178 protein-coding genes and 5 tRNA genes are annotated in these 188,806 nt (G+C 60.6%); 96 read left to right on the top strand and 87 right to left on the bottom strand.

All coding sequences use genetic code 11. The annotated features are described in order from the left end of the window. Nucleotides 1–41 precede the first annotated feature (41 nt). The 5 genes from V8P86_RS16195 to V8P86_RS16175 form a co-directional block, all read right to left on the bottom strand. Nucleotides 42–341: a restriction endonuclease subunit S domain-containing protein gene (locus tag V8P86_RS16195; RefSeq protein WP_336328324.1), complete on the bottom strand. Its 300-nt coding sequence runs from the start codon at nt 339–341 to the stop codon at nt 42–44. Further along, nucleotides 338–1,918, bottom strand: a complete 1,581-nt coding sequence (locus V8P86_RS16190; protein WP_336328323.1) for a type I restriction-modification system subunit M — start codon at nt 1,916–1,918, stop codon at nt 338–340. The genes V8P86_RS16195 and V8P86_RS16190 overlap by 4 nt, the downstream gene beginning before the upstream one ends. Before the next feature lie 63 nt (nt 1,919–1,981). Next, nucleotides 1,982–2,518: a TATA-box-binding protein C gene (locus V8P86_RS16185; RefSeq protein WP_336328322.1), complete on the bottom strand. Its 537-nt coding sequence runs from the start codon at nt 2,516–2,518 to the stop codon at nt 1,982–1,984. Between the two features lie 73 nt (nt 2,519–2,591). Further along, a complete protein-coding gene (locus tag V8P86_RS16180) occupies nt 2,592–2,996 on the bottom strand; it encodes a hypothetical protein (protein WP_336328321.1) in 405 nt (134 codons plus the stop codon). A 463-nt stretch (nt 2,997–3,459) separates the two neighbouring features. Then, entirely contained in the window at nt 3,460–4,395 is a 936-nt protein-coding gene (locus V8P86_RS16175) for a DUF932 domain-containing protein (RefSeq protein WP_336328320.1), read from the bottom strand. A 177-nt stretch (nt 4,396–4,572) separates the two neighbouring features. On the opposite strand from V8P86_RS16175, the gene V8P86_RS16170 reads away from it, so the two are divergent. Then, nucleotides 4,573–5,106 (top strand): hypothetical protein, encoded by a 534-nt coding sequence (locus V8P86_RS16170; RefSeq protein WP_336328319.1) that lies wholly within the window; start codon nt 4,573–4,575, stop codon nt 5,104–5,106. A 163-nt stretch (nt 5,107–5,269) separates the two neighbouring features. Here the strand turns inward: V8P86_RS16170 and V8P86_RS16165 are convergent, their stop codons facing one another. Beyond that, on the bottom strand, nt 5,270–6,280 hold the full coding sequence (locus V8P86_RS16165; protein WP_336328318.1) for a hypothetical protein: 1,011 nt from the start codon (nt 6,278–6,280) through the stop codon (nt 5,270–5,272). Nucleotides 6,281–6,356: 76 nt separating this feature from the next. On the opposite strand from V8P86_RS16165, the gene V8P86_RS16160 reads away from it, so the two are divergent. The 6 genes from V8P86_RS16160 to V8P86_RS16135 are packed head-to-tail and all read left to right on the top strand — an operon-like array spanning nt 6,357 to nt 13,235. Next, nucleotides 6,357–6,722, top strand: a complete 366-nt coding sequence (locus V8P86_RS16160; RefSeq protein ID WP_336328317.1) for a pilin — start codon at nt 6,357–6,359, stop codon at nt 6,720–6,722. 5 nt (nt 6,723–6,727) lie between these two features. Then, a complete protein-coding gene (locus tag V8P86_RS16155) occupies nt 6,728–7,816 on the top strand; it encodes a TrbL/VirB6 family protein (protein WP_336328316.1) in 1,089 nt (362 codons plus the stop codon). Next, entirely contained in the window at nt 7,813–9,945 is a 2,133-nt protein-coding gene (locus V8P86_RS16150) for a TraC-like domain-containing protein (RefSeq protein ID WP_336328315.1), read from the top strand. Before V8P86_RS16155 ends, V8P86_RS16150 begins: the two co-directional genes overlap by 4 nt. Next, on the top strand, nt 9,942–10,919 hold the full coding sequence (locus V8P86_RS16145) for a DUF8128 domain-containing protein (protein ID WP_336328314.1): 978 nt from the start codon (nt 9,942–9,944) through the stop codon (nt 10,917–10,919). The genes V8P86_RS16150 and V8P86_RS16145 overlap by 4 nt, the downstream gene beginning before the upstream one ends. Next, nucleotides 10,916–12,832, top strand: a complete 1,917-nt coding sequence (locus tag V8P86_RS16140; protein WP_336328313.1) for a type IV secretory system conjugative DNA transfer family protein — start codon at nt 10,916–10,918, stop codon at nt 12,830–12,832. Before V8P86_RS16145 ends, V8P86_RS16140 begins: the two co-directional genes overlap by 4 nt. Then, entirely contained in the window at nt 12,825–13,235 is a 411-nt protein-coding gene (locus tag V8P86_RS16135) for a hypothetical protein (RefSeq protein WP_336328312.1), read from the top strand. The genes V8P86_RS16140 and V8P86_RS16135 overlap by 8 nt, the downstream gene beginning before the upstream one ends. 6 nt (nt 13,236–13,241) lie before the next feature. On the opposite strand, the gene V8P86_RS16130 is transcribed toward V8P86_RS16135, so the two are convergent. From V8P86_RS16130 to V8P86_RS16120, 3 genes are all read right to left on the bottom strand, one after another. Further along, on the bottom strand, nt 13,242–13,802 hold the full coding sequence (locus V8P86_RS16130) for a hypothetical protein (protein WP_336328311.1): 561 nt from the start codon (nt 13,800–13,802) through the stop codon (nt 13,242–13,244). A 92-nt stretch (nt 13,803–13,894) separates the two neighbouring features. Further along, nucleotides 13,895–18,367 carry an NACHT domain-containing protein gene (locus V8P86_RS16125; protein WP_336328310.1) on the bottom strand — a complete coding sequence of 1,491 codons (4,473 nt, stop codon included), beginning with the start codon at nt 18,365–18,367 and terminating at the stop codon, nt 13,895–13,897. Nucleotides 18,368–18,422: 55 nt separating this feature from the next. Beyond that, nucleotides 18,423–20,972: a tetratricopeptide repeat protein gene (locus V8P86_RS16120; protein WP_336328309.1), complete on the bottom strand. Its 2,550-nt coding sequence runs from the start codon at nt 20,970–20,972 to the stop codon at nt 18,423–18,425. Nucleotides 20,973–21,114: 142 nt separating this feature from the next. Between V8P86_RS16120 and V8P86_RS16115 the strand changes: the two genes are divergently transcribed. Further along, nucleotides 21,115–21,279, top strand: coding sequence for a hypothetical protein (locus tag V8P86_RS16115; protein WP_336328308.1), 165 nt, complete (start codon nt 21,115–21,117; stop codon nt 21,277–21,279). Nucleotides 21,280–21,289: 10 nt separating this feature from the next. On the opposite strand, the gene V8P86_RS16110 is transcribed toward V8P86_RS16115, so the two are convergent. The 6 genes from V8P86_RS16110 to V8P86_RS16090 all read right to left on the bottom strand — a co-directional run bounded on the left by V8P86_RS16110 (nt 21,290) and on the right by V8P86_RS16090 (nt 23,183). Further along, nucleotides 21,290–21,583 carry a type II toxin-antitoxin system RelE family toxin gene (locus tag V8P86_RS16110; protein WP_336328307.1) on the bottom strand — a complete coding sequence of 98 codons (294 nt, stop codon included), beginning with the start codon at nt 21,581–21,583 and terminating at the stop codon, nt 21,290–21,292. After that, nucleotides 21,573–21,815, bottom strand: a complete 243-nt coding sequence (locus V8P86_RS16105) for a ribbon-helix-helix domain-containing protein (protein WP_336328306.1) — start codon at nt 21,813–21,815, stop codon at nt 21,573–21,575. Before V8P86_RS16105 ends, V8P86_RS16110 begins: the two co-directional genes overlap by 11 nt. 59 nt (nt 21,816–21,874) lie before the next feature. Beyond that, nucleotides 21,875–22,108: a DUF8139 family protein gene (locus V8P86_RS19105; protein WP_503629733.1), complete on the bottom strand. Its 234-nt coding sequence runs from the start codon at nt 22,106–22,108 to the stop codon at nt 21,875–21,877. Nucleotides 22,109–22,115: 7 nt separating this feature from the next. Then, nucleotides 22,116–22,346, bottom strand: coding sequence for a hypothetical protein (locus V8P86_RS16100; protein WP_336328305.1), 231 nt, complete (start codon nt 22,344–22,346; stop codon nt 22,116–22,118). Nucleotides 22,347–22,434: 88 nt separating this feature from the next. Then, complete coding sequence (locus V8P86_RS16095; RefSeq protein WP_336328304.1) at nt 22,435–22,869, bottom strand: JAB domain-containing protein; 435 nt, start codon at nt 22,867–22,869, stop codon at nt 22,435–22,437. Further along, nucleotides 22,866–23,183 carry a hypothetical protein gene (locus V8P86_RS16090; RefSeq protein WP_336328303.1) on the bottom strand — a complete coding sequence of 106 codons (318 nt, stop codon included), beginning with the start codon at nt 23,181–23,183 and terminating at the stop codon, nt 22,866–22,868. Before V8P86_RS16090 ends, V8P86_RS16095 begins: the two co-directional genes overlap by 4 nt. A 110-nt stretch (nt 23,184–23,293) precedes the next feature. On the opposite strand from V8P86_RS16090, the gene V8P86_RS16085 reads away from it, so the two are divergent. Next, nucleotides 23,294–23,620 (top strand): hypothetical protein, encoded by a 327-nt coding sequence (locus V8P86_RS16085; protein ID WP_336328302.1) that lies wholly within the window; start codon nt 23,294–23,296, stop codon nt 23,618–23,620. Between the two features lie 190 nt (nt 23,621–23,810). Here the strand turns inward: V8P86_RS16085 and V8P86_RS16080 are convergent, their stop codons facing one another. The 3 genes from V8P86_RS16080 to V8P86_RS16070 form a co-directional block, all read right to left on the bottom strand. Continuing rightward, a complete protein-coding gene (locus V8P86_RS16080; RefSeq protein ID WP_336328301.1) occupies nt 23,811–24,935 on the bottom strand; it encodes a tyrosine-type recombinase/integrase in 1,125 nt (374 codons plus the stop codon). Nucleotides 24,936–25,131: 196 nt separating this feature from the next. Further along, nucleotides 25,132–25,203 (bottom strand) — tRNA-Thr (locus tag V8P86_RS16075). A gap of 60 nt (nt 25,204–25,263) precedes the next feature. Continuing rightward, the gene (locus V8P86_RS16070; protein ID WP_336328300.1) at nt 25,264–25,944 is read right to left on the bottom strand and encodes a DUF7114 family protein; all 681 of its coding nucleotides are present in this window, start codon (nt 25,942–25,944) and stop codon (nt 25,264–25,266) included. 61 nt (nt 25,945–26,005) lie between these two features. Here V8P86_RS16070 and V8P86_RS16065 point away from each other — a divergent pair, with 61 nt between their 5' ends. From V8P86_RS16065 to V8P86_RS16035, 7 genes are all read left to right on the top strand, one after another. Next, complete coding sequence (locus tag V8P86_RS16065) at nt 26,006–26,689, top strand: enoyl-CoA hydratase/isomerase family protein (protein WP_336328299.1); 684 nt, start codon at nt 26,006–26,008, stop codon at nt 26,687–26,689. A gap of 115 nt (nt 26,690–26,804) precedes the next feature. Next, the gene (locus tag V8P86_RS16060; protein ID WP_336328298.1) at nt 26,805–27,296 is read left to right on the top strand and encodes a DUF5804 family protein; all 492 of its coding nucleotides are present in this window, start codon (nt 26,805–26,807) and stop codon (nt 27,294–27,296) included. Between the two features lie 67 nt (nt 27,297–27,363). Next, entirely contained in the window at nt 27,364–30,639 is a 3,276-nt protein-coding gene (locus V8P86_RS16055) for an oligosaccharyl transferase, archaeosortase A system-associated (protein WP_336328297.1), read from the top strand. 334 nt (nt 30,640–30,973) lie between these two features. Beyond that, the gene (locus tag V8P86_RS16050; protein ID WP_442909416.1) at nt 30,974–31,861 is read left to right on the top strand and encodes a DUF368 domain-containing protein; all 888 of its coding nucleotides are present in this window, start codon (nt 30,974–30,976) and stop codon (nt 31,859–31,861) included. Nucleotides 31,862–31,902: 41 nt separating this feature from the next. Then, entirely contained in the window at nt 31,903–32,655 is a 753-nt protein-coding gene (locus tag V8P86_RS16045) for an SIR2 family NAD-dependent protein deacylase (protein WP_336328295.1), read from the top strand. 63 nt (nt 32,656–32,718) lie between these two features. After that, nucleotides 32,719–34,059, top strand: coding sequence for a DUF92 domain-containing protein (locus V8P86_RS16040; RefSeq protein ID WP_336328294.1), 1,341 nt, complete (start codon nt 32,719–32,721; stop codon nt 34,057–34,059). Nucleotides 34,060–34,061: 2 nt separating this feature from the next. Beyond that, nucleotides 34,062–34,499 (top strand): GNAT family N-acetyltransferase, encoded by a 438-nt coding sequence (locus V8P86_RS16035; RefSeq protein ID WP_336328293.1) that lies wholly within the window; start codon nt 34,062–34,064, stop codon nt 34,497–34,499. Nucleotides 34,500–34,516: 17 nt separating this feature from the next. Here the strand turns inward: V8P86_RS16035 and dnaG are convergent, their stop codons facing one another. Both dnaG and V8P86_RS16025 read right to left on the bottom strand, forming a co-directional pair. After that, nucleotides 34,517–35,974, bottom strand: a complete 1,458-nt coding sequence (gene dnaG / locus V8P86_RS16030; protein ID WP_336328292.1) for a DNA primase DnaG — start codon at nt 35,972–35,974, stop codon at nt 34,517–34,519. Between the two features lie 118 nt (nt 35,975–36,092). Then, nucleotides 36,093–36,596 carry a nicotinamide-nucleotide adenylyltransferase gene (locus V8P86_RS16025; RefSeq protein ID WP_336328291.1) on the bottom strand — a complete coding sequence of 168 codons (504 nt, stop codon included), beginning with the start codon at nt 36,594–36,596 and terminating at the stop codon, nt 36,093–36,095. Nucleotides 36,597–36,761: 165 nt separating this feature from the next. Here V8P86_RS16025 and lonB point away from each other — a divergent pair, with 165 nt between their 5' ends. The 4 genes from lonB to V8P86_RS16005 all read left to right on the top strand — a co-directional run bounded on the left by lonB (nt 36,762) and on the right by V8P86_RS16005 (nt 41,545). Further along, nucleotides 36,762–39,002 carry an ATP-dependent protease LonB gene (gene lonB, locus V8P86_RS16020; protein ID WP_442909414.1) on the top strand — a complete coding sequence of 747 codons (2,241 nt, stop codon included), beginning with the start codon at nt 36,762–36,764 and terminating at the stop codon, nt 39,000–39,002. Nucleotides 39,003–39,004: 2 nt separating this feature from the next. After that, entirely contained in the window at nt 39,005–39,964 is a 960-nt protein-coding gene (locus V8P86_RS16015) for a CPBP family glutamic-type intramembrane protease (protein ID WP_336328290.1), read from the top strand. A 61-nt stretch (nt 39,965–40,025) separates the two neighbouring features. After that, the gene (locus V8P86_RS16010) at nt 40,026–41,051 is read left to right on the top strand and encodes a zinc ribbon domain-containing protein (protein WP_336328289.1); all 1,026 of its coding nucleotides are present in this window, start codon (nt 40,026–40,028) and stop codon (nt 41,049–41,051) included. Nucleotides 41,052–41,116: 65 nt separating this feature from the next. Beyond that, complete coding sequence (locus tag V8P86_RS16005) at nt 41,117–41,545, top strand: dCTP deaminase/dUTPase family protein (protein WP_336328288.1); 429 nt, start codon at nt 41,117–41,119, stop codon at nt 41,543–41,545. Between the two features lie 18 nt (nt 41,546–41,563). Here the strand turns inward: V8P86_RS16005 and V8P86_RS16000 are convergent, their stop codons facing one another. From V8P86_RS16000 to V8P86_RS15985, 4 genes are all read right to left on the bottom strand, one after another. Next, nucleotides 41,564–43,954 (bottom strand): methyl-accepting chemotaxis protein, encoded by a 2,391-nt coding sequence (locus tag V8P86_RS16000; protein ID WP_336328287.1) that lies wholly within the window; start codon nt 43,952–43,954, stop codon nt 41,564–41,566. Nucleotides 43,955–44,082: 128 nt separating this feature from the next. After that, complete coding sequence (locus tag V8P86_RS15995; protein WP_336328286.1) at nt 44,083–46,023, bottom strand: hybrid sensor histidine kinase/response regulator; 1,941 nt, start codon at nt 46,021–46,023, stop codon at nt 44,083–44,085. Between the two features lie 94 nt (nt 46,024–46,117). Next, entirely contained in the window at nt 46,118–46,504 is a 387-nt protein-coding gene (locus V8P86_RS15990; protein ID WP_336328285.1) for a Zn-ribbon domain-containing OB-fold protein, read from the bottom strand. Beyond that, on the bottom strand, nt 46,501–47,655 hold the full coding sequence (locus V8P86_RS15985; RefSeq protein WP_336328284.1) for a thiolase family protein: 1,155 nt from the start codon (nt 47,653–47,655) through the stop codon (nt 46,501–46,503). The genes V8P86_RS15990 and V8P86_RS15985 overlap by 4 nt, the downstream gene beginning before the upstream one ends. Before the next feature lie 192 nt (nt 47,656–47,847). On the opposite strand from V8P86_RS15985, the gene V8P86_RS15980 reads away from it, so the two are divergent. The 6 genes from V8P86_RS15980 to idsA3 all read left to right on the top strand — a co-directional run bounded on the left by V8P86_RS15980 (nt 47,848) and on the right by idsA3 (nt 54,315). Then, complete coding sequence (locus V8P86_RS15980) at nt 47,848–48,990, top strand: ABC transporter ATP-binding protein (protein ID WP_336328283.1); 1,143 nt, start codon at nt 47,848–47,850, stop codon at nt 48,988–48,990. Between the two features lie 59 nt (nt 48,991–49,049). Then, nucleotides 49,050–50,039 carry a mevalonate kinase gene (gene mvk / locus V8P86_RS15975; RefSeq protein ID WP_336328282.1) on the top strand — a complete coding sequence of 330 codons (990 nt, stop codon included), beginning with the start codon at nt 49,050–49,052 and terminating at the stop codon, nt 50,037–50,039. Continuing rightward, the gene (locus V8P86_RS15970; RefSeq protein ID WP_336328281.1) at nt 50,036–50,776 is read left to right on the top strand and encodes an isopentenyl phosphate kinase; all 741 of its coding nucleotides are present in this window, start codon (nt 50,036–50,038) and stop codon (nt 50,774–50,776) included. Before mvk ends, V8P86_RS15970 begins: the two co-directional genes overlap by 4 nt. 56 nt (nt 50,777–50,832) lie before the next feature. Further along, nucleotides 50,833–51,693, top strand: coding sequence for a hypothetical protein (locus V8P86_RS15965; RefSeq protein ID WP_336328280.1), 861 nt, complete (start codon nt 50,833–50,835; stop codon nt 51,691–51,693). A gap of 238 nt (nt 51,694–51,931) precedes the next feature. Continuing rightward, nucleotides 51,932–53,278 carry an RNase J family beta-CASP ribonuclease gene (locus V8P86_RS15960; RefSeq protein WP_336328279.1) on the top strand — a complete coding sequence of 449 codons (1,347 nt, stop codon included), beginning with the start codon at nt 51,932–51,934 and terminating at the stop codon, nt 53,276–53,278. A 2-nt stretch (nt 53,279–53,280) separates the two neighbouring features. Continuing rightward, the gene (gene idsA3 / locus V8P86_RS15955; protein ID WP_336328278.1) at nt 53,281–54,315 is read left to right on the top strand and encodes a geranylfarnesyl diphosphate synthase; all 1,035 of its coding nucleotides are present in this window, start codon (nt 53,281–53,283) and stop codon (nt 54,313–54,315) included. Between the two features lie 24 nt (nt 54,316–54,339). Here idsA3 and V8P86_RS15950 read toward each other — a convergent pair whose 3' ends face one another. After that, on the bottom strand, nt 54,340–54,534 hold the full coding sequence (locus V8P86_RS15950; protein WP_336328277.1) for a DUF8029 family protein: 195 nt from the start codon (nt 54,532–54,534) through the stop codon (nt 54,340–54,342). A 118-nt stretch (nt 54,535–54,652) separates the two neighbouring features. On the opposite strand from V8P86_RS15950, the gene V8P86_RS15945 reads away from it, so the two are divergent. From V8P86_RS15945 to V8P86_RS15925, 5 genes are read left to right on the top strand one after another with little or no spacing between them, the layout of a single operon-like run. Then, a complete protein-coding gene (locus V8P86_RS15945; RefSeq protein ID WP_336328276.1) occupies nt 54,653–55,492 on the top strand; it encodes an ABC transporter permease subunit in 840 nt (279 codons plus the stop codon). A gap of 40 nt (nt 55,493–55,532) precedes the next feature. Continuing rightward, nucleotides 55,533–56,267: a phosphoglycolate phosphatase gene (locus tag V8P86_RS15940; RefSeq protein ID WP_336328275.1), complete on the top strand. Its 735-nt coding sequence runs from the start codon at nt 55,533–55,535 to the stop codon at nt 56,265–56,267. Between the two features lie 26 nt (nt 56,268–56,293). Beyond that, nucleotides 56,294–57,718, top strand: a complete 1,425-nt coding sequence (recJ, locus tag V8P86_RS15935; protein WP_442909413.1) for a RecJ family nuclease — start codon at nt 56,294–56,296, stop codon at nt 57,716–57,718. A gap of 52 nt (nt 57,719–57,770) precedes the next feature. Next, nucleotides 57,771–58,091, top strand: a complete 321-nt coding sequence (locus V8P86_RS15930) for a DUF5783 family protein (RefSeq protein ID WP_336328273.1) — start codon at nt 57,771–57,773, stop codon at nt 58,089–58,091. Between the two features lie 56 nt (nt 58,092–58,147). Next, nucleotides 58,148–58,522, top strand: coding sequence for a NifU family protein (locus V8P86_RS15925; protein ID WP_336328272.1), 375 nt, complete (start codon nt 58,148–58,150; stop codon nt 58,520–58,522). Nucleotides 58,523–58,585: 63 nt separating this feature from the next. Here V8P86_RS15925 and V8P86_RS15920 read toward each other — a convergent pair whose 3' ends face one another. Both V8P86_RS15920 and V8P86_RS15915 read right to left on the bottom strand, forming a co-directional pair. Next, complete coding sequence (locus V8P86_RS15920; protein WP_336328271.1) at nt 58,586–59,479, bottom strand: ketopantoate reductase family protein; 894 nt, start codon at nt 59,477–59,479, stop codon at nt 58,586–58,588. 68 nt (nt 59,480–59,547) lie between these two features. Next, nucleotides 59,548–60,414, bottom strand: a complete 867-nt coding sequence (locus V8P86_RS15915; protein ID WP_336328270.1) for a M48 family metallopeptidase — start codon at nt 60,412–60,414, stop codon at nt 59,548–59,550. A gap of 290 nt (nt 60,415–60,704) precedes the next feature. Between V8P86_RS15915 and V8P86_RS15910 the strand changes: the two genes are divergently transcribed. From V8P86_RS15910 to V8P86_RS15895, 4 genes are all read left to right on the top strand, one after another. Further along, nucleotides 60,705–62,549, top strand: coding sequence for a multicopper oxidase family protein (locus tag V8P86_RS15910; protein WP_336328269.1), 1,845 nt, complete (start codon nt 60,705–60,707; stop codon nt 62,547–62,549). Between the two features lie 85 nt (nt 62,550–62,634). Next, nucleotides 62,635–63,012 carry a helix-turn-helix domain-containing protein gene (locus V8P86_RS15905; protein WP_336328268.1) on the top strand — a complete coding sequence of 126 codons (378 nt, stop codon included), beginning with the start codon at nt 62,635–62,637 and terminating at the stop codon, nt 63,010–63,012. Beyond that, a complete protein-coding gene (locus V8P86_RS15900) occupies nt 63,009–63,284 on the top strand; it encodes a DUF7521 family protein (protein ID WP_336328267.1) in 276 nt (91 codons plus the stop codon). Before V8P86_RS15905 ends, V8P86_RS15900 begins: the two co-directional genes overlap by 4 nt. Nucleotides 63,285–63,462: 178 nt before the next feature. Next, complete coding sequence (locus tag V8P86_RS15895) at nt 63,463–64,128, top strand: helix-turn-helix domain-containing protein (RefSeq protein WP_336328266.1); 666 nt, start codon at nt 63,463–63,465, stop codon at nt 64,126–64,128. 36 nt (nt 64,129–64,164) lie between these two features. On the opposite strand, the gene V8P86_RS15890 is transcribed toward V8P86_RS15895, so the two are convergent. Then, nucleotides 64,165–65,025, bottom strand: a complete 861-nt coding sequence (locus V8P86_RS15890; RefSeq protein ID WP_336328265.1) for a hypothetical protein — start codon at nt 65,023–65,025, stop codon at nt 64,165–64,167. Nucleotides 65,026–65,115: 90 nt separating this feature from the next. Between V8P86_RS15890 and V8P86_RS15885 the strand changes: the two genes are divergently transcribed. The 3 genes from V8P86_RS15885 (at nt 65,116) to V8P86_RS15875 (ending at nt 66,693) form a co-directional block, all read left to right on the top strand. Beyond that, nucleotides 65,116–66,084, top strand: coding sequence for a hypothetical protein (locus tag V8P86_RS15885; protein ID WP_336328264.1), 969 nt, complete (start codon nt 65,116–65,118; stop codon nt 66,082–66,084). After that, entirely contained in the window at nt 66,077–66,361 is a 285-nt protein-coding gene (locus V8P86_RS15880; RefSeq protein ID WP_336328263.1) for a sulfurtransferase TusA family protein, read from the top strand. The genes V8P86_RS15885 and V8P86_RS15880 overlap by 8 nt, the downstream gene beginning before the upstream one ends. Before the next feature lie 125 nt (nt 66,362–66,486). Further along, the gene (locus tag V8P86_RS15875; protein WP_336328262.1) at nt 66,487–66,693 is read left to right on the top strand and encodes a DUF7964 domain-containing protein; all 207 of its coding nucleotides are present in this window, start codon (nt 66,487–66,489) and stop codon (nt 66,691–66,693) included. 462 nt (nt 66,694–67,155) lie between these two features. Here V8P86_RS15875 and V8P86_RS15870 read toward each other — a convergent pair. Both V8P86_RS15870 and V8P86_RS15865 read right to left on the bottom strand, forming a co-directional pair. After that, nucleotides 67,156–67,226 (bottom strand) — tRNA-Gly (locus V8P86_RS15870). Between the two features lie 133 nt (nt 67,227–67,359). Beyond that, nucleotides 67,360–68,835: an aldehyde dehydrogenase family protein gene (locus V8P86_RS15865; RefSeq protein WP_336328261.1), complete on the bottom strand. Its 1,476-nt coding sequence runs from the start codon at nt 68,833–68,835 to the stop codon at nt 67,360–67,362. A gap of 180 nt (nt 68,836–69,015) precedes the next feature. Between V8P86_RS15865 and V8P86_RS15860 the strand changes: the two genes are divergently transcribed. Further along, nucleotides 69,016–70,284, top strand: coding sequence for a YncE family protein (locus V8P86_RS15860; RefSeq protein WP_336328260.1), 1,269 nt, complete (start codon nt 69,016–69,018; stop codon nt 70,282–70,284). 13 nt (nt 70,285–70,297) lie between these two features. Here V8P86_RS15860 and V8P86_RS15855 read toward each other — a convergent pair whose 3' ends face one another. Further along, nucleotides 70,298–71,818: a glutamate-cysteine ligase family protein gene (locus V8P86_RS15855; RefSeq protein ID WP_336328259.1), complete on the bottom strand. Its 1,521-nt coding sequence runs from the start codon at nt 71,816–71,818 to the stop codon at nt 70,298–70,300. Then, the gene (gene aglF / locus V8P86_RS15850; protein ID WP_336328258.1) at nt 71,819–72,598 is read right to left on the bottom strand and encodes a UTP--glucose-1-phosphate uridylyltransferase AglF; all 780 of its coding nucleotides are present in this window, start codon (nt 72,596–72,598) and stop codon (nt 71,819–71,821) included. A 117-nt stretch (nt 72,599–72,715) separates the two neighbouring features. Here aglF and V8P86_RS15845 point away from each other — a divergent pair, with 117 nt between their 5' ends. Next, complete coding sequence (locus V8P86_RS15845) at nt 72,716–73,297, top strand: response regulator (RefSeq protein ID WP_336328257.1); 582 nt, start codon at nt 72,716–72,718, stop codon at nt 73,295–73,297. Nucleotides 73,298–73,315: 18 nt separating this feature from the next. Here the strand turns inward: V8P86_RS15845 and V8P86_RS15840 are convergent, their stop codons facing one another. The 5 genes from V8P86_RS15840 to V8P86_RS15820 all read right to left on the bottom strand — a co-directional run bounded on the left by V8P86_RS15840 (nt 73,316) and on the right by V8P86_RS15820 (nt 78,975). Continuing rightward, nucleotides 73,316–74,848: a bacterio-opsin activator domain-containing protein gene (locus V8P86_RS15840; protein WP_336328256.1), complete on the bottom strand. Its 1,533-nt coding sequence runs from the start codon at nt 74,846–74,848 to the stop codon at nt 73,316–73,318. Between the two features lie 3 nt (nt 74,849–74,851). After that, a complete protein-coding gene (locus V8P86_RS15835; RefSeq protein ID WP_336328255.1) occupies nt 74,852–75,820 on the bottom strand; it encodes a sensor histidine kinase in 969 nt (322 codons plus the stop codon). Nucleotides 75,821–75,917: 97 nt separating this feature from the next. Next, entirely contained in the window at nt 75,918–76,286 is a 369-nt protein-coding gene (locus tag V8P86_RS15830; protein ID WP_336328254.1) for an ArsR/SmtB family transcription factor, read from the bottom strand. Nucleotides 76,287–76,398: 112 nt separating this feature from the next. Next, entirely contained in the window at nt 76,399–77,541 is a 1,143-nt protein-coding gene (locus V8P86_RS15825) for an AI-2E family transporter (protein ID WP_336328253.1), read from the bottom strand. 264 nt (nt 77,542–77,805) lie between these two features. Further along, entirely contained in the window at nt 77,806–78,975 is a 1,170-nt protein-coding gene (locus V8P86_RS15820) for a CaiB/BaiF CoA transferase family protein (protein WP_336328252.1), read from the bottom strand. Between the two features lie 303 nt (nt 78,976–79,278). Here V8P86_RS15820 and V8P86_RS15815 point away from each other — a divergent pair, with 303 nt between their 5' ends. From V8P86_RS15815 to V8P86_RS15805, 3 genes are read left to right on the top strand one after another with little or no spacing between them, the layout of a single operon-like run. After that, a complete protein-coding gene (locus V8P86_RS15815; protein WP_336328251.1) occupies nt 79,279–80,292 on the top strand; it encodes a class I SAM-dependent methyltransferase in 1,014 nt (337 codons plus the stop codon). A 58-nt stretch (nt 80,293–80,350) separates the two neighbouring features. After that, on the top strand, nt 80,351–81,214 hold the full coding sequence (locus V8P86_RS15810) for a GAF domain-containing protein (RefSeq protein WP_336328250.1): 864 nt from the start codon (nt 80,351–80,353) through the stop codon (nt 81,212–81,214). Further along, a complete protein-coding gene (locus V8P86_RS15805) occupies nt 81,211–81,870 on the top strand; it encodes a DUF7504 family protein (protein WP_336328249.1) in 660 nt (219 codons plus the stop codon). Before V8P86_RS15810 ends, V8P86_RS15805 begins: the two co-directional genes overlap by 4 nt. 576 nt (nt 81,871–82,446) lie before the next feature. Here the strand turns inward: V8P86_RS15805 and mfnA are convergent. Both mfnA and V8P86_RS15795 read right to left on the bottom strand, forming a co-directional pair. Beyond that, nucleotides 82,447–83,505 (bottom strand): tyrosine decarboxylase MfnA, encoded by a 1,059-nt coding sequence (gene mfnA / locus V8P86_RS15800; RefSeq protein WP_336328248.1) that lies wholly within the window; start codon nt 83,503–83,505, stop codon nt 82,447–82,449. Between the two features lie 138 nt (nt 83,506–83,643). Then, a complete protein-coding gene (locus V8P86_RS15795) occupies nt 83,644–84,300 on the bottom strand; it encodes a lactate utilization protein (protein WP_336328247.1) in 657 nt (218 codons plus the stop codon). 187 nt (nt 84,301–84,487) lie between these two features. On the opposite strand from V8P86_RS15795, the gene V8P86_RS15790 reads away from it, so the two are divergent. After that, complete coding sequence (locus tag V8P86_RS15790) at nt 84,488–85,438, top strand: D-2-hydroxyacid dehydrogenase (protein ID WP_336328246.1); 951 nt, start codon at nt 84,488–84,490, stop codon at nt 85,436–85,438. Here V8P86_RS15790 and V8P86_RS15785 read toward each other — a convergent pair. Next, complete coding sequence (locus tag V8P86_RS15785) at nt 85,435–88,476, bottom strand: FAD-binding and (Fe-S)-binding domain-containing protein (RefSeq protein WP_336328245.1); 3,042 nt, start codon at nt 88,474–88,476, stop codon at nt 85,435–85,437. The two genes, V8P86_RS15790 and V8P86_RS15785, sit on opposite strands and share 4 nt — an antisense overlap. A gap of 185 nt (nt 88,477–88,661) precedes the next feature. On the opposite strand from V8P86_RS15785, the gene trpD reads away from it, so the two are divergent. From trpD to trpG, 4 genes are read left to right on the top strand one after another with little or no spacing between them, the layout of a single operon-like run. After that, nucleotides 88,662–89,663, top strand: coding sequence for an anthranilate phosphoribosyltransferase (gene trpD / locus V8P86_RS15780; RefSeq protein WP_336328328.1), 1,002 nt, complete (start codon nt 88,662–88,664; stop codon nt 89,661–89,663). Then, nucleotides 89,660–90,319 carry a phosphoribosylanthranilate isomerase gene (locus V8P86_RS15775; RefSeq protein WP_336328244.1) on the top strand — a complete coding sequence of 220 codons (660 nt, stop codon included), beginning with the start codon at nt 89,660–89,662 and terminating at the stop codon, nt 90,317–90,319. The genes trpD and V8P86_RS15775 overlap by 4 nt, the downstream gene beginning before the upstream one ends. Continuing rightward, a complete protein-coding gene (gene trpE / locus V8P86_RS15770) occupies nt 90,316–91,896 on the top strand; it encodes an anthranilate synthase component I (protein WP_336328243.1) in 1,581 nt (526 codons plus the stop codon). The genes V8P86_RS15775 and trpE overlap by 4 nt, the downstream gene beginning before the upstream one ends. Continuing rightward, the gene (gene trpG / locus V8P86_RS15765; protein ID WP_336328242.1) at nt 91,893–92,516 is read left to right on the top strand and encodes an anthranilate synthase component II; all 624 of its coding nucleotides are present in this window, start codon (nt 91,893–91,895) and stop codon (nt 92,514–92,516) included. Before trpE ends, trpG begins: the two co-directional genes overlap by 4 nt. Before the next feature lie 8 nt (nt 92,517–92,524). Here the strand turns inward: trpG and V8P86_RS15760 are convergent, their stop codons facing one another. After that, nucleotides 92,525–93,352, bottom strand: a complete 828-nt coding sequence (locus V8P86_RS15760; protein ID WP_336328241.1) for an SDR family oxidoreductase — start codon at nt 93,350–93,352, stop codon at nt 92,525–92,527. Nucleotides 93,353–93,436: 84 nt separating this feature from the next. Here V8P86_RS15760 and V8P86_RS15755 point away from each other — a divergent pair, with 84 nt between their 5' ends. The 6 genes from V8P86_RS15755 to queC all read left to right on the top strand — a co-directional run bounded on the left by V8P86_RS15755 (nt 93,437) and on the right by queC (nt 97,554). Next, a complete protein-coding gene (locus V8P86_RS15755; RefSeq protein ID WP_336328240.1) occupies nt 93,437–94,102 on the top strand; it encodes a helix-turn-helix domain-containing protein in 666 nt (221 codons plus the stop codon). Nucleotides 94,103–94,243: 141 nt separating this feature from the next. Further along, complete coding sequence (locus V8P86_RS15750) at nt 94,244–94,690, top strand: metal-dependent hydrolase (protein ID WP_336328239.1); 447 nt, start codon at nt 94,244–94,246, stop codon at nt 94,688–94,690. A 66-nt stretch (nt 94,691–94,756) separates the two neighbouring features. Next, on the top strand, nt 94,757–95,569 hold the full coding sequence (locus tag V8P86_RS15745) for a phosphorylase family protein (protein WP_336328238.1): 813 nt from the start codon (nt 94,757–94,759) through the stop codon (nt 95,567–95,569). Nucleotides 95,570–95,628: 59 nt separating this feature from the next. Continuing rightward, entirely contained in the window at nt 95,629–96,093 is a 465-nt protein-coding gene (locus V8P86_RS15740; RefSeq protein WP_336328237.1) for a 6-pyruvoyl trahydropterin synthase family protein, read from the top strand. Beyond that, complete coding sequence (locus tag V8P86_RS15735) at nt 96,077–96,850, top strand: 7-carboxy-7-deazaguanine synthase QueE (protein WP_336328236.1); 774 nt, start codon at nt 96,077–96,079, stop codon at nt 96,848–96,850. Before V8P86_RS15740 ends, V8P86_RS15735 begins: the two co-directional genes overlap by 17 nt. 5 nt (nt 96,851–96,855) lie before the next feature. Next, the gene (gene queC / locus V8P86_RS15730) at nt 96,856–97,554 is read left to right on the top strand and encodes a 7-cyano-7-deazaguanine synthase QueC (protein WP_336328235.1); all 699 of its coding nucleotides are present in this window, start codon (nt 96,856–96,858) and stop codon (nt 97,552–97,554) included. Between the two features lie 43 nt (nt 97,555–97,597). Here queC and V8P86_RS15725 read toward each other — a convergent pair whose 3' ends face one another. Next, nucleotides 97,598–97,894 (bottom strand): DUF8060 family membrane protein, encoded by a 297-nt coding sequence (locus V8P86_RS15725; protein WP_336328234.1) that lies wholly within the window; start codon nt 97,892–97,894, stop codon nt 97,598–97,600. After that, complete coding sequence (locus tag V8P86_RS15720; protein WP_336328233.1) at nt 97,891–98,928, bottom strand: DUF7490 domain-containing protein; 1,038 nt, start codon at nt 98,926–98,928, stop codon at nt 97,891–97,893. Before V8P86_RS15720 ends, V8P86_RS15725 begins: the two co-directional genes overlap by 4 nt. 165 nt (nt 98,929–99,093) lie before the next feature. On the opposite strand from V8P86_RS15720, the gene V8P86_RS15715 reads away from it, so the two are divergent. Both V8P86_RS15715 and V8P86_RS15710 read left to right on the top strand, forming a co-directional pair. After that, nucleotides 99,094–100,029, top strand: a complete 936-nt coding sequence (locus V8P86_RS15715; RefSeq protein ID WP_336328232.1) for an HFX_2341 family transcriptional regulator — start codon at nt 99,094–99,096, stop codon at nt 100,027–100,029. A gap of 166 nt (nt 100,030–100,195) precedes the next feature. Beyond that, nucleotides 100,196–102,862, top strand: coding sequence for a valine--tRNA ligase (locus V8P86_RS15710; RefSeq protein WP_336328231.1), 2,667 nt, complete (start codon nt 100,196–100,198; stop codon nt 102,860–102,862). Here the strand turns inward: V8P86_RS15710 and V8P86_RS15705 are convergent, their stop codons facing one another. After that, nucleotides 102,863–103,141 (bottom strand): acylphosphatase, encoded by a 279-nt coding sequence (locus V8P86_RS15705; protein WP_336328230.1) that lies wholly within the window; start codon nt 103,139–103,141, stop codon nt 102,863–102,865. 60 nt (nt 103,142–103,201) lie between these two features. Next, entirely contained in the window at nt 103,202–104,092 is an 891-nt protein-coding gene (locus V8P86_RS15700) for a DNA-3-methyladenine glycosylase family protein (RefSeq protein ID WP_336328229.1), read from the bottom strand. A 131-nt stretch (nt 104,093–104,223) separates the two neighbouring features. Between V8P86_RS15700 and V8P86_RS15695 the strand changes: the two genes are divergently transcribed. Then, nucleotides 104,224–104,718, top strand: coding sequence for a DUF555 domain-containing protein (locus V8P86_RS15695; protein WP_336328228.1), 495 nt, complete (start codon nt 104,224–104,226; stop codon nt 104,716–104,718). Nucleotides 104,719–104,835: 117 nt separating this feature from the next. Here the strand turns inward: V8P86_RS15695 and V8P86_RS15690 are convergent, their stop codons facing one another. Then, entirely contained in the window at nt 104,836–105,072 is a 237-nt protein-coding gene (locus V8P86_RS15690; protein WP_336328227.1) for a UPF0058 family protein, read from the bottom strand. Nucleotides 105,073–105,475: 403 nt separating this feature from the next. Between V8P86_RS15690 and V8P86_RS15685 the strand changes: the two genes are divergently transcribed. The 6 genes from V8P86_RS15685 (at nt 105,476) to V8P86_RS15660 (ending at nt 110,619) form a co-directional block, all read left to right on the top strand. Further along, nucleotides 105,476–106,132, top strand: a complete 657-nt coding sequence (locus V8P86_RS15685; protein WP_336328226.1) for a chemotaxis protein CheC — start codon at nt 105,476–105,478, stop codon at nt 106,130–106,132. A gap of 40 nt (nt 106,133–106,172) precedes the next feature. Then, the gene (locus V8P86_RS15680; protein ID WP_336328225.1) at nt 106,173–106,643 is read left to right on the top strand and encodes a CopD family protein; all 471 of its coding nucleotides are present in this window, start codon (nt 106,173–106,175) and stop codon (nt 106,641–106,643) included. A gap of 56 nt (nt 106,644–106,699) precedes the next feature. Continuing rightward, a complete protein-coding gene (locus V8P86_RS15675) occupies nt 106,700–107,371 on the top strand; it encodes a PHP domain-containing protein (protein WP_336328224.1) in 672 nt (223 codons plus the stop codon). Nucleotides 107,372–107,376: 5 nt separating this feature from the next. Then, complete coding sequence (locus V8P86_RS15670; RefSeq protein WP_336328327.1) at nt 107,377–108,465, top strand: asparagine synthase C-terminal domain-containing protein; 1,089 nt, start codon at nt 107,377–107,379, stop codon at nt 108,463–108,465. A gap of 396 nt (nt 108,466–108,861) precedes the next feature. Continuing rightward, nucleotides 108,862–109,137 carry a PadR family transcriptional regulator gene (locus tag V8P86_RS15665; RefSeq protein WP_159765535.1) on the top strand — a complete coding sequence of 92 codons (276 nt, stop codon included), beginning with the start codon at nt 108,862–108,864 and terminating at the stop codon, nt 109,135–109,137. A 57-nt stretch (nt 109,138–109,194) separates the two neighbouring features. Beyond that, entirely contained in the window at nt 109,195–110,619 is a 1,425-nt protein-coding gene (locus V8P86_RS15660; protein WP_336328223.1) for a signal recognition particle protein Srp54, read from the top strand. Here the strand turns inward: V8P86_RS15660 and V8P86_RS15655 are convergent, their stop codons facing one another. Together V8P86_RS15655 and V8P86_RS15650 are read right to left on the bottom strand one after the other, a co-directional pair. Then, nucleotides 110,620–111,027, bottom strand: a complete 408-nt coding sequence (locus V8P86_RS15655) for an RNA-binding domain-containing protein (RefSeq protein WP_336328222.1) — start codon at nt 111,025–111,027, stop codon at nt 110,620–110,622. A 25-nt stretch (nt 111,028–111,052) separates the two neighbouring features. Then, on the bottom strand, nt 111,053–111,604 hold the full coding sequence (locus tag V8P86_RS15650) for an AAA family ATPase (RefSeq protein ID WP_336328221.1): 552 nt from the start codon (nt 111,602–111,604) through the stop codon (nt 111,053–111,055). A 142-nt stretch (nt 111,605–111,746) separates the two neighbouring features. Here V8P86_RS15650 and V8P86_RS15645 point away from each other — a divergent pair, with 142 nt between their 5' ends. Further along, entirely contained in the window at nt 111,747–112,673 is a 927-nt protein-coding gene (locus tag V8P86_RS15645; protein WP_336328220.1) for an ABC transporter ATP-binding protein, read from the top strand. Beyond that, on the top strand, nt 112,670–113,539 hold the full coding sequence (locus V8P86_RS15640) for an ABC transporter permease subunit (protein ID WP_336328219.1): 870 nt from the start codon (nt 112,670–112,672) through the stop codon (nt 113,537–113,539). The genes V8P86_RS15645 and V8P86_RS15640 overlap by 4 nt, the downstream gene beginning before the upstream one ends. Before the next feature lie 14 nt (nt 113,540–113,553). Here the strand turns inward: V8P86_RS15640 and V8P86_RS15635 are convergent, their stop codons facing one another. The 10 genes from V8P86_RS15635 to V8P86_RS15590 all read right to left on the bottom strand — a co-directional run bounded on the left by V8P86_RS15635 (nt 113,554) and on the right by V8P86_RS15590 (nt 122,855). Then, on the bottom strand, nt 113,554–114,267 hold the full coding sequence (locus V8P86_RS15635; protein WP_336328218.1) for a class I SAM-dependent methyltransferase: 714 nt from the start codon (nt 114,265–114,267) through the stop codon (nt 113,554–113,556). Between the two features lie 150 nt (nt 114,268–114,417). Next, nucleotides 114,418–116,166 carry an archaeosine synthase subunit alpha gene (gene arcS, locus V8P86_RS15630; RefSeq protein WP_336328217.1) on the bottom strand — a complete coding sequence of 583 codons (1,749 nt, stop codon included), beginning with the start codon at nt 116,164–116,166 and terminating at the stop codon, nt 114,418–114,420. Nucleotides 116,167–116,249: 83 nt separating this feature from the next. Further along, nucleotides 116,250–116,960 carry an energy-coupling factor transporter transmembrane component T family protein gene (locus V8P86_RS15625; RefSeq protein ID WP_336328216.1) on the bottom strand — a complete coding sequence of 237 codons (711 nt, stop codon included), beginning with the start codon at nt 116,958–116,960 and terminating at the stop codon, nt 116,250–116,252. Nucleotide 116,961: 1 nt separating this feature from the next. Continuing rightward, complete coding sequence (locus V8P86_RS15620) at nt 116,962–117,666, bottom strand: energy-coupling factor ABC transporter ATP-binding protein (protein ID WP_336328215.1); 705 nt, start codon at nt 117,664–117,666, stop codon at nt 116,962–116,964. Then, on the bottom strand, nt 117,663–118,247 hold the full coding sequence (locus V8P86_RS15615) for a biotin transporter BioY (protein WP_336328214.1): 585 nt from the start codon (nt 118,245–118,247) through the stop codon (nt 117,663–117,665). Before V8P86_RS15615 ends, V8P86_RS15620 begins: the two co-directional genes overlap by 4 nt. A 79-nt stretch (nt 118,248–118,326) precedes the next feature. Next, the gene (locus V8P86_RS15610) at nt 118,327–118,932 is read right to left on the bottom strand and encodes a 30S ribosomal protein S7 (protein WP_336328213.1); all 606 of its coding nucleotides are present in this window, start codon (nt 118,930–118,932) and stop codon (nt 118,327–118,329) included. A 1-nt stretch (nt 118,933) separates the two neighbouring features. After that, on the bottom strand, nt 118,934–119,362 hold the full coding sequence (locus tag V8P86_RS15605; RefSeq protein WP_336328212.1) for a 30S ribosomal protein S12: 429 nt from the start codon (nt 119,360–119,362) through the stop codon (nt 118,934–118,936). Between the two features lie 77 nt (nt 119,363–119,439). Beyond that, nucleotides 119,440–120,543: a GAF domain-containing sensor histidine kinase gene (locus V8P86_RS15600; RefSeq protein WP_336328211.1), complete on the bottom strand. Its 1,104-nt coding sequence runs from the start codon at nt 120,541–120,543 to the stop codon at nt 119,440–119,442. A gap of 118 nt (nt 120,544–120,661) precedes the next feature. Further along, nucleotides 120,662–121,816 carry a thiolase family protein gene (locus V8P86_RS15595; protein ID WP_336328210.1) on the bottom strand — a complete coding sequence of 385 codons (1,155 nt, stop codon included), beginning with the start codon at nt 121,814–121,816 and terminating at the stop codon, nt 120,662–120,664. A 139-nt stretch (nt 121,817–121,955) separates the two neighbouring features. Beyond that, entirely contained in the window at nt 121,956–122,855 is a 900-nt protein-coding gene (locus V8P86_RS15590) for a hypothetical protein (protein WP_336328209.1), read from the bottom strand. Between the two features lie 175 nt (nt 122,856–123,030). On the opposite strand from V8P86_RS15590, the gene V8P86_RS15585 reads away from it, so the two are divergent. Then, nucleotides 123,031–124,260, top strand: coding sequence for a PQQ-binding-like beta-propeller repeat protein (locus V8P86_RS15585; protein WP_336328208.1), 1,230 nt, complete (start codon nt 123,031–123,033; stop codon nt 124,258–124,260). Beyond that, nucleotides 124,257–125,030 (top strand): hypothetical protein, encoded by a 774-nt coding sequence (locus V8P86_RS15580; RefSeq protein WP_336328207.1) that lies wholly within the window; start codon nt 124,257–124,259, stop codon nt 125,028–125,030. Before V8P86_RS15585 ends, V8P86_RS15580 begins: the two co-directional genes overlap by 4 nt. Here the strand turns inward: V8P86_RS15580 and V8P86_RS15575 are convergent. Both V8P86_RS15575 and arsN2 read right to left on the bottom strand, forming a co-directional pair. Then, nucleotides 125,009–126,670: a thiamine pyrophosphate-binding protein gene (locus V8P86_RS15575; RefSeq protein WP_336328206.1), complete on the bottom strand. Its 1,662-nt coding sequence runs from the start codon at nt 126,668–126,670 to the stop codon at nt 125,009–125,011. The genes V8P86_RS15580 and V8P86_RS15575 overlap by 22 nt on opposite strands. 112 nt (nt 126,671–126,782) lie before the next feature. Then, a complete protein-coding gene (gene arsN2 / locus V8P86_RS15570; RefSeq protein WP_336328205.1) occupies nt 126,783–127,229 on the bottom strand; it encodes an arsenic resistance N-acetyltransferase ArsN2 in 447 nt (148 codons plus the stop codon). A gap of 121 nt (nt 127,230–127,350) precedes the next feature. On the opposite strand from arsN2, the gene V8P86_RS15565 reads away from it, so the two are divergent. Beyond that, on the top strand, nt 127,351–128,568 hold the full coding sequence (locus V8P86_RS15565) for a CaiB/BaiF CoA transferase family protein (protein ID WP_336328204.1): 1,218 nt from the start codon (nt 127,351–127,353) through the stop codon (nt 128,566–128,568). A gap of 4 nt (nt 128,569–128,572) precedes the next feature. Here the strand turns inward: V8P86_RS15565 and V8P86_RS15560 are convergent, their stop codons facing one another. The 7 genes from V8P86_RS15560 to V8P86_RS15530 all read right to left on the bottom strand — a co-directional run bounded on the left by V8P86_RS15560 (nt 128,573) and on the right by V8P86_RS15530 (nt 137,148). Further along, the gene (locus V8P86_RS15560) at nt 128,573–128,794 is read right to left on the bottom strand and encodes a DUF8066 domain-containing protein (protein ID WP_336328203.1); all 222 of its coding nucleotides are present in this window, start codon (nt 128,792–128,794) and stop codon (nt 128,573–128,575) included. A gap of 193 nt (nt 128,795–128,987) precedes the next feature. Further along, nucleotides 128,988–129,413, bottom strand: coding sequence for a NusA-like transcription termination signal-binding factor (locus tag V8P86_RS15555; protein ID WP_336328202.1), 426 nt, complete (start codon nt 129,411–129,413; stop codon nt 128,988–128,990). A 1-nt stretch (nt 129,414) separates the two neighbouring features. After that, on the bottom strand, nt 129,415–130,608 hold the full coding sequence (gene rpoA2 / locus V8P86_RS15550) for a DNA-directed RNA polymerase subunit A'' (protein ID WP_336328201.1): 1,194 nt from the start codon (nt 130,606–130,608) through the stop codon (nt 129,415–129,417). Between the two features lie 12 nt (nt 130,609–130,620). Further along, nucleotides 130,621–133,527, bottom strand: a complete 2,907-nt coding sequence (locus tag V8P86_RS15545; protein WP_336328200.1) for a DNA-directed RNA polymerase subunit A' — start codon at nt 133,525–133,527, stop codon at nt 130,621–130,623. Further along, on the bottom strand, nt 133,528–135,357 hold the full coding sequence (rpoB, locus tag V8P86_RS15540; protein ID WP_336328199.1) for a DNA-directed RNA polymerase subunit B: 1,830 nt from the start codon (nt 135,355–135,357) through the stop codon (nt 133,528–133,530). A 1-nt stretch (nt 135,358) separates the two neighbouring features. Next, nucleotides 135,359–136,921: a DNA-directed RNA polymerase subunit B'' gene (locus V8P86_RS15535; RefSeq protein WP_336328198.1), complete on the bottom strand. Its 1,563-nt coding sequence runs from the start codon at nt 136,919–136,921 to the stop codon at nt 135,359–135,361. After that, the gene (locus tag V8P86_RS15530) at nt 136,918–137,148 is read right to left on the bottom strand and encodes a DNA-directed RNA polymerase subunit H (RefSeq protein WP_336328197.1); all 231 of its coding nucleotides are present in this window, start codon (nt 137,146–137,148) and stop codon (nt 136,918–136,920) included. Before V8P86_RS15530 ends, V8P86_RS15535 begins: the two co-directional genes overlap by 4 nt. A 238-nt stretch (nt 137,149–137,386) precedes the next feature. Between V8P86_RS15530 and V8P86_RS15525 the strand changes: the two genes are divergently transcribed. After that, nucleotides 137,387–137,459: transfer RNA gene (locus V8P86_RS15525), tRNA-Asp, on the top strand. Between the two features lie 875 nt (nt 137,460–138,334). Further along, on the top strand, nt 138,335–138,709 hold the full coding sequence (locus V8P86_RS15520) for a hypothetical protein (protein ID WP_336328196.1): 375 nt from the start codon (nt 138,335–138,337) through the stop codon (nt 138,707–138,709). Between the two features lie 187 nt (nt 138,710–138,896). On the opposite strand, the gene V8P86_RS15515 is transcribed toward V8P86_RS15520, so the two are convergent. Beyond that, nucleotides 138,897–139,988: a DUF7972 family membrane protein gene (locus V8P86_RS15515; protein ID WP_336328195.1), complete on the bottom strand. Its 1,092-nt coding sequence runs from the start codon at nt 139,986–139,988 to the stop codon at nt 138,897–138,899. A gap of 315 nt (nt 139,989–140,303) precedes the next feature. Between V8P86_RS15515 and V8P86_RS15510 the strand changes: the two genes are divergently transcribed. The 3 genes from V8P86_RS15510 to dapB all read left to right on the top strand — a co-directional run bounded on the left by V8P86_RS15510 (nt 140,304) and on the right by dapB (nt 142,689). Next, on the top strand, nt 140,304–140,753 hold the full coding sequence (locus V8P86_RS15510) for a DoxX family protein (protein WP_336328194.1): 450 nt from the start codon (nt 140,304–140,306) through the stop codon (nt 140,751–140,753). 260 nt (nt 140,754–141,013) lie between these two features. Further along, on the top strand, nt 141,014–141,940 hold the full coding sequence (gene dapA, locus V8P86_RS15505; RefSeq protein ID WP_336328193.1) for a 4-hydroxy-tetrahydrodipicolinate synthase: 927 nt from the start codon (nt 141,014–141,016) through the stop codon (nt 141,938–141,940). Further along, complete coding sequence (gene dapB, locus V8P86_RS15500; RefSeq protein WP_336328192.1) at nt 141,937–142,689, top strand: 4-hydroxy-tetrahydrodipicolinate reductase; 753 nt, start codon at nt 141,937–141,939, stop codon at nt 142,687–142,689. The genes dapA and dapB overlap by 4 nt, the downstream gene beginning before the upstream one ends. A gap of 16 nt (nt 142,690–142,705) precedes the next feature. On the opposite strand, the gene V8P86_RS15495 is transcribed toward dapB, so the two are convergent. The 4 genes from V8P86_RS15495 to V8P86_RS15480 all read right to left on the bottom strand — a co-directional run bounded on the left by V8P86_RS15495 (nt 142,706) and on the right by V8P86_RS15480 (nt 147,105). After that, nucleotides 142,706–142,945, bottom strand: coding sequence for a DUF7533 family protein (locus V8P86_RS15495; RefSeq protein WP_336328191.1), 240 nt, complete (start codon nt 142,943–142,945; stop codon nt 142,706–142,708). A 243-nt stretch (nt 142,946–143,188) separates the two neighbouring features. Then, nucleotides 143,189–144,259: an ABC transporter ATP-binding protein gene (locus V8P86_RS15490; protein WP_336328326.1), complete on the bottom strand. Its 1,071-nt coding sequence runs from the start codon at nt 144,257–144,259 to the stop codon at nt 143,189–143,191. Beyond that, nucleotides 144,243–146,108, bottom strand: coding sequence for an ABC transporter permease (locus tag V8P86_RS15485; RefSeq protein WP_336328190.1), 1,866 nt, complete (start codon nt 146,106–146,108; stop codon nt 144,243–144,245). The genes V8P86_RS15490 and V8P86_RS15485 overlap by 17 nt, the downstream gene beginning before the upstream one ends. Then, nucleotides 146,053–147,105, bottom strand: coding sequence for a thiamine ABC transporter substrate-binding protein (locus V8P86_RS15480; protein ID WP_336328189.1), 1,053 nt, complete (start codon nt 147,103–147,105; stop codon nt 146,053–146,055). Before V8P86_RS15480 ends, V8P86_RS15485 begins: the two co-directional genes overlap by 56 nt. 124 nt (nt 147,106–147,229) lie before the next feature. Here V8P86_RS15480 and V8P86_RS15475 point away from each other — a divergent pair, with 124 nt between their 5' ends. Next, nucleotides 147,230–148,060, top strand: coding sequence for a 2,3,4,5-tetrahydropyridine-2,6-dicarboxylate N-succinyltransferase (locus V8P86_RS15475; protein ID WP_336328188.1), 831 nt, complete (start codon nt 147,230–147,232; stop codon nt 148,058–148,060). A 244-nt stretch (nt 148,061–148,304) separates the two neighbouring features. Continuing rightward, the gene (locus tag V8P86_RS15470; RefSeq protein ID WP_336328187.1) at nt 148,305–148,694 is read left to right on the top strand and encodes a hypothetical protein; all 390 of its coding nucleotides are present in this window, start codon (nt 148,305–148,307) and stop codon (nt 148,692–148,694) included. Nucleotides 148,695–148,750: 56 nt separating this feature from the next. Here the strand turns inward: V8P86_RS15470 and V8P86_RS15465 are convergent, their stop codons facing one another. Further along, nucleotides 148,751–148,948, bottom strand: coding sequence for a XapX domain-containing protein (locus V8P86_RS15465; protein WP_336328186.1), 198 nt, complete (start codon nt 148,946–148,948; stop codon nt 148,751–148,753). A gap of 143 nt (nt 148,949–149,091) precedes the next feature. Here V8P86_RS15465 and gcvPA point away from each other — a divergent pair, with 143 nt between their 5' ends. Together gcvPA and gcvPB are read left to right on the top strand one after the other, a co-directional pair. Further along, a complete protein-coding gene (gcvPA, locus tag V8P86_RS15460; RefSeq protein WP_336328185.1) occupies nt 149,092–150,426 on the top strand; it encodes an aminomethyl-transferring glycine dehydrogenase subunit GcvPA in 1,335 nt (444 codons plus the stop codon). A gap of 55 nt (nt 150,427–150,481) precedes the next feature. Beyond that, nucleotides 150,482–151,918 (top strand): aminomethyl-transferring glycine dehydrogenase subunit GcvPB, encoded by a 1,437-nt coding sequence (gcvPB, locus tag V8P86_RS15455; RefSeq protein ID WP_336328184.1) that lies wholly within the window; start codon nt 150,482–150,484, stop codon nt 151,916–151,918. 32 nt (nt 151,919–151,950) lie between these two features. Here gcvPB and V8P86_RS15450 read toward each other — a convergent pair whose 3' ends face one another. From V8P86_RS15450 to V8P86_RS15435, 5 genes are all read right to left on the bottom strand, one after another. Then, a complete protein-coding gene (locus V8P86_RS15450) occupies nt 151,951–152,331 on the bottom strand; it encodes a response regulator (protein ID WP_336328183.1) in 381 nt (126 codons plus the stop codon). After that, on the bottom strand, nt 152,331–152,489 hold the full coding sequence (locus tag V8P86_RS18970; protein WP_442909412.1) for a DUF7838 family putative zinc beta-ribbon protein: 159 nt from the start codon (nt 152,487–152,489) through the stop codon (nt 152,331–152,333). Before V8P86_RS18970 ends, V8P86_RS15450 begins: the two co-directional genes overlap by 1 nt. A 497-nt stretch (nt 152,490–152,986) precedes the next feature. Then, nucleotides 152,987–153,071: transfer RNA gene (locus V8P86_RS15445), tRNA-Leu, on the bottom strand. A gap of 167 nt (nt 153,072–153,238) precedes the next feature. Further along, entirely contained in the window at nt 153,239–154,192 is a 954-nt protein-coding gene (locus tag V8P86_RS15440) for a WD40/YVTN/BNR-like repeat-containing protein (RefSeq protein WP_336328182.1), read from the bottom strand. 278 nt (nt 154,193–154,470) lie between these two features. Then, the gene (locus V8P86_RS15435; RefSeq protein ID WP_336328181.1) at nt 154,471–155,106 is read right to left on the bottom strand and encodes a MogA/MoaB family molybdenum cofactor biosynthesis protein; all 636 of its coding nucleotides are present in this window, start codon (nt 155,104–155,106) and stop codon (nt 154,471–154,473) included. Between the two features lie 116 nt (nt 155,107–155,222). Between V8P86_RS15435 and V8P86_RS15430 the strand changes: the two genes are divergently transcribed. The 3 genes from V8P86_RS15430 to V8P86_RS15420 all read left to right on the top strand — a co-directional run bounded on the left by V8P86_RS15430 (nt 155,223) and on the right by V8P86_RS15420 (nt 158,350). Further along, nucleotides 155,223–156,269 (top strand): zinc-binding dehydrogenase, encoded by a 1,047-nt coding sequence (locus V8P86_RS15430; protein WP_336328180.1) that lies wholly within the window; start codon nt 155,223–155,225, stop codon nt 156,267–156,269. Next, nucleotides 156,259–156,591 (top strand): DUF7977 family protein, encoded by a 333-nt coding sequence (locus V8P86_RS15425; protein WP_336328179.1) that lies wholly within the window; start codon nt 156,259–156,261, stop codon nt 156,589–156,591. Before V8P86_RS15430 ends, V8P86_RS15425 begins: the two co-directional genes overlap by 11 nt. 85 nt (nt 156,592–156,676) lie before the next feature. After that, nucleotides 156,677–158,350 (top strand): sensor histidine kinase, encoded by a 1,674-nt coding sequence (locus V8P86_RS15420; protein ID WP_336328178.1) that lies wholly within the window; start codon nt 156,677–156,679, stop codon nt 158,348–158,350. A 3-nt stretch (nt 158,351–158,353) separates the two neighbouring features. Here V8P86_RS15420 and V8P86_RS15415 read toward each other — a convergent pair whose 3' ends face one another. Then, complete coding sequence (locus tag V8P86_RS15415; RefSeq protein ID WP_336328177.1) at nt 158,354–158,839, bottom strand: hypothetical protein; 486 nt, start codon at nt 158,837–158,839, stop codon at nt 158,354–158,356. 126 nt (nt 158,840–158,965) lie between these two features. On the opposite strand from V8P86_RS15415, the gene V8P86_RS15410 reads away from it, so the two are divergent. Genes V8P86_RS15410 through V8P86_RS15375 form a run of 8 tightly spaced genes read left to right on the top strand, consistent with a single transcriptional unit; the run spans nt 158,966 to nt 167,437 of the window. After that, nucleotides 158,966–159,424, top strand: a complete 459-nt coding sequence (locus tag V8P86_RS15410) for a DUF7311 family protein (RefSeq protein ID WP_336328176.1) — start codon at nt 158,966–158,968, stop codon at nt 159,422–159,424. Nucleotides 159,425–159,451: 27 nt separating this feature from the next. Then, a complete protein-coding gene (locus tag V8P86_RS15405) occupies nt 159,452–159,958 on the top strand; it encodes a DUF7285 family protein (protein ID WP_336328175.1) in 507 nt (168 codons plus the stop codon). Beyond that, nucleotides 159,955–160,878: a DUF7284 family protein gene (locus V8P86_RS15400; RefSeq protein WP_336328174.1), complete on the top strand. Its 924-nt coding sequence runs from the start codon at nt 159,955–159,957 to the stop codon at nt 160,876–160,878. Before V8P86_RS15405 ends, V8P86_RS15400 begins: the two co-directional genes overlap by 4 nt. After that, entirely contained in the window at nt 160,875–164,417 is a 3,543-nt protein-coding gene (locus tag V8P86_RS15395) for a DUF7286 family protein (RefSeq protein ID WP_336328173.1), read from the top strand. Before V8P86_RS15400 ends, V8P86_RS15395 begins: the two co-directional genes overlap by 4 nt. Then, nucleotides 164,414–164,932 carry a DUF7283 family protein gene (locus V8P86_RS15390; protein WP_336328172.1) on the top strand — a complete coding sequence of 173 codons (519 nt, stop codon included), beginning with the start codon at nt 164,414–164,416 and terminating at the stop codon, nt 164,930–164,932. Before V8P86_RS15395 ends, V8P86_RS15390 begins: the two co-directional genes overlap by 4 nt. A 39-nt stretch (nt 164,933–164,971) precedes the next feature. Continuing rightward, on the top strand, nt 164,972–166,723 hold the full coding sequence (locus tag V8P86_RS15385; protein ID WP_336328171.1) for a MutS-related protein: 1,752 nt from the start codon (nt 164,972–164,974) through the stop codon (nt 166,721–166,723). A 38-nt stretch (nt 166,724–166,761) separates the two neighbouring features. Beyond that, nucleotides 166,762–167,211 (top strand): SRPBCC family protein, encoded by a 450-nt coding sequence (locus V8P86_RS15380; protein ID WP_336328170.1) that lies wholly within the window; start codon nt 166,762–166,764, stop codon nt 167,209–167,211. Between the two features lie 31 nt (nt 167,212–167,242). After that, a complete protein-coding gene (locus V8P86_RS15375) occupies nt 167,243–167,437 on the top strand; it encodes a hypothetical protein (protein WP_336328169.1) in 195 nt (64 codons plus the stop codon). A 1-nt stretch (nt 167,438) separates the two neighbouring features. Here V8P86_RS15375 and crtID read toward each other — a convergent pair whose 3' ends face one another. The 5 genes from crtID to V8P86_RS15350 all read right to left on the bottom strand — a co-directional run bounded on the left by crtID (nt 167,439) and on the right by V8P86_RS15350 (nt 174,638). Next, nucleotides 167,439–168,971, bottom strand: a complete 1,533-nt coding sequence (gene crtID / locus V8P86_RS15370; RefSeq protein WP_336328168.1) for a bifunctional phytoene desaturase/3,4-desaturase — start codon at nt 168,969–168,971, stop codon at nt 167,439–167,441. Between the two features lie 94 nt (nt 168,972–169,065). Then, nucleotides 169,066–170,100 (bottom strand): Brp/Blh family beta-carotene 15,15'-dioxygenase, encoded by a 1,035-nt coding sequence (locus tag V8P86_RS15365; RefSeq protein ID WP_336328167.1) that lies wholly within the window; start codon nt 170,098–170,100, stop codon nt 169,066–169,068. Nucleotides 170,101–170,205: 105 nt separating this feature from the next. Next, entirely contained in the window at nt 170,206–170,592 is a 387-nt protein-coding gene (locus tag V8P86_RS15360) for a helix-turn-helix domain-containing protein (RefSeq protein WP_336328166.1), read from the bottom strand. A gap of 130 nt (nt 170,593–170,722) precedes the next feature. After that, a complete protein-coding gene (locus tag V8P86_RS15355; protein WP_336328165.1) occupies nt 170,723–172,582 on the bottom strand; it encodes a HAMP domain-containing protein in 1,860 nt (619 codons plus the stop codon). A gap of 115 nt (nt 172,583–172,697) precedes the next feature. Next, on the bottom strand, nt 172,698–174,638 hold the full coding sequence (locus V8P86_RS15350; protein ID WP_336328164.1) for a HAMP domain-containing protein: 1,941 nt from the start codon (nt 174,636–174,638) through the stop codon (nt 172,698–172,700). A 313-nt stretch (nt 174,639–174,951) separates the two neighbouring features. Here V8P86_RS15350 and pyk point away from each other — a divergent pair, with 313 nt between their 5' ends. The 5 genes from pyk (at nt 174,952) to meaB (ending at nt 181,316) form a co-directional block, all read left to right on the top strand. Beyond that, nucleotides 174,952–176,691: a pyruvate kinase gene (gene pyk / locus V8P86_RS15345; RefSeq protein WP_336328163.1), complete on the top strand. Its 1,740-nt coding sequence runs from the start codon at nt 174,952–174,954 to the stop codon at nt 176,689–176,691. Between the two features lie 57 nt (nt 176,692–176,748). Continuing rightward, nucleotides 176,749–178,557, top strand: a complete 1,809-nt coding sequence (locus V8P86_RS15340; protein WP_336328162.1) for an FAD-dependent oxidoreductase — start codon at nt 176,749–176,751, stop codon at nt 178,555–178,557. After that, nucleotides 178,554–179,789, top strand: a complete 1,236-nt coding sequence (gene glpB, locus V8P86_RS15335; protein ID WP_336328161.1) for a glycerol-3-phosphate dehydrogenase subunit GlpB — start codon at nt 178,554–178,556, stop codon at nt 179,787–179,789. Before V8P86_RS15340 ends, glpB begins: the two co-directional genes overlap by 4 nt. Before the next feature lie 65 nt (nt 179,790–179,854). Next, nucleotides 179,855–180,274, top strand: a complete 420-nt coding sequence (locus V8P86_RS15330; protein ID WP_336328160.1) for a cobalamin B12-binding domain-containing protein — start codon at nt 179,855–179,857, stop codon at nt 180,272–180,274. A gap of 10 nt (nt 180,275–180,284) precedes the next feature. Further along, nucleotides 180,285–181,316: a methylmalonyl Co-A mutase-associated GTPase MeaB gene (meaB, locus tag V8P86_RS15325; RefSeq protein WP_336328159.1), complete on the top strand. Its 1,032-nt coding sequence runs from the start codon at nt 180,285–180,287 to the stop codon at nt 181,314–181,316. 134 nt (nt 181,317–181,450) lie between these two features. On the opposite strand, the gene V8P86_RS15320 is transcribed toward meaB, so the two are convergent. After that, nucleotides 181,451–185,356 (bottom strand): PAS domain S-box protein, encoded by a 3,906-nt coding sequence (locus tag V8P86_RS15320; RefSeq protein WP_336328158.1) that lies wholly within the window; start codon nt 185,354–185,356, stop codon nt 181,451–181,453. A 278-nt stretch (nt 185,357–185,634) separates the two neighbouring features. On the opposite strand from V8P86_RS15320, the gene trmY reads away from it, so the two are divergent. The 3 genes from trmY (at nt 185,635) to V8P86_RS15305 (ending at nt 187,053) form a co-directional block, all read left to right on the top strand. Then, complete coding sequence (gene trmY, locus V8P86_RS15315) at nt 185,635–186,216, top strand: tRNA (pseudouridine(54)-N(1))-methyltransferase TrmY (protein ID WP_336328157.1); 582 nt, start codon at nt 185,635–185,637, stop codon at nt 186,214–186,216. Between the two features lie 50 nt (nt 186,217–186,266). After that, nucleotides 186,267–186,339 (top strand) — tRNA-Pro (locus V8P86_RS15310). Nucleotides 186,340–186,576: 237 nt separating this feature from the next. After that, nucleotides 186,577–187,053, top strand: a complete 477-nt coding sequence (locus V8P86_RS15305) for a hypothetical protein (RefSeq protein ID WP_336328156.1) — start codon at nt 186,577–186,579, stop codon at nt 187,051–187,053. A 7-nt stretch (nt 187,054–187,060) separates the two neighbouring features. Here V8P86_RS15305 and V8P86_RS15300 read toward each other — a convergent pair whose 3' ends face one another. Next, a complete protein-coding gene (locus tag V8P86_RS15300) occupies nt 187,061–187,858 on the bottom strand; it encodes an N-acyl homoserine lactonase family protein (protein ID WP_336328155.1) in 798 nt (265 codons plus the stop codon). Nucleotides 187,859–187,910: 52 nt separating this feature from the next. Next, a complete protein-coding gene (locus V8P86_RS15295; RefSeq protein WP_336328154.1) occupies nt 187,911–188,642 on the bottom strand; it encodes a hypothetical protein in 732 nt (243 codons plus the stop codon). Between the last annotated feature and the right edge of the window lie 164 nt (nt 188,643–188,806).

The raw sequence follows: 188,806 nt of genomic DNA, 5'->3' as shown, positions 1-188,806 counted from the left end.
ACACTTCTGAACCGGACATCTTCCTCAATCAGAGCGACGCTTCAGCTCCGCTGCTTACGCCGGTTGGGAAGTACCGAAGGTGTTATTCTTGCCATCAATGTCTGGCCGTTGCTGAACCGCGGCCTAGAGTAGGTATACTCTTTATATTCCCATCCCTGAATTTTCCGCTTATCTCTCCCCAAATCTGACATCCCTACGGATCGATACTCTTTATTTTTTTCAGCAGAAGGGTAGTCGTTTATTTCAATAACATCTGAAAATGTCACATTCTCCCATCTATTGCCGCCTTCATAAGTTTCGTTTGAGTCAAATTCATCTATATCCTGTTGTTCTTTGTTCAAAATCCTAGCACCTCAAGATTCTTTTCGATTTGTTCCTCTAGCTCATTGGACTTCTGAAAATTCTCTCTGAGATCAGCAGACAACCTCTCCATCTTAACTTCGAACGGTTCATCATCTCCGTCCTGCTCTTTGACACCCACATATCGACCTGGGGTGATTATATATCGGTTATTTGCTATATCTTCAATCTCAGCTACCTTACAGAACCCTTTCTCGTCTTCATACTTTTCTGCTCCGTCTTCGCCTCGGTAGGCTCTAATCTTCTCAACAATCTTGTTAATATTCTCTTCTGCCAGGGTGTTTTGTGTCCGATTAATACTCTCGTATTCATTTCTCGCATCAACAAACAGCGTTTCCTCGCTTCTATTGCGGTACTTGTCCGAGCTCTTGCCCCTGCTCAAGATGAAAATGCAGGCCGGGATACTCGTTGTGAAGAACAATTCTTTCGGAAGAGCGATAACAGCGTCAAGTAGATCGTCTTCAATTATGCCCTCTCGAATTTCTCCTTCCTTGCCCTGAACAGACATAGCACCATTCGCCATCACTGTTGCAGCCATACCGCTATCCCCAAGATGACTAATCATGTGCTGGATGAAAGCATAGTTTGCGTTGTTAGAGGGCGCTACTCCATATTTGAAGCGGGGGTCATCATCTGCGATGGAGTCTCTCCCCCACTCACTCATGTTGAATGGTGGATTTGTAATCACGTAGTCTGCTTCAAGGCCTTTGTGCTGGTCGTTAAGGATGCTATCACCTTGTTTGATGTTTCCGTCTAGGCCTCGGAGGTAGAGGTTCATCTTGGAGATCTGAAGAGTGCTCTCCTTGATCTCTTGGCCGTAGATCGAGATTTTGTCGGTGTCGCCTCCGTGGCTTTCAATGAATTTCTGGCTCTGGACGAACATTCCGCCTGAGCCGCTGAAGGGGTCAAAGATACGGCCTTCGTAAGGTTCCAAAATTTCAACCATTAATTCGACAACGCTCTTTGGTGTGTAGAATTCGCCTCCTTTCTGGCCGCCCTCCATCGCAAACTGCTTGATGAAGTATTCGTAGATACGGCCGAAGATATCTTCATCTCCGTCCCCGTTGCCCGCTTCCATTTCCAGATCAGCAAAGAGGTTAATCAGGCCTTCCAGTGCGTCAGAAGAGTTGTCGGAGAGAGATGAACGGGAATATCCTTTTGGCAGAATTCCTTTCAACCGAGTGTTTTCTTCCTCAATAGCACGCATCGCATCGTCAATCTTTTTTCCGATTTGTGGGTCGGTGGCGTTATCGACGAAGTACTGCCAGCGGGCTTCCTCAGGAAGGTAGAATACGTTCTCGCGCTTGTACTCGTCTTTGTCCGTTAGAATATACTCGCGTTCTTTCTCGTCTTCAGTGTAGTATCGGGAATCCTCGTCGTGGGTTTTCTCTTCGAGTTCCTGTTTACGAGCCTCGAAGGAGTCGGACATACTCTTGAGGAAGAGGAGACCAAGAGCGAAGTCCTTGTATTCGGAAGGGTCGACAGGTCCTCGGAGTTTTTCGGCGGTTTCCCAGAGTTTCTTTTCGAGCTCGCCATTAGAATTTCCCGCGATAGCCATACACAGTGTTGCTAAGGAAACACTGTTAATGGTTGCGTTGAACCGTAGGCCACAAACAGGGTGTCAATTGAGCTGTTGTAGCTGGTCTCGTAGGTGAGATTCTGACTTCTCGGCTTCCGCCCTGCTTATAGTGCCGCTGATGATCGATTTACCGCTAGCAAATACGAGCATCACTGTTCCTAATTCTGGAGGCCGATAGATGACGCCAGGGAACTGTTCGGGCTCATACTCGACGTTCTCAAGTCCCAGGTGGATAGCTAAAGCCTCTAACCGGATCTCAGCCTCGAAGTCCGTGAGGTAGACCGAGTTGTTCTGTCTGAAGGAGACTTCGTCAAACTCTACACCAATTTCTCGAAGAGCACTCAGCAGATCTTCCTTAGCCTCAAACAGAGATTCCCTGCTGGAAGTACCTCGGATCTGAAACGTCCCGGTACGGTAGAGAGTCAAGGCAGGACCTCCATCCACCAATCTGATTGTAGCCATAGAATCGCTGTGGGTGTTGGTCTCGATGTCGAACTCCGCAGAGAGAGCATCAATCACCTCTGATAGATCTATCTCCCTGCCTAGCTCTCCACTTCCCATCGTACTCACTACGTGCATCCAGGTTATCTATCCAGAGAAGACGGTTCCTCTTTATTCCACTCGTTTCAATCTTCTCTTTCCTGTCACTGTGTCACCAGTCCGTCAGGCCAGACTGCTCAGTCAAGACCTCAGTTGCCTCCTCGACTTTCCGATTCCCTGATTTACGTAGCACCATCCCTGAGTACTGTTCTTTTCCGTGGCGATCAGCCAAATTCTCAAGATACTGCTCAGCCTCCTTTACTGAGCCAAAGAAGGGATCAACCAATTCATCTCCAGCCTCGGTATGGTACACAACCCCTTCGTCTCCACTCCAGTAGTACTGTGTCATGCTGCCACCGTCCGGCAAGACTTCTTCCTCGGCTTTGTCCTGGAAAGCCTGATCAATCGCGTCTTTGTAGTGTGCCTCGGGGAAGTAGTTCTCCAGTTCGAAGCGGAGAGGACCGGAGAAAGAGGTGCCGCCGGTAAGATTCACCCAGTACGGCTTCTCCTCCTCCACATACTGCTTTTCTTCTGCGTATTCTTCAAGCAGCTCGTCTATCTCTCCTTGTATCGTTCATCACCTTCCCCAGGTTCAAGCAACGCCTCTAACTCAGTTTCAAACAAGCCAACGACGTCCTCAACCTCTCCCCCGTCAGGATACAAGGGAGCGTCTTCCTCCGGATCTAGATCAGTACGGTAGGCTCCGGCCTTTTCGAGTTGTTCTTGGCTGAAGTAACCGTACTCCCACTTGCCGTACGTGTTAGGGGAACGGACACGGCCAAAGTAGACATCATCGTCATCATCGGCCTTGTCGTAGGCTTCCCACTCCCAGTTCGGAAGAAACGCGGCCTCCCACTCCGCAATAGGCTCTTCCTCGTCGTAATCAGTAATTGTACGTCACCTTCACCGCCTTCTTCCGGTTTTCATCGTCGTTTCGTTGATCAGTCCTTGTCCGTCGTAGCATATCTGGTTCACCTCGGTCAAGCCTCGATCTCGTGCTCCTCCATCAACTCTCTCAATGCGTCTTCTTCGTCAGGCCAGTACGGCTCCGAATTACCCTGCTCAATTAGATCACGGGAACGACTGTAGACCGCTGAACGCCCGAGTCTATCAGGCTCCGGCACCTCGTTTCCGCCGCTCTCCAAGAGTTGTGCAGCCTGCTCGAAGCCCTGCGCCAATTCGTAATCCGGTACGTCCCGTGTGTAGTGCGTGAGTGCGCGTGTGGCTGTGTTGTAGGTCTCCCAAAGAGTCGGTGACTCCGGATCCTCCACCTCGTTGTGCATCGCATTCAACAAGTCAGGTACCGGATCTTCCAGGTACCGGTCAATCCCGGTATCCATCAAGACCAGCAGGGCTTCATCCCGGTTCATTAACTCCCGGTTCTGCGCCTGGGCCAATCGGTGCTCGATCTCTGCCGGCGACTCGATCACGGCGTCAACAGCGTTGTAAGCTAAGCCGGGTTGGAACGGTTCGCTGTGAGTCTGGTCGAAACCGAGTTCCGAGATGAAGGCCTTCATCCCGTTTTTGCATACCTGGCGCTCGGCACCCACGTCGTACTTCAAGCCGTGGAAACCACTGTGGCCGCTCTGTACCTGTAACCCGAGGTCGATAGGGTCGTCCTGGGAGGCGTAGACTGTGGCACCGTCAAAGTCGATATCAGCACTCATCTTGTGAGCCGTGGGCGAGATAGATACCTTGCCGCGCGGCTCTATATCCTCGTGCCTGTCTACGGCATCACCGACCGTCTCCAGGATATCCCCGTACTGGATGATGTTGTAGAAATCCTCGCTGCTGGAAACGACTCCTGTGGCTCTGCCGTCGTCAGTCCATAGACTGTCTCGGTACGGGATATCCTCCCAGTCATCTTCCCCGGTGTGATGGGCGTAGACGTCGTGCCGGTCAACCTCCGGAAGCATTTCTGCGGTTTCGTAAAGCTCGTCTAAGTCGTCGAAAACGTAGGTTTCGCCTTTAATCGTTGAATCACCTTTGTAGGAGAAGAAAGGTGACCGAAACGCTACTATTCAAGCCACACACCAAGTTTCGGATGCCCCGCTTTGAACAAATATAAAATATTTGTTATTTCTTAGTAGTATATGACTGATTTTGCGTCTCGTTTCAGCGAGAATCTGCGTACTGGTGCAGAAGCATTGGAAGACGCCGGCTACGACGTAAACTCATATCAAGCCCAGGTAGAAGACAGAAACGGTTTCGTGGTCGCAAACGCCGCAGAAACACCTCAAGAAGCACTCACAGCAACCCTCGATGAAGTACAAGACGAGGAACAGCTCTTCTTTTACGTGAGCGGAGACGAATTCAGCGAAGCAATCCAAGAAGGACAGGACGTAGAATCACTAATCTACCGCAACCTGAGAGGAGTACTCCACGTCGACGAACCAGTGACAAACCAGATCCAAGGCCAAGATGGACCTATCGATGTCGATGAGCCATTCCCTGCCTTCGGACTCGACGTAAGGTACACTCCAGAATTCCCGGACGATTACTGGAGAGTACAAACCAGCGAGACACACCCACCGTTCACAGAAGAAGACGCCCACGAACAGGTAGACGGCATTATCGATGCGCTTGAAGGCGAAGGATTTGAAGCCGAAAAAGGATATATTGAATAAAAAGTAGAGTTCGCCTTGTGGCTATCTCCACCAACCAGAAACTCTGGCTCTTCACCGCAGCAGTAGGCGGAATAAGAATAGCACAGGGATACTGGAAAATCTCAACACCTCTAACCCTGTTCTCCGTTCTGATGTACTTCAGGAGAAGAAAGAGCAGTCCCAGCTAACGCTGTGGCCAGTGACCTTTGACCTCTCCCAAGTTCACCGGTATGTAGATCTTCGGTGCTTCCCAATCTTCCTCGTCATCAAATAGGAATGCACTCCAAGAGTCTCTAATTGGATCAGTCATAGCCAGATTCGGATCAGGGGCCAGCCACATACCACCGCTTTCACCGTCTTTCTCCGCTAATACAGAATATGAACCCTCTTCCTGAAGTTCCACTTTTGCTGAAGAAGAGCTCTCCTTAGTATAGATTACCTCACCACCGCCACCCATACTCGGCGGAGCATCTGGAGCCCATTTCACTTTGATATCTGCCTCGATAGTTGGAATACCGGATTCATCTCTCACAGCATTCAGGAGCCTTGGACCACCTCGAAACACCTCACCTCTTACTCTGCCAGTCTGAGAACGGAAAATCGGGTATTCCTCCGCGATCTCCACAAAACTCCGGTGCTGCCCATCAAACGGCACGATCTCGAACTTCTGACTCTGTGCGTTAGCTGAGACCGTTAAATCTGTGAACCCGTCGCCTGTCGCCAGTACAGGTGCGATCACCGGTGTATCGAAATCGGTCAGGGTACCTTCCTCAGATAACTGTTTCACTCGATGTGGGAATTCTTCCGGCGTGTAGACCCGTATCTCATTTTCATCTTCACGTATTTCGATATTCACTCTGTCTCCGTGCTCCATTCCCTGGAAAGGGCTTAGATTGTATGTAACCGCATACTCAGCAGGAAGACTAACCGCAAGAGAAGGGTCGCTGCCACTCTTCTCCTTTAGTTTCAGAAAGTGCCGTGAACTATCGTCATCCGGGGTGTACCTCAGGTACGAAAAGTCGTCATCCTTCACCAGATGTACATAGAAAGATTTCTCACCGATCTCCACACCTTCAAAGTCAGCGACCTCATCTGGAAGAGGAATTTCTAGATAATTTCCCGGTGTCGTTACGCTCGCCTGATCCTTGTAAATTCTCAGGTCCACAGCGTACGCCGTAATCTGATCTACACTCATTTTCTTTTCCTGATATTTTTACTAGGAAATTTTCTTGTCGTCATTAACAGCGTCTCCAACCTCGGTCCAGCCTGTAATGTTCGCAGAACTCCCGCGGAAGACCCTAAAACTCTGGGTCTACAGCCTGACCAGCATCGTATTCATCCAACCAGCCGCAGCACAGACCGCTGCGGACGACCTCCCCTGCGACCCGCCTTCAGGACTGGAGCCGTTATTCACATTCTTGAACTCGATTACCGAGTTAGCGTTCCTGGCCGGAGTCGGCCTGGCAACATTGACATTCGTCGTCGCCGGAACCTGCCTGATCATCCCCGGACAGGACTACAACCGCCTCGGGAAGAACATTGCCAAGAACGGGTTCATCGGGGCAGTCCTGTTGCTGAGTGCGAATATGATTACCTCATACCTGGTCTCCCAGCTCGGAGGTAGCATCTGCGCCTAAGGACAATGAAAGGTGAGAAACTGGCCCTTACGGCGTTGACGCTGCTGGTCATCAGCACCGCCTTCGTTACACCGGTGGCAGCGGACCACGAAACAGAGGAAGAACAGCAGACCGGCATCCTTGCCGAGCTGACAGAGGCGATCACGGACTTCACTGATAACTGGGAAGAAAACCTGGGGGATATCCTCCACAGCATCCTGTTTGAACCGTTCATCAACCTGGTCGGCGCACTACTCTCACTAATCGCACGACTGTTGACAGCGACACCTGACGTACATCCGAACCCGGCGGTCGAAGACGTCCACAGCGACGTACTCCTCGTCACCTTCCTACTGTCTTCGCTAGCGTTCATCGTCGCCGGCATACTCCATATGATCGGTCCAATCCTCGGGATCTCCTACGGACAAGTCCGAAAAATCCTGCCACGGGTCGTGATCGCACTCGTGTTCTCCGCAGTCTCCCTCCCGCTACTACAGCTCGGAGTAGACTTCACACGCGCACTGACAATCGCGTTCCAACCTGACTTCCTGGATACAACTATACAGCAGAACTGGGGTATCACAACCGGCCTGGTACTGGCTTACATCTTCCAGTCACTGCTGTTGCTGGCGGTTGCAGTACTGTTCATCATCCGCGACGTCTACATCCTGTTCGTCGCCGCAATCTCCCCGTTACTCGCGCTCGGATGGAGCCTGCCACGCGTGAAGAGATACAGTGACACGTTCATCGCCGGCTGGTTCGCCGCACTACTGATCGCACCCTTGGATATGCTCGTACTGAAATTCTCCTTCGCATTAACAAGCGGAGCAGGATCCACAGTACTCCAAGGAGTCTCGAACTGGCTGCTCGGAGTCGCATCCCTCGTACTCCTACTGCTCGTGCCGAAACAGGTTTGGGACGCATCACAGGCCGCAGTCGGATTGACATACGCCGCCTCCAGCAACGTGAAACAGCGGATCAGCTCCAGCACGGAACAGGAAGGAGAGTTCGGTGAAATACTGGACGAAGATCAGAAACAGAGATTGCGAGATCACCGGAGGAAGCGCCGGGTCTCCTCTGGAGGTAAGGCGTTCAATTGGGGTGATGACGATTGACTGGTATCCGTTTCCCAGGTAAGCTGGGGGTCTCCACCAAGTTCTTCGGTCAGTTCACCGTGAAGGACTTGCTTCGGCTGCTGACACCAAGCGCACTCGTCTACATCCTGACTCCATCCATCCTGGGGTTCGTCTTCGCCGCGTTCCTGGGAGCTGTATGGTACTGGTTCACACCATACGGCCAGCACCTGGACACGTTGATCTACAACCTGGTACGGTATCGAACCCACCAGAAAAAGATCGAGATGGAGTCTGACCCGACCTCCTTTACCAAGATCATCAGGATGAGTGACGACAGAGCTGCGGCGTTGGTCAAAGTCACTCCGACCAACCTCGATATGAAGACCGAAGATGAGAGAAAAGCTCTACACAGCCTGTACCGAAGGCTGCTGGACACAGTCAACTACCCTGTCCACATTATCTCTCGTCAGAACCACCTGGATCTACACGACTACATCCAGAAACTGGATAAGCCCGGAGAGATCCGGCACGATATCCGGCACCAGTATATGCTAAGGTGCAGGGAGTTCTCCGAGCAAGACCTGTCCTACACCACGCACTACATCAAGATCTTCGCAGAGAGAGACGCCGACAGCCTGCTACCCAACTTCCTACGACTCACCGACAAGGAAATCGATGAGAAACCACTGACAGAGGAATTGAACAGCCGGTGCAACGAAGTTATCGACGCAATCAACTCAGCAGAACTCCAGGCAGAACGAGTCACTGACAACGAGCTGAAAACTCTCAACAACTTCTACCCGGGAACAGCCAGCGAAAATATAGAGCCCAACTGGACCAGCTTTGGAAAGAAATTCAACACGAAAGGTTACAGGAAATCCCTATACCTGTCCGAGTACCCGTCCACCGTTGAACTCGGCTGGCCTCTGCAACTGCTGCGTACCGAAGGACTCGTCGACATAACACAGGTCATCAAACCGAGGAGTAGTGCAGAAGCCTCGAACAAGCTCCAACGCCTATCAGAAAAGCTGAACGCCGAGATCGACTCAATCCTTAGCCACGGCTACAGAGGCACCAACAAACTCGAAACACTGCTCGAAGACACAGAATGGATACTTGACCTCCTAGCTGAACGCCGAAGCACAGCAGTCGACTACGGCGTCTACATCACCGCCAAAGCCAACGACAAACAGGATTGTATCCAAACTTACCGGCAGATACAGAACCGATTGGACACCCTGCAAATCCAGTACACAAAACCGGTTCTCAGAACCGATCAGGCCTTCAAAACCGACCACCCAGCGTACGGAGACGCACTGAACGAAACCCAGTTAGCGCCGTCAACCAGTGCAGCAGCAGGCTTCCCGTTCGGAACCCAAAGCACTCGACAGGACCACGGCGTCATCTACGGCGTCGATGCCAGCGACCAAGCTCCCATCCTCGCTGACCGATTCCAGTGGTCCTCTCACTCAATGGTTCGAATGGGAATGGTCGGCTCCGGCAAAAGCTACGCAGCGAAAATTGAACTGCTGCGTTCTGCCGTGGTCTACGATAATCTTCAGATAATCGCTGTCGACCCGAAACAGGAGTACAGGCAGGTAATCAAAGAACTCGGCGGCAGCATACAGAACCTGGACGGAAGCAGTGACTACAGCTTCCCGGACGGCCACATCTGCTTCCAAGTAGAAGACCGGGGACAGGAAGAGAACGTCCAGGAACTTGTCGAGTTGGTTCGAGAGATATACAGCTACGTCAGCCAGGACTCAGCGAAGACACTGGTACTGATGGACGAAGCCCGCATCCTGATGAACGACGAAACCGGGCGGCAGATCCTGAACCAGTTCGTACTGGAAGGACGGGACACCAACACCGCAGTCACCCTGGTTACGCAGAACGCCTCCCACTTCACCTATTGCCGGGAAGGCCGGGAAATTCTGGATAACGTACCTGGAAAGGTGTTTATGCGGCACGACCGGGTGCCGGAGGACGTCGTCGACTACTTCAACCTCTCACAACGGGAACGCCAGGAACTCTACGAACTGAAAACCGGGACAGAAAGCGAGTACAGTGAAGCACTGCTGAAAATCTCCGGAAAACTCGACACCCGGGTAAAGATCGAATCCACCGACATCGAACACCGGATCGTCAACCAGGGTGAAAACCAGTGAGCCACCTTGACCCCTTCCTGTACTACACGACCACGCCGTCCGAAGAGGAAGCAGAATACCTGCGGAAACCCGCGGTACAGTCCCACACCATCGAAGTCAAGACACCGAGAAACGGAGACATTCCAGCAGTCCCGGAAAACCTGGTGAAAGCCGTCACCGAGCTACAGTCCAAGTACTTCGGACTCCTAAACACGTCACCAGTCGCCGCCTTCGAAATCCGGCGAACCCACCCAGACAAAATCAAGTTCCAGTTCTCCACACCCACAGTCCGACTAGAGCGGAAACTACGGACACACCTCACCAACGAAATACCAGGAATCCGGTTCGAAGAAGGCAGCCAAGGAATACCAGTCACGTCAGAAGACACCGTCGGCGGAGGACTCCTCACCACCGGAAGACGCGACTGGTACCCACTGAAACACGACTTCAAACAGCCTCCGGTAAACTCCGCCGTCTCCGCATTGCATAGGCACGCGATGAGAGACACCAAGTTCGTAGTACAAGTCCTGTTCCAACCCGTAATCGGGAAACCCCTGCGTCGGTGGTACTGGAGGAAGAGAGCATACCAACGCATCGGCTACCTCCGGAAAGAGAAAGAGAAGCTGTGGGGCAGCCGTAACCCGACTCCACGGGAAAAACGGCAGGCCGACGCCATCGAAGACAAGGCCGGGACCAACCGGTTCCACACCAGTATCCGGTTCCTGGTTATCGGAGCAGATGAATACACGCAGAGCCGGGTAAAGGAGCTTAGCGGCGGCTACAACACCTTCGAAAACCCGGACACCGGCCAGTACCTCGACACAATCACAGTCAAATCCCTACGAAAACAGCGGGTCCTCGACTTCGCAGAAACAGTTGCCCACCGAAGATTCGGGTCGTGGAGCCACAGTTTCCAGACCTCGGTTCCCGAACTCGCCGCCTTGCTGTCGCTGCCCAGCATCGAACAAGAAAACATCGCCCAAGCTGAACAATGAACCCGGAAGAAACCCGCACCCTGATCGAAAGCACAGAAAACCTGACCACCACCTACCTCGGCTACCGAGAAAGTCAGTTAGGAGTCGAGGAAAACGTCGGCGTCAATGATGACTACAGACCGACTCACGTCCTGAACATCGGGCCGACCGGCTACGGCAAAAGCCAGCTCCTGCTCCACGTCGCCTTACAGGACGCAGAGAAAGATCACGGCCTCTGTATCATCAACCCGAAAGGAGACCTGATAGACGAATTCATCGCCAAACTACCTGAAGACAGGCTCGAAGACGTAGTCTACATCAACCCGGCACAGGAACCTGTGACTCCGATCAACGTCCTCGAACCCCAGGTTACGGAAGAAATGAACCAGGCACAGAGGGAGAATCAGAAAGAGATCATCGTCTCCGACCTCATCGACCTGTTCAAACGCCAAAGCGAGAACTGGGGAGACCAGTTCGGACGAGTCCTCGAAACACTCCTGCGGGCACACCTCGACCTCAACATCAAACAAAACTCTTCGAAGACTTTGGTCGACGTCTTCCGCTGCGTAATCCAAGACCAACCACTGACCGAGCTCATCGACCAGACACAGGACTCCGTCATCCGAGAACAGCTCGTCCGAGTCAAAGAAGACATGAGCAGTTACGAGATGGAGCCCTTGCAGCGCCGGTTGAACGACTTCGTGATGAACCCGACCATCCGCAGAGTCATCGGCGCAGAAGAATCCGGGTTAGACTTCAGAAAAGCCGTCAACCAGGGTAAAATCGTCCTCGTCGACATCCAGAAGGGAGAGGTCGGCGGCACCGTCTCAGAACTCGTCGGAAGCATTGTCATCACAAATATCTGGGCAGCAGCACAAAGCCGGATCACACAACCCTTCGAGGAAAGACAGCCCTTCTACCTGTACGTCGACGAACTCCAAAACTTCGCCGGCGAAGGCAGCAACTTCACCAAAATCCTCAGCGAAGCCCGCGAATACCGCTTAGGTTGCTGGCTCGCGACACAGTACCTCCAACAACTCGCATCAGAAATGCGGCGGGCCGTCTCCAACAACTGCCGAACCAAAATCTGTTTCAACCCCAGCGGCAGCGAAAATACCTCCCAGATCGCAGGAATGCTCCAAGGCATCGACAAACACACGTTAACCAGCCTCGGCAAGTACCGCGCCGTAGTCCAGAAACCCTCAGAGAAGAACCAGAGAAACGCCGTCCTGTTCAACACGTACCCGCCCTGGGAAGCCGACTACAGCGACGTCGACAAAATCAAAGAGAGGAAAGCCGCTGCCCGCACCAGTACCAAAACCCAAGTCCAGCTGACCCAGTCACTCGGTAACCAGGCCAACGCCGGCGGGGAAACACACCAGGAACTCCTCGCAGCAGCCAAACAAGATCTAGAAAACCGGGGATTCCACGTCAACCTGCTGTACCAAGGCCAGGAAGAAGAGAAACCCGACGGCCACGTCCACCTCCCCGACAACGAAGTCGCACACCTCGAAGCAGAACACTCCACCCTGACAAAACCCGGAAAAGTCCTCAAAAACCTGCGTAGGGGCGTCCAGGAAGATCGGGAAGTGTTCTACGTCGTCGAAGAAGGGAAAGCAGCGAAACTGGAAAACATCGTCTCCGACCCGGTCAACCGCCGCGGAAACGAACACAAAGACGACACCGGCAGCTACAGCTACTACACGGACGACGAAAACGAACCCATCACCGACGTCGAGGGACTGAGGCAGGCCGAGTACCGCATCCTGGAACTCAGCGGAGACACCTTGGAAGAGCACGAAGAAGTCGAGGACGAATGCCCTGAACTAGAGCACAACGACCGCGGCGACCTCGAAAACTTCTGCCTCTACCGCGACGACCAGGGGTTCTGCTCCGCACTCGAAACCCAATGCGTCCTACAGGCTGATGACTGAACCAGAACTACGCGAAAAAGAACAAATCATACTCCAACAGGTCGACAGTGGCAACGACGACGTACAGAAAATCACCTCCGAAACCATCCTCGAAAACCACCACGTCACCTACGCCTTCGAAAAACTCGAAGAACTCGACCTACTGGAAGTCTCAAAACCAGACGGAACAGTGGAGAGAGTAATCAACGGGCAGAAACGAGTCTTCCAACACCCAAAACAAGCCGAACTAACCCAGAAAGGAGAACAATACCTCGAAGATACGGACAGAGAGGATCTAGACGAATACAAGAATCTGAGCCACAGCGAACTCGTGGAGGAAGTACACAGGCTTGAAAACCAAGTGAGCGAGCTGGAAGAAAAATTCGAAACATTTCAAAAACAGGTTCAGAGACAGATTAATTAGCAACGTTCAATCAGACGTGTTTTTCGAACCGGCCAGCAGAAACACCTTTGCCCACGGCACTTCTCCTTCTTCAAGTATCTCGGGCAAAACTTCTTCCCACGTATCTACGCCGTTGAAGTAGTATTTCGGCATACTGTCTCTGAAGAGATTAGCTAAAACTATTCCAGCAAGAAATCGAGGCTGCTTCATCGAATTATTCCAACTTCGTCGAAAGGCCTCATTCCACTTACCCGACGACTTATCAGAAATTTTCACTACATCAACCAACTTTAGAGAAGTATGTGACCCAAGATATGATGCTTTGATAATAATATACAGAAGCATGTAGACAGGGATTCCTAATAGAGTCTGTCCAATTTGAACTATCCCCAGAGCGCTCAAATCACTCAGATAATTCCAAACTTTGTTGACCTTCTTTTTCCTTCGATATTTTTTCTTGGCCTCAGATACTTTCTGCTCTAATCTCTTTTTTCTTTCAGGAGGCGCATCAAAAACTCCCCGAAGAGCAGGAACCGAAACCTCTTCAAAATCCTTGTAGATCTCCTTAGCGTCCTCCCCAGTAATCAACTGCTCTAATATAACAATCCCCAATCAAACATATACAACTAAAATATTTTAGAATAACTCAAGGAGAAATTTTCCCAAAGACAGACAGAATACTATGTTCCAGAGTCCGCCAGAACCCCCCACTTCTGTATCCGATCCTGATGGGGCCACATTAATCTCCTAGTCCAACTCATTACGTTGGAAAAGAACTCTTCAGCGGCTATCTCTCCTTCAGTTCTCTTCACAATCCACAACAACTGAGGGAATATGGACTGATATCCTTGAGTATCAAGGCGGCTCTTATTCCAACCATTCAGCACACTCTGCAAGGCTTTCTCCTCATCTATATCTAAGAGAGCATCGGCAACTCTCTCAAACCGGTTACTGCCTCCTCCCAGCCACGAGTTAATTAGATCACGCTCAGCAATCACATTCTCCAACAAAAGAATAGCCTGTTCCTCGTTTCCCCTCTCTGCCAAGAGCCGCGAGATAGGAGCTGCCGCTGTCGGATTATACCTCGTAGAATCTACTGAATTGTCCTGAAGCAGATCACCAGCTCTATAGAGCTCCTCTGATGTTAGATCGTCAAAATCACTCATCCTGAGAGGATCTTCTTCTGAATGTTGAGAAAGAATCTCGTGAATACGCTCATCCTCTGGTTCCACTCCCTCTGATTCCGTTTCATATCCACTGGACCCATTTTCCGAATCCAGATCTTCAGGGATATCTACACCATATTCCGATGCCAACTCCCGGAGATTCTCTTTTTGATCATCGCTGATGCCGTCTCGGACATATTCACCCCAACTCAAAGCCCGCAGGGCCTTCATAACTAGTTCCTCCCATCCAAATTCATCGGCAACTTCAGCAGCCTTAGAAAAGAACGGAAGTTCCATCTGTGAGGTAGGACCGCTACGGACTCTCATCTCTTTCGAGTCTATCAGTTGATACAGTTCATCTTCAGTCATTCCTCCAGGATTCTCTAACCGCCATCTGCATAGCTTGCGTACCGTCGTAGGTTGTTGAGCGCTATTTTCGGCTACGCGATAATTGATAGCACCTGAATCGAGGAGGGATTTTAGGAACATACCCTCAAAATGTTCGGTCCCCTTTCCATCTGTCATCTCATGTAGAAGATTTGCCCAGTTGATTAACTGGATAGCCGTACCGAGATATTGATCCCATTCACCGTCTGCAATATCTTCCAACCCTTCCCAGACATCATCCAAGAACCCGTCTTTCCTATACCCATATCGGAAACAACGCTCAATTGCTTTCTCTGTATAATTCTCAGCCCGGCTATTATATCCTGCTCTAGCCGCTCTAACAGCCAAATCCATAAGCTCTCTTGACGGCGGCTCCTCCATAGGCGGCCTATTCAATAACTCCTCATAACGACGATCCAAACTCTCAGGAAGAGCTTCTTCTGGAGATAATTCCTCCCACGCCTGATTCAGACTCCTGGAAATTGTATCAAAGAACCGATCTCCAGAACTAACCTCCTCCGACAATTCGAGAACCTGTCTCACAAGATCTTCTGACCCCTGATCAGCGACTTCACCGAATGCATCTGACACCTGAGAAACCGCTTGCCAATACCGGATCTCATCAACAGCCCTAGCACTCCCATTCAACAGATACCCATCCTCAATCCGCTCTTCTAAGTATTCCAGGGTTGCATCCACCCAAACCTGCTTTTCTCCCGAAGATTCACGGGTTGCTGCTGCTCCCATCAATGCGAGAAGTTTCTGAATTTTCGGTTGCTCTACAGCAATCTCATCAACAGTATACAGTAAGTCTTCAGGTGATTCAACAAGACTTGCGACTATAGAACCGACGTAGTATACATCATTAAATCGAGCACCACCCTGACCTGAAGTATCGAGAGGCTCACCCAATTCACGAGTTTCGACGACTTCACTGATCTCCTCCTCCACGTCTCCACACCTAAGCAGAACGTGCAGTGCCGCAAAAGACAACCCCGAGTAGTCTGGTGCGCGAGCTATAAGCTCTTCACACCACGCCTCAGGAAGATTATAAATTAATCCTTCACAGGATTCTAGTGCTACTGATTCATTCTCAAAAAACCATTCCGGTGGCTCAGGTTGACTATCAAACAATTCCGGCTTTTTCTCAACAGCAGCAAGAACTTCTCGGGGAAGGTGTTCTCCCGTATCTAGTCGTTTAACTTGTTCTGCTGCATCCCAGAATTCCTCAGGATCCAAAACCTTAGACACAACTTCAAAATAAGCTTCCGGGTTCATCTCTGGCTGTTCAGCCTCCTGATGGTCTTTTTCCCAAGAAACGAGCCAGTTTCGATCTAATTCATTTTCCCAGTTCCGCACCACAGTCTGCATCGCTTCAAGCGCCTCCTCACTACCACCATTATAACTGCGAATCTGGTCCACTAAGCGAAGAGCGTCATCACGTCTACCTTGAGCAGCATAGTATGTGAGACGCAAGTCGTCGCCTGTGTAAATATCAAGCATATTTCGAGCGACACCACCAAGGATTACACAGTCAAAAGCCGTGATATAGTCTCCTTCTTGAAGAGAGGCCTCGAAAGCCAGATCTAAAGTATTAGAAAGATGATCCAGCTGAATTCCTTTCTGCCACCACTGTAGAAGATTATCGAGAGTTGCTAAATCCTTGAGTGCACTACGCCCCGGACCATTTTCTGCATGATAGCCCAGACTATCTAAATCCTGTGGAAAATGTACACACTGATCGAACAAATAGTCAAACAAACGTGTATGCTCACGGACTATTTCTTCTTGATCTAACAGCTCTTTTGTGTACTTCCTGAAGCTGTCGTGAAACACTCGAAACCGATCTCCTTCCAAGGACTCTAGAATATGAGCAAGAGGGGCATCCTCAAGACGTGTGCTTTCTAGCGTATACGGTAAATCAATCACAGAACCTATAGTCTCTTCACGCAATCCAGTAGGATTCAGCGCAACTAACGTGACCGCATCTCTCTCATATGGTTCTAGTGGCTCCCAGATCGTATCATAATACTCCTCCAGCTCCCCATCGACATGTGAAGCCTCATTAATTACCTCCTCTATATCTACACCCTGGATTTCAGCTTTCGTTACAAGATGTGAAATAATAACAGGAAGGCCTCCAGAGACATCTGATACCTGCCCAACAAGATCATCATCTAGCGGTACATCTCTTCTCTCAAGATACTCTCTAATTTCTTCTGGACTCCAAGAAGGTACCTCAATCTGCTGATCAACTCGAAGAGTGTCGTGAGACTCTGAAATTTCACGGCTCACCATCAATAACCCCAATGGATCAGGAAAGTCAAGCATCCCAATCTCTTCAAGAGCAGAACCCTCCGCAGACTCTGTAGCTTTAGTACCTCCAAACGGCCGCAATGCGTGATCTAAGCCATCGAAAATAAATAGAATTCTTTGATCTTCTTGATTTGCCCACTGGGCGACGGTGTCGATATATTCCTGTAAATCCTCAGTCGCTGTCCACACCGGAACCGAAGTATCCTCGCCAAACGCCTCAGGAAAAGTAGAATATATTTGATATGCGAGTTGATGTCTAAACCATTCAGGATCGCTTCTCTTCATCTCCAGCGAATCGGCATCCTCAGGTATATAGAAATAAAATCGAAGTGTTCGACAGTCTTCCGAGTCCTCCCACGCCCTGTGAAACAGTTCTATACCCACTGATTTTCCGCTTCCTGGAGCACCTTCAACTAAAACTCGATCGCTTGGGTCATCATACGCCTCCTCAAGATCTTCAAGCCATCTTGGATGAATATATTCATCAGGGAGTTCAAACTTCTGAGGAAATTGTTCTGACGGAATTAATTCTAAACGCTGTATAATCTCTTCACGTTCCAACCTTCGTATATCAGTTGGTTGATTTCTAGCCCATCTCGCTAATCCAACCGCTCTTTGTGTAAGTGACTCCGGATCATCAATCTCAGGATTCTCCCTAACATCCAAACGCGGAGCAACATCCCCTACAATACGTTCAAACAGCTCTGTATTTCGTGGTGAATCGATTTCTTCTTCGTCCGTAGTTGTCCCTATACCAGGCACCCCTAGTACGAATTCTATACCTTCGTCTTCTACGTCTCCTCCTCTAAATTCAGTAAGCTCCTTTGCCTCAAACTCAAGATTTCCGAACAGTGAGAGGTTTTCTGTTTCATCTGAAAACTCTATTCCAGATCCAGTTTCATCTTCGAATGAAGTTAGAACCACAAAGCGTGACCCTTCATCTGCCACCCTACGAGCTTCCGCAGATTCGGATAAGTCGGTGAAATCTAATCCTCTGTCATTGGATCCTGAGAGGTCGCTAGAAATAAGCCTGTGTTCCGGCCCGTTTTTAACCTGAAGACAGGTTTTCTCACCAGATTTTTCTAGGACAATATCATCGAATTTGTCGTTATTATCTAACTTTGATTCTATAGCAACGGCATTCGCGTCTTCAAAGAAAACTGATAGAATACAAGCTCCCGCGAGAACATCTTGGAAGGTATATCCCCTAGCCAGACCTGCCAACCGTTTTGTACTGGCAGAAACCCCAGCATTGTCGGATGTAGTGTTCGTTTCTTCTGTCATTAGATGTCTCCCCGCCATTCGTAACAGATTTTTATCGATCTACTCATCTCAGGCCTCACTCTTCGTCCTCTTGTGCGGAATTTTCTTCTTCCAGTTCTACAGGGGTGGCAAGCTGTTCTATTTCAGACTCTGAAAGCTCAGGTAGATCTGCGTCAAGTGCATCCGTAATACCTGTCTGCTTCAGTGACTCAATCGCTTCTTCTCCCTTCCCTAGCTCCATCTCGGTCATCGCCTTATTGTACCACGCCTGATTATTTCCAGGCTGTTCCTCGACCACCTTTTTGTAGTATTCCAAAGCCTCCTCATACTCTCCTACCTCAGACAAGGCAATAGCGTAGTTATGATTAACTTCAGACATCGGAGGAAAACCAGGATGATCCTTATCCCGATCTTCTAAAAGTGTTTCAAAGTGCGGGATAGCCCGGTTAAAATCACCTAAGTTTAGATGGCAGAGAGCTTCAGCATAGACCGGGAGAGGGCTCTCTGGGTTGAGGTTCTTCGCCCTACCAAATGAATCGATAGCGTCCTCAAATCTCTCCAGATTCATCAAGGCTCTACCCTTGTTGTGCCAAGAGTTCCAGTCACCGGAATTCTCGTCTGTAGCTTGCTCCAGAAGACTCAGTGCTTCCTCTGGCCTATCTTCTTCAATGAGCAGAACCCCTTTCTGTTTCAGTACTTGAGACCAGTTTGGACGTATCTCAAGGGCTTCATCAAAGCAATCAAGCGCCTCATCCACCTGTCCTAAGTTTTGATGTGTCAGTCCCTTGTTTGCCCAGGCTCTGACAAATGAAGAATTGATTTCCAAGGCATCGTTGTAGAGCTGAATCGCCTTTTCGTGTTCACCGTTTTCTGCTGCATCAACAGCTTCGCTGAAGTACTGTACTTCTTCATCGAGGATGATCTCATAATCAAGATACTCTAGTTTATTCTTAAGCGTCTCTAGCCGCTGTTCTAGACGCTTTGCTTGTTCCTCTCCTTCTTCGACAAATCTTACCTGTGAAACAAATCCGTGACCCATCCAACCGATATTACACCGGAATCTTACAGCGTTGGATAGATTCTGATAGAATTTCTCGCGCTCATCGGGACTCAGTTCAACCATAACCTTTGACTCTCCTGCGGGGATCGAAAGGTGAGCCGAAACCAAAATGAGCTGTCGGCCCTCTCCCATATTTTCTCCGAGCTCCTCTCCGACATCGGCATCTCCGTCGAAGACCGTATGTATCCTATATTCTGAAAACTCGTCTGAAATTATAACATCATCCACAAGTTTTTGATAGAGGTTCTGGCTTGCGCCACCCAGCATACCAGGGCTGAAGTCTCCTACCTCATCTATAACTCCTTCAGAAGCTGCGTAGTATTTCAAATAGGTCTTGTCGAACTCACTCCCAGCAAAGGACAGATCTTCGTCCTCGTCTTCTTGGATTATCCCTTGGTCGATTAACGAGTCAATAGTGAGTTCCTTGCTACTTCTTAACGAGGACAAGTTATCTGGCTCGATTGTTTCTATTCTATCCAGGAGACAGAATTCGACTAACCACTCTTTTGGAACTTCGGGGAATTCAAGGAGAGACACAAGAACTTGGAGTTGGTTCGGGATTAATCGCTTGACATCATCAGCAATCTCGTGGTGACCGGATTCACGGATTCTATCCAGTTCCTCGGCCACGTCGTCCAGGATCTCTGGTGTAAGAGTGATTTCGTCCGCACCCTCGTTGTAATGCTTGTACATATGGTGGGCGACAAGGTTGATTTCGTAGGGTGACCCTCCTGTTATGCTGTGTATCTCGCCGATACATTGCTCGTCTAGATCCTCCTCTTCCTCCTCGGAAAGCGGCTTCACAATACACTCTTTAGTCTTGTCTTGAGATTCGAATGGGCCGAGAGAGATCCGCTTAAACAATCTTGACATTGGGGAGAACACTTCGTCAGTTCTCTCAAATAACTCCTCAGTCCCTGAAAGAACCAGATTGTATCCTTCAATATCTGAAAAGATGTTCCGGAGCTTTTGCAGGATAGCATCATTCTCCGCAAGTAGATCGGCTTCGTCCAGAAGAAGCACAATAGATTTCTTCCCGCCCTCTGCCACTTTTTCGTACAAATCCTCTAAGTCGTCAGACAGGACTCTTTGAGGGATGTCTGGTTCAGGATCCTGGCTTTGCATTGCTCGAATGTAGGTAGAACTGTATCCAAGTGAGACCTCGATATCTGGATCTAGGCTTTCCACTTTGTTCCGGAAACTGTCAAGGAGAGAATCACCGATCACACCTTTATTGGTGCCTTCAGCCATTATACTGTCTAAGACTTCTTTGAAGAACTTGAGCTGGTCTTGGACGATCTGGGAGTCAAGAGAGATTTTTACTGCTAGATGATCGTTTTCGTCAGCGAGTTCTTCCACACGATTAAGTAGACTTGATTTGCCTGCTGCTCTGTTACCGGTGATGCCGATGTGATAGTAGTTTCCGGCTTCTGCTTGAGCTAGGTATCGTTCGATTTCCTGTAGTTCCTCCTGCCGATCCGCGAATCTTTGCTCATCTGAAACCGGGTTGAGGAAGTTATATGGGTTCGGAGAAAAACCTCCGTCTCCAGATCCTGATTCCGACATACTGAGCGTATTGGCCTGTAAGCTTGTTATACCTGAGGGAGCACAATTTCAAGTTAGAAATACAGCACTAGAAACAGCCCCGAACACTTCACCAAGTGCAGAAATCACTAATCCAGTAAAATACAGATACGGTTAGCCTTCTATGACAGAACAAAAAGAAGCAGCGGTTAAGAAGTACTTGAACGGAGAGCTACAGTTTGAGACACTCAAACAAGAGATCGGGGAGAAAGACGCTGAAACCGTCCGAGAATCCAAGAAGCAACTGAACCAGGCTGAGGATCTAGCCGAGGAACTCTCGAAGCTGTAAAAACAGTAATCTATTTCCGGGATTTGATCTTCTCTATGGATTCTTGTGTGTAGGCTTGGTCTCTGTGCTCTACTCCGAGTATAACGACTTTGTCTCCGTCAAGGTCGAAGAAAACTCTGTGATCTAATTCCCCAGTTTTTGCTTTGAGTCGGTAGATCTCCAAGCCTTGCTTGTTTAGAAGAGACGTGTTTTCTCCGAGCGGTGCCTGCTCTAACCCACCCACTTGATCCATTAACTGTCTCTGGATCTGCTTATCAAACTCTTCCAGGTCTTGGCGTGCTTCTGGATACCAGCTAATCCTCATCAAGATCCAGCTCGTCCTTCAACTCTTCGTGGGAGACGAACTCTCCTTCATTTTCCTCGTACTCTTTGAGTCGCTTTCGCAGCTTCTCAGCTACTTCTGGTCTTAGGACAAGGTCCTCTTCTACTTTGTCGCGTAGAGCTTCCCGGACATACTCAGAAGTGCTGTTGTAGTTTTTCCTTTTGGCTACAGCCTCGATCTCACGTTTCTGGTCATCTGGAAGTTTGATTGTCATTGAACCCACGGAATATCACCATAGTATTACTATGGTAAGAAACATATTTAAGATTATAACTATTTCTCTATCTTCTTCAGGTCGTGTCTTCGGAAGTGGATTTCGGGTGTTTCGCCGTTGTCGAGTTTGATGGTGTAGATGAAGTTGTCTTCGCTGTCTCCGGTTACTGAGGCAGCATCATCGAAGCTTACGTCGATGATTTCTCCGGTTTTGCCGTGGAGGTGTTTGTCGGGTCCGAGTTCTTTGTCGAGTATGAGTTTGACTCGGTCTCCTTTCTGGTATGCCTGCGCGATAGATGGATCACTCTGTGGCTTGGTTGAGGAGTTTTTCCTGGGTTAGTGTGGAGATGAGGAGCAGTCTTTCCTGCGCGTTCATCTCTGAGAAAGCGTTCTTGTACCGGTTGATTGTGTCGCGCGAGACGTTGAGTTCTTCTGCGGTCTGTGTCTGGTTGCTCCGGGTGATCGCGTCTATGTACTTGGCTGCTGTTTCTCGGGAAAGCCCGTACTCTTCGAGTACTGTCTGTGTGTCCATTCTGCTGCCCTGGAAACGTTTGGGGAGTTGAATTTTATTAGAGGATTCCACTACCCGCAGATCTAGAAGCGGAAAAGGGAGGTCGTGTTTAGAATAATCCATCGTTTGCCTGCCTCATACTGTAGTGGCTGTCTCTGGAGATGATGACGTGGTCTAAGAGTTCGACGTTGATTTTCTCCAGTACTTCGTGGACTTCCTGAGTAGTTTCGAGGTCTTTTGCTGTGGCCTCTGCTGTTCCCGAGGGGTGGTTGTGTACAAGGATGACTGCGCCGGCGTTGGTGACTGCGGCGGTTCTGACCACGTCCTGTATGTCAATCTCGACGGTGTCGCGGCTGCCTATCCCGATTATTTTGTCTCCGATGAACCGGTTGTCATTGGTGAGGAAAACTGCGTACAGGTGCTCCTTTTGCTCGTGTTTCAGGGATTCGTACCTGTTGATGACGTCGTGAAGTGACTGTACTGCGTCGGGTTCTTGGTCTTGTATCTCGGCTTTGACTGTGAGGTTGCCGAGTTCCTGCTTCACTCCGTACCGCCCTCGCTGTCCTGGTATCCGTTGATGCAGTATTCGTCGTGGTGGTGAATCATATGGATGATTTCTTTCTTCGCTATCCGGGTAGCGTTCTCTGGCCGTAGTTCAAGGTCGTGTGTGGCGGCGAATTCCCGGAGGTCTCCGCTGTGTGCGTCGTCCTCCCACTGCTTGGCGACTTGGTAGAATTTCTCTCCGCCGATACGCTTCACTTCATCCAGTACTTTGCGTATTGCGATGTGTTTGGTGTGTTCTTCGCTGGTTTTGAAGGTTTGACCGCATTTGCAGGTTATCCCGTGCTCCGATTCCAAAATACAATCACCTTATCTTACATATTGTCTACAACTTTTAAATAAGTATCTTACACTTAGACAGGTGGTCTGCCTTAATTATTTAAAAACTGATACTAAATCATAAGATAATGAAATGTGCATTTGGAAACTGCGAACGACAACACGACCTCTGGATAAAACCTCACGCAGACAGCGACGTCGTACCAGTCTGTAGAGGCTGCGCCGAAAATGAAAGAGAAAAATACCACCTCAGCTACCAAGACAGCAAACCTCCCGAAGAGGTACAGGATTACATCGTCGCCTACGACCCGGACACTGCTTTAGCCGAGCAACTAATCGATATCTCCGACGAACTCGAACAAACCCTCTCACAATACGAAGGCGACAACCAGGAACAGATACAGAAAGTGGTCAACGCGAGAGACAGCATCGAGAAAGCAATCAAGAAACTATAGCCGACAGGTACGGAAAACCAGCACCGGAAACAGCCCTGAACACTTCACCAGGTACACAAAATCAGGTGTGAATCAGGTCACACTCACCCTTCCTTGGTTCGACAGAAAGGTTTGAATCAGGTTCTAAACTCGAACGACTTACTGCCGTGTACGGGTTCACGCAAACGAGGGAGAGGAAAAGAGAGGGGGGTTAGTCTATGTTGTTGACTGCGTCCTGTTGCCGGGTCGTACTACTGTGCTCGTACTTCTCCGTCGTCCGTTTCGACTTGTGTCGGCATTGTTGGGCGGCTACTGCGAGTCCTTCTTCTTCGGCTACGTAGGTCGCAGTACTGTGTCTAATGCTGTACGGTGTTAGGTCTCGGTTCTCCAAATCCAGGTTGGCTTCTTTGGCGATTTTCCGGAACACATCCCGGAAACTGTCTTTGTCGTAGCGGTTGCCGTACATCGTGAGCCAGAGCGCATCCCGGCCGTCGTACTTTTCCCGTGTCTCCCGTTCGTCAAGCCAGCGTTTCAGAATCTGACTCGTCTCCTCTTTGAGTGCGACTATCCAGTTCTCCCTATTCTTGGAAGATTCTTCGCGTGGGATCCGGAGGACGCCGTTTTCGGTGTCAACCCAGTGAACATTCGACCGTTTGATCTCGATAGGACGTAGGCCCGCATCCAAGGCGACGTGGATCATCGACGTGTACTTGAAGGAATTCGCTTTCCCCCAGTCCTTCATCGTGATTTCGTCCTTCGGTTTCTGAAGTCTCTGTGAGAGGTATGTCTTCCATCTGTCGCGTTCACTCGGGGTTACACTGTTGTAGTGGGGTACACTTCCGTAGCTCATAGCGGCTTCCCTCATCTTCCGGCGGTCGTCCTTGGTCAGGTAGTCCCGAGGAGTGTAAGTCGTAGAAGGATCACTGTATTCGATCTCGGGCTCCCAATCGACGTCTTTGTTGCGGGCCTCGCGTTTCCACTTGAACAACGTCTTGGCCGCTTTCTGGTAGTGGTTCTTCGTGGATTCCTTCATATCCTGGCGTGCGAGGTGGCGCATCCAGTCGTCGGCATCATCCGTCGATAGTTCCTGGACGAATCGGCCCTTCCGGTCCCAGACAAACCGGTAGAAGAGATCGAGGCGGTTCATCCGGTTTTTCGCGGTGCTGTGGCTGTAGCCTTCAGCTTTCTCCGGGTTTTTACCGAGGCCGAGCATCCATTCCGTGAGTTCGCGGCGGTGTTCGCGGTACGTGACTTCTTGCCTCGGGTTCAGGTATTCTTTCGCATCGTCTGTGACGAGGACGATCCCGTCAACCTTGTTTTCAGAGCTGTACGTCATAGTTCGATCCTCTGTCTAGAAACTAGATCGTTTGCGTGGCAATCTTTAAATGTATAATGTAGTATGCCTGTCTTTTTGTCGAAACCGCTGTAAGGCGTCGGGGTGCCGTATTTGACACCGGGTACTCGTTCTTGCGCGGTGGACATTGTTTCACCGACGAAGAACCCGGTAACTACCGGACGTAACAGCCAAAGAGAGCCTAGGCCGGGATTTGAACCCGGGCTCTCGTCCTTACCAAGGACGCGCTTTACCGCTAAGCTACCCAGGCACGCATACGGTGATTGCCGCGAGTCATCTTTGAACGTTTCGATTTGAACTAGCCGTGCGATCAGTCATCAACCGACGTCGTCAGGCCATCGCTCCCGCTCTGGTCGGCGGTCAACCCGCGGAGTCGGTCAGCGTCGACATCCGTGAGGAACTGATCAGCCGGCGGGAATCCGTCCACAGGCCCGTCTGCCGCGAGTTCGGCAGCGAACGACTGGATGCTGGGCGAGAGAGACCGATCACCGACAGTCGTTCCCGCGAAGGCGGCCAGTTCCAGGGCGTCGGTTTCGAGATTCCGAGCGAGAGAATCGTCACCAGTCTCGCGCTGGACCGTCTGATCACGGCCGAAAGCGCGAACAGTCTCGACTGCTCGGTCGGAGGCTTCTGTCTTGGCGAGCAAGTAGAACCCGCGTGCGACGAGCACGTCGGCAACGAGAATATCCAGATCTCCACGCTCGGCGTCGTCGGTTTCCCACGGTTGCTCCGATGAGAGTCGGCGGGTGAGTCGGAGTCCGTCATAGATCAGTTGCACACCCGCGGCGCGTTCGCCGATTGGATCCGCCAGTTCATCTGCGCTTCCAGGAGAGACGGCGCTCGCTGTCGCGCGTGCAAACCGTATCGTCAACACACCTGGTACCATCGAACCCTGGTCGAGCCACTCGGTAATCCGGTCGTGTAACCCTGCAGGTTCGACATCCCGCACGGCACCGAGCGCGGCCCGACGCGTCGCCCCGGCTTCGTCCATTACTACGCTCTAGCGGAGGCAAAGGCAAAGAACTTTGGAAACCACCGCCGCAGAACAGCCCATGATTACCACAGACGTGACCGGGAAGAGACGGACGATTACGCTCGACCGTCCCGAGCGGAAGAACGCACTTACCCGGGAAGGTCTCGACGAACTCCACGAAGCAGTCGCCGACGCGACCGAGTCCGTACTCTACCTCCACGGGGCCGGAGACGCGTTCTGTGCCGGCGCTGATCTCGACACCGTCGGCTCACTCGATGAGGAGACTGCCGCTGGCTTCGCCGAACAGGGGCAAGATGTCGCACGCGCGCTCGAACAGTACGATGGAACCGTCGTCGCCGGAATCGACGGCCCGGCCCGCGGCGGCGGCGTCGAACTGGCGCTGGCCTGTGATCTGCGAATCGCAACACCGGCGGCGACCTTCGCCGAAAGCGGTGTCACCCTCGGACTGTTCGGTGCGTGGGGTGGGACCGCGAGATTGCCACGGATCGTCGGCGAGGGCGCTGCGCTAGATATCGCACTCTCCGGTCGGGTGCTCGACGCGACGGAGGCGCGGGACTGTGGTCTCTGTAGCAGAATTGTCGAGGAGCCACGAACGGTCGCCGAATCGCTCGCGGAGAACGATCCGACCGCAATGCGCCGAATCAAAGAACGAATCCGCGATACGGATCCGGATGCTGAGCAGGAACGACGCGAGCGCGAGGCGTTCGCAGAACTGATCGCCGCCTTCGACGGGCAGTCGTGAGTCGGTGTCTAAGAGCTGTGCGTGCGAAACCACTTTCAGCGACGGAATCGGACTGTAGTCACGTCCGCGCACATATGAGAGACACTCGCTGGAACCGACCGCAGTGGAGGAGACGATGACGCAGGTTTGTCTCGTCGGCGAGGAGGAGACCAACCTCCAGTACGAACTGCTCTCCCGGGAGACGGCCAGAGATGCACTGGCAGCCTACGAGATCACCGAACCGTTCGAGAACGCGCTTGCCGTCGAGACAGTCAGCCTCGGGGCGGCAGTCTCTCTGTTGAACGATCTGGACTGGTATCTGATCCGCTTCGTCGCCGACGCCTTCGTCAGAGAGCCGTCGATCAGCGACGAGGAGTGGCTCTCCCGTGACCTCGCGACGGCGATCCGAAACGACGAGATCGAACCGTCCGAGAGCGGCCGGTTTCTCCGCGTCTACGGCATCGAACAACCAGAGCCCGACGACGCGTCCGAGAACGAAATTGGAGGGCCACGACTCGTCGAGCCAATGCTCGTGACGCGAACCGGGGCGGAGATTCCGGAGTACGATCTGCGGGCTGTCGACAGAACGCTGGTCGTTCGGGTGACTGAATCGGAGTTCGGGGCCTAAGCGCGAGAAGACGGCCCCTCGGCACATTACATAAGGCTTATGCGCACACTGCTTCTGTCATCTGCTAATGAGCAACTGGCGGGATCAGCTGGCAAACGATTCCGAGACGGAGGCCGTGGTGGACTGGCTCACGGAGTTTTATCAGTACCCGGTCCTCATCGTGTTGATCGGCTTCGTCTTCTGGAATCGGATCCGTAACTGGTCGAATTTTGTCTACGATGGACAGGTGTATTACAGCGGAAACGACCCGTGGTACAACCACCGCTCCGTGGAATACGCCACGGAGAATTTCCTCGGGACGATGCCGTACGACCCGTGGACCTTCTTCCCGTACGGAACCGCGACGGGACAGTTTGGGGCCCTGTTCGATCAGATCATCGCGCTGATCGCCCTCATTTTGGGGCTGGGTTCACCGAGTAGTGGACTCCTCGATCACGTCGTCTTGCTCGCCCCACCCCTGTTTGCGGTTGCGATCTGTCTGCCGGCGTATCTGATCGGTCGACGACTCGGCGGCCGGTTCGGGGGGCTGATCACCGTCGGACTCATCGCCTTCGCACCGGATCGACTGCTCCAGATGACACTCGCCGGACACACCCAACACCACTCTGCAGAGGCGCTGTTCATGGCGCTCTCGGTGCTCGGAGTGATGGTTGCCCTCTCGGCTGCCGAGAAAGAAAAACCCGTATATGAACTGCTTGCAGCCGGAGACATCTCGACACTCCGGGGAACGGTCGGCTGGTCACTGCTGGCCGGCATCGCGATGTCGATGTATCTCTGGTCATGGCCGCCCGGCGCCTGGTTGTTCGGCATCCTCGCGGTCTTTTTCACGATCCACCTCTCACTGGAACACGTCCGCGGACGCAGTCCGGAACACACGGCATTTGTCGGGATTATCAGCATTGCGACGGCAGGAATTCTGCAGTTGAGCTCACTCCGGACGTTCGAGGTTGCGGTCGCGAGTCGCTCGCTCGTCCAGCCAGGACTGGCGTTCCTCGTCGTCGCCGGACTCGTCTTCCTCGCGTGGCTCTCCCGAGAAGTCGAGGACCGTGATCTCTCTCGGGCGGCGTATCCGGGAATCGTCGGCGGGATTTTGGTCGTCGGAACGGTCGTCGTTGCCCTCGCACTCCCAGGGCTGTTTGATTTCTTCTACAGTCAGATCGATCGTGTCTTCGGGTTCGTTACGTCGCCGGGGACCGCCGCCGGGACCATCGGCGAAGCACAGCCGCCGGAGGACCCCCAGCAGTACTTCTACCAGCGATACGGGCTGGCGATCGTCACCGCGGCGATCGGTGGTCTGATTGTCCTCGGTCGACAGTTCAAGCGAGAGCCCGAGAGCCAGCAGTTGCTGGTCGTCGTCTGGACGCTGTTCATGGTGGCAGCGACGCTCACGCAGACCCGATTCGGCTACTACCTCACGGTTCCGGTCGGCGCACTCAACGCAATTTTTGCCGGTTTCCTGGTCAAGATGATCGGAACGCCGGATACCGACGACTTCACGATCGAGACCTATCAGGTGTTTACCGTCCTGGTGATCGTGATGGTGATATTCGTGCCACTGATCGGACTGTCGGTCGGCGGCGTCGACGTGAGTGTCGACAGTACAGCACAGCAGCGGGCCGATAACCTGAGCCAGCCGGGTAACGTGATCGTCTGGGACCAGAGCCTCCAGTGGATGGAGGAGAACACGCCCCAACCCGGACAGTACAACAACCCAGATGGCGAGCCGATCGAGTACATGGGGACGTACGAGAGGACGGACGATTACGAGTATTCCAACGGAGCTTACGGCGTCCTCTCGTGGTGGGACTACGGTCACTGGATCACGAACCGCGCCGAGCGGATTCCGAACGCGAACCCGTTCCAGCAAGGTGCCCGTCCGGCTGCGGAGTTCCTGCTCGCACAGAACGAATCTGAAGCGCTTTCGACGCTCGAAGACGAGTTCGACGAGAACGACAACGCCGAAACCCAGTACGTAATGGTCGACTGGCAGATGGCCGAAACCGAGGGACAGGTCGGCGGGAAGTACTTCGCACCGACGGATTTCCATCCCGACTACGAGACCTCTGACTTCTATCAGCGGCTGGTCAACCCGAACGCAGAGCAGATCACGTCGGGCCAGCAGCTGTTCCGGCAGACCCAGATGATCGCCCATTCACAGCGGTACTACGACTCGATGCTCACCCGACTGTATCACTATCACGGGAGTTCCCGGGCCCCAGATGCGATCGGAACGGAACGACGGGTTGGCGGCGACCAGCAACCCGTCCGGTCGTTCGGTAGCGTCGAAGAGGCTCGCGAGTGGGCGTCCGAATCCGAGACTCGACAGGTCGGGGGCATCGGACTGCTCCCCGAAGAGCGAGTCGAAGCGCTCGAACACTTCCGGGTCGTCCACATGAGCGAAACGTCGGCGATTCCGTCTCAGGACAGCGAGAACGCACAAGAACTGGCAAACAATGGTGTCAGCTTCGCGCGATCGGCGGTGACGGCCCGAGATATCCGCAACTCCGGGATCATCGGCGCATACCAACAACGGTTCGAGGGCCGGTTCGGCGACGGTGAACAGCAGCAACAGATCGCACAGCAACTGGCGCTCCAGCGCGCCCAGCAGGCAGTCCAGGGAAGCAATCCCGCGTGGGTCAAAACCTTCGAGCGCGTTCCGGGAGCGACCATCGAAGGCGAGAACGGACCGGAGAACGGGACGGTGACCGTCTCGGTCCCGATCAAGCCAGCCAACGGAAACGAGTTCCAGTACACACAGCGCGTCCAGACTGACGAGAACGGCGAGTTCAGTACGACGGTCCCGTACTCGACGACGGGCTACGACGACATCGGTGTCGACGACGGTCACACGAACGTCAGCGCCCGCGCGAACGGGAGCTATCAGATCACTGGCTTCGGCGGCGAGAACGGACAGACCCAGTTCAGCGACACGGTCGACGTGTCCGAGGAGGCAGTCGTCACCGCAGATAGCCAGCCGATCACGGCCGAACTCGAACGGGAAGCCCCCGACAGCGGAAACGAGTCTGTCGACCTCCAGTCGTCGTCGGTCAGTGATCCTGCCGACGAAATCACGCTCGAATTCGGGAACGCGACCTCCGTCGCCAACGAGCAGCGAGCAATCGCCGACACCAACGTGACTGCCGACGGCGAGACCGTCGAAGTGACTGGCGTGACCGAGGGCGAGAACGACGCCACAGTGACGGTCTCACTCAACCGATCGATCGAGGCCGGCGAATCCGTCGAACTCAGCTACACGCCCGAGCCGAACCAGCCGAGTCTCATCGTCGACACGAACAGCGTTGACGAGTTCACTGCAGACGTCGAGAACAACGTCGGTAGTTGAACGCGAGCACGTTTTTCGAGCGCGTCGACACGAACTGATTAACGAAGGGAACACAAAAGCACCAAACGAGCGTGGAGCACCCGAACGTCCACCGACTGCTGCGGTCGCTGTCGAGATTTCCAGACCAGACCGTACTGAGCCGATCAGAGCAAGCCAGTCCGAACCCCGAGACGCGATCGAGAAGCCACGAAGCGGCGCACGAAGGTGAGCGATGACAGCCGACACCGACACGGTCGACGGCGAGACCGGACCTGCTACAGAGGGAAAACAACGGACCGAAACCGCAGGCAGCGGGCTTCGGTCGTGGCTGATCGTCTACGCGAAGGGTCTCGCGATGGGCAGTGCAGACGCCGTCCCGGGCGTCTCCGGCGGAACTATCGCGCTGATCGTCGGCATCTACGAGCGGTTGATCGCCGCGCTGACCGCCCTCGATCCCATCGTTCTGAGACATCTCCCATCGCTCCATCAGCCGTCGGGTCGGGCGGACTTGTTCGATGAGCTCCGCCGGATGGACGTGCCGTTTCTGCTGGCGCTGGGCGGCGGGATGGCGACGGCGGTCATCCTCCTTGCGCGCGTCGTCGAGTTCGCGCTGGAAACGATTCCGGGACCGACCTATGCCTTCTTTTTCGGACTGATCGGTGCCTCGGCAGTCATCCTCGGCGAGCGCGAGTGGCTCCAGCAGCCTCGTCAGATCCTCGCTGCGGTCGCTGGGTTCGCGATTGCGTTCACAATCGCCGGTATCTCGGGACAGGGCGGCGTGCCGAGTTCGCTGCCGGTTATCTTCGTCGCTGGCTCTGTCGCGATCAGCGGGATGCTCCTGCCGGGCATCTCCGGTGCGTTTATCCTGCTGTTGCTCGGGCAGTACGAGATGATGACGGCGACACTGAACGGGTTCGTCGACGGGCTAATCGCGCTGGGGCGTGATGGGGTGACGGCGTCGCTCGTGCAGGACGGCGTCCGGATTGTGGTGTTTCTCTCGGGGGCGGCCGTCGGCGTGTTCACTGTCGCCTACACAGTTCGGTGGGCACTCGGAAACTACCGGCGAGCGACGCTCGCCTTTCTCGTGAGTCTGATGGTCGGATCGCTCCGCCTGCCGGTGCTCGAAGTCGCTGCCGTGACGGAGCCAACTCCTGTGGGGGCGGCCGTCGTCGCCGTCGCCGCCGTCGTCGGGGCTGGACTCGTGTTCGTGCTGGACTACTCGACCGCAGACCTCGCGTATTGAGCGTCAAAACGCCTTTGATGGCTGCGAGCCCACAACAGAGTATGGACGAGGAAATTACGGCTATCGCCCGGGCGATTGCCGATGCGGAGTCGACAGTCGCCTTCACGGGGGCCGGCGTCAGCACGGCCTCGGGAATTCCCGACTTCCGGAGCGAAGGCGGGATCTGGGATCAGTACGACCCCTCGGAGTTTCACTACAGCAATTTCAGGGCCGATCCCGCGTCGTTCTGGGAGAAGCGCATCGACCTGTACGAGGAAGTGTTCGGCGACGACATCGAACCAAACGGTGCTCACGACGCACTGGCCGCGCTGGAGGAGGCAGGCCAGTTGGAGACAGTCATCACACAGAACGTCGACGGGTTGCACGAGACCGCTGGCTCGTCAGTGATCGAGATACACGGGAACGGCCAGCGTGTGGCCTGCGAGGGCTGCGGACAAACGGAGCCACTCGAACTCGCCCGCGAGCAGATCGACGACAGACAGCTTCCCCCGGAGTGTCCGGCCTGCGGCGGCGTGTTGAAGCCGGATACGGTGCTGTTCGGCGAGCAGCTACCGAAAGTGACACTCCAGCGAGCCAAAGAACAGGCCCGAGAGGCCGACGTGCTGCTCGCAATCGGGTCGTCGCTGACCGTCGAACCGGCGGCCTCACTCCCGCGGATCGCAACCCGAACTGGCTCGACGCTGGGGATCGTCAATCTGGAGGAGACACCCGTCTCCGACAACGCCGAGTTCGACATTCGTGGCGACGTAACGGAGGTCCTCCCCGCGGTTCGGGACGCAATCGAGACAGCCTGACCGGAGCAGAACGTGACGATGGGTTCGGAAAACGTAAGTGCCGGTCGGCAATACCCCGCTGTAGTGACAGGGCCGGTCCGACGAGCCGCGGCGTTTGCGCTGGTGAGTCTACTCGCCTTCGCCGTTCCGTTCGTGGAGGGCATCGGTGAGCCGGCGGTGGCGACAGTGCTCGCGATCGGACCCTTTCTGATCGTCGCCGCCGCCGCGCTCGTCATCAAGCCGGATACAGTGCTGTTCGAGTTGTTCGCCCGGCCAGGGGACCGCCGTGACGGGGCGCTGTACGGGCTGGCTGGATTCGCACTCGCTGCCGCCGGAACCGCCGTGTTGGCCGTCGAGTTCGGCCTTCCGGTACCGATCTACGTCGGAACCGTCTTGCTGCTGTCGGTCGGCAACCTCGCCGGACAGGGCTGTCGACACCGGTGGGGCGATCCGTTCCGCGCGACGGCTGGGTTCGTCGGCGGCGGCTTTCTCGCGGGAAGTGCCGGACAGCTGCTCGCGGCTGGACTCACCGGACAGACAGTCGAGTGGCAGGTGGTCGCGTTTTTAGCCGCCAGCGGGAGCCTGCTCGCAGCGCTGTTGCGGGAAGCGCTGTTCAAACGTGACGACGTACTCGTGATGGTCTCGGCCGCATTGCTCCTGTGGTTTCTCGGCGCACTGCCGGTCGAAATCACGACGGTCCGGATCGCCGTCGCCCTCGCGGTCACGATCGTGCTCGGCTACGCCTCCTTCGCGCTGGATACCGCATCGCTGCCGGGCATGTTGACCGGCGTCCTGCTCGGATTGCTGACGATCGTCCTGGGTAGTTACGGCTGGTTCGCCATGCTGATCGCCTTCTTCGGCATCGGCGGGTTGGCATCGAAGTACCGATACGACCGTAAACTCGACCGCGGCATCGCCGAGGAAAACGAGGGGGCACGCGGGACCGGCAACGTGCTCGCGAACTCGCTGGTGGCGCTATTCGCCGTCGTCGGCGCGGCAGCCAGCCAACAGATCGGCGTCCCGAAAGCGGTGTTTTTCTTCGCCTTCGCCGGCGCCGTCGGCGCAGCACTGGCCGATACCCTCTCGAGCGAGATCGGTGGCTTGTTCGACAAGCCACGACTGATTACCACGCTGCGGGTCGTCGAACCCGGAACTGATGGTGCCGTGACGTGGCAGGGAGAGGTCGTCGGTGCCTGCGGCGCAGCAATCGTCGCCCTGATCGCCTTCGTCGCCTTCGACAGCATCACTGCGGTCGCTGCCAGCGCAATCGTCGCCGCGGGCGTCGTCGGCATGACCGTCGACAGCCTGCTGGGCGCGACGATCGAAGGCTGGCTCTGCGGGAATCAGGGCGTGAACTTCCTCGCGACGCTGGCCGCTGCTCTCGCCGGGGCGGCAATCGCAGCGACCGCCGGCCTCTCACTGTAACGATGGTCCAGATCAGACAGACGACGACAGTCGACGGTAATCGACTCCGGGAGATCCAGCAGGCTGCCCTGCCCGAACCGTGGCCAGAGATACTTGACGCGGCGCTGAGCGGCTTTCCACCGCTTTTCGCCGCTCTCGAAAATCGCCCGGTCGGCTACGCCATCGTCATGCCTGGCCCCGAGGAGACCGCCTATCTCACGGAACTGGCGGTCGACCCCGACGAACAACGGCAGGGATACGGCTCGGCACTCATCGAGACCATCTCGCGAGATCAGCGGACAGAAGGATACGAACGACTCGTGTTGACGGTTCAGGCTGTCGACGAGGAGGTGAGAGCATTCTACGGACAACACGAGTTCGAGGTCTGTGAACGACTGGACGACGAGTACGAAAGCGGCGCAGGACTGTTGCTCGCTCGGGACCTGACGGCGCTAGAGTGATCTGGCTCTCGACGCAGTCAGTTCAACTCGATCTCGTCGGCTGCGTGAACACGGACGCTGGCTGGCTGTTTGACGAATTCGCCGGTCTCGGCGGCGATGATCTGCCCGACCCCGCGCTGAGCAGCGATGTCGACCAGCCGCTGTGTGACGCTTCCGTCGAGAACGACGGTATGAGCCGTCTCTTCGGCCGTCTCGATAGCCTCGAACGCATCGTCGGCGTCGGTCTCGGCCAGCGACGAGAACTCTGAATCGAGCAGTCGAACGTTTCCGGATCCCGCCTCGACGATATCGGCGACGTGATCGCCGAGCGTTTTCGGTGCCGTCTCCGCCGCCGACTCGTCCTGTTCACCGGCCGAATCAGTTCGTTCGGATTCTTCCTGAGCCGAATCTGCGCGCTCGGCTGACTCGACTGCTGTCGGCGAGCCGTTTTCTGCGTGAGTCGTCTGTTCCGGGTGTGTCTCTGTCGGCCCGCCGGTCGATTCTGTCTCTGTCGACGAGTCCGCGTCGCTTGGATCTGGCGGCGACTGCCCGACCGCTGGGTCCGTCTCGGCTCCGTTGTCAGCGTCGGGATCGATATCGCTCGATGGCTCCGGGATCCGATCCTCGCTGGGCGTCGCGTCGTCAGTGACGGTTCCGCCGTCAGTCGGAGCGAACGTCTCCCGTGGTGTCGTTCCGTCTTCGATCTGTTCGTAGGGGAGTTTCTTGCGGAGCGCGGCCATGATCGCACCGCGATCCAGATCCTCGACTGAACGGTCCCGTGGAGCGAAGGCGACGTAATCGATGTTTCCGACCTGTGCGAGTTCCCGGAGGATGAGGTCGCCGCCGCGGTCACCGTCGAGGAAGGCCGTCGTCGTCCGGTCCTGTGTGAGTCGGGCGATTTCCTCTGGCACGTCTGTCCCTTCGACGGCGATGGCGTTTTTGATGCCGACCGAGAGCAGTTTCCGTACGTCCGCGCGACCCTCGACGACGATGATCGCGTCGCTGTCGGCGACACGTGGGCCAGCGGGAAAGTCGCGGTACTCGGTCAGTTCCGACTCCCGCACGCGCTCGCGAACCTCCTCGACGAGTCGCTCGCTGGTGAGTTGTTCGTCCTCGAAGGCCGCGAGCAGTTCCGTCGCGCGGTCGACAATCTCGCGGCGCTTGGCGGCGCGGGCGTCCTCGATTTTGATGATCGAGCAGTTCGCCCGGCAGGGGCCGACGCGTTCGATGGTCTCCAGTGCCGCGGCGAGGACGGCCGTCTTGGCGCGGTCCATCCCGCTTGCAATCTGGATCGTGCCGAACGAACGGCCGCCCTCAGATTCGATGTCGACGTCGATCCGGCCGACCTTCGAGGCGTCCTGCAGGTCCCGCAGGTCCATATCCTCCCCGAGCAGTCCTTCGGTCTGCCCGAAGATAGCGCCGACGACGTCGCTGCGCTCGACGACTCCGCTGGTGCGAATATCCGCGTGAATGACGTACTTTGCTGAATGTGGCATACGCAGTTTCCCTCGTCGGACGATCAGATCGCACGGCTGTGATAGCAGGACCTAGGAGCGGTACAGTCATATAAGTGGCGGGACTGGCTGCGGAGAATCGACAGCCCCGACGCCGCCGTCACTCTATCTCCCGAAGTCGGCCGACGCCGTCGATCTCTTCGATCACGTCCTGGACGGGTTCGGGAACGTGCTGTCGCCAGTCGCCGTCGTCGATCATCTGCCGGCGAATTTCGCTCCCTTTCAGATCCTCACGGTCGAACATCTCGGTCTGTCTGACCTCGATTCCGGCCTCGGAAAAGAGTCGGACGACGAGTGGATTGTTCGAGTACGCAACGTCGAACTCCGGGGCCATGCTCTTGACGTGGCTGACCCAGACAGAGTTCCGTTCGAGATCTTCGATCGGGACGACGTAATCGGTGATATCGTATGATTCCAGCGTCTTGCGGATCATCATAACACGTTCACCAGCCGTGAACGGATTACGCCGGGTGTGAGACGCGTCGGCACTGCCGATGCCGATTACCAGTTCGTCGACATCCGCTGCAATGCGTTCGACGAGTCTGAGATGCCCGCTGTGAAACGGTTGGAACCGGCCGATCAGACAGCCTCGGAAGGGAGCCATTTGCATGCCGTTTGGACGCTGATTATAAGAATGGTCGGTGTTCGACACCAGTAGCTATTCCCGCCGTATACCGCCTCTGCTGCCCATTTTATCGTTCGCGGCCGTGATATCGGGGAGAAAGTATATCAGTCGACAGCCCTTTCCAAAAAACATAGCAACGTTTGTATGAGCAAGGAATCAGATGTCCCGGATACCGACCGGGAAATGGACGCCGACGAGGCGGCTGAGTCGGACTCCGATGAGTCCGCCAGGCCGGCGGCCGACAGCAACGGGGCCGAGGCCGAAGGCGAGGCGGAGACTGACCAGCCAGCCAGCGACGAGGCTCCCGCCGACGGCGGTGAGCAGTCGGAGATGGACGACGAGCAACGTATTCGGGTTCCGGGCGAGGGTCCGGCCTCGGAAATCGACCAACCGAGTCCCGACGACGCTGGTAGCGTATCCGAACAAGAAGAAAACCCCCTCGACGAGGCGCTGGGAAGCGATGTCGACGAAGATATGGAGATCAACGAGGAGGTCGAAGATGAAGACCTTCTCGGCGGTCTCAAAGTCGACAGTTCGAGCGAGATTAGCGTTCCCGAGCGACTCGTCGACCAGGTGATCGGGCAGGACCACGCCCGCGATATCGTTCTGAAGGCGGCCAAACAGCGCCGCCACGTAATGATGATCGGCTCACCCGGGACCGGGAAGTCGATGCTCGCGAAGGCAATGAGCCAACTCCTCCCAAAAGAGGAGCTACAGGACGTACTTGTCTATCACAACCCCGACGACGGCAACGAGCCAAAAGTTCGGACCGTGCCAGCGGGGAAAGGCGAACAGATCGTCGAAGCCCACAAAGAGGAAGCCCGCAAGCGCAACCAGATGCGAACGGTGATCATGTGGATCATCATCGCCCTCATTCTGGGCTACGCCCTGATCATCGTCGGGCAGATTCTGCTCGGCATCCTCGCTGCAGGGATCATCTATCTGGCCTTCCGGTACATCTCCCGGGGCAACGACGCGATGGTGCCGAACCTGCTGGTCAACACCGCAGACCAGCAGACCGCGCCGTTCGAGGACGCGACGGGTGCCCACGCCGGTGCGCTGCTGGGCGACGTTCGACACGACCCGTTCCAGTCCGGCGGCATGGAGACGCCCTCCCACGACCGTGTTGAGCCTGGTGCGATCCACAAGGCCAACAAGGGCGTCCTCTACATCGACGAGATCAACACCCTCGACATCCGCTCGCAGCAGAAGCTGATGACAGCAATTCAGGAGGGCGAGTTCTCGATCACGGGCCAGTCCGAGCGTTCCTCGGGTGCGATGGTCCAGACCGAGCCCGTGCCCTGTGACTTCGTCATGGTGGCTTCGGGGAACATGGACGCCATGGAGAATATGCACCCGGCGCTACGCTCGCGGATCAAAGGCTACGGCTACGAGGTGTACATGGACGACACCATCGACGACACGCCAGAGATGCGCCGGAAGTACGCCCGCTTTGTCGCCCAAGAAGTCGAGAAAGACGGTCGTCTGCCCGACTTCACGCGGGATGCGATGGAGGAGATTATCCTTGAAGCCCAGCGTCGTGCCGGGCGGAAGGACCACCTCACGCTCGAACTCCGAAACCTCGGTGGCCTCGTCCGGGTTGCCGGGGATATCGCCCGCGCAGAGGGCAAAGACAACACCGAGCGCGAAGACGTGCTGCAGGCGAAAGGCCGCTCGCGCTCCATCGAGCAGCAGTTGGCCGACGAGTACATCGAGCGCCGGAAGGACTACGAACTCACCGTCAACGAGGGCGGTGCCGTCGGCCGGGTCAACGGGCTGGCGGTCATGGGCGAAGACTCCGGAATCGTCCTCCCCGTGATGGCCGAAATCGCGCCGTCGCAGGGTCCCGGTCAGGTGATCGCAACCGGCCAACTCAAGGAGATGGCCGAGGAAGCCGTGGAGAACGTCTCCGCCATCATCAAGAAGTTCTCCGATCAGGACATCTCGGAGAAGGACATCCACATCCAGTTCGTTCAGGTCGGTGAGGGCGGGGTCGACGGCGACTCCGCTTCCATCACCGTCGCAACGGCGGTAATCAGCGCACTCGAAGAGATTCCCGTCGAGCAAAACGTCGCTATGACTGGCTCGCTGTCGGTCCGCGGTGACGTGCTGCCCGTCGGCGGCGTCACGCACAAGATCGAGGCCGCCGCGAAATCGGGCATCGACAAGATCATCATCCCGAAGGCGAACGAGCAGGACGTGATGATCGAGCCAGAGTACAAAGAACAGGTCGAGATCATCCCGGTTTCGCACATCTCCGAGGTGCTCGAAGTCGCGCTGGCCGGCGAACCCGAGAAGGACTCGCTGGTCGACCGACTCAAATCGATCACCGGTCGTGCGCTCGACCGTGATGTCGGCCCCGGCGGCAGCCCAAGCCCGCAGTAAGCGTGGCCCAGCCGCTCGCTTTTTCTGTCGTTGCAGTGCTCGTGACGCTTGGATTACTCTACGTCGCCCGACAGTCACAAGACCTCTTGGAGTCGAGCGAGGACCGGACGATCGAACTCGCCGACACCGACGACCAGGCGGAACAGTTCGAGTCCCGACGGACCGAGGACACGACGGCCGCCGAATCACCCGGACGGCACGAACCTGACGCACCGACAGCCACGAGTGTCGACAAAACGCCGAGGACGGCGGTGTCGACCGCGGAGGCCCCACCGGAGTCGACCGATCTCGCTCCCGTCGGACGGCCAGCGCCCGAGACGCCTGTCCAGAGTCAGCCGCAGGAGATCGAACTGACGCCAGCGATGGTGATCGCGAACGTCGCCGTCACGCAGGGACTGATCGCGGGAATCGTCCTCGCAGCGGGGTGGTACTTCGCGATTCCCGCCGAGGCGTTCGGCGTCACGGCCGATCCGTTCTCGACCGGCCTCCCCGCGGTCGGAATCGGGGTCGCCTTCGGCGTGCTGCTGTGGATCGGCAACGAGATTTCGACGACGATTGCCGATGCGGTCGGAGCAGCCTACGACGAGGGAGTCAGAGAGTTGCTCGCGCCGGAGTCGCCCGGCGGATGGCTGCTGCTGTTCGGGGGCGTCTTGCCGATCATCGCAATCTCTGAAGAACTGCTCTTCCGGGCGGCGCTGATCGGCGTCCCGGCAGCGAGTTTCGGCCTCTCGCCGTGGCTGCTCGCAGTCCTCTCGTCGCTGGCCTTCGCGCTCGGGCACGGCGCACAGGGCCGGGTCGGTGTCGTCGTGACCGGACTGCTCGGGTTCGTCCTCGCGGCGGGGTACGTCCTCTCCGGAAGCCTCCTGCTCGTGGTCGTCGCCCACTACGTCGTCAACGCCGCGGAGTTTTTCGTCCACGAGTATCTCGACATCGAGTTGGACGGGATTTCGACGCCGGGGTAGGGTTTCAGGTCGGGCGACGCAGAGCAGCATATTTATTGTCCGGGTGACAACTACACGTGCGATGGGTGGTCCCGCTCGCACCGATGGTTCGGGGTTGTTCTGTCCCAACTGCGGGAATAGCGCCAACCCTGACCACGAATACTGCATCCACTGCGGCCACGATCTCGCGGCGCTGCGGGAAGTCGCAGAGACCAGCGAACGGACGAGCGAGCGGGCGACCAACTCCGGACGGGCCGCCACTGACCGCCAGCGCGACGACATCGAGGCGTTTCGCAGGCGGATCAGATTTCTCGTCACCAACGGTTGGGATATCGAGTACGACGGCCATGACGAGGTCGTACTTGCCGACAGGGGGATCGGCTCGATCTGGATCCACATCGTCCTGTTGCTGTTCACCGCTGGGATCGGGAATCTCTTCTACGCGTGGTATCACTACTCGATCAATCCGACCCGCGTCGCGCTCCGGGCGAGCGGACAGGACTACGAGGTGCTCGACCCACAGAATCCAAAAGCGGGGACAAGCACGGAAACTGGCCAGATACGAACGTCGATAGGGCAGTTTGCCGGGGCGCTGGTCTTGCTCGTCCTCGGATTCCTCATGATCGTCACGACCGGGCTTTCGTTCGTCCCCTCGCTGTTGGGACTGACGTTAGGGCTCGTCGGCCTGTACATGCTGCCGCCGGCCAGACGACGGATTCGGGACCGACACGCGCCGACGACGTTCGGCCCGACCGAGACGGTCAAGAAGCGATACGTCCAGCACACGGATCGCCCCTGTGCAGTCTGTGGCTCGCGGGTCGTCGACGGAGTCGTCCGAGACTACAAGCAGGTGTACGCTGTCGCCGGAGTCCCACTGTACACGATGGAAAACGGTGAAAACTACTACTGCGAGGACTGCCAGAGTGTCGACACGACCTACGGTACTGAATCGAGCAGGGGAGTGAACGACGAAATCGATATCGACGACGAAGCGTTCACGGACGAAATCGAACGGGAACTCGACCGCCTCCGAACCAGCGGTCCGGACGACAGAACCACGACGGAAGACGCGACCGCAGAGAGAACTGATCGAGAACAGGACGCCTGATAGATCCCGGACCTATCGGTTCGGAGCGGCCTCACTGTTATCTGTGCTCACGACACAGATCGAATATGGTCGAGTACGCGCAGTTTCTCGACGGTATCGTCCACGAACCGACGCAGACGGAAGGGCGGGGATTCGACCTGACGGTTTCGGAGGTGTACGAGATTACGGGACCCGGTCGCGTCGACTTCGGCGGCGGCGAACTCGAACCGGCAGAGACGACGCCACACGACAGCGAGAAACGCGACCCAGAGGACGACTACGAGTGGTGGCATCTCGACGCCGGACAGTATCTCATCGAATACAACGAATCGCTCACCGGGTCGGACATGGCGTTCACGGTGCAGACGCGGACGGACCTGCTCGAACGCGGAGCAGCACATCCGACACTGTCGGTGACGACGTTGCCTCGCGTGCCGCTGTCGGTCGGCGGAGCGGGATTCAGACTCAAAGAGAACGCTCGCGTGTCGACGCTCGTCACGGCCGAGCGGGCGTAGGGATTCGAGACGCCGGCGTCACTCCGGGCGGTCGCCGTCACCGCCGTCGCTGACTGCCGTGGGTTTCGAGTCGTCGGTCGCGGCCGACCCGACCTCGAACCGGTCGATTTTCGCCTGTAGCTGTTCGGCCTGCTCGGCGAGAGATTCGACGTTCGAGGTGACCTGTGTCATCGACGACGCCTGCTCTTCGGCGGCCGCCGAAACGTCTTCAGTGTTGTCGGCAGTCGTCGTGCTGATGTCGGCAACGTCGTCGATCATACTCACAACCTCCTCCGTGGTCTGTGCCTGATCGTTGGCTGCCTGGCTGATCTCTTGGACGCCGTCGTCCGTCTCGTCGACGTTCTCAGCGACCCTGACGAATGCGTCGACTGCCTCAGAGACCGAATCGGTCGTCTGCTCGACCTGCTGTTCGGCCGTTCGGATCTCCGCGACGGTCGTCTCGGTCTGCGCCTGGACCTCCTCGACGAGTTGTGCGACCTCGCCGGCGGAGTCCTGGGTCTCTCCGGCCAGTTGTTTGACCTCGTCGGCGACGACCGCAAAGCCGTCGCCGTCCCCGCCGTCGCCAGCGCGGGCGGCCTCGATGTTGGCGTTCAGCGCGAGCATATTCGTCTGCTCGGCAATTTCACCGATCAACTCGACGATATCGTCGATCTGATCCATCTGCTCGTCGAGTCGTTCGACGTTATCGACGGTCGTGGCCATGCGATCCTGCACCGTCTCCATCTCCTCGATTACCTCCTGAGCGGTCGCTTCACCCTCCGAGGCGACCGTCGCAGTCTCCTCGGACGTTCGAGCGACGGTCTGGGCAGTCGAGGCTGCTTCCTCGATGGTTGCAGAGAGGGTCGTCATCTCCTCGGAGACCTGCCGGAGTTTCGATCGCTGCTGATCGGCGCTGCCTGCGATCTCCTGAATCACTTCGCTGACCTCCTGACTTGCCTGTTTGACCTCCTGAGAGCCAGCGTTGGCTTCCTCGCTCGCGACTGCGACCTCCTGTGCGAACGACTGCAGATCCCGGATCGTCCGCTCCAGATCGGCCATCATCTCGTTGAACGAGTCTGCGATTTCGGCCAGTGCCTCGCTGTCGGTCCGGCTTTCGAGTCGCTGAGTGAGATCACCGTCCGCTGCTCGCTGCATCTGCGCTCCGAACCGGCTGGCCTCCTCCTGCAGTGCCTCGCTGAACTGCTCGGCCTGTTCTTTGGCCTCCCTGGCGTCCGCCTGTGCCTGCTCGGCCTCCCGTTTTGCGTCCTGTGCTTGCGAGGCCTGCCGGTCTGCTTTCTCGATCTGTTCGGTGAGTGAATCGCGAATGCGGGCCAGTAACTCCGAGAGTTCTCCAAATTCGTCGGCCCGTGAACGATCGATGTCGACATCGAGATTCTCCTGTTCAATCTCCTCGGCGTAGCCAGAGAGACGTTCGACAGTGTTCGAGATATCCCGCGAGACAACGGCACCGAGAGCAATTAGTCCGAGGGCGGATAGCACGATCAAGACGAGCAGATTCTGTCCCACATCGTCTGAGGTTGCGTAGACCGTACTCTCCGGCGCGGCGACGGCGACAGCCCAGTCTTTGTTTTCGAGGGCGACGGTCGTGACGAGCGCAGAATCAGCCTGCATCACATCCGTCTCGCCGACGGAAGCAGTCTCGACGCGGGACTCACCGGAAGCTAGCTCGTGGAAGGGCTGCAGTTCGTCGGCGAGGAAGTACTCGGTGAGAATCTGATCGAGTTCGGGTGCGAGGGTGACCAGCCCGGATCGCCGTGTGACGACTTCGATCACGCCGTCATCGACCGGCGACGTCAGCCGCTCGCTGCGCGCTTCCAGATTGACAGTGACGACGATGGCCTTATCTGGGTGGTCCGGCAGCGGGCTGACGAAGCCGAGTTCCTGCCGTCCCTGGTACTCGTATGGCTCGAACGAACGGACATCGGCGGGGCCTTCGAACTGATCCGAGGCGACGGCCCAGGAGCGATCCTGCCGGGAGATGACGATCCCTTCCTGCGAGGGATCCGTACTGACGACAATCTCGCCAGAATTCATATCGTAGAGATGTGCGGCCTGGGCCGAATCGGGAAACAGCGAGAGATCCTCGATCAAACTGCTCCGGATCTCCTCGTTCGATCCCTCGGCGTACACACTCTTGCTCGACATCGAGACGACATCACCGTTCATGTCGTCGATGAAGCTATCGAGTCCATCGGCTTCTCGCTCTGCGGAGGAGAGCATATTCTGTTCGGCCTGGTCTTCGACGCTGGCTGCGGTCTGTGTGTAGCCGACGAATCCGGCACCGAGCAACAGGACGGTAACGACGAGGACCAAGGCAGCGATCTTGAAGAGATATCTCCCGCGGAGAACGTCGTATCCACGGCGGAGGCGACTCGTCTTCGAGGCGTCTGGCGGAGTCTCATCGCTCATACGGAGACGCTGAATATGGGGGAGTAAGAAACTGACCGCTGAATTTTCGGTTTTGATACCGATGGATATTTATTGCGGAGATCGGTGCCGCCGAGTCTGGTTGCTGAGTCCCGTATCGGCAACCTGAGTTAGCTATCGAACTCGACGCCGGTGATCTCGAACCGCGCGCCGCCGTCGGAGCCGTCGGTCACCTCGATCGTCCAATCGTGAGCGTTGACGACCTGGTTCACGATCGATAGTCCGAAGCCAGTTCCGTCCGTCGAGGTCGAGTATCCGGTATCGAACACATCTTCCCGGTGCTCGTCGGGGATCCCCGGCCCGTCGTCTTCGACGTAGAATCCGTCGTCCAGTTCGCCCACGGTGACGGTTACGTCAGATTCGCCGTGTTCCGCGGCGTCCTCGGGAGCGTCAGCGACCGAGGGCTCGGAAGCCTCGCTTCCGGCGTCCTGACGAGTGTGCGAGTCAGGGCTCGTGGAGCCGTGCTCCACGGCGTCCTCGGAAGCTTCGCTTCCGGCGTTCTCCCAAGCCTGCGAGTCAGGGTTCGTGGAACCGTGCTCCACGGCGTTCCTGAACAAATTCTCGAACAGTTGACTCACTCGACTTCGGTCTCCTCGAATCGACCGTTGGGTGGCGGCCACAACCGTCGCCTCGGGAGTTTCGACGTTCCGCCAGCAGTCTTCGGTGATCGTTTCGAGATCGATCGAGACCACCTCGTCGATCTGGTCACCACTCCGTGCCAGTCGGAGCAGATCATCGAGTAGTTCCTCCATCCGGCCGAGTGCGGCTTCCGCATCGTCGAGATGGTCGCTGTCACACTCCGTCCGTGCGAGTTCGATCCGCCCGCTCGCGACTTTCAGCGGGTTCCGCAGGTCGTGGGAAACGACACCGGTAAACTCCTCCAGTCGCTGTTTCTCCTGTTCGAGTTCCTGTTCACGCTGTTTGCGTTCGTCGATATCGAGATGGATACCCACTGCACGGGCCGGATCACCCGCCTCGTCCCGTTCGACGACCCGGCCGATGTCACGGATCCACTTCCACTCGCCAGCAGCCGTCTGCATCCGGTATTCACTGTCGTAGTACTCCGTCTCTCCGTCGAGGTGGGCCTGTAACGTTTCCATCGCGTCGTCGAAGTCGTCCGGGTGGACGCGCTGTTCCCACGTGTCGAGAGTGGGATCGATCTCATCCAGCGAATAGCCGAGCATCTCCGCCCACTTCTCGTTGAACTGGACGTCGTCGGTCCGCGTATCCCAGTCCCAGACGCCGATATTCGCCCCCTCGACTGCGAGTTCGAGACGCGCCGTCGTCTCTTCGAGTTGCTTGCGCTGTTGCTCGCGGTCGGTAATATCTCGAACGGTACAGACCAGTTCCCCACTGTCGGTCATCGAGAGGGCATGGTCTTCGATGAACGTGCTGCCGTCCGCCCGGAGCCCTGTCGTCTTTCCCTGCCAGTTGCCCGTCTCCTTCACCTCCGGAATAATTTCGTTGTATCCCCTCGGGACATCCTCGTCGGGGTAGATCAGCTCCCAGTGTTCGCCGATCATCTCCTCTGGGTCGTAACCGTAGAGGTCGGCGTACGCCTCGTTCACGTATCTGAACCGTCCGTCATCGAGGATCGCGATCCCTTCCTGTGACGTTTCGATCGCGTCGAGGTGTCGCTGGCGCTCACGCTGGGCAGTAAACGCCTCGACGGCGTTCTGGATCCGGTTGGCCAACACGGCGTACTGGCTCGTTCCGGATTCTTTCTGAAGGTAGTCGGTGACACCCGCCGAGATAGCATCGCTCGCAATCTCCTCGGAGCCTTTCCCGGTGAACAAAATGAAGGGAAGTCCGGGACACTCCTCGCGGACGGCTTCGAGGAACTCGATGCCGTTCTGGTCGGGCATGTCGTAATCGGAGATGATACAGTCCACGTGGTTTTCCGTGACGTAATCGAGGGCCTCACTCGCGGCGGTCGCCGTCTCGACAACGAACTGCTCGTTTTCACGTTCGAGAAACGTCGCGGCCATCTCCGCGAAGTCTGGTTCGTCGTCCACGTGGAGAACGTGGACGGTATCTGAGAGCACGTTCATGTTGTCGTCGATTTCTAGGGATGTAGTTGAGCCATTCACATAAGTATTCGACCGGAAAACGAGGACGACGAGGCCAACAGATCGCCAGTTTCTGCTACTGTTTGACCGGTTCGAACCGATAGCCGCTCCACGATTGGGTCTCCCTGACTCGGATGCCGGCGTCGGGATCCCGGAGTTCGTCGACGAAAATCGGTTCGACGGTATCGCCGATGCTGACTTCGTCTGTGGTGCCGCCGATGACTCGAACCGATCGATCTCCGAGCGTGAATTCAACTATCGCGAGCGTATTCGGTTCGCGAACACCGGTCGGTGATGCGCCGACTGTCGTCCACGTCAGGACTTCACCCTCGCGATCAGAGAGGTCCACGGTGTCGGTCTGTGCCTCGCCGCAGTCGGGACAGCGGGCGTGGTCCGGGTAGGTCAGGTGGCCGTTCGGACACTCGTAGGCGAGCAGGCCGTCGTCCGCCGTACGTCCGCTCATGCTGATCCCTCCTCGAAGATGGCGGTCGTGACGCAGTTGCCAAAGCCGCCGACGTTGCAGGTCAGGCCACGGGACGCCTCGACCTGCCGGTCGCCAGCCTCGCCGAGTAACTGCTCGTAGATTTCGACGGCCTGTGCAACGCCGGTTGCACCGAGTGGATGACCGCGGGCCTTCAACCCGCCGGAGGTATTGACCGGCAACTCACCGTCGCGCTGGGTTTTCCCTTCGACGGCGAACCGCCAGCCCTCGCCTCGCTCTGCGAAGCCGAGCGCCTCCAGTTCCAGCGGTTCGAGCAGTGTGACCATATCGTGTAGTTCCATCACGTCGATATCGCTCTGCTCGCAGTCGGCCATCTCGAAGGCCTGCCGGCCGCTCTCGGCGACTGCACCCATCCACGTCGGATCCTCGCGCTCGTGGACGACGTGCGTGTCGCTCGCGCCGGCGACGCCGGTCAGTTCGACGTACTCGTCGGTGTACTGCTCGGCGACCGAGACTGGACAGAACAGCAGCGCCGCGCTGCCGTCGGTCACTGGACAGTAATCGTAGAGTCGAAGCGGGTCGGCGACGACGGGGCTGTCCATCGCCTCGTCGACGGTGATCTCTTTGTGGAACTGCGCTCTCGGGTTGTCGACAGCGTTGCCGTGGTTCTTGACCGCGACTTCGGCGAGACTATCACGGGGCACGTCGAAGCGGTCGAGATAGCGCCGCGCGGTGAGTCCGGCAAACGAGGGCAGCGTGACGCCGTGGCTGTACTCGACCGGATGCGTGAGCGAGGCGATGATATCCGAAGAGTCGCCGGTCGTCGTGTGCGTCATCTTCTCGCCGCCGACCAGCAGTGTCATCTCGCTCGCCCCGGACGCGATCGATTGCCAGGCGGCGTACAACCCGGCACCGCCGGAGGCGGAGGTCTGGCCGACTCGCTGTGCGTACGCGGGCGTGGCACCGATGTCGGCAGCGAGGGCGTTCATCACGCCGGTTCGGCCCTCGAACTCGCCGCTGGCCATGTTCGAGACGTAGAGGTGCTCGACATCTTCCGGGGTCGCTCCTGTGCTATCGAGACAGTCCAGCGCGGCCTCGGCGAGCAGTTCCTGAATCCACGCGTCGCGCTCGCCGAAGTCGGTCATCGATGCGGAAAGTACTGCAACGTCCATATCCACACCTCTCATCCCGGGATTGTGTCGGTTTCGGTGGGGCGACGGGAGTGCGAGGCTTTGAGAACAACCGATAGATACTTTTGGTTCGCCTAAAAAGATCAGGTAGATAATGCGTCTCTGGACTCACGTCGGAGGATTATTGCGTCGTCGTGGCCGACTGTGTCGTGACAGAGACGGGATCTGTTGACAATGTCTGGACAGAAACTCGATCAACGCGTTCGGACTAACCAGCCGGCAATCGGCTGGCACACCGACGAGGAGACGACAACCGGCGAGACGGTACTGGAACTCGACGGGCTAACCCGGGAGTACGGTATCGAAACGGCCGTCGAGGAGTTCTCGCTATCGGTCGATCGGGGCGAGTTGCTGACGCTTCTGGGTCCGTCGGGGTGTGGCAAGACGACCACGCTTCGGATGATCGCCGGACTCGAACAGCCGACCGGCGGAGAGGTGCGAATTGCCGGTGAGACAGTCGCCGACGGCAGTTCGGCTGTCCCACCGGAGGAGCGAAACGTCGGGCTGGTCTTCCAAGAGTTTGCGCTCTTTCCGCACCTGACAGTCGGCGAGAACATCACCTTCGGGATCGACGACTGGGAGTCCGAAGAGCAGCAACAGCGACTCGACGAACTGCTGGCACTGGTCGACCTCGACGAACACCGCGATAAGTACCCGGAGGCACTCTCCGGCGGCCAGCAGCAGCGAGTCGCGCTGGCCCGGTCGCTGGCTCCGGAGCCGGATATTCTCTTGCTCGACGAGCCGTTCTCGAATCTCGACGTTCGCCTGCGGATCGACATGCGACAGGAAGTCCGGCGGATTCTCAAAGAAGCCGGTGTGACCGCCATCTCGGTGACTCACGATCAGGAGGAGGCGCTGTCGATTTCGGACCGCGTGGCGATCATGAACGACGGTCACCTCGAACAGGTCGGCAAGCCCGAACTGGTCTTCGAGAACCCCGAGTCACGGTTCGTGGCGAGTTTCCTCGGTCGGGCGAGTTTCCTCACCGGCCGGGTCCGTGGTGACACGGTCGAGACGGAACTCGAACAACTCGAAACGGCACAGCTCAACGGTCCTGTCGACGCCTACGACGGCGCACAGATCGACATTCTCGTTCGTCCGGACGATCTCGAAGCCCTCCCCGCCAACGAGACGATGGCCGACGGCGAAATCGTCCACCGCCAGTACAACGGCCCGAACTTCGTCTACGGTGTCGAACTGGAGGGGGAAACCACCCTTCGCTGTCTCCACAACCACGTCGAAACATTCGAGCACGGCCAGCCAGTCAGCATCTCGATCACCGCCGACCACGAACTCGCGTGGTATCCGACCGAGTAGGGATACGTCTCGTTTCTGAAACCGACATCTAAAACACCGTCCCCCACACAGAGACAGGTATGGTCACAGCCAGCGCCCCCGGCAAAGTGTATCTCTTCGGGGAGCATGCGGTCGTCTACGGCGAGCCCGCGGTCCCGTGTGCGATCGAACTGCGGGCGGAGGTCACCGTCAACGAACGCGAGGAAGGACTGCGCGTCCAGGCGAACGATCTCTCGCTCGACGGCTTCGCAGTCGAGTACGACGGTGACGCCTCGGGCCGGCCAGATATCGATGTCTCGGATTCGCTGGTCGAGGCGGCGATGGGCTACGTCAACGAGGCAATCGCACAGGTCGAAGACGCCGCCGGCGTCGAGGGAACGGGCTTCGAGGTGCAGATCGACAGCGAGATTCCCCTCGGTGCGGGACTCGGCTCCTCGGCGGCCGTCGCCGTCGCGGCAATCGAGGCCGGCACGCGCGAACTCGGCGTCGAACTCTCCGCCGAAGAGATCGCAGAACGTGCCTACCGGGTCGAACACGAGGTACAGGACGGGCAGGCCTCGCGGGCGGACACGTTCTGCTCGGCCATGGGCGGGGCCGTCCGCGTCGAGGGCGACGACTGCCGACAGGTCGGGACGCCGGATCTCCCCTTCGTCATCGGTTACGACGGCGGCGCCGGCGATACCGGCGCACTCGTCGCCGGCGTCCGGGAGTTGCGCGAGGAGTACGACTTCGCCGCCGATACGGTCGAGGCGATCGGCGATATCGTCCGAAGTGGCGAACAAGCGCTTGCGGACGGGAACGTCGAGGAACTGGGCGAGTTGATGAACTTCAATCACGGCCTGCTCTCGGCACTGGGCGTCTCTTCGCGCTCACTCGACGCGATGGTCTGGGCGGCCCGCGACGCCGGGGCAACGGGCGCGAAACTGACCGGCGCGGGCGGCGGTGGCTGTATCGTCGCACTCGACGACTCGCCGGAGACGATCACCGCACTGGAATACACACCGGGCTGTGAGCAGGCCCTGCGCGCCCAACTCGACGGCGAGGGGGTCCGCGTCGAGGAGGACAGATGACGACGATTCTCAAACTCGGCGGGAGCGTTATCACCGAGAAAGATCAGCCAGAGACGGTCGACGAGGAGAATCTTGCCCGGACGGCGGCGGCCATCGGCGAGTACGTCGCCGAGGGCGGTGAGATCGTCGTCGTCCACGGCGGGGGTAGTTTCGGCCACCACCACGCCGCCGAACACGGCGTCTCGCGGGCAGACGGGAGCCACGACGGTGCTGGACTGCTCGCCATCCATCGGGCGATGGGTCGGTTGACCGATGCGGTGCTGGATGCGCTGGCCGAAGAAGGGGTCGATCCCCTTCCTGTCCGGCCTCTGTCGGCCGGTTTTCGAGCCGGAGATGGAACCGTCACGCTCGCCGAGGGGAGCGTGCGGACGATGCTCTCGGAAGGGTTCGTGCCCGTGCTCAACGGCGACGTGATCGCACACGCCGGCCGTGGCGGGACGATCATCAGCGGCGATACGATCGTCGTCTCGCTGGCCGAGTCGCTGGCGGCCGACCGGGTCGGTCTCTGCTCGACGGTGCCGGGTGTGCTCGACGATGACGGCGACGTGATCGACGAGATCGAGTCCTTCGAGGCCGTGGCGAGCGTGCTCGGTGCCAGCGAGTCGACGGATGTCACCGGCGGGATGGCCGCGAAAGTACAGCGGTTGCTCGAACTCGACACACCGGCCTCGATTTTTGATCCCGACGCGCTGGCGGCATTTCTCGAGACGGGACGGGCGGGAACGGTCGTCAGGTGAGTTGCCGGACACGGTCTGCCGAAATGCATTTACGCGATTCAGACATTGCCCACGGTATGGCCACCACATCGTTTTCAGAGAGTTTCAAATACGGCAGCCGACTGTTCGGGCTCTTTTTGTTCATTCTGCTGATTGGTGGCGGCGCGCTCGCCGGCGGTGTTGCGCTCGCTGTGCCCGAGATTCAGACGTGGCGGGGCACCGGATCGGCGGAGACGGCGTTCATCGCCGGCGGCCTCGTCCTCGGCGTCCTCGGACTCAGCATCCTCATCATCGGGCAGTTTGCCATCATCTACAAGCTAATCGCCGACGGTGTCTCGAAAGGCAACGCCGATCCGGCCGTCGAGTTCACCGAGGCTGCTGATTCGGCCGACGACGAAGAAGCTGAACAGCCCGCGGAACCCGCCGCGGAGGGGGCGGTCGCTGCCGATGCCGCCGACCAGCCGGCAGAGCCACCCAAAGCACAACAGGAGCCCCAACAACAGCAACCAGAGCCGGCCGCAGAACCACAACAGCAGCCGGAGCCGCCCACGGACCCACAGCAACAGGAACCACCTACGGACCCACAGCACCCCCCTCAAGAGCCGGAGCCACCGGCGGAACCGCAGCCCGCAGCAGAGGCCGAGTCCACGCAGTCCGACCAAGAGAGTCCGCCCGCGGAGACAGAGCCGCCGGAGCAACAGCCAGCACAGACGACAGCCCAACAACAGGAACAACCCGACGACGGAACGGGTCGTGAGCAGACCGCCGAGGAGATCGTCTTCGGGAGCAACGAGGAGACGACAGAGGAGCCGTCAGAGACGGAGAAGGCCGAAGAAACGGGTGATTTCGAGTTCGAGGACGAAGAGAATCGCGAAAACGTCGAAACGGCTGGCAATTCGAGTTCTGATCCGTTAGCCGATAATTTCGACGACGAATAAGGACAGACCAACCGACGTTCTTTTTAGGCTTGCGGTACGACTTCCGCGTATCCGAGCGAACGGTCGCCACGGGGAAACGGGCGACCGGCGCACCGCCACCGACGACGGCTTCGGCTATTGGCCGAGTCGTCCGACGGCGGTCGACCGACAGTGTCGGGACCACCGGACAGCCGGTTAGTCGGCTGTGTTCGTGGTTGCCGGTCCGCCCGAGCGTGGCGATCGCCTCGGCGTGATCACTATGGAAATCGAAATCGCAACGATTGGCGGATACGAAGAGGTTGGGCGACAGATGACGGCCGTACGCGCGGGCGATGACGTCGTCGTCTTCGACATGGGTCTCAACCTCTCGAAGGTATTGATCCACGACAACGTGGAAACAGAGCGGATGCACTCGCTGGATCTGATCGACATGGGTGCGATCCCGGACGATCGGATCATGTCCGAGTTGGAGGGTGACGTAAAGGCCATCGTGCCGACACACGGCCACCTCGACCACATCGGCGCAATCTCGAAGTTGGCCCACCGGTACGACGCGCCGGTCGTCGCGACGCCGTACACGATTGAACTCGTCAAACAGCAGATTCAGGGCGAAGAGAAGTTCGGCGTCCAGAACGATCTTGTGAAGATGGAAGCCGGCGAGACGATGTCCATCGGCGACAAGAACGAACTCGAGTTCGTCAACGTCACCCACTCGATCATCGACGCGATCAACCCGGTTCTTCACACCCCGGAAGGCGCAATCGTCTACGGACTCGACAAACGGATGGACCACACGCCGGTCATCGGCGACCCAATCGATATGGAGCGGTTCCGCGAGATCGGCCGCGAGGACAACGGTGTCCTCTGTTACATCGAGGACTGTACGAACGCCGGCAAGAAGGGCCGAACGCCCTCTGAGTCCGTCGCACGACGCCACCTCAAGGACGTGATGACCAGCATCGAGGACTACGACGGCGGAATCGTCGCGACGACGTTCTCCTCACACATCGCCCGAGTGAAGTCACTGGTCGAGTTCGCCGACGATATCGGCCGTCAGCCCGTGCTGCTCGGTCGATCGATGGAGAAGTACTCCGGCACCGCAGAACGACTCGACTTCGTCGACTTCCCGGATGATCTGGGAATGTACGGTCACCGGAAGTCCGTCGATCGGACATTCAAACGGGTCATGAACGAGGGCAAGGAGAACTTCCTGCCCATCGTCACCGGCCATCAGGGTGAACCGCGCGCGATGCTCACCCGGATGGGTCGTGGCGAGACGCCGTACGAACTAGAAGACGGTGACAAGGTGCTGTTCTCGGCCCGGGTCATTCCGGAACCGATGAACGAGGGCCAGCGGTACCAGTCCGAGAAACTGCTCGGGATGCAGGGCGCTCGGATCTACGACGATATCCACGTCTCGGGCCACCTGAACCGGGAGGGTCACTACGAGATGCTGGACGCGCTGCAGCCACAGAACGTCATTCCGGCCCACCAAGACATGAGTGGCTTCGCCGACTACGTCAACCTTGCAGAGAATCAGGGCTACAAGGTCGGCCGTGACCTGCACGTGACCCGCAACGGGAACCTGATTACGCTGGTTGAGTGAATATGTCTCGCCAGCAGGCAGTTGAGGCCGCGCTCGAAGGGCGACGACGGCTGGTCAACGACGCGATCGGAGAGGATCTGCCGATCGAGAAACCGGAACGGCTCTACGAGGCCTCCCGGTATCTGCTCGAAGCCGGCGGCAAACGGCTTCGCCCGACCATCTTGCTGCTCGCTGCGGAGTCGCTCGCAGATATCGAACCGCAGTCGAGAAACTACCGGGAGTTTCCCGCGACCGACGGCAGCGCTATCGATATCATGGCGGCCGCGGTCAGCATCGAGATCATCCAGTCGTTTACGCTCATCCACGACGATATCATGGACGACGACGACATGCGGCGCGGCGTCCCGGCGGTCCACCGGGAGTACGACCTCTCGACGGCGATTCTCGCCGGCGACACGCTGTACTCGAAGGCCTTCGAGAACATGCTCGAAACCGGCGCACCGGCCGAACGCTCCGTGCGGGCGCTGTCGGAGTTGGCGACGACCTGCACGGAGATCTGTGAGGGCCAGTCACTCGACATCGAGTTCGAGAAGCGGGCTGCTGTCACGCCCGACGAGTATCTCGGCATGGTCGAGTTGAAGACGGCGGTGTTGTACGCTGCAGCGGCGAGCATCCCCGCAGTTCTCCTCGGATATGACGACGCAGTCGACCCACTGCACAGCTACGGGCTAGACGTGGGTCGGGCCTTCCAGATTCAGGACGATCTGCTGGACCTGACGACCCCCACGGAGAAACTGGGCAAACAGCGCGGCAGCGACCTCGTCGAAGGCAAGCGGACGATCATCACCGTCCACGCCCGCGATCAGGGCGTCGACATCGACAACCTCGTCACTGCCGAGACTGTCGAAGACGTGACGGAGGCCGAAATCGACGACGCGGTCGCCAGACTGGAGGAGGCCGGCAGCATCGAGTACGCACGCTCGACGGCCCAGCGACTGGTCGACAGTGGAAAATCACATCTCCAGACCCTCCCCGACAACGAGGCCCACGACCTGCTCGACGATATCGCCGACTACCTCATCGAGCGGGAGTACTGACTGCGAACTCGGCAGTCGGTCTTTTTAGAACGGATTCGGTCCCGGCGTGCCGATACCGAGCGCGCCAAGCAGCCAGAGCACGCCGAGGACGATTGCTGCGATGACGATCAGTCGCCACGCCAGCGCGAAGACGACCCGAAGGATGAGAAGCACCAGCAGGATCACGACGAGCGCCGAGACGAGAAAGCCGAGCGGGCCGATGAACAGCGGGGGAACCATACAGGCAAATACCCGAGGTGCCTGTAAGTCGCTTGTGGCCGGCCGAGATAGTGCAGGCCCGTTTCCCGCTCTGAAACGCGACGAGCGGTTCTTGTTCGACTGTTGAAAAGCATCGGCCGTGAGCCTCCGCGTTGTCGCAAAGAAAGAGTTTCTGGATACTCATCGCTCGTATACCCTCGCCATTACGACGGCGTTGTTCGTCGTTTGGGCTGGCTTCCTGGCAGCGATCCAGTGGGTACCGACCTTCTTCCGCGACAGCGATCTGTCGACGAGCACGCTGGCGGTGATGAACTCCATGCAACAGTCTGCGGTGTTTTTCGTCCCGTTGATCGGGCTGATGCTCGGCCACGCCGCTATCGTCGACGACCGACAGAGCGGGAGCTTCAAACTCATGCTCAGTCTCCCGCATAGCAGAGCCGACTTCGTCTACGGAAAATTCCTCGGACGGACGGCCGTGCTCTCGGTTGCAGTCCTGTTCGGATACGGCACTGCGACGATCATCGCACTGCTCACCTACAGTTCGTTTTCGCTTCGAATCGTCGTCCTGTACACCCTGTTGACGCTGTTGTACGGCGCGGTGTACGTCGCAGTTGGGATCGGCGTCTCTGTAGTGACAGCGTCCAGAACGAGAGCACTCGCCATCGCGACGGTACTGTACGGTCTGTTCCTGTTGTTCTGGGACGTATTCCTACTCTTGTTGCAACTTGCGACCGTGGGGTCGGAAGTTCCAGACAACGGCCTCCCCGACTGGATCGAGTTCGTCGGACTGCTCAATCCGTCGACAGCCTTCCCGTATGCGGCACGAGCACTCGTTCCCGAGTTCGCAGAGATCACGCTGCTCCCGAAACCGAGTGCGGTCTATCTCCAGAACTGGCTCGGGTTCGTCGTTCTGGCAGCCTGGCTCGTCGGTCCGCTGACGATCGGGTATCTCCGGTTCGAGCGGATCGATCTCGGTTGAGAGCCGACACCGAAAAGACCGCCGCCGAACAACGCACTGTATGGATTTTCAGGAGACACTGGAACTCGCTGCGACCCTCCCCGAGACGCTCGGTCCGCTGGTGGCCGATATCGACGGCACCCTCACCGACGACCAGCGGGCACTCGACCCACGCGTGTTGCCGGTCTTACGCGGGTGGCCCGCGCCTGTCGTCGTCGCGACGGGGAAAGCGATGCCGTACCCAGTTGCGCTCTGTGAGTTTCTCGGCCTCGATGCGAACGTCATCGCCGAGAACGGCGGCGTCGCGCTCGCCGGCAGAGCGGGGACACTGCGATTTACCGGCGACCGCGAGGCGGCGATGGCGGTCGTCGAGGAGTACCGCGACCGCGGGTACAGCCTCGGCTGGGGAAAGGCGGATCTCGTGAACCGGTGGCGGGAGACCGAAATCGCTGTCAGTCGTGATTCGCCACTGGAGCCGCTGCGGGAAATCGCCCAGGAACACGGCCTCGTCGTCGTCGATACGGGCTACGCCTATCACGTCAAATCTCCCGAGCAGAGCAAGGGTCGCGCGCTCGGGGTCCTCGCCGAGGAACTCGGATTCGCGCCGGCGGACTGTCTGGCAATCGGAGACTCGATCAACGACGTTTCGACGTTCGAGCGTGCCGGCCAGAGCGTCGCCGTCGCCAACGCCGACGAGGACGCGAAGGCGGCGGCCGATCACGTCACTGCGGCTGGATTCGGCGACGGATTTCTCGAAGCGGTTTCGTGGTTCAGCGAGCGAGAGCCGGAAGTTTAAGAGCGATACCGCTCCAATCAGTGGGTATGCCGGTTCCGGAACTCGACGAGCGCGCGCGGTCGTGTGCGAGTCGGCTGCTCGAAAGCGACCGCGTACTGCTGGCCTCGCACATCGACGCAGATGGACTGACCAGCGCCGCTATCGCCTCACAGGCGCTCGAACGAGCCGGACTCGACCACGAAGTCGTCTTCAAGAACCAGCTCGACGAGACCGAAATAGCCAGTATCGCCGCCCGCGAGTTCGACACGGTTCTGTTCACAGACTTCGGGAGCGGCCAGCTGGACGACATCACGAAACACGAGCGCGCAGGCGATTTCGAACCGATTATCGCCGACCACCACCAGCCCGCGGACGCAGAGACCGAATATCACCTGAATCCCCTGCTCGAAGGAATAGACGGAGCGTCGGAACTCTCCGGGGCGGGGGCGAGTTACCTGCTCGCTCGCGCGCTGGCCGAGGAGGGCGAGCAGGCGAACGACAACCGCGATCTGGCCGGGCTGGCGGTCGTCGGAGCAGTCGGCGATATGCAGGCCGTCGACGGCGAACTCGTCGGCGCGAACCGGGCCATCGTGGAGGACGGCAGCGAGGCGGGCGTCCTCGAAGAGGGCCAGGATATCGCAATCTACGGCAAACAGACCCGCCCACTCCCGAAGCTACTCGAATACGCGACCGACGTGCGGATTCCCGGCATCACCAACAACGAGCAGGGCGCGGTCGGCTTTCTGGAGGATCTCTCGGTCGAACTCAAGACGCCCGACGGCGACGAGGAGTGGCGCAGGTGGGTCGATCTGACCGACGACGAAAAACAGACCGTCGTCAGCGCACTGCTGCAGCGCGCACTCGAACGCGGCGTCTCCCCGGGCAAAGCTGAGCGACTTGTCGGGACCACCTACACGCTGACCGACGAACAACCAGGAACGACTCTTAGAGATGCCAGTGAGTTCTCGACGCTTCTGAATGCGACTGCGCGCTACGAGCGCGCCGATGTCGGCCTGGCGGTCTGTCTCGGCGACCGAGGTAAGGCCTTCGAGCAGGCGCGACAACTGCTGGAAACCCATCGCCGAAATCTCTCTGAGGGGCTCGAACAGGTCAAAGAGCAGGGCGTCGAGACGGCCGAGCACTTTCAGTATTTCGACGCCGGCGACGACATTCGAGAGACCATCGTCGGCATCGTCGCCGGGATGGCACTGGGCGTCGACGGCGTCGACGGAAGCCAGCCGATCATCGCCTTCGCTCGCAAGAACGACGAAGAACTGAAAGTCTCCGCCCGCGGCACTGGTCGCCTCGTCGGGCAGGGATTGGATCTCTCGGCCGTGATGGGCGAGGCGTCCCGCGCAGTCGGTGGCGACGGCGGCGGCCACGACATCGCTGCCGGTGCGACGATTCCTGACGAGAAACGCGAGGAGTTCGTCGACCACGCCGACGAACTCGTCGGCACACAGGTCGGCTGAGACAGAGAGAGAAGCAGTAAGGATTTGCCCGTCGACAGCCAACCCTTCGGACATGGCAGAGTTCGATCCCGAGAAATTCGAGGACAAGTACCAGCACTACTTCCCGGAGCTCCAGCGGGCGTACAAGCAGGCGTTCGAGACGATGAACGACCGGTACGACTCGGAGTTGATCCACGCCATCGATCAGCACGTACTGGCCGAAAGCGAGCCGTTCTACGAGGGCGACGGCGAGTTTCGGATCGAACTCCCCGAGGATATCGACGAACGACTCACCGGTGTTCTCGTCGACGACGAGAAGCTCACGACGATCATGAGCACCTACGAAGACGAAATCGAGGACGAACTGCGATCGGTCTTCGGGCTCGAAGCCTGACGACGAACGTGTGAGACCCAAAGCCTAAGCCCACCCGATACGTATCAGAGTGTACAATGAGCACTGAGACTGAGGATCAGGACCCCGAGGACGAGCTTCGAGAGCGGATCACGAACTTCCTGCGTCGGAACTTCCCGCAGATTCAGATGCACGGCGGTAGCGCGGCGATTCAGGATCTCGACCGCGAGGAGGGAACGGTGTCGATTCAGCTGGGCGGTGCCTGTTCCGGCTGTGGCATCTCCCCGATGACGATTCAGGCAATCAAGACCCGAATGACCAAGGAAATCCCCGAGATCGAGGAAGTCCACGCCGACACCGGCATGGGCGGCAACGAGGGGATGGCCGGCGGTGCCGGCGGCATGGAGCCTTCCTTCCCGGGAGAAGGAACTGGTGACGCCGACAGCGACGAAGGCCCCGAAGCCCCGTTCTAACTCCGACGCTTTGTCTTTTGTTTTCCAGTCCCCGTAGCGACGCGTTCGGCGGTTAGCAGCCTGTCAGCGAAGGCCCTGCTCCTGTTCCCACGCACGGAGCAGTGCAGTGAGCGTTTCGTTCGTCGGGACAGGTGTGTCGTCGCCGGCCATCTCGATGACGTAGCCATTGATCGCGTCGATTTCGGTTCTGGCCGTGCCGAGCACGTCTTGCTGCATCGAGGAGGTGTTATCAGCGGTCGCGTCGGCGACTGCTCGGGTCCGTCGAACTGCCTGCTCGTCGGTCAGGTCGAGTCCCTGCTGTCGGGCGACCCGGGCCGTTTCCCGTGCGGCCTCGGCTGCGACGGATGCCACCGGACCGTCGAGCAGCGAGCCGTTGGGAATCCGGGCCAGCGCCGTCGTCGCGTTGATTCCAGCATTGACTGCCAGTTTCGACCAGAGTTTGCGCGGCATCTCCGTCGAGGACTCGGCGACGAGTCCGGCGTCTGTAAACGCCTCGGTGACTCGATCCGCGAGTGCTGACTTGCCGCCGTCGCGTGGGCCGAGCACGATATCACCGATTCCGGTACACTCGACCGTCCCGGGGTCGCCCCGGCGCGCGCCGTAGGTGCACGTGCCCGCGAGGACCGGGCAGTCGAGGGCTTCAGCGAGGAGTTCTTCGTTGCCCATCCCGTTCTGCAGGGAGAGCACACCGTCGAGCGAGCACTCCGCGAGTGCCTCGGCGGCCTCGGCGGTGTCGAAGCTCTTGACGGTCACGACCCCGAGTTCGGCCGCTTCGGGGGGCGTCGTGGTCGCCGCCGGATGTGTCGTCGTCTCGATTGCCCCGCTTATTCGGAGGCCGTCGCGCTCGATCACGGAGACGTGGGGTTCGCGACCGACGAGCATGACGCTGTGTTCGCTGGCAAGGACGCCCCCGATTAGCGTGCCGAGGCTGCCGGCACCGAAAACGCAGATCTGCATTAGCGGCTACTCCGGGAGCCAGCGCAAAAACGTCAGCGAACAAAACCGGAAAACGGGGATCGAGCGGTTCAGTAGCCGACGGTCTGCGAACGGAGCCGTTCGATTCGTTTCTCCGTCGGCGGGTGCGTCGAGAAGATCTTCTGGAGGAAACTGCCGCTAGAGCCGAAGATACACAGGGCGTTGACGGTTTCTTCGCCTTTCATCTCCTTGCCCTGTGCGCCGGAACTGATCTTTTCCAGCGCCCGGGCCATCGCGTCGGGGTTGCGGGTGAACGTCGCGGCGTCTTCGTCGGCGACGTACTCCCGGTAGCGGGAGATGGCCATCACGAAGATCATCACGATCATCTGGGCGATAGTGCCGACGAACATCGCGAAGATGTATGTGCCGATGTTGCGCTCGCCGCCGAGGATCACTGCCCACTGGGCGACGATTCCGATCATCGAGGCGATGGACTGCCCCAGCACCATGATGACCACGTCGCGGTTTTTGATGTGCGCGAGTTCGTGGGCGACGACGCCTTCGAGTTCGTCGTGGTCGAGCAACTGGATGATCTCTTTGGAGACGACCACGACGCCTGCGCCCTTCCGGCCGACGGCGAAGGCGTTCGGCACGCCCATCTCCGCGACCATCAGTCGGGGCTTGTCGATATCCATCTCACGACAGAGTTGTTCTGTCGACTGATGGATCCGGGCGTAATCGTATCTGCCCTGGCTCTGCTCGGGCATGTCCTCGGCCCCGACGCTGCGCAGTGCCATCCACTTGCCGAACTTGTACTGGAAGCCCACGAAGCCGACACTACCGAGCAATAGGAGGGCGAGGACGGTCGTTCCGGTACCGAACGTCCACATAACTGCTGCGGCCAGCGCTGCGTAGAAGCCAAAGAGGATGCTTCCCGCGATTGCCATCCGCAGTTTGAGTCCGTTGTGTCCTACCATCGTCCTGTACTTAGAGATGGACGCTAAAAAAGTAAGTGTTTGTAGATGTGTCGTTCACACACAAACCGGGACAGGCTCTCTTCTCACCGGTGATTTCGAGCCCATCACCGCAGAAACAGCCACCTACTGACAGCGAACTGTCGTTGGCAGCGACCCGTCGAAACCATCCAGAGCCGTTGCTCCCGACCGGCCCAAGTGAATAAATACTCCAGAGCACTATGGGTCGCAGTCCCAGTGATTGGGACCACGCAGACCCCTCATACCGCGGGCATTCTTATATACGAGCTGGAATGAGCGACCGATACCCCTCCCCGAGAGACCGGATAACACGGCGGAAACTCCTCCTCGCGACGGGAGGAGCTAGTGCGCTGGCCATCGCGGGCTGTACGGGCCAGCCAGCGGAAACCACTTCGGACAGTGATACGCCGGACGGGGACGACCCGGATGCCCGGGGAGATGCTGGTCCGACCGGTCACAGGTCGCCCGACCTCGACCGATGGGTCGACGAACTCCCCCGTCCCGCGACGGTCGAACCGACCGGGACCAAAGACGGCCAGCCGTACTACGAGATCGAGATGCGCGAGACCGAGCAGAAACTCCACCGCGACCTGCCGGCGACGACTGTCTGGGGGTACGAGGGGCTGTTCCCCGGACCGACGATCGAAGCCGAGCAGGGTGAGCCCATCTACGTCAAGTGGCAGAACAAACTTCCCGACGAGCATCTCCTCCCCGTCGACTCGACGATCCACGACGACGTCATCCCCTACGACATCGACGGCGTTCGGACGGTGACTCACCTCCACGGCGGAAACGTCGACGACGCCAGCGACGGGCCGGCACGGGGCTGGTTTACCCGCGACTTCGCCGAGACGGGGCCGAACTTCGAGAGAGAAGACTACTACTACGCGAACGATCAGCCGCCAGCAACGCTGTGGTACCACGATCACGCCCTCGGCATCACGCGGCTGAACGTCTACGCGGGCCTCGCGGGATTCTATCTCCTGCGCAACGATCACGAGCGCAGCCTCGATCTGCCCAGCGGCGAGTACGAGATCCCGCTCGTCTTCCAGGACCGGAAGTTCAACGAGGATGGCTCGATGTACTATCCGACCGGCGAGAACCTGGATAGCGACGAGGACCTTCCCGACCCGAGCATCGTCCCGCAGTTTTACGGCGACGTGTCGACAGTCAACGGGAAGGCCTGGCCCCGCCTCTCCGTCGAACCGCGACAGTACCGCTTCAGGATGCTCAACGGCGCGAACAGTCGGTACTACCGGCTCAAACTGCTGACGTACGACGAGCAGTCCGGCGAAACGGGCGAAGACGGGCCCGCTTTCGTCCAGATCGGCACCGACGGCGGACTGTTCTCGGAACCGGTCGAGCACGACGAGCGTCTCGAACTCGGCTCCGCACAGCGGGCCGACGTGCTCGTCGATTTCAGCGAGTACGCGGGCGAGACGCTGTTGGTCCACAACGACGCGCCGGCGAGGTACCGCGGCCAGCCCAGAGCGGAGGCTGACGAGGTCGAACCGCTCCCAGAACTCATGCTGATCGACGTGGCGGAGGACGGAAGCAGTGAACAGAGCAATCAGCTCCCGGAGACGCTGACGCGGATGCCCGAGATGTCCCTCGAAGAGGTCGACACCGAGCGGTATCTGCCGCTGTTACAGAGTTCGGACGAGTACAGGCGGCCGCTATTCCTGATCGGATCGGAGGACAACCAGTCAGGCAACAAACTCACTGATCCGGCGACGGAGACGCCGACGGTTGGCGACACCGAACTCTGGAGCATTCCCAACTTCACGGGGATGTCGCACCCGATGCATCTCCACCTCGTTCACTTCCAGGTCCTCGGCCGCCAGTCGGCCGGCTACGATCCAAGCGAGGGAATCGATCTCGACTCGCTCGAACCGCCGAAACCGTCCGAGCAGGGCTGGCACGACGTCGTCTCCGTCGATCCGGGCGAGGTCGTGCACATCCTCGTCCACTTCGGCGAGTACGACGGCCTGTTCAACGACCAGACCGGCGAATACATGTGGCACTGCCACATGATCGAACACGAGGACCACGATATGATGCGACCGCTGAACGTCCAGCCAGCCGAGGATGCGGACGAGGAGGCGACCACCGAATAGTCCGGGCACCGCGGCGGGACACTCCGACAGCACCGATTCCGAGATGCGAAGCAGAGAATATCTCCAGAGAAATAAGACACTAACAATGGGAGACAGTCACGCGTCGTCGGGCGACGAACCGACGTGCCAGGAGGTACTCGATGCACTGGACGACCCCGACTGTCGCGCTATCCTCCGGGAGACGATCGAACCTATGACCGCAAACGAACTCATCGACGCCTGTGAGATTCCGAAATCGACGCTGTACCGAAAGCTGGAATTACTCAGTACTGCCTCACTACTGCGCGAGCAAGAGACAGTCAACCCCGACGGCGGACGAGTCACTCGCTACGAGCGCTCCTTCGAGGACGTTACGATCTCTCTCGACGACGCCGGCGAGTTCTCGGTCCAGATCGAGCGAGTTGCCCAGACGACAGACAAACGCCTCGCAGATATCTGGTCGATGATGGGTGAGGAGCTATGAGTGAAATTGCGACGGCGATTGCAGTCATCAAGACGGTGATCCTCCTGCTCGGCGGCGGAATCACCTACATCGCGGTGAAAGCCTATCGTCGGACCGGCGAAAAATCGCTCCGTGCGCTGAGCATCGGCTTCGGTATCATCACGCTCGGAGCGGTCGTCTCCGGCGTTGCGAATCAGCTACTGTCGGTCTCGCTGGAAATTGGCGTCTTCATCAACAGCATCTTCGTCGCGCTCGGTCTCGCCGTCATCCTCTACTCGCTGTATATCCAGTGAGACGCAGAGAGAACGTGCGGCCCGACTCCCATCCCGGCGGCACCCGTGACCACATCGGGCGTACCGCACATATAAAACATATAAACCACCCCCGAACACCTGCCTGCCAATATACTTTTAGGGTTGCCTAAAACAATTGTGTGAGATCACGGCCGCAGTTGGCCGCTCACGGAGAACAATGCCATACGCACACCTCTCGATCACGGTCCCGGAAGATGTCTGGCTCAGTGAACTGTCCCAGGAGTACCCGCAGATCCGATTTCGGATCCACGCAGCGACGGCCAACGACGAGACGGGCGTTGCTCGGCTCGAACTGCTGGGTGCCGACGTCGAGGCGGTCTGTGAGCAACTGGAGACCTACGAGGCAGTGACCGGCGTCGTCGTGACCGACCGCGACCCCCAGCGGTGCCGTCTGCAGATCGAAACGACAGTGCCGGTACTGTTGAACGCGATTCAGACCGCGGGCATTCCGCTGGATTTCCCGCTCGAACTCAGCGACGGGGTTCTGGAACTCGAAACGACGGTCCCGCAGGCGAAGCTCTCGACGCTCGGCGACACACTCGATTCGTTCGGCATCTCCTACACCGTCGAGCGGATTCAGCAGGAAACTGAGAGTGAAGAGCCATTGTTGACCGACCGCCAGGAGTGGCTGCTGCAGGAAGCCGTCGAGCAGGGGTACTACGACACGCCCCGTCGGATTACCCTCGTCGAACTGGCCGAGGAGGCCGGCATCGCCAAGTCGACCTGTAGCGAGATTCTCCACCGCGCAGAGGGACAGGTTCTCAAGGAGTTCCTCGACGGCGACGCCGACCAGCACCCCCGCCTCTCGGTGACGGCAGACTGAACGTCGGTCGCCTCCGATCCGAAGGATCGCTCGCGATCAGGATCGAACAGCGAGTTCGCCGGAGGGAAACTGCGCGATTTCGGCCGTGGTGGCGTGGGGATCGAACGCCGTGACTGCGAACGCCTGCCAGAGGATTCGCTCGGGATACGGGCGAGCCGCGATGTCGATACCGACCGCGGAGGCGAGTCGGTCGTGATCGAGTTCGCCACGGGCTGTCGGCACTTCGAGGGGGTTCGGTATCTCTGCGAGGTCGAGTCCGAACGGGGGGAACAGGCAGTACTCCTCGCCCGGATGGTAGATGGTCCGCCGGCCAGGGAACCGGACAGTGAGTTCCGGTGTCGCCGAGATGGCCGATCCGTATTCGGTCTCGACGACTCGCCGTGAGAGTTCGATCCTCTCGCGGTCGCCAGCCGTGATCCGAGCAGACTCGCCATCGAGGGCCAGTTCGACCGCCTCGTCGGAGGCCCGACGGAGTTCGACAGTCGGCGGCGAGCACTCGGAGACGAGGGCAGTCTTCGAGTCACCGACTATCGTTCCGTCGACGACCAGTTCGTCTCCCTCAGGAGTCGACTGAGTGAGGGAGAGTGTGTGCGACGAGTCCGCCGTCAGCGCCGCGAGTTCGTGCGTCGTCGCACAGACGCCAGTCCACCTCTCGGGGCGGGGAAAGACATCTGGGAAACGACGGCGCCAGTAGAACACACGGTGTTCGGTGTCGGACTCGTACGGAATCGAGTCGGGGAAGAACTGGTCGCCGAGACAGGTCGGTTCGAGTATCGGATATTCGAGTTTGCACTCGACGTACGGCCCCGTCCAGACCAGCGGCGCGTCCAGCCGATCCGCCGGCAACGGTCGCCACTCGACCGTCGCGGTGTTCTCGGTCGCGACCCCATTGCTCATACTCGACGTTCGGTCACCGCGGACATGGCTCTGCGGGCGAAGATCTTCGACACGAGAAACTTGGGCACGACCGGAGAAACAGAGGACGAGATGGCACAGCCTCGGCACGAACCCATCGAACAACCCTCCGAGGCGCTATTCGACAGGTACACCCTCCCGAAGGTCGCGCTGGCGATCATTCTGCTCGCCTCGCTGCTCGGCACAGCACTCACGCTCGGACTCAGCGGCTTCGGATCGCTGCTGACCGTGCTGGCGAAGTGGGGATATCTCGTCACGCTGGGGGTGCTCGTCGGCGGCCTCGGCTGGAAACACGGCTTCGTTCGGCCCCAAGACCTCGACGAGGGAACGGAATCGTACTGCGGGCGGATGTATGACCGGTTCGGTTCGATTCTCCTGTTCGCGACGGGAGTGCTCGCTCTCACCGGCGTCGGGGTCCTCGCGCGGTACTGGCTTGCCGTCCCCGGTACGGTCGTTCCGGCGACGGTGACGGCGCTGTTCACCGCGCTGGTGTTCGCTCTCGGCGCGTCGCTGGTCGGGTCTTCTTCGATCGACGAGCAGTTTCGCAGTCCGCGTGGGCTGGCTGCGTTCGGCCTCGCTGTGGCCGTCCTGAGCGCGACGGCCGTCGCGGAGGTCGCCCTCAGCCGCGGGACGGCCGGAGAGGCGGCGGTCCGAACACTTCACCTGCTGGCGTTCGCCTTCTGGATCGGCGGCGCAGTCTGGAACATCTTCGTCGCCGTCCCGACCGGACAGGAGTCGCCGACGGTGCCGGTCGTCCGTGCGGCGGGCCAACAGCTCGAACGGTTCCGCTGGGCCGTCCGACTCATCTTTCCGACGATTCTCCTGACGGGGCTCTATCAGGCCTACGCGCTGTTCGGCTGGAATCTCCAGGTCTATCTCCAGTCGGTTTTCGGGCTGGCTATCGTCGGAAAGCTCGGACTGGTCGCCACTCTCTTCGTGATCTTCAAGCTCTGCCCGATGTGGCGGGCCTGCTCTCCCATCGAGGGCGTCTGTGATCTGGAGGAACTCGGCGGCTCACAGGAGGTGAGCGACGATGACTGAGACGGAGGTGTCGTCGGAACTCCCGGATATCGAACCGGACCTCTCGGTCGACAACCGCGGGACCGGCTGTGCGAACGGTATCGCGCGCGTCCAGCGAGCGCTCGAAGACCTCGACGACGGCGACGTACTGGAGATTTTGAGCACCGACAAGCGAGCGAAGCGGGAGTATCCGCAGTTGGCAGAGCAGACAGCTCACGAACTGCTGGGCATCGACTCCGAACGGAAGAAGCTCATCCGGACTGAGTACACGACCTATCTCAGAGTTCGGGAGGAGTGAGGTCTTCGAGCGAGAGTCTGCCGGAAGTGATGACTCGGCTCGACAGCAGACAGTTCGGTACCGCGGGAATGCAAGATATTCGAGGATCAGAAAAGAACATAACTCAGCGACACACGGGTGTATCTATGGCATTGAGTGATGTGCTCCCGGACCGACCCCTGACCTCCGAGGAAGTCGAGGAATTACAAGACAGTGATGCGTTCGAGGAGGTTACGACGCCGGAGACGCCGGGACCGATGACCGAGAGAGTCACAATTACGAAAGACGGAACCGAGCACATGTTGCATTTCAACCAGGCGAACGGCTGGCATAGCCACGAGCACGATCACTGAGTGATTGCCAAGTTGTTTCCGTCGAAACAGCAGGCACGGACGACAGCCACCGCAGGACAGTCGTGACCGATACAGAGAGTGATCGCTCACTGCGTAGCATCGGAAGAAGGTACACCGTGCGGGCTGGGACTCGCTGATTCGGCTCCAATACCAGCATCCGCGCGAGTGCAACGAGCGCGGTTCACTCAGCGTGAGCGGTGCGAGGTCGAACGGAGTGAGACCTCGGAAGCGAACGGCGAAGCCGTGAGCAGCGAACGCTGAGGTAGTTTTTCCCCAAGTTTTTCTGACTGAGCGAGTTGCGGGCGTCGCCCGCAACTGCATGACGTGGCGGCGAAGCCGCCACGCGGTTCCCGCAGGTCACCGAAGGTGACCGAGGAAACCCGAAGTGGTTCGAGAGAGCGAAGCTCTCTCGTCATCACGAAAGACGCTTCGCGTCTTTCGAACGAGAGGAAAAAGTGGTAGTGCGCTGGCCGAGATTTGAACTCGGGTTAGGACCGTGGCAGGGTCCTGTGATACCACTACACCACCAGCGCTCACTTCGTTCACGCTGAGCCTCGCAGACGTGTCGTCTGCTCACCACCAGCGCGCTCGTTGTCTGCATTGTATTGTACACCGGGAAACCAATAAAAGGCTTCCGAATTACTCAAACTGCCCGCGGTCGCCCGACTACAGCAGGTCGTACTCGCGGTCCTCGTGCTGGACGGAGATCCACTTCGGCTCGACGAGTTTGTCGACGACCCACTCGCCGTTGTACCGGCCCAGGCCGGAGCTTTTCATCCCGCCAAAGGGCGCGTTCGGCTCGTCCTGAATCGGATGATCGTTGACGTGGACCATCCCGGCATCGATCTGGGAAGCCAGTTCGTAGCCGCGCTGTTCGTCGTTGCAGTTGACCGCGGCCGCGAGGCCGTATTCGGTGTCGTTGGCGACCTCGATACCCTCTTCGTCCGAGGAAATCGGGATGACCGGCGCGACGGGGCCGAAGTGCTCGTTGCACGCCGCAGCCATGTCGTTTTCCGCGTCCGAGAGCACCGTCGGCTGGAAGAACAACTCGTCGGCCTCGCCGCCGGTTTCGAGTGTTGCGCCCTGCTCGACGGTCTCCTCGACGTATTCGAGCAGATCGTCGCGCTGGGTCTCGTTGATGATCGGCCCGAAGTCGGTATCGGGGTCCATCGGATCGCCGACCGTCAGCGACTCTGCATAGTCGACCAGATGGTCGACGTACTCGTCGTAGACCTCCTCGTGGACGAGATGGCGATTGATCGAGATGCAGACCTGGCCTTGGTGGGTGAAGGAGCCGACCGCACCGATCTTGGCGGCCTGCTCGACATCGACATCCTCGGTGACGAGGAAGGGGCCGTTCCCGCCGAGTTCCAGCGTCGGCATCGTGAGGTTCTCACCAGCCTGGCCGGCGACGGACTTGCCGACGCCCGTCGAGCCAGTGAACGCGAGCACGCGCGGGACCGGGTGACCCGCGACGCGGTCACCGATCTCCGAGCCACGGCCCGTCACGACGTTGACGACACCGTCGGGGAGGCCGGCTTCGTCGGCGATTTTGGCGAGCATCAGCCCGCCGATGATCGGCGTGTCTGTCGCCGGTTTGATGACGACAGTGTTGCCCAGCGCGAGGGCGGGAGCGAGCGCACGCGTCGTGAGGTGGAGGGGATAGTTCCACGGCGAGATGATGCTGACCACGCCGACTGGCTCCTGGACGATATGGTGGGTCTTGTCGCTGTGGAAGACCGAGTCCCGTTCTTCCTTTGCGGGCGGCTCGACGTCGATTGCCGACTCGAAATCGGAAAGAGAGATGCCGACCTCACCCTGCGCTTTCCCCTGCGCACTTCCTGATTCTTTCGCAAGGAGTTCGACGACCTCGGCGAATTTCTGTTGCATGAGGTCGCGCATCTCCTCGACGTATTCCAGTCGCTCCTCGCGGTCGAGTGCCGCCCAGTCGTCCTGTGCGCGGTCGGCGGCCTCGTAAGCCTCGTCGACATCGTCGACGGTCGCCGCCGGTACTTCTGCGAAGGACTCACGTGTCGCGGGGTTCTCGACGGGGATCGTCTCACCGCCGGTCGCCTCGCGCCACTGTCCGTCGATATAGAGTGAATCCCACTGCGCGTCAGGTTGAACTTCTTGAGGTGCCATCTCCTCTATATCGGGTCTGCACACGCAAAGGCCTTCCACCTTCCATCGAAAGGCGTTAAAGAGAGAACCAATCGAGGGCACAGGTGTAATCGGATCGGCTCTCGCGTTCACACATCGGTTATGCGGAGCCGGTACAGAGCAGCCCACATCTTAGTAGGACGCCACCGAACCCACACACGAATGGACGACCCCATTTATCCGAACGCCTCGGACAGCGATGTACCCCGGCCGGCGATTTCCCGACGGACGATCCTCGCCGGGTCGGCCGCGGCGGGAACAGCAGCGACAGCGGGCTGTCTCGGTGACGGTGGGACCAACAGTGACGAAACAGATCCCGAGCAAGCCGTCGTCGACAGATCGACAGTCTACGTCTTCAACACCGGCGACGGAACGGTGAGCGTGATCGACAGCGAGACAGACTCGGTCGTCGGGACACGATCCATCGGGCTGACTTCCTCCTTCCCCTCGAATCAGTTCACCCCACAGCTGATCGAAGAGCCGTCGGATTCCCTCTGGCTCAACGTCGACGACGGCGTGCGGGCTGTCGACGTCGGCTCCTTCGAGCAACAGGGTCACGTCGAAACCGGCTCGGGAGCGAACTGGCAGGAGCAGACCCCCGACGGGGAGTATATCGTCGTCAGCGCGCGCGAACCCGCCCACCGACAGCTTCGACTCGACGCCGACCGCGACTCGGAATCCTTCGGTGAGATTACCGCAGAACTCGACCGCTCCTCCGAGGGTGGTCGCGGCGATAACGACGGTCCCGGCCCCTGCGACGTGACGATCCACCCCGACGGCGAGTACGCGTACGTCCCCGATCTGTTCGGCGACACGCTCACCGTGATCGACATCGAGGCCTTCGAGGTCGTCCGGCAGGTCGCTGTCGAGAGCGGCGACGGTTCCGCGGTCGAGCCGTGGATGGGGACGGTCTCGTGGGACGGCTCGACGCTGTTAGTCGAGAACAACGGCGGCGACGGCGGCAGCGAGAGTCTCTGGGACGTGAGCGATCCGGCTGATCCCGTCGAGATGGCTCGGATTGCTCCCGCAGACGGGTTGGGCCGGGGACCACTCACGAGCGAAATCGGTCCGAACTCGGAGTACGGCTACGTCTTCACCCGCGAGACGGCAGACGTGACCGTGATCGATCTGGCGACCGGCGAGGTCGACGATCGACTGGATCTCGGCGGCCGCGCGTTCGTCGGGTCGTGGAACGTCGCTCGGTCAAAACTGTACGTCCCCGTCCAGACGGACGACGAAGTCGCGGTGATCGACAGCGAGCGTCGGGAGATTGTCGACCGACTCGATGTCGGGGCGGAGCCGTACGGAGCGACGGCCGCGCCGGTACGTCGCGAGAGTAACGGCGAGACAGCGGCGAGTATCGAGCAAATCGCTGGCGAGTACGAGACGACCTACTGTCTGGGCCAGTGCGCCTGCGGTCACGAACTCTGAACAAAAAGACGACTCAGATCCACTCGGCGAAGGAGTCAGTGTCGCGGCTCCGCTGGATGTACTCCCGCTGCATCGTCGTGATCGCCGTCGAGAGGTCGTCGCCGGCCTGCAGTCTGTCACGAACTCGTTCGCGTTTCCAGACGCTCGGCGTCGTTCGGGTCTCGAAGCGCTGTTCGAGCGGTCGGAGACGCGACTCGATTCGCTGGTCGCTGACGCCGGCCGCGTCGAGTCCCGCACGCGCAATCTCGAACACCTCGTCGAAGATCAACGCTTGATCGGTGGTCTGCTCACCGGCCGCTGTGAGCCAGTGCAGTTCGCCCGCCAGTCCATCCCGGACGGCGTTGTAGAAACTCTCGCGGGCGAGCTCCCACGGCAGGTCCGCGAGGGGGTGGTCCGTCTCGACGAGGCCGCGGATCAGTCCGACCGTGAGCCACTGCATCGAGACGACATCGTTCGTGGTGGGCTGCGTCGGAATCGGGCGGTACTCGATCCGCAGTGAGCGCTCGTCGCCGTCGCCGACCGGATCGCCGCCGACGACACAGCGGAGCCACCGCCAATAGGTCGACCGCTTGTAGTCGAACTCCCAGTTCTCGTCGGCGAACGACTCCCGAGGTTCGTCGGCCATCCACTCACGGAGAAACGGGGCGAAGAGGTCGTCTTCGACGACGCGGTCGACCGTCTCCTCGGCGCTGTCGATATCTGCGGGAACGCGGACTTTCGGCGACGGCGTCGCGTTCATCGACTGCTCGAAGGCCGCGATGCGGAGTTCGTGGTGGGTCTCGTCGACGAGTCCCTCCGGATCCGAAACGTCGGTGTACAGATCCGGCGGGAGAAACGGCGAGTTCGTCGACAGCGCGAGCACGGGACCGAGAGTTCGGATCGCCGCGTTGTAGTACGCCGGAAACTCCTCGGCGCGGGGGATCTGGAGATGTGGCTGGATCGACGTGGCCAGTGACTCGAACAGAATCGACGGGAAGGTCCGGTCGACTCCCGGGACATCGAACTCGATTGCGCCGTCACAGAGCCGGAGCGTCTCGTTGTCCAGCGCAGTGTACCGTGGATCAGCCCGCATGTTGGTCGCGAAGACAACTCCCTCTCGATCCTCGGTCGTCCCGAGATAGGCTTCGCTCCCTGTTTCGGGCGGGACAGTCCACATCGCATCGCTGACGAGCCGATAGTCTTCGGTCGCCGCGGCATCGTCGGCAGCACCGAACTGTGCGCTGATCCGGTCGGCCTGTGCGCCGAGTCCCGCGTCGTCGAAGGTGTCGGGGTCAGTGTTGATCTCGGCGTTGTGAACGCCCAGTTCCTTGGTCGCACCGGCGGCGTAAGTGTCGTCGGGCACGTCGGCGAGTCGACCATCGGCGTCGACGCAGTAGACCTCCATCTCCAGTCCGACAGCGAAGTCGGGATTGTCGAGCGTGCCAGCACGGATCGCCTCACGGAGTCGGTCGGCCTGCTGGTTGACCCGAGTCATGAACTGCTCGGCCGTCTCCGCCGAGAGCGAGCGTTCGACTAACTCGGTCGTCTCGCTCATTCAACTCTCCGTCGGGTCTTCGTCGGTGTCAGCCGTCTCGTCTGTGGCGTTTTCGGCCCCGTCGTCGGCCCCCTCGGTCAGTCGGCGCTCGGCCTCGTCACGGTCTTCGGGATACCCGACATCGATACGCCAGCCGTCCATCCGGATTGCGTCGATGGTCCGGCCGGACTGGATGAGCAGATCGATCGCCTCGCTGATCTCGTACTCGCCGCGGGCGGACGGCTGAACCAGATGACAGGCGTGGAAAATCTCCGGACTGAAGGTGTAGAAGCCGGTCATGACGAGATTCGACGGTGGATCCTCGGGCTTTTCGATCACGTTGACGATTTCGCCGTACTTGTTGGTATCACAGACGCCGTACCTGCTGGCCTCCTCGTAGGGCACCTCTTCGACGAGGAAGGCGGCGTCGGCCCGCTGTTCTTGCTGGCGGTTGACCACATCTTCGAGGTTTGCCCGGAAGATGTTGTCCCCGAGCATCAGCACGAAGTCTTCGTCGATGTACTCCTCGACGGTGAGCAGCGCGTGCGCGAGGCCGTTCTGATCGCGCTGGTGAGCGTAGGTGATCGGCGTCCCCTCGAACTCGTCGCCGTAGTGTTCGATGATGATCTCCTTTTTGTAGCCAACGACGACGAGCAGTTCGTCGACACCGAGATCGATCAACTGCTCGAAACAGTGGGTAAGCAGCGGCTTGTCGGCCACCTCGACCATCCCTTTGGGTTTTTCATCGGTCAATGGCCGAAGTCGGGTCCCCTTTCCGGCCGCGAGCACGACAGCTTTCATACCAGATGTGACTGGGTGCCAACTAAAACACTTTGTGGATGGTCGGATCGAAAACCCTGAGCCGATAATGGCAGGGATTATATCAATGGCTATCGAATCCATATCCGAGAACGTTTCATGAGCGAAACAGCGGAAGAGGACCTCCCGGTTGCGCTGCTGGTCGACGACGAGAAAGAGGTCGCCGATGCCTACGCCCTCCGACTCCGTGGCCTCTGTGACATCGAGACTGTCTACGACGGACAGACTGCGCTCGACCACATCGAGACGGGCGAGATCGATATTCTCCTGCTCGACCGCCACATGCCGGGAATGTCGGGCGACGAGGTGCTCGACCGCCTCACGGAAGCCGGGTTCTCTGGCCGCGTCATCATGGTAACGGCAATCGACCCCGGCTTCGACGTGCTCGACATGCCCTTCGACGACTATCTCTGTAAACCGGTCGACCGCGAGGACATCCGCGACGCCGTCGCCCAGCAATGTGAGATTCTTGGCTACGAGACCCTCGGCGAGTACTTCAGCGCCGCGTCGAAACGCAGCGTCATCGAAACGGAACTGCCCGAGGAGAAACGGACCGAACACGACGACTACCAGACCGTCGTCGAACGGACCGAGCAACTCCGCGACCGAGCGACCAGGCTACTCGACGACGCCGAACAGCTATTCGATACCTTCGAGGGTATCGAAAGAGAAGGGCGGTAAGAGACGCAATAAAGGTGCTTACTCCCGGTCTGTCGTCTCGAAAAACTCGGCGAGGAGTTTCTTTTGGCCGGCACGGAGGTGATGGAGAAGCGTGGGTCCGGTAATATCGAGCGTGTCTGCGACCTCTTCGGCGGTTGAACCGCGCGGTGACTCGAAATAATCCGCGAAGAAGGCTGTCCGGAGCGCCGTCTCCTGTTTGTCGGTCAGTCGGTCGCTCAGATCGTCACGGAACTCCTGTGGAGTCGTCAGTTCACGCTCGCGGCGGCGTTTGGCGACCACCTGCCCGTCGTACTCGTGGGTAACGGCGTCGGCGACGCGACGAACGTCTGTTTCGGGGGAGAGTTCGACAGTGCATCTCCCGCGACCGTCTTCGTACTCCGCGTGTGAGACGGTCACTCCTTGTGCAGCGAGTGTGCCGAGCGGCGTTTCGGGTGTGAGATCGACCTCCAGCGAGCCGCCGGTCTCGGTGGCGCTGATGACCCGACTCTCTCTGGCTTCGGGGGCATCGGCGAGTTGATCTGCGACGGGTTCGGGCTCGCTGTCTTCGACGATCAGATAGCAGTAGAGATCACCGCCCTGCCCGACGAGTCCGTCGAGGACGAGCCGGCTGCCCGTCGCCGTCGCCACCGAAACCAGGGGAGCGTCGCTGTCGATGAATTCGATCGTGAGTTCGACGACCGTATCCGACTGGATGAGGTTACGCTGGCGGCTGGCGTTGATCGCAAAGCCCGCCATTTCGCCGACAGTCTCGAAACTGGCCCGCTCTCGCTGTGAGAAGGCCTCCTGATTCGCGGCGTAGATCCCGACGACACCGTAGACGTTCGAGCCGTAGGTGAGCGGAATCGCGAGCAGCGACTGGAGCCCGTCGGCGAAGGCCGCCCGACGGATCGGTTCCGGAACCGACTCGTCCTCGCCGAGGGGCTGGACAATCTCCGGCGTCGCCGTCTCGATCGCCTGCTGTTCGGGCAGCGGCGTTCCGGTATCGAGTATCTCTTCGATCGCTTCTAGCGTCCGGCCGGGCGTTCCAGAGGATGCCTGCACCTGAATCTCCTCGCCGCCGAGTTCGCGTTCACCGACCCACGCGAACTCGTAAAGATCCGTCTCGCCCAGGCGCTCACAGATCGTCGCGGCGATTTCCTCCCGAGAAGAGGCATCGACAAGCGTACCGAGTATATCCGAGATCAGCCCGTTTGTAACCGTCAGACGGTCGATATCTCCCCGAAGCTGCTCGATTCGCTGGCGGTCGTGGTAACGGTCGGTCACGTCCTGGAGATAGATCGTGACTTCGTCTTCCGCGGGGACGACCGTGATATCGAACCAGCGGTCGAGTTCCGGATAGTACTCCTCGACCTCGCGTGATTCCGGCTCCGAACGCTCGAAAACCGCGGGGACAGTGTTCTCGACGGATTGGGGGAAGACATCGTCGAGATGGCACTCACGCGGTTGCTCCTGATCGAGCAAGCGTTTCGCGCTCCGATTCGCGCCGGTTACGACGCCGTCAGTGGTCGTTTCGAGAATCCCGATCGGTGCTGCGTCGTATCGGTCCTTCATAACTCACTCGGGGTCGAGCCCCGTAATCTCGAAGCGTGCGCCGCCTGACGCCGAGTCGGTGACACGGATCGACCAGCCGTGCAGGTTGACGATCCGGGCGACGATAGCCAGCCCCAACCCAGTGCCGTGGTCGTCGGAGGTGAATCCGGGCTCGAAGACCCGCTCACGGTTCTCCGGCGGGATACCGACGCCATCGTCGGCGACGTACAGTCCATCGGAGAGGCGGCCGACAGTGATCGTGATCTCGTGGTCCCCTTCGGGTCCTGGGGGGCCGTGTTCGACCGCATTCCGGAAGAGGTTCTCGAACAGTCGGGTCACCCGATCCCGGTCTGCAATCGCGGTCGGCAACTCCTCGGCGACATCGAGTGTCGCGTCGTTCGTCTCGACGGTCTGCCAAGCCGTCTTGAGGACCGCATCGAGATCGACCTGTTCTTCGGGGTTGACGACATCCTCACCGCGAGCGAGTGTCAGCACATCCTGAATGATTCGTTCCATCCGGTCGTGTGCTTGCTCGACGTGATCGAAATGTTCCTCGGAATCGAGTTCACGACCAGCGCGCAGGCGGGCGCGGGCGACATCGAGTGGATTGCGGAGATCGTGGCTGATGACGCTCGCGACCCGATCGACGCCGACGTTCTGCTGGTCGCCCTCGTCACAGACCGTGTTGAAGACGAGATGCCCCGGCTGGTCGTCGGCCGGCGGGATAATCCGGACGAGATATCGGTGTTCCCCATCGGCCTCCGGATATCGAACCCAGACCCGCTCGCCGTCCTCGAAAGACGGCCGGTCCCCGACGACGGGTAGCTCCTCACCGAACAGGTCCGCGAGTGAGTCCCCGACTGAAAGATCAGCGAGATCCGCAAATTCACCGTTGCGTGCTCGAAGAACCGCACGGCCGTCCTCGAAGCCGTAGCTACAGGCGGGGTCAGGATACCGCTCGATCGGTAGTGTCGACGATTCGTCTACTGTCATAGTCGGGTGAACCAGTCCCACGCTCTGAAACCGTCGCTCATATTCATCCCATCCATTCAGACTGATATCCAATCATAGCGTCTAGGCATATAGATATTTACCGATCATCCTCAGTCTGATGAATCGTCGTCTCGATTCCGTCGGGACCGAAGCGGCAGGTCGCGCCCTCGAACGTGGTTTGGAACCGTTCGCGGTGGTGGCCGTCAGGGTCGAAGACCGTCTGCGATGCGACCAGTCCCGCCTCTTCGAGGCGGTCGAGTCGGCGGTAGACAGTCGCCTTCGAGAAGCCCGTCTCGTCGACGATTTCCCGCCCCGACCGGGGCGTCTGTGCGATTGCTTCGAGTACGGCTCTCGCGTACTCGTCACCGAGCAGCGAGAGCAACTCCTCGGGATCGGTCGATTCTCGCGCCGGCGGCTGTTCTGCTGGAGAATATCGCTCGTTGGGCGTGGATGCAGTCTGTGCCATCTGTGTATACTCCAACGAATGCCTCCCGACCCCCTGGAGGTACATGCTAGCTATACAGACCCCGGTCGCCGATGGTGTCTAGTAGTACAGACAGCCGAACGAAACTACTCGTTCAATCCGTCGATTCGTCCACACACGTGTCACCGTCGTCAGGGGTCGAGCCGTCGCGGTACTCCTCGAGAGTCCGTTGCACGTCGGGACGCTCACCGGATAGCGCGTAGGGGAGCAGAATCGTCACCGCGTTTGTCGTGGCGACGAGCACGATTGGGGCGAGAAAGAGTCCATAAAAGCCGAACACCGTTGGACCGACGATGTACGCGACCAACAGGAGTCCGGTGTGTGTCTTGTCCGCACTCACCTGTGCCCGGACGATGATATCGGGGACGAAGTCGACGAAAAGCGCGCTGACCACGGCGAGGACCGCAATCGGACCGAGGAGTTCGAGTTGGCCCATCAGCCAGGCTCTGGTCGAGAGACCGAGACACAGCGGGATGTAGATGATTTTGATCCCGATGACCGGGATGAGACTCGCCATCCCCGCGAGCGCGGCCAGCAGTGCCGGGAACGGGACCGCGGCCCCCGCCGGCGCAAAGAAGTTGTAGGAGTAGAAGGTGATCAGCGAGATGGTCGCCGTGATGAAGATGTTCACGATGTTCCCGAACAGAGTCACCGAGAGTTCAGCATCAACGGCTTGTACATAGCTTCGGACGATACCCGTGTCGTCGTACGTCTCGAAAAACCACTCGGCGAGTCGGGGGCCGTCGACGAGGAGGTAGTAGGTTCCCGTGATGATCAGCAAGGCCTGAACGAAGATACTGCCGGCCAGACTCGCGACATCGAGAAACTGTCCAGCGGCCGACGTGAGATTTGCCACGCTCTCTCTGACCATCTCTTCCAGAGAGACTTGATCGAGTTCGGTGACGTTCAGTTCTGCAGCTAGCCCGTCGAAGCTCTGTCCGATGATCCCCCGTTCGAGCAGCAGTTCCCTGAGTTGGCTGACGATGACGGCGATAGTGTAGCCGAGAAGGGCCGCAAAGGGTAACCCAAAGAGGATTATCGAGAGTCCAGCGCGGACTCGGCGGCCGAGGTCGAACCGATCGAGAAACCGGAAGATCGGTCGAACCGCATAATAGAGGAAGATCGTAAAGACAAGAACGGCCAAAAATACGACTGTGACGTACGCAATGAGTAGAAACAGTCCAGCCACTCCCGCACCGATCAGCGAGCGCCGGAGCGCGTCCCTGTCGTCCATCATTAAATCGGGGTACAGACGGTTGTGGTTTTATTCTATTGGTTCGGCCGGTCGGAACAAATCTGAGATTCAGTATAAATTTTGTGGTGTGTTTCTGAGCAAGAAAGCCGTCGTCGGCGGTTATGTGTGCGCCGACCGAATCAGATGCTGGCGGCATCTGACTGCCGCCCCCGCCCCACCCAGTCGAAAGCGGCTCCCCGCCGCTTTCCCGTTTCCGTACCGACCGCCACTGCCGTTCCCCGCTCTGTCTTCGAGTTAGGTCGACGGCTACTCGCGCACAATCGTCCCCGCATCGGCGAGGCTGTCGAGGTCCTCGTCGTCGTAGCCGGCCGCACGGAGAACTTCGGCCGTGTGTTCGCCCTGTCCGGGCACCGGTCGGCCTCGATCTGTCGGCACATCTGATCCCTGTGCAGGGAATCCAATCCGGGGACGACGCTCGTCCCAGATCAGATCGCGGGATGCGATCTGCTCATCTTCGATGGCCTCGGAGAGCGTGTACACCGGTTCGACAGAGGCCTCGACGCCGTCGAGGTGTTCGAGCCACTCCTCGCGAGTTCTGGCCGAAAAGATATCGGTCAGTTCAGCACGAAGCGCCTCGCGCTCGGCGTCGTCGTCGGTCATATGTGCACCGATGAGATCCTCGCGGTCGATGGCTTCACAGAACGCCCGATAGAACTGCGGTTCCAGCGCCGCGAAAGTGACGTACTCGCCATCGGCAGTCTCGTAGACATCGTACCACGGATAGCCGCCGTTGAGTTCGCCCTCGCCCGGTGGAGGCTGTTCGCCCTCGAAAACAGGCTGGACGACTGCCTGCGAGAACGAAAGCACCACGTCGGTCATCGACACGTCGATGTACTCCCCGCCACCCGAGCCGAGTTCACGCGAGAGCAGCGCCGAGACGATGCTAAACGCGGCGAACAGCCCCCCAGCCATATCGGCGACGGTGTAGCCCGGAATCTGCGGACGGGAATCTTTGTCCTCCCGGACGAGATCGAGCATGCCCGCGCGACCGACGTAGTTCAGATCGTGACCCACGCGGTCAGCCAGCGGCCCACCCTGTCCGTAGCCAGTCAGCGAACAGTAGACGAGGTCCTCGTTGACCGCCCGGAGCCGCTCGTAATCGACGCCGAGTCGGTCGACGACTTCGGGGCGGAAGGTTTCCAGAACCACGTCGGCATCCTCGGCGAGTCGGTAGAGCACCTCCTGACCGTCCTCGGATTTGAGATCCAGCGCGACGCCTTTCTTGCCGCGGTTGACCGCATCGAAGACGGCACCGACCCCCTCGTCGGTGTACGGCGGCATGGCACGAGCGTAATCGCCCGATCCCGTGTCCTCGATTTTGATTACCTCGGCACCGGCGTCGGCGAGCAGTTGCGTGGCGTACGGCCCTGGAAGCAGTCGGCTCAGATCCAGCACGCGAACCGAGTCGAGTTGCATACCGCTACCCACGGGGAGGTGCGTGTTAAAATCCCGCGCCAGCTGTCGCTACGCGATCCGTACAGATCGACAGATCAGCGGGAACTATCGGCCGTCTTCACGGACGTACTGCAACGCCTCGGCGTACTCGACCGGATCGATCCGTCCCTCCGCCTCTTCGAGTCGTTCACGCAGTCGGTCTGGCGTCATGGCTATGTGAGTATACATCATGATTAATCATAATAGTTTCGCCTAGCTGACTCGAACCCATCCGGCAGGACAGCGAATCATATATATCAGGGGGGACCCGAGAATCGCCAAGCAATGGGAGAGTTAGCGGCAGTCGTCGAAAAGCCACGCGCCGAGGCGGCTATCGGCGCGCTCCGTGTCGAGGGCATCTACGACGATTCTCGGAGTGTCTACGAGTGCGGATCGGAGACGGTAGCGATTCCGGTGACCGCACCACCGGAAGAGACGCCGGTCCGGGAGGTCATCGAGGAAGCGGGTGAACCGCGCCTGCAGACGCTTTCGGATCACCTCCGGGACGTGGGTTGGACCGACGAGGAACTCGAAGCCGCGCCCGGATCGTGGGCTGTCATCGGAACGGTCGTGCTGGTCGATGTCGGCGACTGTCCACGCCCGGAGGAAGTCGGCGAGGCGCTGCTGGCGATGCACGGCAGCGCGGATACGGTGCTGGCTCGCAACGGGATCTCCGGCCAGCACCGCGAACCGGATGTCGAGGTGATCGCTGGCGCGGGCGATACCGAGACGGTTCATCAGGAACACGGGACGACCTACGCCGTGGATCTCGCCGAAGTGATGTTCTCTCCGGGCAACAAGGCCGAACGAGCGCGGATGGGCGATGTCGTCAGTCCGGACGAACGGGTGCTCGACATGTTCGCGGGCATCGGCTACTTCGCGCTGCCGATGGCCCGGTCGGGCGCGCACGTGACTGCGATCGAACACAGTCCGACGACCTTCGCCTATCTCGTCGAGAACGTCGTCAGAAATGGTGTCCAGGAGTCCGTCGAGACCTATCGGGCAGACTGCCGTGACGTGATCGCCGAGGGCGGCGAGGAGTTCAGTTTCGACCGGATCGTGATGGGCTATTACGACGCCTACGAGTATCTCGACAGCGCGTTAGCGGCGCTCGGACCGAGCGGAACCGTTCACATGCACGAGGCGACGCCGGAAGAACTCGTTCCGGATCGACCGGAACGGCGTCTCCGCGAGGCCGTCGAGCGGGCGGGAAGAACCGTCGAGCGCATCGAGACGCGGACAGTCAAAGGCTACAGCGAGGGTGTCTCCCATGTTGTCGTCGATGCCGAAATCGAGTAAATCCGGCAGAGCACCGAATCTGGTCAACTATATCCGTCAGGAATGCATGGACAGCGGTATGGAGACGTTACGGGTGCTCGTTGTGGACAACGACGAGGCGACGCGGTCGGAGACAGCCGAATTCATTTCTGAGGCGTTCGACGGGGACGTACGAACGGCCGACTCTGTCTCGGCCGCGACTGAGTTGATCGAACGCGAGCCACCGACAGTACTCGTCACGGGCTACGAGTTCGACGACGGCAACGGCCTCGAACTGGTCGCGCTCGCACGCGAGCACAATCCGGGTTGTGGCTGTATTCTCTACACCCGCTCGGAGAGTGTCGACACCGACTCCTTCGAGGACGTGATCGTCGATTTCGTCCCGAAGGAAGCACCGGAAGCGACGGAGACGCTCCGGGCGTTGATCCAACAGACGGGAATCGAGCAGACGCAGGCGGCACATCCGGTCCCCGAGACCGAGCAGGACCGCCTCGACACCGCGGAGACGTTCGCAGAGCGAACTGATACGGAGCCGTTCGAGCGAGTCACCCGACTCGCGGCCGACCACTTCGGTCTCGACTCCGCCGCAATCGTGGTCGTCTACCGCGACGAGGTGGGAGTGCTGACCGCAGTCGGGCCGAACCGAACCCCGAAACTCCGAGAGCAATCGCTCGCGACACACGCGCTTACGGCCGACCAGCAGGTACTCGGCGTCGAAGATACCCGAACCGATCCCCGCTTTGCCGATATCAACGCCATCCACGAGAACGGCATCGTCTCGTATCTCGGCGCGACGATCCACCACCCCAACGGGGAGGCAGTGGGAGTGCTCTCTGTGTACGGGACCGAGCCGCGAACGTTCGATGCCGCAGACAGGACGTATCTCGGCCGACTCGCCACGCTCGCCGGTGATCTCCTCGCTGCCGGAGGTGCTGACGCATGACTACGGCGTTTCGCTTCCCTGAGCTGCCACTCGAACCGATCCGCTCCGGCTCTTCGGTCCTGGTGACCGGACCGGGCCGGGCGGCCTCGAAACTGGCTCGGCGGCTCACGCTGGAACTCGATCCGGAACAGGACGAAGGAGCGGTCCTCGTCTCGACGAGTACCAGCGGCCGGTCGCTGGCGGCCGATACCGTGGCGGCCTATCCCGATCTGGAGATGAGCCGGGTCGGTATCGTCGACGCGACGGGACGAGCAGATATCGAATCCGAAACTGCCGCTCGGATGGAAGCCGTCTCCAGCACGGGCGATCTCACGGGCATGAGTATCGACTTCTCGATTCTATCGAGTGCCCTCAACGAGGACGGGATCACCCGCCTCCGCTCCTGTTTCGACTCGCTGTCGCTTCTGTTGCTCTACACAGAACTGCGGACGGTCATCCGGTTTACCCATACCCTCGGGGGCCGGATCAGGGCGACTGATGGCTTCGGTTCGTTCGTTCTCGATCCGACGATGCACAGCCCACAGGTCGAGTACACCCTCAAATCGATCTGTGACGGCGCAATCGAGATCCGTGGAACGGAGGACGGCTACGAGATCCGAACCGAAGGGCTGCCCGACCAGCCCGCAGGCTGGCAGCCAGTCGATCTCACAGTCTAATACCAGTCCAGATCAGCCACGAACGAACGAAGCATCGACCGCGTGACGTGGGGCATACGAGACCACCTTTTTCATCCTCGGGTCGGTTCGCTCGCGTGGCGGCGGAGCTGCCACGGAATGCGGTTGCGGACGATACCCGCAACCCGCTCACCGACCACTCGTCGAAAAATCTGGGCTAAAAAGGCCGGACGCTCACTGCTCACGGCTTCGCCGTTCGCTATCGAGGCCTCACTTCGCTCGGCCTCACAGTTCGCGTCCGAAGAACCGGCGGCAAAGCCGCCGGATGCTAGTACCAGTCAAGATCAGCCACGAACGAACGAAGCATCGACCGCGTGACGTGGGGCATACGAGACCACCTTTTTCATCCTCGGGTCGGTTCGCTCGCGTGGCGGCGGAGCTGCCACGGAATGCGGTTGCGGACGATACCCGCAACCCGCTCACCGACCACTCGTCGAAAAATCTGGGCTAAAAAGGCCGGACGCTCACTGCTCACGGCTTCGCCGTTCGCTATCGAGGCCTCACTTCGCTCGGCCTCACAGTTCGCGTCCGAAGAACCGGCGGCAAAGCCGCCGGATGCTAGTACCAGTCAAGATCAGCCACGAACGAACGAAGCATCGACCGCGTGACGTGGGGCATACAGACGATGCGCATCTCGCCCGCACCGGTTTTGGAGACTCGCCAGCCGCGCTCGCGGAGTTCGTCAGTCATCGGTACCGAGAGATCCGCCGTCACCAGCGGCAATTCCGGGCCGAAGACTTCGTGGCCGCGGTCGGCGAGTGCCTCGGCTAGCCACTCGGCGTTGTCCATCGCCCGCTCGTACTGCTCGCGGTAGCCGACCGGCCACAGCGCCTCCATCGCTGCGACTGCGCTGGCGACGCCCGCGCCGCTGCGAGTGCCGGTCAGCGTGATCTGGGAGGTCGATTCGAGATACGGCGTGTTGATGGCCAGATCGTCGAACAGTTCCTGCGACCGGGCGAGCAACCCCCCGGCGGGGACCGCCGCCTGCCCGCCCTTGTGTGGATCGATGGTCAGCGTATCGATGGCCGCATCCTCGAAGTTCCAGTCGTAATCGGCGTACGGGAGATAGAAGCCGCCCCACGCAGCGTCGACGTGACAGACTGCACCGGCGTCTTCGGCCAGTTCTGCAATTTCGGGAATCGGGTCGACGACGCCGTACTCTGTCGACCCGGCGACGCCGATAACGCCGACAGTATCGTCGTCGATGAGTTCGTTCATCGCCTCCAGGTCGGCGCGGTGGTCAGTCGTCGGTGCAGTCCGGAGTTCGACGCCGAGCAGTTCGGCGGCTTTCCGGAAACTGAAGTGCACGCTCTCGGGTGCGACGACGTTTGGCGAGGAGCTATCGCCGTGGTTGCGAGCGATCCGTACCGCCTGAATGTTCGCCTCTGTCCCCCCGCTGGTGATGTATCCCGACGGATCCGAGAGTCCGGCAATCTCTCCGAGCATCCCCACGGCCTGCTCTTCGAGTTCTGCGACTGTCTGGTACGTCCCCGGGTCGCCGGGGTTGGTCGCCAGAAACCGCTCGGCCGCCGCTCTGGCCTTGGGATGGGGTTCGGTACACATCGAGGTGAGAACCCGCTCGAAATTCTGCGGTTCGGCCCGCTGTACCGTCTGCATGTCTGTGGTACAAGAGGCCTACTGCCTTAGTGGTTTTGCGTTCACTATGTCCTCATACCACACACCATCAGAATAATGCAGATTAGGGTCAATTGACTAGCAAAAAATAAGATACCCACGCGGGTCGAATCCAATCAGTTAGTAGCCGAACTGATCGCGGATGAGCACGACGGTCGTCCGGTCGTCTTCGAGTTCCTGTCGGAAGATGAGCTGTTTAGCGATTTCGGAGTCGACGCCGTAGGCCTCCTTGGCGCGCTCGTTTTCCAGTGGGTAGGCAACAGACTCCAGTCGGTCGAGTGCGTCCGACAGCGTCGGGACAATCTTGTTGATACCGCTGACGATAACGACGTTGCTCGCGGCGAAGGGATAGGCACCGATTCGGCTACCCGAGCGGTCCGCGGCGACGAGTTCGCCGGTCTGTGCGATGGCGTTGATGCCACCGAGGAAGTAATCCGCGGTCTGGGCCTCGCGGCGGGCGGCCATTCGTTCGGCGTCGTCGTCGATACTCCAGATCTCGCCGGAAAGATTCTCCCAGTCGTGGTCTCCTTCGCTCAGATGCTCGTCGAAGCCAATCTCTTCGAGTGTCGTCGAGTGACCGTTCATCACGGACGCGCCACCGGGGATCAGCGACTCGATCTCACCGAATGCTTCCTCGGCGGAGTCGACGACGATCACGTTGAACCCGTTCGCCTCCAGATTCTCGGCGGCTTCGTCGAGTTCCTCATCGGATGGCAGTTCGTCGAGCGATTCGTCGATTTCTGTCTCGTCAGCGTAGTCTACTTTCTGTTGGGACATAGAAATTGTTGACAGAATACTCTAGCTGGAGACGGCCAATAAGTGCTCGCGGACACCGGTGTCAGGAGGTTATATCGGTGTTACCGCCGAGGATAGAATCGGCAGCGTGTTCCGACACCGGAGAGTTTAGACCACGCCCGGGGAGTGGCTGCATCACTGATTTAGGGATTCTCCGCGTGGGTCAGATATGGACAACCCCGAAATTCTCGTCACTCGGCAGAAGATCCACGGAACGAACGGATCGGTCTACGGCGCATCACTCCGCGAGCGACTGCCCGACTGCGAGATCACAGTTGCAGCGACGCCGGCCGAGGAACGCGAGCGACTGCAGACAGCGGATATCGTGACGGGGCTAGAACTGACCGAATCACAGCTAGAGCAGGCCGGCAACCTCGACCTGTTTGCCTGTGTCTACGCCGGCACGGGTCATCTGGACCTCGACGCCTTCGAGGAGCGGGAGATTGCCGTCACGAACGCTTCGGGCGTGCACACGACGAACATCGCCGAGTATGTCGTCGGCGCGATGATCTCGATGGCCCAGCAATTCCCGCTGGCGTACGAGCAGACCGAACGCCGGGAGTGGCGGAGTTACTCGACGCGAGAACTGCACGGCTCGACGGCCGCCGTCGTCGGGCTGGGTGCCATCGGTCGGGGAATCGTCGACAGACTCGACGCCTTCGGGATGGAGACCGTCGGTGTGCGCTACTCCCCCGAAAAAGGCGGGCCCGCCGACGAAGTGCTCGGTTTCGAGCAGATCCACGAGGCTGTCGCCGGTGCGGAGTACGTCGTGCTGGCCTGTCCGCTGACCGACGCGACTCGGGGACTGATCGACGAGGAAGTCTTGCTGACGATGCCCGCCGAGACGGTGCTGGTCAACATCGCCCGCGGGCCAGTCGTCGACACCGACGCCCTGCTCACTGCGCTCCAGAAGAACCGACTTGGCGGAGCCTTCTTGGACGTGACCGACCCCGAACCCCTGCCGGAGGATCACCCCCTGTGGGGGATGGGCAACGTCATCATCACGCCGCACAACGCCGGCGATACGCCGGAGTACTTCGCGCGCTGTGCGGACATCCTCGCAGAAAACATCGAGCGTCTGCGCGACGGGGAGTCGGAGTTGAAAAATCAGGTCGTCTAGACCGTATCGACTGCTTCGGCGACTTTCTCGATGGGGTGTGGCGGCGTCGATTTGCCGGCGCGGTCGCCGAGCTGTGAGCGACAGGATGCGCCGGGCGCGGTCACCGTCTCGCCGCTGCTGTCCTCGACCTGATCGAAGAGGATCTGACCGATAGACTTCGAGAGGTCGTAGTGCTCTTCCTCGTAGCCGAAGGAGCCAGCCATGCCACAGCACGAGGAGTCGAGCGGATCGACCGCGTAGCCGGCCCGCCGGAGCACGCCGACAGCGTGGTGATCCTTGTTCGTCGCTTTCTGGTTGCAGTGGCCGTGGTAGGTCAGTTCCTCTGTCGGCGCGTCGAACTCGATTGCCTCGTCCAGTCGCGTGTTGTCGAGATATTCGAGCACGCCGTAGGCGGCCGCAGAGACTTTCTGCACGTCGGTCCCCTCTAGCAGATCCAGATACTCGTCCTGGAACATTACCGCGTCAGAGGGTTCGACGAAGACGACCGACCAGCCGTCGTCGACGCGAGCCGCGAGTTTGTCGACGTTCTCCCTGGCGCGGGCTTTGGCCGTGTCAAGATAGCCCATCGAGAAGGCAGCACGCCCGGACGACGCCAGATCACTCGGCACGTCGACGTGGATGTTGGCGGCTTCGAGCACCTCGACGGCGGCCTTGCCGGGTTCGAGATAGCTGTAGTTGGTGAACGTATCGGGGAACAGGAGCACCTTGCCGTCGGCCTGTGCCTCGGGGATGGCCGCGCCGCCGCGAGCCTCGAACCACTCCTCGAAGCTCTGGCGTTTGAACGTCGGTAGCTCGCGGTCCCGAGCGATTCCGAGCGTCTTCTCCATGACGATGCGCGCGCCGGGGAGTTTGGGCGCGATGTTCGAGAGAGGCGCGAGTTTGCTGCCAAGCGCCGCGGCCTGGTCGATGTTGCCGAACAGTTTCGAGCGAATGCTCGATCCCTCTTCCTGGTGGTGTTCGTGTTTCACCTCGGCTTTCAGTTTCGCCAGGTCGACGCCGGTCGGGCAGTCGCTCTTGCAGCCCTTACAGCCGACACAGAGGTCGAGCACCTCTTTCTGGAAGCGCTCGGAGTGGATCTCGTCCTCGTCGAGTTCGCCGCTGATCGCCGCCCGGAGCATGTTCGCCCGGCCGCGGGTGGCCTGAATTTCCTCGCCGGAGGCACGGTAGGTCGGACACATCACGTCGGAGTCGGTCTGTCGGCAGGTCCCACAGCCGTTACAGAGTTCGACCAGATGGGAGAAGCCGCCCTCGTCCTCGAAGTCGAGTTCGGTCGTCGGTTCGAGCGACTGGTAGGCCGCGCCATAGCGCAGGTTCTCGCGGTTGTCCGCGCCGACGCCGCGCTCGTTGTCCGGCCCAATGTCGTCGGGGCCTTCGCGGTAGACGACGTTGCCGGGGTGCATCTGCCAGTCGGGATCGAAGGCCGTCTTCAGTTCCTTGAATGCCTCCCAGAGATCCTCGCCGTACATCTTCGGCGTGAACTCGGTTCGGGCCATCCCGTCGCCGTGCTCGCCGGAGAAGGCACCGTGATGTTCGAGCACCAGATCGGTCACGTCGTCGGTGATCGAGTGCATCTTCTGGATGTCGTCGTCCGTCTTGAGGTTGAGAATCGGCCGGATGTGCAGCGTCCCGGAGCCAGCGTGTGCGAAGTAGGCGGCGGACGTGTCGTGGTCGGTCAGGATGTCCTCGAACCGCTGGACGTACTCGGCGAGTTCTTCCGGCGGGACGGTCGCGTCCTCGATGAAGGGGTACGGTTTCGGATCGCCCTGTAGACTCATCAGCAGCGGAATCGCCGCTTTGCGGAGTTTCCAGAGGTCGTCCTGGTCGGCCTCGGTGTAGGCCTCGATCACGTCGAAGGCGTCGCCCTCCTCGACAAAGTGGGCGTTCGTGTCGCCGATTGCAGACTCGAAGGCCTCCCGCTGGGTTCCGTCCTCGGCGGAGATGAGTTCGCTGTCCCATTCGAGCATGAGCGCGGCCGCACACTCTTCCGGGATCGGTTCGACGTACTCCGAGTAGCCCTCGGACTCGGCGGCCAGCCTGAACACTTCGTCGTCCATCAACTCGACAGCACTGACCGGATATTCGAGGGCCTCGGGAACGGCCTTCAGCGCGTCGATCAGATCGTCGAAGCAGTACAGCGCGAGCGCCGTCTCGTCGGGTTTGCTGACCAGCGACACCGTCGCCTCGACGATGACGCCGAGCGTGCCTTCCGCACCCACGAAGAGTTTCGAGAGGTTGATCACCTCCTCGCCCTCGTCGTTCTCGTAGATGACCTTGTGGAGGTTGTATCCAGAGACGGAGCGCTTGAGGTTGGGATATTTGTCGTCGATTTCGTCTTGGTTGTCTTCGACGAGCGAGCGAACCGTCTCGTAGATGTTCGCTTCCAGATCGTCTTTGCCGACGATGTCCTCGTACTCCTCGGAGTCGAGGACGACCTCGCGGGTGTGGATCAGATCGCCGTTCGCGAGGATGACTTTCAGTTCCTCGGTGTAGGCGTCGGTGATGCCATAGCGGACCGAGTGCGCTCCCGTGGAGTTGTTCCCGATGCCGCCGACGACCGTCGCGCGGTTCGAAGAGGCGGGGTCGGGGGCGAACTTCAGCCCGTGTTCGGCGAGTTCGTTGTCGAGGTGATCCTGCACCTTCCCTGGCTGGACGGTGGCCCGCTGGGCGTCGGGGTCGATATCGACGGTGTCGTCCATGTACTTCGTGAAATCCAACACGACACAGCCCGGGCCGACCGTCTGGCCGCCGAGCGACGAGCCAGTTCCCCGCGGCAGGATGGGGACGTTGTACTGGTTGGCAACTTCGATTGTCGCGCGCACGTCATCGACGGATCGCGGGAGAACGACCCCCGCGGGCCGAGCCTGATAGATGCTCCCGTCCGTCGCATACAGGATTTGTGTGTATTCGTCGAACTGGACGTCTCCCTTGACGCGGTCCCGGAGCGTCGTCGCGAAGCCGCGATACTCGGGGACATCCGGTCGCTCGGTATCGAGCGCTGTCACTGACGGGTTCCATCCACCCGGATCACTACGTGCCATAAAGTCATCTGCTACGCTCGATAGCAAAAACACTATCGCCCACCTATTCGGGCGGTACAAATCCAGACTGCTAATCTCCGGACGAACGGTCGATCCGGCTGTTACGATCGATGCGACACGCTTAAGTCAGTGTACGGATTTGTTCATTACATACCGGAAACGTTCATTGGTGAAATCTCATGACAATGGAATCTTATATCGAGCGCGTGACAGAGGGCGAAGATCTGACACAGGAGGAGGCACGGGAGGCCTCGACGCTGATCTTCGAGGAAGCGACAGAGGCACAGATCGGTGCGCTACTGACTGCGCTGCGGGCCAAAGGCGAGACTGAATCGGAGATTGCGGGCTTCGCGGAGGGGATGCGCGACGCCGCCCGAACAATCGACCCCGACCGCGACATTCTCGTGGATACGTGCGGTACGGGCGGCGACGACTACGACACGATCAACGTCTCGACGACCAGTGCCATCGTCGCCGCTGGCGTCGGGGTCCCAATCGCCAAACACGGCAACTACTCGGTCTCCTCGTCGTCGGGCAGCGCGGACGTACTGGAGGAAGCGGGCGTGACAGTCGACGCCGAACCCCCCGCGGTGCAGGAGGCCATCGAGGACAAGGGCATCGGCTTCATGCTCGCGCCCGTCTTCCACCCAGCGATGAAGGCGGTCATCGGCCCGCGGAAGGAACTCGGCATGCGGACGATTTTCAACGTGCTCGGCCCGCTGACCAACCCCGCCGGCGCTGACGGACAGGTCGTCGGTGTCTACGATCCCGAACTCGTCCCAGTGATCGCCGAAGCGCTGGCGAAGATGGATGTCGACCGCGCGCTCGTAGTTCACGGCTCCGGTCTAGACGAAATCGCCGTTCACGGCGAGACGACCGTCGCGGAGGTCAACGGCGACGAGATCGAGGAGTACACGCTGACGCCTGGCAACCTCGGGCTGAAGCGGTACGACATCGAGGAGATCGCAGGCGGTCAACCCGAAGAGAACGCCGAGGATATGCGCGGCATCATCGAGGGCGATATCGACGGGGCGAAGCGTGACATCATCCTTGCAAACGCCGGTGCGGCGATCTACATCGCCGGCGAGACCGACACCATCGCCGAGGGTGTCGAGCGAGCGCGACACGGGATCGACTCCGGTGAAGCCGCGGCCAAACTCGAAGAACTCCGCGGCGTCAGCGCATGAGTACGACACGGGTGAAGATCTGCGGGCTGACGAGTGAGGCGGACCGTGATACCGTCGTCCACGCTGGGGCGGACGCAGTCGGGTTCATCAGCGACGTGCCCGTCGACACACCCCGAGAAATCTCCGCGGCGACGGCCGAACGACTGGTCGCTGGCGTCCCACCGTTCGTGACGAGCGTGCTCGTAACGATGCCGGACAGCGTCCAGGACGCGGTCGATCTCCAGAGCGATGTCGGGGCAGACGCGGTCCAGATCCACGGTACGCTCTCGCCAGAGAAGGTCGGCGGCCTTCGGGCCAGACTCGACGTGCCAGTCGTCGCAGCGATCGATCTCTCCGCAGATATCGAAGCCTACGCCGACGTCGCCGACGCCGTGCTCGTCGATTCGACCGACGAAGACGGCGGTGGCGGCACGGGCCAGACACACGACTGGGAACGCACGCGTGCGGCGCGAGACGAGATCGAGACGCCGCTGATCCTCGCCGGTGGGCTCACCGCCGAGAACGTCGAAGCAGCAATCGAGACAGTCGACCCCTTTGCTGTCGATACGGCGAGTGGCGTCGAGCGGACGGGTGGCGAGAAGGACAACGAGGCCGTGAAGGAGTTCGTCGAGCGGGCGACAGCAGCGACAACACAGAACGGAGAGAACCACGCATGAATTTCGAGACAGATCGCGAAACCTTCGCCGAACTGGCCGAGCAAGACCAGCCGGCAGTCGTGCGCATCGCCGGCACCGTCGAGACCGACATCGATCCGCTGGCAGCCTACGCGGCCCTGACCGGCCGGACGAGCGACGCCGACGGATCGGCCTACGCCTTCCTGCTCGAAAGCGCCGAAAAGGTCGCCTCCAGCGACCCGGACGGTGCCTTCGCACCCACTCACGAGGACCGCCACGCACGATTTTCTTTCGTGGGATACGATCCTGCCGCGGTCGTAACCGTCGACCCCGACCGGACCGATGCCGACGTACTCGACGACCGCTACGAGGGCGTGATCGAACCCAATGGCGGGGACACCGTCGACAGTCTGCGCGCGGCGATGCCCGACGTTGCCCTGCAGAACTTCCCGGACCGCGACCGACAGCATCTCGACGGCGGCCTCGTCGGCTTTCTCGGTTACGACGCCGTCTACGACCTCTGGCTCTCGGACGTGGGTGTCGAGCGACCAGACTCGCGGTTCCCCGACGCACAGTTCGTCCTGACGACGAAGACGCTGGTCTTCGATCACGTCGAGGACACGCTTTCGCTCGTGTTCACGCCGATCATCCGCGACGGTGACGACCCGGAAGCGGTCTACGAGGACCTCGAAGCGGAGGCAGAGCGCGTCGAGAAAATCCTCTCCGGTGCGGCCGACCTCGACACGGGCGGCTTCCGGAAAGACCGCGAGCGAGCGGGCTCGAAAGAGGATTACGAGGAGGCCGTCGAACAGGCCAAAGAACACGTCTACAGCGGCGACATCTATCAGGGCGTTATTTCTCGAACGCGAGAGTTGTACGGAGAGGTCGACCCGCTCGGGTTCTACGACTCGTTACGGACGGTCAACCCGTCGCCGTACATGTATCTGCTCTCCTACGACGATCGGACTATCGTCGGCGCGAGTCCCGAGACACTCGTCTCCGTCGGTGACGAAACCATCGTCTCGAATCCCATCGCGGGCACCTGTCCACGCGGGAACTCACCGGTCGAGGACCGACGGCTGGCCGGCGAGATGCTCGCCGACGGCAAGGAGCGGGCCGAACACACGATGCTGGTCGACCTGGCGCGCAACGACGTGCGTCGGGTCGCAGAGGCTGGAAGCGTCCGCGTCCAGGAATTCATGAACGTCCTCAAATACTCGCACGTCCAGCACATCGAATCCACAGTGACGGGAACGCTCGACGACGAGCACGACGCCTTCGACGCAGTGCGGGCATCGTTCCCGGCCGGGACGCTCTCCGGCGCGCCGAAGATCCGGGCGATGGAAATCATCGACAACCTCGAACAGCAACCGCGAGGCCCCTACGGCGGCGGCGTCGGCTACGTCTCGTGGGGTGACGACGCGGATTTCGCCATCGTCATCAGATCAGCAGTCGTCGAAGACGAGGGGGACGAACAGCGGATCACCGTCCAGGCCGGGGCGGGAATCGTCGCCGACAGCGATCCGACCGCGGAGTACGAGGAGACCGAGAACAAGATGGATGGCGTCCTCGACGCGCTGGATCGGATCGAAATCGACGCCGAGGAGGTGACCCGATGAGTCAGCACTCGACGGCCGAGGCCGACTCCGAGGGCGACCAGATTCACGTCCTGTTCATCGACAACTTCGACTCGTTCACCTACAATCTCGTCGAGTACGTCAGCGAACACGCGGAGACGACGGTGCTCAGAAACACCGCCACGCTGTCGGAGGTTCGGGCTGTCGACCCGGATGCAATCGTCATCTCTCCCGGTCCGGGCCATCCCAAAAACGACCGCGACATCGGCGTCACGAACGAGGTCTTGCAGGAGATCAGCCCCAACGTGCCGACGCTGGGCGTCTGTCTCGGTCTCGAAGCCGCAGTGTACGCCTACGGCGGTGAGATCGGTCGGGCACCCGAACCGATCCACGGAAAGGCCTTCCCGATTGACCACGACGGCGAGGGCGTCTTCGTGGGCCTCGAACAGGGCTTCCAAGGCGGCCGGTACCACTCGTTGATCGCCAGCGAGGTTCCCGACTGCTTCGACGTGACGGCGACGACCGAGGTCGACGGCGAGCAGTTGGTCATGGGGATCCGTCACGAGGATTTCCCCCTCGAGTGCGTCCAGTTCCACCCTGAATCGGTACTGACCGCGGTCGGCCACGACCTCATTCGGAACTTCCTCGAAGGCGTCGAGTGAGCCTGGTGTTACCAGTCCATCGCTGTCTTCTTCGGTGACTTGGCCGTCTGCGAGCCGTATTGCTGTTCGAGCCACTGCTCCCAGGAGACGACCCCCACCGACCGGTCCGGACAGGTCGCGGAACCAGATCGGACTGCTCGCATCGTCGCTCCTGGAATCGGAATCCGGACAATCGGCCGCCAACGCCCGCGAACGTCGCGATACGTGCTAAGAAGGTCACCAAGTGTGTGGACCGTCGGGCCGCCGATAGGATCCACCCGCCCGCCGGGACCGGCCGTCGCCAGTTCGACGACTTCGTCGGCGGCCTCCTCGACAGCGATGGGTTGGAGTTGCAGTTCCGTCGGCAGCGGCCAGAGCGGGAGCCAGACCAGCGCCCCCAGGAGGTCGTCGAGAAAGGAGTGAAACTGTGTCGAGCGCAGGATTGTCGACGGAACCGAACTCTCTTCGACGGCGTCCTCTGCGGCGTGTTTGTACTCGTAATAGGAGTACGGAATCTCGTCGACGCCGACAATCGAGACGTACAGGAAGTGCTCGATACCAGCGGCATCAGCCGCATCGAGCAGTCGTTTCGTCCCGGATAGATCGACCGCCTCGCTGTCGCCGGTCGGTGCTGTCGCGGCGTGAATGATCGTGTCGACGCCGTCGACGGCTTCGCCGATACCAGTGCCGTCGGCGAGGTCGACTGCGACCCAGTCAGTCGAGTCGCTCGACCCGGTGGCTCTGTCCGCGGGCGGCGAGCGACTCGCTGCCCGAACGTCGTGATCCGCCGCGTGCAATCGCGGTTCGACCGCGTTTCCGAGGGTCCCGGTCGCACCGGTGAGCAGTGTCGTGACCATACACAGACTCACCCGACCAGCAACGAGTCGGCACTGCCGGATCTGTCCACGGTATTTATTACAGTCTGCCGACAGTCCTTGCGTATGAAACACGTCCGGCTGTCGATCACCGCAGGTGGGCGTGAAGACGAGATCCATCCAGTCTACGATATGCTCGTCAACGGATCGTTCGTTGAGTACGCGACGGCGATCAACGCGAATTTCACCGGAGACGAACTCGGCATCTTGCACTACGTCGAGGGGGACCCCGACCGCTTCGCGGCGAGACTGACGGAGATTTCCGTCATCCGGGAGTTCGATATCGAGCGTCTCGACGACGAGAGATTCTATCTCTACGTCTGGGACGAGACGACGCCGCCGATGAACGCGGTCTTCGATCAGTTTACCGACGATAGTCTCGTTGTCGCGCCGCCGATGATCTACACCGACGGGACCGTAACGGTATCGCTGTACGGCCAGAGTGAGCGCATTCAGGCGGCTATCGAGGTGTTGCCCGGATTCGTCAGCGTCACCGTCGAGGAGATTTCCGGCCTGCGAGGACTGCCGGGCACCGAACCGGCAATCCTCTCCGACCGCCAGCGCGAGGCCGTCGAGCGGGCGCTCGAACTGGGTTATTACGAGATTCCCCGCGAAGCGAGCCACGAGGACGTTGCGACAGCGCTCGACTGTGCCCCCTCGACAGCGGCCGAACATCTCAGAAAGGCCGAATCGAAACTACTGAAGTCGCTGTTCGGTAGACAGATGGGCTGAGAGTTGACAGGGAATCTCACCGCCGTGGCCGCCACAGGTCGGTCTGGCGAGACTATCGGATGAATCGGAACAGACAACGAGGCCAGCGAAGGACGAACCGTTTCACGCACTTTGATACCGAGTGACTGCGAAGGAGTCGCTGTGCTCTCGTATCCGCCCGGAACCTTCATTCCGCTCGCAATCGCCACCCACGGGCTGGTCGGCCTCGTCCTCGGGAGCGTACTGTTCGACCGACCGTTGGCGGGGCTGGCCGCCGGTCTCGCGCCCGACGCCGACTTCCTCCTCCCGGCGGCACTTGGCTGGCCGTTCGTCCACCGCGGCATTACCCACGCTGCCGTCGCGCTACTCGCCGCCATCGCGCTCGCTGCCGTCTTCAGTGAGCGCCGAACGCTCGGTGCGCTCGCTGCCGCCTACGGCTCACATCTGCTGATCGATATCACGACGCCGAAGGGAATTCCCTTGCTCTACCCGCTGCTCGACGAACGGCTGTACCTCGATATCGGTATCGGCGGACACGCTCCCGAAACGACGCTGACGCTCTGGGTGCTCTGTCTCGGTGCGATCGGCTATCGATATCGCGGGAGGTGATCGGTCGGCGGTCATCTCGTGACCGTCGCTGGTCAGGTTTTTGTCGAGGCCACTCGAAACGCGGCTGTGACTGTTGATCTTGCTGTACTGGTTTTCCCGGCGTTCGACGAGTTGGCCGGGCTTCCCGGCGAAGCCGCTCCGTGGACGGACGCCTACGAGTTCGCGGCGGAGGCTGATCTCCCCGGCCTGGCGACCCCGCTGCGATACACCGACGAGGGGCTGGGAATCGTTCCGACGGGCGTCGGCAAATCCAGCGCTGCAACGACGGCGACCGCACTGCTCGCGAACGACCGGATCGATCTCACCGATGCGGTGATTCTCTCTGTCGGCGTGGCGGGTGCACCACCGACGGTCCCGGTCGGGTCGGTCGTCGTCAGCGACCAGATCGTCGACTGGGACGACAAGTGCCGATTCGGCGGCGAGCTAGCCATGAACCCCTACACCGAGAGTCAGGGCCAGTACGACCTCGATTCCGACCTCGTGGAGAGAATCGAGTCGCTCGGCAAATCGGTCGATCTGGACTCGCCTGTGGACGGGGCACCCGAACCACGACTGCTGACGGGGACGAATCTCTGCGGCGACGAACTCTGGCACGGGGCGGAGGTAGCCGAACAGGCAGAGTGGCTGGTCGACCAGTACGACGCCAGCCCCTACCGCGTGACAGAGATGGAAGACGCCGGAACGGCCGCCGCGCTGGAGCGGTTCGCTCGCCTCGATTCGTACTGTGCGATCCGCGGCGTCTCGAATCACGACCGCCCGACCGGAACGCAGTCGGCCCGAGAGAGTTTCTTCGACGACGAGTTCGAGGACGGGTTCGGAGTCGCAGTCGAAAATGCCGTCGCAGTCGCCCGAACCGTCGTCGACAACCATCTCGAATGAATCGGGACCGCCGAGTCGGAAAAAAGGACGTTTAACTCTGCGCGGGATATTCTTCGACCATGACCCGAGGATTATCGAGCGAATCGCGCCCGCTGGCCGAGGCTGGCGAGCGGACCCTCCGAATCGGCGAAGACAGACCGATCCGGATCAGTACCGGCCACCGTATCATGCACCACGACGGCGCGTGCTCGCGCCCGCACGGCCACAACTTCGAGATTACCGTCGAAGTGACCGGCACGCTCACCGACGAGGGCTGGGTCGTCGACAAGGGCGACGTGACCGACGTGATCGACGAGTGGGATCACCGATTCATCGTCGAGTCGGGTGATCCGCTGATCGAGGCCTTCCAGCAGTCCGGCGACGAAGACGGACTGGTCGTCATCGATCAGCCGCCGACCTCCGAGGTGCTCTCGGTGCTGCTCGAACGGGAACTCGAAGACCGCCTGCCCGACAACGTGAGTGCGGTCTCCGCGACAGTCAGAGAGACCAACGAGCTCTGTGCCACCGATGCCAGTCGCCAGTGACGCGGCCGACCTCGGAAGTGAGTCGCCGCCCGACGAGCCAGCGCTCCCGATCAACGAACTGTTCGTCTCGCTGCAGGGCGAGGGCAAACTGGCAGGCGTTCCCTCCGTCTTCGTTCGGACCTCGGGCTGTAACCTCCGCTGTTGGTTCTGTGATTCCTATCATACCTCCTGGGAACCGACCGGCGGGTGGCTCACGATCGACGACATCCTCGCTGAAATCGACTCCTTCGACGCCGAGCACGTCGTCCTGACCGGCGGTGAGCCGATGATCCACGACGAGACCGTCGAGCTACTGGACGAACTCGGAGATCGGGGCTATCACACGACCGTCGAAACCAACGGAACGATCTACCACGACGCGCCGATCGATCTGGTGAGTATCAGTCCGAAACTGGCGAGTTCGACGCCGACGGCCGATCTCGACCCGAAAGGCGAGGGCGAGTGGGCCGACCGCCACGAAGATCGACGAATCGACCTCGACACGCTCGCGACGCTGGTCGAGGAGTACGACCACCAACTGAAATTCGTCGTTACCGGGCGTGAAGACATGAGTGAAATCGAGTCGCTGGTTGATCGGCTTCGCGAACGGGCAGCGATGGAAATCAGCGATACTGACGTGTTGTTGATGCCGGAGGGGACGACGCGGGAGGAACTCGCCGAGACACGAACGGCCGTCGCGGAACTCGCAGGGGAGTACGGCTATCGCTACACACCGAGACTCCACGTTGACCTCTGGAACGACGAACCAGGAACCTGACAACGATGACAGAGACAGAAAACGCGGTAGTGCTCGTATCGGGCGGAATGGACAGCGCAACGGCCGTCTACGAGGCGATGGATCGCGGCTACGAGCCGTATTTTCTGCACGCCTCCTACGGCCAGGAGACCGAGGACCGCGAGCGATCCTGTGCCGAACGGCTTGCCGAGGAAGTCGACGCGGCGGATTTCCTCCACATCGAAACCGATCACCTCGCAAGAATCGGCGCGTCGAGTCTGACCGACGACGAGATGGACGTTGCAGACGCCGATCTGGACAGCGACGAGATTCCGACCTCCTACGTCCCGTTCAGAAACGCCAACCTGCTCTCGATGGCCGTCTCCTACGCGGAGGCCAACGATTGCTCGGCGGTGTTCATCGGCGCGCACTCGGAGGATTTCTCGGGCTATCCGGACTGCCGTCCCGAATTCTTCGAGGCCTTCCAGCAGGTGATCGATGTCGGAACCAAACCCGAGACCGACATCGACCTCGTCGCGCCCTTCGTCGAGAACTCGAAGACGGATATCGCCGAGCGCGGCCTGGAACTCGGTGTCCCCTACGAACACACCTGGAGTTGTTACCGCGAGGAGGAGCCAGCCTGCGGGACATGCGACGCCTGCGCGTTCCGGTTGCAGGCCTTCCAGGCTCTCGACGAGACGGACCCCATCAAGTACGCCGAGCGGCCCTCCTACGTCGACGAATAGTCGAGGCGAGTAGTTCCGGACTGTACGCTGATCTCAGACTTCCTCAGTTATCGCTCGATTCGCCGAACGGAATATCGAATCGTCGAACCAGCACGGAGAGGCCGAGTACCGCGATCAGCGCGACGGCCGCGTTGGCCAACAGCCTGAAAATCGGTTTGAAGTCCTTGGTGACCCAGATATCGATGATCTCCATCACACTCAGATACACACGAATAGTGGCCAAGACGCCGAACAGACAGAGGAGGACGAACGTTCCCCAGTAGAAATACCGAATCATCTGCTCTCGCTGCGATTCGCCGTGCGCCTGTCCGCTGTGATCTGTCTCGTCTGAATCAGTCATTGTTTCCCTCCAGTGTGTCCGCGTGCCCGAAGTCCGAGTCCGACGACCGCGAGTATCACAACAGCGATGCCGAAGCCAGGGCCCGCACCGTCGCTGGCATCTGCATCGCCTTCACCGTCTTCGTCAGCCGATTCTCGCTCGTCGCGGTCCGGCTGGTCGTCTGAATCGAAGTCACCGACTTCGAGTTCGACATCTCGTTCGGTCTCGTTCGCCTGGACGCGTTCGGTCGGGTCGAGACTCGCCCCGGATCTGGCAGTATCTAAGACGACACCGTCTTCGAACAGAATCGCGTCCAGATAGTAGTTGTACCCGGACGGAACCGTGAGTTCGCTCCCGGGGCGGGCCGTCTGGCTCGACCCAATCGACGCCACGTCGATTTCCTGCTCCGATGCGACGATGCCGGAGTCGACCTGGCGAGCCTTCAAGACGAGAGTGAGGTCGTCGGTCGGTGCTTCGCCGCCGTTAGTCACGTACGTCTCCACGTCGAGGGTTGCGCTGTCGTCGCCGCTGTCGGTGATTTCGTAGTCGATTGCCGGGAAATCGTGGCGAGCGAAGCGGTGGAACTCGACCGGGCTGTCGGGATAGCCGGGTGTCAGCGCCTCAGTTCCTCGGACAGTCTTTGAGCCAGTGGTCGTTCGGACGCCGTTGCGATAGACGATCGCTTCGATCCGATAGCTCCCGCCGCGCTCGACCCGAAGCCGTCCGGCCGCCGATACCTCGCTGGTCTCGTCGACAGTACCCACGTCGATGGTCTCGCTCGTCTCGACCAACGCTGAATCCAACCCCACTGCGCGGAGTTCGACCGTCACGTTCTCCGAGATACCCTCCGTGTGTTCCAGTCGGACATCCGTCGCGAGAGTGAGTCGTTCACCGCCGACCTCGGCCGCCGAAATCGAGATCTCTTCCATTCGAACCTCGCCATCCGGCTGTGGCTCGGAGCGATCCGCGAGCGCACCCGGGAGCAGTACGGCTGCGAGCACAGTCGCGAGGACCACTCCGAGAACTGCGCCGCCGAATACCCACTCTCGTTTCATATCAGTATCCTTTCGACGGTTAATTAAATGCTTTGTGTGGACAATTTGGATTAAATCTGCGCGAAATAATACCGACGAGCGCGAGACAAAGATGAGCTGTCCGCCACCGGTCGTGCGGCTGCTGTCAAACTGGATTTATATACGCGGCCGGCCCCACGTACGAGTATGCAGACACACATCGTTCCGGTCGGCTTCGACTACGACCGGCTGATCGCGCCACTCGTGCGCGAACAGATGGACGTCGACCGAGTTATTCTACTGGAGGGCGACGTAGGCAGCGAAGCCAACGTCGAATACTCCCGTCAGATCGCCGAGAAACTCGAACAGGACTACATCAATCTCCTCGGCGCGGAGACCGAGCGGTTCGTCATCGAAGATGTCTACGACTACGACGAGGCCTTCGAGCAAGCCTTCGAGTTGATCAACCGCGAACTCGACAACGACGACGGCGACGGCGAAAGCGAGGTCTGGGTCAACATCTCCGCGATGCCCCGCACAGTTTCCTTTGCCTTCGCGACCGCCGCCCACTCCATCATGGTCGAACGCGAGGGTGACCGCGACCGTATCCACACCTACTACACGGTTCCCGAGAAGTACCTCGAAACCGAACTCGCCGAGGAACTGCGCGCCCAGATCGAACTGCTCGAAGACCTCCAATCGACAGACACGGACGACGAACAACTGGAAGAACGGCTCGAAAGCGCGAGACAGCTCCTCTCGGAGTTCGACGAGCGCGGGACGACCATCGGCGCGAAGGAAATCGACGGCAGCCATGTCGTCGAGCTGCCAGTGGCGTTGTTCTCGAACGTCGAACCCTTCGAGGAAGTAATTCTCTTTACCCTCGGCGAACACGGCGAGTTCGAGTCCGTCTCCGAGTTGGCCCAGCAACTCGCTCGGGAACTCGGCGAGGAGTACACCGATTCGTTCCGCTCGAAGGTCATCTACAACGTCGACCGCCTCGGCCCCGGCGGGAAAGGCTACATCGAACAGGAAGAACACGGCAAATCCTACCGGACGCGGCTGTCACGCATCGGCGAACTCTGGGTTCGGGCGCACTCCGGCGAGGAAGACGCCCACGCGCGGTTGGATCTGGAGTTCTGACTCGCGATCACAGAACCAAGTGATTAATACGGTCGCTTCGCCCATATACAACCATGACACGCCGAGTGGGTTCGGTACCCGTTCTCGTAGTAGGGGCCTTTTAGCCCCACCACATTCCACCACTCGGCGACGCACCGATTTTCGAGCAACCCCACGGGAGCCACATATGAGTGATACACAGGACCAACCGACCGAGGAACCGGACGCAGAACAACGGATCGACGGCGAATACGACCCCGAGACAGTCGAACCGACCTGGCAGGACCGCTGGGTCGACGAGGAGACCTACGCCTACGACGGCGACGCCGATACCCGCTACAGCATCGACACACCGCCGCCGACGGTCTCTGGCAACCTGCACATGGGCCATCTCTACCAGTTCACGCTGCAGGATTTCGTCGCTCGCTACCGCCGCATGAAGGAGGGAACTGTCTACTTCCCCTTCGGCTACGACGACAACGGCATCGCCTCCGAACGCCTGACCGAACGCGAACTCGGGATCAACCACAGCGACTACGAACGGCGGGAGTTCCAGGAGAAGTGCCGAGATGTCTGTCAGGATTACGAGGCCGAGTTCACCAACGACATTCAGTCGCTCGCAATTTCGGTCGACTGGGATAACACCTACAAGACAATCGAACCTCGCGTCCAGCGTATCTCTCAGCTATCCTTCCTCGATCTCTACGAGAAAGGCCGAGAATACCAGCAGCGCGCGCCGACTATCTGGTGTCCCGACTGCGAGACGGCTATCTCACAGGTCGAACAGGAAGACAAGGACAAACACACGAAATTCAACGACATCGCCTTCGATATCGTCGAAACTGGTGACGGCTCCGAGGGAGACACCTTCACTATCTCGACGACTCGACCCGAACTGCTCCCGGCCTGTGTCTCTGTGTTCGTCCATCCCGACGACGACGAGAATCAACATCTCGTCGGCGGGACCGCCCGCGTGCCGCTGTTCGGACAGGAGGTTCCAATCCTCGAAGACGACCGCGTCGACCTCGAAACCGGCAGCGGACTGGTGATGTGCTGTACGTTCGGTGACCGGACCGACATCGAGTGGTACCAGGCACACGACCTCGATTTGCGGATCGCCATCGACGAGTCCGGGACGATGACCGACGTGGCCGACGACTACGAGGGGCTGACGACGACCGACGCCCGCGAGCAGATTATCGAAGATCTCGACGAGGCGGGCTACCTGCTCGAATCCCGCGATCACGAACACACCGTGCAGGTCCACGAGCGCTGTGACGAGGAAGTCGAATATCTCGTCACCGAGCAGTGGTACGTGAAACTGCTCGACAAGAAAGAGGAGTATCTTGAAGCAGGCCGGGAGATGGACTGGTTCCCCGACAAGATGTTCACTCGCTACGAGCACTGGATCGAGGGCCTCGAATGGGACTGGTGTATCTCGCGCCAGCGCGATTCGGGGATCCCGTTCCCGGTCTGGTACTGCGACGACTGCGGCGAGACCATCTTCGCCGACCGCGACAACCTGCCGGTCGATCCGCTCTCGGACGACCCACCCGTCGACGCCTGTCCCGACTGTGGCGGCGACGAGTTCGTTCCCGAGGAGGATGTTTTCGACACGTGGGCGACATCCTCGCTGACGCCGCTGATCCACGCCGGCTGGGACTTCGAAGACGGCAAAGTCGGCTTCGAGAACCCGGAACTCTACCCCTCGAATCTCCGCCCGCAGGGCCACGACATCATCTCCTTCTGGCTGTTCCACACCGTCATCAAGTGCTACGAACACACCGGCGAGGTGCCCTTCGATCACGTGATGATCAACGGGATGGTGCTCGACGAGAACCGCGAGGCGATGTCCAAATCCAAGGGTAACGTCATCCAGCCGAGCGAAGTGCTGGAGAACTTCCCGGTCGACGCCGCCCGCTACTGGGCCGCGGGCACTTCCATCGGTGACGACTTCCCGTACCGCGAGGGCGACCTCGAAGCGGGCGAACGGCTGCTCCAGAAACTCTGGAACGCCTCGCGGCTGGTCGACCAACTCACGCCGCAGGCCGGCACCGTCGAAGCCGTTCCCGAGGACGAACTGGCCGAAATCGACCGCTGGCTGCTGGCGGAACTCGACGAGACGGTCGACCTCGTCACTCGACGGTTCGAGAACTACGAGTTCTCGAAAGCCCGGACGGAACTCCGGAATTTCTTCTGGTCGACGTTCTGTGACGATTATCTCGAAATCGCCAAACAGCGCCTCGACGACGGCCCGAACGCCTCGACGGAGTTCGCGCTGGTCCACGCCCACCGAACCTTCCTCAAACTGTTCGCGCCGTTTCTCCCACACATCACCGAGGAACTGTGGCGTCGCATTTACGACGAGGACGACTCGGTGCACACCGCCGAGTGGCCGACTGCAGGCGGCTACGAGGCCGACCTGACGGCCGGCGAGACGGCGATGGAGGCCATCTCGGCGCTCCGTGGCTACAAAAGCGAGAACGGCCTCGCGCTGAACGCCACCCTCTCGCGGGTGAAGATCTTCGGTCACGTGGGCGAGTTCGCCGGCCCGGTCGCCGAAGCGATGCACGTCGGGGAGATTGAAGCGACCGAAGACGAACCGGAGATCACGACCGAGATCAGCGGGATCGATCTAGATTACTCGCTGGTCGGGCCGGAGTTCGGCAACGAAGTCGGCGCGATAGACGACGCTATCGAGGCAGGCGAGTACGAAATCGACGGCGACACCCTGCTGGTCGGCGGCGAGTACGAACTCCCAGAGGAGATGTTCGAGATCGAACGCCGACGGATCTACTCAGGCGAGGGTGAGATGGTCGAAACCGACAGTGCCGTCGTGATCGTGCAGGAGTAACTACCACCGCACGCTGAAGCCGCCTTCTCCTTGCGGGTCTTCGTAGGTGACCTCGACATCGTCGACCCGAGCGGCATCGCTGCCCTCGTGACAGAACTCGACGAGCTGTGCGACCGCGTCCTCCGAGCCCTCGAAGACGGCCTCGACGCGGCCGTCGCCGAGATTGCGAACCCAGCCGTCGACGCCGACTTCGCGGGCGCGGTCCCGCGTCGTCGCTCGGAAGTACACGCCCTGTACCTTCCCCGAGACGTAGACGTGTGCGCGTGTTCGGTCTGTCATCAATAGAGTGTGTCGAGCGGCCGCAACAAAATTGTTTGCCGCGCGTCTGACCGGGGGTCGCTACTCGTCGCCGCCGTTGCGGAGGTAGTGGAAGAGATAGGTCTGGGTGTAGCCGGCGTACTCCCCGCCCAACTGCTCGCGAATTGCCCGCGAGGTATCGGTGTAGTTGCCCTGCTCACAGCCGGGATAGTACTCCTCGATTGCGGTTCGGATCCAGGTATCCAGCGGGACGGCTTCGAGATAGCCCAGCGAGAACAGGAGGACACAATCAGCAACTTTGTCGCCGACCCCGACGTAGCGGGTCAGCAGTTCGCGGGCCTCCTCGTAGGGCAGTCCATCTGCCTCGTGGGGATCCGCGCCGTCGGCGACCATCTCCGCGGTGCGCTTTACGTAGGGAGCACGATAGCCAAGCGAGAGGTCCCGGAGTTCCTGTTCGGTCGCCGCGGCGAGTTGCTCCGGCGTCGGATAGGCGTGGTAGGTCTCGCCCTCGAACTCGATGGGCGTGCCGAAAGCCGCTCGCAGTGACTGCTGCATCCCGTGAATCCGGGAGACCCGCATCTGTGCCGAGCAGATGAACGAGATTACCCCCCCAAAGGCCGGTTCGCGGACGATCCGCATCCCCCAGTATTCGTCGTAAGCCGCCTGGATTACGTCGTCGGTCGCCGTCAACTCACGAATCCCAGCGAGGTCGTCGTCGAGTCCGAGCCGTCGTCGCAAGACTGGCTCGGCGTCGACCGTGCCACGGTAGTCGAGCCCGCCGTCGCGCTGACGGACCTTGATGACCCCGGGTTCGCCGGTTGCGCGAGTCGTGGTCAGATACCAGTTGTCCCCGCCGTAGGTGCTGTCGTAGTCAGCGCCGTCGGCGCGCCACCAGAGGTAGGTCTGTCCGCTCTCGAGCGTCGACTGCAGATCGAAGGGAGTTCCATCCAGATCGATCCGGCCTCGTTCCATCACCCAAACTCAGGGAAGCAGGCCGCTTTTGCCTTTCGAGTCGAACCGACGTAGCCGCCCGTTGCGGGCGTGCTGATGGACTCACAGTGACAGGGCTAACCTTGATAGTGGTTGCAAACCAACAATCATATATGAACTGCAGAGTTGTCGTCGAAGCAGCCGTCCCAGTCTACGATGTCGAATCGCCTGACGAGGCGGTCAGGATCGCCATCTCGAAGACAGGCGAGATGTTGAATCCAGACCTCAACTACGTCGAGATCAACATGGGCGACCGGAGTTGCCCCCACTGCGGCGAGGAACTCGAACCGGCCTTCATCGCTGCCGACGAGAGTCTGGTCGCGCTGGAACTGGAGATGACGGTGTTCAACGTCGAACGCGAAGAACACGCTGCCCGGATCGCCCGCAAAGAAATCGGCCAACGGCTGGAGAGCATCCCACTCGACGTGCTGGAAATTGAAGTCCTCGAAGACGACGACGATGAGGACGAAACCAGCGATTCCGAGGAGGAGGAGGAGGAGGAGGAGGAGACAGCCGACTCGTCAGCGGACAGCGAAGAAACCGCGGTCGAACGTGCCGAGCGCGACGACGAAGTGCTTCCCGAGTTCGAGGAACTCATCGACGAATAACTCTGCTTCGAGCGATAGTCCGGGGGGAAACGCAGTTTGTCCGGCGATCCAGAAGCGACCCGCAAAGAGAGATGAGACTGGATAGTCAGCGCTGAGACGACAGACGAGAGGGAAAAATCAGTCCGCAGCAGCGGAGACGCGCTCGGTTTTCTTCGAGTCGATTTCGCTGGTGATTCCGTGTGCAAGAGCAAAAACAGCGTCTTTGTGATCTGTCTTCGATTTGTGGATCGATGTCGGCTGCACGCCAAGTTCTGTGTACTTGTCGTGTTCGACGGTATTGCCCGTCTGCTCTTCGTAGTGGTCTTGTACCTGTGCGAGCAGGCCGTGAAGGTGAATGAGTTCCTGCTTTTTCATGGTCATCACCACCTTGTCACTGGAGGGTTATAATGGTACTCTGAGGGCCGTTAACATACGTCCCCGAAGAACCGGCTCCTGAGCCGCTCTACCACTAATGCATTGTTTATTAAAATTTACTACACGGTTCCGAGTTCAGTGAGTGCGTGTTTACTTCTCCTGGAGAAAGCTACCTGGATGCATCGATCTACACCAGATCCTTGGGTTGACTACCATCGAGTGACATGGAACGGCACAAAATTCCATATCGAAAGCAAATCAAACCAGCGTGAGTGCAGTTCCGGGCCGCAAGTAAGAGAACCGTTGTGAAACTCCCGACTTCGGGAGCGAGTGGACGGCCGCTACTTCAAATCTGATTTTGGTGGCGAAACGCCTAACACACTCGTCCCAATACGGATTTTCAATGCCGATACTCATCGATATTCGGAAGCTGACAATCATCGGGAAACTGATCCAACACGGGGCGAAAAACGTCGCAGACTCGCTGTCGACGATGGCGAACATCGACGCCGATATCCAGATCAAGAGTCTCTCCTTCGTCGAGCCCAGCGATATCCCCCACGAGATCGGAGAGGGGGCCTTCCATCACGCGAACATTCGACTGACCGAACCGCCCTATGGTGTCTTTCTGATGACCTTCGACGACCGGACCGGCGAGGAGATCGCCCACCACATGACCGGTCAACCCGTCGAGAACGGCGAACTCAACCAGCTGCAGGAGAGCGCCCTCCAGGAGATGTGTAATATCCTCACCTCCGGGTTCATCGACGGCATCGCCAACACCCTCGAAACGACGATCAACATGGAGACGCCGAGTCTCGAATACGACGACGCGGAGGTCATCGCCGAAGAGACACTCTCACACGTTCACTCAGATTCGCTGTCGATCGTCCTCGATTCAGTCGTCGATCTGGAGGAAGAAAACCGGGAGTTCCAGCTTCGAATCTTCCTCGTGCCCGATCCGGGTGCCTTCGTCAACCTGATCGACAAGCTGGATATCGAGGAGATCCGCGAAATCGACGACCTCACCGCACGGCAGGACGACGACCGGGCGTTCTGAAACCGGACGGTTTGAGTATCTGGCAAGCAGACGGAGAGGTATGACCGCAATCGATGTCGCGTCGTACGTCATTCACTCCGTTTTCGCCGGCCTCTGGACCGGCAGTATTCTGTTCATGACGCTGGGTGTGTTACCACTCGCGCTGAACGGCAACTTCGATGCCGGACCGCTCAGTACGATAACAGGGCGATTCAAGATCCTCTCGCGCACGAGTGTCCTGTTGCTCTTTCTCACGGGCGGACATATGGCCGGGACACAGTACACGACGGAGACGCTGACGGGAAGTACGAACGGATATCTCGTCGTGAGTATGCTGACGTTGTGGTTCGTGACCGCCGGCGTCACGGAAGTCGGTGCGAGTCGACTCGCCGACGGCAGCGGTCGGGACAAGGTCCGAGAGCCCGCGCGCGAGGCACGGCGCTTCTTCCAACTCGGCTCGGTGTTTGCCGTCCTGTTGCTGGTTGTCGCCGGCCTGCTGTCTGCGGCTGGTGCCGGGCTGCTCGTGCTGTGAGTGGCAGGGAGAACCTGAATCGCGGTGCTTTTGACCGACTCTCCCCAACCCCAAGTGTGCTCGCCGTAGAGCTTCACACCCATTCTATACACTCCTACGACGGCCACGACTCCGTCGAACAGTTACTCGACGCTGCACGGGCGAGCAGTCTCGACGCGATTGCGGTCACCGATCACGACGACTTTTCGGCCGGGAGGCGAGCGGCCGAACTCAGTTCGGAGGAGTTGCTGGTTATCCCGGGAATGGAGGTGTCCAGCGCCGCCGGCCACGTGCTCGGCCTCGGAATCGACCGAGCAATCGAGCGAGGGTTGCCCTTCCGGAAGACGGTCGAACGAATCCACGACGCAGAGGGAATTGCAGTCGTGCCGCATCCGTTTCAGGAACTCAGAAAGGGTGTACTCGGGGCGATCCCGAAGACCGAAATCAAGGCAGCAGACGCGATAGAGGTGTACAACTCCCGACTGTTCACCGGACGAGCGAACCGGCAGGCCGACAGCCTCGCCGACGAGTACGGGATGACGAAGACAGCAGGCAGCGACGCCCACATCGCCGAGATGGTCGGACGGGCGCAGACGCTCGTCGAGACCGACGACAGGTCGGTCGACGGAATTCTCACGGCGATTCGTAACGGCAACACGACCGTCCAGGGACGGCGGACCCCCTACCGGATCACTCTCAGACAGGTGGCCGGTTCCGCCACGCGCCGGGCGCGACACCAGTTTTTCTGATGGCGATCACAGGCGCAGATCCCGAGATCGTTCGACGCGCGCTCGATACAGGCGACCCGCTCCCGGGAACGAACGGCTTCGCGGGCGAACTCGACGGGGGTCTCGTCCGAGACGTGCTGGGCCGAGTCCCGCTGTTTTTCGACGGGCAGGAGTGGAGCCACAGGCCAACTGATCTCCCGGACCCGACGCGGCTCCCGGCGGGCCACGTCCGGGCGGACGGCGAACTCACTCGGCAGTTCTCGCTGCCAGATCCGGCACCAGTCGAGACGAACGCGGGCGTCGAGGCAGTTCGGGAAGCGGTGAGAACTGCAGTCGACGGAGTCGATCCCGCTGGGCACGCAATCGCCTTTTCGGGTGGGCTCGATTCCGCGATTCTCGCGGCCCGTCTCGACGCGCCGCTGTACACGGTGGGCTTCCCGGATAGTCACGACATCGAGGCCGCCAGAACGGCCGCAGCGCTGCTCGACCGCGACCTGACCGTCGTCACGCTCGACCGGGAGCGTCTCGAACGTGCGTTGCCCGAGGTGGTAGCGGCGACCGGTCGAACGAACGCGATGGACGTACAGATTGCACTCCCACTGTACGTTCTAGCCGAAGCAGTTCGTGCGGACGGCTACGAACGACTGGTGCTCGGGCAGGGAGCAGACGAACTGTTCGGCGGCTACGCCAAGGTCGCCCGCGCACCCGACGATCCACGAGTCGAGGCGGAGACGGTCCGCGGTGCGCGACGGGAGATGATCGAGACCCTCCCCGCCCAGTTGGAACGAGACGTACTCACGCTGTGGAGCGGCGGAGTCGAACCCGTCGTCCCGCTGTTGTCCGACGCCGTGGTCCGCGCTGCCCTTGCACTTCCGGCCGAGGCACTCGTGACAGACCGGGGAGAACGCAAGTGGGCGCTCAGACTCGCTGCTCGACCGTTTCTGCCGGATCGGATCGTATTTAGAGAGAAAAAAGCAGTCCAATATGGGAGTCTCGTCGCCCGCGAACTCGACCGCCTCGCCAGAGAACGCGGCTTCAAACGCCGGCAAGACGACCACGTCACCGCGTTCATCGAATCCATCGCGACGGAAGACGGCCTGCCGGGATCGACATAGGAGTGACGCTGTGCGCTCTTATGACGGAAACATTGAATATTCGTTGTCCGGGACCGATCATTTGTGTTTGGCGAGTTATGCAGAGAAGTGTACTCATTTTGATGAGAGGTATCCGGGCCCGAATACCGCGCAACGACAGCACTGGTACACACACGTGAAAGAAAGATTGCATATGTGTGGAATATATCGATACCGAGTGATAGCCAAAAATAGCGGTCTCAACAGTTCGCGGTGGTTTTTTCACGAACTGATCGTTCGTTCGGGCCCGAATGGACGGCAACCACAGGGCAGTATCATCTGATACCAGCGGACGAATTCGGCCCGTCTCAAACGGCGACGTATATCGAACGACATATTTAATATATTCAGACAATAAAATAGTAGTGTAAAGTACCAATGTACGACCTGACAGGATTTCAGCGTGATTTGCTGTACGTCATCGCGGGCCGGGAGGAGCCACACGGACTTGCGATCAAAGAGGAACTGGAAGATTACTACGAAAAAGAGATACACCACGGTCGGCTGTATCCCAATCTCGACACACTGGTCGATAAAGGACTCGTCGAGAAGGGCCAACGGGACCGCCGGACGAACTTCTACAGTCTCACGCGACGGGGGCGTCGTGAGATCGAGGCACGCCGAGACTGGGAGAGTCAGTACGTCGAACCCTGATCAGGTCGCCGAGGGCGAGAAAAAGGTTTTACCGGGATGGTCTCGTAGTCGCTTCCAATGGTACTCGACGATCTCGGCAGTTCACTCCGGAGTACACTCGATGACCTTCGGGGCAAATCTCGGATCTCCGAGGACGACATCGACAACATCGTCAAGGAGATCCAGCGTTCGCTGATTCAGGCGGACGTCGATATCGAACTCGTTCGAGAACTTTCAGACAGCATCAAGCAACGGGCCCTCGAAGAGGAACCGCCGGGGGGAACCTCCCCACGTGACTGGGTTCTGCGAATCGTCTACGAGGAACTGGTCGATCTACTCGGCGAATCGACAGAACTCCCACTAGAGGAACAGACAATTCTACTCGCCGGGCTATACGGGTCGGGGAAGACCACGACCGCCGGCAAGATCGCGTGGTGGTTCTCGAAGAAAGGACTCCGACCGGCGATCATCCAGACTGACACCGACCGGCCGGGCGCGTACGATCAGGCCAAGCAACTCGCCGAGGAGGCCGAAGTCGATTACTACGGCGACCCGGACGCGGACAATCCGGAGAAAATTGCTGAGGAAGGGCTACTCGAAACGGCAGACGCCGACGTACAGATCGTCGACACGGCCGGTCGTGACGCGCTCAACCAGGAGTTGATCGACCAGATCGAGCGCATCGAGCAGACGGCCGACCCGGACCGGAACATGCTCGTCATCGACGCGGCGATGGGCCAGAGCGCCAAAGAGCAGGCCCAAGAGTTCGAGGAAACCATCGGCATCGACAGCGTGATCGTCACCAAGGTCGACGGGACGGCGAAAGGTGGCGGCGCGCTCGCGGCGGTCAACGAGACAAACTCGACGATTGGCTTCCTCGGAACCGGTGAGACGGTCAAGGATATCGAACGCTTCGAGTCGTCCAGTTTCGTCTCCCGACTGCTCGGGATGGGTGACCTCGAACAGCTTACCGAGCGCGTCGAGCGCGCGATGGAGGAGACCCAGGCCGAAGACGAAGACTGGGACCCCGAGGACATGCTCGAAGGGCAGTTCACCCTGAAGGATCTCCGCAAGCAGATGGAGGCGATGAACCGGATGGGACCGCTGGATCAGGTGATGGACATGATCCCCGGCCTCGGCGGCGGGATGATGGACCAACTGCCCGACGACGCGATGGACGTGACCGAGGAACGCATGCGCGACTTCGAGGTCATCATGGATTCGATGACCGAGGAGGAACTGGAGAATCCGCGGGTCGTCGGCGCGAGTCGAACCCGGCGGATCGCCCGCGGATCGGGCAAGCCCGAGGATCGGATTCGCGAACTGCTCGAACAGCACAAGATGATGGAGCGCACGCTCAAGCAGTTCCAGGGCATGGGCGACGCCGACATGGAGCGGATGATGAAACAGATGCAGCAGGGCGGCGGCGGTCCCGGCGGGATGGGCGGCGGCGGCGGTGGCGGCCCCGGTATGGGCGGCGGTGGCGGCGGCCCCTTCGGCTGATTACTCTTCGACGGGTTTGCCGTCCTCGGTTCGGGGGGCGATGTGATCGATTAACTCCTCAACCGTCGGTTCCTCGACCTGCACCCGGACGGCGATGACGCCCAGTTCGCCCGGTTCGTCGACGACGAAGTTGACCAGCCCCTGAAAAGCAGCCTGCTTTTTCAGCCGGAAGGAGAAGCCGTCACCGCTGCGGTTGTCGAAAAAGACCCCGCGGGCAGTGTCGAGAATCGCCTGTCGGTGTAGCTGTTCGGAGAACTGTTCGAGGCTGTGGACCGTCGCCGTCAGTTCGCCGTGCTGGAATTCGGGCTCGGCGTCGGGAAAGATTTCAGTGATGGCCTCGGCGACGCGGTTCTGTACCTCTGTATCGTAGACGGGAGCCGTGAGTTCGGCTTCGATTGCGTAGTTCATCGTGTTTCCTCCGTGCGCAGGTCAGTCATGGTGATCCCTCGGTCAGGATATTCGTGATCTGTTCGCGGAACGCTGCCAGTGAGTCGGTGTTCTCGACGGTCAGATCGGCCCGGTCCATCGCCGCACCCATGCCGAAATCAAGTTCGCGCTCGTCGCGGTCTTTCAGCGACTCGCCGCCCTCGTCGTCGCCGGCGTCCCGGCCGCGGAGATCCAACCGTTCTTTCCGGGTCTCGAAAGGAGCCTCGATACAGACCAGCCGAAATTCATCGCCGAAGGCCTCCTCGAAGCGGTCGACTTCCACGTCCGATCTGATCCCATCGACGACGACCGTCTCGCTGTCTTCGAGTTCCGATTCGATGATTGGAAGTGAACGGTCGGCGATGGCCGCCGGCCCGTTTTCCTCCCGCAGGGCCTGTGCGACCCGGCCGTGGTCGGTTGCGGGATCCAGTCCCCGGTCCCGGCACTCCGCCCGGATCACATCGCCCATCGTCACGACGGGAATACCCTCTTCCTCCGCGACAGCGGCCGCTTCGCTTTTGCCGCTTCCGGGGAGTCCGACAAATCCGATGACACTCATTGCCCGTCTTTCGCCGACCCGGAAAATAAACACTGCGTTCACATTTATTGGGAGAGAATCACACGCAGACAGTTTCTTGCGGTGTTTCTGGCTGTGAAACAGGATGCAAAGTTACATGTGGCTTACTCTAGAATTGGCGCACATGACAGCGATCGAAATAAACGGACTCACAAAACGGTACGGCAGTCTCGTAGCTGTCGATAACCTCGACCTGCAGATCAAGGAGGGCGAGGTATTCGGCTTCTTGGGCCCAAACGGGGCCGGGAAATCAACGACGATCAATATCCTTCTGGACTTCGTCAAGCCGACGGCAGGTCAGGCCCGTATATTCGGGATGGGCTGCCAGCAGGAGGGCGAAAAACTGCGCCACCGTATCGGTGTCCTGCCGGAAGGATACGACGTGTACGACCGACTGACGGGCCGTCAGCATCTCGAATTCGCAATCGAATCGAAGAACGCGAACGACAACCCGCAGGAACTGCTCGAACGCGTCGGCATCGCGGACGCCGCCGACCGGAAAGCCAGCGGCTACTCGAAAGGGATGGCCCAGCGACTCATCCTCGGAATGGCACTCGTCGGCGACCCGGATCTGCTCATCCTCGACGAACCGACGACGGGACTCGATCCCAACGGGGCCCGAGAAATTCGCGAGATCATCCGCGAGGAGAACGAACGCGGCACGACTGTGTTTTTCTCCAGTCACATCCTCGGACAGGTCGAGGCTGTCTGTGATCGCGTCGGCATCCTCCGGAAAGGACAACTCGTTGCCGACGACTCGATCGAGGGCCTTCGATCGAACATCCCCGGCGGCCAGAGCCTGGTCGTCGAGGGCTCCGGCTTCTCCGAGAGCGTGCTCGATTCGATCCGCGGAATCAACGGCGTCGAGAGCATCACCGTCAGGACCGAAGGCGAAGTCGTCGCCGTCGGACTGGCAGACGATGCGAGCAAGACCGCAGTCCTTGCCGAAGTCGAGGAGACAGAGGCAATCGTCAACGACTTCGAGACCGAACAGGCCTCGCTGGAAGATCTGTTCGCCGCGTACACGACCGAACAGGAGGTACGAGCATGAGTTGGCAAGCCATCGCCAAGAAAGACTTCCAAGACAGCGTTCGCTCGAAAGTGCTGTGGGGTATTATCGTCCTCTTTGCACTGGCGATCGGCGGGATCGCCTATCTGGTCGTCGACTCCGGTGTCACAGAAGGAGAGGAAGCCATCGTTGGATTCCTGATTACCGGTGTGTTCGGGGTGTTCGTACTCTTTTTCATCCCGATCACCGGGCTGTTCATCAGCATCAAATCGATCGTGCGCGAGCGTGAGAGTGGGACCATTAACCTGCTGTTGTCGTTGCCACACAGTCGTGGCGAGGTGATCTTCGGGAAATTCCTCGGCCGCGCAGCCGTCATGACGATCACGATCGTCGTTGGATTCATTCCCGCACTTGGCCTGCTGATCCTCCAGACGGACATCTCCGCGACAGCGTTGCTGGTGTTCGTGTTCGCGACGGTTCTATTCGGACTGATGTTCGTCGGAATCGGTGTTGGATTCTCGGCACTGTTCAACAGTGAAACGCAGGGGACGGTCGGCGGGATCGTCATCTTCTTCGGGCTGTTTACCTGGCAGTCACTGACGAATCTCCTCCTCGGTGTCGTCGATTACCAGCTCCCGGACTTTGCTGGCCGGTTCGGCTTGACGCAGATGCTCAGAGATATGTTCGTCGCGCTCACGCCAGCTAGTGCGTTCCCCGCCGAATTCCCCGATTCGAGACTGGGGCTGGACGGCGGTTCGGTCGTGACTGGTAGTTTCGATGGAAACACCATCGTCTTCGATGCGGGTGCGTTCTACATGCAGAACTGGTTCGTGTTCGTCATCCTCGCGCTGTGGATCGTCGTTCCGCTGGCGATTGGCTACGCTCGCTTCAATCGGATCGACCTCTGAAGCCGGCCACCGAATCACTCCTTCTGTAGTACCGCCATATAATACGCACTCTCCGAACTCCGCCGTAGCTCGTCGACACTCCACGCTGTCTCGGCGGCCGCATCCCGCAGTCGCTCGGGACTAAACAACCGGAAGAGAAGCGTCTCGCTCACGTCGCCCTCGTACTCGAAGGTCGTCAGGCGAAAGGCCAGCCCGGGAGTCGAATCGTCGCGGTAGCCAAGCAGATCACTGACCCGCTCGTCAGTAGGATCGTACGAATCGACGACTGCCGTCGCAGTGGGCGTCGTCACCTCGGCGAGGTCGACCAGAAACTCCTCGATTCCCCGCATCGACTTCGCTAGACTGAGTTGTGTCCCCCGGACGAGCGCGGACTCGAAGCGGTTGGCGTCGAACTGCTCCGGCAGCGCGAACATGTCCCCGTGACGGGCGTCCGCCACTTCTCGCTCGTTCATGAGGGTGACGAGATGCTGGCTCACTTCGAGTGCCACCGTCTCGAACCGATCCTGAAAGTACAGCGCGTCTCGGCCCGCTCCAGCACCCACGTCGAGAAGCGGTCCCTGGAGGTGTGTCTCGATCCATCCCTCGTCACCCTGGGAAGTGAACGGCTCGAAGTAGAACTGCTCGATGGGGTGTTCTTCGCTCTCTTCGCCGTCGAACTGCAGCAACGGCTCCGACTGGTCGTCGTGGTAGAAATCTCGGATTGCGCGTCCGAACGGGTCGCCGCCCATATCCCGTGCTCGCAGCGCAGTCGTAATAAAATCCCGACGAGTCCACTTCCTTCGCTCAGTCGTTCCCTCGTCGACCCTCGCAAAACCTGCGGTTTTGCTCAGTCCCGACGAATCGCGGTACCGAGTGACGTACCCGTTACGATGTGGTCGCTACTTCTCTTCGAGGTGGCGGACCGAAGACGCGATACCACGTGTGCTTTCGACCATCTCCGGGCCGGACATCTCCGCACGGCCGATGGCGAACGCCTTCGGTCCCTCGATGACGATTTCGTCGCCGACGCGGATCGACTCGCTGGCGTCGACGACGCCCGGCGCGAGGACGGAGCCGTGGGGAACGAAGGCGTCGATCTCCACCCGTTTGGTCGGAGCCGCACTGTCGACCCACCGCCGCGCGCCGGCGATGGTCAGCGCGAGCAGGCCGTACTCCGGGACGAGCATGGCGAGTTGTTCGCCGTCGTCGTCGGTTGCCCGGAGTTTTGGATACCGACTCTCGACGGACAGTTCGTCGAAGATTTCCGGGCCCGCACCCTCGCCGAACTGGTAGTCGGCGATAGCCCGGATCGTGTTGTGCTGGCGCTCGCGCTTGCGGTATTTTGGCTCGTCAGAAAGTGTCGAGGCGAGATTGGCGAGCGAGTCGGTCGTCGTCGGGTGATCAGTGACAGTGTACTCGAACTCGACATCGACCTGTGCGGCGGCCCGCTCGCAGATCGGTCGGTAGTCTTCGGGGACGTGTGCGATGACGCGTGGGTACTCGTTACGGTCGAGATAGGCGGCGAGCACGTCCGAAACGAACTCGATTTCGGTCGCCGTCCAGTTGCCCGTCACCACCGAGTCGTAGTGCTGGGCGGGGTAGGTCAGTTCGAGTTCCTGCGGCACCACACCGATCGGGGAGGTCATCGAGGCGAGATGAGCGCGGTACTGGATCGCGTCGTGGAACTGGGCGTGGCTCTGTGAGTCGCTGTAGGGTTTGCGGGCCGAACAGGGGACCAGCACCAGCGGCGCGTCGAAGCGGTTGCGGTAGCGGTTCGTGACGCGCTCGGCATAGCGCTGGATCTCCACCCGTCGAAGGGTATCGTCGGTCGCAGCGGTAATCTCGTTGCGTCGCAGGACTGGCGTGCGCTCTTCGAGATACGCGTACTGCTGGTCGAATCGGCGAAAGGTGGCGGTCAGCCACTGCTCGTGGCGGGCCTGTCCCTCGATGTAATCCCGGAGTCGACCGGCACGGATTCGCTCGCGGACGGTGCCGAGCGCCGCTCGCAGCGCGCGTTCGTTGTGTTCGGCGCACTCGTCCTGACCGAACTCAGAGCGAGGTGTCTGGCAGGCCGGACACGCACAGGGGAGTTCGGTCAGGTCTTCGAGAAACTCCTCGCCGTCGGTAGTGAGATACTTGCCCTGCAATCCCTTGAGGACGGCCTGATCCGTGTCGAACAGATCGGCGCCCGCGTACGCGAGGATGGCGACGTTGCCGGGGGTGGCGACGCCCGGCAGGTACAGCGCCGTGTCGCCGGGAATCGCTGCCCGCGTCTGGACGATAGCCTCGACGAATGCCCGTGCGTGGCCGGCCAGTTCCTGTGCGTTCGAGAGGACGTAGGCGTCGGTCCCGTGATTCTCCGCGGTGTCCGGGGAAACGACTGCTGCGCTCGGGAAGTCCACATCTGGATAGTCGACGGCGAAGGCCTCTTCGACTTCCTCCGGCGTGCCGCCGGGAAACGCGCGGTGTGGGAGGATCGTCAGTTTCGAGTCGTCGCCATCGACGGCTGTCTCGCCCGGCGTCCATCGACTGCCGGCGTCTTCGCGCACCTCGTCGATCAGGGCCGGGGTCGTCACCGGATCGTCGAGGCGGAGTTCGCCGAGACGTGCGGCACTGTCCCGCTCGTGAATCTCGAAATACTCCGTCATGGCTGACCCCCACGGCGGAGTGATCGCTGGTTCATGCCTTTGAGTACGTCCCGCGGGATAACTGTCCGTCGATCTCTCTGGAGTCAAAACGCCAGGAGCGGGCTGATCGCCAGCAGACCGCCGATCCCGACGACCAGATAATCCGTCCGGGAGAACGCAAGACGAGGCAGCGTCGGATTCCACGCGAAACAGCGCGCCTCCAGCGCGACGGCGAGTTGGTCGGACCGGTCGAACGCGCGCTGAATTGACAGCGCGACGATCTGTCCAGCGCGTTTGTGGACTGGCTGGCGATCACCGCCGCGGGCCGCGAGTGCGTCACGGACTTCCTGCACGTCTGCCCGGAGCACCGGGACGTACCGGATCGTCAGCGCCACGCCGGTCCCGACGAGTTGCCCGGCCCGACTGGGAATCGTCTGCTGGATCGCGGCGCGAGTCTGCCGGACTGGTGTCGCGCGAATGTAGGCTGCGCTGACGAACAGAATCGGGACCACCCGCGCCACCGACAGCACCGAATCGAGGGCGCGGTCGACTCGAAACCACGGCGGCCCGAGCGTGAACCCGGCAATCAGCGGTGCAATCGCCAGCACCACGAGGACAACCCGATACGACCACAGTGCGCGCGAGACGGGGAGCCCGGCGATCCGGACGACCACCGCTCCGAAACCGAACAGCGCGAGCAGTCGCGGGAGCGACGGAGAGACGAACACAGCGATGGCAAAGCCGAACTGAAAGAACAGTTTCGAGCGAGGATCGAGACGGTGAATCGGCGAGTTACCGGGACTGTACGTTAACATTTCACCACCCGTCAGGGACGCGAACGTCGGTTTCGGGGAGTCTCTCGGTTGCTTCCTCGGGAGGCAGATCGAAGGCGATGCGTCCGTCACTGAGTCCAATCACTCGATCGGCACGCAAGCGCAGGTCTCGCAAGTCGTGTGTAACGACGGCGATGCCGACCCCCTCCGCCGCGAGGTCGTCGAGATGGCCGAGGACAGAGCGCTGTGCCGGCCAGTCGAGCCCGTTGAAGGGTTCGTCGAGGACGAGGTGGTCGGGTTCCATCGCCAACGCTCCCGCGATTGCGAGGCGGGCCTGCTCACCGCCGGAGAGGGCCTCGATCCGCTCCTCGCCCCGGCCGTCGAGATTGACTGCAGCCAGCGCCTCGTCGACACGTCTGTCGATCTCCGCGTGATCCAGCCCGAGGTTTTCCGGGCCGAAGGCGACATCCGCCTCGACAGTCGCAGCGACGAACTGCGAGCGAGGCGACTGGAAGACCATCCCGACTGCCGTCCGGGCCGCGACGGGGTCGTCTTCAACGGGCGTACCGTCGACACGAACCGCTCCGCTGTCGGGTTCGAGCAGCCCGTTGAACTGCCGGATCAGCGTCGTCTTGCCGCTGCCGTTCGCGCCAGTCAGGACGGCCCACTCGTCGTCGAGCGTCAACGAGATGCCGTCCAGCACTGGCTCGTCGCCGTAGCTGTAGCGGAGATTCTCGACGGTGATCATCTTCGAGAGAGCAGTTCCCCGCTGCTGGCGACGACGGCAGCCGTGATCGTGATTTTCAACAGATCACCGATGAAAAACGGGGCCATACTCCCCGTCGCCTCGACGAGCGAGAGCCCGGCGACGACCGACAGCCACCCGATACCGATCGCATAGATCGGAGCCAGTCCCGCGAGCAGCCCCGCAGCCACCCATCCAAGCCCCAGCGTCTCGACCGGCCGAGGCGACAGCCGACGGTGGGAGATAGCACCGATCACCACCGCACCGACGACGAATCCCAGCAGGAAGCCGCCGGTGGGACCAGCGATGACACCCAGTCCGCCGGTCGCGTTCGAGAACACCGGCGCACCCGCGACACCGGCGAGCACGTACAGTCCCAGCGCGAACCCGCCCCAGAGCGGGCCCAACAGCAAACCGCCGAAAAAGGCCCCGAAGGGTTGGAACGAGAATGGAATACCGCCCGGAAGTGGAATCGAAAACTGTGCCAGCACGGCCGTCAGCGCAGCAATCACGACTGCGCCGCTCAGGTTTCGGATCGTCTCGCTGTCGACCAGTTCGACCGCCTCGGACCCAGTGTTTCCCATACGAGCAATCCCGTCGTCAACCGTGTTGAAAACTCCGATTGACCGAAGTGAAGACGAATAGAACAGTTTGCAGCGCAGATTATCGGGCGGCAGCCGCGACGCGCTCTTTCTCTTCTTTCTGGTCGACCGCGTAGGTGCCGACATCGTTGCTCGCCGCGCCGATCAGCTGGCGTGCGAGGGCGTCGGCGGCGTCGGTCTCGGTCTTGAAGGAGTCGTTGTAGACACCCTCCGCGAGGAATTTCAGCGACTGATCGACCCGTCGCTGCGGGGAGACGTCGACTGCTTTCGGGACGGAAATGCCACCGTACTTGAGTCGAACCGTCTCCTCTCGTGGGGCGGAGTGTTCGACAGCCTGGACGAGAATCTGGACCGGGTTCTCCTCGGTTCGCTCTTCGATAATCTCGAAGGCGTCCCGGGTGATCTGTGTCGCGAGCTGTTTTTTGCCGGTGTTCTCGTCGGTCTGCATCAGCCGGTTGATCAGCCGCTCGACGATGCTGATCTGGCTCTTTTTGAACTGTTTGTCGGCGTGGCGACCCATCGTGTTGGCGATAGGGGTCACGTTGATGTACCGTTCGGTAGAGACGTCAGAGAATTCGATCTCTTCGACATCGTACTTGCCGAACAGTTGGGCGTTGGCTCCCTCGCTGTCCGCAGGCGCGTCGGGCTCAGGTTGTTCCGTAGACATGTTATCGCACCGGTTTCTCCGCGTTTCCGCGCACGAGTTCGATCATCGATACGCCGTTGACCTTCTCGACTTTGTAGTTGACACCGGAGAGGTCGCCCATCGCTCGACCCTTCGCGCCGCCGATCCCGGCAATGGTGACTTCGTCGTGCTCGTCGATAAAGGAGATAGCGCCGTCACCGGGGCAGAAAGCCGTTACCTGCTTGCCGTTTTTGATCAGCTGGACCCGAACGCACTTTCGGATCGCGGAGTTGGGCTGTTTCGCTTCGATACCGACCTTCTCGAGGACAATGCCACGCCCCTGAGGAGCGCCTTCGAGTGGGTCGGACTGTTCGGCCAGACCCCGCTCGCGGCGCGCGTAATCAGAGTCGGACCACCGGTGTTTCTGGCGGTCCTTCTTGAGCTTGCGCGCGGCGTATTTGCCGTTTGCCATAGTGCGTATTGCTATCTGACGGAGCCACTTAAGGGTCCCCATTCGATGCGCCGTACGTCACTCGCTCCCAGCACCGCTCAGGTCTCAGATGGAGGTTCTCCGGTAGAGAACTCGAACCGTGCGCCGCCTGCTTGGCTCTCCGTGAGACGAACGGTCCACCCGTGTGCGCCCGCAATCTGTTCGACAATTCGAAGTCCGAGTCCCGTGCCCTCATCTGTCGTCGAGTACCCGTGCTCGAACAGTCGTTCCCGCTGATCGTCCGGAATACCGACACCGTCGTCGGCCACGTAGAAACCGGAAGGCTCTCTCTGGCCGACAGTCACGGTAACCGTATCACCGGCGTGTTCGACGCTGTTGCGGAAGAGATTCACGAACAGCTGTTTGAGCCGGTCCCGGTCGGCCCGGATCGTGTCATCCGTGACAACCTCCAGTGTCGCCTGTCGTGTCGCTACGAGATCCCAAGCTTCGGTGGCGACAGTCGCCAAGGAGACCGGGGCCGGGTCGGCGATTACCTCTCCCTGTTTGGAGAGTGTGAGAATATCGTCGATCAGTGTCTCCATCTGTCCGAGTGCATTCAATGCGTGGGATAGGTGTTCGCTCTCACACTCGGATTCAGCCAGTTCGATCCGGCTGGTCGCAACGGACAGGGGACTTCTGAGATCGTGTGAGACAATACTGGCGAAGCTTTCGAGTTGCTTGTTTTTGTCTTCGAGCATGGCCTCGCGCTCGAGACGGTCGAGGGCGCCGGCGGTATGACTCACGAGCAGTTCGGCCAGTTCGACGTCCTGTTCGTCGAAGGCTTCTGGTTCGGTACTGACCGCCTGAAAGACGCCGTGGCCACCGATCGGAACGCTCAGCCCCGAACGGTAGGTTTCGTCTGCGGGATCAGTTTCGTCGTCCGACGTGACGTGATCGATGACGTGGGGTTCCTCGGTCTGGAACGTTTTACCGGCCAGCCCCTGATCGACGCGCATGCGTCGGACCCCGTCTTCCGGCGAGTCCTCCGAGACGGCGTACGGGATGAGCCAGCCGTCCTCGTGAATTTCGACGCTACACATGTAGAAATCGAGGATGTTCGCTGCCGCAGCGACCGTCTGCTCGGCGGCATCGGTCGCGGTTTCAGCACTCTGGATCGTCGTCGCAATCTCGTGTAGTGCCGTCAATTGCGCTTCACTGTCCACACCCACAATAGCGAGTACTGGTTTTTAGATATTCTGGCAAAACAATCCACTCCCGGCCGATCTCTCCCTCGACTGCGACTCCGAACACGATATCGGCCGTTCGCTCCGCTCGGTCTCGCTACTCGACCAACTCGAACTCGATGGCTGCACCCTGACCGAAGCCGACACACTCCGTCGCGATGCCGCGGTCGACACCCTGTCGATGCATCTCGTGGATGAGCGTGACGGGCAGGCGAGCACCGGATGCCCCGAGCGGGTGACCGATTGCGATTGCGCCGCCGTTGACGTTGAGGATATCGTGGTCGATGCCGAGTTCGTCGGCAGAAGCGATTACCTGACTCGCAAAGGCTTCGTTGAGTTCGACGAGGCCGTAATCGTCGATGGTTCGGCCGGCGCGTTCGAGCATATTCTCGACGGCCGGAATCGGACCGATTCCCATCGTGGTCGGGTCGACGCCAGCGACGCCGCTCATGCCGACTTCGGCGAGAATTTCGAGGTCGTTGTCCTTTGCGAACTCCTTGCTGGTGACGAGCACACCGGCCGCGCCGTCGGAAATCTGGGAGGCGTTACCCGGCGTCACCGTCCCGTCCTCTTTGAACACGGTCGGGAGTTCGGCGAGTTTCTCGGCGGTCGTCCCCGGGCGAATGCCCTCGTCTTCGGAGACAGTCACTTCGTTGCCGTCCTCGTCGTGGCCCGTGATCGGGACGATTTCCTCGTCGAACCGGCCCTCCTCGGTGGCTTCGACGGCGCGCTGCTGGCTCCGTGCGCCGTACTCGTCTTGCTGTTCGCGGGAGACGCCGTACTGCTCGGCGACCTTCTCCGCGGTCTGACCCATCGGCAGGTTCTCCATCCCGTAGCGCTCGTCCAGACCGGGGTACATCTTGTCTGCGCCCTGGCCCATCTTCACCATGCTCATGTTCTCGACACCGCCGGCGAAGATTGCGTCCCGACGGCCCGCAGCGACCGCGTCGGACGCGGTCATGATCGTCGTCGCCGAAGAGGCACACTGGCGGTCGATGGTCGTCCCGGGAACGCTCTCGTCCAGCGCGAAAATCGCGATCTGACGAGCGATGTTAGTCCCTTGCTCCTCGCGAGTCTGTGCACATCCCCACATCAGGTCGTCGATCTGCTCGCTTTCCAGCCCTGTCTCCTCCATGATCGACTCGACGACGTGGATCGAGAGATCCTCTGGCCGGATGTTCCGGAGCAGTCCGTCCTCTTTGGCCTGTGGTGTTCGTGCCGCACCGACGATAACTGGTGTGTTCGCTGGCATAGTTCTCTGTACTCGCGTTCGTTATAACAATCTTTGGTATAGTTCCCCTTGAATCAACTGCTGTTAACATCACAGCACAATATCCTTCCAGAAACTGTCGTGCGAGCAGTGCCGAAGCGACCGCCACCGGACGGCAGTGTTACGCGAGTGGTTTCAGTACCAACCAGAGGAACACGAAGAACAAAAACGGAATCATCGGACCAGCCAGAAAGTACTCTGGCCAGCGCGGGCCTGCAACGAGTGGAATGGCGACTAGTGAGAATGTCGTTCCGGCGACTCGTCGTCGAGCGAGACTGCTGGTGGTCCCGTCTCGGACGTGGTCACGGAGTGGAATCTCCCGTGCAGCGAGGATCTGTCGAACGTGTTCGACATGCGCTGGTGCGACGGGAATGATCGACGGGCTAACTGAAAGTGAATTTTCGTACTGGAACTTTACCAGCGGCTGCTCACCTACCTGATGGAGAGTCGCTTGCTGGACCGCTGTGAGATCGATCTCCTGTTCGGAACCACCTTGAGAGAGCGGATGGTCGCCGCCGCGAGTCGTGATCTCGATTTGCTGATTGTCCGGGGCGAGTCGAATCGTCGTGTCAGTGAACGTACCCGCCGAGCCCAGATACGTGAACCAGTACACCAAACAGACCACCGACAAGGCCACGGCAATCGCCGGGTGGACGAGCACGGCGAGCACGAGTAAGACCGGCGGAGAAACGACACCCACCCGCCAGAACGTCTGTCCGTACTGAATCGCACAGGCGAGTCGCAGCGGGAGTCGCCGGAGTCCCCGGTGTTCGACGGACCACGTGAACGCACCATCCGTCTCGGCCGCCGTCGGCACAGAAAGATCCTGCATCGGTAGCTCCTCGCGACGAGAGAGATATACACCAGCGATCAACAACCCGACGAGCGGAATCGAGACACCGTAGAAGTACAACCCCAGATGTTCGAGGTCTCGGCGGTTGGCGTCGATGTGAACGACAATCCCCAGAAGGAACTGGAACAGAACCACGCCAGCAGCCACAACGAGAACCGGCTCCACCATTGTCGACTGTTTTTGAGTTCAAGGAGATAGTCGTGTCGTCCTGTCTCACGGAAAGAAATGCGACGCTACGGGCCGATTCAAATGGCTCTTTCGTGGTATGTGAGCTGTGCCGTCAGAGCCTTCTCATCCAAAAATGAGCAGAATTATTTAGGGAGAAAGAGAGGAAGAAAAATAAATGCCCTCCAGACGACAACTTCTCGCCGGTAGCGGAATTACCCTTGCAGGCGGCGTTGCTAGCGGATACGCCGGAAGGTGGCCAATCCCGCTCGATGGAGCGGCCAAGTGGCCGATGGCCCGACACGACCCCGCCTGTACCGGCGCGACCAACGAACCAGGGCCAAAATCGGAGCCGGAGATTCGATGGCAGGCCGAAGCTGAGTCGAACTTCGATAGAGCAGGACCACCGATGCTGGTTGGAGACACGCTCATCGCAACCAGCGATCGGTCTGTCGTGGCGCTGGACCGCCAGACTGGGGACCGACGGTACAAGCGAACCGGGACGTACCGTATGAATCCCTTACTCGCGCAAGCAGAGGCATATCGGAGCGACGTACTAGTAACCGGAAACCAAAGCGGCTTCGTTGGACTGGCGGCAAGCGGCGGATTCTCTCTTGGCGAACTCACGATCAGCCACGAGCGATGGCAAACGCCAGCCAAACCGTCTGGCGGATGGGCGTTTACCGCAGCGGGGCAGGCGAGTGCTGTCGCTTCTGACGGCACAATCTACGCGTCTGTCCCCAACACGAACCGTCTCGTGGCCATCGACGCGAACAGCGGCCGGGTCGAGTGGACCTACCGAGTCGGGAGCGAAGACTATCGAGGTGTGAACCGGCCAGTAATACGGGACGAGACGGTGTATGCGACGAGTACGGTCAACCAGGTTGTTGCTCTCGATGCCGCAACCGGGACGCGCAAGTGGCAGGTCGATATCGAGCCACTCCAGCGTGAGGACAGTCTACAGTATACGGTACCCAACGCACCGACCGTAACAGCAGAGGGAATCGTAGTTCCAACGGAGAGATTCGTCGACCTGCGGAGCCTCGACGACGGCAGCCGAAAATGGCGATACGTTCACGACGGAACGAGCGCGAAGAGATCCGCCGCCGTCGCCGACGGGACGGTCATTCTGACCGACGACGAGGAGTCGCTGTACGGAATCAGTCTCGACAGTGGAGAGCGACTGTGGCAGAGTGAGTACGGTCCCGACACCGCTCCCGTCGTCGCCGATGGCGTCGTGTACCTGAGTTACTACTGGCTCCCAGAACTGCACGCGTTCGATGCGACGACTGGTGAGCCGTTGTGGAAAATTGAGATTCCGAACTCCCCCACCCAGCCAATCGTCGATGACGGAAAGTTGTACCTCGGCACGTGGGAAGGAATTCTGGCACTGGGGGAGCAGCGATGAGACGAGAACCGGGCGTCGGTGCCGAGTCGCCGGTCGATCACCGGACGAAGCCGCGCCATCGGCTTCTCAGCGAGTTGCGTTCACAGCCGCAGTTGTTCCTGCCCTTCCTCGTCGCCGGACTCGTGACTTCACTGCTCGGGTGGCTCCACCGCCGGGATCCAATCGCCACGGTCAGCAGTCGGACACTCGCCGACGGTCATATCTCACTCGAATACATCGGATTTCCGGCGGGAGTGCGGGGAACAACACTCTCTGTCGAATCGGTGCTCGGATTGAAACTCCCGTTTCTGGCCTGGGGGATCAGCGCATACATCCTCTTGCTCGCGGTACACGCGATTGCCGGCACAGTCGTCATCGCTCGCGTACTGGGCGTCGAGCCGACTCGACGGACGGTTGGATCGTTCTTCCTGTACGTCGCATGCATCGACCTGATCTACCGTGGCTTTGGCTCGATACAGGGCTTCCAGAATATGCCGGTTGTCATCGGACTGCCCATCCTCGTCGTCTGGATATACGTCTCCGTTCGACTGTTCGCCGTCCCCGGTTTGATCGTCACGCGAGAATCAGTGACCGAGGCCGTACAGGAGAGTTGGCGGCTCACCCAGGGCTACGGGTGGCCGTTGTTCGGGGTTATCTTGGGACTGGGACTTACAAATGCAGTGTTTGCCCTCTTCTCGGTCGTGGGGCCAGCACTCAGTACAGCGCTCGTCGGATCAGTCCATGCCGTCTATCTCGGTCTGTTCGTCGATCAGTTCGCGTCGCCGGACTGATCCGACCGGGACAGCCACTCGCTGGCTTGCGGTTCCTCGGGATCGGTCGGAATCTCGACCAGCCGTGTGTCGTCGCTATCGAGTGCATCGGCCAGTTCCGCCTCGATTGCTGCCGGCGTCTCTGCTCGACTCGCTTCGACACCCATTCCAGCGGCGATGGCGACGAAATCCAGCGGCGCGCCGCTCCAGTCGTACGCGCCGTCGGAAATCTCGAACGCCCGCTCGGCTTCCTCGCTGATGATTGCGTAGTCGTCGTTTCTGAAGACGACGACCGTCACCGGAATGCCCTCGCTGGCGGCGGTGTGTAGTTCGTGAATACACATCATCAGGCCGCCGTCGCCGGTGAGCGCGAGAACGTCCCGGTCCGGGTTTGCCAGTTGTGCGCCGAGCGCGGCCGGCAGACCGGTCCCCATCGTCGCCCACGACCCGGGATTGACGTACGCGCGCGGGCCACTCGCCGCGAACGCGTTCAGCCCCCAGACGCGAAAGCCCCCGGCGTCGACGGAGACGACTGTCCCTTCCGGAACCGCCTCGCGGACTGCCCGCAGTGCCCCGACGGAACTCAGTGGGGGCTGGTCGTCGAGTAAGGAGTCGATCCGTTGATCGAAGGCATCCCGAACGACGGTCGCGCGCTTGCGGCCGCCACCATCTCCTGCGGTCTCGTCCAATGCCGACTCTAACGCGTCGAGGGCGTGCTTCGCGTCCGCGACGATCCCGACAGTGAGATCGTATCCGGTCCCGAGGTCACCGGGAGAGAGCGTGATCTGGACGATATCGTCGGGCATCTCGACCGACCAGCGCCGCGTCGCCACGGCGTCGAAATCCGTGCCGACCGCCAGCAGCGCGTCGCTGTCGGCGAGACAGTCGAGCAGTTCGGGACTCGCACTTCCGGACAGTGTCCCCGCGACGCGGTCGTTCTCGTCGGGAACGATTCCTTTTCCTTTGTAGGTGGTGATTACCGGTGCATCAAGCACGTCGGCAACGGAGACCAGTTCCGACCCCGCTTGGGCCGATCTGACACCGCCGCCGACCAGCACCGCGGGCCGGTCTGCGCTCGCCAGACAGGCCGCGGCCGCCTCGATATCGCCCTCGGCAGGAGCCGGCGGACTGGCAGGAGAGAGCGGCTGCGGCGTCGCAATCGCGTACTCTTCGGGAAGAACGTTCTTCGGAACGCCCACCCGAACCGGTCCTTTCGGCGGGGTCATCGCCGTCTCGATAGCCTGAGCAACCTCGACCCGAACGGCCGAAGGTCGTTCGACCAGCGTATTCTCCTTGACCACGTTGTCGTAGGTGTCGGGCGGCGTCTCGTGGATGCCGTCACCGCCGCGAACTGTCGGATCCGTCTCGACGGCGATGTGGACGAGCGGCGTGCAGTCGTTACGTGCGTTTTTCAGCCCGTTCATCGCGTTCATATCGCCCGGCCCGGGCACGACGAGCGTCGCGGCGGGCCGGCCGCTGGTTTCGGCGTAGCCCCACGCCGCGTGTGAGACGGCCGTCTCGTGGCGCGTACTGACGAACCGAACGTCCTCGCGGGCCTCGATGGCCTCGTTCAACGGGAGCGTCTGTTTGCCCGGTATCCCGAACACCGTGTCGATACCGCCCTCGGCGAGTTGGTCGACGATTGCCCGGCTGACACGCATACGTACGCTTGGGCAGAGTGTGTGAAAAGTTCCACCCCGGCAGACTCGCGGCGCTGTAGTCAGTGAGTCCAAACGGCCGAGAGCGACGCGCGAAATCGTTCAGGAAGCTGAATTACACCAGTGACTTGCGCAGACAGATGGCCGTCGACGGGCAGAGGTCGGCAAACTCGGTCGTCTGTCTGATCGGTTCCGGAGCGGTTTCGCGGTCGACCCGGGTGTACCCACGCGCGGCGAAGAACTCGGCGGCCGTCGTCGTGAGGAGATACAGCGCTTCGACGCCCTCCTCCCGGGCCGTCGCTTCGAGTTCGTCACAGAGTGCTGCTCCGAAACCCTCCCCCTGGACAGACTGCTCGACGACGACCGAGCGGAGGAGTCCAGCCTGTCCGCGGACTTCGAGTCCGCCGACACAGACGCGTTCGTCCCCAGCGTATCCGACAAAAAACTGCGCCAGTTTCCCTCGAACATCCGCGGTCGGGAGTCCGTGTTGCTGCAGCAGTGACTCGATATAGGGAATGTCGGGTTCCTCGGCCTGTTGTACTCTGAGCGATTCCGTCGCCATCGACACGGTGTACGCTGCGAGGGGGCTAATATCTTGGTCAGAACAGCGGGCGAGGCACGGACATGTCACTCCGGTATCGGGAGGGGTAACCGACTAGTACCAGCCTCCCGATGACCTATCCATGACCGAAAACCAGTCGACGGGGACGGCACCGCTAGAGGGGATCACGGTGCTGGATGCTTCCCGGGTTCTCTCGGGACCGTTCTGTACGATGCAACTCGGGGACCTGGGTGCGGACGTGATCAAAGTAGAGCGACCAGACGGCGGCGATCAGACGCGAGGCTGGAAGCCGCCGGCCTACAGTGACTCCGAGCAGTCGGCGTACTACCTGAGCATCAACCGGAACAAACGCTCGGTATCGCTGAATCTCGCCAGCGAGGAGGGGCGGGAAGTCTTCCGAGAACTCGCCGAAGAGGCGGACGTTCTCGTCGAAAACTTCCGCGTCGGCAAGATGGACGAGTGGGGATTGGGCTACGAGGATCTCCGCGAAGAGAACCCCGACCTCGTCTACTGCCACATCACGGGCTACGGTGAGACGGGGCCGTACAAAGATCGGCCAGCCTACGACCTCATCATGCAGGCAGAGGGTGGCCTGATGTCGATCACCGGGGAGAGCGGCCGTGAACCCGCCCGCGTTGGGATCGCTATCGTCGACATCGCAGCAGGGATGTACGCCACACAGGCGATTCTCGCCCGACTCTTTCGACGGGAGTTCGCCGACAGCGGCGGCGACAAGATCGATATCAGCCTCCTCGACAGCATCGCCGCCTGGCAGACCTACATGGCCTCGTATTACTTCGGCACCGGCGAACCGCCGGGCCGAATGGGGAGTCGGCATCCGACAATCGTTCCCTACCAGGCGTTTCCCACGAAGGATGATTACGTCGTCGTCGCCTGTGCCTCCGAGAATATTTGGCCACGGTTCTGTCGCGCACTCGACCGCGAGGAGTTGATCGACGACGACCGCTTTGCGACCAACGCGAAACGGGTCGACAACCGCGAGAAACTCGAAGCGATCCTCACCGAGGAGATCGAGGTCTACACGACCGACGAAATCGTCGAGCACCTACAGGAGTACGACGTGCCCGCGCGGGCGGTCAACGACATGGCCGACGTGTTCTCGCATCCGCAGATCGAGGCCCGCAATATGCGCCGGACGATGGAGCACCCCACCGTGGGAGAGGTCGAGATGCCGGACAGTCCGATGAATTTCCAGAACGGCGCGACGGCGTTCGACGAACATCCGCCGTTGCTCGGTGAGCAGACGACGGAGATTCTTCGGGAGTTCGGTTATGCACCGGAAGAAATCGAAGCACTTCGGGACGAAGACATCCTCTGAGAGGCTACATCTTGTCGGCGATTTTCTCGACGGCGATCACGAACCGATAGAGAAGGTAGACGACAAACAGCGAGAGTGCGATACCCCCGAGCCAGAGCCACAGCACGATCGGCGCGAGGAAACTTCCCTGAATGAGGACGCCGTACGCGAAGCTGAATAGCACGAAGACGGTGATGAGTGCCGCTGCCCACGTCGGAATCTCGTAGTTTAGGTCTTGAACGGCCATGTCTCATGCTAGAGGACGGAATAAGATAAAAACTAGACGGCAACTCAAACAGGCATTTGACCGATCAGGTCAGTTCGATATCGTCGACGACCTTTTTCTCCTCGGGTCGCTGGGCGACCACTCGTCGAAAAACGTCGATGAAAAAGTCTGCCCGCTCTCTTCGGTCGCGGGCAGTGAACTAGCTTGTCCCGGGTTAGGTCAATTCGATGTCGTCGATGTCGTAGTGTCGGTCCGCGAGTCGGCGGGCGGCGTCGATATTCCGGCCGTCGGCACCGATGGCCGCACCGCGGTCCTCTTCGGCGACTTCGACGTAGGCGAGTCGGTCGTCGTTCTCGCTGATCGTGACGTTGTACACCGCCGCGGGCGCGAGCGTGTTGGCGACGAAATCCTCCGCGGTCGGAGCGTCCTCGACGAGTTTGATCGACTTGCCGATGCGCTCCTCGACTCGGGAGACGTGCTCGCCGCCGGCCCCGATGGCCTTGCCCATCTCGCCGGTCTTGATCAGGAAGATCACCCGGTCGAACTCCTCGTCGAGCAGGCAGTCTTTGACCGTCGCTTCGGTCTCCGTCTCGAAGAGGCCGGCAAGTTGGCGCGCTTCGTCCGAGAGTGTGATCGTCATCCTAGTCGGCCTGTTCGCCGCTTGTCATCCGCAGGTTCACGTCGCCGGTGCCGAGTTTGATCGGCTTGCCGACGATGACGTTCTCGGTCACGCCGTCGAGTTCGTCGACTTCGCCGTGGATTGCCGCATCGAGCAGGTGACTGACTGTCACCTCGAACGCCGCGCGGGCGAGCACGGAGTCTTTCGACCCGGAGATGCCGTGACGGCCGATAGACTCGATGGTTCCCTCGTTGGTCATGATGTCTGCGACCAGCATCAGGTGACGGATGTTCACGTCGTCCAGCCCCTGCTCTTCGAGAGTGTTCATCGTCTCCTCGATGATCGCCTCACGGGCCGCCTCGACGCCGAGGTTGCGGTAAATCTCGTGGATGTTGTTACACGTCGTCCGGGAGGCGTCAACCCCCTCGATGTCGAGCACGTCGCCGAAAGCCGACCCCTCGGTGTAGAGGATAAACTCGTCACCCTGGTTGGTCTCTTCTTTCCGAATAACGACCCGGCTGATCTCCTCGATGCCCTTGAAGACGATTTCGCGCAGTTCCTCGACGAGCTGGAGCAGATCACGGTAGGACGGCTGTTCCGGGCCGAAGTCGATGACGAGCCCGCGCTGGCGGGTCTCGACGCCGAGTTTCGACTCGATTGTGGCTGCGATTTCTTCCGCCACCTCGACGGGGTCTTCGACGGTCGGCCACCGCTCGCGGAGGGTGTCCTCGTTGAGCGCGACCTGAACGAGCATGTCCGCGACGTTGGTCGATACGTCACCGAGCTGGAGGATCTTTGTCGCCTCGATCTTCCAGACGACCTCGTGGGCGCGTTCACGGTTCTCCGCGAACTCGTCTTCGAGGTAGACCGTCATCATCGGCGTGTCCGGCTCCTTCCGGGCGTCGACGAGTTCGATCAGTCGCGGTAGTCCCTGCGTCACGTCGATCTCCGCGACCCCCGCGTAGTGGAAGGTGTTCATCGTCATCTGGGTTCCCGGCTCCCCGATAGACTGGGCGGAAACCGTTCCGACGGGATCGAGCGGGTCGACCCGGGAGTTGTAGTACTCCGCGACCGTCGCCTGGACGATTTCGTCGGCCTGTTCGGCCGTCACGTCGCGGTCTTCGAGGGTCTCGTAGACCTCGTTTTTGAGGCGTCGGGGAAGATCAGCGTCCTCGACGAGCGCTTCGATGTCGTTGGATACGTCGTAATCTGTCATGATATCACCTGATCAGTCGTCACTCTGTGCGAGCCACCAGTCGTCTGCGTGCTCAGAGAGATTCGTCGGCTCGCGGGTCTCTCCGAGGAATTTCTCTTTCTCGCCCTCCTCGAACTCGCTTTCCACCACGCGGTCTGCAATCTCGTCGACGTTGACTGCGGCCTCGTCTTCGGAACTGGAGACTTCGACCGGCGAGGTGCCGTCCTCACCGAACTCGAACTGGACGATGGTGTCCGAGGTATCTCGGACGGTGCCGTCGTACTGCGTTTCCAGTTCGGAGAGCGCGTTGATGAGTCGGCGCTGGAGATATCCGGACTTGGAGGTTCGGACTGCGGTATCGACCAGACCCTCGCGGCCACCCATCGCGTGGAAGAAGAACTCCTTGGGGTTGAGCCCTTCCCGGTAGGAGTGTTCCACGAAGCCGTGGGCGTCCGCCGAGAGGTCGTTCTCCTCGAAGTGACTCAGGGTTCGGTTCTCGTAGCCGCGGTTGATCCGCTCGCCACGGACCGCCTGCTGGCCGACACAGCCAGCCATCTGCGTGAGGTTCAGCATCGATCCACGCGCCCCGGACTCGGCCATCACGACCGCCGGGTTGTCGTCAGCGAAGTGGTCCTCGGCGATGTCACCCGCACTGTCACGGGCCTGGCCGAGCGTCTGCATGATCTTCATTTCGAGCGTCTCGTCGACAGTCCGGCCCGGCAGTGATTCGAGTTCGCCGCGCTCGTAGGTCTCGATGAGTTCTTCGACGCGTTCGTTGGCCTCTTCGATAGCCTCGTCGACCTGTGCCTGCGCCGCGGGCGGAATCGACTCGTCGTCGATACTGATCGAGAACCCGAAGTGCATGATCGTCCGGACTGCAACCGAGGAAATCTCGTTGATGAAGATTCGGCCTCGGGTCCGGGAGTACTGCTTGGCGATGGTGTCGACGACTTCGCCACCGAAGGCACCAACTGCGTCCTCGTCGATTGTCCCCTCGATGAGTTCGCCGTCCTCGATGACAACTGCATCGCCCGCAGAGGAGGTAAACTCAAGATTCAGATCGTCCGGCAACAACTCGGAGAAGACCGTCCGGCCGGTCCAGTACTCCGCGCCGTCCTCAGTGCCGTCCGATGCCGGCAGTTCGTCGATACTCGTCGCTCGGAGCAGATCCAGCGCCTGCGTCTCGTTGAAGTGCGGATTCTGATTCGTCAGCAGATAGGTCGCGGTGACGTGGTCCTGAATCGCACCGAGAATGTTCTCACCGAACCGTGGTGAGAGCATCTGTTCTTGCACGCGCATGAGGACCCGAGCCTCCGCGCGGGCCTCCTCGTTCTGCAGGGCGTGCATGTTCATCTCGTCGCCGTCGAAGTCTGCGTTGTACGGCGGGCAGACGACGGTGTTGAGTCGGAACGTCTTGTACGGCATCACGACGACTTCGTGGGCCATGATCGACATCCGGTGCAGCGACGGCTGGCGGTTGAAGATCACGATATCGCCGTCGATGAGGTGTCGCGAGACCTCCCAGCCGGCTTCGACCTTCTCCGCGAGTTCCTCGCAGTTCTTTTCAGTAACTTTGAGTCGGCGACCGTCCGCACGACGGACGTAGTTCGCACCCGGATGGGCCTCAGGCCCGTTGCTCACGTAGCGGCGGGCCTCCTCCAGATTGCGCTCGTTGACGTTCATCGTCTGGGTCATCTCCTTTGCGACCCGGTCGGGCACACCGACCTCGTTTAGCGAGAGCGTCGGGTCCGGCGAGATGACGGTACGAGCGGAGAAGTTGACTCGTTTCCCGGACAGCGAGCCACGGAATCGACCCTCTTTCCCTTTGAGTCGCTGAGAGAGGGTCTTCAGCGGCCGACCGGAGCGGTGTCGCGCCGGCGGCGTCCCCGAAATCTCGTTGTCCATGAACGTGGTGACGTGGTACTGCAGCAGTTCCCAGAGGTCCTCGATGATCAACTGTGGCGCACCGGCCTCACGGTTCTCCATGAACCGCTGGTTGATCCGGATGATATCCACCAGTTTGTGGGTCAGGTCGTCCTCCGAGCGCTGGCCGTTATCGAGCGTGATCGACGGTCGCGCCGTCACCGGCGGCACCGGCAGGACAGTGAGGATCATCCACTCGGGTCGCGAGCGATCGGAGTTGATGCCGAGTACTTCGATATCCTCGTCCGGGATTGCCTCGAACCAGTCCCGGATGTCGCTGGGCATCAGTTTGTTCATGTCCTCCTCGGTCAGGTCGACATCGAGAGCGGACTCGATGGCTTTCCGGTCGTCTTCGCGTGGACGGAAGTCCCCGGAGAGGATTTCTTGGACCCGGCCGGGATCGATGCCAGTTTCCTCTGCGAGTTCCGTCGGGGTGACACGCTCGGAATCTTCGCCTGGCTCCATCGCCTCGGCAATTCGGTCGGAGTACTCAGAGGAGAGGACCTGTTGGACTTCGTAGTAGGTCGTCGGCTTCTCGTGCTGAATGTCGTACTGCGGTTCGCCGCAGTGCGGACAGCGATCCTTCTTTCGAGCCTGTCGGATCGCCGACTTCGTCACGTCGTTGAGGTCCTGTCCGAGTGCGCGCGTTCGGTCGAGATTCTCGGTGAACTCGCGTTTCTCGTCTTCGGTGAGACAGAGTTTCGCACACTCTCGGCAGGTCCCGCGCAGGAGTCGCCGGATGAGTTTGGCGAAGCCGACGTGGATGACCGGCGCGGCGAGTTCGATGTGTCCGAAGTGGCCGTTACACGACCCGGAGTGTTTGCCGCAGGTCTTGCATTCGAGGCCGGGATCGATCACGCCGAGTCGCGGGTCCATCAGCCCCATGTCGATGGGGAAGCCGTCGTCGTCGTAGGTGTCGGCTGTGATGATCTTCGTGGCACTCATCTCGCGGTACTCCTCGGGGTCCATCAGCCCGAAACTGAGCTGACCGATCTCTTGTGGTGCTTGCTGGCTCATTTATACTGCTTCCTCCAGTTCGATCCGCGGTGCGATTCCGAGTGCTTTCATCTCGTCCAGGAGGAGTTTGAACGCGTAGGACATCTCCACCTCATGGACGTTGGTCTCCTCGTCGCAGTTCGGACAGTAGACACGGCGCTGTTCGACATTTTCGACGGCTGCCATGCCACACTCGCCACAGACGTTGATCCACTCACGGTCGGATTCGTCGAGCAGCCGTTCTTTCAGCGTCATCGCCGCGCCGTGGCCGATGAACACGTCCCGCTCCATCTCCCCGATACGCAGGCCACCCTCGCGGGCACGACCCTCCGTCGGCTGGCGAGTCAGAACCTGCACCGGGCCACGCGAGCGTGCGTGGATCTTGTTCGAGACCATGTGGTACAGCTTCTGGTAGAAAATCGTGCCGACGAAGATCTCGGCCTCGATTTTCTCCCCGGTGATTCCGGAGTACATCGTCTCCTTCCCGCTGGACTTGAAGCCGTGGTCCTCCAGGGAGCCACGGAGTTCGTCTTCGTCCTCACCGGTGAAGGCGGTCCCGTCGACACGCCGACCTTCCAGCGAACCGACTTTGCCGCCGATCATCTCTAGAATGTGGCCGACGGTCATCCGCGACGGCAGCGCGTGCGGATTGAGAATCAGGTCCGGGACGACGCCCTGTTCGGTGAAGGGCATATCCTCCTGCGGGGCGATGTGGCCGACGACACCCTTCTGTCCGTGTCGGCTCGCGAACTTGTCGCCCAGTTCGGGAATCCGCTCGTCACGGACGGAGACTTTCGAGAGCTTCGAGCCGTCTTCGTTCTCCATCAGCGTCACCGTGTCCACGACTCCGGACTCACCGGAGCGCATCGTGACACTGGTCTCTCGGCGTTTCTGCGGGGAGAGCCCGCCCATGTCGTCCGGTTCTTCGAGGAACCGTGGCGGCGAGGTCTTCCCGAGCAGGACCGCGTTCTCGTCGACTTCCGTCTCGGGGTTGACGAGGCCGTCCTCGTCGAGGTGGGTGTATGCTTCTTCACCGCGTGCGCCGCGGACTTCTTCGTCGGGAATCTCGAAGCGGTCTTCCTGACCGCCAGGATAGCGTCGCTCCTCGCCTTCGTAAGTCCGGAAGAAGTGCGACCGGGCGAGCGCTCGCTCGACCGACCCCTGGTTCATGACGAGTGCGTCCTCAATGTTGAAGCCCTCGTAGGACATCACAGCGACGACGAAGTTCTGCGCGGCGGGTCGGTCGTCGTACCCGATCTGTTCGGTGGTCTGCGTTTTGACCATCGAGAGCTGTGGGTAGTGCAGCAGGTGCTGGCGCGTGTCCGGACGAATTCGGTAGTTTGCCGACGGAAGACCGAGCGACTGCTTGATCATCCCCGATCCCATCGTAATCCGCGGGCTGGCGTTGTGCTCGGGGTAGGGGATCATCCCCGCACCGATCCCGAACATTAGCTGCGGATCGATTTCGAGGTGGGTGTGATTCTCGGTCAGTTCCTCTTCGTCGACGGCGACGAGGATGTCACCCTCTTCTTCGGCATCAATGAAGTCGACCAGTCCGCGGTCGACGAGGTCCTGAAATTCGATGTCGCCGGCCTCCAGTGCCTCGATCTCCTCGTCGTCGATCAGCGGTTCGCCGTTCTCGACGACCAGCAGCGGTCGGCGCGCACGGCCAGCGTCGGCGTTGACGATGACCTCGTCGGTGTTCTCATCAACCGAGACGTTGACCATCTGGCTGACATCGCCGCGGCGTCGGGCCTGACGAATCTGCTCTGCGAGTTGCTCCGGCTGGGGGTGTGTCCCCACCAGAGATCCGTTGACGTAGACTTTCGCTTCTCGTTGTTGCTGGCTCATATTAGTCGTCTGCGGGCTGTTCGACGCTCTCGATGCCTGGGATGCCCTCGACTCCCATCTGTGCGAGTTCCTGCTTCAGTTCCTGTTCGTCCGCGACGTTCTGTGACAGCTCCATCGCCTGCGCGAAGTTCTTCACGAGCCCACAGTTCGGCCCCTCCGGCGTCTCGGAGGGACAGATCCGACCCCACTGAGTCGCGTGCAGGTCCCGTGCCTCGAAGTGTGGCTGGGAGCGCGAAAGTGGTGAGCGGAGCCGGCGCAGGTGGCTGAGCACTCCCATGTAGTCCGTCCGGTCGACAAGCTGGCTCACACCGGATCGGCCACCGACCCAGTTCCCGGTCGCAATCGGATGTTCGAGTCGCTCGGTCAGCACGTCCGAGCGAACGACCGTCGACACAGACAGCTGACGGTTTCGCATGTTCGCGCGTTCGAGCTGGTATTTTACGTCCCGTGCGAGCTTGTTCAGCGCCGTCCGGAACAGATCCCGCATCAGGTCGCCGGAGACTTTCAGGCGCTTGTTGGCGTAGTGGTCCTTGTCGTCGGGATCTCGGCGGTCGAGTGCGAGCTCGAAACACGCCTCGGCCATCCGGCAGAGGTAGTAGGCCTTGTTGATCCGCACGTCCTCCTCGTCGACGCCCTCCTCGTGGAGGTGCGGGAGGAGATACCGGTCGATGACGTAGTTCGCGCGTTTGAGCTGGTAGTTTTTGCCCTGTCCGGAGGCGACGCGTTTCCCGAGGGACTCGATGGCTTCCTCGGTCGTCTGCACGTCGGCGGCCTCCAGGTTCTCCAGCATGAACTTCACAATCTCGGGGTCGTCGCTGACGCGGTGAACGATCTCCTCGTCGGATTCGAGTCCAAGCGCGCGCACGAGCGTGACGAAGTTGACGCTGCCCGAAACGGAAGGGAACGAGACTTCGAGCAGGCCGTCCCGCGTTCGCTCACAGAGTACCAGCGCGCGGTAGCCCCGGCGCTGGCTGAAGGTTTTGGCGACTTCGATCTGGTCGCCGTATTTCGTGTCGGTCTCGGCGAGGATCTTGTTCGGTGCGAGGTCCTCGCTGGTCATCAGCACACGCTCGGAGCCGTTAACGATGAAATACCCCCCGGGGTCGGCGGGGTCTTCGCCGATGTCGATCAGTTCCTCGCGGGTGAAGTCGGCGATGTTACACTTGTTCGAGCCGACCATGATCGGCATCCGGCCGATTTTCGTCTCGGTCTGGTCGACGACAACCTCTTCCTCTTCGTCGCCGCCCTTGATGACGGCCATCTCCATGAAGACCGGCGCAGAGTAGGTGATATTACGAAGCCGGGCTTCCTGTGGATAGAGCAGTTCCTCACTGCCGTCTGCCTCCCGGACGCGCGGCGTGACGATGCGGATATCGCCGAGTTCGACGTACACCGGCTCTTCGCCTTCCTTGTCGCCGATGTCGGTTTCAATGGTCGCCTTCTCGTCCACAACCTCCTGCATTCCCCGGTCGAGAAAAGCATTAAACGACCGGAAATGGTGTTCTGCAAGTCGTTCCCGTGAAAAATACTCCCGTGATATGTTGCGTTTGTCCTCGATATTCATTTTTCCACCACCAGTCGATAGACCACGGCTTGGTCCGTGGTCCGTGAGTCCCGTGTGATCTTGACCACGTCACCGACCTCTGCCTCCTTGGATAGAGCAGGATCTGTGCGTGTGATCTTCGGCAGGTCTGTTTTTTCGATGTTGTACTCCTCCAGTACCTCCTCGAGTTCGCCGTCGTCGAGGAGGGTGTGGTCCGGTACGAGTGTGTGGTTGCTTACATCTACCATGAGTGTGGCTTATCGGCTAAGAAGCTGTTCGAGATACTACAGCCCACTATAGTCCCAGCGTATATAATTCTTGTTGAATCCGCTGGCACGAGCTACCGGACCGACACTCGCAGTCGGCGTGATGGACCGTGTTTGCAGTTCACAGTACAACAGGATAGTATATAAATACCCGGTCCGCGCGCCAGCCGCGTTTGGAAAGTCTTAATACTATAACCGCGGTACGAAGTAATGCGTGGAAGCCCGGGTGGTGTAGTGGCCCATCATACGACCCTGTCACGGTCGTGACGCGGGTTCAAATCCCGCCTCGGGCGTTTCCTTTGATTTCCAGACTCTTAGCGAGGCGTCTCGTCGCCGAGCGACAGAATTGGAAATCTACGAACGACACGGCGGGATTTGAACTAGGGAGCAGCTTTGCTGTGACCGGGGTTCAAATCCCGCCTCGGGCGTTTTCTCTCAACATAACGTGAACAATCAGCTTGCTGTGTCGTGAGCAACTGTGTTGAGGAAACGCTGACAGCTGGATTTGAACCCAACCAGTCGCGCACAGCGAACGTCATGAGCGAGCACGTCTGGATACGGTTCAAATCCCGCCTCGGGCGTACTTTTGCGGTGAACAACTTCAACGAGCACCGCGTAGCGTGTGCTCGTCACGAACGTGAACCGCAAATCCCCCACAGAAGAGATTTGAACTACACGACGAGTGAGCGTCAGCGAACGAAGTTGTCCGGGTTCAAATCCCGCCTCGGGCGTTTCCTTTGATTTCAACTCAGTGAGCGACTGTTTTGCATGTCGTGAACGACGATTGAAATCCACTGTACGACGAACACGAGATTTGAACACAAGGAGTCGTAGCGGCGAGCGTAGCGAGCCGACCGTCTCCGCACGGGTTCAAATTCCGACCGACGGAGTCGGTCGGCGTGCGTGGCAGACGCCATGCACTCCCGCCTCGGGCGCTTCTTTGATTTCCAGACTTCCAGCGAGGCATCTCGTCGCCGAGCGACAGAACTGGAGATCTACGAGCGACACGGCGAGATTTGAACCAGGGAGTGAAGCGGAGCGGAACGGCCGAGGCTCAAATCTGGCCTCCCGTATCTCCTCGAACTGGAAGCCAACGAGCCACCAATGTGAGTATTCCAACGACAAATGACTAAAAGTCTATATAGTATCACTTAGAAATTAGATCAGTGTGTCTCGTGAAAATATAATCATCCTCGCGGGTGCACTGGGTGCCGTTGGGAGTCTCTTTTTGTTCGGCGTAGTCGGAACCGTCGTAGATACGCCGGGCCAGTGGGGTTCCGTTATTGCGTTTGTGCTGCTCGTTGGATTCGGGTTCGTGCTCCCGCAACTATATCTGATGCGGACCGATGCAGCCGTTTCTAATACGGCGCGACTCGGGGTGATCACAGTTATTATGCTCATCCTCGGGCCCGGATTCGCGGCAGAAGTCGACGGCATAGAGTCGAAGGCTATCAGTGGCGTGGTAGTTCTCTCGATACTGTTCGTCGTGACGCATCAACTGCGAGAAGGCTACCGGCAGTCGATTCGGAACGACACACAGTGACGACCGTGCAGACCCCTCCCAGTCACAGGGGTAGAAAGAGAGCACCGATGAAAGGCAGGGGTACTACGTGCAATCCCGACTGAATGAGAGCCGACACCTGCTGATACTGGTGGCTGTCAGAAACTGAACAACGTCGACCCACCTGGGATCGAATATCTTTGCGAATGTACAGCCACCAGTACGAGCGTCACTCACTCCCGTCGCCGACGTCCGCGTCCTCCCCGTTTTTCGCTTCGGTTTCGCCCCAGTCGAGGTCACGGGACCGGTCGGTCTCCCGGAGAATAAACGGCCCGATGGAGAGAGTGCGCTTCGTGACGGTGACGATGCGAAGAATGTAGGACAACAGGAGCGCGAACGGCAGGAGGGAGACGGCCACGCCCGCACTCACCGCCACGACGAGCATGGACACACCGGCCACGGTCCCCGGGAACAACGCCGGCCCGAGATAGACGATACCCGCGACTGCCGTGAGGAGAGCGGGTACCGAAGCGTACAGTATCACCCGGGAGAGATCGATGAGCGCCCACTGGAAGTACAGCGTCTTGAAGTGCTCACGCGCCGGCCCGAACAGTTCGAGCGCGTTGATGAGTTCGTCGAAGGCGTGGTGCGCCTCCTCAGTGAGCGCCTCCTCGTTCTCTGCTCGGATGCGACGCGCAGCGTACAGCTTCCACGAGTAGTTGTAGTTCAGTGCGGAAAACACCACGTCGAACTCGCCGAACTGGGCGTCTTCGAGGCCGTTCTCGACGGCGTCTGCGTTCCTCTTCACGTTCTCAGCGAACTCGGCCACCTGGTCGTTGAGGGCCTCGTCGTCGATGTCCGCGATAGCCTCCTGAAGGGCGACCGTATGTCGCTCCGTGAGTTTCACGAGCGAGCGGAGAAACGCAGAGGGCTGGGCGGGGCTTACGGGCTCCTCGATAACGTCCTCGACGTCCTTCCGAAACGACATCGCGCCCTCCATCCGTTCGCGCTGATCCCCGACCGGCCCCTGTTCCTGCGAGAGGACGAGCTGGCTGAGCGTGAGCACGAGCGTGACACCAGTGATGATGGCCGTGAGCAGCCCTTGGAACAGCGTTTCGATCGGGTCTCCCTGGCTGAACAGCACCGACGCCTCAGTCGGGTGGAGACTCCCGATGATGGCGAGCGAGAGAAATACGCCGCTCACAATTCCGGCGGCGACCAGCCACCTGCTCGCGTTCAGCAGCAGCCAGAACTTCCGACTGTTCTCCGGCACGCGCTCCCGCATCGTGTCGCTCGGCCGAGTACCATCACTGTCGCTCATACCAGCCGTATCCCGCTCGGAATAGAAAATGCTTGAGGTCGATAAGAAAGCGACCGGCCGCGTCCACGGCATAACCAGACAACCGAATTCGACAGTTCTCGCGCGACTGGACTGAGACCGTAGGAAAGAGCGGTGAAGCATCCGTTTCCTCACCGTGGGGTCCGCGGCAGACTCACACTTTGGGTAGAACACAGATTGAGTGTGAGCGGAATGCGAGACTGCCACGCCAGCGCGTGGCGATGACACTGGTGTCACGTACTGAAACGAATGATAGCAAACACATATGCCGGTATCGTTCGTAAAGTAAGTTGCATAATGATACCGCAAATCGATCTCGTTCCGCTACAGTTGGCCGAGCAGGCTGGCGGAGACGAACTGTTTCTCGTGGCGCGCATTCTCTTCGGCGTGATTCTCGCGTTCACGGGTCTGAATCACTTCATGCAACTCGAACAGATGACTCAGTACGCTGGCTTCAAGAGCCTGCCGGCACCGAAGCTGTCGGTACTCGCCTCGGGCGCAGTGCTCATCGCAGGCGGCCTCGGCATCGTCTTCGGTGTCGCGCCCGTCCTCGCTGGGCTGGCGCTCGCTGGCTTCCTGCTCGTCGCCGCCGTGACGATGCACGACTTCTGGGCAGTCGGCGAAGAAGACCAGCAGACGGAGATGACCCAGTTCCTGAAAAATATCGGGCTGGCTGGCGGTGCGCTCGCGTTCGTCGTGCTGGGCCTGTCAGAGTGGCCGTACGCACTCAATTTCGGACTCTTCTGAGCGGTCGCGTCTTCGCGTTCAGCCGTACCAAAACGCATATATTCTTCATGCGTTCATCATAGCATATGCGACACACCAGAGCCGCAGTCGGCGCAGAAACCCCGAAAGCGGCTGGTGTGTTCCGTTTTTCGAAGCGTAAGCGATGATCCGACTCGCGGCGGAGGTGGCATCTCCGTCCCGGGTCATCGCAGGGAATCGACGAGTACAGGATAGTTCACAACGAATCGTCCCGTAAGCGGGACAGCCGATACGACCCAACCATGACACGCTCACTACCGACAGGGGCAGACACCTTCGCCGGCGTCTATCCGGCGATGTGTACGCCATTCCACGACGACGGAAGCATCGACTACGAAACACTCCGCGAAGACGCTCAGCGACTCGAAGCCGCCGGCGTCGACGGCCTCGTCCCGATGGGCTCGACCGGCGAATCCGCGACGGTCTCTCACGACGAACACATCGAAGTGATCGAAGCCGTCGTCGACGCGGTCGACGAGATTTCCGTGATCGGGGGGAGTGGCTCGAACAACACTCAAGAAGCGCTGGATCTCTCCCAGCGCGCGGCCGACGCAGGGGCCGACGCCCTGCTGCTCATCTCGCCGTACTACAACAAACCCGAACAGCGCGGATTCATCGAGCACTACGAAACGATCGCCGACGCCGTCGACCTCCCGCAGATTGTCTACAACGTTCCCTCCCGGACGGGCCAGAATATCGAGCCCGACACCGTCGCCGAACTCGCGACCCACGAGAACATTCAGGGATTCAAGGCCGCTGGCGGCGATCTGAATCAGGTCAGCGAAATCGTCGAGAAAACGCGCGAACAAGAGTTCGACGTGCTTTCGGGCAACGACGGCGAGACGCTGCCGATCCTCTCGGTCGGCGGCACTGGCTGTATCAGCGTCGCCGCCAACATCGAACCCGAGCGGATGAGTGATCTCGTCTGGTCGGCACTCGATGGCGATTATGATCACGCGCGCGAGCGCAACCACGACCTCGGGCCACTGTTCCGGGCGCTGTTCTGGGAGACCAACCCGATCCCGGTCAAAGCCGCCATGGAGATCCGCGGCTACAGTTCCGGTTACCTCCGGCCGCCGCTGACGGAGATCACGCCCGAGAACCGGGACCGACTCGAATCGCTGCTCGCCGAGTACGAAGCCGACCCGGTCGAGTCCGCAGGGCGATGACGACGGTCGGGATCAACGGGATCACGGGTCGGATGGGCGGGGCACTCGTCGAGCAGGCGCGCGAGCGCGACGACGTGACGGTGGCGTTCGGGATTGCCCCGAGCGACGCCGACCTCTCCGTCCCGGTCTACAATCCCGAAGCGACCGCCGACGCACTCGCCGAGCACGACCCCGACATCGTGATCGACTTCGCCGTCCCAGAGGCGACTGTCGATCTGGCACAAGCCTGCGACGAAGCAGGAGTCGGACTCGTCATCGGCACGACTGGCTTCGAGGAAGACGACTGGGCCGTACTCGACGAAACCAGTGAGTCGGTCCCGCTGCTGCGGGCGGCGAACTTCGCGCGCGGCGTGCACGCTCTGCTCAGGACGCTCGGCCCCGCACTCGACGCACTGGAAGAGTACGACGTGGAGGTGATGGAGACCCACCACAACGGCAAGCGCGACGCGCCGAGCGGGACCGCGAAGACGATTCTCGAAGAGATTGCACAGTACCGCGAGTTCGACACCGTCCCCGGACGCGAGGGGATCCAGCCCCGCGAGGACAGCGAAGTCGGAATGCTCGTCCGCCGGGCCGGCGACATCCGCGGCGAACACGAGATCATCATGGCCGGCAACGACGAAGTTCTCTCGCTCTCGCATCGCGCGGAGGACCGAGGCGTGTTCGCGGCCGGCGCGCTCGACGCTGCCGTCTGGCTGGCGGAGCAGGAACCGGGCCGGTACGAGTTCGGTGACGTGATCGACGCCTGATTGTTCTGCGAATAGATTACTCTTCGTCGGGGGGACGAGCCACCGCCTCGACGACGCTGCTTGCGATCAGCACCGGCAGGTCGCCGGGTGTCGTGACGTACCGGTCGACGACGAGCATCGCCAGCGCCACGGCGAGCAGTCCGACCCCGACCGGAAGATTGCCGCGGAAAACGAGTTCCCCGCCGGCGAGTGCGAGCGGAATCGCAAAGATGAGCGTCGCCATCGACCCGAGCATCTCGAGTATCCCCTGCGACATTACACGTTTTTACTGTCGGAACGAACAAAAGCCACGCGGTCGGTTCAGACCGTGCTGTTCAGACAGGCTACGCAACGCCACAGCCCGGTTATAGAGCGAGTCGGCGAACGGACTAATCCTCGACGCGCTCGAAGAGTACAACATCGAGGACTGAGTCTATCGTAAATCACACAGGAGTTACGGCTGGAAGCACTCCGCACGTGCCCGTCCGGAATCGACAGCGCATCGCCCCCGTAGCCGCCGTCAGTCGCGGCGCTCGACGACCCGTGCATCCTCGGGGTCGAATCCAACGGTCACAGTACCGTCCAGCGCCTCGCGAGTCCGGAGCATGAGTTCGTGACCCCTCCAGTCCAGGCGGACCCGAGTCGTCTCGCCCAGAAACTCGGCGCTCATGACGCTCGTCGTGAGCCGGTTCGATCCGGAAGCGACGGTCAGGTCCTCCGGCCGCACGCAGAACGTGAGGCGGTCGCCGACCGAGACAGACGACCCGCTCCAGTCGCCGATACCGACCAGCAGCGGCTCCCCGCTGGCGGTGACTGTGGCCGTCTGCCCGTTGACCGCCTCGACTTCCCCGTCGAAGACGTTGTTGTCGCCGATGAACTCCGCGACGAAGCGCGACTCGGGCCGGTGGTAGATGTCCCGCGGCGGAGCCACCTGCTCGACAGTTCCCTCGTTCAGCACGGCCACGCGGTCCGAAACCGCGAGTGCCTCCTCCTGGTCGTGGGTGACGTAGACGGTCGTGATACCGAGTTCCTGCTGAATCTCGCGGACCTGTACCCGGAGCCGTTCCCGGAGCTTCGCGTCCAGCGCGCTCATCGGTTCGTCCAACAGGAGCACGTCCGGCCCGGGGGCCAGGGCGCGCGCGACGGCGACGCGCTGGCGCTGACCGCCCGATAGGCTGCTCGGGTCGCGCGCTTGCGTGTCGGGCAAATCGACCAACTCCAGCAGTTCCGCGACGCGTTCCTCGTCGCTCACGCCGCCAGGCGGATCCGCGAAGTTCAGGCCGTAGGCGACGTTCTCGCCGACGGTCATGTGCGGAAAGAGCGCGTAGTTCTGGAAGACGACGCCCACGTCGCGGTCCTCGGGCGGCACGCCGGCCACGTCCGTCCCGCCGAACCTGACGGTGCCGCTCGTTGGGTCTTCGAAGCCCGCGATCAACCGGAGTGTCGTCGTCTTCCCACAGCCGGAGGGACCGACCAGCGTGAAGAACTCCCCATCGGTGACCGACAGGGAAAGCTCCTCGACGGCGGTCGTCCCGCCGTAGCGCCGCGTCACGCAGTCAAGTTCGAGTACGGGATCAGAGACCAACGCGATCACCTCCCAGCCGGTCGATGAGGAGGAAACTCACGCTGGTCACGACCAGCAGGACGACGCCCATCGCCGTCGCGGGACCGAGGCGTCGCCCGACGAACCGCTCGATGGCGATGGGCATCGTGTACTGGCCGGTCCCCGACGCGAGGACGGCCGTCGCAGTGAACTCCCCAACTGAGAGCGCGAAGGCGAAGGCCGCACCCGCGACCACCGCAGGCCAGACCAGGGGGAGTTCCACGTCGAGCAGCGCGCGCGCTCTGGGCGCTCCCAGCGCGCGTGCGGACTCGATCAACTGGCTGTCAAGGGCGTCGAGTTCCGGTGCCACGATGCGGACGACAAAGGGATAGCCCGCGACAGCGTGGGCGGCGATGATCGCGAGCGGGCCACCGACGGCGAGACGCCAGCCCCCGATGTCGATACCGAAAACGAGCCCCCGGAGCAGTCCCAGGCCGACGATGATCCCCGAGACGGCGAGGGGTGCCATCGCGACGGTACCGACCAACGTCCGTCCCCGGTAGTTCCGGGTCGTCAGCACCGAGATGACCACGCCCATCGGGAGCGCAACGGCCAGCGCCGCCGCGCCGAACAGCAGCGAGTTCCTGACCGCCGGCCCCGGCCGGACCTGGAAGGCCGCCCCCGTCGTCTGTCGTTCGACGAGAAAGCGGTAGTGCTCTAGCGTGAGTCCGGTCGGCCCCGAGACGCTGGCGTAGATCATGCTCGCGACGGGGGCGACAAAGAGCACGACGGCGACGACGGCATAAGCGGCCACCCCCACGCGCGGGAGCAGTTCCCGGACCGACAGCGACGGCGGCCGCAACGGCCTGCGCTCCTGTGGTCTGATGCCGCTGGATTCGACGGCGTTCGCCGCCTCGTACCGGAGATAGCCGTAGAGCAACGCCAGCGAGATGGCGAGTTCGACGAGTGCCAGCGCCGCGCCCTCGGCGTAGTTCAGGTCGCGGATGAGCCGGTAGATGAACACCTCGACGGTCGCCAGCTCGAAGCCGCCGAGCGCGAGGACGATCGGAAAGGTCCCGAACGTGAACACGAAAGTCAGCGCCGCGCCCATGAGAATCGAGGGAGCGATCTGCGGCCACACCACGTCGCGGAAGGCTCGGAGCGGGCTGGCACCGAGACTCCGGGCCGTCTCGACGGCGCTGGCGTCGACGGACTCCCACGCGGCCGTCGTAATCCGGGCGACCAGCGGCGCGTTGTAGAAGGCGTGCGCGACGACGATGGCGGTCAGCGAGGGCAGGAGGTCGACGGGCCCCAGCCCGACGAGCGCGAGCGCCGCGTTGAGCGTCCCGTTCGCGCCGAAGGTGGCGTAAAATCCGACCGCGACCATGATCGACGGGAGGACGAAGGGGAGAATCGTCAGTGAGCGAACCGTCTCTCGTCCGGGAAATTCGTAGCGTGCCAGCAGGTAGGCCAGCGGCACCCCGAGGAGGACGCTGGCGACCGTCGACAGCGCGGCCTGATAGGCAGTGAAACCGACGATACCGAGCCGTGCGTTCCCCGAGAGGGTGGCTTCGGCCACCGCGAGCGGTGAGTCGCCCGCGAGCAGTCGCGCCAGTTCTCCGAAATAGAAGGGATCGGTGAGGATCTCTCTGAAGACGCGCAGTGTCGCCCGGCCCTCGATGATGACGGCATCGACGAACACCGTCGTGACCGGGTAGTAAAAAACGACGACGAGGACAGCGACAGACGCGACGGCAAGTGCCGGGAGCGAGCGCCGCTCGATCGCCCCCCGGAACCGCCCTCGCGTTCTCCCGTCCGCCCCGTCGCTGTCGCTCACGGCTTCAGTTGCCCGCGAACTGTCGCTCCCAGTCTTCGATCCAGCCACTGACCTGTCCATCGAGTTCCTCGTACGTGAACGTGACTGGTTCGGGCGGCTCCTGAGCCAGTTCGGCGTAGTCGCTCGGCACCTCGGCCGTCTCCGTCGCCGGGAACTGGACGTTCTGGACGGCGATTTCGCCCTGGACCTCGGGCCGCAGGAGGAAGGACATGAACTCGCGAGCGGCTTCAGATTGGTCGCTCTCCTCGAAGATTGCCATCCCCTCGGGGTTGGCGTAGCCCTGATCGTTCAGGAACCGAACCTGGTGTTTCTCGAGGTCCTCGCCGGACTCGTCTGCGAACACCTGATCGGTGGAGTAGGAGACGACCATCGGCGCTTCGCCGTTGCTCCAGGCACCGTAGGCGTCGGACCACGACCCCAACACTTGCACGTCGTTGGCCTGCAGGTCCGCCCAGTAATCGAGGTAGCCGTCCGGGCCGTACTGCTTGATCGTGTGCAGGAGGAACGCTTTCCCCGTCGCCGAACTGCCGGGGTTCTGTGCGATGAGGTCGCCCGCAACATCGTCTGCCAGGAGCCCGTCGAACGTCTCGGGCGCGGTCATCGCGGTGCCGTCGTAGACGAGGCTGATATACCCCGTGTCGTAGGGGACAGCGCGGCCCTTCGGATCGAACTGCAGCCCGGATTTCACGTCCGACTGCCCGTCGATGTCGCCGGCTTCGGTGAACAGATCGTCGTCGAGGGCGTTGTCGGTGCGCACGAGATCGTCGGTGTTCAACCCGAGATACACGTCGGCTTCGATGTCGACGCCTGCCTGCTTGCGCTGGATGTAGTGGTTCAACTCGTTGCTCGGCGTCTGCCAGATCAACTCGGTGTCGAACTCGGACTCGAACTCCGATTTCAGCCACGCCCCCGGCGACGAGGACGGTGAGTCGATAAAGGAACTGTATGTTCCGACGACCAGTGAGTCGCTCCCGCCAGCGGGACCCCCCGATGAGAGACAGCCTGCCGTTGCCGTCGCCGCTGCGCCTGCCGAAACCAGGAACGTACGTCGCTTCATTACCGTGTGGTCACACCCTGTGGTATTTAACAGGCGTGTTCTCGCATGGGCTGTTCCGATGAGTCCAGTTCGCAGTGAGTGCGTAATCGTTACCGCCAAGTCTGGCGCCCTCCAGGACACGGACATGAGCCTGCAATCGGAAATCGAAGACCTTTGGACGCAGTACCAAAACGACGAGATCGGTGCGGAGACGAGTATGGAGGACCTGACCGTCCTCGCCGAGTTTCTCGACGCACTCGAAGACGACGAGATCCGCGCGGCCGAGAAATCCGGCGGTGAGTGGCAGGTCAACGAGTGGGTCAAACAGGGCGTCCTTCTCAATTTCGGCCTCCGACAGATCTCTGAGTACGAGTACGGCGACGTGACCTACAACGACGTACTCCCCCTCGCGGACTCGGACGACTACGGCGACCGCGGCTCTCGGAACACGCCGAACGGGACCGTCGTCCGCCGCGGCGCGAACATCGGCTCCGACGTGATCATGATGAGTCCTTCCTTCGTCAACATCGGCGCGCGGGTCGGTGACGGCACGCTCGTCGACTCCTGTGACACCGTCGGTTCCTGTGCCCAGATTGGCGACAACGTCAAACTCGGCGCGAACACGCTGATCGGTGGCGTGCTCGAACCGGTCGAGGACGCGCCGGTGATCATCGAAGACGGCGTCTCGCTGGGCGCTGGCTGTCGAGTGACCTCCGGCTTCGTCGTCGGCGAAGACAGCGTCGTCGGTGAGAACACGCTGCTGACGCCGCGGATTCCGGTCTACGATCTCGTCGAGGAGGAGATCCTCTACGGCGAACTCCCGCCGGAGCGGCGCGCGTTCATCCGCTACGTCGAATCGTCTATCGGCGACCACGATCTGTTCGACGGCGGCGCGTACAAGCCGGCCGTCGTCGCGACCCACATCGAAGAAGAGACGCTAGAAGGCACCGAGCGAGAAGACGCGCTGCGAGAATAGAGGAACGGAAGTAGTGTCCGGCAGCCTTGCTGCCGGTTCACTACACCGAGCGGAGCGAGGTGTAGCTCTTTTTCACCCACGTTTTTATTCGAGCGGTGACGAGTGAAACGAGTTACCCGAGAATAAAAAGGTGGTTACGAGACGCTAGAAGGCACCGAGCGAGAAGACGCGCTGCGGGAGTAACCCCCAAGCCGGGAAGCAGCCGAAGAAAGGTGTTTTACTGCGGCGGTGTGAGAGACACACAATGGTTTCTCGTGAGACACTTGCAGTCCTGCTCTCGGGCGGTGTCGGAACAGCGCTCGCAGTCGGACTCGACGCTGCTGGCGTTTTTAGTGATTGGACCGGGCTGCTCACCTTCATCTACCTCGGCTTGTTCTGGTACGCGATGCCGCAGTTGTATCTCGCAGTCGCAGGCGGAGACGGACTATCGACGCTTCGGGTGCGACTGATCCCAGTTATTCTGTTTCTGCTCGCGGTCGCGATTTCGATTCCGGGGCTCGCGACCGGCCGCGAACTCTTCGGTATCTGGGGTATCGTCGCCATCGCTGTCGGCGCGCTCGTTGGGTCGGCGTTCTGGCGAGGATACCGTGAGGCAACAGATCCCACGTCAGAGGGCAAATCGTCGGGAAAATAACTGACTCTGGCGACGAGTTCCGGGAAGGACGAACCCGTGCGAGAACAGTAAGCCGCTCAGAACAGCCCCGAAATCGCCGCAAAGACATCGATCTGTACGTCGAGCCACTCGACGAATTTGTACCCCAGAAAGATCCCAACGATACCGAGGACTCCGGGCAAGTTCGGCGGGGCCGGGATAGGTGTCTGGACGAGACCGAACAGCACACCGGCGAAGAGGCCGGTCAACAAGGCAAGGAGAATCTGTGAGACCATATTGTACGAACGACCAGTGACCGGCATAAATCACTGGATACCAAGCGACGGAGAATTATCCTTGATCGACACGACAGGGCAGCGAGCGGACAGAAGCGTCCAAACCGAAACCATTCCGTACATCCAGTCCAACAAATAGTACGATGGGTGGACACGATACTGGCAGCCCCTATGCACCACACACCCCTGCCGAGACCGAACAGATGCTCGACGCAGTCGGGGTCTCGACAGAGGGCGACCTCTTCGATATCCCCGACTCGGTTCGCTTCGATGGCGAGTTCGACATCGACTCCCGGAGCGAGCGGGCGGTTCGGCAGGAACTGGCCGCGTTGCTCGACCACAACGACGATCTGACCGAGTTTCTCGGTCGCGGCCACTACGATCATTACGTCCCCTCGCTGGTCGATCACCTCTCGGATCGCCAGGAGTTTCTCAGTTCGTACACGCAGTACCAGCCCGAAATCGCACAGGGCTTTCTCCAGGCGTTGTTCGAGTACCAGTCGATGCTCGTCGAGTTGACCGGACTGGACGTGGCGAACTGCTCGCTGTACGACGGCGCGACGGCGCTCGGCGAGACTGCAACGCTGGCAGCGCGCGTTCGCGAGACGACTGGTGATCGGATTCTCGTCCCCGAACAGCTTCAGGATGGGAAGCGTGGCGTGCTCGAAAACTACGCCGACGGAGCCGACCTCGACGTGACGAGCTATCCGATGAACGACGGAGCCGCCGACGTCGAGGCGATCCGTGATCTTGTCGACGACGATCTGCTCCTGCTGTACGCGGAGAGTCCGACCGTCCGGGGAGTCATCGAGGAATCACTCGGTGAACTCGGCACGATTGCTGACGAACACGAGGCCCTGTTCGCGCTGGGTTCCGATCCCGTTGCCCTCTCGGTGCTCGAAGAACCCGCTGCGGTCGGCGCAGACGTAGTGATCGGCGACGCCGCAACGCTCGGACTCGGTACCGCCTACGGGATGGGGCTGGGGATGTTCGCCACCCGGACGGATTTTCTCCGGCAGGTTCCGGGTCGACTCGTCGGCGCCGGCGAGGACAGCACCGGCCGGCGCGCGTTCACACTGACTCTGCAGACTCGCGAACAGCACATCCGCCGCGAGCGCGCGACGAGTAACATCTGTACCAACCAGGCGTGGGTCGCACTCCGGACGGCGATCCACGCCGCCTCACTGGGTCCCGACGGACTGGTCGATCTCGCAAACACCTGCATCACCGGCGCGGATCGACTCGCCGAAGAACTGGATGCCATCACAGGTGTCGCCGCACCGGTCCACGACCGACACCACTTCCGGGAGTTTCTCGCGCGGACCGACCAGCCTGCCCCCGAAATCGCCGGGGAGTTGGCAGACCGCGGCTTCGCGGTCCACGCCGTCGACGATCACCTGCTCCAGTGCTGTGTCACCGACACGAACGCCGAGAAGATAGATGGCCTCGTCGGTGCGATGTCGGAGGTGGTTGCGTGAGCGACCGCGGTGAGCGAACGCAACGACGCCGGATCGTCGATTCGGAGGTGGTTGCATGAGCGACAACAGTGACACCGTCCGGTACGATCAGGCCCGCTGGAGCGACGAGGAAGGCTACGAGCCGCTACTCTCGGAGAAAAACAGCCGAGAAGTCGATGTCGAGACACCACTGCCGGACGATCTGACTCGCGATTCACTGGAACTGCCGGATCTCTCCGAACCGGAACTGGCCCGCCACTACACCCGACTCTCTCAGATGAACTATGGCGTCGAGAGTGGGCCCTTCCCGCTTGGCTCCTGTACGATGAAGTACAATCCCAAGTTCACCGAGGATCTGGCGGCGCATCCGAGCGCGGCAGTTCACCCCGACCGTCCCGACGAGACGATTCAAGGCACACTCGAACTGCTCGGTCGCACCTCGAAGTATCTGGCCGACATCGGCGGCATGGACGCCGTGACCCTCCAGCCCCCGGCCGGCGCAGCAGGCGAGTACACTGGGGTGCTAATCGCCAAGGCCTACCACGAGCACAACGGCGACAACCGCAGCGAGATCATCGTCCCCGACAGCGCCCACGGGACGAACTTCGCCAGCGCGGCACTGGCAGGCTTCGACGTGGTCGAACTGCCCAGCGGCGAGGACGGCCGGGTCGACCTCGATGCCCTGGAGGAAGCGATCAGCGACGAGACGGCGCTGCTGATGCTGACGAATCCGAACACGCTCGGTCTCTTCGAGCGCGACATCGAGGAAATCTCGACGATGGTCCACGACGCCGGCGGCCTGCTCTACTACGACGGTGCGAACCTGAACGCCCTGCTCGGCCGGGCGCGACCCGGTGACATGGGTTTCGACATCATGCACTACAACGTCCACAAGACCTTCGCCACACCGCACGGTGGCGGTGGTCCGGGTGCCGGTCCTGTCGGCGTCGTCGACGAACTCGCCGATTTCCTCCCCGATCCGCAGGTCCGCCAGACCAACGGCGGCTACGAGTTGTTCGAGCCAGCACAGTCCATCGGCAAAGTCCACGGCTTCCAGGGCAACTGGCTCGTCCTGATCAAGACCTGCGCCTACATCGCTCGCCTCGGCGACGAGGGGTTGACCGACGCCAGCGCAAAGGCGGTGCTGAACGCCAACTACCTCGCCGAGCAAGTCGACTACGAGGTTCCGTTCGGCCCGTTCCACCACGAGTTCGTCGCCAGCGCCGGCGAGCAGGACGCTGCCGACGTGGCGAAACGGATGCTCGATTACGGCGTCCACCCGCCGACGACGAAGTGGCCTGAAATCGTCGACGAGGCACTGATGACCGAGCCAACTGAGATCGAAAACAAGCGGACGCTCGATCAACTCGCCGCGGCGTTCAACGCGGTCGCAGCGGAGGACACCGAGACGATCGAGGCTGCCCCCGAGCAGACCAGTGCCCGTCGAATCGATCAGGCGGCGGCGGCACGGAACCCGCGGCTCTCCTGGCAGGCGCTCGAAGACACAGAGTAATCGAGAAGCCACCTCCAAGAGCGAAAAACGCGCTACTCGGCCGCAGACTCGATCTTCGCAGCGAGATCGGTGTAGTGTTCCGTGCCGGTCCCCTTCTGAACGACTCCGGTCAGTTCACCGCTGCCATCCTTTGCGTCGATGTCGGCGGAATCGGCAGCCGTGAACAGAAACACGGGGAGATCCGGCCGTTGCTCGCGAAGCTGCTGACAGAGTTCGATTCCGTCCATCTCCGGCATCCGCAGGTCAGTGACGACACAGTCAAAGTCGCCGTTGCCGGCCTGTTCGGCAGCCTCCGGCGGGCGCTTCTCGGTCGTCACCTCGATGGGTTCACTCTCCCGTTCTAGAAATGTCTCTGTCAACTCCAGCATGTCCTCGTCTTCGTCGACGACGAGAACCTCGATGGCCGACGGCATTATGCACTCGCGCTATCGACTGTGTTATTGATTTTGATGAATCCGTAGTCACACTCTGTACAGTGCCACTTGACTTTCTCACCGAGGTGCATTTCTGTGCTCGCGGCCCGGTAAAACTCTGTTGCGCCACATTCTGGGCAGTCGCGCTGCAGTTCCATACGCCGATGTTGAACCTTCTGGGATATATTGGGTTCGGTTTTTACAGATTGAACAACAGCCAGAGACGGCACACGGAACCGATGGTACGGGACCACAGCAGGCGACTCAGTCGACAACGATTGTTCGCTCCCGTTCGCAAAGCTGATTCTGGGAACTTGGATATGGAATGTTCACAACACTCGATAAGTCCGGGGTGCCGGGACGAGGGGACAGACACGACTCTCACGTTCGTTCGAGTCGGAAAGTATGGCTCGCGGGTCGCTGTGCTCCCCGTTCGCTAATCGAGGTCTCGCTACGCTCGACCTCGCTATGCGAGGGATGGGATTTGAACCACGCAAAGACGGTCGCTCGCTTCACTCGCGCTGCGTCTTTTCTCATTCGAGTCCCGGCCTCGATTTACACGACTCTCACGTTCGTTCGAGTCGGAAAATATTGCTCACGGGTCGTTACACTCCCCGTTCGCTTCCGAGACGTTCCCTGCGGTCACGTCTCGCTATGCGAGGGATGGGATTCGAACCCATGGACCCCTACGGGAGCGGGTCTTAAGCCCGCCGCCTTTGGCCTAGCTCAGCCACCCTCGCGCATCCATCCCTCCGTCGGGGAGCCGAAAAGTGGTTACGGATTGGCTGTCCGACAACTGAGGGAAAACGAGTGGCCACCCGGGCTGTACAGGGGGGAGGGCGAATAGCCGCGGGCGAACCGTACGAGGGAGGGGACTGCGTCAGCAGGGAACCAGCAGCGGGACGTGTTACCGTTCGAGGATCGTACCGCCGGCGCCGACGGCGATATCGACCGATCCCTGGATGACTGCCTTCAAATTATCGCCAGCAGGCGTCGCGCTCGGCTCCCACTTCTCACCATCGTAGACGTACACATCACCACCGCCGCCGACCGTGATGCCCGAGCCATCGGCGACGACGATATCCATCAGTTGGGTGTCGTTGGTGCTCTCCAAGACCCACTGCGTGTCGACGTACTCGAAGACGGTGCCGTTGCCGCCGGCGATCCAAATGTCGTCGAAGGCGTCGGAATCCAGCCCGTACAGACTTACGTCGGCGTCGGCCAGTCCGATCTTGTCGTAGGTCCCGCCGTCGTCGGTGACAAACACCGTCTGGTTGCCGTCGATGGCGTGACCGCTGCGCGGCCCGAAGAAGTCGATGGCCTTGATGGCCGAGCCAGACCCGGGCGTAGTGCTGTCCCACGACCCCTCGACACCGTTCTCGAAACTGGAATAAATCTTCCCGGAGTCGCCCGCGACGTAGACGTTCGCGCTGCCGGCTTCTCCCGTCACCGACACGTCGTTGAAGTTGTTGGTCACGTCGTTCGGCGCGGAGCGGTCGACCAGCACGCCCGTCTCGACGTCGTACTCACCGATTGCGCCACTGGAGCCGACGACCCACAGTCGCTTGCCGTCGTCGGTCACGTCCGCGCCGTAGAGGTTGTTTCCGTTGCCGGTCGGCCCGCCGTCGAAGACTTTCTCCCACCCCGTGGCTGTTCGGCGCAGAGCCACGCCACTACCACCGACCGCGTACGCTCCCACGGCCGTGTTCGCGACATCGTGGAGGGTGTTCCCCGTCGGCGACTCGACGGCTGTCCACTCGCTCTCCGATGCAGCCGCTCCCATCGGAATCACGGTCGCGGTAGCAGCCGCGCCGACACCTTTGAGTACTGTGCGCCGCCGTACGGAGTCGTGCTCGAACATCGCAGTCGGTGCTGGGGGTTGTATCCACTTAGTAGGGGAATTCCGTTAGCTGCTATTTAGACGATTAAAAGCGTTTAACGGCACGTTTAGATCCCCAGAACCCAATTTTGAGGGGTTTGAGTGGATCTAAGCATTTAGAACGTTTACGAGGTGAAAATCAGCTAAAATCGGAACGGAAACAGCCAGTAGTGCAACGAATTCGATGAAATAGAGTAAAAAGAATCGTTGTGTGCTTTATTCTGATGTTACTTGTAGAACATAAGCCAGCCTGGCCGTTGTTAGATATTCGTATCGGTAGTCTGTACCGAGGCGTCATCGACGAGCGCGGGAGCCTCGGAGACGATGATCTCTTCAGTCGCCAGGATTGCACCGTCGATCGTTCCTGGAACTGCGAAGATGGGGGCGCCATCGACGATTCCGGCCGTGGCCCGCGTGCCGACAGCGGTCGTTCCGTGCTGTTCGTAGGCGAGGTGACGGAACAGTTCTCCGAATCCAGGGAGTCGTTTCTCGAATAGCCGTTCGAGAGCGTCGACAGTCACGTCGTCGGGTTCGACACCGGTCCCCCCGATGGTGATCACGGCGTCGACATCGCGGCGCTCGGCGAGAGTCGCCAGTGTGCTCTGAATACCGTCGTAGGAGGGCTGGATGAGATCACGCGTCGCGACGGTCGCGCCCGCGTTTTCGAGAGCTTCGACGATGGCATTCCCCTGAGTATCTTCGTCGATGGAGCGGTCGTCGGTCACAGTGACGACGGCGTAGGCAATCGAATCTGTCTCCTCGGGTTCGGCTGTGCTCTGTTCGGTTTCCCCCTCGGAGGACGGTGTGTCCTCGGATTCGGCCGACTCGTCGTCGACGTCCTCGTCTTCGTCCTCGTCGTCGTGGGTTCGGGATTCGCGTGACTGAAAATCGACCATGTCTGTGTCGACAGCCGGACAACAAAAAAGTCCCACGGCAGCGTGGATCTGTCACGGCACCAATACCGGGTTGGCCGACCAGTAACATTTTGAACGCACTCTACGTGTACCCGGATATGAAGGCTGTTCAGTTCGACGAACACGGAGATCGAGACGTAATCGAATACGGGGAGTTCGAGGACCCAGAACCGGACCGCGGCGAGGTGCTCGTCGAGGTCAAAGCCGGTGCGCTGAACCACCTCGACATCTGGACACGGAAGGGCATGCCGGGGCTGGATCTAGACATGCCACACATCCCGGGCAGTGACTGTGCCGGCGTCGTCGCGGAGACGGGACCAGGTGCAACTCGGTTCGATGAGGGGGACCGAGTGGCGCTGCTGGCGGGTGTCCCGAGCGAGGGCCACGAGTTCGACCACGACGGCGATCCGACGCTGTCACCCGGATTCCACATCATCGGCGAACACGTCCGGGGCGTTCACGCCGAGTACGCCGCACTGCCGGAATCGAACCTCGTCGAAGTGCCGGAGGATGTCGACTGGGTCACCGCCGCCGCCTCGCCGCTGGTCTTCCAGACCGCCTGGCGGATGCTCATCGAACGCGGCGAACTGCAGGCCGGCGAAGACATCCTTGTGCTGGGCGCCAGCGGCGGTGTCGGTCACGCTGCGGTCCAAATTGCCGATTACACCGGCGCTGAAGTGTACGCCACGGCGAGCAGCGATCAGAAGCTCGAATACGCCCAGGAGATCGGTGCCGACCACACGATCAACTACGAGGAAGACGACTTCGCGGCAGAAATTCGGGAGATGACCGACGGCCGCGGCGTCGATATGGTCGTCGATCACATCGGCGCACAGACCTGGGAGAACTCGCTGAAGAGCCTCACGAAGGGTGGCCGAGTCGTCACCTGTGGGGCGACGACCGGCGGCCGACCGGAGACGGACATCAACCGCATCTTCTGGAACCAACTGGAAGTCATCGGCTCGACGATGGCAACGCCGAGCGAGGCCAACGAGGTCCTCGATCTGGTCTGGGAGGGCGAACTCGAACCGCGCGTCCGCGAAGTCCTGCCGATGAGCGAAACCGACCGTGCACACGAGATCATCGAAGAGCGTGAAGGCTTTGGCAAAGTAGTAGTAAAGCCTGATAGCCTGCATGACGCCTGATCCCGACGAGGGGAACACAACCGAATCCGTTGACGGTCGAACAGAGCCGTCCGAACAGCGCGGCACCCAGCAGACCGGACGGCCAAAAGGCGTCGAACCTGCCGAGGAGATGGACTGGCGAGGCTGGTTTCTGGTCGGTGCGGTCCTGGTCTGTTTTCTCGTGATTCCGGTGTTGATCCTGTTTATTCCGCAGGCCCAGTCGCTGCTTGGGTCACTGGGACTTACGGTCAGGCAAGCTTATCTCGCGATGCCGATGATCCCCGCCATCCTGCTCGGCATCACCGCGGTGTGGGCTGCACTCCGAACGCAGCGTGCAAACTGATCCGCCCATAGCGTTCTGTCGGTGAGACGAACGGACGAGACGCGTACACTTATGAGTCGTACCGACGAACTTCGGGTCGACCGGGATGCTCGAATCGCTGTACTTCCCGCTGGTGTTTCTGGCGGCCGTCGTCGGCCTCGGCATCGCCGGCGTCGCGCTGCGGTACCGGAGTCGCCCGGGCGCGGCACCGCTTTCGGTGTTCGCGACAACTGCGAGTCTCTGGACGATTATCGAGGGACTCAGAGTGACACAGTCGGGGATCGAAACCATGACGCTGTGGACCAGCGTCGCGCTGTCGCTCACTGCAGTCATCCCGCCTGCGTGGCTGGTCTTTACCGCCGAGTATACCGGGAACGACCGTCGAATCCCGAACTGGGTCTATCCGGCACTGCTCGCCGAGCCAGTGCTGTTCTGGGGGCTCGTCTGGACGAACACCGATCACGAACTCGTCTGGTCCGGCGCTGAGAGACTCTCTTACGGTGGTTTCGAGGTTCTCGCCCTCGAATTCGGTATCGGGTTCTGGGCCCATCAGGTCTACTCGTACGTGCTGCTCGCTGTCGGCGCACTCGTCCTCCTGCGGATGGTACTGCGAACGAATCAACTCTACCGGTGGCAGGGGACGGCGCTCCTGCTCGCGATCACGCTACCGCTGACGCTGAACGCCCTGTACAGCTTCGAACTCGCCGCCGCGGGCATCGACCCGAGCGGAATCGGCTACGTGCTCGCGGCGCTGGTGCTCGCTGTCACCGTCTTCGAGGCCGAACTCGAGGGTGTCGCGCCGGCCACCCGAGAACTCGGTCGGGAGGCCGTGCTCACCGAACTCGACGACGCAATCCTGATTCTGAACGACGACGGGCGTCTCATCGATACGAACCCGGCCGGCGAGCGCCTGCTCGGCAAATCGGTCGAAGACGCGCTCGGACAGGAGTTGTCGGGATTGGAGCCAGCACTCGGGGAGTTGCTCGCCGACGAGCGGAACCACGCTCAGATCGAACTCGAACAGGACGGGAAACGCCGGTATTACGACGTTCGAATCTCCTCGCTCTCGGAGGAGTACAGCATGATCGCCGGCCAGGTCGTGAGCCTCCGAGACGTGACCGGCCGCCGCCAGCGCGAACAGCGACTCGACGTCCTCAATCGAATGCTCCGGCACAACATCCGCAACGAACTGAATCTCGTTCGCGGCAAGATCGAACTCGCGGAGACTGCTATCGAGGACGAACAACCACGAAGCCATCTCGACGACGCGACGGCCGCCGTCGACGGCATCGTCGCCCGTTCTAACAAACTCGGTCGGCTCTCACAGATGCTCGACAGCGAGCAACGAGAACAGATCGATATCGCGACCGAGTTGCGGGCCGAGCAGGACACTGGTGGCCTCGACTTCGAGGACGGAACCGTCGATATCGCGCTCCCAGATCGGCTCGTCGTCTCCGGCGGGAGCGCACTCGTCGCCGCGTTCGAGGAACTGCTCAGCAACGCGATCGAACACAACGACAGTCCCGACCCCCACGCGGTAATTCGGGTCGACGAGAGCGCGACAGACGACGACCACGTCGTCATCGTGGTGAGCGACAACGGCTCGGGAATCGAACAGCAGGAGCTAGAGACGATTCTCTCCGGACGCGAAACCGCGCTCCAACATTCGAGCGGCGTCGGGCTCTGGCTGGTGAATTGGGTCGTCGAACGGGCCGGCGGGACGCTCTCTTTCGAAAACGACGACGGCTGTACCGTCCGCGTGCGGCTCTCGCGGCCCTGACGGTCAGGACCCGCCGAGCCTGACTGTCAGTTCGGGGTTCGCCAACTCGTCTTCGGAGTCCGAATTTGGCGGGGGAACGACGCGCAGTCTGAGTGTCCCCCGATTCTGTGTCGGTCGAAAGCTGACCGGTACGTCGGCGTCCGAACTCGTCCCAATCTCGACCGTGAGACTGCTGGTCGATCCGGTATCGAACGTGAGCGGGCCGTCTTCGACGGCGAGCGAGCGACCCGAAATGACGAGGCTTGCCCCTTCGACCGGCTCGCCCTCGGTCGTCACAGTATCGAGTCGGACTGTCGCAGCGTCGCCGGGTTCGACCGTAACCTGTCGTGGGGCCGGGTCAACCGTGAGTTCGGGTTGTTCGGCCTGTTCGACGCTGTCGGCCATCGGCACGAGCAGGCCGAAGGCCGCGATACCGACTGTGACGGCGACGAGAAGCCGAATTGGCATGCCCTCGACTCCGCGTTCGTCGTTCCTGAATGCCCTCGACACACGCCGAGTGGCCCCCGCCCGGTATTTGAACCTACGGGACGCGGGATACAGGTCGACGGAGCCACCCACAGGTTCAAATACCGGAAGGGGACCAGAGCGCGCAATGTCAACCGATGGAGGGCCGCTGTGATCAGATACGTCCTCGCCGTTGCACTCGCAGCGACAGTGCTGGGGATGACCGCCACTGCTGTCGATCAGGTCGGGACGATCAGGGGCGAGCGCGCCGTCCAGGCGGAGATCGAGACGATCGAATCTGCCGCCTCATCGCTGTACAAGTACGAAACAATCCCCACCGCCGGAACGGGTCCGCGGCGAATCGTCACCGTCGAGGTGCACGACGGGCGGGCGACGCAAGCGAGACCGGAACAGATCAGATTCGAGCGCATCAGTGGCCGAGCAGCGACTCGGGTCACCTATCGCGTCCGAGGTGGCCGGACACGAGAACGGAAACTCGACGTTCCGATCCGCAGTGCCGGCGGGGGGCCGGTCGACCTGACAGACTGGCACGGGAAACAGCGATTCATCTTGCGACTCGTTGTAGGGACATCCGGGAAGCCAGTCGTGACAGTCGAGCCGTACAATTAAGTACGAACGTGGGACCAGACCGCCCACATGACTCCCAGAGTTCGGAGCGCGGGCGAGCAATCCACGGAGTCCGTGCCGACTGAGGACGAGACGACGGTTGGCTATCGGGGACAGAGCGAACCGCTGGCGGCACTGATCGCCGTCTCACTCGTCTGTCTCGTCGTGAGCACCTGCGTCGTCCTGTTGGCCAAGACGGCGGAGACGAGCGGAACAGACCGAGCAGTCGTCGAACCGACGGCAGACGCCGTCTGGCAAGCAATCAGCGATGATGGTATGTTCGACGCAGGAACGACGATCAAACAGGAAATCAGCCCCGGAACGCTCCCCGAGGGCTACAACGTCGCCGTGACCGTCTCGTACATCGACGGCAACGGCGAACGGACGAGCGTCGATTCGGAAGCGTTCGACAGCTCCGGCGAACCAGCGTCACTGTCAGTCCCCGAAGATGCCGAGCAGGTGACGCGGGCGGTGACAGTTCGTGTCGGTCCCGGCGACAAACGGCCCGGACAACTGACTGTCGAGGTCTGGAAATGACGCGGAGCAGAGCAATCAACACGGTCGTTGATGTCGCCGTTGCGCTGCTCGTCGTCGGTATCGCCGTCTTCATTCTTTCGACGGCCAACTTCTCCGACACTCCTGAGCAGGATCGATTCGATACCGACCGGACCGCAGCCGTGCTCGGGACGGCGACGTTCGATGTTACCTACTCCGTCGAGCCGACACTGGCCGAGGCCGCCGAAACGAGCGACGCTATCGAGTACGACGAGAGTGAGACCCAGCAGCAGCGAGTTGCTCACGGACCGGTGGCGACCCATCTCGGCGACGCTGCGATCGGGAACCTCGTCATCGACTCCGAGCAGGTAACAGGGACTGGTCGGCAGTATCAGTCGGCAATCGATCGGCGATTCAGGACTCAACTATCCGGCTCGCAGTTCGAAACCCGCGTCACCGCCCACTGGGAGCCGTATCCGGACGCGTCGATCAGCGGAAAGGCGACAATCGGTGTCGAACCGCCCCCGAACAGAGATATCAGGACGAGAGAGCTGACCGTTCCGAGCGGCTTCGACAGGGCCCGCGGCGCTGCAATCTCGGCCGTCGAAGACGGCGGCGGCTACGGATCAGTTGCCGAAGTCGTCGCCGGCGCAACTATCGACGGCTATCTGCCCGTCGTCGAGTCGAAACAGGCTCTCGAACGCGACGGCTCGGTGATGATTCTCACACGGTACCGGTACGAACGACTGGCGACGCTGCTCGAGGAAGCCACTGTCGAAACGATTCGTGACGAGATCCGCCAGACAGATTCCGATCCCGCCGAAGCGAACGAGGAACTGATCGCAGCACTGGCGGCCAGACTGGAACCGGAACTTCGGCAGCACTTCGAGCGTCCGCGTGCAGCCGCGCGAGGGGTTTCGACGGGGACGATCACCGTGACAGTACGGACGTGGGACCCATGACCGGGCGCGTGTCTGCAGTGCTGGCCGACCGGCGTGCCCGGGTCCCGTTCGCGTTGATCGGGCTCGCACTGCTGTTGCTTAGCGCCACGTTCGTCCTCCAGTTGGAGACGCGGGAGAATCCGAAGCCGGCCCGCGAGACGGACCGAGCCATCGAGCAGACAGAATCTGCCACCGAAACAGCACTGACCGAAGCGTTGCAAGCCGCGAGTGAAGAGGCTGCACGAGAGCCGATGACGGAGCCAGCGGCGACTCCGTACGGCGAGGTGCTCGCCGAGAGCGGTGCGCCGTTCGAGCAGTATCTGAAAGCGCTGGTCTATCTCAATGCAAACGAGGGACTCGAAACGGCTGGGCAGGAAGTCGGTGCTGTCCAGACACACGTCTCGGTGCCCGATATCGGAAACGCTCGCGAGTTCGAGGACGCACTCGACCGAGTAACGATCAGGCCGGGATCTGAGACCGATGGGGTCGAATTCGGCGTGATCGAAGCGGAAATCGAAGGCATTCAGACGATCGCCAAGCGCGACGGTGAGGTCGTCGACCGACAGACGGAGTCGGTCACAGTCGCCGTTGCGTCACCGCTGTACCAGCTTCATCACCGAACGAACGAGTTCCAGGGACGACTCGACGCCGGACTCACCAAGCCGGGATTCACCCAGCGGTTCAACGCTCGGATCTACGCGCTCGGATGGGCCCGCGGCTACGCCCAGTACAGCGGCCTGCCGGTCACAGACGTGATCGCAAACCGCCACGTCGTGCCGTCGGCGAACGATGCGGTCTATCGGACCCAAAAAGATGTCTTCGGGGCGGCCGATCCAAATCTCAACAACGCGATTCGGCGAGGGTGGCTCTGTATGGCGATGCACGACGCCGAGGGCCTGTACAACAACTACGCCAACACCGCTTCGGACGTGTCGACGGAACTCTGTGATGCGAGCAGATGGCTGTTCGGGAATCAGGCCACCGGAGACGTTCCCGAGGCGCCGGGCGTACTGGATCTGCTCGGGGAAGCGCCGGGAATGGACGCCAAACACACCATCGGCGTCAACGAAACCAGTCTCCTGCCGATCCGGGATCTCGCAACGAGTTCGGGATCGACATCGATCTCGCAGTCAGTCGACAGAGTATACGAGATAACCGTCGGAACGGATCTGAAAACGACGGTCACAGAATCGGCCACTCTGCACCACGACAGGCCGAACGGGGCAGGGAGGAGTCGCGTCGTCGAGCGGTCAGCCGAGGTGACGGATGTCTCGGTCGAGGAGATCAGGAGTCTCGAACCGAGCGACGAATTTCAGGCTGTGGACGGCGAGGTCACGCTCGAAATCGAAGAACAGAAAGAATACACCCGGCAGACAGACGACGGACGAGAGACGGTTACGACGACCGCTTCGGGTACCGAAAAGCGAAGTTTCGAGATCAGAATCGAGGAACGAGCGCGAAACCCGAACGCGAAAGTCGACGAGTACAATCACGCTGGCTCCGGTGGCGTCCCGATCACCGAGGAGTACGTCTATGGCTCTGGCCCGGGAGTGACCGAGGCCGCGACGGATCGAACGATCCCGCTGGGGACAGACGGCGGGAAGTTCGAGAACTACGGTGATCCCGGCCAGGGGCCGCTCAACGCGATCTTCGATCCGCAGTCAACGGACGAATCGAGCGACGATACCGGTATTGGAGAAGACGACGATCAGCAGTCGACAGTCGTCGACCGGATCGAACAGCGGCTAACAAACGAGTGGGAGCGCAGTCGGTCGGTGGATGACCTGGAATTCTCAGAGGGCGAGCGCGTCAGTGTCCCGGTTCCGTCCCGGACCGCGCTCCGGGCGGCAATTCTCTACGACCTCAGACAGATCCAGCAGAAAGTCAGCAGAATCACCCACACGTTCGACCGGAGTGAGATTCTCCACGACGGGAGCGACACCGGCCCGTACGGCGAACTCCGGCGTAAGGTGCGAGAACGGAAAGCCAAGTATCTCGAACGTGACAAGCCGTTCGCCAGCGCTGGACAGAAGGCGATGTACGAGGCCCGGTACGCCTACTTCAGCGCGCTGGAGCGATACCTCGACCGTGTCGAGTCCGCACACGGCTCCGCGATGGGTGAAATCGACGACCAACTTCCGGATGCGGGACTCGAACGGGCGATGGAGTTCCTCCAGCAGGGAGTGACGGCGACGCCGCCCGATCCGGTGCCACTCGACTCCTCGTCGCTGACGGACGATGTCTCCTACGAGGTATCTGGATCGCCGACCTATCTCGTCGCCGAGAACGTCACCAGCGAGACTGTCCCCGCAATCGACGACGGCGAAAAATTCGCGCCGATGGCAGTCAAAAACAGGAATTATCTCAAACTGCCGTACGAGACGGTCGTCAAAGGGCTGCTCAGTCGGATCGGTAACGCACTGGGTCTGAGCGAACCGGACGCGGAACTGACCTTCCAGATGGCCAGCGAAGCGCTCGTCGCCAGCGAGGAATCGATCGAAGCAGCGGAGGCCGATCCCGACTACGGGGACCCAGGGAAGTTACGCCTGCTCAGTAGCAACCTCGAAAGTGCCGTCGATTCGTCGATCGACGAGTACAGCGAAGACGTAGCTGCACAGATCGCATTCAACCTGTATCCTGAGGATATCATCGTTCTCCGGGATGATATCGAGCCGCCTCGATCCATCGAGGACTGTGACAGCGAACCGTGCTTCGTGATTCCTGAAGACTGCTCGACGGGACTCTGTTCGATGGAAGACGGCTCGGCAGGAGCCGACGCGAAAGCGGACGTGACGGCCGCAGTGGAGCGCGCCATCGGCAACTACGGGGATACGGCCAGAACCGCCGACGCCATCGCGAGCGGTGAGATCAGCGAAGCGATCGTCCGGGAACTGATGGGTGTCGATTCTGATCTGCGGCCCGAGTACGCTCAGGGGATGGAATATGCCGAGTGGCGGACGGTCGTGAACTCCTCGACACGACACGTCGTCCGGGACGCAGCGGGCGAACACGGGGTGACGCTGTCGGACACCGATACCGTCGAAACGCTTGATACGGAGATCCGACAGACCCTCGAATCGGTGTCGGCCGAAATCGTCAGCGAGCGGTTCGATGCCGCCGTTAGCAACGGATCGTTCGACATCGAGAACTACGACAACTGGGTCAACGGCACCCAGACACCGGTTCGCGTGCCCGCCGGGATTCCGGTGCTTCCGGTGCCGGGATACTGGTACGCGACGGTCAACGCGTGGAATATCGAGGTCGAGGGCGAATACGCCCGATTCGAGGTTTCCGCAAATATGGGATCCCCCGAGACGGCGACGACGACGACCTACGTTCGGGAGGACCGGGCTGTCGAGCGAGAGGTTGCCGGGAGCGAACGACAGCTTGGCTCGGTCGAGGAGATCAGCTTCTCGGGACGGTCACTGCTGATCGTCGCCGTGCCGCCAGGGAAACTCGGCGTCGGTGATCGGGACGACGAAGACCCAGAATGCTCGCCGACGTGGCCGGCCGTCGGCGAGACCGATTCGAGCAGGATTCAGTGTGGTGGGCTACCGTGAATCTCGAAGTCCCGGTCGACGCGTGGTACGTCTGGATCGGCGTCGTGGTCGTGAGTATCACCGTCGCCGGCGTGATGCTCGGCCTCCCGAGCGAGCCACCACCGGATGCCGGCGAAGCCGCCAACACCGTCGACCGCGTCGCAGCCAGCGAATACGGGACGCGAGCGGCGTACGAACTCGACGCGGCGCAGGCCCGAATCGGGACGAAACAACTCGCCTTCCGCAACGACTGCGGCACGACACACGCGAGCATCGCCTTCGGGTCGATGACGCCCGTCGATAGCGCGACAGGTGAGACGGCCGAGGCCGGGGAGGCGCTTTTGGCCGGCGAAAGTGTCGTCGCCGTCATCGACAGTCGCCCGCAATTCGGCCGCGAGGACGAACTCCGGGAAGCCTTCGCCGATCTGAGAGGGGCTGTCGACGGCGACGGAGCCGAGTGGCACGAAACAACCGGTCGCCTTCGGGTGCGGTCAGTTCGACTCGCGGGCGAGATCGTCGTCCTCGTCGGCACGTGACCGACAGGAAAAAGACGCTGGCACCCCCTCGCTCAGTCGATGCGACTGGAGGAGTACTGGGGAATCGGGCCGAAGACCCGTGACCTGCTCGTCGAGACACTGGGTGCCGAGGCGGCAATCGAGGCCATCGAAGCCGGCGATGTCCGGACGCTGACCGACGCTGGATTGGCCCGCGGCCGAGCGACGCGGATCTTACGCCACGCCCACGGCGGCGCGGCGCTCGACGTGTTGGCGACACGGGACGCCCGGCAGGTCTACAAGCAACTACTCGATATCATCAGCGAGTACGCTGTCACCGCCGGCGCAGCCGACCGGATTCGGATCCTCACACCACTCGCTGAGCGAGAGGCGATGGCCGACCGACTGGCTGACGTACAGCAAGCGCGGGAGAGTTGGGAATCCCTCTCCGACGACGAGCGCAACACCGTCGTCGAGGCCTTCGAGCGCTACGACCAGATGGCAGACAGCGAACGCGGCGCGGTCGAGGCTGCCCAGTCACTGCGGGAGGCTGACCTCAACTCGGGTGTGTTCGAGCCGCTGGGGGAACTGTCGACCGCCGCACTGGACGACGCCGTCACCGCACTCGCCGGACTGGACGACGACGGCGTCGCGGAGGGGGCCGACGACCGACTCGACCGCCTGCGAACGCAACTCGGTACCGTCGAGGACCTGCGCGCGACCCCCGAGACGATACTCGAAGAGATACAGTCCGGAGCCCGTGGGACCGACCAGTTGCGGGAGTCACTCGCCCGTGAGATTTCCGGTGAAAGCACGCTCGACGTGACGGCAGTTCGAGAGGCGATGCCACAGGAAGCCGCCGACGCCCGGGCGTTCGTCGGTGAGACGCTGCGAACGCTCGCCGACGACCTCCGGGAGGATGTCGACGAGCGCGAACAGGAGGTCCGCGGTGATCTCGAAGCGATGCTCGACGAGGCACGAGAGGACATCGACCGCGCGGTGTCGGCGGTCGCGGACATCGCACTGTCTGTGTCGCTGGCCCGCTTCGCGGCGGCGTTCGATCTGATCGAACCAGGCTTCCGCGAGCAGTCCGTCGCGGGCGTCGTCGACGCTCGAAACATCTTTCTCGAAGACGCTGGCGAAGGGGTCCAGCCGATCACCTACGCCGTCGGCGAACACTCCCTGTCGGTTCCCGGCGCGACTTCACCACCCAGCGGCGACCGGGTGACCGTCCTGACCGGGGCGAACAGCGGCGGGAAGACGACGCTGCTGGAGACGCTCTGTCAGGTGCAGTTGCTCGCCCAGATGGGACTGCCGGTGCCGGCCGACAGCGCCGAGATTCACGTCGTCGAACGGATCGTCTTCCACCGCCGACACGCGAGTTTCAACGCTGGCGTACTGGAGTCGACACTGCGCTCGGTCGTCCCGCCGCTGACCGACACGGGCCGGACGCTGATGCTCGTCGACGAGTTCGAGGCGATCACCGAACCCGGCAGCGCCGCCGACCTACTACACGGACTCGTGACGCTGACCGTCGAAAAAGCGGCGCTTGGAGTGTTCGTCACCCACCTCGCAGACGATCTTGAGCCACTGCCGCCCGAGGCCCGGACGGACGGCATCTTCGCGGAGGGGCTGACGACGGATCTCGAACTGGAAGTCGATTACCAACCGCGGTTCGAGACAGTCGGGCGGTCGACGCCGGAGTTCATCGTCTCTCGACTCGTCGCCGACGCCGAGGACCGCGGCGAGCGAGCGGGCTACGAGACGCTGGCGGAGGCCGTCGGCGAACAGGCCGTCCAGCGCACGCTCGTCGACGCAAAGTGGATGGAGTGAGCCGCTGATTTTTGTCCGTTTGGTCCGAAGTTTCCAGTATGACCGAAGTCAGTGAGTCAATCTACATCGACCGGCCGGTCGAAGACGTGTTCGCGTATCTCGACGATCCACACAACCACTCCTTGATCACCTCCAACATCACCGACATCCGAAACGTCCAGCGGCTGGACAACGGCGGAAAGCGACTCGAACACACCTACGAGATGGTCGGTGTCGGCATCGACGGCGAACTAGTCGAGCAGACACACGAGGAAAACGAACGGATGGTCTTCGAGATGCGTGGACGACTCACGGGAGAGATCGAATTCGTCTTCGAGGAACGCGATGACGGAACGGAGGTCACCTACAGTGCGGCGTACGACATCCCGGGCCGGGTGCTCTCGAAGGCAGCGACGCCGCTGGTCGAGCGGTACAACGAGCGGGAGCTGCGGACGACGCTAGAGAATCTCAAGACCGTACTCGAATCAGAGGAACAGGCAGCGCCGTAATCTACTACTGACGGGCTATCGAGGGTGTCGTATGGAAAAGTACGTCCGCTGGTTCGCGGGGCTGGGGCAGTTCTATCAGATTCTCACCGCTGGCGGACTCTGTCTCGGACTGGCGGCGTTTGCAACGGCGGTCGCGACCACGAACCCGGTCTTTCTACTCGTCGCGCTGTTCTGGCTGGCGGTCGCACCGGCGGTCGTCTGGCTCGCGACCCGTCGAGAGGACTGAGTCAGGACCGCAGCCTGCCCGGAAGGACGGTATCGATCACGCCCGTACCGGTCGCATCTTCTTCGATTGTCTCCGCGACGTGTTCGCCGCTGAGTAGACACATCGGCACGCCGATTCCGGGATTGGTGTCGCCGCCGACGTAGTAGAGTCGATTCACGCCGGGTGCTCGATGAGAAGGTCGCATCGGCCCGGTCTGAAAGAGCGTGTGTGCTAGCCCCAGCGCCGTCCCCTGTGGTTTGTTGAACTGGCCGCGGTAGTCCGAGACGCACATCTCGCGCTCGAACTCGATTCGCCCGCGCAGATCGACGCCTGCGTGTTCGGCCAGCGAGTCGAGGATGTCGTCACGCATCTGTTCGCGTGCCGACTCGTCGTCTTCCAGCCCCGGTGCGATCGGAACCAGCACAACCAGCGTTTCTTTCCCGTTGGGGGCCGCCGTCGGATCGGTCTGCGAGGGAACGTTGACGTAATAGGCAGGGTTGTCCGGCCACCCTGGCGCGTCGAAGATAGACTCGAAGTGTTCGTCCCAGTAGGTGGGGAGCACGAGCGTGTGGTGGTCGAGTTCCGGGAGTTCCCCGTCGACACCGAGATAGCACATGTACGCCGACGGCGCGTACGTCCGGTCGTCCCAGTACGCCGGATCGCGGTTGACCGCGCCGTCGGGCAGGAGTTCGCGTTCAGTGTGGGCGACCGGCGCGTTAGAGACAACGCGGTCGTGGGTCCGGCGGCCGCCGTCGTACTCGATGGCAACGCCGCTATCCTGTGGGTCGAGCGCCGTGACTGCCGTCGAAGTCAGAATGTCGACACCCTGGGCTTTGCAGACCGACTCCATCGCCTCGACGACGGCGTACATGCCGCCTTGTGGGTAGTAGACGCCCAACTCGAAGTCGACGTGGCTCATCAGATTGTACAGCGCCGGCGTGTTGTGCGGCGCGCCGCCGAGGAAAACCAGCGTGTACTGGACGATCTGGCGGAGTTTGGGATGATCGAAATAGTCGGCGACGTGGTCGTCCATCGTCCCGAGCAGGGAGAGACCGCGGGCGGATTTGGCAACGTCCAGCGAGACGTAATCCCGGAATCGACTCCGATTCGGGACGACGAACCGGTCCATCCCGATCTCGTAGGTTTCGGCGGATTGATCGAGATAGGCCTCGAAAGCCTCCCCGGCCCCATCTTCGTACGACTCGAATAGCTCCGCGGCCCGGTCGGTGTTCGAGGGAATATCGACGCTGTCGCCGTCCGTCCAGAAGATCCGGTAGTGCGGATCGAGTCGGACGAGATCATAGAAGTCCTCAGGTTCGTGGCCGAAGTGCTCGAAGAAGCGCTCGAAGAGGCCGGGCATCAGATACCACGACGGCCCCGTGTCGAACCGGAAGCCGTCTTCCTCGATGACGCCAGCGACACCGCCGACCTGCGGTTGTTGTTCGTAGATCGTGACATCGGCACCGGCGTCGGCGAGATAGGCGGCGGCCGCCAACCCGCCAAATCCTGCGCCGACGATGCCAATCGACTCTCCGGGGAGTGCTGGGTCACTCATCATTGTTGTGTAGGTCCAGACAGACGAGAACCCCGGACCCAGATACTGCGGGGATTAAAACGGCGGTCGAGAGAGCACAGCCGTGCCGGACAGATCAGGGCACGTACCAGATACCCCGCGTTCGGTCGAGCCACTGGCCGACGACGACGTGGGGCATCGCAATCACACAGATGAAAATCGTATAGAACGCGACGAGTCCGCCGAGGAGGTTCCCGACACCGAGGGGGTTCGGGGCGACGAGATACAACGTGGCAGCGACGGTCCCAGTCAGGAAGGCCCCGGCGACGAAGACAGCCCAGATTGCCTGGACCGAGAGGCCGTCGTCGTCGGATTCGACACGGTGGGCAACAGCCGACCGGCCCGACTGTCGCATCGAGTACCACAGCGGGAAGTACAGCCCGATAGAGACGACCACCGGGACGACCGCGAAGTAGGCGACCAGAAGCACCGTTTCACCGACATCCCGGAGCCAGTCTGGGGAGAACCCACCGGTCAGGTAACCACCTCCGAGATGGGCGACCAGCGCAATCCCGTAGCCTGCGAGCAAAAACGGTGCGCCCGTTTCGATCCGGGTCCCAATCGTTCCCATCGCCGCGGGATCGAACATGCTGACCATCAACTGCGAGAAGCCGATGTAGGTGTCCCGCCACAGAAAGAGCGGAACGATCATCACCGCGCCGCCACGGACGAAGGCGGCGAGCACTCGCTGAACCCGGTACTGGAGGTGATCACTGCCGACGACACCGTCCATGACGTGCAAATCGCCGTGGCCACCCTTGGCGACGGCGGTGGCGAACGCGATTGCCAGAGCGGTAACGGGTGCGACGAAAAATAGCCCGACGAACCCCGCGACTGCGAGGAGATAGATCCCCACGTACCGGGCACCGAAGGGAAGCCCCCTGTGTCGAAGGTTCGTGAAGTGTTCGTAGCCGCCGTGGGGGAGGTTCAACGCGACCATTCCCACGAGATAGACGACCATCTGCGTTCTGACGGGAACGGTCAGGTCCAGGGCTGCCGCGAGTCCGAATCCCACGGTGAGGACGAGCAAAGAGAGACGGGCGCCGGTAATTGCAATGTCTTCGACCTGCCAGTGCATCCGCTCGCGGAGAACGGAACGTGTCGTCGCCATATACACATATTGGGGAGAATCTCCCTAAGCCGGAAGCCACGGTACTGCGGGGATTAAAAAGGGGTTGAGCCGAGTGCAGAGAAACTACGGCCGAACAGAACCAGTTCAGTCGGCACCGGCGACGAGGGAGTTGTCGGACTGAAGCGGCTGTTCTTCGGAAATCTTGAGGACAATCCCGGATTCGGAGTCGACAGAAAGCTGGATGGAATCGATCTGGAGGGTGTATTCGCTGGTGTGTTGGCCGGACCGGGAGAGTCGGACGCGCTCTTCGAGCACGCCCACGTCGGTGAGTTGGTCCACTTTCCGGTAGGTCGTCGACAGCGGGAGTTCGCATCGATCCGAAAGTTCACTGGCCGACAGTGCCTCGCTCGTCGTCGCCTCGATGATCGCGCGGCAATCCGGGTCCTCGAGCGTTCCGAGGAGCGACTCGATATCGGCTTCCTCGGTCAGTGCCGTCGGTTCGCCGCCCGGGCCGCTGTGGGCCCCGGTCATCGATGGGTGAGTCATATCTCTACGTATAATGCCGATTACAACCAGTTCCCACCACTGATATCGGGGGTAATTTAAGTACAGGGTGATCTCCAGGGAGGTGGAAACGACCGAAAGCGGCGAGCGCTGACAGTCAGGCGTCGTTGCCGAGTTCGCCGTCGGGGCTTGCGGCACCGCCGGTCGGGCCGACGGAGAAGACGAACTCGTGTTCTTCCTCAGTGTCGAACCGTTCGAGGATATCGCGGAGCGGTTCGGCGTACCGCTGGAGTTCGTTCGCTCGGTCGGAGACGGTATTCAGTTCGGCGGCCTGTTCTTCGGCCGCACCGGCGACCTCCTGTGATTCGGCCATCGTCTCCTGGCTCAACTCGGCGATCTGATCGAGTTCGTCGGCCACGTCGCGGATCTGATCGAGCGCGTCGTCGACGGAGACGTTGTCGTACTCGTCGGCGATGGCGTCGATCCGTTCGACGACTTCCTCCATCGACCGGCGGAGTTCGTCGAGTCGGTCCTTCTGATCGTAGGCGTCGTCGGAGATCTTCTGGATCGATTCGGCGACCTGCTCGCTGGCTTCCCGGACCGTCCGGGAACTCTGTTCGACCTCGGCACCGGCCGCTTCGACTTCGTCGACGTAACTTTTGAGTTGACCGGTGGTCTTCTCGAGTTCCTCGATCATCTCGTTGAACTCCTCGGCGATCTTATCCATGGAGTCCTCTTCGCCGTCCTGCTCCATGCGCTGGGTCATATCCCCGGCCCCGACCTGTTGCATCACGTCGGAGTACTCCTCAGCTTTGTTCTGCAGGTGCCGAGCCAGTTCTTCGGCTTCGGCCCGAGCGACTTCGGCCTCCTTGCGGGCCTGTTCGGCTTCTTTGATCTGTCCTTTGAGGCTGTCCCGGATCCGCGAGAACAGCACCGAAAGCTGGCCGAACTCGTCGACGCGGGACTCTTCGATATCCACGCCGAGATTGCCGTCTTCGATTTCTTCCGCGTAGGCGGTCATCCGTTTCAGCGACCGGTTGATATCGCGGGTGATCGCAGCCCCGAGGACGATCAACCCAAGCAGCGAGACGACAATCAGGATGAGGAGGCTCCGAGAGACCTCGCTGGCAGTGGCGAAGATCGTCGACTGTTCGGCTGTCGTCGTCACGACCCAGCGTTTGTTCTCGACTGCCGTGCCGGCGACGACCAGACTGTCGTCCTCGAAGAGATCGGTCTGTGCCGTGACCTGGTCGGTCTGAGACTGTACCTGGCCATCGGTGAGATAAGAGAGTTCACCGGCGAGTGGATGATCCTGAAGAATCGTCTCGAGATCCTCGGCGAGAACGATCTGTCCGTCGGCCCCGTAGGACGCGACGTGAATCGCACCGTCGTCGACCGGCGAGTTGAGCAGTGAACTCCGCTCCTCGAGATCGACAACGATGACGATAGCGTGCGATTCGCGGTCTGCGATCGGTGCGACGAAGCCGAGTTGTTTCTCGTTGCCCTCACCGGTTCCGACCGTCCCGCTGTTCGGTTCGAGCGAGCGGACCTCGTCTGCTGTCGCCTGCCGGGCGGCCTCGACCCACGGGAACCGCTCTTCCTCGACTCTGACTCCCTCGGCACCGGACTCCGTGCTAATCTCGACGGTCTGCTCCTCGATATTGTAGTAGTGAATGGCCGCGACATCGCTTGGTACTTTCCGCAGTTCCTCGGTGAGCGCAGCGTCGATCTCCGAATCGCTCATCTCGCCGATCCCCTCCTCGTTCGCGATTCGAAGCGTGGCGGCGTTTCGTTCCTCGATGAACCGTTCGATACCGTCCGCCTCACGTTCCGAAGCGCTCAACAGCGAGGACTCGGCATCGTCGGAGACACTCGCCTGAACACCAGTGAACGTCCACCACCCCAGTCCAGCAAGAACAACCGCAATCACAATCACCGCCGCAGCGATCTTGAACATATACCTGCTCCGCAATCGATACCTGATTCCTCGATCCGCCTCCTCTTGATCCTCTAACATTACACCTGCATATTTCAGGACACATTATAAATCCACGGCAAACAACTCGCATATCATTTATTTGTGTCAAATCACGTTCAATTGACACCATCTCCGAAACCGGCAGCGGAGACGGCTATTCGTCGTCGTCTTGACTGCTCGGACTCGCAGCGCCGCCGGTCGGGCCGACAGAGAAGACGAACTCGTGTTCGGCTTCGGTCTCGAACCGTTCGAGGATGTCACGAAGTGGCTGGGCGTACCGCTGGAGTTCGTTCGCTCGGTCGGAGACGGCGTTCAGTTCGGCGGCCTGTTCTTCTGCCGCCCCGGCAACTTCCTCAGCTTCGGCCATCGTCTCCTGACTCAGGTCGGTCAGTTCGTCGAGTTGTGTGCTGGCCTCGCGGATCTGGTCGAGTGAGTCGCTCATATCGATATCGTCGTACTCCTCGGCGATGGATTCGATATCGTCGGCGAGACTGTCCATGACCATCGTTAGCTCGTCGAGTCGGTCCTTCTGGTCGTAGGCGTCGTCGGAGATTTTCTGGATGGAATCCGCAACCTGCTCGCTGGCCTCTCGGACCGTCGCCGCAGAGCTTTCGACTTCGGCACCGGCCGCTTCGACTTCGTCGACGTAGCTTTTGAGTTGGCCAGTGGTCTTCTCGAGTTCCTCGATCATGTCGTTGAACTCCTCGGCGATCTGATCCATGGAGTCCTCTTCGCCGTCCTGCTCCATGCGCTGGGTCATGTCGCCGGCGCTGACCTGCTGCATCACCTCAGAGTACTCCTCGGCTTTGTCCTGCAGATAGTCCGCGAGTTCCTCGGCCTCGGCGCGAGCGACTTCGGCCTCCTTGCGGGCCTGCTCGGCTTCTTGAATCTGTGTCTTCAGCGCGTCGCGCATGTCGTCGAAGCCGTCGTAGAGGCGACCGATGTTGTCGATCCGGCTGCTGTGTAGCGCCACGTCCAGATCACCCTCCCGGATCTCATCGGTCTTGCTGGTGAGTCGGTCGATGGAAGTCGCAGTGCTGTATCCAAGCACCGACCCCGTCACGCCGATCAGAAGCACCGAAAACAGCGTGACGATCAGTCCCCACGTCGAGAGCGTGTCGACGAATCCGAACACACTCGAACGGGGGCCATGTGTCACGACGACCCAGTCGCTGTTCTCGACCGGCGAGTAGCCGACGGTGTACACTTCGTCGATCACTTCGCTGTTCGCGGGCATCTCCTGTTCGACACCGGCCGTCTCGTCGCTGCTTCGCAGTTCGTTGGCCTGATCGAGAACCCGCAGCGCCTCGTCACCGTCGCCTGCGTACGCCTCGAAGAGTTTTCCGTTGCTGCCTCGAGCGTCGATCATCACGAGATTCTCGTCGCCATCGTCAGTCTGGTAGGCACCGGTGTTGACTGCCTGCGTGAATCCAACGTCGTCGTCTTCGGAGCCACGGAGCGACTGCTGGACCTCTTCGACGGAGATTTCGAGGAAGAGATACCGGTCTTCGGCCTCCGAAACGGGACTGACGAAGCCGACGACGTTGTCGTTGCCGACGGTGTAGGTGTCGGAAACGTACACCTCGGTCGCTTCGAGGTCGAAAATCGTGTTGACGTTGTTCGGGTCGACGAACCAGTCCCGTTCGCTGTCGCTGAGATCACGTCCGAGATCGGAGTCGGTTCCCGCGACGACGACCGGCCCCTCGGTCTCGTCGTCGTCGATCACGTGTGCGTGGACGAGGTCACTGGAGAGTTCCCGTTGCTGGCGACTCAACTCGGAGTCGAGATTGTCGCCCGTCGAGACGTTCTCCGAGAGTAGTTGTGTCTGCAAGCGGTTCGTTTCCAGCCACTGCTCGATGATATCGGCCTGCTGTTGTGCGTCACCGAGGAACTCGGATTCGACGTTCGATTCGGTCTGGTCGGTGATGACCTGTGTAGCGGCGACGCCGATCGCACCGATCGACAGCGCCATGATCAACAGGACGAGTCCGAACTTGATCGCGAAGCTCTTGCGAATGAACTCCGGTGTGACTGATTGCAAAACACTGACAGCCGGATTCTGAGCGCCGTCGTCCGTGTCAGCACCGTCACTCATGATTATCGACCCCGACGCTAAGCGAGCACCCGCCGCGGTTCAACCCGTCACAGCCCCACTGTGAGAACGAAGAACCTGAACCGACGGCCGTCTCTCTGTTCGTTGCGCAGATCCCCATGGCACTGTATCACCTGACCGATCACATAAACGTTTGGAGTTACTGTAGTTTATTTGGAACGAAAACCCGGGAAACAGGGTGTTAAAGGGGGAGTATTTGTGAGAACGATCATCATTTTTTAATTCAAACAACTTTCATTACGCCGACCGGCGACTGTGATAGTATGGACAGCGATCAGCCAACGGAGGGGCACGGATGACCCGTCGCGCGAAAATCGTCTGCACGCTCGGACCGGCGTCGGAGGATCGAGAGACGATCACGGCGCTGGCGGAGGCGGGGATGTCGGTCGCGCGGTTCAACGCAAGCCACGGATCGCCGGCGGACCGTCGAGAGTTGATCGAACGGGTGCGGTCGGTCGACGACGCGCTCTCGACACCCATCGGAACGCTGCTTGATCTGCCCGGTCCGGAGATTCGGACGGCCGAGATGGAGGGGCCAATCACTCTCTCCGCCGGCGATATCGTTGGGTTCGTCGAAGGTGGAGAAACGACAGCCGACCAGATCGGGCTTTCCGCCAGCATCGACGCAGTCGAGGCCGGAGATCGGATCCTCCTCGACGACGGGCGCATCGAGGCCACTGTGACAGAAAGCGATTCGGGCGTGCGCGCCAGACTGGAATCGGGGGGAGAACTCGACTCTCGGACCGGCGTCAACGTCCCCGGAGTCGATCTGGAACTACCGGCCGTGACCGAACAGGACCGTCGGGAGCTCGACGTGGCGGCGGAGGCGAACGTGGATTTCGTCGCCGGGAGTTTCGTCCGCTCGGCGGCTGACGTATACGAAATTGGCTCCGAACTCGACGAACGGGGCGCCGATATCCCGATCATCGCCAAGATCGAACGGGCCGATGCCGTCGAGAACATCGACGAGATCATCGAAGTCGCCGACGGGATCATGGTCGCTCGCGGTGATCTGGGCGTCGAGTGCCCACTCGAAGACGTGCCGATCATCCAGAAGCGAATCATCAGAAAGTGCCGCGCGGCCGGCGTCCCGGTGATCACCGCGACCGAGATGCTCGATTCGATGATCAGCCAACACCGTCCGACCCGGGCCGAGGCCTCTGACGTGGCAAACGCCGTCCTCGACGGAACCGACGCCGTGATGCTCTCCGGAGAGACGGCTATCGGCGATCACCCGGCCGAAGTCGTCGCGACGATGGCCCGGATCATCCGGGATGTCGAAGACAGCGAGGAGTACGCCGAGACGCTCGAACAGCGCGTCCCGCCCGCAGGCGAAACGCGCACTGACGCGCTGGCGCGGTCGGCCCGGTTTCTCGCCCGCGATGTTGGCGCGAGCGCGGTTGTCGCGGCGAGTGAATCGGGATACACCGCTCGGAAGGCAGCCAAATACCGCCCGAACATCCCTATCGTCGCCTCGACCCCCGACGACCGCGTGCGCCGACAGTTGACGCTCACGTGGGGAATCATCCCCCGCCACGCGACCTACGAGGAGGACAGTTCGGACGCGGTGATCCGCAACGCCGTCCAGGCCGCCCTCGACGCCGGCAGCGCCGAGAGTGGCGACACCGTCGTCGTCCTCTCGGGGATGATGACAGACCACGGCGGCTACGATACCGCGGACATGCTCAAAGTACACGTCGCCTCCGAGCGACTGTTGTCTGGGAGATCTGTCGTCGACGGCTTCGCAACGGGCCCGCTCTATCGTCTCGCCGACGGCGACCTCTCGGAGATCCCCGAGGGCGCGATTATCGCCGTCCCCGACGAGTTCGATGAGGAGTTTACCGGCGACCTCTCGAAGATCGGTGGCATCGTCGATGCCCACGAAGGAATGACAGGATACGCGGCGGTCGTCGCGCGGGAACTCGGTGTGCCGATGATCAGCCACGCGTTCGTGCCCGAAGCCGTCGAGAACCGGCGAGAAGTGACACTCGACGGTGAGCGCGGTGTCGTCTACGCGGATCCGCTGGAGGAGTGATCCGTCAGGTGGATCAGGCAGTATAAGTACGCGGCCCTCGCAGGTGAGTGCAATTGAATGGCGTATACGCCACACGTTCTCGTCATCGGTGGTGGAGTACTGGGGACAGCCATCGCCCGTGACTGTGCGCTGCGCGGACTGGAGGTGACACTGGTCGAGCAGGGGACGCTGTCGGCCGGCACGACCGGGAGCATCCACGGCCTGCTCTACAGCGGCGCTCGGTTCGTCGAGTCGAATCCGACGGGCGCGATGCGCTGTCTCAAAGAGAACAGAGCACTGCGTGAAATTGCCGGCCATTGCATCGAGGACACCGACGGAGTCGTGCTTCCATCAGTGGACGACGACTTCGACGAGTTCGTCGCGGCCTGTGAACAACGATCTATTCCCGCCACGGAACTTGGCGGGAGCGACCTCGACGGCATCGGGATTGCCGACGGAATCGACCGCGGCGCCGAGGTCCCCGACGGTGTTATCGATCCGTTCGCGCTGACGCGAGCGAACGCCAAGAGCGCGGAGAACTACGGTGCCGAACTCAAAACCGGTGCGTCGGTCGTCGATCTGCTCAGAGACGGAAGCGACATCGTCGGTGTCGAGGTCGAATTCGACCAGTCGCCCGGCGGGATGGCGGCACCGACCGCACCCGCCGCGGATGTCCCAGAGCAGACCCGGGAGATCGAACCTGACGACGAGGAGCAAGCGGCGGAGGCCGAGGAGGAAACGGACGATGACGAGGAAGACGACGACACCTCGGGAATGCCGGGGACTGTGCAACGGTCGTTCCCCGGTGCGACCAAAGACGACACCCCCGAGACTGGCGAGCGCGAGGAGATCGAGGCGGATTTCGTCGTCAACGCCGCCGGCGCGTGGGCGGATCAGATCGCTGCGCTGGCTGATATCAGGCTGCCACTCGCCCGCAGTCGCGGCCGGATGGTCGTCCTGAGTGGCGAACTGGTCGAAAAACCGGTGGTCCGCCGAAGCGAAGCGGGCTATCCGATCACCGTGGCGCCGTACCAGGGCAACACCGTCGTCGGCCCCATCGAGGAGTCGACCACGATCGAAGATGCGCTCGCGAACGTCGCTGAGAGCATTCCTGCTGTCGAGGACGCCTCGATCTTGCGGTCGTATTCGGGCGTCTGGACCCAGCACGGTAGTTCCAGCACCTCGCCGTACGGCCACGACGCGACGCTGGTCGATCACGAGAAGTACGACGACCGGTGGGGGATGTTGAGCGTCGTCGGCGGCAGTGTCACAACCCATCGATTCGTCGCCGAACAGGCGGTGAATCGGGTCTGTTCGGAATTTGGAATCGGCCGGTCCTGTCTCACCGCGGAGTTGACGCTGCCGGACGTGGCGATCCAGTCTGACAGGGCTGACGCCGGTCCCGTCCTCTGTGAGACGCGAGGAGTTACACGCGAGGCGGTCAGACAGGCCATCGACCGGAGTGATCCCGAGACGGAACTGGCGAACGTCCGGATGGCAACCGGAGCGACGACGGGCGATTGTCAGGGTGGCCGCTGCGGCCACCGCATCGCCGCCGAACTCTACCCCGATCACGACCTCGACGCAGTCGAGCAGTCACTGGAAACGCTACTCGGTCGGCGGTGGCAGGGCCGACGGGCGACGCTCTCGGGTGAGCAACTGACCGCTGCGCTCGGTGACTACGAACTGCACGGGCGCGTGCTCGCTCGTGACGGCGATGCGCCCGAAGAACTCGACCCCGGCGACTTCGACGCCAGCGGGTTCACAGTTCCCGAGCAAACTCACGCCGACGAGCGGTTCCACGACGACTCAGTGCTTCCGATCATCGAACGCACTCCGCAGACCGGAGACGGTCGAGCGGCGTATTCGGAGGCGGTGATCCGATGAGCGACGACGTGCTCGTCGTCGGCGGTGGGATCGAGGGCTACAGCGCCGCACTGAGCGCACTCGATGCAGATCCGTCGGCGTCCGTTCGGGTGCTCAGCCGAGACATGGACCGATTTGCGACAGAAACCGGGCTGATCGATCTGCTCGGCTACGAACCCGACGGCTCCGGCCCGATCGAGAATCCCCTCTCTGCGATCGATCGGCTGCCGGAGGCGCATCCGTACAGCCAAATTGGTGTCGAGACGATTCGGAACGCCTTCGCGCTGTTCGATGACGCCGCAGGCGGGCGATACGCCGGGGCAGAGACGGAGACGAACGCGCTGTTTCCCACTGCAGTCGGCCGGGTCGCACCGGCGATTCGGTATCCACAGAGCATGGCCAACGGTGTGCTGAGCGGTCCGCAATCGATGCGACTGGTCGGATTCACAGAGGTCGTCGATTTCGACGCCGAGCTGGCGGCTGATCGCCTCGACGAGACGACGAGGCTGGACGTGAGCGGTCGAACGATGGACGCGCCGCTATCTGCTGAGACGGTCACGGAACTGGCAACGGCACTCGACGAGAACAGCGTCGTAGATGGCCAGCCAGCGCGGGAAGCCTTCGCGGATGCACTGGAACCGACGCTCGACGTACAGCCGCGAATCGGCCTGCCGGCGGTGCTAGGCGAGTCCGAAACGGCCGCGATTATGGACGCGCTGGAAGAGCAGTTGTACGTCTCCGTGTTCGAGGTGCCGCTCGGGCCGCCGAGTCTCCCGGGTCGACGGCTCCGGTCGCTGCTGGCCGACACGGTCGAATCGCGAGGCGGCACGGTCGATTCGGTCACCGAACTCGATGGAGCCGAACAGTCCGATGGACAGATCGAGCGCGTCCGCGCCGATGGCGACAGCTACGAGGCCGACAGCTACGTACTCGCGACCGGTGGGGCCAAATCCGGTGGACTCCTCGGCGAGGCCGGTGAACTCCGAGAGCCGGTCTTCGACTGCCCAGTTTCGGAGGCCGGAGAGCAGTTCGTCGACGAGCACTTCCTCGGGGATCATCCCGCGGTGCGTGCCGGTGTGGAGACCGACGACTCACTGCGGCCGGTTGACAGTCAGGAGTCGGCAGTCGCCAAGAATCTCTACGCGGCGGGTCGAGTGCTCGAAAGCCCCAACGTGGTCGCCGATCACGCGGCGGGCGGATTCGCCTTGGTGACCGGATACGAGGCCGGGCGACGGGCCAACGAGCAGTCCTGACAATCCATCGAGAGGCGGTGTGGGGGACCGAAACAGTGAAACAGAAACCGAGAGAAACGTTGAGTATGGGTGTCGATCAGGAACAGCGGCAGATCCGGTGTCTGGTTGCCAAGGTCGGCTTGGATGGGCACGACCGTGGCGCACACGTCATCTCGCGAGCGTTTCGTGACGCTGGCTTCGAGGTGATCTACTCGGGACTGCACCGTGCACCGGAAGAGATCGTACAGGCCACAGTGCAAGAAGACGTCGACGTACTCGGGATTTCGATTCTGTCGGGGGCACACGACACGCTCGTTCCCGAGATCATCGACGGTCTCGAAGAGTACGGCGCCTTCGAGGACACACTCATCCTCGTCGGGGGGATCATTCCGGACGAAGACGAGGACGAACTTCTCGAACTGGGCGTCTCGCGAGTGTTCGGCCCCGGAGCGTCGATGGACGAGATGATCGAGTACGTCCGCGAGAACGCTCCGGATCGAGAGTGATGGAGTGGTTATGAGCGAGTTGATCCAGGAGTTGCTCGACGGGGAGCATCGCGCACTCGCGCGCGTGATCACGAAAATCGAGAATAGACAGCCGGGATATCGCGACCTGGTGAAACAGCTACACAAACACACCGGCAATGCCGACGTGATCGGAATCACCGGCTCGCCGGGATCGGGGAAATCAACGCTGGTGGACAAACTCGCGGCGACCTATCGCGAGCAGGGGCTGACCGTCGGCGTCATCGCCATCGATCCCTCCTCGCCATTCACGGGTGGGGCGGTGCTTGGCGACCGGATTCGCATGGCCTCGAACATCGGCGATATGGATGTCTTCTTCCGGTCGATGTCCGCCCGCGGCACGCTCGGCGGGCTCTCGACGGCGACGACTGACGCCGTCAAAGCGCTGGACGCCTTCGGCAAAGACAAGATTCTCATCGAGACTGTCGGCGCCGGCCAAAACGAGATCGATATCGTCAAAACTGCCGAGACGGTGATGGTGCTCGTCCCGCCGGGTAGCGGCGACGACGTGCAGATGCTCAAAGCCGGCATCCTCGAAATCGGCGACATCTTCGTCGTCAACAAGGCCGATCTGGAGGGCTCGGATCGGACCGTCCAAGAGTTGCGCGAGATGCTCGATTACCGCGACGGCCGCGTCCCCGGAACGGTCGGCCACCACGGCGCGACTGAGATGGACGTCTCCGTCGACGGCGAAATCGACCGCGCGGGCTGGGAACCCGAAATCGTCGAAACCATCGCCGAGCGCGGCGAGGGCGTCGACGAGTTGCTCGATACGCTGGCCAACCACCGGGCGTATCTCGATGAGTCCGGCGAGCGGGAGGTCCAGAGTCGCCAGCGCTACGCCGAGGAGATTCGGACCCTCATTCGGGAGGATGTCAACGAACTGCTGACCGAGGAGTTGGAAACACAGGGTGGCCTCGATCAGTTCGTCCAGCAGGTACTCGACCGCGAGACCGACCCCTACAGCGTCTCGGACCGCGTCGTCGAGCCCCTGGCGGAGTGCATGGACGAGATGGACGAGTAGTAGACCGGCCAAGAACTCGATATTCTGAGGTCGGTATCAGCCCGCCCTACAGTGCTGATTTGAGCCTCGGGAAAGGGTGCAGAACGGCCCGATTCGTGGTGAGCAACGGTATAACACGAACCCGAGGCGCCCGGTCACACGGCACCAACAAACTCGAAACGTGCACCACCTTCAGATCCATCCGTCACGCGAACAGTCCAGCCGTGTGCTCTGGCGATATCAGCCACAATCGAGAGGCCAAAGCCGGTCCCCCCTTCGTTGGATGTGACACCGTGTTCGAGCACGTCGTCACGCTTCGCTGGCGGAATCCCATCGCCGTCGTCCTCGACGTAGAATCCGTCATCGTGCTCCAGACGACCGACGGTTACGGTGACGGCTTCTCCGCCGTGCTCGATCGCATTTCTGAACAGATTCTCGAAGAACTGCGTCAACCTGCTGCCATCGCCGGCAACTGTTGGGACGCCCTCGGAAACAGTCAGCGTCGCGTCAGCAGTATCGACAAATCCCCACGCCTTTGTCGTGACCATCTCCAAATCGACCTGTTCCGTCTCGGTGATCGTAGATTCGCCACGCGCCAGCGTGAGGAGATCATCGATCAGTCGCTCCATACGGTCGTGTGCAGAGGCGATCCGATCTACGTGTTCGAGATCACCGGTCTCTTCGACGACATCCAGAAAGCCGATGGCAACGGACAGGGGATTCCGGAGGTCGTGGGCGACGACACTGGCGAACTCGTCGAGCCGTTCGTTCTGGCGCTGCAGTTCCGTTTCGCGACTCGAACGAGCGAATGCCCCCTCGACGGTCGCACCCAGGATCTGAAACAGATCCACGTCTGTGTCCGAGAACGTCCGATCCGACGACGTTCCCACGCCCAGGAGGCCAAACTCACCGAGCGGGACGAAGAGTCCGCTTTGAATCCCCGTGTCGGATTCTTCGAGGGCACTTTCGGCCTGAATGTCGTCGTACACGCGCAGTTCAGACGCCTCGAAGGAGTCCCACGCGAGGCTGTCCCCGGATTCCAATCGCGGGAGCTCGCCGACTCTGTCTTTCGTGGCAGCACTCGTACTCAGCGGGACGAGGGCGTCGCCCTGGGCGGTATATTCCCAGATCCCGGTCAGATCGAACCCGAGCGTCTCGACGGCCGCCTCGACCGCGATATCGCTGATTTCGTCACTCGACTGTGCGCCACTGAGTCGCTGTGCTGTCTCTTGGAGTGCGCGGAGTTTCGACTCTAACTGTTTCTGGTCAGTAATATCCTCCAGGACGGCCAGGATGCTCGTGATCTCACCGTCAGAGCCGGTGATCGGCGCGACCGAGAGAAGCAACTCCAGTTCCTCACCGTCTTTCCGTTCACGTCTGACCTCTTTTCCACGGATTTCCTCGCCGCTGACAGCGCGCTGGCGGTGAGAGGTAAACTCGGCTGTCTGCTCGTCAGGGACAATCGGATTAAATTCACCGAGCACCTCCTCCCGTGACCAGCCGAACATCTTCTCAGCCCCATCATTCCAGCGGATGACGTTCCCGTCGGTGTCGATTTCCATGACGGTAAGTGGAGTAGCCTCGATGAGTGATTCCAGTCGCTGGTTCGTCGTCTCCAAGTCGCGCTCTCGTTCGACCTGTTCGGTTACGTTCCGAGCGATACCGACGATACGGACGATCTGTCCGTCGACGATGACGGGAGCGAGACTCGTATCCCAGAACCGCGCGTCATCGGCAATATCCAACTGTTCACGATACGTGATCGGCTCACGCTGTTCGACACACCGAGTGTAGTTGGCCTCTAGTTCGGCACCCCGCGTCTCACCGAAGACTTCGCGCGGCGTCTGTCCCCGGACTTCTTCAGTCGAGAGTCCGGTCTGCATCTCGTACCCGGGGCTAAGTTGAGCGAACTCGAACGACGGGTCGTCGTCAGCCGCGTCGACATCCAACATGAAGATTGCGTCTCCCGACGTTTCGAGCAGTGCCTCGTATTCCTCCGCCAGTTCTCGATACTCACGCTCGTTGGTTTTTTGCTCCGTAACATCTTGAAAGACACCACGGATCACAGGCTCGTCGTGCTGGGCGCTGTCGACGCGTTCTCCCCAGGATCTGACATCGCGAACGACACCGTCGGCGCGAACGATTTGGAGATCGAGATCGTAGGACTCACCGTCTTCGATTGCGCGCTCGAAAGCCTCCGTGATGGTCTCCCTGTCGTCGGGATGATAGAATTCGAGTCCGTCGTCCACCGACGGTTCGTACTCATCGTCGACACCGTGAATCCGGCGAACCCCAGCAGACCAGTCGAGTTCTCCCGTCGACGGGAAGTACTCCCAGACGCCGATATCCGCGATCTCTTGGACTCGCTCGAAGAGAAACTCTTGACGTTCGAGTTCGACCCGGTCTCGCTTCCGTGAGAGTTCGGCACTTGCGAGTTCGGCGAGTAACTCGACGAACGTCCGCTCGAGTGCTCCAAACGGACCCGCTCGGGTCGTCGGACTCGAAAAATTAAGCGTCCCGTAGCGCTCACCGTCGACGACGAGTGGGACGCCGAGATACGATTCAAGCCCGAACTCACGGTAGGCAGGATGGGTGTCTTTGCCCTCGGCGACTGCATCTGCGAACGAACAAACCGCATCTTCTCGGACGACTTCCTCGCAGTACGTCGAGGCGAGGTCGAACTGGTCTCCGGATTCGATATCGGCACCCGGTCCGTGTACCGCGTTGACTGTGTAGGTGCTATCGCGGATGTGTGAGACGATCCCGATTTCGAGACCCAGTGTCTGACAGCCGACTTCCAGTAACTCCTGCAGTCGAGTCTCAGTCAGGACGTCGGGTTCCGCCATCACAGACTGGAGGTCGCGGAGCGCATCCCGCTCTCTTTGCAGTTGTTGGTTGGCTTTGCTCTGTTCCGTCACGTCCCGGGCCACGACGAGGACCTGCTGGCTCGGCCCACTCTCGAACGGCGTGACACGAACATCGAACGTCCGGTCATCGCCTCCGGCCGTGATCTCGAGTTGCAGATCCACATCGTACAATCCCGTTTGGCCGCCGTCTCCCTGTAACTCGTCGAGTGTCGTGTCGACCGCCTGCGTGAACCGCTCTGCATCGGACTCCGAGATACGGTCGTCCACGGCGGTCTGAAGTTGCTGACCGGTGACCTGATCAGACGCTTGTCCGAAGATCGTTCGTTTCGCAGCCGCGTTCGCGAACTCGATAGTACCGTCGTCATCGAGGACGAGCACGACATCGTGGATGGTTTCGAGGATTGCGTCACTCCGCGCTAGCTCCTGTTCTCGCTCGCGCTCCGCAGTGATTTCACGCGAAAAGACAGTGAGACCGTCGCTATCCGGAAAGGCTCGCACTTCGACCCAGTAATCGAACGGCTCTCCGAGACGCTGTTCGAAAGAGACCGGTTCGCCGGTCTCCATCGCGGTTCGGTATCGGTCTTCGAGTGTCGTCCCCACGATCGACGGGAACTCGTCCCAGAGTGTCGCGCCGATGACGGCATTGCGATCACGGTCGATACGGTCGGCCATCTTTTCGTTCAGATACTCGATACGCCACTCGTTGTCGACGGCATAGATCGCATCAGTTGCGCGTTCGAGTGTTCGCTGAAAGCGAGTCGTCATTCGTTCGGCGACCTCTTTTTTCCGAGCCGCCTCGACGAGAGTCTGAACACGGCGTGCGAGTAACTCGAAGTTGTTCTGATCAGCGCGGATCGGGATGTAATCAGAGACGCCTGCCTGGGTCGCTTCACTCGCGATCTGTTCGTTTCCGCGTCCCGTGAACAAGATTGTCGGTATCTCGGCTCGGTCGGATTGGAGCCGCTGCAGGAGATCGATACCCGTCCCGTCCGGTAGTGAGTAAGAGGTGACGACACAATCGATGAGAGAACTGTCCAGGTCGTCGAGCGCGGCTTCCGCGGTCGCGGCAGTCGTGATCGTAAGTTCCGGCGACGTGTTCAGCAGTTTCGTCCGTGCGAGTTCAGCAAAATCTGTATCTCCGTTCACATAGAGAACATGAATCATATCGGAACTGTGGCCATCAGCAGGATTCATTACGACAGCTAGGAGCTGAACAGTTATCAATGACCTGCGTCGATTCTCTTTTTCGATAGCGCGGGCGAAGTCTCTCAGTTTGGGGGCATAACCAGCGACCGAGAAGAGCCGCCGGGACGCCGATGCCCCGAGCGACCGAGATCCGCACTCGTGAGGGGCCACGGTGTCCGGAACCCTGCGGACAGAAATCTGTACAGAGACACCCGTCTCGGTTACAGTTCTGAGTCTGGACTCGGTGGGACCGATGTTCCTATGTATTGGGCTGACCAGCCTCCGGTATGCGCCAGTTCATCGTCGTGGCCCGGAGCGGGCCGACAACTGCGGACTTCTCACTCGATGATCTGCCGGCGGCGGGCCGCGTGGATCTGCTCGCTCGCTGTGTGACCGCCTCGTTTCTGCTCTCGCACGGACTCCGAGAGGACGTTCGGACGCATCTCGTGCTTGGTGACGAGTTCACGGTCCGGTTCGAGGGTCGTGAACTCCGCGGATTGCACCCCGACGAGCGCTCGACGGCCGCGCTGATCCGGAACGCGCTCTCCGAGCGCGAGGAAGCCATCGGACAGATCCCCGTGGAGATTTCCGCGGGCGTCTCACTGGTCAGGATGGACCTCGACGCGACGCTGGCGGAAGTGAGTTCGAACAGTCAGATCTACCGGTTGCATCCCGACGGGGCCCCAAAGGCGGAGGTGTCGCCGCCGGAGTCGCCGGCGTTCGTTCTCTCGAATCACCGCGAATTCGAGGCGGAGGACGCGGAGATAATCGTGGAGTATGCCGAGGGTGAGATCTGTCTCGGGCCGGAGGCGATCCACGCCGACCACGCCATCGCAGTGGCGCACAACTGGCTGGACGTGGCCGAATAGTTCGGTCGATTCGCAACCGTTAAACTGTCCGACCGATACGTCACAAGTGCGGGCCGGTGGGGTAGCTTGGTATCCTTCGGCCTTCGGGTGGCCGTAACCTCAGTTCGAATCTGAGCCGGCCCACTTCTCCCGCACTTTGCAACAACGAACAGCAGCGAACTCTCTGCGCAGACCGACGATTCACAGCCATTTGTTCGGCAGTATCCGGATGGAGTGAATCAGTGGACGGCCTCCCTCCTCAGATGATTCTATCCACAGTTCCCCAGCGAGGCAAAGAGTGGACGAGACGTGCGGTGAAATGCCCCGACACCGAGACAGGAGGGGCAAGAAAGTATTTATAAACAGGCAGGAAGGCTGTGTATGGAGAGACGCCAATTCATCGAGATCGTCGCAGGCGGAGTGGCAACCGTTGGACTGGCTGGCTGTTCCGGCCAATCGGGGGATGGACCGAACGTGAGCGACGAGGAATCGCCCGGCGACGCGTCGGAAACACTGGCAGACGAGACAGTCGAAGTCTCCGAAGACAGCTACCAGGCGTATACCGCCACCCTCGAAAGTTCCGCAACGCTGTCCTACGATGCGATCGTACGAGAGGGGCCGGCAATCGATATTATCGTCACCAACGGAAACGAGTTCACGAACTACGAAAACGACGAAAACTTCCGGTACAACTCGGCAGCATCTGAACTGGACACCTCGAACACGAACAACTCGACAGAACTCGACAGCGGCAACTGGGCCCTGATTCTCGACAACACGTCCCGAGGAGAGGCAGAGCCACCGACGAACTTTGACGACGATATCGCGACGGTAGAGATCGAAGCAACGATCTCGTAACGATCTCTTATCGCAATCCGTCAGCCATCATCTCGATGTGTTCGTTGTCGTGCGTGACGAACACCTCGGCCCCCTCTCGGCGAGCGCGGGCTTTCAGCGCTCTCAGCGATTCGATCGACTGCGAGAGGTCGTAGTTGAACGAGGCGAGATGTTCACGCTCGTAGCCGGACTCCTTGTGGGCGATGTCCGCTCCCAGAATCACGGTCCCAGTCTCAGGTAACTCCACCTGAACGGACTGGTGGCCCGGCGTGTGCCCCGGCGTCGGGAACGTGACGAGACTCCCATCGCCGAAGACATCGTATTCTCCCCGTACTGGCGTCACGTCGTACGCTCCCGAGCGCAGCATGTCGAAATCGCCCTCCAGATAGAACACCTCTTGGACGGGGACCGGCCAGTGAGCGTACCGAAGTTCCTCCTCTCGAACGATGATCTCCGCGTCGGGGAACGTGTCGATGTGGCCCGCGTGGTCGGAGTGTAGATGTGTGAGGACCAGATAATCGATGTCCTCGGGTGAATACCCAACGTCCTCCAGTTGCGCACGAGGGTGCATCTCGGGCCCGTACTCGATGGCCGGGAGGAACGCCTCCATGAACTCGGCACCGTGTTGCCCATAGGAGGCAGGATCGTCGAGCATGTCGTGACTGAGTCCAGTGTCGACCACTGCGGTTCCCTCCGGATGATCGACGAGATAGAACGGACAGACGGCCGTGTACGACTCCCCCGGGTCTGTCAGTTGCTCCATAAAGCTGTTGTCGAGCGCCCAGTTTGCTGTGTTGAACTCGTATAGTTCGGTAGCTGTTGTCATGGAACAGGCACACACACGGAACCACTCATAATAAATTCGGGGGGCGATATCGTCACTGCGCGCCTGTGTACCGAACAACCCCGTCCTCGACAGTTGCAACCAGAACGGCACGCGCGAGGTGGCCGTTCGAGCGGACGTGATGCTCGGGGACCAGCGGCAGCGGGACGGGACGAACGCCGTCGGCGCGCATCGCAGTCACACCGGAGTAGTCCCCGACGACCGCCTCGCCCTCGGAGACGAGAAATCGCCCGTCCTCGTTGCGAGCGTACCGATGCCGAAAGGCAGCGGGCGAGGGACCGGGACAGGCCAGCCCCGCGACAGAATCAAGAACTGCGACCGTCTCCTCGCCGACCGTGAGATGCAGTTGCGGCGACTCCGTCGAACCGCTCTCGGCCCACGACAGAGGTCCGTACCCCTCGACGCAGGCGAAGGAGTCGTCAGTGAGTTGGATGCGATCCTCTACCGTGTAGAACTGCCGGAGGCTGTCCTGTTCGCCGGCGAGCGCGAACGGCGACGAGAGAATCTCGGCGACCTGATCGTAGTCGTGCTGGTCGACGACGAGAACCGGGACACGACCGTCGTGGGCAGCGGCTGCGACCGCCGAGATGACGGTCAGCGGGTTGCTGTCGGTGATCGACGCGACTGCGAGCGGCGCGTCGACACCAGTCAGATCGGTCGGTCCGTCGCGTGCGATACGCGGCGAGCCGTGGGTGTCGACCGTAAAGCCGCGGTCCCGGAGATCGTCTCCGACGCGCTCGATGCGGGCCGACGGTGAATCTGTCATTGCACATACGTAGGGCTCTGGAAATATAACGACGCCGCCGGGCATTCCCCGCGAGCAGGTCGAAAAGAATCGTTCCGCCCGATTCACCGGCTAGGTATAGCTGTTCTACTCCGTCGGATCAATCCGCGGCAGTCACTCTGGCGTGAATCTGTCCGCGGAGTTGG

Origin of the sequence: Halovenus anhuiensis (assembly GCF_037080055.1) — an archaeon.
GTDB lineage: Archaea > Halobacteriota > Halobacteria > Halobacteriales > Haloarculaceae > Halovenus.
The sequence above is the reverse complement of the archived record's forward strand: the minus strand, read 5'-3'. Positions and strand labels throughout refer to the sequence as shown.

Excerpts from the sequence above, each read along its gene's own strand:
- V8P86_RS16190 (WP_336328323.1), bottom strand. The coding sequence starts at position 1,918 with ATGGCTATCGCGGGAAATTCTAATGGCGAGCTCGAAAAGAAACTCTGG.
- V8P86_RS16185 (WP_336328322.1), bottom strand. The coding sequence starts at position 2,518 with ATGCACGTAGTGAGTACGATGGGAAGTGGAGAGCTAGGCAGGGAGATA.
- V8P86_RS16175 (WP_336328320.1), bottom strand. The coding sequence starts at position 4,395 with ATGCTTCCGGAGGTTGACCGGCACGACGTCTACGCCCATCACACCGGG.
- V8P86_RS16170 (WP_336328319.1), top strand. The coding sequence starts at position 4,573 with ATGACTGATTTTGCGTCTCGTTTCAGCGAGAATCTGCGTACTGGTGCA.
- V8P86_RS16165 (WP_336328318.1), bottom strand. The coding sequence starts at position 6,280 with ATGAGTGTAGATCAGATTACGGCGTACGCTGTGGACCTGAGAATTTAC.
- V8P86_RS16160 (WP_336328317.1), top strand. The coding sequence starts at position 6,357 with ATGTTCGCAGAACTCCCGCGGAAGACCCTAAAACTCTGGGTCTACAGC.
- V8P86_RS16155 (WP_336328316.1), top strand. The coding sequence starts at position 6,728 with ATGAAAGGTGAGAAACTGGCCCTTACGGCGTTGACGCTGCTGGTCATC.
- V8P86_RS16140 (WP_336328313.1), top strand. The coding sequence starts at position 10,916 with ATGAACCCGGAAGAAACCCGCACCCTGATCGAAAGCACAGAAAACCTG.
- V8P86_RS16135 (WP_336328312.1), top strand. The coding sequence starts at position 12,825 with ATGACTGAACCAGAACTACGCGAAAAAGAACAAATCATACTCCAACAG.
- V8P86_RS16125 (WP_336328310.1), bottom strand. The coding sequence starts at position 18,367 with ATGACAGAAGAAACGAACACTACATCCGACAATGCTGGGGTTTCTGCC.
- V8P86_RS16120 (WP_336328309.1), bottom strand. The coding sequence starts at position 20,972 with ATGTCGGAATCAGGATCTGGAGACGGAGGTTTTTCTCCGAACCCATAT.
- V8P86_RS16115 (WP_336328308.1), top strand. The coding sequence starts at position 21,115 with ATGACAGAACAAAAAGAAGCAGCGGTTAAGAAGTACTTGAACGGAGAG.
- V8P86_RS16110 (WP_336328307.1), bottom strand. The coding sequence starts at position 21,583 with ATGAGGATTAGCTGGTATCCAGAAGCACGCCAAGACCTGGAAGAGTTT.
- V8P86_RS16105 (WP_336328306.1), bottom strand. The coding sequence starts at position 21,815 with ATGACAATCAAACTTCCAGATGACCAGAAACGTGAGATCGAGGCTGTA.
- V8P86_RS16100 (WP_336328305.1), bottom strand. The coding sequence starts at position 22,346 with ATGGACACACAGACAGTACTCGAAGAGTACGGGCTTTCCCGAGAAACA.
- V8P86_RS16085 (WP_336328302.1), top strand. The coding sequence starts at position 23,294 with ATGAAATGTGCATTTGGAAACTGCGAACGACAACACGACCTCTGGATA.
- V8P86_RS16080 (WP_336328301.1), bottom strand. The coding sequence starts at position 24,935 with ATGACGTACAGCTCTGAAAACAAGGTTGACGGGATCGTCCTCGTCACA.
- V8P86_RS16070 (WP_336328300.1), bottom strand. The coding sequence starts at position 25,944 with ATGGACGAAGCCGGGGCGACGCGTCGGGCCGCGCTCGGTGCCGTGCGG.
- V8P86_RS16065 (WP_336328299.1), top strand. The coding sequence starts at position 26,006 with ATGATTACCACAGACGTGACCGGGAAGAGACGGACGATTACGCTCGAC.
- V8P86_RS16060 (WP_336328298.1), top strand. The coding sequence starts at position 26,805 with ATGACGCAGGTTTGTCTCGTCGGCGAGGAGGAGACCAACCTCCAGTAC.
- V8P86_RS16055 (WP_336328297.1), top strand. The coding sequence starts at position 27,364 with ATGAGCAACTGGCGGGATCAGCTGGCAAACGATTCCGAGACGGAGGCC.
- V8P86_RS16050 (WP_442909416.1), top strand. The coding sequence starts at position 30,974 with ATGGGCAGTGCAGACGCCGTCCCGGGCGTCTCCGGCGGAACTATCGCG.
- V8P86_RS16045 (WP_336328295.1), top strand. The coding sequence starts at position 31,903 with ATGGACGAGGAAATTACGGCTATCGCCCGGGCGATTGCCGATGCGGAG.
- V8P86_RS16035 (WP_336328293.1), top strand. The coding sequence starts at position 34,062 with ATGGTCCAGATCAGACAGACGACGACAGTCGACGGTAATCGACTCCGG.
- dnaG (WP_336328292.1), bottom strand. The coding sequence starts at position 35,974 with ATGCCACATTCAGCAAAGTACGTCATTCACGCGGATATTCGCACCAGC.
- V8P86_RS16025 (WP_336328291.1), bottom strand. The coding sequence starts at position 36,596 with ATGGCTCCCTTCCGAGGCTGTCTGATCGGCCGGTTCCAACCGTTTCAC.
- lonB (WP_442909414.1), top strand. The coding sequence starts at position 36,762 with ATGAGCAAGGAATCAGATGTCCCGGATACCGACCGGGAAATGGACGCC.
- V8P86_RS16010 (WP_336328289.1), top strand. The coding sequence starts at position 40,026 with ATGGGTGGTCCCGCTCGCACCGATGGTTCGGGGTTGTTCTGTCCCAAC.
- V8P86_RS16005 (WP_336328288.1), top strand. The coding sequence starts at position 41,117 with ATGGTCGAGTACGCGCAGTTTCTCGACGGTATCGTCCACGAACCGACG.
- V8P86_RS16000 (WP_336328287.1), bottom strand. The coding sequence starts at position 43,954 with ATGAGCGATGAGACTCCGCCAGACGCCTCGAAGACGAGTCGCCTCCGC.
- V8P86_RS15995 (WP_336328286.1), bottom strand. The coding sequence starts at position 46,023 with ATGAACGTGCTCTCAGATACCGTCCACGTTCTCCACGTGGACGACGAA.
- V8P86_RS15990 (WP_336328285.1), bottom strand. The coding sequence starts at position 46,504 with ATGAGCGGACGTACGGCGGACGACGGCCTGCTCGCCTACGAGTGTCCG.
- V8P86_RS15985 (WP_336328284.1), bottom strand. The coding sequence starts at position 47,655 with ATGGACGTTGCAGTACTTTCCGCATCGATGACCGACTTCGGCGAGCGC.
- V8P86_RS15980 (WP_336328283.1), top strand. The coding sequence starts at position 47,848 with ATGTCTGGACAGAAACTCGATCAACGCGTTCGGACTAACCAGCCGGCA.
- mvk (WP_336328282.1), top strand. The coding sequence starts at position 49,050 with ATGGTCACAGCCAGCGCCCCCGGCAAAGTGTATCTCTTCGGGGAGCAT.
- V8P86_RS15970 (WP_336328281.1), top strand. The coding sequence starts at position 50,036 with ATGACGACGATTCTCAAACTCGGCGGGAGCGTTATCACCGAGAAAGAT.
- V8P86_RS15965 (WP_336328280.1), top strand. The coding sequence starts at position 50,833 with ATGGCCACCACATCGTTTTCAGAGAGTTTCAAATACGGCAGCCGACTG.
- V8P86_RS15960 (WP_336328279.1), top strand. The coding sequence starts at position 51,932 with ATGGAAATCGAAATCGCAACGATTGGCGGATACGAAGAGGTTGGGCGA.
- idsA3 (WP_336328278.1), top strand. The coding sequence starts at position 53,281 with ATGTCTCGCCAGCAGGCAGTTGAGGCCGCGCTCGAAGGGCGACGACGG.
- V8P86_RS15950 (WP_336328277.1), bottom strand. The coding sequence starts at position 54,534 with ATGGTTCCCCCGCTGTTCATCGGCCCGCTCGGCTTTCTCGTCTCGGCG.
- V8P86_RS15940 (WP_336328275.1), top strand. The coding sequence starts at position 55,533 with ATGGATTTTCAGGAGACACTGGAACTCGCTGCGACCCTCCCCGAGACG.
- recJ (WP_442909413.1), top strand. The coding sequence starts at position 56,294 with ATGCCGGTTCCGGAACTCGACGAGCGCGCGCGGTCGTGTGCGAGTCGG.
- V8P86_RS15930 (WP_336328273.1), top strand. The coding sequence starts at position 57,771 with ATGGCAGAGTTCGATCCCGAGAAATTCGAGGACAAGTACCAGCACTAC.
- V8P86_RS15925 (WP_336328272.1), top strand. The coding sequence starts at position 58,148 with ATGAGCACTGAGACTGAGGATCAGGACCCCGAGGACGAGCTTCGAGAG.
- V8P86_RS15920 (WP_336328271.1), bottom strand. The coding sequence starts at position 59,479 with ATGCAGATCTGCGTTTTCGGTGCCGGCAGCCTCGGCACGCTAATCGGG.
- V8P86_RS15915 (WP_336328270.1), bottom strand. The coding sequence starts at position 60,414 with ATGGTAGGACACAACGGACTCAAACTGCGGATGGCAATCGCGGGAAGC.
- V8P86_RS15910 (WP_336328269.1), top strand. The coding sequence starts at position 60,705 with ATGAGCGACCGATACCCCTCCCCGAGAGACCGGATAACACGGCGGAAA.
- V8P86_RS15905 (WP_336328268.1), top strand. The coding sequence starts at position 62,635 with ATGGGAGACAGTCACGCGTCGTCGGGCGACGAACCGACGTGCCAGGAG.
- V8P86_RS15900 (WP_336328267.1), top strand. The coding sequence starts at position 63,009 with ATGAGTGAAATTGCGACGGCGATTGCAGTCATCAAGACGGTGATCCTC.
- V8P86_RS15895 (WP_336328266.1), top strand. The coding sequence starts at position 63,463 with ATGCCATACGCACACCTCTCGATCACGGTCCCGGAAGATGTCTGGCTC.
- V8P86_RS15890 (WP_336328265.1), bottom strand. The coding sequence starts at position 65,025 with ATGAGCAATGGGGTCGCGACCGAGAACACCGCGACGGTCGAGTGGCGA.
- V8P86_RS15885 (WP_336328264.1), top strand. The coding sequence starts at position 65,116 with ATGGCACAGCCTCGGCACGAACCCATCGAACAACCCTCCGAGGCGCTA.
- V8P86_RS15880 (WP_336328263.1), top strand. The coding sequence starts at position 66,077 with ATGACTGAGACGGAGGTGTCGTCGGAACTCCCGGATATCGAACCGGAC.
- V8P86_RS15875 (WP_336328262.1), top strand. The coding sequence starts at position 66,487 with ATGGCATTGAGTGATGTGCTCCCGGACCGACCCCTGACCTCCGAGGAA.
- V8P86_RS15865 (WP_336328261.1), bottom strand. The coding sequence starts at position 68,835 with ATGGCACCTCAAGAAGTTCAACCTGACGCGCAGTGGGATTCACTCTAT.
- V8P86_RS15860 (WP_336328260.1), top strand. The coding sequence starts at position 69,016 with ATGGACGACCCCATTTATCCGAACGCCTCGGACAGCGATGTACCCCGG.
- V8P86_RS15855 (WP_336328259.1), bottom strand. The coding sequence starts at position 71,818 with ATGAGCGAGACGACCGAGTTAGTCGAACGCTCGCTCTCGGCGGAGACG.
- aglF (WP_336328258.1), bottom strand. The coding sequence starts at position 72,598 with ATGAAAGCTGTCGTGCTCGCGGCCGGAAAGGGGACCCGACTTCGGCCA.
- V8P86_RS15845 (WP_336328257.1), top strand. The coding sequence starts at position 72,716 with ATGAGCGAAACAGCGGAAGAGGACCTCCCGGTTGCGCTGCTGGTCGAC.
- V8P86_RS15840 (WP_336328256.1), bottom strand. The coding sequence starts at position 74,848 with ATGAAGGACCGATACGACGCAGCACCGATCGGGATTCTCGAAACGACC.
- V8P86_RS15835 (WP_336328255.1), bottom strand. The coding sequence starts at position 75,820 with ATGACAGTAGACGAATCGTCGACACTACCGATCGAGCGGTATCCTGAC.
- V8P86_RS15830 (WP_336328254.1), bottom strand. The coding sequence starts at position 76,286 with ATGGCACAGACTGCATCCACGCCCAACGAGCGATATTCTCCAGCAGAA.
- V8P86_RS15825 (WP_336328253.1), bottom strand. The coding sequence starts at position 77,541 with ATGATGGACGACAGGGACGCGCTCCGGCGCTCGCTGATCGGTGCGGGA.
- V8P86_RS15820 (WP_336328252.1), bottom strand. The coding sequence starts at position 78,975 with ATGCAACTCGACTCGGTTCGCGTGCTGGATCTGAGCCGACTGCTTCCA.
- V8P86_RS15815 (WP_336328251.1), top strand. The coding sequence starts at position 79,279 with ATGGGAGAGTTAGCGGCAGTCGTCGAAAAGCCACGCGCCGAGGCGGCT.
- V8P86_RS15810 (WP_336328250.1), top strand. The coding sequence starts at position 80,351 with ATGGAGACGTTACGGGTGCTCGTTGTGGACAACGACGAGGCGACGCGG.
- V8P86_RS15805 (WP_336328249.1), top strand. The coding sequence starts at position 81,211 with ATGACTACGGCGTTTCGCTTCCCTGAGCTGCCACTCGAACCGATCCGC.
- mfnA (WP_336328248.1), bottom strand. The coding sequence starts at position 83,505 with ATGCAGACGGTACAGCGGGCCGAACCGCAGAATTTCGAGCGGGTTCTC.
- V8P86_RS15795 (WP_336328247.1), bottom strand. The coding sequence starts at position 84,300 with ATGTCCCAACAGAAAGTAGACTACGCTGACGAGACAGAAATCGACGAA.
- V8P86_RS15790 (WP_336328246.1), top strand. The coding sequence starts at position 84,488 with ATGGACAACCCCGAAATTCTCGTCACTCGGCAGAAGATCCACGGAACG.
- V8P86_RS15785 (WP_336328245.1), bottom strand. The coding sequence starts at position 88,476 with ATGGCACGTAGTGATCCGGGTGGATGGAACCCGTCAGTGACAGCGCTC.
- trpD (WP_336328328.1), top strand. The coding sequence starts at position 88,662 with ATGGAATCTTATATCGAGCGCGTGACAGAGGGCGAAGATCTGACACAG.
- V8P86_RS15775 (WP_336328244.1), top strand. The coding sequence starts at position 89,660 with ATGAGTACGACACGGGTGAAGATCTGCGGGCTGACGAGTGAGGCGGAC.
- trpE (WP_336328243.1), top strand. The coding sequence starts at position 90,316 with ATGAATTTCGAGACAGATCGCGAAACCTTCGCCGAACTGGCCGAGCAA.
- trpG (WP_336328242.1), top strand. The coding sequence starts at position 91,893 with ATGAGTCAGCACTCGACGGCCGAGGCCGACTCCGAGGGCGACCAGATT.
- V8P86_RS15760 (WP_336328241.1), bottom strand. The coding sequence starts at position 93,352 with ATGGTCACGACACTGCTCACCGGTGCGACCGGGACCCTCGGAAACGCG.
- V8P86_RS15755 (WP_336328240.1), top strand. The coding sequence starts at position 93,437 with ATGAAACACGTCCGGCTGTCGATCACCGCAGGTGGGCGTGAAGACGAG.
- V8P86_RS15740 (WP_336328237.1), top strand. The coding sequence starts at position 95,629 with ATGACCCGAGGATTATCGAGCGAATCGCGCCCGCTGGCCGAGGCTGGC.
- V8P86_RS15735 (WP_336328236.1), top strand. The coding sequence starts at position 96,077 with ATGCCAGTCGCCAGTGACGCGGCCGACCTCGGAAGTGAGTCGCCGCCC.
- queC (WP_336328235.1), top strand. The coding sequence starts at position 96,856 with ATGACAGAGACAGAAAACGCGGTAGTGCTCGTATCGGGCGGAATGGAC.
- V8P86_RS15725 (WP_336328234.1), bottom strand. The coding sequence starts at position 97,894 with ATGACTGATTCAGACGAGACAGATCACAGCGGACAGGCGCACGGCGAA.
- V8P86_RS15720 (WP_336328233.1), bottom strand. The coding sequence starts at position 98,928 with ATGAAACGAGAGTGGGTATTCGGCGGCGCAGTTCTCGGAGTGGTCCTC.
- V8P86_RS15715 (WP_336328232.1), top strand. The coding sequence starts at position 99,094 with ATGCAGACACACATCGTTCCGGTCGGCTTCGACTACGACCGGCTGATC.
- V8P86_RS15710 (WP_336328231.1), top strand. The coding sequence starts at position 100,196 with ATGAGTGATACACAGGACCAACCGACCGAGGAACCGGACGCAGAACAA.
- V8P86_RS15705 (WP_336328230.1), bottom strand. The coding sequence starts at position 103,141 with ATGACAGACCGAACACGCGCACACGTCTACGTCTCGGGGAAGGTACAG.
- V8P86_RS15700 (WP_336328229.1), bottom strand. The coding sequence starts at position 104,092 with ATGGAACGAGGCCGGATCGATCTGGATGGAACTCCCTTCGATCTGCAG.
- V8P86_RS15695 (WP_336328228.1), top strand. The coding sequence starts at position 104,224 with ATGAACTGCAGAGTTGTCGTCGAAGCAGCCGTCCCAGTCTACGATGTC.
- V8P86_RS15690 (WP_336328227.1), bottom strand. The coding sequence starts at position 105,072 with ATGAAAAAGCAGGAACTCATTCACCTTCACGGCCTGCTCGCACAGGTA.
- V8P86_RS15685 (WP_336328226.1), top strand. The coding sequence starts at position 105,476 with ATGCCGATACTCATCGATATTCGGAAGCTGACAATCATCGGGAAACTG.
- V8P86_RS15680 (WP_336328225.1), top strand. The coding sequence starts at position 106,173 with ATGACCGCAATCGATGTCGCGTCGTACGTCATTCACTCCGTTTTCGCC.
- V8P86_RS15665 (WP_159765535.1), top strand. The coding sequence starts at position 108,862 with ATGTACGACCTGACAGGATTTCAGCGTGATTTGCTGTACGTCATCGCG.
- V8P86_RS15660 (WP_336328223.1), top strand. The coding sequence starts at position 109,195 with ATGGTACTCGACGATCTCGGCAGTTCACTCCGGAGTACACTCGATGAC.
- V8P86_RS15655 (WP_336328222.1), bottom strand. The coding sequence starts at position 111,027 with ATGAACTACGCAATCGAAGCCGAACTCACGGCTCCCGTCTACGATACA.
- V8P86_RS15650 (WP_336328221.1), bottom strand. The coding sequence starts at position 111,604 with ATGAGTGTCATCGGATTTGTCGGACTCCCCGGAAGCGGCAAAAGCGAA.
- V8P86_RS15645 (WP_336328220.1), top strand. The coding sequence starts at position 111,747 with ATGACAGCGATCGAAATAAACGGACTCACAAAACGGTACGGCAGTCTC.
- V8P86_RS15640 (WP_336328219.1), top strand. The coding sequence starts at position 112,670 with ATGAGTTGGCAAGCCATCGCCAAGAAAGACTTCCAAGACAGCGTTCGC.
- V8P86_RS15635 (WP_336328218.1), bottom strand. The coding sequence starts at position 114,267 with ATGGGCGGCGACCCGTTCGGACGCGCAATCCGAGATTTCTACCACGAC.
- arcS (WP_336328217.1), bottom strand. The coding sequence starts at position 116,166 with ATGACGGAGTATTTCGAGATTCACGAGCGGGACAGTGCCGCACGTCTC.
- V8P86_RS15625 (WP_336328216.1), bottom strand. The coding sequence starts at position 116,960 with ATGTTAACGTACAGTCCCGGTAACTCGCCGATTCACCGTCTCGATCCT.
- V8P86_RS15620 (WP_336328215.1), bottom strand. The coding sequence starts at position 117,666 with ATGATCACCGTCGAGAATCTCCGCTACAGCTACGGCGACGAGCCAGTG.
- V8P86_RS15615 (WP_336328214.1), bottom strand. The coding sequence starts at position 118,247 with ATGGGAAACACTGGGTCCGAGGCGGTCGAACTGGTCGACAGCGAGACG.
- V8P86_RS15610 (WP_336328213.1), bottom strand. The coding sequence starts at position 118,932 with ATGTCTACGGAACAACCTGAGCCCGACGCGCCTGCGGACAGCGAGGGA.
- V8P86_RS15605 (WP_336328212.1), bottom strand. The coding sequence starts at position 119,362 with ATGGCAAACGGCAAATACGCCGCGCGCAAGCTCAAGAAGGACCGCCAG.
- V8P86_RS15595 (WP_336328210.1), bottom strand. The coding sequence starts at position 121,816 with ATGCCAGCGAACACACCAGTTATCGTCGGTGCGGCACGAACACCACAG.
- V8P86_RS15590 (WP_336328209.1), bottom strand. The coding sequence starts at position 122,855 with ATGGTGGAGCCGGTTCTCGTTGTGGCTGCTGGCGTGGTTCTGTTCCAG.
- V8P86_RS15585 (WP_336328208.1), top strand. The coding sequence starts at position 123,031 with ATGCCCTCCAGACGACAACTTCTCGCCGGTAGCGGAATTACCCTTGCA.
- V8P86_RS15580 (WP_336328207.1), top strand. The coding sequence starts at position 124,257 with ATGAGACGAGAACCGGGCGTCGGTGCCGAGTCGCCGGTCGATCACCGG.
- V8P86_RS15575 (WP_336328206.1), bottom strand. The coding sequence starts at position 126,670 with ATGCGTGTCAGCCGGGCAATCGTCGACCAACTCGCCGAGGGCGGTATC.
- arsN2 (WP_336328205.1), bottom strand. The coding sequence starts at position 127,229 with ATGGCGACGGAATCGCTCAGAGTACAACAGGCCGAGGAACCCGACATT.
- V8P86_RS15565 (WP_336328204.1), top strand. The coding sequence starts at position 127,351 with ATGACCGAAAACCAGTCGACGGGGACGGCACCGCTAGAGGGGATCACG.
- V8P86_RS15560 (WP_336328203.1), bottom strand. The coding sequence starts at position 128,794 with ATGGCCGTTCAAGACCTAAACTACGAGATTCCGACGTGGGCAGCGGCA.
- V8P86_RS15555 (WP_336328202.1), bottom strand. The coding sequence starts at position 129,413 with ATGACGATCACACTCTCGGACGAAGCGCGCCAACTTGCCGGCCTCTTC.
- rpoA2 (WP_336328201.1), bottom strand. The coding sequence starts at position 130,608 with ATGACAGATTACGACGTATCCAACGACATCGAAGCGCTCGTCGAGGAC.
- V8P86_RS15545 (WP_336328200.1), bottom strand. The coding sequence starts at position 133,527 with ATGAGCCAGCAAGCACCACAAGAGATCGGTCAGCTCAGTTTCGGGCTG.
- rpoB (WP_336328199.1), bottom strand. The coding sequence starts at position 135,357 with ATGAGCCAGCAACAACGAGAAGCGAAAGTCTACGTCAACGGATCTCTG.
- V8P86_RS15535 (WP_336328198.1), bottom strand. The coding sequence starts at position 136,921 with ATGAATATCGAGGACAAACGCAACATATCACGGGAGTATTTTTCACGG.
- V8P86_RS15530 (WP_336328197.1), bottom strand. The coding sequence starts at position 137,148 with ATGGTAGATGTAAGCAACCACACACTCGTACCGGACCACACCCTCCTC.
- V8P86_RS15515 (WP_336328195.1), bottom strand. The coding sequence starts at position 139,988 with ATGAGCGACAGTGATGGTACTCGGCCGAGCGACACGATGCGGGAGCGC.
- V8P86_RS15510 (WP_336328194.1), top strand. The coding sequence starts at position 140,304 with ATGATACCGCAAATCGATCTCGTTCCGCTACAGTTGGCCGAGCAGGCT.
- dapA (WP_336328193.1), top strand. The coding sequence starts at position 141,014 with ATGACACGCTCACTACCGACAGGGGCAGACACCTTCGCCGGCGTCTAT.
- dapB (WP_336328192.1), top strand. The coding sequence starts at position 141,937 with ATGACGACGGTCGGGATCAACGGGATCACGGGTCGGATGGGCGGGGCA.
- V8P86_RS15495 (WP_336328191.1), bottom strand. The coding sequence starts at position 142,945 with ATGTCGCAGGGGATACTCGAGATGCTCGGGTCGATGGCGACGCTCATC.
- V8P86_RS15485 (WP_336328190.1), bottom strand. The coding sequence starts at position 146,108 with ATGGACAGGTCAGTGGCTGGATCGAAGACTGGGAGCGACAGTTCGCGG.
- V8P86_RS15480 (WP_336328189.1), bottom strand. The coding sequence starts at position 147,105 with ATGAAGCGACGTACGTTCCTGGTTTCGGCAGGCGCAGCGGCGACGGCA.
- V8P86_RS15475 (WP_336328188.1), top strand. The coding sequence starts at position 147,230 with ATGAGCCTGCAATCGGAAATCGAAGACCTTTGGACGCAGTACCAAAAC.
- V8P86_RS15470 (WP_336328187.1), top strand. The coding sequence starts at position 148,305 with ATGGTTTCTCGTGAGACACTTGCAGTCCTGCTCTCGGGCGGTGTCGGA.
- V8P86_RS15465 (WP_336328186.1), bottom strand. The coding sequence starts at position 148,948 with ATGGTCTCACAGATTCTCCTTGCCTTGTTGACCGGCCTCTTCGCCGGT.
- gcvPA (WP_336328185.1), top strand. The coding sequence starts at position 149,092 with ATGGGTGGACACGATACTGGCAGCCCCTATGCACCACACACCCCTGCC.
- gcvPB (WP_336328184.1), top strand. The coding sequence starts at position 150,482 with ATGAGCGACAACAGTGACACCGTCCGGTACGATCAGGCCCGCTGGAGC.
- V8P86_RS15450 (WP_336328183.1), bottom strand. The coding sequence starts at position 152,331 with ATGCCGTCGGCCATCGAGGTTCTCGTCGTCGACGAAGACGAGGACATG.
- V8P86_RS18970 (WP_442909412.1), bottom strand. The coding sequence starts at position 152,489 with ATGGAACTGCAGCGCGACTGCCCAGAATGTGGCGCAACAGAGTTTTAC.
- V8P86_RS15440 (WP_336328182.1), bottom strand. The coding sequence starts at position 154,192 with ATGTTCGAGCACGACTCCGTACGGCGGCGCACAGTACTCAAAGGTGTC.
- V8P86_RS15435 (WP_336328181.1), bottom strand. The coding sequence starts at position 155,106 with ATGGTCGATTTTCAGTCACGCGAATCCCGAACCCACGACGACGAGGAC.
- V8P86_RS15430 (WP_336328180.1), top strand. The coding sequence starts at position 155,223 with ATGAAGGCTGTTCAGTTCGACGAACACGGAGATCGAGACGTAATCGAA.
- V8P86_RS15425 (WP_336328179.1), top strand. The coding sequence starts at position 156,259 with ATGACGCCTGATCCCGACGAGGGGAACACAACCGAATCCGTTGACGGT.
- V8P86_RS15420 (WP_336328178.1), top strand. The coding sequence starts at position 156,677 with ATGCTCGAATCGCTGTACTTCCCGCTGGTGTTTCTGGCGGCCGTCGTC.
- V8P86_RS15405 (WP_336328175.1), top strand. The coding sequence starts at position 159,452 with ATGACTCCCAGAGTTCGGAGCGCGGGCGAGCAATCCACGGAGTCCGTG.
- V8P86_RS15400 (WP_336328174.1), top strand. The coding sequence starts at position 159,955 with ATGACGCGGAGCAGAGCAATCAACACGGTCGTTGATGTCGCCGTTGCG.
- V8P86_RS15395 (WP_336328173.1), top strand. The coding sequence starts at position 160,875 with ATGACCGGGCGCGTGTCTGCAGTGCTGGCCGACCGGCGTGCCCGGGTC.
- V8P86_RS15385 (WP_336328171.1), top strand. The coding sequence starts at position 164,972 with ATGCGACTGGAGGAGTACTGGGGAATCGGGCCGAAGACCCGTGACCTG.
- V8P86_RS15380 (WP_336328170.1), top strand. The coding sequence starts at position 166,762 with ATGACCGAAGTCAGTGAGTCAATCTACATCGACCGGCCGGTCGAAGAC.
- V8P86_RS15375 (WP_336328169.1), top strand. The coding sequence starts at position 167,243 with ATGGAAAAGTACGTCCGCTGGTTCGCGGGGCTGGGGCAGTTCTATCAG.
- crtID (WP_336328168.1), bottom strand. The coding sequence starts at position 168,971 with ATGAGTGACCCAGCACTCCCCGGAGAGTCGATTGGCATCGTCGGCGCA.
- V8P86_RS15365 (WP_336328167.1), bottom strand. The coding sequence starts at position 170,100 with ATGGCGACGACACGTTCCGTTCTCCGCGAGCGGATGCACTGGCAGGTC.
- V8P86_RS15360 (WP_336328166.1), bottom strand. The coding sequence starts at position 170,592 with ATGACCGGGGCCCACAGCGGCCCGGGCGGCGAACCGACGGCACTGACC.
- V8P86_RS15355 (WP_336328165.1), bottom strand. The coding sequence starts at position 172,582 with ATGTTAGAGGATCAAGAGGAGGCGGATCGAGGAATCAGGTATCGATTG.
- V8P86_RS15350 (WP_336328164.1), bottom strand. The coding sequence starts at position 174,638 with ATGAGTGACGGTGCTGACACGGACGACGGCGCTCAGAATCCGGCTGTC.
- pyk (WP_336328163.1), top strand. The coding sequence starts at position 174,952 with ATGACCCGTCGCGCGAAAATCGTCTGCACGCTCGGACCGGCGTCGGAG.
- V8P86_RS15340 (WP_336328162.1), top strand. The coding sequence starts at position 176,749 with ATGGCGTATACGCCACACGTTCTCGTCATCGGTGGTGGAGTACTGGGG.
- glpB (WP_336328161.1), top strand. The coding sequence starts at position 178,554 with ATGAGCGACGACGTGCTCGTCGTCGGCGGTGGGATCGAGGGCTACAGC.
- V8P86_RS15330 (WP_336328160.1), top strand. The coding sequence starts at position 179,855 with ATGGGTGTCGATCAGGAACAGCGGCAGATCCGGTGTCTGGTTGCCAAG.
- meaB (WP_336328159.1), top strand. The coding sequence starts at position 180,285 with ATGAGCGAGTTGATCCAGGAGTTGCTCGACGGGGAGCATCGCGCACTC.
- V8P86_RS15320 (WP_336328158.1), bottom strand. The coding sequence starts at position 185,356 with ATGAATCCTGCTGATGGCCACAGTTCCGATATGATTCATGTTCTCTAT.
- trmY (WP_336328157.1), top strand. The coding sequence starts at position 185,635 with ATGCGCCAGTTCATCGTCGTGGCCCGGAGCGGGCCGACAACTGCGGAC.
- V8P86_RS15305 (WP_336328156.1), top strand. The coding sequence starts at position 186,577 with ATGGAGAGACGCCAATTCATCGAGATCGTCGCAGGCGGAGTGGCAACC.
- V8P86_RS15300 (WP_336328155.1), bottom strand. The coding sequence starts at position 187,858 with ATGACAACAGCTACCGAACTATACGAGTTCAACACAGCAAACTGGGCG.
- V8P86_RS15295 (WP_336328154.1), bottom strand. The coding sequence starts at position 188,642 with ATGACAGATTCACCGTCGGCCCGCATCGAGCGCGTCGGAGACGATCTC.